Raw genomic sequence first — 228205 nt, forward strand, 5'->3', positions numbered from 1 at the left:
TCTCGTGCTGGCCGCGGCGATCGCTAGCCGAAATAGAGCCAGGCCGTGACGTTCAGGTAGTAACCGACGTCACCGTTGTCGGTGAAGTCGTTGTCGTTGGTGACCAGACGCAGCGCGCTGTCCTTCACCACGACGCACCTGCTGTCCGAACCGATCTTCAGGTTTTCGCCGAGGTGCGACCACGTGCCGACCAGCGCGGCGTCCGGACCGCCGGGATAGGGAAAGCCGTGGTCGCGCGGATCGACCGTCCGGCCGTTGCCGTCCGGACCCCACGTGCCGCGCCAGTTGAAGATGCCGCCATAGCTGACCTTTCCGCTGGCGCGTACGTGGACGACCGCGCCGGGTCGCAGCTGCGGCTCGAGCGGTCCGCCGGTGCCGCCGACCGACACGCTTCCGACGGTGGGTTCCAGGTGCAGCGCGGCACTGACCCCGCCGACGTTGTGGTTGCAGGCACTCAAGGCGGCGGCCGTGTCGACGCCGGCGTACGCGGGGACGGCGCCGAGGCCGACGCCGGTGGCGAGGATCGCGAGCGGCAGCAGCGTACGGCCGAGTTGGCGCGAAGAGGTCATGGAAACGGTCCTTCTCAACGAAAATCGGACCAGTGCAGTGTCGGCGGCAAGGCCGTCCCGGCGCCTGAGTAGGCGACTACTCAAACGTGTTCAAGATCGACTTTCGCCATATCTAGAACCTCTCAACCCACCCCCCACCCGTAATGGGTGGGGGAAATTTATACAGGGGGTACGACAGTTTCGCGTTGTAGCGGGTACTCTGTGCGATCAAATTAGGATCGCCTTACCTAAGTTTCCCTGGCGTGCGGCGGAATTCGCCGGCACGGCCGGGTGGCCGCCGGGACAGCGTGAACAGGCGGGACTAGACTCAGCCTGATGACATCGTGAAGTCGTTCACAAGCGCACGTACGGGTGTCGTCGGAGCAAAGGAGCTCGCGCCGAAAACGCCGCCTAGCAAATAAAGAGGACGATGTGAGCACCGCGGAAAGTTCCCCGACCGGGACTGCAGACGTCATTGTCGTAGGGGCTGGCCCGTCCGGCTCGACCGCGGCCTTCTACCTCGCGCAGGCCGGCCTGGACGTGCTGGTGCTGGAGAAGACCGAGTTTCCCCGCGAGAAGGTGTGCGGCGACGGGCTCACGCCGCGAGCGGTGAAAGAGCTGGTCAAGATGGGTGTCGACATCGACGAGAAGGCCGGCTGGATCCGCAACAGGGGTCTGCGGGTGATCGGTGGCGGCGTACGGCTGGAGCTGCCGTGGCCCGATCTGGCCAGCTATCCCAACTACGGCCTGGTGCGGCCACGACTCGACTTCGACGACGTGCTCGCGCGCAACGCGGTCAAGGCCGGCGCGCGGCTGCAGACGCTCAGCAACGTCACCGGTCCGATCCTCAACCGGGCCGGACGGCTCAAAGGCGTCACCGCCAAGGTCGGTCCGGACAAGCAGGAGGCGCGGTACGAGGCGCCGCTGGTGCTCTCCGGCGAGGGCGTGAGCGGCCGGCTGGCGATCGCGATGGGCCTGCAGCGGCGAGAAGACCGCCCGATGGGTGTGGCGGTCCGCCGCTACTACAAGTCACCGCGGCACGACGACGACTTCCTGGAGTCGTGGCTCGAGCTGCGCGACAGCGCCAGCAACTCCGACGTGCTGCTTCCCGGCTACGGCTGGATCTTCGGCGTCGGCGACGGCCGGTCCAACGTCGGCCTCGGCGTCCTCAACTCCAGTACGGCCTTCCAGGGCACCGACTTCCGCAAGATGATGGTCAACTGGCTGGACGGCCTGCCGGAGGAATGGGGCTACACCGAGGAAAACGCCGACGGACCGATCCGCGGCGCGGCGTTGCCGATGGGCTTCAACCGCACTCCGCACTACACCCGCGGCCTGCTGCTGATGGGTGACTCCGGCGGCATGGTCAACCCGTTCAACGGCGAGGGCATCGCGTACGCGATGGAGTCGGCCGGCATCGCCGCCGAGATCGCCGCGCAGGCGCTGGCCCGGCCGGCCGGCCCGCAGCGCGAGCGCGTCCTCTACGCGTATCCGAAGATCCTCAAGGACACCTACGGCGGTTACTACCGGCTCGGCAAGATCTTCGTCGACCTGCTCGGCCATCCCGCCACCATGAAGCTCGCGACCAGGTACGGCATGCCGCGGCCGATGCTGATGCGTTTTGTGCTCAAGCTGCTGGCCAACCTGACCGACCCGCACGCGAGCGACTCGTTCGATCGGATCATCAACGCCATGAAGAAGGTGGCCCCCGCTGTATAAGCCGACGATGACCCCGATGATCACCCCGATGACCAGCGGTCTTAGGCTCCGGAACCGAGTACGCCAGACAGGGGAGATGGCATGTCGCTAGCGCCGTACATCCCGATCGCCACGCTTTTCGTGCTGTCGTTCGGGTTCGCCTTGTTGTCGGTCTACGGCATCTCGTCGATGACCGGTCCGAAGCGCTACAACAGGGCCAAGTACGAGCCGTACGAGTGCGGCATCGAGCCGACCCCGCAGCCGATCGGCGGCGGCAAGTTTCCGATCAAGTTCTATCTGACGGCGATGCTGTTCATCGTCTTCGACATCGAGATCATCTTCCTCTACCCGTGGGCGGTGGCAAACAAAGCGCTCGGCGTCTTCGGGTTCGTCGAGATGGTGCTCTTCATCGTCACGGTGCTGGTCGCGTACGCCTACGTGTGGCGCCGCGGCGGCCTGGACTGGGACTAGGGACAGACAAATGGGTATCGAAGAAAAGCTTCCCAGTGGGTTTTTGCTGACCAACCTGGAAAAGCTGGTCAACTGGGGCCGCAAGAGCTCGATGTGGCCGGCCACCTTCGGGCTGGCCTGCTGCGCGATCGAGATGATGGCGGTCGGCGGGTCGCGGCACGACATCGCACGGCTGGGCATGGAGCGGTTCTCCGCGACACCGCGGCAGGCCGACCTGATGATCGTGGCCGGCCGGGTGAGCCAGAAGATGGCGCCGGTGCTGCGGCAGATCTACGACCAGATGCCGGACCCCAAGTGGGTCCTGTCGATGGGGGTCTGCGCCTCCAGCGGCGGCATGTTCAACAACTACGCGATCGTGCAGGGCGTCGACCACGTCGTGCCGGTGGACATGTATCTGCCCGGCTGCCCGCCGCGGCCGGAGATGCTGCTGGACGCGATCCTCAAGCTGCACGAGAAGGTCATGCACGAGCCGCTCGGGCCCAAGCGCAAGGCCGAGTTCGCCGAGATGAAGGCCAACGGCACGCTCCCGCGCTATGGCACCATGCCGTCCTCGTACCGCTTCGACAAGAAGAAAAAGAAGCAGTGGCTGGAAGCCGCGGCGCAGGGCCGCGAGGAGCAGCTGCGGATCGAAAGTGAGTATCGCCGGTGAGCGACAACGACGACCGCCTGCCGGCGCCGCGCGGCATCGGCATCCCGGACGGGGAAAGCGTTGTGTCGTCCGGAAAAGGCATGTTCGGTGTCACCGGTACGGGTGACACGTCCGGGTTCGGCGGCCTGGTGCGTACGCGGGCCGTCCTTCCTCCGGCCACGCGTCCGTACGGCGGCTATTTCGACGAGGTCGTCGACGCGCTGAACGACGCTTACCCCGAGTTCGCCGACGCGATCCTGCGCGTCGAGATCGACCGCGACGAGCTGACAATCCACGTGCGGCCGGAGAAGATCGCGGCGGTCTGCCAGGTGATGCGTGACGACGAGGCGCTGCGCTTCGAGCTGTGCTCGTCGGTGTCCGGTGTCGACTACGGTCCGGCCGAGGCCGACCGGTTGCACGTCACCTACCACCTGACCTCGATGACCTACCGCCGGCGCGTACGGCTGGAGGTCGCGGTCGGCGTCGACGACCCGCACGTCGCCTCGGTGACGCGGGTCTATCCGACCGCCGACTGGCAGGAACGCGAGACCTGGGACCTGTTCGGCGTCATCTTCGACGGCCACCCCGGCCTGACCAGGATCCTGATGCCGGACGACTGGGAGGGTCACCCCCAGCGCAAGGACTACCCGCTCGGCGGCATCCCGGTCGAATACAAGGGCGCCGAGATCCCGCCACCAGACGAACGGAGGGCCTACCGGTGACGACCACGGATCCGTACGCCGCGTCGGCGCGCGAGACCACCGAAGGCCGCGTCTACACGATCACCGGTGGCGACTGGGACGACATCGTCGCCGGCAGCCCGTTCGAGGACGAGCGGCTGGTGCTCAACATGGGCCCGCAGCATCCGTCCACGCACGGCGTGCTCCGGCTGGTGCTGGAGCTGGAAGGCGAGACGGTCACCGAGGCCACCGCGGTGGTCGGCTATCTGCACACCGGCATCGAGAAGAACCTCGAGTTCCGTACCTGGACGCAGGGCACCACGTTCGTGACGCGTGCCGACTACCTGTCGCCGATCTTCAACGAGACCGCGTACTGCCTCGCGGTGGAGAAGCTGCTCGGCATCCAGGTGCCCGAGCGCGCCGACGTGATCCGGGTGATCATGATGGAGCTCAACCGGATCAGCTCGCACCTGGTCTGGCTGGCCACCGGCGCCAACGAGCTCGGCGCGACCACGCCGATGACCGACGGCTTCCTGGACCGCGAGTACATTCTGGACATCTTCGAGAAGGTGTCCGGCCTGCGGATGAACATGGCCTACATCCGGCCAGGCGGGGTCGCGCAGGACTTCCCGCCCGGCACCGAGGACCAGATCCGCGACTTCTGCCAGTACATGCGCAAGCGCGTCGACTGGTATCACGGCCTGCTCACCGGCCAGCCGGTCTTCCAGTCCCGGATGAAGGACGTCGCCTACCTCGACGTGGAGGGTTGCCTCGCGCTCGGTGTGACCGGTCCGATGCTGCGGGCCGCCGGCCTGCCGTGGGACCTGCGCAAGACGATGCCCTACTGCGGCTACGAAAACTACGACTTCGAGGTGCCGACGCACACCGACGCCGACTGTTGGGCCCGGTACGTGGTCCGGATGGACGAGATGCGCGAGTCGCTCAAGATCATCGAGCAGGCGCTCGGCCGGCTGGAGCCGGGTCCGGTGGTGGTCGAGGACAAGAAGATCGCCTGGCCGGCGCAGCTGGCCGTCGGCCTGGACGGGATGGGTAACTCGCTCGACCACGTCCGCAAGATCATGGGCCAGTCGATGGAGGCCCTGATCCACCACTTCAAGCTGGTCACCGAGGGCTTCCGCGTCCCGGCCGGCCAGGTGTACGCGGCGGTCGAGTCGCCGCGCGGCGAGCTCGGCGTACACGCGGTGTCCGACGGTGGCACGCGTCCGTTCCGCGTGCACATGCGCGAACCCAGCTTCATCAACCTGCAGGCCATTCCGGCGCTGACCGAGGGCGGCCTGCTCGGCGACGCGGTGGTCGCGGTCGCCTCTCTCGACCCCGTCATGGGTGGATGTGATCGCTGAAATGCCACTGACCGACGAAACCCGCGCGAAGGCCCGCGAGATCATCGCGCGCTATCCGAAGTCCCGTTCCGCGCTGTTGCCGATGCTGCACCTGGTGCAGGCCGAGGAAGGCTACGTCAGCCCCGAGGGCATCACGCTGTGCGCCGAGGAGCTGGGCCTGACCAAGGCCGAGGTCTCCGCGGTGGCCACCTTCTACACCATGTACAAGCGCCGGCCGGTCGGCGAATACCTGGTCAGCGTGTGTACGAACACGATGTGCGGCGTGCTCGGCGGCGACAAGGCATACCAGGCGCTGTCCGAGCACCTGGGCGTCGGCCACGACGAGACCACCGAGGACGGCCAGTTCACGCTGGAGCACGCCGAGTGCCTGGCGGCCTGCGACTACGCGCCGGTGATGACGGTCAACTACGAGTTCTTCGACCAGGTCGACGAGGAGTCGGCGGTCGACATCGTGCGGCGGCTGCAGACCGGCAGCTCGCCGCTGCCGACCCGCGGCGCGCGGCTGTGCACCTTCAAGCAGATCGAGATGCAGCTGGCCGGCTTCGCCGACGAGCGTGAGGGCGCCACCGGCGAGGGGCCGGCCGGCACGCCGACGCTGGCCGGCGCGCGGCTGGCCGACTCGGTCGGTGTGACGGTGCCGGGTTACGACCCCAACACGCCGATCCCTCCCGTACCACCGAAGGACGAGAAGAAATGAGCGCGGTCTCCGTCGCACAGGAGGTCCTCACACCGGTGCTGACCAAGCGCTGGCTGACCCCGGACGCCTGGAAGATCGACACGTACGAGCTGCTGGACGGCTACAAGGGCCTGCGCAAGGCGTTCACCGCGTCCCCCGACGAGCTGATCCAGCTGGTCAAGGACTCCGGCCTGCGCGGCCGCGGCGGCGCCGGCTTTCCGACCGGCCTGAAGTGGTCGTTCATCCCGCAGGGTGACGGCAAGCCGCACTACCTGGTGGTCAACGCCGACGAGGGCGAGCCGGGGACCTGCAAGGACGTGCCGCTGATGATGGCCGATCCGCACTCGCTGATCGAGGGCATCGTCATCACCTGCTACGCGATCCGCGCCAACTTCGCCGCGATCTACATCCGCGGCGAGGTCGTGCACGCGCTGCGCCGCGTGCAGAACGCGGTCCGCGAGGCGTACGCGAAGGGCTACCTCGGCAAGAACATCCTCGGCAGCGGCTTCGACCTGGACGTGGTCGTGCACGCCGGCGCCGGCGCGTACATCTGCGGCGAGGAGACCGCGCTGCTGGACTCGCTGGAGGGCTATCGCGGCCAGCCGCGGCTCAAGCCGCCGTTCCCGGCGACCAACGGCCTCTACTCCAGCCCCACCGTGGTCAACAACGTGGAGACCATCGCGAGCGTGCCGTTCATCGTGCTCGGCGGCGCCGACTGGTGGAAGTCGATGGGGACCGAGAAGTCGCCCGGCCCGAAGATCTACTCGATCTCCGGCCGGGTCAACCGGCCCGGACAGTACGAGTGCACGCTCGGCACCACGCTGCGCCAGCTGATCGAGCTGGCCGGTGGCATGAAGGAAGGCCACGAGCTCAAGTTCTGGACGCCGGGCGGCTCGTCGACGCCGATGCTGACCACCGAGCACCTGGACGTGCCGCTGGACTTCGAAGGCGCGGCCGCCGCCGGCTCGATGCTGGGCACGACCGCGGTGATGGTGTTCAGCCAGCAGGACGACGTGGTGTACGCGGCCTACCGGTTCACCGAGTTCTACGCCCACGAGTCGTGCGGCAAGTGCACGCCGTGCCGCGAAGGCACCTACTGGATGGTCCGTACGCTGCACCGGATCCTGTCCGGCCAGGGCGTCGAGAAGGACATCGAGACGCTGCTGGACACCTCGGACAACATCTTCGGCCGGTCGTTCTGCGCGCTCGGCGATGGTGCGGTCAGCCCGATCATCTCCAGCATCAAGTACTTCGAGCAGGACTACCGCGACTACATCACCGGTGTGAGGCCGCCTTATTTCACCGGTAAAGCGGCCGAGCTGGCGGGAGCTCACTAGAGATGACAATGGCGCCAGAAAAGGTCGACACCGTCACCTGCAACATCGACGGCATCGACGTGACCGTGCCGAAGGGCACGCTGGTGATCCGGGCCGCCGAGCAGATCGGTGTCCAGATCCCGCGGTTCTGCGACCACCCGCTGCTGGAGCCGGCCGGTGCCTGCCGGCAGTGCATGGTCGAGGTGTCCGTTGGTGGCCGGCCGATGCCCAAGCCGCAGGCCTCCTGCACGCTGGCCTGCTCCGACGGCATGGTGGTCAAGACCCAGCTGACCAGCCCGGTGGCCGAGAAGGCACAGCGCGGCACGCTGGAGATGCTGCTGATCAACCACCCGCTGGACTGCCCGATCTGCGACAAGGGCGGCGAGTGCCCGCTGCAGAACCAGGCGCTGGCCAACGGCGACGCGGACAGTCGCTTCCTGGAGCAGAAGCGTACGTTCCCCAAGCCGATCGCGATCTCCTCGCAGGTGCTGCTCGACCGCGAGCGCTGCGTGCTCTGCCAGCGGTGTACGCGGTTCAGCGACCAGATCGCCGGCGACAAGTTCATCGACCTGCTGGAGCGCGGCGCGCAGCAGCAGATCGGCATCGACCAGCGCGAGCCGTTCCAGTCCTACTTCTCCGGCAACACCGTGCAGATCTGCCCGGTCGGCGCGCTGACCGGCGCCGCCTACCGGTTCCGCGCACGGCCGTTCGACCTGGTCAGCACGCCGAGCGTGTGCGAGCACTGCTCCGGCGGCTGCGACCAGCGTACGGACTGGCGGCGCAACAAGGTGCTGCGTCGGCTCGCCGGTGACGACCCCGAGGTCAACGAGGAGTGGAACTGCGACAAGGGTCGGTGGGCGTTCACCTACGCCACCGCCGACGACCGCCTGACCACTCCGCTGGTCCGCAACGAGGCGGGTGAGCTGCAGCCGGCGTCCTGGACCGAGGCCTTCGAGCGGGCCGCTGAGGGCCTGCGCGAGGCGCGTGACAACGGCCGTGGCGTCGGTGTGCTGACCGGTGGCCGGCTGACCATGGAGGACGCTTACGCGTACTCGAAGTTCGCCCGCGCGGTGCTGCGCACCAACGACATCGACTTCCGTACGAGCGCCGGCTCCGACGAGGAGCTGACCTTCATCGCCACTCGCGCGCTCGGCGTCACGCCGGACAACGGCGGTGTCACCTATCGGAAGGTCGAGAACGCTCCGGCGGTGCTGCTGGTCGGCCTGGAGGCCGAGGAGGAGTCGCCGATCCTGTTCCTCCGGCTGCGCAAGGCGTGGCGGAAGAAGGGCCTGCGGCTGTTCTCGGTGGCGCCGTACGCGACCCGCGGCCTGGCCAAGGCCGGCGGCACGCTGATCGAGGCGGTGCCCGGCACCGAGCCGCTCGTCCTCAACGGACTCGCCGGCGACGCCTTCGAGGCGCTGCGCCAGCCGGGCGCGATCGTGCTGGCCGGCTCGCGGCTGGCCGGTGTGCCAGGTGCGCTGACGGCCGTGTCCCGGCTGGCCAACGCGACCGGCGCCGAGCTGGCCTGGGTGCCGCGGCGGGCCGGTGACCGCGGTGCGGTGGAGGCCGGCGCGCTGCCGACCCTGCTGCCGGGCGGCGCTGCGGTGACCGACGACGACGCTCGCGGGGAGCTGGAGCGTACGTGGGGCATCGACGCCGGCAGCATCCCGCCGGTCCCCGGCCGCTCGACCACCCAGATCGTCGACGCGCTGGCCGACGGCTCGCTGTCGGCGGCGGTGATCGCCGGTGTGGACACCGCCGACCTGCCGGACCCGGCGGCCGCCGAGGCAGCGCTGGAGACGGCCGGTTTCGTCGTCAGCCTGGAGCTGCGCGCGTCCGCCGTCACCAACCGCGCCGACGTGGTGTTCCCGGTCGCCGCGGTCAGCGAGAAGGCCGGCACCTTCGTCAACTGGGAGGGCCGCCAGCGGCCGTTCGAGGTGGTGCTGCCGCAGGCCGGCACGCTGAGCGACGCGGCCGTACTGGACGAGCTGGCAGAGGAGATCGCCGACGAGGACGGCGACTTCGCGCCCCTGGACACCGCCGCGCTCGACGCGCTGCGCGCACAGCTGGCCGACCTGCCCGAGCCGGGTCCGCGTGCGGTCACGGTGCCGAGCAACGTCGACGTGACCACCCCGACGCCGGCGGCCGGCGAGGCCGTACTGGCGACCTGGTCACAGAACCTCGACCTCGGCCGGATGCAGGACAACGAGCAGCACCTGGCCGGTACGGCCAAGCCGCCGTTGGCCCGGATCTCCGCCGCGACGGCCGAGGAGCTGGGCCTCACCGACGGTCAGGACGTGCGGGTCAGCACCGACGCCGGCACCATCACGCTGCCGGTCGCGGTGACGCCAATGCCGGACCGGGTCGTCTGGCTGCCGGCAAACTCGCCCGGCTCACAGGTGCGTAAGACGCTGCGGGCCGGCGCCGGCGCGGTCGTACGGCTCGCTAAGGGGGACAAATGATCACGGCTGAGCCGGTGCCGCAGCTGCCGATCGACCAGTTCGGCCACGAGCCGTTCTGGATCACGCTGATCAAGGTCGTCGCGGTCTTCGCGTTCCTGATGCTGATGACGATCTTCATGATCACCTTCGAGCGCAAGCTGATCGCCAGGATGCAGTTCCGGCTGGGTCCCAACCGGCACGGTCCCAACGGCTGGTTCCAGTCGATCGCGGACGCGATCAAGCTGCCGTTCAAGGAGGAAGTCATCCCGAAGATGGCCGACAAGGTCGTCTTCGCGCTGGCTCCGGTGATCGCCGCGTTCCCGTCGTTCCTGGCGCTCGCGGTCACGCCGTTCGGCCCGACCGTCAACATGTTCGGCTATCGGGTCGCGCTGCAGGTCACCGATCTGCCGGTGGCGGTGCTGTGGGTGCTGGTCTGCTCGTCCATGGGTGTCTACGGCATCGTGCTGGCCGGCTGGGCGTCCAACTCGACGTACTCGCTGCTGGGCGGCCTGCGGTCGGCGGCGCAGATGATCTCGTACGAGGTCGCCATGGGCCTGTCCTTCGTGGCGGTCTTTCTCTACGCGGGCTCGCTGTCGACCTCGCAGATCGTCAGCGCGCAGGACAAGGTCTGGTATGCGTTCATCCTGCTGCCGTCCTTCATCATCTACGTGATCTCGGCGGTCGGTGAGACCAACCGGATCCCGTTCGACCTGCCGGAGGCCGAAGGCGAGCTGGTCGGTGGCTATCACACCGAATACACCTCGCTGAAGTTCGGCATGTTCTTCCTCGCCGAGTACGTCAACATGGTCGGCGTCTCGTCGCTGGCGATCACGCTGTTCCTCGGCGGCTGGCACGCGCCGTTTGGCCTGGGCAACCTGCTGCCGTGGATCGACCAGGGCTACTGGGGCCTGCTGTGGTTCTTCGTGAAGATCATGGCCTTCATGTTCTTCTTCGTCTGGCTGCGCGGCACGCTGCCGCGGCTGCGCTACGACCAGCTGATGCGCCTGGGCTGGAAGGTGCTGGTGCCGATCAACCTGGCCTGGATCCTGGTGGTCTCCGGCGTGCAGACCTTCGCCAACGCCAGCAACACCTCGCCGCTGCAGCGGCTGGTCATCATCGGCGCGGTCGTGCTGGTGATCCTGCTGGTGGTGCTGTTCTGGCCGTCCGGCAAGAAGAAGGACGAGGCGGCGGCCAAGGCGGCCGCGGTCGAACCCGAGCAGCCGGTCTACCCGGTCCCGCCGATGGACCTGGTCGTGCCACCTTCGCCGCGGCTCGCGCGTACCGCCGCGGTCACCGAGAAATCAGGGAAGGCCTGAGAAATGCTGGACTGGGCCAAGGGTTACGGGCTGACGTTCGCGGCGATCTTCCAGAAGGTCGGCACGTACCAGTATCCGGAAAAGGGAAAACAGGTCGAGGCGCGCTACCACGGCCGGCACGTGCTCAACCGGCATCCGGACGGCTTGGAGAAGTGCGTCGGTTGTGAGCTGTGCGCGTGGGCCTGCCCGGCCGACGCGATCTACGTGGAAGGCGGCGACAACACCGAGGAGAAGCGGTTCTCTCCCGGTGAGCGCTATGGCGCGGTCTACCAGATCAACTACTCGCGGTGCATCTTCTGCGGACTGTGCATCGAGGCCTGTCCGACCCGGTCGCTGACCATGAGCAACGCGTACGAGCTGGCGCTGGACAACCGGCACGACCTGATCTTCACCAAGGAGCAGCTGCTCGCGCCGCTGCTGCCCGGCATGGAACAGCCGCCGCATCCGATGCGCCTCGGCGACGACGAGAAGGACTACTACGTCGGCGCGATGACCAACCCCGGTGCCTCCAAGGGCGCGGAGTTTCCGCAGTGGACCGGGGCGGAGGACGAGTAGATGACTCCCGAAGACGACGGGTTCGTGAGCATCGAACAAAAGAGAATGAGCGCAGCGAATTCGCTTTTGTCGAAGGCACGGAGCGGTTCCGGAGGCGAGGCATGAGCACAGCTGAGACCGTACTTTTCTTCATTCTCGGGCCGATCGCGCTGATCGGCGCGATCGGCATGGTGCTGGCGCGCAACGCCGTCCATTCGGCGCTGTTCCTGGTGCTGACGATGGCCAGCCTCGGTGTCTTCTACATCATCCAGGCCGGTCCGTTCATCGGCATGGTGCAGATCATCGTCTACACCGGCGCGATCATGATGCTGTTCCTGTTCGTGCTGATGCTGGTCGGCCGGGACGCCTCGGACTCGGTGGTGGAGACGCTGCGCGGCCAGCGGGTCGCCGCCACCGTGGTCGGCATCGGCTTCGCCGGCCTGCTCGGCACCGGCCTGCTGCGCGGCCTCGGCTCGATCGACGCCGTCGGCCTCGCGAAGTACAACACCAACGGCCAGAACGTGAACAACCTGGCCTACCTGATCTTCTCCAAGTACGTCTTCGCCTTCGAGGTCACCTCGGCGCTGCTGATCACGGCGGCGGTCGGCGCGATCATCCTGGCGCACATCCAGCACGAGCCGGGCGAGAAGCGTACGCAGAAGCAGCGGTCGAAGGCCCGCTTCGCCAAGGGCAACTACCCGGCGCCCAAGCCCGGCCCCGGTGTCTTCGCGCGGCACGACTCGGTCGCCACGCCGGCGCTGCTGCCGGACGGCTCGGTCGCCGAGGCGAGCCGCAACGCGACCACCAAGCGGATCGCCGCCGAGCGCGGCCTGCCGTCGGCCGAGCGGCTGGTCGAGACCGGTGGCGACCTGGAGGACACCGACGCGGCGCCTTCGCCGATCGAAGACCATGAGCACGTTCACGGACACGCCCACAGCGGCCAGTCCGGACCGGGGAGGATCTAGATGTCTCCGACCTACTACCTCGTACTGTCGGCGATCCTGTTCACCATCGGCGCGGTCGGCGTGCTGGTACGCCGTAACGCGATCGTCGTGTTCATGTCGGTCGAGCTGATGCTCAACGCGGTGAACCTGTCGCTGGTCACCTTCTCGCGGATCAACGGCTCGTTGGACGGCCAGATCATGGCCTTCTTCGTGATGGTCGTCGCCGCCGCCGAAGTGGTGGTCGGCCTGGCGATCATCATGTCGATCTTCCGTACCCGTAAGTCGGCGTCCGTCGACGACTCGAACCTTTTGAAGTACTAAAGGAAAGGTTTCCTCAATGTCGAGGTGTACGCCGTGAGCAACGACGTGCTCGCCGAGGCGGTGACGTACGGCCACCCGGACGGCGGCGTGATGAGCTACCTGTGGTTGCTCATCGCCCTGCCGGCCTTCGGCGCGACCGTACTGCTGCTGGTCGGCAAGCGCGGTGACAAGTGGGGGCACTATCTGGGTTGCCTCACCTCGCTCGCCGCGTTCGGGTTGGGGTTGGCGCAGTTCCTGACGTTGCGCGGGATGCAGACCAAGTCGGTCGAGCAGATCCTGTTCAGCTTCATCCCGGTCGGTGACCTGAAGATCGACGCTGGCCTGCTGTTCGACCCGCTGTCCGGCGTTTTCGTGCTGCTGATCACCGGCATCGGCTCGCTGATCCACATCTACTCGATCGGCTACATGGCGCACGACGAGGGCCGCCGGCGCTTCTTCGCCTACCTCAACCTGTTCGTCGCCGCGATGCTGCTCCTGGTGCTCGGCAACGGATACGTGATGCTCTACGTCGGCTGGGAAGGCGTCGGCCTGGCGTCGTATCTGCTGATCGCCTTCTGGTATTTCAAGCCGGCGGCGGCGACCGCGGCGAAGAAGGCGTTCATCATGAACCGGGTCGGCGATGTCGGCCTGACGCTGGCGATCTTCCTGATGTTCGCGACGCTCGGCACGACCTCGTACTCGCAGGTCTTCTCCAACGCCGACAAGCTCAACTCGACGATCCTGACCGTCATGACGCTGCTGCTCCTGCTTGGCGCGTGCGGCAAGTCCGGCCAGTTCCCGCTGCAGGCGTGGTTGCCGGACGCGATGGAAGGCCCGACACCGGTTTCCGCGCTGATCCACGCGGCGACGATGGTGACCGCCGGCGTCTATCTGATCGGCAGATCCGCGCCGCTCTACAACCTCACGCCGACCGGCCAGACGGTGGTCTGCGCGATCGGCGCGTTCACGCTGCTGCTCGGATGCATCGCCGGTTGCGCCAAGGACGACATCAAGAAGGTGCTGGCCTGGTCGACGGTGTCGCAGATCGGCTACATGTTCCTGGCCGTCGGCCTCGGCGGTCCGGCGTACGCGCTGGGCATCTTCCACCTGCTCTGCCACGGCTTCTTCAAGGCCGGCATGTTCCTCGGCGCCGGTTCGGTGATGCACGGCATGAACGACCAGGTCGACATGCGCAGGTTCGGTGGCCTGGCCAGATACATGCCGATCACCGCCGTCACCTTCGGCCTCGGCTATCTGGCGATCCTCGGCATTCCACCGTTCGCCGGCTTCTTCTCCAAGGACGCGATCATCGAGGCGGCGTTCAACCGGCCCGGCTGGACCGGCTGGCTGTTCGGCGGCGCGGCGCTGGTCGGCGCCGGCATCACCGCCTTCTACATGAGCCGGCTGTTCGTCATGACGTTCCTCGGTAAGAAGCGCTGGACCGAGGACATCAAGCATCCGCACGAGTCGCCGGCGGTCATGTGGGTGCCGATGGCGATCATCGCGGTCGGCTCGATCGGCGCCGGTTTCGGCCTGCAGGCACTGGGACTGCTCGACTGGCTCGCACCGGCCTTCGGCACCGAGGCCGGCGCGCACGAGGCCGAGCGTTTCCCGGCCTGGATGGTGAGCACGGCGACGCTGGTCATCGTGGTGCTCGGCGCGGCGTTGGCGTACTGGCTCTATCTCGGCCGTAAGGTCCGCGAGACCGAGCCGGCCACCACCAACGGTTTCGTGCTGGCGGCGCGCAACGCGCTCTACGCCGACCAGGTCAACGAGGCGCTCTTCGAGCGTCCCGGCCTCGGCCTGACCCGCGCGATCACCTCCCTGGACGGCCGGGGGATCGACGGCTTCGTCAACGGCCTCGGCGGTTTCATGAGCGGACTCTCCAACCGGATGAAGCGAGCTCAGACCGGGTTCGTCCGGACGTACGCGTTGACGATGCTGATCGGTGCCGTCCTGGTGGTCGGTGCGCTGTTGGCGGTGAGGATCGGATGAGCCACTTCCCTTATCTGTCCGTACTGACGCTGTTTCCGCTGGTCGGCGCGCTGATCATCCTGCTGCTGCCCAAAGGCGCCGACCAGGTCGTGAAGGTCTTCGCGCTGGTCTGGTCGTTGCTGTCGCTGGTGATCACCGGCTTGGCGGCGTATTCGTTCGTGCCCAGCGGTCCGCGTTTCCAGCTGGTCGAGTCGTATCCGTGGATCCCGGCCTTCGGCGTACGGTTTGCCTTCGGCGTCGACGGCATCGCGCTGGTGATGCTGGCGCTGGTCGCGCTGCTGACGCCGATCGTGGTGCTGGCCTCCTGGCACGACGCGGAAAAGTACGCCGGTGCGCCCGGCATCACCGGAAAGCGCTCCACCAAGGCGTTCTTCGCCCTGATGCTCTGCCTGCAGACCTGCATGGTCGGCGTGTTCGCCGCCACCGACGTGTTTTTCTTCTACGTCTTCTTCGAGGTCATGCTGGTGCCGATGTATTTCCTCATCGGGTCCTACGGTGGCCCGAAGCGGCAGTACGCGGCGGTGAAGTTCTTCCTCTACTCGCTGTTCGGCGGCCTGCTGATGCTCGCCGCGGTGATCGGCGTGTACGTCGTGTCGGCCAACCTGCTCAACGGTCGCGGCACCTTCGACTTCAGCACGCTGGCCAACCTGAACATCGACCCCGGCATGCAGAAGGCACTGTTCCTCGGCTTCTTCATCGCCTTCGCGATCAAGGCGCCGCTTTTCCCGTTCCACACCTGGCTTCCGGACGCCGGTGGCCAGGCGCCGGCCGGCGCGGCCGTGCTGTTGGTCGGCGTACTGGACAAGGTCGGCACGTTTGGTTTCCTGCGTTACTGCATCCCGCTTTTCCCGGACGCGTCGCAGTTTTTCGCACCGTACGTCTTCGCGCTGGCGCTGATCGGCATTTTCTACGGCGCTTTCCTGGCGATCGGCCAGAGCGACCTGAAGCGACTCGTGTCGTACACCTCGGTGGCGCACTTCGGTTTCATCGCGCTCGGCTGCTTCGCCTTCACCAGCCAGGCCGGTGTCGGTGCCGTGCTCTACATGGTCAACCACGGTCTGTCCACCGGCGCGCTGTTCCTGGTGGTCGGCTTTTTGGCCGTACGCCGGCAGAGTGTGCGGGTCGAGGACTTCGGCGGCACGCACAAGCTCGTACCGCTCATCTCCGGCGCGTTCTTCATCGCCGGCCTGTCCGCGCTCGCGCTGCCTGGCACCAACTCGTTCGTGAGTGAGTTCCTGGTGCTGATCGGCACGTTCACGGTCAACACGACGGTCGCGGTCATCGCCACGCTCGGCATGATCCTGGCCGCGCTCTACGTGCTCTGGATGTACCAGCGCACGATGCATGGTCCGCTCAACGCGGCACAGCCGAAGATGGTCGACCTCTCGACGCGGGAGAAATGGGTGATCGCGCCGCTGATCGCGCTGATCATCTTCACCGGTGTCTACCCGAAGCCGATCATCGACGTGATCACCCCGGCGGTGAAATACACCATGCAGGACATAGGTAAGCATGATCCGCAGCCCAGCGCGCTCTCTGGAGGCGGCAAGTGATGCCGGCGTTCTCCCTTCCACCGATCAACTACATCGCGCTGCTGCCGATGCTGATCCTGTTCGCCGCCGCGACGGTGGGGATCCTGCTTGAGGCCTTCCTGCCGCGTACGGTCCGCCAGCCGGTGCAGGTTGTGCTGTCGCTGGTCGCCCTGCTCGGCTCGCTCGGCGCGGTGATCTTCGCCGCCGGCCACATCTCGCCGGGTGCCAAACCCGGCGTGATCACCGCCGGCGACGCGATCGCGGTCGACGGACCGGCGCTGTTCCTGCAGGGCAGCCTCGCGGTCCTCGGCGTGGTCAGCGTGTTGCTGCTGGCCGACCGGTCGACCGAGGCCGGCGGCGTGTTCACCGCGCAGGCCGGCATCACCGCCGGCACCGCGTCCGACCGCAAGTCGGCGGCGTCGCCGTTCATGCAGACCGAGGTCTATCCGCTGGCGCTGTTCTCGTTCGGCGGCATGATGCTGTTCGTATCGTCCAACGACCTGCTGATCATGTTCGTGGCGCTGGAGGTGCTGTCGCTGCCGCTCTATCTGCTGTGCGGCATGGCGCGCCGGCGCCGGCTGCTGTCGCAGGAGGCGGCCGTCAAGTACTTCCTGCTCGGTGCCTTCGCCTCGGCGTTCTTCCTGTACGGGGTGGCGCTGCTCTACGGCTATGCCAACAGCGTGAAGCTCGGCGACATCTGGGCCGCGGTGGCGCAGTCCGACCGCAGCCCGCTGCTCCTGCTGCTGGGCATCGGCATGCTGATCATCGGCCTGATGTTCAAGGCCGGCGTGGCGCCGTTCCACTCCTGGACACCGGATGTCTACCAGGGCGCTCCGACGCCGGTCACCGCGCTGATGGCCTCCTGCACCAAGGTGGCCGCCTTCGGCGCGATCCTGCGGGTCTTCTACGTGGCGCTGCCGACCGCCAAGTGGGACTGGCGGCCGCTGATGATCGGCATCGCCATCCTGACGATGATCGTCGGCGCGGTGCTGGCCATCACGCAGACCGACATCAAGCGCCTGCTCGCGTACTCGTCGATCGCCAACGCCGGCTTCATCCTGACCGGTGTGGTCGCGCAGACCGGGCAGGGCATCTCGTCCACGATGTTCTACCTGGTCGCGTACGGCTTCACCACGATCGGCGCGTTCGCGATCGTGATGCTCGTACGCGACGCCGACGGTGAGGCGACTCACCTGTCCCGCTGGGCCGGGCTGGGGAAGCGGTCGCCGCTGTTCGCCGCGGTGTTCACCTTCTTCATGCTCGCCTTCGCCGGCATCCCGCTGACCAGCGGCTTCACCAGCAAGTTCGCGGTGTTCGCGGCGGCCAGCGGCGGCGGCGCGGTGTCGCTGGTGATCCTCGGTGTGATCGCCAGCGCGGTCATCGCGTTTCCGTACCTGCGGGTCATCGTGCTGATGTACCTGTCCGAGCCGGCCGCGGATGCGCCGACCGTCACAGTGCCAGGCGGGTTCACGTCCGCATCGCTTACGCTTGGCGCATTGGCCACTCTGCTGCTCGGAGTGGCGCCGCAGCCGTTGCTCGACCTGGCCAACCAGGCCGTGACGTTCGTCCGATGACCTGCTCGTAAGGAGCTGAGCCTTGGTGCGCCGCCCCACTTCTCTCACGGACGTCGTGTTGAGCGACCCGGAGTTCGAGGCGTCCATCAAGGCCGGTCTCGACGCGGTGGAGGAGCAGCTGCGACAGGCCGTCGCGGCCGCGGACCCGCTGGTCAACGAGGCCGCGCGGCACCTGCTGGACGCCGGCGGCAAGCGGTTTCGGCCGCTGCTGGTGCTGGCCGCCGCGCAGCTTGGCGACGCCGAGCGCGACGAGGTCGTCGCCTCCGCCGTCGTGGTCGAGCTGACCCACCTCGCGACGCTCTACCACGACGACGTGATGGACGAGGCGGACGTACGCCGCGGCGCCGCGTCCGCCAACTCGCGCTGGTCCAACTCGGTCGCCATCCTCACCGGCGACTACCTGTTCGCGCGCGCCTCCGACGTGGTCGCCGACCTCGGCCCGGAGGCCGTACGCATCCAGTCGCGGACGTTCTCGCGGCTGGTCACCGGCCAGATCCGGGAGACCGCCGGACCGCTTCCGGGTGTCGACCCGGTCGAGCACTACCTCGGCGTACTGGCCGACAAGACCGGCTCGCTGATCGCCACCTCCGGCCGCTTTGGCGCCATGTTCTCCGGGGCCTCCGCCGCGGTCGTGGACACGCTGACGGCCTACGGCGAGGCGATCGGAGTGGCCTTCCAGCTGTCCGACGACCTGCTCGACATCGAGTCCGAGTCGTCCGGCAAGACGCCCGGCACCGACCTGCGGGAAGGCATCCCCACGCTGCCGGTGCTCTATGCGCTCGCGTCCACCGACCCGGCCGAGGCCCGGTTGCGCTCGCTGGTCAGCCGGCCGCTGTCCGACGACGACGAGGTCGCCGAGGCACTGACCCTGCTGCGGGCCTCGCCGGCGATGGCGGCCGCCCGCCAGGTCGTACGCGAATATGCCGACCGGTCGCGCGCGTTGGTCGCCAGCCTGCCGGACGGCCCGGCCAAGTCGGCGCTGCTCTCGTTGGCCGACCTCGTCGTCGACCGCGCCGCCTAGGGTCTGTGTCGAGAAAGATCCCTGCGTCCGACGACGCAATCGGAATCCGATTGCGTCGTCGGGGGTGCTGCTGACCTGCGGCTTTGCTTGCCGAGGTGCCAATCGGGCAGCGCTTACGGCGTCCGCTCGTCACCTTGTCGACCGCTGTCCGCGCTGAAGTGGTCAACAAGGTCACATACGGACATCCGTCGCGGTGCCAGGGGTGACACGCAGGCTGGCGAGGACACGGTCGCGCAGCGTCTCGTACTGTTCGCGGCAGCGCTTCGGCGGCCCGGCCGGCCGCACGACGACCTTGCCGCCGGACACGATCTCCTCGGCGCGGAACTGCTCACGGGTCAGGTCGACCTCGACGACGCCGGCGAACCGGTTCCAGTAGTGGTAGCCGACCTTCGCACCGGTCACGTGCACCTCACCGAGGATCAGCTCGCCGCCGAGCAGGTCGTGCAGCACGAGCGCGGTCACGCCGCACTGGCCACGAGCGGGGTTGTCCGGCCGCCAGCTGTCCAGGTCGGCCGGATCGCAGGTGTCCGGTCCCCAGCTCGCTCGTACGACGCCTTCGAGATCGGCCAGGGTCAACGTGGGCGCCATGCCCCGACGTTATCCAACAGCTCCGCGTCGGCCGGCTCGGAGGTGAGCCAGGCGACGTAGCCGTCGGGCCGTACGAGTGCTGCCGAGCAGCCATAGAGCCGAGCCCAGTCAGGCGAGGCGTCCGCGCGGTAAGCCCGCACCGGCCGGCCCTGCGCCGCGCGCAGCCACTCGTCGCTGTCGCACAGCAGCACGTACGAGTCGACGCACACGTCGTGGACGGCGAGCCCGTCGGCGAGCCACAGATGTGGCGCGCGGCCGCCGACGCGCGCCGGCGTCAGGGTGTCGGCGAACGGCGTCGGCCCGCCGTAGACCTGCGCGAACGGCTTGAGGTTGGTGCCGTCCGGCTCCGGCTGGCCGCTCATCCGCGCCTGCTGGTGGCCGACGATCATCGGCGCGAGAGCCTCGGCCAGCGGACGCCGCTCGGCGTCGTACGTGTCCAGGAGGCTGTCGTCGGCGATGCCGCGGATGACGTGCGCGAGTTTCCAGGCCAGGTTGTGCGCGTCCTGCACACCGGTGTTGGCGCCGAGCGCGGCGGCCGGCGGCCACACGTGTGCGCTGTCGCCGGCCAGGAAGACGCGGCCGGCGCGGAAGCGCTCGGCGACGCCGAGGCCCTGTTCCCAGGCCGCCACGCCTTCGATCGTCACGTCGATGTCGGCGCCGATCGCGGCTCGTACGAGCGAAATGCAGCGCTCGTCGGGAAAAGATGCTTCCGACTCGGTTAGCGGGTCGTAGGTGACGGTCAGCTGCCACCGCTGTGGATCGACCGTGCTGACCAGGCCGCCGCCAACGTTTTCGTTGAATATCATCCAAAACAAAGCGCGCCGCGGCAGGTATGGCGACAGGTCGGCGCGGAAGACGATGTTCATCGAGTGCATGAAGGTCGCCTCGCCGGTCCTGGCGATGCCGAGCCGTTGCCGGATCGGGCTGCGGTTGCCGTCGGCGGCGATCAGATAGTCGGCGCGCACGGTCCGGCGCTCGCCGCCGGTCCGGTTCTGGATCTCCGCGACGATGCCGTTTTCGGTCTCCTCAAAGGAAAGCAGCTCAGTGTCGAAGAGGTGCTCGGCGCCGTACGAGGTGGCCGCCTCGATCAGGATCGGCTCGACGGTGTTCTGGTCGGCCATGCAGAAGACGCCGGCGGTGTCCGGACTGGTGCGCGGCTCGTCGGCGTCGAAAAGCCATTCCCATTCGCCGGCGAGCGTATGGCAACGCGCCACGCCGGCCTCTTCGTCAAACGGCTTGCCCGCGCGTTCGACCGCCTCCGCCACGCCATAGGCGCGATAGATCTCCATGGTGCGCGGGTTGATGCCGCGGGCCCGGCCGTGGATCGACACACCGGGATGCCGGTCCACCAGGACCGGCCGGATCCCTTGCCGGCTCAGGAAAAGCGCGCTGGCCAGGCCGACCAGGCCGCCGCCGGCGATCAGCACGTCAGTTTTGTTCACGGCGTTTCTCCTTCTGTTTCTTGTTGTATTCGACGGCGAGCTGCCGGATCCACTCCTCGGTCCAGGTCAGCCGGCCGGCGTGCAGATCGGCGACGACCGAGCGCAGCCAGGACAGCTCGGCCTTCAGCACGATGCGCCGATATTCCTCTTCCAGCAGGAAAAGTCGCGGCACGTCGGCGGCCTCGTGCAGGACCGTGTCGGTGCCGGCGAGCTCGCTCGCGAGCGCTTTGGCGCGGATTTCCAGCTGTGCGGCGGCATCCTCCGGCGCGAGCGCCATGATGAAGGACAGACCGACCGGAAACTCCGGAAAGTCGCCGCCGGTGGTGGACAGCATCTCCTTGACCCAGGTCACCGCGGTCGCACGGCCGGCCGGCGTGAGCTGGTAGACGGTGCGCTCCGGCCTGTTCTCCACTCGCGCGGTGCTGTGTACGGCGATCAGTCCGAGCCGCAGCAACCGCTCGATGGTCTGGTAGATGCTGGCGCGTTGCCGGATGTTGACGACGCGGTCCTTGCCGCGCTCCTTGATCACCTCCTGGATGCGATAGGCGTGCATCGGCTCCTCGGCGAGCGCGCCGAGCACGGTCAGGCCGAGCGCGGAACGCTTGTCTTCTCTGCTCATGCCACCAGCCTAATAGTCATGAGATAACTAGTCATCTCATGGGTACGAGCATAGTCATGGAATAACTATTGTCAAGCGTACGATTGCAAAGATACGTGCATGTACGTATGATTGATGCCGTGGTGAAGAGGACCGCCGACGAGGCCGCCGAGACCCGCAGAGCGCTGCTGGAGGCGGCGTTGATGGAGTTCGCCGACAAGGGTTTCCATGCCGCCAAGCTCGCCGACATCGCTGCTCGAGCCGGTGTCACGCGCGGCGCGCTCTATCACCACTTCGCCGACAAGACCGAGATGTATGGCACGGTGCTGGACGACGGCTGGGAGATCGCGACCGAGGAGGCGTGGTCGGCGCTGGACGCCGACGGCACCCCACGCGAGCGGCTGCGCAACTTCCTGCTCGACCTCTATCGGCTGGTATGCACCGACCAGCGGTTTCGCGCGCTGCTGGTGGTCAGCATCGTCTTTCCGAGCGATGTCGCCGGAAAACTCGACGATGCCACGCTGGCCGCGAAGGCCGCCGGCATCTACGCGTGGGCCGACCGGCTCGCCGCCGTGTGCGAGGAGGCCGGCAGCGCCCACCCGCGCCGCTCCGCCGCGCTCATCCTGACCTGGTTCAACGGCCTGTCCGTGTCGGCCGCGTTCACCCCGGCGGTGCTCGGCGAGATCGCGGATCCGTACGACATGGTCGACTACATTTTCGAGGGATTGTTGTGAAACGTTCCGCAGCCTTGATCGTCACCTCGGTGGCGTTGGCCGCCGACATGCTCATCTACGGCGTCGCGATTCCGGTGTTGCCGAGGATTGCCAGCTCCGCCGGCGCCGACGCTTCGGCGGTGAGCGTGCTTTTCGCCTGCTACGCCGTGGCGATGCTGGTCGCCACGCCGTTCGCCGGCTGGCTGGTCGACCGCATCGGCCATCGGCTGCCGATGATCGCCGGCCTGTTCGCGCTGGCCGCCTCCACCGTACTTTTCGCGACCCTGCAGGCATTTCCGGTGTTGATGGCCGCGCGCGTGCTGCAAGGCGTGGCCGCCGCCTTCGCCTGGACGGCCGGTCTCGCGTTGATCGCGGCGGTCTTTCCGGCCGAGGAGCGGGGGAAGCCGCTCGGCATCGCATTGTCGGCGAGCGGCGTCGGCGTACTTCTCGGGCCGGCTGTCGGCGGTTTTCTGGCCGACACCTGGGGAACGCACGCGCCGTTCGTCCTTGCCGCCGTCGTCGCGTTGCTCGACGGGGTCGCGCGTTTGGTGCTCGTACGCGATGGCGACCACGCGCCGGCCGAGCGGCCCGGTCGGGTGTGGCGGCATCCGTCGACCGCATTGATGTTTGCCCTGACCGCGCTCGGTGCCGGTCTTATCGCTTTCCTGGAGCCAATCCTGCCGTTGCACGCGGCGGCGGCGTTTTCGGCCGACAGCAACACCATCGGCCTGATCTTCGCCGGCGCCGTCCTCGCCGGTGCGGTGTCGTCGTCGATCGGCGGCTTTCTCGCCGACAAGCTGCCACGCCGGCTGCTGGCCGGTGCCGGTGCGTTCGTCGCCGCGGCCGGTCTGGTGATCACCGGTTATGCCGGCACGTTGTGGCTGGTCGCGGTCGGCCTGGCTCTGGTCACGGTCGGCGCACAGCTCGGTCTGGTCACCACAATCGCGTTGATCTCGGCGATCGCCGACGACCAGTCGCCACCCGCGTACGGCGCCGCCTATGCGCTCTACAGCATCGCGTACACGACCGGCATGATGGTCGCTCCGCTGTTGGCGGCGGCCGGCAGTGCGTTCCTGAACTTCGCCTGGCTCACCATCGCGGCCGCGGTTTTGGCCGCTGTCATCGCATTGGTCACCACGCTGACGCGTACGCGCACGGCCGTACGTGTTTGAATAAGGCGATGGCGACGGACGAGGAGCTCCGCGCGCGAGCCGGACACAGCTCGACGCTCGACCTCGCCATGATCGAAAAGCGCCTCCAGGCCGCCGACGAGACCATCGCGGCGGCCAGGGAACGCCTGGAGGAGCGGGAAAATCCGCCGGAGCCGGAAGCGGAGCCGACGCTCAGCGCGGCCGACTCGCTGCGGCTGGCGACCGTGCACGTGCGGGCCAGGCTCGCCGCCACCCGCTCGGCGAGGTCCGTCAGCCGACCGACGCTCTCTAATAACCGCTGAGCCGCCGGCGCCGGTCGTCGGCCGGCCGCTTCGGGCAGCTGGTGCACAGGTCGTTGCCCGGCACGCGATAGATCAGGCAACAGGACGTACGCCGTACGAACAGTTTGCCTTGCACTTCTTCGAAACGCGGCAGCGGCAGCGGATCGCCGATCGCCTTTCCGAGCCCTACGGCGATTTCCGGCCGACCGACTGCCAGTTGCTGGGTGGCCAGCGAGTCGGCGGCGATGGCCCACAGCGGCCGGTCGCGCTGGCCGGTCACCACGCAGATCGACGCGATCGTCTCGGCGAACAGGTCGCGGAGCGCGGTGGCCAGGTCGCCGTCGAGCGTGCGAGTGGACCGGCTGGCGCTGATCAGACCACCCGGCCGTACGTCCAGCACGATCGCGTCGAGCCGCGGATCCATCCCCGGCTCGGAGGCTGGCTGCACGAGCAGCGACCAGCTCGCGGCATACCACCACATCGTGCCGGCCACACGCTCGTCACCGGTGCGATAGGTGGCCTTCGCGGCCTCGATCTGGCCGGCGAGCCACTCGATGTCCCTGACCAGCTCTCCGCGCACCTCCACACCGTCGAGCCTAAAGTGGCGTGTATGCGACGCGTACTGGTGCCGTGGCCTCAGCTCATCGGCCGGATGGGAGGTCGGTGGCCGGACGGCCTCGATGTCGACGTGTACGACGGCAAAGGCGACCCTCCCGAGCAGGCCGACGACGTCGAGCTCTACGTCATGCCGTACGCGAAGCCGTCGGCGCTGGCGCTGCTGGAGCGGATGCCGTCGCTGCGGGTGCTGCAGGTGCTCACGGCCGGCGTCGACGCCGTCATCGACCGGATCGGGCCGGACGTCACCCTCTGCAACGGCCGCGGCCTGCACGACGCCAGTACGGCCGAGCTGGCGCTTGGCCTGATGCTGGCGGCGCAGCGCGAGATCCCGCACTGGTCGGCCAACCAGCGGGAGCGCAACTGGGATCCGCACTTCACCCGTTCGCTGGCCGACTCCACCGTGCTGATCCTCGGCTATGGCTCGATCGGCTCGGCTCTGGAGGCGCGGCTGCTGGCCTGTGAGTGCGAGGTGATCCGGGTGGCCAGCCGGCCGCGGCCGGCGGAGCGGATCCATGGTCCGGACGACCTGCCGGAGCTGTTGCCGCGTACGACCGTCCTCGCCAACATCCTGCCGGCGACTCCGGCCACCGCGAAGTTCGTCAACGCCGAGCGCCTCGCGCTGCTGCCGGACGACGCGCTCGTCGTCAACGTCGGCCGCGGCGCGACGGTCGACACCGAGGCGTTGTTGAAGGAGGTCTCGTCCGGCCGGTTGCGTGCCGCGCTGGATGTCACCGATCCGGAGCCATTGCCGGCCGACCATCCGTTGTGGACGCTGCCAAACGTACTCATCACCCCGCATGTCGCCGGTGGCTCGAACACTTTCTATCCACGCGCGGAAAAGTTCGTGGCGGACCAGCTGCGCCGTTTCGCCGCCGGTGAAGCGCTGGCAAACGTGGTCGATCGATAGAGCGAAAATTTGTTCGCCGGTGTGGCCGCGTGACCCTAGCATTTCCGGGATGCGGAAGGAATTCGCCGACGCGCTGGCGGTTGTCATGCGCGATCTGGAGACAACCGGCGTGCCGCGTCCGGACGTACGCGACGACCCGTGGTCGGACGTGCCGGACGCCGAGTCGGTGATGCTCTATGGCCCGGACGGCTCTGGTGCCGGAGTCGGCGTCGATCTCAGGCAACCGATGTTCGCGCAGGTCGCGGCCATAGCCGACAAAGTCCAGGAGTGGGTCGTCGAAGAGCTGTGGTCGCGGAGCCGCTCGACCAGCTGGCCGGAGTGTCCGGCGCATCCGCACACTCATCCACTTGAGCCGGCCGCCGACGGCGACCGGGCAGTGTGGCGTTGTCCTGCCACGAAAAAGGTGGTCGCTCAGATCGGTGCACTGCGGCTGGCGGAAAACTCCTGACCGACATCCGATCGTCATGTGCAGACGGCCGGCCGGTCACATAGCCGGGTCACGATGTGCTCGACCGCATCGTCGTGACCTGGCAGAGGTGCGTGATGAGCGTACATCCGCGACCGGCGCCGACCGGCTGGACTCCGTTTTCCCCGTGCCACCCCGATCGCTGCCTGCCGGCCGCCTCGGACGAGGCCGGATGGGCCCGGCGTGCTGGCAGATTGCTGTCGGCCGCTTTCCTGGTGTTGTGTGGCCTCGCGTTTTCACCGGTGTTGCTGGTGGTCTCGCGCCGCCGGCGGCACACGTTGGTCAGTGCCGGTGCGCGGATGTTGTTGCGTGCCCTCGGCATCCGGCTGACCGTCGCCGGCTCGGTCGTACGGCCGGGCGGGCGGGCCGTGCTCTACGTCGGAAATCACGGGTCCTGGATCGACATTCTCACGATGGTCGCGATCCAGCCGTGCCGGCACGTGGCGAAGGCGTCCATCCGCCGCTGGCCGGTGGTCGGTCCGATCGCAGCCGCGGCCGGCTCGGTGTGGATGGAACGCGACAAGCTCTCGAAGCTGCCGGCCACCATCGACGCGGCCTCCCGGGCGCTGCGGATGAGTGGTGCGCTGGCCGGATTTCCGGAGGGTACGACGTGGTGCGGCCAGGAACGCGGTCCGTTCAAGCCGGCGCTTTTCGAGGCCGCCGTGCGTGCCGGTGCCGTCGTACAGCCGGTCGCGCTGCGGTTCGGCGACACCAGGATGGCCTTTGTCGGTGACGACTCGCTGGCCGCGTCGCTGTGGCGTGCCGTCAGCCTGCGCCGGCCGACCGTCGAGGCGATCCCGACCGCCGCGCTGGACGCCACGGTGATCCGCTCACGCCGCGAGCTGGCCGCCCTGGCGTCGTCATCGATCGCCTCGGCGCTCACGGATGGTCGCATGGCCACCATGCGTGCATCCAGCGCAAGCATGGTGGCCATGCGACCACAGGCCCCGAGCTACTTGACGGCCCTGCCTTCCAGCTGAGCGGCAGCGGCGGCGCCTTCGTGGTGGTCGACGGCGGCGCTGCTGGCGGCGACCTTCGGCATGGCCAGCAGGGCGATCATCGACAGCACGGCGCAGCCGATGATGAACAGGCTGATGCCGACCGACGACTTTGTGTTGGTGAGGATCGCGGCGGCGATCAGCGGTGCCGGGCCGCCGGCCACCACGGAGGCGAGCTGATAGCCGAGACCCGCGCCGCTGTAACGTACGCCGGTGCCGAAGCCTTCGGCGATCAGCGCCGCCTGTGGACCGTACTGGGTGTCGTGGAATATCAGCGAAAGTACGATCGCGAGCAGCACGAGGGCCGGCATTTTGGTGTTGAGCAACCCAAAGTACGGAAAAGCGAACAGCGCGGTCGCCACGATGCCGATGCCGTAGATCAGCCGCCGGCCGAACAGGTCGGACAGATAGCCGGCCAGCGGGATGGTGACCAGGCCGATGCAGGCGGCGATGATGGTGTCGTTGAGCAAGGAACTTTGGCTCAACCCCAACGTTTTCGTGCCGTAGGTCAACACGAAGGTGACGAAGAGATAGAACGGCGCCTGCTCGGACATCCGCACGAAGGCGCCGGTGACGATCGCCAGCGGCTGCGTCTTGATGACCTCCCACACCGGCAGGCGTACGACGCTGGCGTCCTTCTTCAGCACCGCGAAGGCCGGGCTTTCCAGCACCCGCAGCCGCACGTAGAGGCCGATCGCGATCAGCACCGCGCTCAACAGGAACGGGACGCGCCAGCCCCAGGTCTGGAACGCCGGACCGGTCCACGTGCTGATGAGCAGGAAGCAGCCGTTGGAGGTGATCAGCCCCATCGGTACGCCGAACTGCGGCCAGCTGGCCATCAGCCCGCGCCGGTCGTTGCGGCCCCACTCCATCGACATCAGCACCGAGCCACCCCACTCGCCGCCGACCCCGATGCCCTGCACGATTCGCAGCACCACCAACAAAATCGGCGCGGCGATGCCGATCGTCGCGTACGTCGGCAGCACACCCATCAGGAAGGTCGCGAGCCCCATCAGCATCAGCGTGGTGACCAGCGTGGCCTTGCGGCCGATCCGGTCGCCGTAATGGCCGAAGATGATCGCACCGACCGGCCGGGCGGCGAAACCGACGAACTGCGTGCCGAAGGCGAGCAGGATGCCGGCCGCCGGATCCGCCTTGGGGAAGAACAACGCCGGGAAGATCAGCGCGGACGCGGTGCCGTACAGGAAAAAGTCATACCACTCGATGGTGGTGCCGACGGTGGAGGCGACGACCGCACGGAGTCGTTGCCGGCGGACGAGGTCGGGACTGGCGGCGGCGGGTCCGGTCATCGCGCACTCTCCCTGATCGCACAGTGACGTCGATCACGGAGCCTGCATGCCGCACGCGGTCAGCGTCAAGGAGATCGGCGCAATCGATCGCATGCGGCCAGCGGCAAACCGCCCGATAACCGGTGTTATCCGACGGTCCAGGTGTCCTGGCCCCGCAACAGGCCGGCCAGCTCGGTCGTACGGTCGTCGGACATCTTGGCCGCCGCCGTGGAGACCTGGCCGCGCAGCAGGTCGTCGTACGTCGGCTGCTCCACCGAGCGGAAAACCCCGATCGGCGTGTGCGGAGTGTCCGAAGTGGACAGCCGGGACAGGGCGTACGCGTAGGCGCTGTCCGGCGAGTGCGCGTCGTGGACGACGACGTTGTCCTTGCCGACCTCGTCGACGTTGGCGACGACCAGCGAGCCGGTCTTCGGGTCGCGTACGACACCCTTGTTGGAGTCGGTGCCGAAGATCAGCGGCTCGCCGTGCTCCATCCGAAGCAGCCAGTCGGCGCCGCTCTGCCGGTCTTTGAGCAGGTCGAAGGCGCCGTCGTTGAAGATGTTGCAGTTCTGGTAGATCTCCACCAGCGCGGTGCCCTTGTGCTCGGCCGCCTGGCGCAGCACCGAGGTCAGGTGCTTGCGGTCGGTGTCGAGCGTACGCGCGACGAAGGTCGCCTCCGCGCCGATCGCCAGCGACACCGGGTTGAACGGGTTGTCCAGCGACCCCATCGGCGTCGACTTGGTGACCTTGCCGACCTCACTGGTCGGCGAGTACTGGCCCTTGGTGAGGCCGTAGATCCGGTTGTTGAACAGCAGGATCTTCAGGTTGACGTTGCGTCGCAGGGCATGGATGAGGTGGTTGCCACCGATCGACAGCGCGTCGCCGTCACCAGTCACCACCCAGACGCTCAGATCTTCCCGGGCCGAGGCCAGACCGGTCGCGATCGCCGGCGCGCGGCCGTGGATCGAGTGCATGCCGTAGGTGTTCATGTAGTACGGGAAGCGCGAGGAACAGCCGATGCCGGAGACGAAGACGATGTTTTCCCGCGCCAAACCAAGCTCCGGCAGGAAACCCTGCACGGCGGCCAGCACGGCGTAGTCACCGCAGCCGGGGCACCAGCGGACTTCCTGGTCGGTCTTGAAATCGGCGGCCCGCTGCGGCGTGTCGCTTTTCGGGACACTGCCCAGCGAGGGAAATCCCAGTTGGACGACGTCGGTCACGATCCGTCAACTCCCGCGATCACATCGGTCAGCACGCCGGCCAGCTCCTCGGCCCGGAACGGCATGCCCCGTGTTTTGTTGTACCCCATGGCATCGACCAGATAACGCGCTCTGATCAGCGTGGCCAGCTGGCCGAGGTTCATTTCCGGAATGACCACCTTCTCGTACCGCCGCAGCACGTCCCCCAAGTTTGCTGGGAACGGGTTGAGGTGGCGAAGGTGCGCCTGCGCGATCGGGTGCCCGTCCTTGCGTACGCGACGGCAGGCGGCGCCGATCGGCCCGTACGTGGAACCCCAGCCGAGCACCAAAACGTGTGCGTTGCCGTCCGGGTCGTCGACCTCCAGGTCGCCGATCGTACGGGCGATGCCGTCGACCTTGGCCTGGCGCGTGCGCACCATCAGGTCGTGGTTGGCCGGGTCGTACGAGATGTTGCCGGAGCCGTCGGCCTTCTCGATGCCGCCGATCCGGTGCTCCAGGCCGGCCGTGCCGGGAACGGCCCACGGCCGCGCCAGCGTCTCCGGATCGCGCAGATACGGCCAGAACTCGGCATTGCCGTTGTCGTCGGTGTGGTTGGGCTCGGTCGCGAACTCGACGGTCAGGTCGGGCAGCGCGGCGATGTCCGGGATCCGCCACGGCTCCGAGCCGTTGGCCAGATAGCCGTCGGAGAGCAGGAAGACCGGCGTGCGGTAGGTCAGCGCGATGCGTACGGCCTCCAGCGCCGCGTCGAAGCAGTCGGCCGGCGACTGCGGCGCGATGATCGGCACCGGCGCCTCGCCGTTGCGGCCGTACATCGCCTGCAGCAGGTCGGCCTGCTCGGTCTTGGTCGGCAGGCCGGTGGACGGTCCGCCGCGCTGGATGTCGCAGATGACCAGCGGCAGCTCCAGCGACACCGCGAGGCCGACCGTCTCGGACTTCAGGGCGATGCCGGGGCCGGAGGTCGTGGTGACGCCGAGCGCGCCGCCGAAGGACGCGCCGAGCGCCGCGCCGATGCCGGCGATCTCGTCCTCGGCCTGGAAGGTCTGCACGCCGAAGCGCTTGTGCTTGCTCAGCTCGTGCAGGATGTCGCTGGCCGGGGTGATCGGGTAGGCACCCAGAAACAGCGGCAGCCTGCTGCGCACCGAGGCGGCGACCAGGCCGTACGCGAGCGCCAGGTTGCCGGAGATGTTGCGGTAGGTGCCGGCCGCCATCGCCGCCGGCTTGACCTCGTACGAGACGGAGAAGTCCTCGGTGGTCTCGCCGTAGTTCCAGCCGGCGCGGAAGGCGGCGATGTTGGCCGCCGCGATGTCCGGGCTCTTGGCGAACTTCTTCTTGAGGAACTCGATGGTCGACTCGGTCGGCCGGTTGTACATCCAGGACAGCAGGCCGAGCGCGAACATGTTCTTGGACCGCGCGGCCTCCTTGCGGCCGAGGCCGAAGTCCTTGACCGCCTCCTGCGTCATGCCGGTCAGGTCGACGGCGTGCAGGTGGTAGGCCTCCAGCGAGCCGTCCTCGAGCGGGTTGCTGTCGTAACCGATCTTGCCGAGGTTGCGCTTGGTGAAGTCGGCGGTGTCGACGATCAGCGTCGCGCCGTGCGGCGTCTCCGGCAGGTTGGCCTTCAGCGCCGCCGGGTTCATCGCCACCAGCACGTCCGGCCGGTCGCCGGGGGTGAGGATGTCGTGGTCGGCGAAGTGCAGCTGGAAGCTGGACACGCCGGGCAGCGTGCCGGCCGGCGCGCGGATCTCGGCGGGGAAGTTGGGGAACGTCGACAGGTCGTTGCCGAACGACGCGGTCTCCGAGGTGAACCGGTCTCCGGTGAGCTGCATGCCGTCGCCGGAGTCACCGGCGAAACGGATCACGACCCGATCGAGCTGCTGGATCTGCTTGGGATGTGTCTCTTGCTCGGTGCTTGACACGGCGCAGGCACGACCTTCCAACGAATTTAGCCCCACCTATGTTACGACGCCGTAGGTAGTGATTCGCGGAGCGCTGCGTCACAGTGACCGGTTTGCCCCCGTGCACCTGTCTGGTCGGTCAACCGGACTGGCCCGCACGGTGGAGCTCGCCGTCGTTCGCCGAGGTCAGCGGCGGTGTGACCGGCTCGATCGAGTGGCCTGATGTGGTCGGCGTCACATGCGTGATCCGAGTGGTCCGCGACCCCGGTCTGTCCGTACGGACCCGCGTCAGCGCCACGCCGCCCAGGACCAGCAGCATGCCGCCGATGGTCAGCGCGTCGAGCTTCTCGCTCAGTACGAGCGCGCCGAGGATCACCGACACGGCCGGCAGCAGATAGCCGACCATCGCCGCCAGCGTCGGTCCGTCGTCGGCGATCAGCCGGTAGTTGAGCAGCATGCCCAAGCCCGTACCGGCCAGGCCGAGCACGACCACGCTCGCGACGACCGGCCAGCTCAGGCTCACCGGCGCGGTGGTCGCGAACGGTGTCGCGATGCCGACCAGGACAGTGGCGACCAGCAGCTGCCCGGCGGTCAACGCGGCCGGTTGTACGCGGCCGCTGAGGAAGCGGCTGACGAAGATGTAGCTGACGGCGTACAAGGCGGCCGCGGCCAGACACGACAGCGCGCCGGCGACGCTGCCGCCGGCGGACCGCCATGGGCTGAGGATGACGACGACGCCGGCGAAACCGACGATCACGCCGGCGATCCGCGGCCAGCCCGGCCGCCGCTCGACACCGGCGAGGAACGACAGCACGACGACCATGATCGGCGTGGTGGCGTTGAGTACGCCGGCCAGGTTGGAGTCGACGCTCTGCTCGCCGATGCCGAAGAGCGTGAACGGCAGCGCCGCGCCACTGACCGCCGGCACCGCGAGCAGCCCCCAGGTCCGCCAGTCCGTCGGCAGTTTCACCTTGGTGACCAGGCAAAAAACGACCATCACCAGCGCGCCGAGGGCGAGCCGGCCGAGGGTGATCTGCAGCGGGGACAGGCCGGCCAGCGCGATCTTGATCCACAGAAAGCTGGAGCCCCAACACAGCGCCAGCAAACCCAGTCGTGCCAGGCTCCCCATCCCCATGCCAGACAGCCTGCGTCGCCGGCCGCGCTAGTTCAAGCGATTTGTGATGTATGGACGGGTAAGTGTTGCTGCATCGTTATCTTCGGGACGACATTTACTGGCGCTAGATGCAAGGAAAACGGTTTCACTCCCACACGCCCGACCTTCGCTGTGACTGGAGGGACTGTTGAGTCGACGCCGAGGTCCTGATCGCCTGAGCGAATTGTCCGCTTGCCACCTTGTTGTCGACCTGAATCGATCCGCTCGGTCAACAAGGCGACAATCGGTCGCCGCATGCCGTGCCCGAATGCGACCGGCGACGGTATTTGCGCAGGTCAGGTCACATCGGACGACACAATCGGATTCCGATTGCGGCCAATGCTGTTGTGACTCGTAGGGGTCGGCTTGCTCGCTGTCCCTGGTTCGCGCTTCCCTCGACCGCGACGCGCGTCCAACCATCGGGCACCAGGTCAAACTCAAGCCGTCCCAGCCTAGAGATGGATGGACGACTGGCCGAAGGTGTAGCGCCACTGGCCCTGCCGCAGCACGTACGTGTCGCTGAACCACAGTTTCTGGTCGACGGTCGAGCCGTCCGAGCAACTGCCCTTGATCCACAACAATGCCGTCACGGTCGCGGTGTGTTGCCCGAAGACGCGCACTTTCTGGGTCCCCGGCATCTCGTCCTGCTTCTCGTACGTGCAGGCCTGCGTACGCGCGTCGTTGAGCACGTCCTCCTTGGTGAAGACCGAGCCGCGGCCGGTGACGATGACGAAGTCGTCGGCGAGGATGCGGTCGATGGTGGCGACGTCGTTGTTTTTCACCGCTGCCTGGTATTTCGTGTCCAACGAGGCCACGGTCGCGGCCGGGTCGCGGTGGTGCTCCGGTGTGGTGCCGGCGCTGGCCGACATAGCCGGCAGGACGAGCGCGGTGGCCAGGCTGGCGCCGATGGCGGTCAGGGACGTGCGTGCTGTGAACATCGGTTTCCTCTCTGTCGCAGGCCAGCGTGCCGGCCGGCGCGGCAGAGGTCTTGAAAATCGTTGCACCGTCGTGATCCGCCGCGCGTACGGTCACGGCATGCACCAGGGCGAGGACATGGTGGTCGCGACCGACCCGGATTTCGTGGTCGAGGAGTTCAGCTGCGTCGACGACCACACCGGCTGGTTCGCCGGCCACGCCGAGTCCTACCAGGTCATGCTGGTGCGCGACGGCATGTTCCGGGTACGCAGCGGCGGCGCCGTCGCCGAGGTGGACCGGACGACATGTTTTCTTGGCGTGCCTGGAGAAGAGCGCGACTACGCGCATCCGGCGTCCGGCGAGCGGACCACGATCGTCACGCTCAGCCCAAAACTGTGGCGGTCGATGGCCGGCGACGCGCGCATTTCGCGTTATCGCGTGTATGCCGACGCGCGGATCGAGCTCGCACATCGCGCGATCCTGGCCGCCCGTCCGGATCCCGCGTACGCGCTCACCGAGCGACTTCTCGGCCTGCTGGCCGGATTGTTCGCGTACGCGGTCGAGCCGCGGCCGGGTACGGACCGCGTGCTGGTCGAAAACGCGCGCGCCGCGATCGCCGCCGGCCATCCATCGGCTGGCCGGCTGACCACGCTCGCCGCGTTGCTCGACAGCTCGCCATACCGGCTGAGCCGCGCGTTCACCCGCGAGCTCGGTGTTTCCGTTACGTACTACCGCAATCGCGTACGCATAACGCGCGCGTTGGACCGGCTGGAGGCCGGCGAGCCGAGCCTGGCCGCGCTGGCCGCCGATCTGGGTTTCTCGGATCAGGCGCATCTGACGCGTACGGTCCGCGAGCAGCTCGGTCACACCCCGAGCGCACTGCGTGAGCTGCTGTCGAAGACGGTGTAGCAGGCTCCACCATTTCTTCGGGTGGTCGCCGGCCTGATCGGCACCCGCCGGACTGGTGAGCTGGTTCGCGACCGAATCACTCGCCAGAAGGGACCACTGCGGTGGCCGATGTTCGCGGCTTCGTGCGGAGCCGACCGCTGATCTGTTTCTTCGTGCTGGCCTGCGGACTGAGCTGGCTCGCCTGGATCCCGTACGTGTTGTCGGAGACCGGACTGGGGATCTGGCACTTCCGTTTTCCCGAGTTTCTCGGCACGACACAACTCGCCGGCGTGCTGCCCGGCGCCTACCTCGGCCCGATCACGGCGGCGGCGCTGGTGACCGCGCTCGCCGACGGCCGAGCCGGCATCCGGGTGTGGGTCGGCCGGCTCCTGCGCTGGAAGGTGAGCTGGCGCTGGTACGCCGGCGTGCTGCTCGGCGTACCGGCCGTCATCGTCCTGTTTTCCACCGCTCTGGCCGACGGGAAGGTGGTCGCGCCGCCGGCCGCCGTGCTGATCGCGTACGTGCCGGGCCTGTTGTTGCAGATGATCACCACCGGGCTGGCCGAGGAGCCCGGCTGGCGTGACTTCGCACAGCCCCGGTTGCAGCAGAAGTACGGTCCGCTGGCGGCGGCCTTCATCCTCGGACCGATCTGGGGCGTGTGGCACCTGCCGCTGTTCTTCAGCGAATGGGGTGACTGGCCGCACGTCACCGTGCTCGGCATCGTCGAGTTCGTCGCCGCCACCACCGCGTTGAGCATCGTGATGGCGTGGGTTTTCAACCGTACCGGCGAAAGCCTGCCGCTGGCGATGCTGTTGCACGTCAGCATCAACAACTTCTTCTCGATCGTCTGGTCGAGCATGTATCCGACCCTGACCAAGGACGACGTCGGACACGTGATGCTGCTGGCCTGCGCGGTCGTGGCGGTCATCGTGCTGGTGGCGACCCGCGGCCGGCTCGGCCTGCCGAAGACGTTAGCCAGGAAGGCGATGCAGGATCAGCTCTAGCGCGAACTCGACGTGGTCACGTGCGGCCGCCTCGGCACGGTCCGGGTCGCGGTCGCACACCGCGTCGATCAGCGTGTCGTGCTGCTCGGTCGACTTGACCAGGTCGGCCTCGGTGTAGAGGCTCGCGACCGTACGGTTGAAGAAGTAGAGCCGGCTGGTGCGGGTCTGTCGGAGCAGGGTTTCGTTGTGCGACAACCGGATGATCGAGTCGTGCAGGTGCTCGTTGTAGTCAATGCGCTGGTCCCTGGTCTGGCCTCCGCGCAACGCGGCGATGGCGACCAGCTCGTCGTCGGTCGCGCGCAGCGCGGCCAGCCGCGCCGAATAGCTCTCCAGCGCGGCGCGCACCTCGTAGATCTCGGAGATCTCCGCCTTGCTGTGCTCGTAGACGATCCACCGGCGCCGGTGCGAGGTGATCAGGCCTTCGGAGGCGAGCCGCTGCAGGCTCTCGCGCACCGGCGTACGGCTCACCTGCAGCCGCTCGGCGATCTCCACCTCCGACAGCGACTCGCGCGGCCGCAGGTCGCCGTGCACGATCTCCTGGCGTAACCGCCGGTAGACCTCTTCGGAGAGGCTGGGACCGTCCATCCGGCCATTTTCTCAGTAGACCGGTCGCTCGCGGTCACCGGCCAGCGCACGCGACCAGGCCGGCACCGGCGGCAGGTGGTCGATCAGGTGCGGCACCTCGACGTCGACGTAGACCGGCATGCGGTCCCGTACGGCCTCGCTGACCGCCTTGCGCACGTCGTCGAGGTCCGTCGCGCGTACGCCCCGGATGCCGGATGCCTCGGCGACCTTGGCCGCGTCGATCGTGCCCGGGTCGACGCTGAAGTAGCGCTGGCCGGTGTAGAGGTGCTGCAACATCTTGATCCAACCCATGCTGTGGTTGGTGAACTGGATGAAGACGATCGGCAGGTCGAGGCGTGCGGCGGTCTCCAGCTCACCGCAGGCCATCGCGAAGCTGCCGTCGGCGGTGAGCGCCAGCACCGGCTCGCCCGGCCGCGCGATCGCGACGCCGATGGCCGCCGGGATCGCGTATCCCATCGGCCCGTGGCCGCGCGGCACGATGACCGAACGCCCGGGCGCTTTGACCTTCCAATACGTCGCCACGTTCGGCGTCGGCGTACCGGGATCGGCCACCACCGGCACCTGACCGAGCACCTCCTGCGCCGCCTCGATCACCTCCTCCGGCAGCAGCACCCCGTCGTTTTTGCCGCAACGCCTCGTTACTGGCACTGGAGGACAGTAACGAGGCGTCGCGGCAGGTTGGCGGATCGCGTTGGCGAGCGAGGTGAGGGTGGTGTCGGCGTCGCCGACCAGGCGTACGGCATCGGGGTAGTTGCGGCCGGCGCGCGCGGGGTCGATGTCGATGGCGATGATCTTGGCCGTACGCTGAGGTGCCGTGAAGCCGTCGGTGTCCGTGGCGTTGGCGCGCGTGCCGACCAGCAGCACCACGTCGGCCTTGGCGAGGTGGTCGTTGACGGCCTCGTCGCCGCCGTTGTTGCCGGCGACGCCGATGCTCAGCGGATGGTCGTCGGCGATGACCCCCCGGCCGTGGATCGTCGTCGCGACCAGCGCCTGCGTCTTCTCGGCGAGCCGGCGCAGGCTGTCGTACGCGCCGGAGGTGTGCACGCCGCCGCCAGCCAGGATCGCCGGCCGCTCCGCGCCACTCAACATTTCCGCCGCCAGCTCGACGTTTTCCGGCACGGGACGGTCGTACGGAACGTCGGTCGCCAGACCGTCCAATGTGGATTCGTCGACAATTACTCGTTGGTCGAGCACGTCCTCCGGCAGGATCACCGCGGCCGGCGCCGGCCGTCCGGAGGTGATCTGCCGCAGCGCCTCGCGAACGGCGTTCGGGATGTCCTCGGCCGCGGTCACCCGCGTGCGCCATTTGGTGACAGCGCTGAAAAGCGCCTCCTGGTCGATCTCGGTCAGCGCGCCGGTGTCGCGGCTGCGCGTGTGGATGTCCGAGGTGATCAGCAGGACCGGGACGCCGGACGCGTACGCCTCGCCGAGGCCGCCGACCACGTACGTCGTGCCGCCACCACTGGACACCTCGACCACGCCGACGGTGTTCGTGACGCGCGCGTAGCCGTCGGCCATCGCGGCCGCGTGCCGCTCGTCGCGTGCCAGGACGTGCCGGATGTCCTTCGTACGCTCGTAAAGTGCGTCGTAGAAAACGACGCCGGTGTCGCCGGGCACGCCGAAAAGGTGCCGCACACCGGCCCGCACCAGGCACTCGACGAGCAGGTCAGCCCCCCGACCGCTGAACATCGATAGTCCTCCTTAGAAACGTACGCCTTCGGCGGCCAGCTCGGCGTCGCCGAAGCGCGACGGCCGCAGCCGGTCGAGGTCGATCGACGGCTTGCCGTCGAGCAGCCAACGCGCGATTTGTTCGCCGATCGCCGGCGACTGCATGAATCCGTGGCCGGAAAAGCCGGCCGCGGCCCACACGCCGTCGGTCACCGGCCCGACAATGCCGTGGTCGTCCGGCGTCATTTCCCGTAATCCGGCCCAACCGCGGACGATCTCGGCGTCTTCCATCTCCGGGATGCGGTGTGTCAACGCGCGGATCAGCGGCTCGGTCAGCGACCAGTCGACGGTCGTGTCGGTGCCTTCCGGCACGTCGCGGTCGTTGCCGCCGATGACGCCGCCGCTGCTGTCCGGATGGACGTACGCGCCGCTGCCGAGGTCGACGGTCAGCGGCAGCTCGGCGCGCAGCCACGGAAGTGGCGCGATCGCGAAGGCCTGCCGGCGGTGCGGTCCGACCGGCAGCTCGACGCCGGCCAGCCGGCCGGTGGCGCGTGCCTGCGGACCGGTCGCGATGATGACCGTCTCCGCCTCGATCCGGTCTTCCTTGGTGCGTACGGCTTTTCCCGGCTCGATCGCCACGACCTCGGTGTGCTGGCGGACGTCGACGCCGAGTTTTCTCGCCGCCTTCGCGAAACCAGCGGTCGCGTCGGCCGGTGATCCGGAGCCGTCGGTCGCGCAGTAAGCGCCGCCGAGCAGATCGTCGACCCGGATTTTCGGGTTGACGGCGGCGATCTCGTCCGGTGTGAGCAGTTGCGTCGGCACACCGTACGACCGCTGCATCCTGGCCGCCTCGGTGAAGGCCGTCAGCTGCTTCTCGTTGTCGAGCAGGAAAAGATAGCCGTGCTGGCGGAAGTCAAACGGTGAGCCGGTGTGTTCGGCGAAGTTTTCGAAGAACCGTACGGAGTCGCGCACCAGCTGCACGTTGACCTCGGAGGTGAACTGCTGGCGGATGCCGCCGGTCGCGTACGCCGTCGCGCCTTCGCCGAGCCGGCCGCGCTCCAGCAGCACCACGTCGGAGTTTCCGCGCCTGGCGAGGTGAAACGCGATCGAGGTGCCGACGACGCCGCCGCCGATGATGACGATCATGCGGCAACTCCGGCGCGCAGCCAGTCGATCATGGTGAGCGCGTCCCAGACCGGCAGGCCGGTGGCGGCGCGTACGGCACCGCCGTAGGGCGGCAGGTTCGTACACTCAAAGACGAAAGCGCCGATCGACGGGTCGTCTTGTGTCGCTTTCGTTGCCGCCGCGACGACTTCGGCCTCCGCGGTCGGCACGTCGAGGTCTTTCCGCTTGCCGACGATCATCGGATAGAAGTGTTCGGTGTGCTCCAAACCGACCAGGTTGACGCGCTCGGTGATGCCGACAGCAGCGAGGTGCCGGTCGGTCAGTGTCGACGCGTTGACCGTGAGGACACAGACTTTCTGCTCTGGTTTGAGCATCCGGAGCACCAGCGGCACCTGCAGCAGGCTCGAGGTCGCCACCGGCACGTCCTGCGTCGCCGCCAGCTCTTTCTGATAGATGGCCAAGAAACCGCAGCACGTGGTGATCGCGCGTACGCTCTTGTCGCGCAGCCGCGCTGCGGTGGCCTTCACCGCCTCGAGAAGACCGACGGCGCTCTGCTCGACGACCAACGTCGTCTCGGCACCGGGACACACGTCGTATGCGATCGGATAGGCAAAACTCCGCGGGTTGCCAATGTCGCCGACCGGCCGCGGCAGGTCGTTGTCGAGCATGATCACGCCGATGTCGGTCACGCCGCCTCCTCGCTGATGTCCTCACGATGTCGGTCGCGGATCAGCACAGCACACACCAGCGAGACGAGACAGCCGGCGATCACATAAAGCGAGACCGCCCGGGTCGTGCCGGTCGCGCTGATCAGCCAGGTCGCCACGATCGCCGCCGGCGCGCCGGAAATCACGCTGCACAGCTGATACGAGACCGACGCGCCGGTGTAGCGGACGCGCGTCGGAAACTGCTCGCTGTAGAGCGCGCCGTGCAGCGATCCGGCCGAGGAATGGCCGATGCCGAGGCCGATCGCCAGCGCGACCCAGATCAGCACCTCGCGTTGGGTGTCCATCAGCCAGAAGAACGGAAACGCATACGCGGCAAGGAAAACGACCGAGAAGAGGTAGACCGGCCGGCGGCCGAGCCGGTCGGAGATGGTGGCGAAGACCGGCATCGTCACGAACTCCACGGCCGCCGCGATCAACACACCGACCAGGGCCCAGCTGCGGGGCAGATGCAGCACGGTCGTCGCGTACAGGGAGGAATAGACGGTGAACAGGTAGTACGCGATGTTGGGGCCGCTCTGGATGAACGTCAGCAGGATCGTTGGTTTCGCGGCCGTACGGAACACTTCTACGATCGGCACCTTGGCCTTTTCGCTCAGCCGCTGGAAATGGATCGTCTCGGCCAGGCCGAAGCGGACGAACAGGCCGATCAGCAGGAGCACGGCGCTGAGCAGGAAGGGCACCCGCCACCCCCAGCTGTAGAACGCGTCGTCGGGAAGTGCCGAGAACAGGCCGAAAAGTCCGGAGGCGAGCAGCTGGCCGGCCGGCACTCCCATCTGCATGCCGACCGCGTACCGGCCGCGGCTGCCCGGTGGCGCGTTCTCGATCGAGATCAGCGCCGCGCCACCCCACTCGCCGCCGAGCCCGATGCCCTGCAGCATGCGCAGGATGATCAGCAAAATCGGCGCCGCGAGGCCGATTTGCGCCTGTGTCGGCAGCAGACCGATCAGGCAGGTGCCGCCGCCCATCAGCAACAGCGTGAGGATCAGTACGCGCTTGCGGCCGAGCCGGTCACCGAAATGGCCGAAGATGATGCCGCCGACCGGTCGCAGGACAAACGCCACCGCGAACGTCGCCAGCGACACGATCGTGCCGACCGTCGGACCGAGATTGGCGAAGAACAGCTTGGGAAAGACCAGCGCCGCCGCGCTGCCGTAGAGGAAATAGTCGTACCACTCGACGCTGGTGCCGACGAAGCTCGCCACCGCGGCCCGGCGCGGTGAGTTGCCTTTCACCGCCGGTCCAGCGTCCGCCACCCTGACCGTCATCCGCGCCTCCTGCCGGGCACCTCCCCGTGCTGGCTCTGACCGCGGTGACTCTACTCTGCATGCAGGTCTGCATACAAGTCTTGAAAGTGGGGTGGGGGTGGGTTCTTTGAGTTGCGTTTTGGGAGGTGGGTGCGTTTTTTGGTTGTTGCGGGCGCCGACGGGGAGAACGAGCAAGCCGGGTCACGTATGGGAAGCAACCCGTCAGGCTGGATGCCAGCACAGCGTCTGTAGCGCTAAATGTCTATCTTGCCGGTTTGTGGTTTGGTGGCAGGGCCTCCTTACGTGCGTCTGACGCACGTATGGGGGCCATGCGAACATCCCGGGGTGGCTGGGGTGGTGCTGGTGTGACTGGCAATGCGGGTGAGGTGGACGGACCGCGTAATACCTGGCTAACAAGATATTATGCCGACATTGGTACGAGCGGATCAGGAGTGTGCGGCTTTCAGGTGTGCGGTGGCGGCCTGTTCCAGGTGGGCCAGGTCGTTGCTGATCGTCGTGATCGTGAAGCCGCGTTCCAGCCAGCGCGCCGCGTCCTCGCCGCTCTGGCAGTGCATCGCGCAGGCCAGGCCGTTCTTCTCGGCGGCGACCAGGATACGGTCGACGGCCTCGTCGAAGGCCGGGCGTACGGCCGGGTCGCCGGGGAAGCGGCCGCCGACGCCGAGCGTCAGGTCGGCCGGGCCGACGTACAAGCCGTCCAAACCCGGCGTCGCGCAGATCTCGTCGAGATTGCGCAGGCTCTCGGCGGTCTCGATCATCGCGAGGCAGACGATCTCGCGGTTGGCGTCGGCCGGCTCCGGGCCGATGCGCAGCGACGAACGGAAGGGCCCAAAGCTGCGGATGCCGTCCGGCGGATAGCGGCACGCGCGCGCGGCGATGGACGCCTCCTCGGCGGTGTTGACCAGCGGTACGATCACGCCGCGCGCGCCGGTGTCGAGTGCCTTGCCGATCCACATCGGATCAGCCGCCGGCACGCGGATCAAGCCGGCGGAGGCGCCGACCGCGTCGATCGCGGTGATGGCGGCCAGCCACGCGCGCGTGTCGAGCAGACCGTGCTGTCCGTCCAGCGCCACGTAGTCATAGCCGATGCCGGCGATTCGCTCGGCGGCCGGCGCGTTGTCGGTGACGATCCAGTAACCGACCAGCTTCTCGCGGCCGCGTACTCGTTCGGCGAAGGTCATAGCCGACCCTAACCCGCCGGTGGAGCATGATCGAGGGATGAGCAAAGCGGTGTTGTCGCTCGGCGCGAACCTCGGAGACCGGCTGCGTACGCTGCGCGAGGCACTGGCCGGCATCGGCCCCGCGCTGGTGCGCGCGTCCAGCACATACGAGACGCCCCCGTGGGGTGACACCGACCAGCCGGCGTACGCCAACGCCGTCGCGATCGTCGACGACCCGGCGGTCGACGCGCACGGCTGGCTGACTTTGGCCCAGCGGCTGGAAAACTCGGCTGGTCGGGTCCGGGACCCGGATCGCCGCTTCGGTCCTCGTACGCTCGACGTCGACGTGATCGCCGTCTGGTCGGACGGTGTTCCGGTCGTCCAGGACGACCCGGCGCTGATCCTGCCGCATCCGCGTGCGCATCTGCGCGCATTCGTGCTCGTGCCGTGGCTGGAGATCGATCCGGCCGCCGAGCTGCCGGGACACGGGCCGGTCAGCGGCCTCCTCGACGGGCTCGCCGACGACATCGCCGGCATCCACAAGCTGGCTTGACGCAACCTTTCCGCCGCCTGACCGCGTAGTGGTCTGTGAGTGGGCCGTCAGAAAGGCAAGCGGGGAATGTCGGGTGACGAGGAGTTCACCGAGTTCGTACGACAGACGTCAGGTCGGCTCCTGGCGACCGCGTACGCGCTCACCGGCGACCGGGGTCGAGCCGAGGACCTCACGCAGGCCGCCTATGCCAGGACATACGTGGCGTGGTCGCGCATCCGCGCCGACGACGCCGCGAACGCGCGGTCGTGGTGTTGCGCTACTACAACGACATGTCCGAGGCGGAGGTCGCCGAGACCCTCGGAATCAGTGTCGGGACGGTCAAGTCGCAGGCGTCCCGCGCACTGGCGAAGCTGCGCGCTCACTCGGCCAGCGAAAGCGTGCCGACAGGGGAGAGCCGATGACAGATTTCGAAGACGACGTACGAGCGGCGTTGTCCACGATCGAGACCGAGCGGCCGCTCGATCCGGTCGGGGTTATCAAACGAGGCAGGAAAATTCGTACGCGCCGCCGCGTGCTCGCCGGGTTGGCGGCGGTCGCGGTGGTCGGTGCGGCGGCGGTCGTGCCGAGGCTTGGCGCCACCACGGTGACCACCAGCGCGTCCGATGACGCGTCGCGGTCGTATGTGTGTCCGGCGCCTGGCGTCGCGCGGAAGCCGGCGCCAGGTTCGGTGCCGCTCAAGGAAATCAAGGTGAGTAACCTGGTTCCTGCGGTGCCGGCCGGCGACGCCATCTGCACCGGCGCGTTCGACAGCAAAGGCGAGGCGATCATCTTTTTCGTACGTACAAACGGCGATCCGACCAAGTTCACCATCTGGGAAGGCAGACGCGATGCGGCCGGCGAGTACTTCGGCTATTTTCGCGGCGAGGACTACAATTTGACCAGCGGATCCGCCGACCTGAAACCTGGTTTTCACATCCTGCTCGGCGACGGTTTCAACAACTTCGTCTTCGGCTATTACGCCGGTCCGGCGGCTGAGGTGGAGTTCATCGCGCAAGGCCGGAAGATGGACACGCACGTCCAGAAATGGAGTGAGAATCCGGATGTGCGGTTCGTCTGGTTCCGCATTCCGTCCGGAGTCGACCCCGACAGGATCTACGACACCATCTATCGCAAGCCTGGCGACGTGAAGATCACCGTACGAGACACAGATGGGAACGTGCTGCCGCTGGGCAACGTGACCATCGCCGGCTAGAGCACCGCGGTGGCGATGATCTCGACCATCGCCTGAGGGTCGAAAAGCTCGCTGACACCGAGCAAAGCCATGGCCGGGTAGTGCCGTCCCAGGTGGGATCGGTAGACCCGGCCAAGTGCTTTCAACGATCCGCGGTATGCCGCCATGTCGGTCGTGTAGATGACCATCGATGCGATGTCCTCCGGTTTTCCGCCGGCGGCGGCCAACGCGGTGACCACATTGGACAGCGCGCGGTCGAACTGGCCGACGAGGTCGTCGCCGACGATCTTGCCGGACGAGTCCTGCGCGGTCTGGCCGCCGAGATAGACCGTACGACCTGCCACCGTCGCGTGGGAAAACCCCACGGCCGGACCGAGAGCCGGCGGATTCACCATCTCGTGCATCTAACGGCCCTGCCAGCGCGGCGGCCGTTTGCCGGTGAAAGCCGCGTGAAACTCGCGATAGTCCTGGCCGTTCATCAGCAACGCCTGGGTCGTCGCGTCCAGTTCCAGAGAAGCCGACAGGCTCATGTCCAGCTCGCGGGTCAACACCGCCTTGGTCGACGCGTACGCCTGAAACGGTCCGTCGGCCAGCCGGCGCGCCAGATCGCCGACCCGGCTGGACAACTCACCGTCCGGCACCACCTCGGTCACCAGGCCATATCGCTCGGCGGTCGTCGCGTCGACGGTGTCGCCGAGCATCAGCAGCTGTGTCGCGCGGCCGACGCCGACCATCCGCGGCAGCAGATACGCGGCCCCCATGTCAGCGCCGGACAGGCCGACCTTGGTGAACAGGAAGGCAAACCGGGCGGCTGGGGTGGCGATCCGGAAGTCCGAGGCCAGTGCCAGCACGGCGCCGGCTCCGGCGGTCATGCCGTGCAGGGCGGCCACGATCGGGATCGGACACTCGCGCATCGCGCGTACGACCTCGCCGGTCATCCTGGTGAAGGACAGCAGCTGGTCGGTCCCCATCCGCAGCGTCAGGCCGATGATGTCGTCGACGTCGCCGCCGGAGCAGAATCCCTTTCCCTCACCACGCAAAACCAGCACGCGCGTGTCGTTTCGGTGCGGCAGCTCGGCAAGCAGGTCGCGCAGGTCGGCATATGCCTGGAAGGTCAACGCGTTGAGCTTGTCCGGCCGGTTGAAGGTGAGCGTGGCGACGTTGTCGGCGCGCTCCAGCCGGAAATGTTTCCATTCCTCGGTGAATCCCACCGAACCGCGGAACGGGCTCATAGCTGCAGGCCTCCTCCGTCCAGGACGAGCGACTGGCCGTTCACGCAGCCGGCCTCCTCACTGGCGAAATACGCTACCGCGCCAGCGACCTCGGCGGGCTCGATCAGCCGACCCAACGGCGACGCCGACGCCAGTGCCTTTTCACCGTCTTTGCCAGTGCGCGACTCGATCAGCGCGATCGACCGGTCGGTCATCGGTGTGCGTACGAAGGCCGGACACACCGCGTTGCTGGTGATGCCGCTGCCGGCGACCTCCGCGGCCAACGCGCGTACGACGCCGAGCATGGCGTGTTTCGAGGCCGTGTAAGCGGTCGTGTAGCGCGCGCCGACGTGCGACGCGGTCGAGGCGACCGCGACGATCCGGCCCCAGCCAGCAGCGCGCATCTGCGGCAGGAAAGCCTGTGACACCAACAAAGCGCTCATGGCGTTCGTACGCAGCTGCGCGTCCCAACTGTCCACAGTGGTCTTTTCGAAGCGCGCGGTGTCGGCCATGCCGGCGTTGTTGACCAGCACCGCCACCGAGTCGAGCTTTCCGGCCAGCTCGGCCACCTGCTCCGGATCCGTGACATCGCAGTGAAAGCCGGTGATGCGGTCGTCGTCGTACGCGGCCGCGGCGCGACTGACGGCCGCGACGGCATAGCCGGAGGCGGCCAGCCGCCGGCAGACCGCCCGCCCGATCCCGCCGGAACCGCCGGTGACGACCGCAACGCGCACGCTCACGAACGTATCACGCTTTCGTTATTGTCGTCACTGACGCGCTATACGAAGGTTGTCGATCCGGTCCCTGATCTGCTTCAACGGCGGCGGAGTGGTCAGCGCGGTGGCCACCAGATGTCCGGATCCGCCGCCAAGACCAGGCCCGGGATGCGTCGACGCACCGATGTGCCAGAGGTTCTCGACCGGCGTGCGATGCGCGCGAGCGGACGGCAATGGCCGCCAGAACAGCATCTGGTCCAGCTCACAGGAACCGCCGTACGGATCGCCGTGACGCGCGTTGAGGTTGGCCGCGGCCAGATCGACCGGTGTGATGATCTTCTTACCGAGCACCAGCTCGTCCAGCCCCGGCGCGTGTTTTCCGATGCGCTCCAACACTCTTCGCGCGTAGGCCTCGGCCAGCTCGTCGGTCCAGCCGGCGGAGGTGTCCAGCTCGCCGGCCGCGTCGCCGACCGGCGCGTACGGCACCTCCTGCAGCTGGATCCACAGCGCGGCCGCGCCTTTGGGCACCCGCGAGGGATCCAGCACGTCCTGCCGGCCGAGCACCACGGTCGGCGCGGCCGGCAGCAGGCCGGCTTCGGCCTGGGCGCAGGCGATCCCGGTGCTCGCCGAGCCGTCGGTGAAATGCACCATCGGCACCTTCGCCAGCCGCTCGTCCCGCCAGGCCGGCGGCGCCGACAGCGCCACGTGGATCTGCATCGCGCCGCGGCCATAACGAAACCGCGCCGCCTCTTTCCGTAGCGGCTCCAGCTCGGCGATTTTCACTTTCTCCGCCGGCATCAGCTCGGTGTAGAGCGCGTCAGGCGTGACCGAGGCCAGCACCGCTCGGCTGGCCGACAGCCGCTCCTCGCCGAGCCGCACGCCGATGGCTTTTCCAGCGGCGACAACGATTTCGTCGACCGCCTTGCCGAGGTGCAGTCGTACGCCGAGCTCGTCGAACAACTTTTCGAAGGCGGAGAGGAAGTTGCCGGCGCCACCGACGGCGACCGGCATGCCGGCGCCGTGCAGGCTGGCCGCCAGCAGCGGCTCCATCAGGCCACCCATCGCGTGGTCCGGCGACAGGCCGGCGTGCAGCAGCCATGGCGCGTAAAGATGGTCGACCTCCTGGCCGGCGAACCGCCGGCGAGCCCACGCGCGTCCGCTGGACATGGTCGTACGCAGCACCGACTCCAGGCCCTCGCGGTCGGATCTGCGCCACAGGCCGGCGAAGCTTTTCAGGCTGCCAGGCGAGATCGGCTCACTGGCGAGGAATCCACCGACCATCGGCAGCTGCTTTTCCAGCTCCTGCAGCATCGCCAGATATTCCGCGCGGTCGGCCGGCTCGGTGAGGTCTTCCGCCGTACGCTCAGGATCGCGATAGGCGATGCTGATCCGGCCGTCGTCGGCGACGCTCGCCGTCACCGCGCCGTCGGTGTTGCGATATTCCAGGCCGTGCCGGTGCAGGTCCGCACCGAGCGCCGCGTATCCGCCGCCGGTCAGGAAAAGCGGATGCCACGACGAATACGTGTCGTGCACATAGCCGGGGACGGTCAGCTCGCCGGAGGCGATGAAACCACCGATCCGCTCACCGCGGTCGACCAGCGCCACCGACCAGCCGGCCTTGGCCAGCTCGGCCGCGGCGATCATTCCGTTGATGCCGGCGCCGATCACGATCGCATCGGTCTGGCTCACCATGTCCGCACTCCTAGTTGGCGATCACGGCGTCAAGGTGACGCCTGGCCGGTTTCTCCAGTTTTTCGCGTACGCCGGTGAAAAGCTCGGCGGCCTTGGCGCCGTTCCAGCCGGCCGGCAGCAGGTCGGCCGGCAGGCCGGGGTCCAGATACGGCAGCCGGCGCCATTCGGTCAGGATCGGCACGTAGTCGGCGAAAGCCTCGCGGTCGGTGCCGTCCCGCCGCCGGCTCCACCGCCGCCACGCCGGTTGCGCGCTGGCGAGAAAGTCCGCGTACGAGTCGTGCAGCCGGTCCAGATCCCACCAGCTGCCGATTTTCTCGCGCAGATCGGAGTTTCGATAGTGCGCGCCGAAAAACTCCACGTATGGTGTGAGATCCAGCCGGTCGACCAGTTCGTGCGCGCTGGCTTCCAAATGGGCCGGCGCGATCCAGACGCCGGGCGAGACCGTGCCGAAGCCGAGCCGGCTCAGCTGCGTACGCAACGTGTGCCGCTTGTCGCGCTCGGACTCCGGCACCGAGAAAACCGCGAGCAGCCAGCCATCGTCGGCGGCTGGCCGCGGTGGCGCGAAGATCCGCTGGTCGCCCTCGTCCAGGATGTGCCGCGCCGACTCGGAAAGCGCGTATCCGGCCGCGCCGCCGACCTTCTCCGCGGTCAGCATGCCGCGCCGTTTCAACCGCGACACCGACGACCGTACGGCCGGCTCGTCGATGCCGAGGTCGGCGAGCAGCCGGACCAACGCGGCCACCGAAAACCACCGGCCGGCCTCGCGGCCGTCCAGTCCGTGCAGGCCGTACAGCGTCACGATCAGGTGCCGCGGTTGCGCTTCGGTCACATCCGTCACGATAACGGCTGCTCCGGGGTTCGCGCGCACATAGCGTTCTCTTGACTGTCGTCACGGATCAGCGATACTGAGGGCAGGAGGGTGCTATGCGGCTAACCCAGTCTGCGCATCTTGACCCGTTCTGCCGGGAAAACCTTCCGGCGGCGCCGTTGTGGCCGGAGCTGGACTTCACGCTGCCCGAGCTGACATATCCGGATTCGGTCAACTGCGCGGCCGCTCTCCTCGACGAGACGATCGAGCGGTTCGGCGCCGACCGGCCGTGCGTGACCGGAGCCGGCGATTCCTGGACATACGGTGAGCTGGCCGCGCGCGCTCGCACGGTCGCGGCCGTCCTCGTCAACGAATACGGCCTGGTGCCGGGAAACCGCGTGCTGCTGCGGTCACCCAACAATCCGTGGCTGGTCGCGTGGTGGCTCGGCGTGTTGCTCGCCGGCGGCGTCGTGGTGACCACGATGCCGTTGCTGCGCGCCGGCGAGTTGCGGACCATCGCCGAGATTTCGCAGCCATCGCTGGCGATCTGCGACACACGCTTTCTCGATGATCTCATCGCGGCGGACATTCCAGGTTTACCGATCGTGCCCTCCGACCAGTTGGCGGCCGCGCCGCCAGCCGATTTTTCGCACGTACGCACGGCGGCGGACGACGTGGCGATGCTCGCGTTCACCTCCGGCACGACCGGTCGCCCAAAGGCAACCATGCATTTCCATCGCGACGTGCTGGCGATCGCCGACACGTACGGCCGGCACGTGCTGCGAGCCGAGCCGACCGATGTTTTCGTTGGCACGCCGCCGCTTGCGTTCACCTTCGGCCTCGGCGCTCTGGTGGTCTTTCCGATGCGCGCCGGCGCTTCGACCGTACTGTTGGAAAAGCCATCACCGGACACGCTGGCCGCGGCGATCGAAGACCACTCCGCGACGGTGGTCTTCACCGCGCCGCTGGCCTATCGCGCGTTGTTGTCGGTCGGAAAACTCGCCTCGTTGCGGCGATGCGTGTCGGCCGGCGAGCACCTGCCGGAGTCGGTCTGGCGGGAATTCCGCGACCGGACCGGGATCGCCATCCTGGATGGCATCGGCGCGACCGAGATGCTGCACATTTTCATTTCCCGCGTGGACGGCGACGACAAACCGGGCTCGACCGGCCGTCCGGTGCCCGGCTATCAGGCGATGGTCGTGGACGAGTCCGGCTCGGCCGTGCCGGACGGCACGGCAGGCCTGCTGGCCGTACGCGGTCCGACCGGTTGCCGTTATCTGGCCGACGAACGGCAGCGCAAATACGTGCGAGATGGCTGGAATCTCACCGGTGACGTCTATGTGCGCGACTCCGACGGCTATTTCTGGTATCAGGCGCGCAGCGACGACATGATCGTCTCCGCCGGCTACAACATCGCCGGACCGGAGGTCGAGGAAGCGTTGCTGCGCCATCCCGACGTGGCCGAGTGCGCGGTCGTCGGTGTGCCGGACGACAGCCGCGGCATGATCGTGAAGGCGGTCGTGGTGCCGGCGGCCGGCGTGACGCCGTCCGCGGAAGTGTTGCAGGACTTCGTGAAGAAGGAGATCGCGCCGTACAAGTATCCGCGGCTGGTCGAGTTTCGCGACGAGCTGCCGCGTACGGCCACCGGAAAGCTGCAGCGCTTCCGGCTGCGCTGACCGGTGTATCGTTTCACCTGGCATGAGCCGGGGAGGCGACGATGGCGGTGACGATCCAGGAGGTGGCGCGGGCCGCCAACGTGTCGCCGAGCACCGTGTCCAACGTGCTGAACGGCCGCGACGGCCGGATGTTGCCGGAGACCAAGCTGCGGGTCGAGGCCGCCATCGCACGGCTGGGTTACCGGCCGAACCGGGCCGCGCGGCAACTGCGTACCGGCCGGATCCAGATGCTCGGCCTGGTGGTGCCGTCGGTCGCCAACCCGTTCTGGGGGACTTTCGCGCAGCTGGTGGAATCCGTCGCGTTGCGGTCGGGTTTTCGGGTGTTGCTCTGCAACAGCGAGCGTGATCCGGAGCGTGAGCACGAATATCTCGAGGAGCTGTGGGCCGACGGCGTCGGCAGCGTCGTGCTCTGCTCGTCGCTTCCCTCGATCGCGCACGTCGAGCCGTTTTTGCGGCAGGGCATGCGGATCGTCGCGTTCGACCGGATCAGCCAGCTCGGCGATCCGGCCGGCCTGACCAACATCAGCGTCGACAACTCGCTCGGCGCGCAGCTGGCCACCTCGCACCTTCTGGAGCTCGGACACCGGCGATTGGCTTTCGTGTCCGGAAAACTGCAAAGCGTCAACCGGCAGGAGCGGCTCACCGGCTTCCGGTCCACTGTGGACCGTCTCGGCGTGCCCGCGGTGGTGTGGACCGACGACGGCTCAGGCCGCGGCGGTGACCTGGACGCCGCCGAGGTCGGCCGCGCGGCCGCGTACGAACTGCTGGACAGCGCCGAGCCGCCGACGGCTTTCTTCGCTGTCAACGACATGTGCGCGCTCGGCGTCTGCGCCGGCGTACGCGACGCCGGTCTGGTCGTCGGCACCGACGTGTCGGTGGTCGGTTTTGACGACATCGCCTTGGCCGACCTGGCTTTTCCGGCGCTCACAACGATCCGGCAGCCGCTGCCGGAGATGGCGGCGGCTGCCGTGACGTATCTGGTCGGCTCGGCCGACTCCGGCGCCGGCCAGTCCGTGATGATGCGACCGGAGCTGGTCGTACGCGCGTCGACCGCGGCTAACGGCTCGGGGCACTAGGCCTGAATCCACCAATTACTGACTGGTGGATTCAGGCTAGGAGCCGCGTAACTGAGGAGCCGGCGACAGCTGAGCCCGGGCGCGGCCCGCCACATAGCGGGACACTCGTCAGTGTCGCCCCGGACATCGAGCCCAGCCCGGCGAGCAGCCACAACGGCATTACTGGCCTCAGCAGTCACAGCCACCACAGGTGCTGGCGGTCACGCAGACGTGAAGGCCCGTGTTCGTGCATCTGGCGTCGCTGCGCTGCCCGACGATGACCCGGATGGGCAGCTCTTGGAGCAGGATAGGCCAGCGCTGCTGTGACCGCCGATCCCGACGATGCCTGGAATTCGACTCTCACCCACCCACTGTGTGTGCGACCGCTAGGTGTGCGTCACGGTCAGGCCGTAGATGACGACCTCGCCGTAATTGCTGTCCTCACAGGGATCCGAGTTGCCGCAGTTGGCCTGTGTGTAGGCACCGGCCTTGAAGTAGTTGCCGCTCTTGCTGCTGGAGATCGTCGTCTGCAGGACGCCGTTGTAGTAGGCCTTGATCTTTCCGCCGCTGGCCACGAACTTGGCCTGGAACCTGGTGCCGAGCTGGTAGTTGTCGGTCACCAGCTTGTAATGTGTGGTGTCGCCCTTGGTGACGTAGAGTTTGCTGCCTTCCAGCCGGAAAACCGTGACGTCGTCGTCGGCGTCGTGGATCTGCGCGCCGACCACGTGCGGTTTCTCCGCCGGCAGGTGGGTGAACGCCTCGTCGACCACCATCGTGTGCGTGCCGGAGGTCATCGACCAGCTCGCGTTTTTCGTGCCGTTGTCGGACATCTCCCGCAGCTCCGAGCGCGGGTTGGAGGAGCCGCTGGTGGTCACGCCGTTGACCGCGGCGCGAAATCGTACGCCGGTGCAGTCCGAGGTCGGCAGGAACCACGGCGACTTCACGTACGTCTTCAGTGCCGGTTGCTTGATCTCGGTCGGTTTTTCGTCCGAGCCAATGGGAAGGGTGATCTTCCAGTTGGTCAGGTTGAGCACGTCGGCCGGATACGTGCAGGCCGCCGCCGGTGCGGCCGCATGCGCCGGTGGTCCGAGCGCCGCACTGACCGCGGCCGCCGCGGCCACCATCGCGATGAGCTTCTTGGCGTACATTTCTCGCCGCCTTTCCAGGTCCACTGTGGAGGGTGAGCGGCTCCAGCCACCGGCTGCCGGCGAGACCTGGCGAGCAGGTCAGGCCGGCGACCGCGACATCGCCGGCCTGACAGCGCCAGTGTAGGTGCCACCGGTCGCCGCGCAACCGCGCTGGCAGGGAAATGCCAGATCTCGCACCGGAAGCAGCGTCCACTGTGGACGGCGGCCGGCGGCGATCGGGGATCCTCGCCATTGGCGCCGCCTTCCGGTCGGTCAGCTCGGTGCATCGATTTACTGGAACCGGCTCACGAGGCTAGGTGCTGCGGTGGACGGTGTCAATGCAACGATCAACTTCCTGCCATCGGCCTTGACACGGTCGACGGTCAGCGAGGTTTTCCATCCGTGCCGTCTTGGCCGCGGGGGGTGGCGACGGCGGCGAAGATCGGGAAAGCTCCACACCGGACACCGTCGAGGCGAGGAGGTGCGTCGTGGCCGATCTGTCCGGCCGGGTTGCCGTGGTCACCGGCGGCGCGACGATCATCGGCGCGGCGGTCGTACGCGTGATGCACGCCGCCGGAGCGAAAGTCGTCATCGCCGACATCGACGGCGACGGTGCCGACCGGGTGGCGGCGGAGTGCGGTGACGGCGTTGTCAGCATTCACACGGACATCACCGACGACGCCGCTTTGGTGTCCTTAGTGGACGGTGCGGTGGCCGAGTTTGGCCAGCTCGACAATGTCGTCAATCTGGCTTGCACCTACGTCGACGACGGCTTTACGTCGACGCGCGCACAATGGCTGGAAGCCCTGAATGTCAACGTCGTCAGCGCCTCGATGCTGGTGCACGCGGCCTATCAGCAGCTCAAGGTCAGCGGCCGCGGCGCGGTGGTGAATTTCGCCTCTGTCTCGGCGAATGTCGCGCAGACCGGGCGCTGGCTCTATCCGGTCAGCAAGGCGGCGATCGTACAGCTGACCAGGAACATGGCGATGGACCTGGCGGCCGACCGGATCCGCGTCAACGCGGTGTCACCGGGATGGACGTGGTCGGCGGTGATGGACCAGCTCAGCGGCTCGGACCGGCGGAAAACCGACGCGGTGGCGGCGCCTTTCCATCTGACGAGGCGGGTCGGCGATCCGGAGGAAGTGGCCGAGGTCGTCGCGTTTCTGTGTTCTGACGCGGCAAGCGTGGTCACCGGTGCGACCTGGGCCGCCGACGGCGGCTACTCGGCGATGGGGCCGGAACAGGCCATCTCCGCCATTCCGCTGCTGAGCCAATAAAGTAAGCGTCGATACTTCACGCGACAGGAGCCAACCATGCCCAAAGTCACCGTGGTCGGTGCCGGCCAGTCCGGCCTGCAGCTGGCGATCGGCCTGCTGGACAACGGTTTCGATGTGACCGTCGTGTCCAACCGTACGCCGGAGCAGATCGAACAGGGCCGGGTGATGTCCAGCCAGTGCATGTTCGACACCGCACTGCAGCACGAACGCGACCTGCGGCTGAACTCCTGGGAAGAGCAGTGTCCACCGGTGGAAGGCATCGCGTTTGCCGTGCCGGCGCCGCCGGACAGCCCGCAGGCCGGCGGAAAGGCCATTTCCTGGTCGGCGAAACTGGACCGGATCGCGCAGGCGGTCGACCAGCGGATCAAGTTTCCCGGCTGGATGGCCGAGTTTGTCAAGCGTGGCGGCGATCTGGTGATCCACGAGGCGACCGCCGACGACCTGGAGGCGTATGCGCGCGACTCCGACCTGGTCGTGGTGGCGGCCGGAAAAGGCGACATCGCACGGCTTTTCGAGCGCGACGCCGAGCGCAGTCCATACGACAAGCCGCAGCGCTCGCTCGCGTTGACCTATCTGCACGGAGTCGAGCCGCGGCCGGAGCACTCCGCGGTCTGCTTCAACCTGGTCCCCGGGCTCGGCGAATACTTCATCTTCCCGGCACTGACGCTGAGCGGTCCGTGCGAGATCATGGTTTTCGAGGCGGTGCCGGACGGTCCGATGGATCGCTGGTCGCAGGCGACCGATCCGGAGAAACACCTGGACGTGTCGCTGTCCATCGTGCGTGACTTCGTGCCGTGGGAATACGAGCGGTGTGAGAATGCCACGCTGACCGACGAAAACGGCGTGCTGACCGGTCGTTACGCGCCGACCGTACGCAAGCCCGTCGCCACCCTGCCCTCCGGCGCGAAGATTCTCGGCCTCGCCGACGTCGTCGTGCTCAACGACCCGATCACCGGCCAGGGCTCCAACAATGCCAGCAAATGCGCCGCGTCCTACCTGAAGTCCATTGTGGACCATGGCGACCAGCCGTACGACGAGGCCTTCCTGCGCGGCACGTTCGAGACTTTCTGGGACGACGTGCAGTATTCGACGATCTGGACCAACGCACTGCTCGCGCCGCCACCCGAGCACGTGCTGAAGCTGCTCACCGCCGCCGGCGACGAGCCGAGGATCGCGCACCGTTTCGCGAACGACTTCGACGACCCGCGCGACTTCTTCAACTGGTTCATGGACCCGGACAAGGCCGACGCCTACCTCGCCGAGCTGGCCACGTCCTGACCGGATAACCGGCGCGCTGGCTGCCGCCGCTGGCAGCCAGCGTCAGCGGACGTTGAGGATTTTCTCGATCTTCTGGCCGATCCCCAGCAGCGTACGGTCGGTCCACGGCAGGCCGTCCAGGCTCAGGCCGACCGGCAGGCCGTCCGGCACCGGCGTCATCGGTACGGTCAGGCCGGGCAGGCCGGCGATGCTGCCCGGCGAGGTGTTGCGCACCATGGTGGGGAAAGTCGGAAACCGTTCGGACCCCAGCTCGATCTGCCCGTCGGTGTCCGCCAGCGGACCGGCGCATCGTGGTGTGGTCGGGAAAACCAGGGCATCCAGCCGGTATGTGCTGAACAGGTTCCAGTAGATGTCGCGCAACCGCATCGGGCCCTCGGCGAGAGCCGCGCGGTATTCGTGTTCGGCGACGCGGTTGACGGCGCCGTGGACGATCTCCTCGAGGAACAGCCGGCGTACGTCCGGGCCGCTGATTTTTCCGGCCAGATCGGCAAGGCTCGTGTCCGGCACGTAATGGCCGAGATATTTGGTGAGCTCCACACCGGCCTCGTACGTGGTGATCACCTGGCCGACATGCTGTTCGACCCGCCGGAACTCGCCGGTCGGCACGTCGACCAGGGTGACGCCGGCGCCGGCGAGCACGGCCAGCGTGTGCTGGAAAGCGGCGCTGGTCTCCGGGCCGAGTGGCTCGGTGAAATACTCGCGCGGCACGCCGAGCCGGATTTCCCTTATCGGAGCGACGATCGTTTCCATGTCGTCGTCGGCCAGCACGGCGTCGAGCAACATCAGGTCGGCGACGGTGCGCGCGATGGGTCCGATGGTGTCCCGCGTCGAGGAAAGCGGTGTGACGCCGGCGCTCGGATAGCGGCCGGTGGTTGGCCGGAAACCACAGACGCCGTTCAGAGCGGCCGGAATGCGCACGGAACCGCCGGTGTCGGTGCCGAGCCCGGCGAGACCGCCGCGAGCCACCGCGACGGCCGTGCCGCCACTGCTGCCACCGGCGAAACAGCTGCTGTCCCAGGCATTGCGCGTCGGTCCCGCGGCCGAAGACGTGCCGGTGATGCCAAAAGCCAGCTCGTGCATGTTGGTTTTGCCGATGACGAAGGCACCCGCGTCGACCAGCCGCTGGACGGCCGGTGCGTCGGCGCGCGGTGTGAAACCGGCCAGGGCCGGCGTGCCGGCGGTGTTGGGCATGCCGGCGACGTGGATGTTGTCCTTGACCACCAACGGAATTCCGTGCAGCCTGCCGCGTTGCGACGACCGGTCGTGATGGCGTGCGGCGGTGAGCGCGCGACTGTGGTCGAGCGTCACGAATGCGCCGAGTTCGGCATCGCCTTCGGCCTGCCGCAAGGCCCATTCGGTGAGCGCGGTGCTGGTCGCGCCACTTCCGAGCCGTTCCAGCGCCGCGGAAACCGTGAGCATGCCGCTCTGCTCGATTTCCTCGCGCAGCGTGGTCACGGCGAGATGTCCCCGAGCCGGCGGCCGCGCGTACGCACCGCGAGCAGGTTGACCGCGGCCGCGATCACCAGGAATCCGCCGATCAGCAGCAAAGCACCGAGCACCGACAGGTTGCCGAGCAGGCCGGCGATGACGAACACGCCGATGCCGCCGCCGATGTGTCCGACGCTGTCGGCGATCGCGTAGCCGCTGGTGCGGAACCTGGTCGGAAAACTCTCGGCGGTCAGCGAATACTGTGGCGCGACCCAGACGTTCTGGCCGAAGAACAGGACGATCGCGCCGACCAGCGCGACGATCATGCTCGCGCCGGCCAGCGCCACCAGCAGTGCGCCGAGGACGGTGATGCCGGCACCGACCGCCAGCCAGTATTTTCGCTCCAGTTTCTCGGCGAACAGGATCGCAACGACCGCGCTCGCGATGAAGCCGATGAGGCCGACGGCGGCGATGACGCCGGCGGTGGACGGCGAGAAGTTCAACGCGGTGAGCACACTGGTGAAACCGGCGCCGAAGCCGTAGAGCGTGACATAGCCGGCCATCCAGGCGACCGCCAACACCACACATCGCAGCAAGTACGTGCGGCTGCCGAAAAGTTGCCGGTAGGCGCCTTTCTGGATCACCGGCTCGGCCGTCACCTCCGGCTGCGGATCCGGCAGCGGATCAAACCGCGAAGCGCGTTTTTCCATGTCCTGTACGACCGCCAGCGCCTCGGCCAGTCGGCCGCGAGCGAGCAGCCAACGCGGCGACTCCGGCAGCTGGAAGCGCAGCGCGACCGACACCAGCGCGAGAATCGCGCCGAGCGCGTACATCCACCGCCAGCCGTTCGAGAAATCGGCGCTGGCCAGCGCAAACGGCAGGCCCTGCGGCCACGGCGCGCTCGGGGTGGTGAGCAGCAGGCCGAGCCAGACCCCAAGCGCGGAGCCAATCGCGGCGAGGACGAACAGCACAGAGGTGTATTTGGCTCTGGCCGCGCGTGGTGCCACCTCGTTGACGTAGGTGTTGACGATCGCCAGGTCGGCGCCGATGCCGACACCGGTGATGAACCGCGAGGCGGTGAAGTTTCCGTAATCCTGCGACAAAGCCGTGTAAAGCGAGCCGAGGCCGGTGAGCAGCATGGTGAGGACGAGCATGTGCCGGCGGCCGATCCGGTCGGCCAGCGGTGCGAAGCCGATCGCGCCGATGCCATAGCCGACCAGGCTCAGCAGGATCGGCAGATTCAGGAAACCGACGGCGTTGGCCGGCGTGCAGCCGGGCGTGATCGCGACGCAGGTCTGGATGAACGAGACGTTGATGTCGAAGATGTCGTACTGGACGAAGAGCACGCCGAGGCCGAGGATCGCGATGAACAGGCGCGACAGGCTCCAGGTCGGGATCCGGTCGAGCCGGCCGGTCAGCTGCGCCGCGGTGTCGGCCTGGTCGACTGTCACGTCCCGCCTCGGAAATGCGGATATTTCGGACGGATTATCGGAGAAATCCGACGCTACCCCGTCCGAGATCGATATGGTTGCTCGAAAGCGTACATTTCGCGCGCCGCCCGCAGTGGTCCCTGGCCGCACAAGGAGTTGCCCATGAGCGCACAGCTTTCCGGCGTTCTGGACCTCTCGACGGAGCCGATCACTCCTCGTGAACGCTTTGACTACTGGCAGGATGTCATCTGCGACGTTTTTGTCAAGCTGGAGGCCGCACGGCTGACCGAGGCCGACGGGTTCACCGCCAAGCTCAACTCGGTGCAGTCCGGCAACGTGCGGCTCAGCCGGATCGCCTGCCAGCCACATCAGGTCACCAGAGCCAAACGCGGCATCGCCCGCGACTCGGAGCAGTATTACCTGGTCAATTTGCTGATGTCCGGCCGCTGCGACGCGCTGACGCAGGACGGGCGTACGGTCGCGCTCGAGCCAGGCGACTTCGCGGTTTCGGCCACTTCCCGGCCTTACCGGCTGCGCTTCGAGACCGCCTTCGACATGTTTGTCTTCCACATCCCGGAAACCATGCTCGACGGCCTGCTGCCGGGTGCGCCCAGCAGCTCCGCGCTGGTGGTCGGCCAGGACACCGCGACCAACGCGCTGTTGGCGCCACTGCTGGAAAACATCGTACGGAAGGCGTCGACGCGGTCGAGCGCGAGTGTGCCGCACCTGACCGCGGCGGCGGTCGACCTGGTGGCCGCGTCGCTGACCGAGTCCTATGAGCTCGGGTCGACGCCGTCGACGCGTACGGCGCACGTTTTGCGCGCCAAGACCTACATCGAGGAGCGCGCCGGCGATCCGGAGCTGTCACCGGCCGAGATCGCCGCCGCCAGCAGCGTGTCGCCGCGCTATCTGCATGCCTTGTTCCAGGCCGAAGGCACGACGGTGGCGCGCTATCTGCTCGCCCGCCGGCTGGCGCACGCGGCTCGTGACCTGGTCGACGCGCGGCTGGCGTCGATCCCGGTCGGCGAGATCGGGCGGCGCGCCGGTTTCAAGGACGCGTCGCATTTCACCCGGTCGTTCAAGGAAAAGTACGGCGTGACGCCGCGCGAGTATCGCTCCGGCGACCGACACTAGGCGCGCAGCACTTCCAGCGCCTTGTCCGCGTGCAGGTCGAAACGCAGCTCGCTGGAGATCACGTCCTTGACGATGCCGTCGATGCCGATCACGAAGGTCGTTCGCTTCACCGGTGACAGCGCGGACAACAGTTTTCGCCGCACGCCGTACGCCTCGGCGACCAGGCCGTCCACATCGGACAGCAGCGGATAGTCGAACGAGTGCTTGTCGGAAAACTCGCGCTGCCGGTCGACCGGGTCGACGCTGATGCCGATCCGCTGCGCGTGTGCCTGCGCGAACTCGCTGGCCAGGTCGCGGAAATGGCAGCTCTCCGCGGTGCAGCCGGTGGTCATCGCGGCCGGGTAGAAGAACAGGACGACCGGCCCGTCCTTCAACAACGTCCTGAGCCGCCGGCTCCTGCCGTACTGGTCGGAGAGCTCGAAGTCCGGCGCTTTCTCGCCTGGTCGCACCATCTGGCGAACCTTTCTCGCTGGTCTCGCGGAACGGATAATACGGTCATTCGGCATCGCCGGCTAGTAGTACTACTCGTGGTCTCGATATAGCGTTGTCTTGACGAGCGTCGCAGGGGCGACATATCCTGGCGGACACGAGACCGGGGAGGCGGCTGTGCGGATCGCGGTGGTCGGCGGCGGGCCCGGCGGCCTGTACTTTTCCGCGCTGGTCAAGCAACTCGGGCCACGGCACGAGGTGACCGTCTGGGAACGCAACGCGCCGGACGACACGTTCGGCTTCGGCGTCGTGCTGTCGGACGAGACGCTCGGCGGCATCGAGCACGCCGATCCGGCGGTCTTCGCCGAGATGCAGCGGCATTTCGCTCGCTGGGACGACATCGACGTGCACCTGCCGGGCGCGCCGGTGACCACCTCCGGAGGCCACGGTTTTGCCGCCATGAGCCGCAAGAAGCTGCTGCAGATCCTCCAGGAAAGGTGCCGGCGACTCGGGGTGGAGCTGCGGTTTCGTGAGCAGGCGCCGGAAGTCGGCGAGCTGTCCCGGTCGTACGACCTGGTGCTCGGCTGCGATGGCGTGAATTCGACCGTACGCGCCACATATGCCGACACCTTCCGGCCGTCGGTCGACCATCGCCGCTGCCGCTACATGTGGCTCGGCACCGATCTGGTCTTCGACGCGTTCACCTTCCACATCCTGCAGACGCCATACGGAATCATGCAGATCCACGGCTATCCCTACGACCGCACCGGCAGCACTTTCATCATCGAGATGGCCGACCGCGTGTGGCAGCGCGCCGGGTTCACCGACGTTTCCCTGAAGCCGGGCGAAAGCGACCTCGCCTCGATCGAGACGGTCCGGCAGCTGTGTGCCGACATCCTGGACGGCCACCGGGTCTTCGCCAACAACTCCAAGTGGTTGAGTTTCGCCACCGTACGCAACGAAACCTGGCGGCATGGCAACGTGGTGCTGCTCGGCGACGCGGCGCACACGGCGCATTTCTCCATCGGGTCGGGCACCAAGCTGGCGATGGAGGACGCGCTCGCGTTGGCCGCCTGCCTGCACGAAAACACCGATGTCCAGACCGCCCTCGCGGCGTACGAGGCGGAGCGCAAGCCGGTGGTCGAGTCCACCCAACGAGCCGCGCAGGCGAGCCTGGAGTGGTTCGAGAACATCGGCCAGTACGCGCATCAGGACCGGGAACAGTTCGCCTTCAACATTCTCACGCGCAGCCGCCGCGTCACCTACGAAAACCTGGCGATGCGCGATCCGGAGTTCGTCGCCGGACTCGACGAGTGGTTCGCCCGGCAGGCCGGCGGCGACCTGCGGCCACCGATGTTCCAGCCGTTCCGGCTTGGCCGGCTGGAGCTGAAAAACCGCGTCATCGTCTCGGCGATGGACATGTATTCCGCCGAAAACGGCGTGCCGACCGACTTTCACCTGGTGCACCTGGGAAGCAAGGCGCTCGGCGGCGCGGCGCTGGTGATGACCGAGATGGTGTGCGTCTCGCCGGACGGCCGGATCACGCCTGGCTGCACCGGCCTTTACGCGCCGGAGCAGGAAAACGCCTGGCGCCGCGTGGTGGATTTCGTGCACACCTCGACGGACGCGCGGATCGGTGTCCAACTGGGACACTCCGGTCGCAAGGGGTCGACCCGGCTGATGTGGGAAGGCATCGACCAGCCGCTGCCGGACGGAAACTGGGACATCTGCGGACCGTCGCCGCTGCCGTACGCGCCGTTCAGCCAGCGGCCACGTGAGCTGACGCCGGCCGAGATGGCGCAGATCACGGCCGATTTCGAGGCGTCGGCGCTGGCCGCGGCGCGGGCCGGATTCGACCTGCTGGAGCTGCACTGTGCACACGGCTATCTGTTGTCGTCGTTCATCTCGCCGCTGTCCAACCACCGCACCGATGAATACGGTGGTTCGCTGGATGCGCGGCTGCGCTATCCGCTGGAGGTTTTCGACGCCGTACGAGCCGCCTGGCCGGCCGAGCGGCCGATGACCGTACGCATCTCGGCCACCGACTGGCATGACGGCGGCATCGACGCCGACGACGCGGTGGAGATCGCGCGTGCTTTCGCCGAGCACGGCGCCGACGGCATCGACGTGTCCACCGGACAGGTGGTTTCCACGGAAAAACCGGCATTCGGCCGCAGTTACCAGACACCGTACGCGGACCGCATCCGCAACGAGATCGGCCGCAAATACGGCGTCGCGGTCATCGCGGTCGGCGCGATTTCGTCGTACGACGACGTCAACTCGCTGTTGCTGGCCGGCCGGGCCGACCTGTGTGCGCTCGGCCGCACGCACCTCTACGATCCGCAGTGGACGTTGCACGCCGCGGTGGAGCAGGATTACACCGGTCCGGCGGCGGCCTGGCCGGTCCAGTTCGCCGCCGGCCGGCGCAAGCCGCCGAGCGGTCGCACCGATGGGCCGAAACCGCGGCTGGCGTTGGTCCGCGATGGCGCGCCGGCCACCCGGCACCGGAGGTGGCGGCCAAAGGAGGGGTGAGTTTTGTCGGTACTGCGGGACTTTGCCGAGCAGCTCGGGTCCGGCCGGATCCGGGTCGTCGACCTGACCGCCCCGTTGCGGGACAGCACGCCGATTCTGCAGCTGCCGCCGCCGTTCGGAAACACGGTGCCGTTCCAGCTGGAGGAAATCAGCCGATACGACGACCGCGGGCCGGCCTGGTACTGGAACAACATCCACACCGGCGAACACACCGGCACGCATCTGGACGCACCGGTGCACTGGGTCACCGGTAAGGACGGCCACAGCGTCGCCGACATTCCGCCGGCCGAGCTGATCGCGCCGGCAAGTGTGCTGGATTTCGCCGGAAAAGCCCAGGCCGATCCCGACTTTCTGTTGCGGGTCAGCGATGTCGAGGCGTGGGAGGCTGAGCACGGCACGGTCGGCGGCTGGTTTCTCTATCGCACCGGCTGGGACGCGCGCAGCGGCAGCCAGGACGCTTTCCTCAACGCCGACGAAAACGGACCGCACACCCCGGGGATCGCCGCCGACTGCGTCGCCTGGCTGCTCGCCGAGCGTACGATCGTCGGCATCGGCGTCGAAACGGTCGGCACCGACGCCGGCGCGGCGCATTCTTCCGACCCGCCGTTTCCGTGCCACGGCGCGCTGGCCGGATCCGGTCGTTATGGCTTGACGCAGCTGCAAAACCTGGCCGAGCTGCCGCCGACCGGCGCCGTCGTCATCGCCACCGGCCTGCCGATCGTCGGCGGTTCGGGCAGTCCAGCACGCGTGCTCGGCCTGGTGGAGCCGTGACCGTTGCCGAGCTGGTCGGCCGCGCGCTCGCCGGTTTCGGCGCCGATCACGTGTTTGGCGTGGTCGGCAGCGGAAACTTCCACGTCACCAACGCGATGGTCGCGGCAGGTGCGCGTTTTGTGGCCGCCCGCCACGAAGGCGGTGCGGCGACCATGGCCGACGCGTACGCGCGCACCAGCGGCACGCTCGGGGTGCTCTCGGTGCACCAGGGATGTGGTCTCACCAACGCGATGACCGGCATCACCGAGGCGGCCAAGAGCCGCACGCCGATGATCGTGCTCGCGGCGGACACCGCCGGTGCGGCCGTACGGTCGAACTTCCGCGTCGACCAGGACGGTCTGGCGACCGCCGTCGGTGCGGTGAGCGAGCGCGTTTACGGTCCAGCTACTGCGATCGATGATGTCGTACGCGCCTGTCGCCGCGCCGTCGAGGGACGGCGTACGGTTGTGCTCAACCTGCCGTTGGACGTGCAGGCCGCGCCTGCATCGGGTGCCGACGTTCCGGCGATTTTGCCGCCACAGGTGGCAAATCCGGATCCGGCGGCGGTCGAGGCACTAGCGCGCGTGCTGCTCACCGCACAACGACCGGTTTTCATCGCCGGCCGAGGAGCGCGGCACGCTCGGGCCGAGTTGCGCCGGCTGGCCTCGACCTGCGGTGCCCTGCTGGCGACTTCCGCGGTGGTCAATGGGCTTTTCGCCGGCGATCCGTGGTCTTTGGGGATATCCGGCGGATTCGCGACGCCGCTGGCCGCCGAGCTGATCGGCTCGGCAGACCTGATCGTCGGCTGGGGTGCGTCGCTGAACATGTGGACGATGCGCCATGGCGCGTTGATCGCGCCCGACGCGACGGTCGTGCAGGTGGATCTCGAGCCGGACGCGATCGGTGCGCATCGACCGGTCGACCTCGGCGTCGTCGGCGACGTGGCGCGTACGGCCGAGGCTTTGGTCGACCTGGTGGCCTCTGCCGACGGATATCGGCAGCCGGCGATTCGCGAGCGGATCGCCACCGAAGGTCGCTGGCGCGACGTGCGGCACGACGACGTGTCCACAGTGGACCGCATCGATCCACGTACGCTCTCGATCGCGCTCGACGACGTGCTTCCCGACGAGCGTGTCGTGGCCGTCGACTCCGGGAACTTCATGGGATATCCGGCGGCCTATCTGTCGGTGCCGGACGAGCGCGGTTTCTGCTTCACCCAGGCATATCAGTCGATCGGTCTCGGCCTGGCGACCGCGATCGGCGCCGCTTTGGCCCAACCGCAACGACTTCCGGTCGCGGCGCTCGGCGATGGTGGTGCCTTGATGTCCATCGCCGAGGTGGACACGGTCGTACGGCTCGGCCTGCCGATGGCGATCGTCATCTACAACGACGAGGCCTACGGCGCCGAGGTGCACCATTTCGGCCCGCACGGCTACAACCTGGACACCGTCGTCTTTCCGGAGACCGACATCGCCGCCATCGGCCGCGGCTTCGGCGCCGACGGCATCACCGTACGCAAACCGTCCGATGTGGACGATCTGCGCGACTGGTTGGCCGGTCCACGAGACGGACCGATCGTCGTCGACGCGAAGGTCACCAGCGGACCGTCCTGGTGGCTGGAGGAAGCCTTCAAAGGTCACTAGCCCGGCTGTTTCGTGCCACCAGCAGGCTGAGGTGGCCTGTGTAGGGCTTCTCGTCCATGCAGACCACCGGAACGGCCCGATCGTAGGGGCGAACGTAGACGTCCAGGACGTCTTCCATTCGCGCGACGAACTCGCCGTTGGCCGCGGCGGGGATGGTCCAGCACTCCTTCAGGTGAGGACGAAACGCCGTTTTTTGACAACCTTCCCGATAGTCGAGTGATCCAGATTCGGCATGTCCCGCATCAGCGCGATGTGCTTTTCCAACAGTCGCAGCGTCCACCGCGACCTGCCCTCCGGGGGCGTCGAGCATCCCAGCGCGATCAGCCGGGCCTCGACCTCACCGGTCACGATCGGCTCGACCGGCGGCGTGGACCGCCTCTTACGCCGGATCGTGGCCCCGACATCACCGTCATGCTCGACATACGCCCTGGCCACGTTCGTGATCGTCTGCGGATCGACACCGACCTTCTCGGCGACCGCGCGCCGACTCGGCGGCTCACCCGGAGTCTCACCGACGCCCTCGTCCAACTCCAACAGAATCCGCGAACGCCGCACCTCTGCGCCGGATGCACGCCAGTCCGCACAATCCGGGTCAGCCACTCACGATCATCAGCAGTCAATCTCACCGACGGCATACTCGACATCGCCACAACACCCTCTGGCAGCAGATAGGGGAAAGACTGCCACCAACGGTCTACCGCAACACCGACGAATTCTAACGGCGACACTCTACTAGGCCGTGTTTCTAAACTAGTGATTTGGTCCAGATGAGCGTGGCGGCGAGGGTGAGTCCGGCGAGATAGCTGCGTGCGGTTTTGTCTGTTCTCATGGCGATGCCGCGCCGGGCCAGGTAGTCGCGGCACGGCTTGCCGGTGTACGCCTTGTCGGCGATCACCCGGTCCGGCCTGGTCCGCGGCCGGCCGGGCCGGCCATTGGAGATGCTGATGGTCTCCAGTACCACGTGCATGAACGTGGAGTCCGCGGCGTGTCCGCCGGTGACCACCAGCCCCAACGGTCGCTGCTTGAGGTCGGCCGCGACGTGGAACTTCGTCGTCAGGCCACCCCTGGACTTACCGATTCCGTGACCGGCCGGTTCACCTGGTCCGGGGTCGCGGGTTTTCTTGTAATTCGACAGAGCCCCCTGTAGAGCCCCCTGTAGAGCCCCCTGTGTGGTCACCTGCGTCACTCGTGTCGCGCGCGAGGGTTGCGCCGTGCTGATGGACACGCACGATCGACCCGTCCACCGACACCACCCACTCCAGGTCACCAGCGCTGGCGGCCTGTTTCCGCACCTCCTGCAGCACTCGATCCCAGGTACCGTCTTTCGACCAGTCCCAGAACCAGCCATAAATCGTGTTCCAGTGCCCGAAACGCTCCGGCATATCCCGCCACGGCGCCCCGGTCCGAAACCGCCACGCGACCCCCTCCACCACCCGCCGCATATCCGAGATCGGCCGACCATTCCCCTTCCACTTCGGAAAAAACGGCTCCAACAAAGCCCACGACTCGTCCGAAATCTCCTGCCTAAACACCATCACCCCAGCATGCCCGAAAACAGCACCGAGGGTTTGGAAACACGCCCTAGGACTTCGTTTCCGGAGTGACGATGTACATGCGGCCGAGTGGTGAGGTCCAGACGTACGTGCCGGGCGTCACCTGGGTGACATCCCAGCCGTGGTGGGTTTTGCAGTCATGGTGGAACTTGCACAGCGGCTTGAGATTGTCGGCCGAGGTGGGGCCTTCCGGGAATGGCACGGTGTGGTCGAGCTCGCAGGACATTGCTGGCCGGTTGCAGCTTGGGAAGATGCAGGTTGGGGTGTTGGCTCTGACGTAGTCGGCGAGCGCGGGGTTGGGCTTGTATTTGAGGCGGCCGTAGTCCAGGACCGTGTCGGTCGGGCCGTCGGTCCAGAGGCGGAACCATTCGCTGCCGGGCTGAATGCCCAGCTCCCGCGCATGATCGGCCGTAATCGGCCCGTGGCCCACAATCTGACCTGGCTCGTTGTCCAAGCCCATCATCGTGGTGGCGTTGACCTTGACATCGATCCGGATTTTCACGTTACTGGGGTCGCCGAGGACGCGGTCAGCGAGCACGTCGGCGCGGATCTCGTCCATCGAACGCGGGTCGTCGGCTGTTTTCTGGCTGTGTGCGATTTTGTTGATGAGCTGGTAGATCGCCTCGGTCTTCTCGGCCGGCAGCAACGCGCTCAGCCACGCCATCCCATCCTCAGCGTCTTCCTTCTCCACCCGCCGCTGGCGCTTCTTTTCCTGGCGGCGCTGCTCGGAGCCTTCCGGGTCGAGGGTGGCGATGGTGCGCTTGACGGTGTCGCGGAACCACCGGTAGTTCCGGTTCTCCGCCTCTGGAATCACGGTGTCCTCAACCTGGCTGGCGATGTCCGGGTCGATGATCTCGGTCTGCTCGACCATGGTCCGCGCCTTGGCGATATCAATGATGCCGGCGCAGAGCGCCGCCAGCGTACGCGGCAACGTGGTGGTCAGATGTTCACCCCACTCCAACCTGCTGGCCGCCGCTCTGGTGGTCCATTTCAACGCCGAGGCGACTTCCGCCGCCGCGTACCGCCGCGCCAGCGGATCGTACTGGGTAATAAACCGCCCCATCGCGGCAAGCTGCATCCCCTGCATTGCCGCGATCAACCGGTTCGTCACCTCCATTATGGCAAGGCACTCGTACCTGTTCGCAGCGCCTAGATCGAGCTCCCGCAGAACCCGAACGGTGTCCGCGTCCGGCGGCGCATCCGAAAAATCCAACGCGAACCGCGGATCCCCAATAACCCCCGTGCTACCGTCCATGCCACCATTGTACCCCACGATCCGCACACAATGGGCCGCAACTTCCCTTGAAAATCAACCAAAACCCCCCGCACCCAAGCCGCACACCAACACCCCTTCCCCTCTCTCCCTGAGGTAAGGTCTTCGTTCCCCAAACGCAACCACCCACATGCCGCACCAAAAAGACGAAACAACCACCTCCTTAACGCAACACAACGGCTTCGCAACCAACGAAGTCAAAGGACAAGCGGTCGTGGAGGCGGCCGCCGGCATGGATGCCGAGGCGCGGGTCGAGCTCTTCCGAGCCAACCTCAGCCTGGTCGCGGAGAGTCGACGCGTGATCGACCGGCTCACGGCGACGCACCCGATCGTGGATACGTTCGTGCTCGGCGCTCGGCATTACCGAGCCAACCGGTTCGTGACCTCAGGGGCTTCGAAGCGAGTTTTCGCTGGCAGGCCCGGGCGGCGATCTCGCCGGAATACGGTGGGACGACCTACAGTTTGCGCGTGCCTATGACCCCGACACGGTCATGCGGCAATGCGGGAAGCCGTTCGGCCCCGGTGCCGCCGAGCGTCTTGCCCGGATCACCGCGGATCTGCTTCGGGATTCCTAAGAGGCTCGGTCGTGTCGAGGTCGGTCAGGCGGGCGCCGAGGCGGCTGGTCAGGCCGGGCGCGGCGAGGACCCAGATCACCGCGATCAGCAGAATGCCGCCTGCGACAACCGGAAACCAACGCGCCGGACCGGACGTGGGGTAGGGGATGATGTTGACATAGATGGTGTAGCCGAGCAATGCGATCGCGCCGATCGGAAAGACGATCTGCCACGCGGGCACGGACATCTTGCGTCGTACGAAAACCAGCCAGATCGCACCGATGGTGGTCAGCAGATAGACGACCAGCAGGATCAGCGTGCCGATGGTGCCGGACCAGGCGAAGGTGTCTTTCGTCGTGGCGCCGAAGAAAACCGTGCAGATGGCGACGAAGGCGGCGGCCGCGAGCACGACGGCGGCGGTCGCGTACGCCGGCGTACCGGTGCGGCCGACCTTGCCGATGCCGCGATCTCCGGCGACGTCGCGGCCGATCGCGAACAGCATTCGCGAGCCGCCGACCACGCAGGCGAGGCAACAGCCGAAGGCGCTGATGGTGGCGCCGAGGCTGATCAGGTCACCGGCCCACGCGCCGACATAGCCGGTGCCGAGATCGCCGAGCAGCGAGCCGGACTCGCTGAACTTCTTCACTCCGGCGGCATCTGTGCCGAAGGCCATCATCTCGACGGCGGTGACGACGACGAAGTACGCGCCGCCGAAGATCGCCGTGCCGAGGATCGCGCGGGAGATGTCGCGGCGCGGACGCCGGGTTTCCTCGCCGAGCGTGGCCGCCGCCTCGAAACCGGCGAAGGACAGGAAACCGAAGACCGCGCCGAGGAACACGCCGGAAAGTCCGGTGTCGGCGGTGAAAGTGAAGACCTCGAAGGTGAAACGCTGGCCGCCGGGAGCGGTGCCGCCGATCAGCCGGACCGCGATGATCGCGGTGATCAGCAGGATGAGTGCGACGGTCACGCCTTCCACCGCGAGCAGGACACTGGTGCCGCGGCGCGCGGGAACGACCGCGAGCCACCAGCAGCCGGCCAGCGCGATCGCGGTGAGGACGAACGGAGCCCACGCCGGCGGATTTGGCCAGATGCCCACCTCGGTCAGGAAAGCGGTGCCGAGATTGCCGGTCGCCGACGACGTGACGACCGCGTAGAAGGTGTACGTGCCGAGCAGGCCGACCCCGGACACCACGCCGGCGCGCGGTCCGAGAGTCGCGCCGACAAAGGCATAAACCGAGCCGGCGTGCTGATAATGCTGACACAGCCGTACGAAACCGTACGCCACCAGCAGGACACCGAGCGCGGACAGGAAAAACGCCAGCGGTACGGCACGGCCGGCCGCGCCTGCGGTTTGCTGCGGATTGATGTTGGCCGCCATGCTCGGCGCCATCAGCGCCACCGACAGGCCGATCGCCTGCCACACCGACAACGTGCGCCGCAGGCCGGTCACAGCTGGCTCCTCCGCGTCGAGGCGACGATGTCGTCGCGCAGGCTGACGCCGTGGCCGGGCGCCGTCGGCACGGTTACGGTGTCGCCGGTAAGTTCCGGAAATCCGGTGGCCAGCTCGCCATACCAGGTGCGGACGAACGACCGCGCGGTCTCCTGGATGAGGCCGTTGGGCTGACTGGTGACGACCTGCACGGCGACCGCCAGCGACACCGGTCCGGTGCAGTCGTGCGGCGCGATCGGTACGGTGTAAACGTCGGCGAGGCTGGCGATCTTGACCGCCTCGGTGATGCCGCCGGTCCAGCCGATGTCGACGGTGACGACGTCGACGCCGCCGTTTTGCAGCAGCGGCAGGAATCCGCGCCGGCCGATGCAGGTTTCGCCGGTGGCGATGGGAATGTCGATGTCGTCGCGCAGCGCGGCGAGTCCGCCGGCCGCGTCCGGCCGCAGCGGGTCCTCGATCCAGTACGGTCGCAGGTCGGCCAGTGCGCGCGCGATTTTCGTTGCCGCGTGGCGGTTCCACAGACCGTGCAGCTCGATCATGACGTCCAGCTGGAAGCCGACCTCGGCGCGGATCGCCTCGACCACACCGATCCCGGCGGCCAGGCCGGCAGTGTCGATGTCGACACCGTTGTTGGCCTCGGCTGCGGTGTCGAACGGCCAGATCTTCATGCCGGTGATGCCTTCGTCCAGCAGCTCGCGAGCCAGCTCGGCCGGCCGGTGCAGGAAGGCGTCCAGGTCCTCGTAACGTCCGCGGTCCTCGCCGGGAAGACCCCAGTTTTCCGAGTTCTGCCGGCTTGTCGTGCTCACGTAACGTGCGCCGGCGCAGGTGTTGTATGTGCGGATGCTGTCGCGTACCGGTCCGCCGAGCAGCTGCGCGATGCTCCTGCCGGTCTGTTTGCCAAGTAGGTCCCACAAAGCGATGTCGACCGCGCCGTTGGCGCGCGTTTCCACGCCACCGCCCTGGAATCCGACGTACGGCGCCAACGTCGCGGCCATCCGTTGCGGTGCCGGGTCGGCAATGCCGAGCAGCACTGGCGCGATCGCGTCGTGGACGTACGCCTCGACCGCCGCCGAGCCGAAGAACGACTCACCGAGACCGGTCAGGCCGTCGTCGGTGTGCAGCCGGAGAAAACACAGGTTTGACTGCACGTCCGGTCTCAGCGTTTCGATGGCGACGATTTTCACCTGGCGTCCCTCGGTCCGGCGATCCCCACCTGACCAAAGCCATCCGCCAGCGCTTTGTCAAGCCCCTCAGCAGGCCGGCGAAAGCTGACGATCCGCCGGAAACGGGACCGGCTCGATGCCGATACGGTTCATCTGGCGCTGATAGTCGCGATATTGCCGCCTCGCGCGATCGTGCTTACCGGTACGCGAGAGCGCCGTGATCAGGCCAAGATGCGCCTGCTCGTCGAACGGATCGCGTTCCAGCGCCAGCAACTGGTAGGTCTGCGCGCGTTCGTAGTCAGCCGACCGAGCCGATGCGGAGGCGAGCGTGCGGACCAGGTCGAGATAGCTCGCGCGCGCCAGCTCGCGCAGCGACACGGCCCACTCCTGGCGGGGATCCTCGGCCAGGAATTCACCGGCGTACGCCGCCTCCGCCAACGCCAGCGCGGTCATCGCGTCTGGCTCGTCACGTTCGTACCGCAGCTGCGCTTCGCGTGCGGCGGCAAGGAAAACCTCGACGTCGATGGTGACGTTGGCCAACATCACGACATATTTGTCGGTGCTGACGAAATGATCGGGTGAATACCGGCGATACGGGTCCAGCGCCGTGCGGATGGTGGACAGTGCGACGGAAAGGCGGTTGCCGCACCGGCCCGGGTCGTCATCCGGCCACAGGTTGTCCATCAGCAGCTCACGCGCGGTCGGGCGACCGCGCCTGGCGACCAGCAGCTTGAGCAGGTCACGTGCTTTCCTCGACGGCCATTGCGCGGATGTCTGGTCGCGCACGACCTCGAAGGCCCCCATGGTGCGGATGTATGGCGTGGCACCAGGAACACCGTTGGTCCGGTGGGTCGATACATCTGTCATGGTGAGAATTCTGGTCCCCGTACGGGGTACTTATCATCCGTGCCACCACGTAATTCCACTGAGGACTAGTAGTACTAGCTGCGTACGGCGGCGATCCGGAGCGTGTTGCGGCGCGGGAACGGTGCCGGCTCGATGCCGATCTCGGCCATCTGGCCGCGATAGATCTCATAGCGCCGCTTGGCCTCGCCATGCCGGCCGGCGGCCACCAGGGCGCCGATCAGGCCGAGGTGCGCTTCCTCGTCGAAGGTGTCCCTTTCCAAGGCACGCAAGCGATAACGCGCCGCGCGGTCGTATTCGCCGGCGTTTTCGGCGAGACCGGCCAGCAGGCGTACGAGCTCGAGATAGCGCGCTTTCGCTTCCTCGCGCAGTGGCACGGCCCAGTCCTGATACGGGTCTTCCTCAAGGAAATCGCCGCTGTAGGTGGCCTCGGCCAGGGCCAGCGCACGCGGTGCGTCGGCGCTGCGCCGCTCGTACTCGGTCTGCGCCTTCGCCGCGATGGCAAGGAAAACCTCGACGTCGACGGCCAGGTTGCGCAACTCGATCGCGTATTTGTCGGTGCCGACGAAATGGTCTGGCGGATATCGCCGGTCGGGGTCGAGCACCGTACGGATCGTCGACAGCGCAACGGAAAGCCGGTTGGCGCACCGGGTCGGATCGTCGTCCGGCCACAGAATGTCCATCAGCGACTCACGCGGAGTCGGCCGGCCGCGCCGCGCCACCAACAGCTTGAACAGGTCGCGCGCTTTCTTCGACCGCCATTCCTCCGCACCAACCAGCTGGCCGTCGCGCAGCAGGCCGAAGCCGCCGAGCGTACGCACCTCCAGTGAGTTCGGCGCCGGGATCGGTACGAAGCGCAGCAGGCCGGCCGCGGCCTCGGCGGCCGGATGCACGCCGTACTGCCGCAAAGCCGCGGTCGCCGCCTCCAGGACCGGCGCCGGCGCCTCGGTCAGCCGCGCGACCGCGACACCGACGCGTGCCGCGCCGATCAGCTGGCCGGTCGCGGCCCAGATGTCGGCGGCCTGGTGCAGCAGCCGCAGCTGCTCGGCCGGCTGGTCGGCGAGCGCGGCGGCCCGCAGCTCCAGCAGCCGCGCGAGTCCGCCGCGGTCAGCGCCGATGCCGACACCGGCGCTGGCCGCGGCGACCGCCTCGGACAGGCGTCGCCGATCCCCCCGGGACAGCGCCACCCATCCGGCGACGATCTGTGCGCGTACGCGCACCGAGCCCTCGGACGCCGCGACCGCCTGCTCGGCCAGCGACGCCGCGGCCTCCGGGTCGTCGGCCAGCCGCACCTGCGCCAGGCCGGTCAGCGCGACGCCGTGCAGCTCCTGGTCACCGGACTCGGCGGCGATGTCGGCCGCCTCCTGGTACGCGGCGGCGGCGAGCGCCAGGTCGCCGTGCTCGCGATAGACCTCGCCGAGACCGACCAGCGGCCGCGCGCTCGCGCCGGGACCACCGCGTTGATAGCCGGCGCGCGCCGCCTGGAAGTCGGCGGCGGCCTCGTCGAGCCGGCCGAGCGCGAGCTTGGCGGTGCCGCGGTGGCAGTGCGTGAAGAGCACCATGTTGCGGTCGCGGCTGCGCTCCGCCGACGACACCGCCACGTCGAGCTGCGCCAAGCCAGGCCGTATGTCGCCGCGGGTGATCAGCGTCCGCGCGTAGTTGGTGTGCGCGAAGATCATGTGCATCGCGTTGTTGCTCAGCGCGGCGGCCTCGATCGCCGCCTCGTGGTGCGCGTCGGTGTCGATGCCGTTGAGCAACCCCATCACGCTGTACGAGTCGGCCAGCGCACCTGGGTTGCCGGAAGCCTGCGCCACTCGCAACGCGCGCGCTGCGATGTCGCGACTGGCCGGATGCTCGTTGCGGACCCAGTGCGAGTACGCGGTCCACGCCAGCACCAGCGCCTCGTCCGCACTCGCCGGGCCGGCCGTACCGACCGCGGTCACCTGCTCGCAGATCGCCAGCGCGCGGTTTGGCTCGCCGAGGAAGTGATAGAGCGCGGCCAGCCGCCAACCGAACCGCGGCTCGACCGCGCCGGCGATGTCGATGCCGCGATAGAAGCAGCGCAGCGCGCCGCTCCAGTCGCCGAGGCAGAAGCGCGCCTGGCCTTCGACGCGCGCGGTGTCGGCCGTACGGGCCCACGGCGGCAGCTGGCCGAAGGCCTCCAGGATGACGGTCGCCGCGCCGCCATGCAGCAGCCGCGACGCGTTTTCGCAGATGAACGAGGCCGTCATGGCCTGGTCACCCAACGCGCGTACGCACCGCAGCGCCTCTTTGGTGTCGTCGTTGCGCAGATACCAGGCGGCGGCCTGCTGGTGCAGGATCGACCACTCCTCGGCGGGCAGCGGCGCGGTCGCGCGTACGGCGTCGCGCGCGAGCGGACTGACCGCGAAGGTGCCGTCGTCCTGCCGCCACAACAACGCGCCGGCGCGCGCCAGCCGGTCGAGGTGGTCGCCGCCGAGGACGAGGCCGACGCTCGAGCAGAGGTCGGCGGTGACCTTACGCAGGGGTGCGAGGCGCCGTACGAACTCGGCGACGTCGTCGGGCTGGCCGCGGAAGACCTCGTCGGACACATAGCCGAACAGCGGACCGCCGGGATGGCCGAGCCGGTCGATCTCGTCGGCGCGCGTCTCCGCGGAGCGGTCCGCCAGCCACCGCGCGGCGAGTACGGTCGCGGCCGGCCAGCCGCCGGTGACCGCCTGCAGCCGGTCGGCCAGGTCGTCGGCCGCGGGCTCGCCGAGCGCGGTGGACAGCAGAGCGTGCGTCTCGGCGGCGGTGAAGGCCAGCGCGAGGCCGTCCAGCTCCAGCAGCTCGCCGCGACCGCGCTGCCGCTCGACCGAGAACGGTGGCTGGTGCCGCGAGGACAGCACGACGTGCAGGCTGGCCGGCGCGTACCGGCAGATCGCCTCGACCAGCCGCGCGGCGTCGCCGTCGGCCGGCAGCTCGTGCAGGTCGTCGAGGATCAGCACGAGGTCGTCGGACTGCCGGGACAGCGGACCGAGCAGCGCGGCGGCGATGTCGTCGATCGGCTGGTCGAGGCCGGGGACCGGGGTGAGCAGCTGCTCGGACAGGTTGTGGACGAAGGTGGCGAGGACGGCGTCCTTGCGGCTCAGCGCGTAGCGGCAGTGCGGGACCCGGCCGGCCCAGCTGGTCAGCAGTGAGGTCTTGCCATAGCCGGCGTCGGCGACCAGGATCGTCAGCCGCCGGTCGGTCACCTCGGCCAGCCGGCGCACCAGCGACGGACGGTCGACCCAGCCGGGGCCGCCGCGCGTCGCCGTCTTCACCACCTGCAACGAACCGGTCACACGTCCATCCATCCGTCGGTCGATGGCCGCCTCGAATTGGTCTGGACCCGAGATGCGGCCGACTAACAGGGTGCTGGTTGGACCACCTTCGGAGCATCGGGGAAGGTACGTATGTTCCTGCCGGCTACGTGCTACGTATGTCCGTATGGACGTTGTCTCGGACCGTTCGGCTGAGTGACGTTCGCTGATCGGTCGGTCTTTCGCTGACCTTCGGCCCTACGCGGGCTCCGGCGGACGCGGGTCGAGCCGGATGCAGTCGTGGATGAAGCCGAGCAGTTCCTCGTCGTCGCAGAAGGTGCCGATCCGGCCGGACCGTACGTGCTCCACCACGCCGTGCACCTCTGCCGGGATCGGCCGGTCGACCGCATCGCCAGGCTCACCGGGCACCCAGACGCGCACCACGAAGGTCTGCATGCCGAACGGTAAAACGGCGGTGGGCCCGCAGGCTCTATCCGCGGCCCGGGTCTGCCCTTTCGGTCCCCGCCTTCTGGACGTACCAACCGAGATTTTCCAGTGCCAGCCTCAGCTGTTGCGCCGGATCGCCGTCGTGGTAACCGCGTTCGGCCGGCTCGATGTTGTCCAGGAAACGTTGGTACGTGCCGGCCGCGACGACGTGGCCGATGACCCGCATGCCGGCCAGCGCGCGCAGTGGCTCGCAACCGGGCCGGTGCGTACGCCAGGCCTCGGCCCACGCCGCCAGCACCGGCTCGCGCTGTGCCTCGGGCAGCCAGCCGGTCAGCCGGAGGATGTCGGAGGCCGGATTGCCGGCGTAGCTGTCGGCCCAGTCCAGGATCGCGTGGTGCACCCCGTCCGACCGCCAGTTGCCGGGATGGAAGTCGCCGTGGACGAGCGTGGTCGGCAGGCCGGCCGCGTCGACCTCCTCGATCAGCCGTGGCAGGTGCTCGAGCAGCTCATCCGGCGCGTTTCGCAGCGGATCCGGCCGTGGCAGCGCGGGGTCGGTGATCTTCGCCTGTACGGCGACCCAGCGGCGTACGACCTCGCAGGCGATCTCCGTCGAGACCGTGAAGCAGTCTTCGCCGGGGAGGTGTTCCAGCAGCGTACGGTGCCGGTCGACGTCGGCCTTGCGGATCCGTGGGACCAGGTCGGGGTCGTGGCCGGCGACCGACTCGATGATCGCCGCCTCGGAGTTGCCGAACGCCGGTGTCGCCTTGGCCCACAGCTGGCCGGTGGTTGTGTGCAGGTGGAAGACACAGGAAAGGTTCCAGCTTTTGACCTGGATCGGCGGCTCGGTCAGCTCCACACCGTCGGTGGCCCAGGCGAGCAGGTCGTGGACGCCGGCCACGGTGGCCCACGGCGTACGCAGAGGATGCGGCCGCACGACGTCGTCCCACTCCGGTCGCGGCGTTGTGTCGAGGTTGTGCGGCCATGTCAGCGCCTCCACGTGGTAGGTGACCTCGCCGCCGTGCATCGAGCGGCCTTTCGGCGCGTCGATGATGCGAACGACGACCGTGCGCGCGCGTGTGAGCTCGTCCAGTGCCGCGGTGACCGACCGCGTCTCGCTCCACCACGGCTCGGCCACCGGCACCGGTCCGGCCATGCCGGCGAAGTCGCCGCGATGGCTCACGTACGCGCGCACCGTTCGCTTGTCCATCGCGCCAGGATCGGTCCGGTGGGCCGTCGCGGCAACGCTTTTTCCTGCACCTTAGGGCAACCGCGAGGTGCCGTGCTGGCTCTACCCTGGGCCGGTGGCTGAGCGGTTGGTCGCCGATCGTTACCTGATCAGGACGGCGATCGGACAGGGTGGCATGGGTCGGGTCTGGCGTGCCTACGACCGGACGCTCGACCGCGAGGTGGCGCTCAAAGAGGTGCTGGTGCCGTTTGGCATGTCCGAACGGGCGAAGGCCGACATGACCACCCGGATGCTGCGTGAGGCGCGGCTCGGCGCTCGGCTGCGGCATCCGGCGATCGTGCGCGTCCACGACGTACTCACCGCCGACGACCATCCGTGGATCGTCATGGAGCTGATCGACGGCCGCAGCCTGGAGGACCTGATCCTGTCCACCGGCGCGCTGGCGCCGGAGCGCGTCGCGGCGATCGGGCTGAGCCTGCTCGGCGCTCTGCGAGCCGCGCACCGGGCCGGTGTCATCCATCGCGATGTCAAGCCGGCCAACGTACTCGTCGAGGACGACGACAGCGTCGCGCTGACCGACTTCGGCATCGCGTACGAGATGGACCAGGCCTCGATGACCGCGACCGGCACGATGATCGGCTCGCCGCAGTACATGGCGCCCGAGCGCGTACGCGGTGACGCGCCGGGACCGGCGAGCGACCTGTTTTCCTTGGGTGGCACGCTTTATGCGGCCGTCGAGGGGCGTGCGCCGTTTGAACGTACCGGCCAGTTGGCGACCCTGGCGGCGGTGCTGAACGATCCGCCGGACGCCTTTGACAAAGCCGGTCCACTGCGGCCGATTCTGGCCGGGTTGCTGGACAAGGACCCGGCTTCGCGGCCGTCCGCCGAGGAAGTCGAGGACGCGTTGCGAAGCGTGGTGGAGATCGCCGCCGCGCCGACGACCGGTGATTTGTCCGGACCACCGCCCGCTGCTCCGCCTGTCGGAGAACCGCCTGTCGAAACGCGGCCTGCGGAAGCACCGCCTGTCTCTGAGCCTCCTGTCGCTGAGCCGGCTGTTGCCGAATCGCCAGCTGTGCCGCCGGATTCGGTCGCAGTGGATACGGTGTCCGCGCCTATCGCGGCGGCCGTTCCGGACGTACCGCCGCCTTTGCCTTCTGTCACGCCAAAACGCGGCCGGCGCCGGATTTTGCTGTTGGTCGCCGCGGCCGTCGCGGTGGTTCTGGTCGCTGTCGGCGGCACTTTCGCGTATCTCCAGCTGAGCCGAAAGCCGTTCTACAACGGCATCGCGGCCGGCCGGCCGTTGACGAAACCGAGCGAAGGTTTCGTCAAGGTCCAAACGCCGGACGGCACCGTCGAGCTCGGCGAGATCGCCACGTTCGGCCGCGCGGTCGCGCAGATTCCGGTCGGTTGGAAACTGGTCGGCGAGTCGCGGGACGACCGGTGGGGGCCAGGCCTGTCGCCGCCTGACTCGCTGGACGTGGTGCTCAAGCTCCGAGCCGAGGAAGGCCCCCACCTCGCCGTGCCGATCGAGCGGCTGCGGATCGAGCGGAAATACGCGCAGGCCAACCTGGCCGGCTATCACGAGGTCGTTTTCAAAGCAGTCAACGAGTTTTCCGGCGACTCCGCGCCTGCCGCCCAGTGGAGTTACACCTGGGACGACAACGGCGTGCGGCGTCGCGTGATGGCGCTCGTACGCCAACGCGACCAGGACCTGTACATCTTCTCGATGGCCAATCCGGCTTCGGATGACTACGGCTGGTTTTTCATCGAAATCCTCGGCCACACGACGTTCGGCTAGGGCGTGTCTCTCAATCCTCGTGACTTGCGGCGGATGTGGACGACCGCGCATGCCAGGAGTACGCCGCTGAGGTAGGTCATGGCGTATTTGTCGAAGCGGGTGGCGATAGCGCGCCATTGCTTGAGGCGGTTAGAGCCGCGTTCGACGGTGTTTCGCCGGGCGTCGGCTTTGGGATCGAAAGCCGGCGGTCGTCCGCCTGCTGATCCGTTAGCTTTGTGGCGCTTGATTTGGTCGCTGCGCAGCCAGGTCGGCCACGCCGCTGAGCATCACCACGCCGGCACGCAGCAGTTCATACTTCATGCCACCTTTCTGGTTGGGTGAGGAGCGCGGTGCCGGCGTTCCAGCGGCCGCGCGTGATCGACGAACATCACCACCGTCAGGACACCGGCGACACTCGGGCGTCTCGTGCGGAGTGCGATGTAGCCGGTCCAGTCCCGTTTAGCCTCGATCCGTGGATCGAGGCTTAGACAAACCCGATCAACGCAGGTCAGAGCACACTTTCCTCATTCCACCCGCCGCCACGAACCGCCCCGGTCCACGGATCGAGGCTAGGGTCATCGGATGACGGAAAGTATGTGTGCTGCTATCTGCTGCGCCGGCAGGTCCGAGCGCGACGGTTTGTTGGGCCCATCTAGTGGATACCGGTAAAAGGCACGGTAGGCGATGTTGACGATATCGCCACGCCGTGCTGCCGCGAGAACAATCTCAGAAGTTCCGTCCTGCTGAGCGGCTCGGACGCCGACGACCTCAATGGCCCAGTCACCCAGGTCAGAAACGGGCATCGCCTGGTCGGCAGCGTTGATCGTATGATTCGTGTCCACGAACACTTTACCGGATGCTCGGGCACAATCTTCCGCTTTGCAGTCGGCGCCGTCGCCGTATCGACCGAAACCGATCTCTATTGTCAGGAGTGATAGGTACTGGTTGCTGCTGCTGGGAGTTTCTGACGTCGAGATCTTGCACCCGGTCGAATTTACATTGAGCGTCGGGTCGGTAACCGACGGATACGGTGACGCTTTCGGGACATCTGGGCTGCCCAGCGGAAGGCCTGGGGCGATCGAGTCGATGTAACCCTGCCCTAGCAGATCGCACAGATTCTCTGACGGCAGCCGCGAGGCGGGCGAAGCACTGGGAACGAACGATGATGGCTTCCGGCCCGAGTTCGATGCCGCTGGCCCGCAAGCGCTCACCAACCCGAGTCCGGCAATCGCGGCGAGCGTGATCAGCAGCCAGTTCCCGAAACGCATAGGATGACAACAAACATCTGTACCGTTGGTCATGACATTCAATCTCCACATTGTGACCTGAACAGCGGGCGAGTACGGTCTCCCTTCCGCGACCGCGGCGGGAAGCCAGACCGTTAGATGAGGTTCACGGATCGCACTGGCGGGCTGACTGTCCCAGAGACGCGACTCCTCCTTCCATACCATCAGCTCATTCGCTCGGCAGGTGCCGGCCAGTGACCTGAGCCGAAAGCCTTCATTCCGGCAACCACACGGTATCCTAAGACGGCCAGCCAACGTGCCGAAATCCGGGCGAGGGGCATGAAACGCCCGCTAGGGACACGTCTGTAGGCTGACCGAAAGTTGGCTTTCGGCGTGCCAGTGCGAGAGCACGCCTCGCCCGGTCGATCAGCGGAGAAAAGCAGGCTGGTCATGGTGGCGACGAGTCGCGTGACCTTTGGGTTCACGCATTGAGTTGCTGCCGGCGGTCAGATCTCGGCCAGGCGGCGCGCGGCGCCACGAGGAGATTTGTCACTGACCGGCCAGTTGCACGGTGTGCGTTTCCGGGCACCCGCAGACGTGAGCGAATCGACGACCTGCAGATTGACCGGTAGCAGCGTGGCGCTTGTTGAGCAATTCGAACGTTAGAATCCGGCGCGAACATTGCAACGACCACGATCGCCGGCAGGCATCTCTGACGGATCCTTCATGATTTTTGCAAGACTAGTCGGTGTCGGAGAAGGAGTTGTCGGTTTCTGAGCGTGTGGAGCTGGAGAAGCTCCGTAGGGAGAATGCTCAGTTGCAGATGGATAACGCTTTCCTGAAAAAAGCGGCGGCCTGGTTCGCGAAGGGAAACAGGTGAAGTTCGAATCAGCGCGAATCAGGCCTACGAGAAAGCGTTTCCGGTGGACTGTATGTGCCGGATGCTCGGGGTGTCCCGGGCGGGTTACTACAGGTGGTGCAGCGTCGCCCGTCGCAGCGGGATCGGGACGACTCGGTGTTTGGAAACGAAGATCGCGGTGCTGTTAAAATGGTGTAAACAAAAGCGGGGAACCCTCCTGTTTTCTGTTTGGTGCGTTGGGTGGCTGCGTCGTCATTTTGTTGCGTTCGCGACGTGGTGGTTTTCGCCTGCGCGGCGGGCGACCTCAAGTGAGGGGGCGCCTTGATGGTGTCTGCTTGTGTGGGGGTGCGCCGACGGGAAGAACGAGCAAGCCAGCCACATTGAAAAGCAAACCCGTCGCAGTGGACGCCAAATGGTCTTGCTGTGGCGCTAAATGCGGGTCTTGTCTGTTTCTGGTGTGGTGGCCTGGCCTCCTTACGTGCGTCTGACGCACGTAAGGGTCCATGCGAACATCACGCCGGCGCCAAGCTGTTGCTGGGGTGACTATTGTGACTCACGATGCAGAAGAGGTGTCTCCGCGACGCAATACATGTTGATCATGATATGCAAAACGGACATATGGCAGCCAAGTGATGACCGTTAGGATCGTCCTGGTCGAGTGAGAGGACGTCCTGTGCAGAGTACGCGCGAGTTCCTGCGGTCGCTGGATCTTCCCGGCGGCGACCTGACCGACCTTCCCAGCAGCACCAAGCGTTTTCCGGACGGCGCCCAGTATCGCGTGGAGATCCCGAGCGTCGAGGGGCCGCGTGTGCTGGCCGCGGTGTTCGTCGAGGCGGATGCGCGCGGTGTGCTCGTACACCGGGTTTCGCAGGGCAGCGGCGGAATGTTGCAGACCGACGGCGAGCTGACCACGATGGCCAAGCTGGCCGCCGCGCGGCAGGTCGAGGTGAGTCTCTTCGCGCGGCCGCTGGCCGGCTGGGACACCGGCGCGGCCGCGTTGGCCGCCGGCGCCGGCAGCGTGGTCGCGCAGGCGCGCGGCGGCGAGCAACTGGTGCATGTGCTGGAGGACATCAAGCGTACGGCCGAATTCGGCATCCGCAGCGTGCTGGTGACCGACCTCGGCGTGCTGTCGGTCGCCGCCGCGATGCGCTCCGCCGGCGAGCTGCCGGCCGACCTGCGGTTCAAGATCAGCGTCCAGATGGGACTGTCCAACCCGGCCTCGATCCGGCTGGCCGAACGCACCGGCGCCGACACCTACAACGTCCCCACCGATCTCAGCCTCGCGCAGCTGGCCGCGATCCGGCAGGCGATCGACATCCCGCTGGATATCTACGTGGAGGCGCCGGACGACCAGGGCGGGTTCGTCCGGCATTTCGAGATCGCCGAGCTGGTACGGGTCGCGGCGCCGGTCTATCTCAAGTTTGGTTTGCGCAACTCGCCAAACATCTATCCGGCCGGCACGCATCTGGAGGCGACCGCGATCGCGTTGGCCAAGGAGCGCGTACGCCGCGCCGAGATCGGCCTGGGGTTGCTCCGCCGTTACGCACCGGAGGCGGTGACCTCGACGCTGCCGGCCAGCGACCTCGCGGTGCCGGTGGGATAGTCTTTGCCTGACAGCGCTGGAAATCGCGAGGAGCAGCATGCCGGACAGCAGCGCGGTTGAGCAGCTCGGCACCCTGATCGGCGGCCTTCAGGCGATCGACCTGACCCATCCGCTGCGGCCCGGGATGCCGAAATGGCCGACCCACGCGTCGTACGAACACGAGCTGGTCGAGTGCTACACCAAGGGTGACGCGGCGCGGCATTTTCGGCTCGCGCTCAGTGAACACTCCGGGACGCATCTGGACGCGCCGGCGCATTTCGTGGCCGACGCGGCGAGCATTCTCGACCATCCGCTGGACACGCTCTTCGGCCGTGCGGCGAGGATCGAGGCCACCGACGTGCCGGCCGGCAAGGAGCTCGACCGCGACCGGATTCGCCAGTGGGAACAGGAAAACGGCCGGCTCGACGTGGACGACGCGGTGCTGGTCAGGTTTGGCTGGGACGAGCGCTGGCCGGCCGGTGGCGACTTCGCGCAGTGGCCGGCGCTTTCGTTGCCGGCGGCCGAATATCTGGTCGACGTGGGCGTACGGCTGGTGGCCACCGACGCGTGCTCGCCGGACCTTCCCGGATCGGACAACCCGGTGCACCACAAGCTGCTCGGAAACGGTGTGCTGATCGGCGAGAACTTCTGCCGGCTCGGCGAGCTGCCGGCCTGGTCATATCTGATCACCCTGCCGCTGCCGATCCACGACGGCTCCGGCTCGCCGGTCCGTGCGATCGCTTTCGCGTAGTTTTGGTGAAACCAGTGTTTTGGTGAGATCAGCGGGAAAAGATGCGCTCGCTGGTCGGGGGGTCCAGCGAGCGCGAGTCACAGGTTACATTGTTGCGAAGCGTTTAGCAACTTTCGCGGGGATGCGCTACCTTCTGGTATAGACCAAGTCAGCGATCCCGGAGGTTTGTCGCAGTGGCCACCCAGGCAGAACGTTCCGCCGCGAGCCGGCAGCGTCTTCTCGACGCGGCCGTGGCACTGCTCGCCGAAAAAGGCGTGCAGGCCACCTCGGTGGCCGAGATCGGCGCTCGCGCTGGGATGAGCCGTGCCGCGGTCAACTTCCATTTCGGCTCGAAAGACGCGCTGCTGGCCGCGGTCGTGGCTCGGGTGATCGAGGAATGGGAACGCGCGGTCCTGCAACCGGAGCTCAAAGAGGTCGAGGACTTCGCCGGTGCCATGCGTGCGGCGCTGACCGCGCATCGCAAGATGGTCACCGAGGCGACCACCACATATCGCGTCTATTACGTGCTGCTGCTGGAATCGCTCGGACCGTCGCCGCAGCTGCGCATCGAGTTTGTCAGGCTGCGCAGGAAGTTTCGTACGTCCTTTGTGGAGGGCCTGCGCGCCGCCGGCGTCACCGAGGAGTCCGGTGTCGACCTGGAGGGGATGGCCGCCTGGTTCGTCGGGTCCTTGCGCGGCATCGCTCAGCAATATCTGCTCGAGCCGGACGAGGTCGACCTCAACGCGGCGCACGACGAGTTGCTGGAGGCCATCCGCGCTCGGGTGGTGGAGGCGCAGCTCAAGTCGCGTCAGGCTGTCGCCACCTGACGATCCGCAACGCGAGCCGCGGACAGGCCGCGACCGCCTGGTGTGCCTGGTTTTCCAGCTCTGCCGGCACAGTTGGCCGCGCCGTGCCGTCGCGCGGCAGCGGATAGCCCCACTCGTCCCGGTCGAGCACCTCACCGAGCAGCTCGGTGCAGGTGCCGCGACCGTCGCAGCGGATCCAGTCGATGTGCAGCCGGGCCGCGCTCATGGCTGCCTCTGCACCGGGATCCGTGGCGGGTACGCGGAACACCGGCCGACCAGGTGTAGCTCGATCTCCTTTTCGAAAACGCGCAAACTACTGTGCACCAACCGTGCCGTGCCGTCCGGATGATGGCATGCGCCGCGCCCGGTGACGAGCGCGGAGAGCCGGTCGATTCGGCCGACCAGGTCGCCGTGCCGATAGCCGTTTGCCAGCAGTTCCACGGCATCCGCCAGCGCGGGCAGGCCGTTCAGACACGGACCGCATTGTTTTGCCGCTTCCTCAGCCAGATATCGTACGATCCGCGCGACTTCACGCAACGCGCACACCGACATCGGCAATGCGGTCAGTACGCCGGCGCCGACCGAGGCGCCAAACCGGCGCAAAGAGGCGTTGCACAATGGCGTCTGGCGTGCCGTCGCCATCGGCAGCCAGCCGCCGTGACATCCGCCGACGAGCACTGCCTGCAGCGGCACCTTCGGCCTGGTCGCGTCGACAACCTCAATGAGCGGTGTGCCGTACGGTATTTCGTAAACGCCGGGCGATGCCAGCGGACCGGTGATCGTCGCGAGAAACGTCCCCGGCTCTGCCGGCGTGCCGAGCCGCCGGAACCAGGCCGGTCCGTGCCGCGCGATCAGCGCCAGGTGTGCCAGTGTTTCGACATTATGCACCAGCATCCCGGGCGTGAGCCGGCCGGTTGGCAACGCTGGTCGCCCGGAAATCTTCGCGATGGCGGCGGTTTCCTGGCCGGCGAGGTAGCGATCAGGTGACGTCACAAGGCGTACGCGATGGCGATCGACCTCTTTTCGCTCAGCGATGGCGGTTTTGAGGTTGTCGGCGGCTGCCGGCGCATACAGGTATGCCTTCTGCGCACCGACCGCCTCGGCGGCCAGCTGGAGGCCGTCGAGCACGAGGTGCGGTGCGCGGCGGAGCAGGAAAAGATCCTTGCCGCTGCCCGGCTCGCCTTCGGCGGCATTGCCGATCACCACCGGACGCTCGCCGGTGGCGGCCGCGGCGAGCTTGCGCCAGGCCGGAAATCCGGCACCACCGTGGCCGACCAGTCCGGCCGACTCGATCGCCGGGATCAGCCGGCCGATGCCACCTTGCCACGGCAGCGGTCCGTTGCGCCGAACGTGTTCGGCGAGATTTTCCGCGCCAGCGGTCAACAACCGCCGCGTCGGCATGGTCGTCGTCATCACCGGCTCACCTTTCGCCGGCCGAGCTGAGAAATCTCGGCAAATCCTGGGTCGAGTCGCCACACCACGGCAGCCACCACGACCAGCCCGCACAGCAGCACACAGCCGATCATCCAGAGCTGACCGGCATCGCTGCCGGAGCCGATCGCGTGCACTGCCGCCAACGGCCACATCGCATACGACAGCCAGTGCAGGATTTTCCACGCACGCGGACCGATCCGGCGTCGCAGCAGGCTGGTGGCGGTGACCGCGACGGCCAGGTCGAAGGCGACCACGCCGAAACCGGTCCACAGTGGACGATAGGTCGAGGCGAACGGCAGGATCACGTCGGCGATCCGCAGCTGTGCGTACGGATCGAAGAACAGCGATCCAATGTGGACGGCCAAAAACGCGAGGCCGAGCAGGCTGACGTTGCGGTGCAGCGCGGAAACCGCAAACCGTGGCAGCCCGGCCAGCTGCCGACCGGATCTGGTCGCGATGCCGAGCGCCAGCGCGATCGTGAACAGGCCAAGCGTCACCAGGCCGGTCGCGCGGCCGGCATACCAGAGCGCTTCGGTCATGTCGGCCAGCCGTTCAGCGTCAGCACACTGGCATCCGGTCGTACGAGACGGCTTGGCAAACGCCGTTCGCGCAGCCAGCGCGCAGCCCCGCGACCGCGTACGAGCGCGCAGGTGGAGGCCACGTTCGCGGCGTAACACGTGTTTGCCACCACCGAAACACTGCTCCACACCCGCTCCGCCGGCTGGCTGGTGCGCGGATCGATGATGTGGTGCAAAACGCGGCCGTCGCGGCTCCACTGTCGGCTGCGCGTGCTCGATGTCGCCATCGCCGCGCCGGCCGGGATGCGTACGGTGCAGGCCGGGTCGTCCGGCCGGTCCCGCACGAAGATCTGCCATCCGTCTGGCCGCGGACCGGCGGTCGCGAGGTCGCCGCCGAGGCTGACGAGCGCGCCGGTGCCGGTCCGTGCGGCGACAGTTTCCGCGCATCGATCGGCGGCGATCGCCTTCGCCGTCGCGCCGAGGTCGAGCACGACGCCGGGCGGGATGGTCAACCGGCGGCCCGTGAGGCGTACGCGGCGCCAGCCAGGTGCCTGTTGGACGACCACGTGTACGGTCGCGCCGCCGTCGGTGACCAGGTCGAAGTCGCGGTCATAGCCGAGGTCGGCGAGCGCGCCGCCGACCGTCGGCGACACGTCACCACCGGTCGTACGCGCCGCCTCCAGCGCGGCCGCCAGGATCTCGGCCAGCAGCGGACTGATCGTCACCGTCTGGCCGCCGCGGTGCGCGCGCATCAGCTCCGAGTCGGCCCGAAACCGGCTGCACGCTCGGTCGATCTCGGCCAGCTCGGCGGTGACGATCGCGCGCGCCGCCGGCAGAGCCGCCGCGTCGGTGACGACCAGCCGCGCGGTCGTACTCCACACCGGCCACTCGGCCACCTCCGGCCCGCTGACCAGCGTTTTCATGTCACGACCCGGACGACTGCGCGTGCGACTGGCTGTCGGCGTTGCCGCTCGACACAGCCGGGGTCGTGGTTTGTCGCGCAGTGGCGCTCGCCGCGATGCCGAGAGCGATCGCGCTCGATGCGCCGAGGCTGACGGCCAGGATCGCCGCGGTCGCGCCATAGAGCCGGCGCCGGCCGGTCCGTCGTGTCGCTGTCCAGTCGCTCGCCGATCCCATCGCCGTCCCACCTTTCTCCGGGTGCTTCCAGAGTCCGTGCGCCGGCTGTGGGTCAGCTGTGCGGCCGGTTACCCGCACCTGTGCGCTAGGGCCTGTCTCCATACTCCGCGGAGCGATAGCCGAGCCGCTGTCACATCACGACGTTTGGATCTCGACTCTCATCCCCCCGGAATATGCAGACAGGCCCCAGTGTCCCGAGTCAGAAATTCGTCACTTATCTCGGCGCCCAGACGGCGACTGAGCGCACCGGAAAGGCGCCCGAATACGCCCGGTATGAGGGCGCTTTTCCGGCACACTCAGTCACCGCCTGGATCCCCGAGCTGAGCAACGAATTTCAGACTCGGGACACTAGTCGACCGGCACGATCCTGGCTTCGGTGAGCGCGCCGTTTTCGATCTCCAGCACGCCAAACGTGCCGACCGGTTGGCGGCGGCGGTCGGTCGGCGAACCGGGGTTGAAGATGCGTACGCCGTCGCCGGACCGGTCCAGCGGGATGTGCGAGTGGCCGAACACGACCAGGTCAGCGGACGGAAAGCGGTGGCGCATCCGGGCCGTACGCCCGGTCGCCTGGCCGCTGTCGTGGATCATCGCCACCGCGAGTCCGTCGAGGTCCAGCTCCAGCGTCTCCGGCGCACCCCAGGCGACCACGTCCGGGCCGTCGTTGTTGCCGGCGACGACGTGCACCGGCGCGTACGCGGCGAGCTCGTCGAGGACCGACGGCACGCACACGTCTCCGGCGTGCAGGACCAGGTCGGCGGCCCGCAGGTGCTCGGCGAGCCGCGGCGGGCAGGACTTCCAGCGCCGCGGAGCGTGCGTGTCGGAGACGACGACAACCCTCACGCCAATGAGTCTCTCAGGCGCCGAAGGTGATGACCTTGTCCGGCACCACCCGGACGATGACGCGCAGCAGTTCGGCCGGCTCGTACGGCGGGTCGGCGTCGACGTACTTGTGCGACAGCTCGCGCGGCAGCGTCTTGTCCGGGTCGTCGGTCAGCTCGGCCCTGCCGCGGATTTCCACGTATCGGTAAGGGTTTTCCGGATCGAAGACGGACAGGCTGAGCCGCGGGTCGCGGCGCAGGTTGCGAGCCTTCTGCCGGTCGGCTCTGGTCGAGAAGAGCACGCTGTCGCCGTCGCGTTTCACCCACATCACCGACGTTTGCGGGCTTCCGTCGGCGTTGAGGGTGGCTATGGTGGCAAAGTTCTTGCCGTCGAGCAGTTTTCTGGCCAATGCGTCCATGTCCATCATGATCGGCGTACCCGCGTGGTCGGGGAAGAAGGCACATTGCTGTGACACCGGAACACCGGTGTTCCACTGGTAAATTGTCTGCATGACGGCTCGGCTGGGTGAGATGCGTGAGCTGGTGCGTGAGGCGCTTTTCCTGCGCGATCATCCCGATCCGCCGAGCCGGTCCTTCGCCGCCGAGCCGGGGACCACGGTCCATCTGCTGCTCAGAGGCCGGCCAGCCAACGTCGCTTTCTGGAAGGCGGTGCTGGCCGAGATCCGCCGCGACGACCTCGGCGGGCCGCGCGTCCGCGTCTACCGCAACGCCACCCGGCTCGGCGTCGTGCCGTATGTGTTGCCGCGTACGCGTCCGGGTCTGCGACTGCTCGGCAACCTGTGGGACGTGCCGGCCCCGCCGTACTTCGACGCGCACGTGATCCCGCATTTCGACGGCATGATCGAGCTGTGCTACCAAAAATCGGCCGATCCGGCCGCGTTGGATCTCGCCGACCGGGTGCGCACGGTGTGCGCTGAGCTGTCGACGTTCGAATGCGACCGCCGATACACGATCGTGCCGAGTTCGGGGACCACCCAGCGGTCGGTTTTTCTCACGGTTTTGTCGCGTACGCCGTGGAACCGTACGCGAGCCGAGGCGCAGCGATACTGGATCGGCAAGCACGCGCCGCTGGTTTTCGACAACGCCGACCACACCAACATGTGCGGCTATGAGCAGGTGCACACGACCCTCGGCGGCAGTTCGTTCGACAACGCCTACGAAGGCGTCGCCTACATCGAGTTTCGGCGGCTGGCCGATTTCCTTTCGCAGAGCGTACGGCTGGACACGTTGCGGTTCAACAACACGCTGATCGTCGACGAGATGAACATGACGATCAACTCCGAGATCCACCTGTTTCGCCGCTACGACCTGAGCTGAGGTCGTGTCGCCGAGTCAGCGGAAGGCGGCGATGCCGGTCACCGACTGGCCGAGGCTGAGCGCGTGCATTTCCTCGGTGCCCTCGTACGTCAGCACGGTCTCCAGGTTGGCCATGTGCCGCATCACCGGATATTCCAGCGAAATCCCGTTGGCGCCGAGCATCGACCGGGCCGTCCGCGCCACGTCCAGCGCCGACCGTACGTTGGCCATCTTGCCGAAGCTGACGTGATTGTGGTGCAGTTTTCCGTTGTCCTTCAACACACCGATCCGATGCGCGACCAGGCCGGAGCGGTTGACCTCGACCACCAGGTCGGCGAGTTTACGTTGCGTCAGCTGGAAACTGGCCAGCGGCTTGCCAAACTGCTCACGTGACAACACGTAGTCCAGCGCCGCCAGATAGCACGAGCGAGCGGCGCCGACGACGCCGTAGAGAATGCCATATCGCGCCTCGTTGAGGCAGCTGAGCGGCCCGCGAAGTCCACGTACGTCAGGAAAAACGGCCGACTCCGGCACGCGTACGCCGTCCAGCACCAGCTCGGCGGTCAGCGACGCGCGCAGCGACAGCTTGTGGTGCACCTCGTTGGCGCTGAAGCCAGGAGTGGCGGTCGGTATGACGAAACCGCGGATTCCTTCGTCGGTCTGGGCCCAGACCACCGCGACATCGGCGACCGTGCCGTTGGTGATCCACATTTTGGCGCCGTCGAGGATCCAGTCGGAGCCGTCGCGACGTGCGCGCGTGCGCATGCTGCCCGGGTCGCTGCCGGCATCTGGCTCAGTGAGGCCAAAACAGCCGAGCAGCTCGCCAGTGGCCATCGACGGCAGCCACTGCTGGCGCTGCTCCTCCGTCCCCCAGCGGTGGATCGCGAACATCGCCAGCGATCCCTGCACGGACACGAAACTGCGCAAGCCCGAGTCGACCGCCTCCAGCTCGCGGCAGGCGATGCCGTACGCGACCGCGCTGGTGCCGGCGCAGCCGTAACCCTCCAGGTGCATGCCGAGCAGGCCGAGTTGCCCGAACCCCTTGGCCAGCTGCTTGGCCGGCAGCGTGCCGGACTCGTACCACTCGGCGACGTTCGGCTCCAGCTCGGCGGCCGCGTACGACCGGACCGCGTCGCGGATGTCGCGTTCCTCGCCGGTCAGCTCGCTGTCCAGGTCGAGAAAGTCCGCGCGGTCCGGTGTCACGAGTGCCTCCTTCGGAGCAGTGTCACCTCACGTTATGCGACCGGCGAGCGGTCGTCAGTGGTCAGGCCCAGTGAAAATGGCAACCCTCTCGTGATAGCTTTTGAGAAAGCTTTCTTATGAGAGGAATTCGAGATGCTCCTGCTTCGCAACGGCTGTGTGATCGACACCGAGCCGGAGGTAACTGTCCGTCGCGAGACCGACGTGCTGATCGACGGCGACCGGATCGCCGCCGTCGGCCCCAACCTGACCGCGGACGCCGAGGTCATCGACGTGACCGGCCGCATCGTGCTGCCGGGACTCGTGGACGCGCATCGGCACACCTGGCAGGCGCTGCTACGCAGCGTGGCGACCGACATCGACCTGATGGACTATCTCGACCTCGTCGGCCACCGGCTGGCCGCGCGGTTCACGCCGGCGGACGTACGGCTCGGCACGCTCGCCGGTGCGCTGGAATGCCTCGATGCCGGCATCACGACCCTGCAGGACTACTCGCACATCCAGCGCTCGCCGGAGCACACGGACGCGGCGCTGGACGCGCTGCGGGCGTCCGGAATCCGTGCGGTGTTCGCGTACGGCTATCCGGTCACCGCACCTGAGCTGCGTCGGCCCCGGGAGGTCCGGCGGATCCGCGACCAGCACAAAGACGGTTTGGTGACACTCGCGCTCGGACCGCTCGGCCTGGGGTACGGGCCGATGGCGGACGTTCTCGACGACTGGCGGCTGGCCGCCGAGCTCGGGCTGCGCATCTTCGTCCACACCGGCGCGAGGATGGTCTCGCGACCGATCGAGGCGCTGCGGGAGGCCGGCCTGCTGACCGCCGACACGACGTACGTCCACGCCAACTCGCTCGACGACGGCGATGTCGACCTGATCGCCGACTCCGGCGGCGCGGTCGCGATCACGCCGGCGGTGGAGGCGCGGATGGGCCACGGCGAGCCGACGGTCGGCCGGCTCCGGGAGCGCGGCATCACCACGGGCCTCGGCGTGGACGTGGTCACCAGCGTCGCCGGCGATCTGTTCTCGGTCCTGCGGGCGACCCTGTTGACCAGCCAGTTTGGCCGCGGGCCGCGGGTGTCGCCGGCCGAAGTCTTGCGGATGGCGACAATCGACGGCGCCGCCGCGGTCGGCCTGGAGCGACAAATCGGGTCGTTGCGGACGGGCAAGCAGGCCGACATCGCGGTGGTCGACGCGCGCGCTGTCAACCTGGCCGGCGCGGTCCAGCACGATCCGGTCGGTGCCGTGGTCACCGCCGCGCATCCGGGCAACGTGGAGTTTGTGCTGGTCGGAGGTCGTTTCGTCAAGCGCGAGGGGCGGCTTGTCGACGCGCGTACGGCCGAGGTCGGCGAGGCAGTGGAGGTGGCGGCAAGGCGGCTGGCGGGCTAGTGCTCTCCCCACTTCGTGCCACCTGTTGGGCCAGAAGGAGCGGACCGCGCCGGCGTTGGGCATTGTTAGGTCATGCCCGGCGGGGAGCTGGGAGTCGGATAAGAAGGAGTGATCGACGATGAGCAACTTTGTTGGTCTGACTCAGGCGAACGCGCTGGGCCAGGGTGGCGAAAAGCAGGGCCACAACGCGCAGACCCTGCAAGGCAAGCTGAACGCACTGATCGACCTCATGTCCAAGGACAAGGACGCGATCCAGGGAAACGGACTGGTCAAGTTCCAGCTGGCCAAGAACGAGCTGCTGCAGCGGTTCGGCGAGCTCACGCAGTGGGTCAACCAGCACGGCATCAAGCTGTCCGAGGCGCAGTCCGGTGTGAACCAGACCGACCAGCAGGCCTCCGACGGCATGTCCACCGCGGCGTCCGGCCTCTCGGCCCTGGCCGCGAACCCCAACCGGTAGATCCACTTTTCCGAGACGACAACCTGAGAGCGAGGACAGTGTCATGAGTGGTCAGTACGAGGTCGGTGGCAACGTCGGTCACCTGCAGAGCCTGGCAGCCGAGCAGCAGGGCTACCTGAACCAGTTCAACCAGATTCTTGGCGAGATCAACAACGCGGCGCAGAGCACGCTGTCGCAGTGGGACGGTGCCGCCAAGGACGGCTACTCGCAGGGGCACCGCGAGTACGACCAGCACTACCAGGCCGTACAGGCCGCGTTCAACAAGCTCAACTCCGCAACGTCCGACGCGGCGAGCCAGTACAGCGCGCTGATCGGCAAGATGAACAACCTGTTCCCCGGCTAGACGCACCTCGCCAGACTCGCCTCTCAGCCAGAACGAGCAATCCCACCAGATCCGTAACGGATCTCCCCGAGTAGACGGTGGAGTGGTCGCCCCAACCCGACCACTCCACCGTCGCTTTTTGTCGCATGGCCACCATGCGTGCATCCAACGCACGCATGGTGGCCATGCGACCGTCGGACCGGGCCGTTGTACGCCAAGAAGTCTTGGGCTATCGTTGAGGCAACCTGGGCGGGCGTGCCGACTTTTCCCTTGTTTTCACTGCAAAACCTGCTAATTCGGCTCAGCCGATTCGCCTATTGCGCACCTGCTGCCGGCGGGAAAAAGTAACTGCGGTTCCTTTCCTCCCGGAGGCGCGCAGATGGCTTTTCCCCGTCCCAGATTCAAGGTGGTCGCCGGCGCCGTCGCGCTGTTGACCGCCGTACCGTTCGCCGTCGGACAACCGGTCGCCGCGGCCAAGCCGGCCGCCGCCGCGACCGCTGATCGCGCGATCGTCGTCGTCCTACGTGACCAGCTCGGCGGCGCTCCGGCGACGAAGGCCCAGTCGAGCAGCCGGCGCGCCAAGGCCACCAGCGCCCAGGACGCGGTGCTCGGCCGGCTGGCCGGCGCCAAGCCGGCGAAGGTCAAGCATTTCGCGCTCGGCAACGCGTTCTCGGCCACCGTCACACCGGACCAGGCCGCCGCGCTCGCCGCCGACCCGGCGGTCGCCGCGGTGCTGCCGGACTCCAAGGTGGAGCTGCCGGAGCCGGCCACCCCGCCGGCCGCCGGCGGCGCGAAAGCGCCGCAGGCAAGGCAAAACACCGAAGCACCCAACGCGATCTGCCCGGCCGATCCCAGCAAGCCGCTGGTCGAGCCGGAGGCGCTCACCTCGATACGCGCGTTGAGCGCGGCCGCGCTGGCCGACGGCAAAGGCGTCAAGGTCGCCTTCCTGGCCGACAACATGAACCCCAACTACGCCGACTTCGTCCGGCCGGACGGCAGCAAGGTCTTCGCCGACTACCAGGACTTCTCCGGCGACGGGCCGGACACGACCGAGGGTGGCGCCGAAGCGTACGGCGACGCCTCGTCGATCGCGGCGCAGGGGACAGTCGTGCACGACCTGTCCACGTTCGTCAACCAGGCGCATCCGCTGCCGCCCGGCTGCAACATCCGGGTCCGCGGCGTGGCGCCCGGCGCCAGCCTGGTCGGCCTCAACGTCTTCGGCTCCACCGCGACCAACTCCGCGGTCCTGCAGGCGATCGACTACGCGGTGACCGTCGACCACGTCGACGTGATCAACGAGTCGCTCGGCCTCAACCAGTATCCGGACCTCAGCTCGCGCGAGCTTTTCCAGGTGTTCAACGACAACGCGGTGGCGGCCGGCGTGACCGTGACCGCCTCGACCGGTGACGCCGGCATCACCTCGACGATCGGCGCTCCGGCGACCGACCCGCTGGTGATCTCGGCCGCCGCGACCACCGACAACCGGCTGTACGCGCAGACCACGTACGCGGCTTTCCCGTTCTCCAACGGAAAGTGGATCAGCGACAACATCTCCGCGCTGTCCTCGTCCGGCATCACGCAGAACGGCCGTACGCCTGACCTGGTGGCGCCGGGCGAAGGCAACTGGGCCGACTGCGACCCGGCGTACGCCGAGTGCCGCACGTTCCAGTCGCCGTCTCAGGGCGCCGACGTGCAGTCCTTCGGTGGTACGAGCGAGTCGGCTCCGCTGACCGCCGGTGTCGCGGCGCTGGTGATCCAGGCCTATCGCAACGCGCACAAAGGTGCGTCGCCGAGTCCGGCGCTGGTCAAGCAGCTGATCACCAGCACCACGCGTGACCTCGGCCTGCCGGCCGACGAGCAGGGCGCCGGCCTGCTCGACGCGCGTGCCGCGGTGGAGGCCGCGCTGACCGCTCCCGGCGGCACCGGCGCGCCGGCCGGCGTCAGCTCCAACCTCGCACTGTCGACCAACCAGGTGACGCTGACCGGCGCGCCGGGCAGCCGGCAGTCGACGACGGTCAAAGTCACCAACATCGGCAACAAAAACCTGACCGTCGCCGGTGGTACGCGCGGCTTCACGCCGTTGTCGTCGCAGACGCAGAGCCTGACCTTCGACAATGCCACGCTGCCGAAATTCACCTATTACAACGGCGCCAGCTGGGCCTACAAGAAGGTCACCTTCACCGTGCCGGCCGGCGCGCAGCGGCTGTTTGCCAGGATGACCTGGCAGGGTGGCGCGTCCAAGGTCGTACGGCTGACGCTTTTGGCGCCAGACGGCACTTTCGTGGCCAACAGCCGTCCACAGGGTGGCGCGGCGAGCGCCAATTACGCCAACGTCGACGTACGCCAGCCGGCCGCCGGCACCTGGACGGCGGTGCTCTACTCCGCCACCAACGCCGCCGGTTACAGCGGTCCGATCAAGCTGGTCACCGACACGCAGCGAGCCGTGCCGTACGGCCAGGTCAGCCCGGCCAACTTCACGTTGGCGCCCGGTGCCAGCCGGCAGGTGCGGGTCACCCTGACCACGCCGGCCAGCGGCGGAGATGCCGATTATTCGGCCACTTTCGCCAGCTCCGACGGCCACCAGACCTCGGTCGCGGCGGTCGTACGCAGCCTGATCCCGACGCCGGGGCGGTTCAGCGGCGAGATCACCGGCGGCAACGCGCGTGCCGTCTCGCCGGCGCAGACGTTCAGCTATCAGTTCGACGTACGCCGGGGCCACCGTGACCTGGATGTCGCCCTGGCGCTGGAAAAGGACGCCGGTGACCTGGTCGACGCGGTGCTGGTCGACCCCAACGGCGAGCTGGCTGACGTGAACAGCAACGCCTCGTTGGACCCGTCCTACCAGACGGTCAGCCAGGGCAGGGGAATCCAGCTGTTCGACGCCAATCCGCTGCCTGGCAGATGGACTCTCGTTGTCGTCGTGCAGAATCCGGTGACCGGCAATGACATTTCACAGCGGTTCAACGGAACCATCGCCTACGACAAGGTGGACGTCAAAGCAGCGCTGCCAAACCACACGACGCTGCAGCGCGGCAAGGCCGTGCAGGTGCCGGTCGTCGTCCACAACACCGGTGTGGAGCCGATCGCGGTCGGCGTCGAAGGACGTACGAACAGCCTGCAGACGCTGCAGCCGGTGCCGATCCAGGGCAGCACGACGGTGACCCTGCCGGAGAACGGCGCGGACGCGCCGATCTACCTGATCCCACCGGACACCAACAAGTTCAGCGTCGCCACCTCCTCGAGCGTGCCGGCGCAGGTCGAGCTGCAGGGCTCGGCCGCGGGTCTGGACGTGTTCGGTGACCTGCAGGCGGCGCAGCACGGCAGCACGGTCTCGATCGCGACCATCGCGGAGAAATCCGGGTCGGTCAGCCGCGGCATCTGGTTTGCCAGCGTGCAGGAGATCGGTCCGTTCGGTTCGTCCGGCGCGCCATCGGGCACGTCGTCGTACACGTCCTCGATGCGTACGGCCGGGTTCGACGCGGCGGTCACGTCGTCGACCGGCGACCCGTATGGCACCGCGGTTGATCCAACCGCCGGCTTCGGTGCGCCGGCGGTGATCCAGCCAGGCACGACGGCGGTCGTGACGGTGACGATCACGCCGACCGGAGCGAAGGGATCGACGGTGTCCGGCCACCTCAACCTGGTGACCGTGCCGACCCTGCCGACCGGCGCGACCGGCCTGCCGTTCTATGGCACCGGCGAGGTCGTCTCGTCGCTGCCGTACGCGTACAAGGTGGGTTAGGTCAGGCTGACCGGCCCATTGGGGGTGTCGAGTCCGGCGATCAGGCTGGGCTCGGCACCCTCTCGCATGTCCAGCTCGGCGTCGAGCGCGGCGAGTTTTGGCTGGATCGCTGCTGGATCCGGATGCAGGCCGTGCAGCGACACGAGTTCGACGGCCGGCAGGCCGGTGGACGGATGCCGGCTGGCTCCCCAACCGATCACGAACGGCACGAGGCCGCGCCGGTCGCCGTTGGTCAGCCGCCATTCCAGCAGGTCACCGGCCGGCGTACGGCGGGACAGCGGCTCGATCGGACCGGGGTCGTAGCCGGCCGCGCGCGAAGCCTCGACGCGAGCGTCGAGGTCGTCGGTGTGGACGGCCCAGGTCACCAGCCGGGTGATCGTCAGCTCGTCGATGCCGAACGGCCGCGGGCGGTCCGGCTCCGGCTGGTCGTCGTCAACGCCGATGATCTCCAGATAACGCTGGCCACCGAGACCGACCAGGTAGTTGCGCGTACCACGGCCGACGTGCCGGCCGCCGTCGATCGGCGCGACGCCGGTCATCTCGGCGAACCGTGCGACGGTCCGCGGCAGGTCGGGTGTGACATAGACGAGGTGGTCGAGGTCGCGGTCCACTGGCATGCCGTCAGACTAATGACGTGATCGGCTTGTGCGTCGCAGCCGTGGTCGCGGTGGTTGCCGCCGCGCTGCTGGTCGGTGCGGCGGACGTACGCGCCGGCCGCTGGGACGCCTACCTGTCGGAGCTGTCCGGGCCGCTCTACACCAGCGGCGTCCTGCTGGCCGCGCTCGCCGCCGTGCTGCTGGCCGGCGCGTACGTCCTGCGCCGCCGGTTCGGGCCGGCGGTCGCCCTGGCCTTCGCGGCCGTGGCGCTGGCCGGATCCGCGACGGTGCCTTGTACGGCCGGCTGTCCGCTGCCGGTCGCCGACGGCATCGTGCCGTTGCAGGACGCTTTTCACGCGTTCATCAGCGTTTTCGCGTTTTTCGCCTTCGCGGCCGCGGCGGCTCTGGACGAGCGGCCGGTGGTCGCGGTGGTGATGACGGCCGCGATCATGGTGCTGTTCGGCTGGGCCGTGCTGATCCGCAGCCACGATGTCGTGCCGGCCGTCGCCGAGCGGTTCGCCGCCGTCGTCGTCGCGGCCTGGGCCGTCACGGCGGCCATCCGGTTGTGGCGAGCGGACGAACGATGAAGGTGTGGCGGCGGCGTGACATTCCTGACCTGACCGGACGCCGGGCCGTGGTGACCGGCGCCAACAGCGGCATCGGCCTCGCGGTGGCGCGAGCGCTCGCGTGGTCCGGCGCTCACGTCACGCTCGCCTGCCGTGACGCCGGACGCGGTGCCGGCGCGGTCGCGCTGATCACCGGCGGCGGCGTACCAGCCGAGCGAGTTTCGTTGCTGCCGCTGGATTTGGCGGACCTGTCATCGGTACGCGCGTTCAGCGCCCGGTTTGCCGATGATCGCCTGGACATCCTGGTGAACAACGCCGGCGTACTCGGCCGGCCGAAGCGCCAGACGGTCGATTGCTTCGAGACCCATTTCGGCGTCAACCACCTCGGCCATTTCGCGCTGACGGCCGGCCTGCTGCCATCGTTGCTGGCTGCCGATGATCCGCGGGTCGTGACGTTGACCAGCATCTTCGGCTATTTCGGTTTTCTGGATTTCGACAATCTCGACGGCGAGAGGTTCTATTCGCGTTGGCTGGCGTACGCGCAGTCGAAGCTCGCGAACCTGTTGTTCGCCTGGGAACTGGCGCGGCGGTGTGACCGGATCCGGAGCCTGGCGGCACATCCCGGCTATGCGCGGACCAACCTGTTCACCGGCGGTTTCCGGCGCGGCCCGGGAATCGACGCACGGTTGCTCGGATTTTCCGGCTATCTGCTGGCGCAGAGCAGCGACATGGGATCGTTGCCGGTGCTTTACGCCGCGACGCATCCAGACGTGCGCAGCGGTGCCCTGATCGGACCGGCATTGGCTCAGTGGTGGGGGTTTCCCGTCGAGGTCCGGCCGTTCGTCCGGCTGCCGGACCACGATCCAGCGATCGGCGCTCGGCTGTGGGCGGAGTCCGAGCGCCTGACCGGAACGAGGTTCGATGTCACTGGATAATGTGCTGCGCCAGATTGCGGCGCGCATTCCGGTTATCGACGGCGCGCGGGTTGGCATCGACGGCGTCGATGGTGCCGGCAAGACCGTTTTCGCTGACCGGCTCGCGCAGGCGATGAGCCGTCCGGTCGTACGCGTCAGTGCCGACGACTTCCACAACGTACGCGCGATCCGGCATCGCCGAGGACGTCAGTCGCCGGAAGGATTCTGGCTCGACTCCTACGACCACGATCGTCTCCGGGCTCACGTGCTGGAGACGTTTCCGCGCTATCGACCGAAAGCGCACGACCTGGCGACCGACGCGGTCGTGGACACGCCGGAGCTGGTCGCGCCACCAAATGCCGTACTCGTCGTCGACGGTCTCTTTCTCCATCGTGACGAGCTGCGGCATTTTTGGCACCTGTCGGTGTTTCTCGACGTACCGTTCACCGTGAGCGTCCCACGGATGGCGACGCGGGACGGCACGAATCCGGACCCGGAGCACGTGAGCGTACGGCGTTATGTCGAAGGCCAGCGGCTCTATTTTCGTAGCTGTGCGCCACAATTGCGTGCCACCGTACTGGTCGACAACACCGACTTCGACGCGCCGAGACTGCTGGCCGGCTAAGGGGTCGCGCAATTCTATCACCAGCGAACATCGACTCCACATCGCTGACGCACATTTTCCCTTTTTTCAAGGAAATCATGCGCCGCTGGCATCTCTCGCGAGTCGTTGATGTTTCGGCGGAGGAGCGAGGCCTACACCGGTAGATCCTGCCGCGACTAGGGCCGAGGCATCAAGACCACCATTCCCGACCGCGGAGACCAAAACGCGCCCGCGCCAACCGTAGTTCGGCCCGGCGGCCGACGCGCTAGCTGCGGCTCAGAAAAGCGGCCACCATCGGCAGCAACACGTCGGCGCGACGGAGCAGGCCGGCGTGGGTCGTGCCGGGGACGACGCCGAGCTGAGCGGTTGGGATCAGCTCCAGCATCTGTGCCGCGTGCTCGATCCGTACGAAGTCGTGGTCGCCGATGACGAGCAGCGTCGGAGCCGCCACCGACCGCAGCTCGTCGTCGGTCCAGCCCTTGGACGACGCGACCATCGCGGAGAGTTTTTGCTGGAACGGCTGGAAATCCTTCGGACGCGGCGCGACGCGCGCGTATTCGGCGGCCATTTCGGCGAAGTCGTCGGCGGTCGGCATCCGCGTGGAGGTGGCCCAGGCGCTCGGATCGGTGATGTCGGTGTGATAGCCGTCCGGCCGTGCGTGCGCGGCGGCCAGCACCAGCCGGCCGACGACATCCTGGTGCCGGACGCCGAGCTCCAGCGCGACCAGCGCGCCGAGGCTGAACCCCATCACGTCGGCGCGCGCCACGCCGAGGTGCTTGAGCAGTGCGGCCACGTCGTCGGCGAACTGGCCGATCGAGAGCTCGCGGTCGATGTCGGCCGTACGGCCGTGCCCCTGCAGTTCGACGCCGATGACCTGATGCGAGGCCGCCAGCTCCGGCAGCATCGCGCCGAAGCTCAGGTCAAAGGTGTGCAAGCCGCCATGCAGCAGCACCAGCGGCTCGCCGGTGCCGTGGATCTCGTAGTAAAGCTCCAGTCCGTTCACGGATGCGTAAGTCATGCCTGAGTAGACCATCGCCGACGACGAAACTCATCGCTGGTCCGCGGCGCGACCGTACGCTATTGTCGAACACATGTTCGAGCGCGCGGAGGCCTCTATTCTGCACGCGGACCTGGACGCCTTCTACGCCTCGGTCGAGCAGCGCGACGACCCGTTCCTGCGCGGCAAGCCGGTGATCGTCGGCGGTGGCGTGGTGCTGGCGGCGAGCTATGAGGCGAAGGCCAGGGGCGTACGCACCGCGATGCCGGGCGGTGTGGCGCGGCAGTGCTGTCCGGACGCGATCGTCGTCGAGCCGCGGTTTTCCGCGTACGTCAAGGCAAGCAAGGACGTTTTCGCGATTTTCGAGGACACCACGCCGATCGTGGAGGGCCTGTCGATCGACGAGGCGTTCCTGGATGTCGGTGGCCTGCGCCAGGTGTCCGGCGAGCCGGCGGCGATCGCGGCCAAGCTGCGCGCGGAGGTACGCGACAAGGTCGGCCTGGCGATCACCGTCGGCGTCGCGCGCACCAAGTTCCTGGCCAAGGTCGCCAGCGGCGTGGCCAAACCCGACGGCCTGCTGGTGGTGCCGCCGGACGGCGAGCTGGACTTCCTGCATCCGCTGCCGGTCGAGCGGCTCTGGGGTGTCGGCAAGGTGACCGCCGGCAAGCTGCGCGACCGCGGCATCACCACGGTCGGCGAGGTCGCGCAGATCGACGAGAACGCATTGTCGGTGATGCTCGGCCGCGCGTCCGGGCGGCACCTGCACGCGCTGGCGCACAACCGCGACCCGCGGCGCGTGCAGGTGGGGAGGCGGCGCCGGTCGATCGGCGCGCAACGCGCCATCGGCCGGCGAAAACGTACGATGGACGACCTCGACGCGATGCTGGTCGGCCTGGTCGACAAGCTCGGTCGCCGGCTGCGCGCGGCACGGCGTGTCTGCCGCACAGTCGTGCTGCGGATGCGCTTCAACGACTTCAACCGCGCCACCCGGTCGCACACGCTCGCCGAGTCGACCGCGCAGACGCAGTCGATCCTGCGTGCCGCGCGCGGACTGCTCACCACCGCCGCGCCGATGATCGAGCACCGCGGCCTGACGCTGATCGGCGTGACGCTCGGCAACCTCGACGACGACAGCGCCATCCAGCTCGCCCTGCCGTTCGACAGACCGCAGGTCAGCGCGCTGGACCTGACCATCGACTCGGTACGCGAACGGTTCGGCGGCAAGGCACTGACCCCGGCGGTCCTGCTCGGCCGCGATTCGGGAATTTCGGTGCCGTTGCTGCCAGATTAAGGCTTACGTGCGATGCCGCCGATCACCATGCCATAGATGGTCGGCTCCTTGCCGGTGAGCGGACCACCCGGCCACCACCGGTGCAGCGGCACCAGGCCGGGGTCGACGAACTCCAGCCCGTCGAAGAGCGTGAGAATTTCGTCGTACGTCTTGAAACGCGTGGTCGCGTTGGTCGTCCGATACGCTTCTTCGATGCCGCTGGCCATCCGGTCGAGCTCACTGCCGTCGCGCGGGTTGTGCACGTGGGTCAGTGCGACGTACGACCCGGACGGCAGGTAGTCGACATAGCGGCGCATCAGCGCCTGCTGCTCGGCGAGGTCGCTGATGTGGTGGATGGTCGCGCCCTGGATGAGGCCGATCGGCCGCTCCATGTCGAGGAAACCGTGCACGCGGTCGTGTAGGAACACCGCGTCCGGATCGCGCAGGTCGGCGTCGATGAAGACCGTACGGTCGTTGTCCTCCAGCAACGCACGGCCGTGCGCGATGACGGTCGGGTCGTTGTCGACGTAGACGACGAGCGCCTCCGGGTTGGACCGCTGGGCGACCTCGTGCGTGTTGTCCATCGTCGGCAGGCCGGAACCGCAGTCCACGAACTGGTCGATGCCGACCGACTCGGTCAGCCATCTGGTGACCTTGCGCGACCAGTCGCGGTGCAGCCGCGCCACCGTCGGCATGTTGGGATCGATGCCGATCATCTTGTTGAAGACGGCCCGGTCGACCTCGAAGTTGTCCTTGCCGCCGAGGGCGAAATCGTAGACGCGCGCGATGCTCGGCTTGGTGGTGTCAATCGGTAGTTCGTGGGACACGGCTCACAACTTACCCTGTCGAACGGCCGCGGTCGGCTCCGATCCTTCTGTGTCAGAGCACGCCCCGTGGAAGGACGGTCATGCCGAATCCGGTCGTACATTTCGAGATCACCGGCGCCAACCCCGCTGGCCTGCGCGATTACTACGCCGGCCTGTTCGGTTGGACGTACGAGGTGGGGGACGCGAGCGCCGAGGAGGTGTCCGCGCCAGGCGAGTACGGCTTCGTGCCGGCGAGCGTCGCCGGCATCAACGGTGGCGTCGCCGGTGGCGACGGCCATCGGCCGCGCGTCCTGTTCTATGTCGGCGTCGACAACGTCGAAGAAGCGTTGGCGAAGGCCGAAAGTCTTGGCGGCAAACGTCAGCTGGGGCCGAAAGGCACGCCGGGGACGCTGGTCGTCGGCCAGTTCACCGACCCGGAAGGCAACCTGATCGGGGTCGCCGGCGAACGCTAAGAGGTCCCCATTTTCGCGGCCTCTAAAGCTGGGCGCGCCACGGGTGGCCGGGATGGACGAGGTCGAGCCAGCCGGCCAGTGTCTCGCGCTGTTTCGCGGTCAGCAAAGGCAAAGCGGCGGCGAAGTCGTCGTCGTCCTTGGGCCTGGTGGCCTTGGCCTTGAACAGCAGGGCCACCTCGGCGGCCAGATACGGCACGCCGTCGGGCGTGTGCCGGATGATGTCGGCGTACGGCCGGCGGATCCGCTCGTCGCGCCGGCAGATCCAGGTGTCGGCGTCGTGCGGTTCGCGGAAGATGTCGACCAGATAGTGGCCGGTCTCCGGATCGCGGACCCAGGTCTGGTGCGTACGCGCCAGCTCGTCCTCGGTCGCGTCCGGAAAGACCCGGCCGTCGATCGGCGCGTCCAGCGCACAGCCGGCGAATCTTTCCCGCAGCTCGGCGAAACCGGCGGCCGGCACGGCGATCTCCAGGTCGTCGTGCCGGCGCAGCCGGCCGGTGAACAGCTCGATCGACCAGCCGGCCGCGACGTACCAGGGGGTCGCCACGCCGGCCAGCCGGTCGGCCACCTCCGCCGGTGTCAGCGCGTCGGCCCATTTCGCGTCCAACTCGTCGTGGCTGAACTCGATCCCCGCCATGACCGGCATTTTAGAGTGCTGTGACGCGCCGGGTTTTCGTTGGCGCGACCAGGGTTTGGGCCGCGACCGCGGCGCCGCCGCGAGCCCATTCCTCGAACGGCAGCGGCCGTACGGTCAGCTCGCATTCGGCCGCCGCGCCGAAAGCGTGCCGCACGAAGGTCTGCCGGGTCTGGTCGGCGAACAGGTCGTACGAGGCGACGCCTTCGCCGGAGATGATGATCCGCTCCGGTCCGATCAGGTTGGCGACCGACGCGATGGCCAGGCCCAACGCCTCGCCGGCGCGGGTGAAGACGGTGCGTACGGCTTGGTCGCCTTCGTGTGCCAGCCTGACGGCGTCGTCCATCGACAGCGCCGGATCGCCGGTCGCCTGCCGCGCCTGCTCGACGATCGCGCGCGTCGACGCGACCGCCTCCACGCAACCGGTGTTGCCGCAGGTGCAGACCCGGTCGGGCGCGCCGACCGGCAGATGGCCGATCTCGCCGGAGACGCCGTGCGCGCCGGACACCACCCGGCCGCCGATGGAGATCCCGCAGCCGATGCCGGCACCTATTGTGACCAGCGCAAACGACGCCAAGCCAGCGCCGGCGCCAAACCACTGCTCGGCGGCGGTCAGCGCGCGTACGTCGTTTTCGATCACGGTCGCGATGCCGGTCGCGTCCTCCACCAGTCTGGCCAGGTCGACGCCGTGCCAGTCCAGGAACGGCGAGTGGTGGACAGCGCCGGTGGGTCCGTCGACATCGCCGGACAGCGTGACGCCGAGGCTGTGCAGCCGGGTGGCTTCCGCCGGCAGCAACGCGCGTACGAGCCGCGCGATCGCCGCGACCACACTCGCCACGTCACGCGCCGGAAGGCGTGAGCGGCGGGTGGTCAGCGGCGTGGCGGTCAGGTCGGTGAGCACGCCGAACAGCTCGTCCTCGGTGATCTTGACGCCGAGAAACTGCGCGCGCTCGGCGCGTACGGCAACCAGCGTCGCCGGCCGGCCGGCGACCGGCTCACCGGCTGGCCGGCCGAGCTCCACGATCCAGTCGTCGTCCAGCAATGGCGCGGTCGCCTTGGTGACCGCGCCGGAGGACAGACCGGTCCGCCGGCCGATCTCGGCGCGGGACAGCGGACCGTGCGCGAGCATCGTCTGGAAGACCAGCGCGGCGGCCGGTGCCTGGTTGGGAAGCTCCACCGCGACATCCTAACTTTCCGGCAGAAGCAATCCGGGGCCATATGTTGACACTGGAAGCAAACCCCGCCTACCGTACCGCTGTCGAGGTCCGCTGCGAGATGGAGAGCTCATGCGGTCGTGGCACCGGATCCTTACGGTTTTCGTCGTCCTCGCCGCGTCGTTGGTGGCGGTGACGCCTGCGCGGGCCGGCATCAACGGCCTGGCACGCAAGCCATATCTGGGATGGAGCAGCTGGAGCCTGGAGTCCACCAACTATCCAGGAGTGAATCCGACCGGCTCGGCCAGCTGGCTCACCGAGGCGCACGTTCTGCAGCAAGCCGACGTTTTGGCCGCCAAACTCAGGAAATTCGGCTACGAGTACGTCAACGTCGATGCCGGGTGGGTCGGCGGCTATGACGCGTACGGCCGGCCGGTCGCCAAGGCGTCGACATTTCCGCACGGCATGAAGTACGTCGGCGACCACGTGCACGGAAAGGGGCTGAAATACGGCCTCTATCTCGCTGTCGGCCTGGATCCTGGTGAATACAACGATGGCAGGAACCAGATCTATGGCGCGCCGCAGTGCCACACCAGCGACATCGTCTATCCGGACCTGCGTAAGACAAACGGCTGGGACAGCGCGTACAAAATCGATTTCGGCAACCCGTGCGCACAGCTCTACGTCAACTCGCTGGCCGACCAGTTGGCCAGCTGGGGTGCCGATTTCCTGAAACTGGACGGTGTCGGCCCCGGCTCGTTCAAAGGCGGTGCGAATTACGACAACACCGCCGACGTGGCCGCCTGGGCCGCGGCGTTGAAGCAGACCGGCCGGCCGATCGAGTTCACGGTTTCCTGGTCGCTGGCGCATTCGCGGGCCGACGTGTGGAAGCACTACAGCAACGGCTGGCGGATCGACACCGATGTCGAGTGCTATTGCGACACCTTGGTCACCTGGAACAACTCCGTCGACAACCGGTTCGACGACGTGGTGCAGTGGATCGACGACGCCGGCCCGGGACACTGGAACAACCTCGACTCGCTCAATGTCGGCTCCGGTCAGCTGGACGGCATCACCGAGGCCGAGCGCCAGTCGTACGCGACGCTGTGGGCCATCGAGTCCTCGCCGCTCTATGTCGGCGACGACCTGACCAGGCTGGACGACTTTGGGATGTCGTTGCTGACCAACCCGGAAGTGATCGCGATCGATCAGGCTGGCCGGCCGGCGAAACCGGTCGACCAGTATTCGCCACGGCAGACCTGGTTCGTTCGCAATTCTGACGGCAGCCTCACGGTCGCGCTTTTCAACCTTGGCAACAACCCGGCGCGGGTGACCGCCGACTGGGACGACCTCGGCATTGTCGGCGCCGCCTCCGTACGCGATGTGTGGAGGCGCGCCGACATCGGCACGGCCAACGGAAGTTTCGGTGCCGACCTGCCAGTGCACGGCTCGCGGCTGCTCCGGATCACACCGCATTCCGGTCTGAGCAAGCCGACCGGCCTGCGTGGCACCGGCTCGACGGCCACCAGTGTGTCGCTCAGCTGGGACGGTGCCGGTTGGCACGACGTGTTCGCTGGCAACATGAAGGTCGCGTCCGTGCAGGGAAGCGCCGCGACGGTTTCCGGACTGCGGCCGGCGACGACGTACGATTTCAGCGTACGGGCGCGGAATTCGCTGCGAAGCAAGGCGATCTCGATCACCACTCCAGCCGCCGGCGGACCGACAAGCTATGAGGCTGAGGCTTTCCCGATCGCTGGCAGCGCCAACGTCTACGACTGCGGTGGTTGTTCTGGTGGCAAGAAGGTCGGCTATCTCGGTGGCAGCGGCAACGGCACGGTCACGTACGACACTGTCACCGCGCCGAAGGACGGCACCTACCTGATGCGGGTGTCCTATGTGGATGGTGACTCCAGCCGGCACGCGATCGTCACCGTCGACGGCGAGCCGGTCGACCTGCCGACCGCCGGCACCGGTGACAACGACTGGAACAACCCGCAGACCCTGGTCATGCCAGTGCGGCTGACGGCTGGGGTCAACACGATCTCCTTTGGCAATCCCGGCGACAACATCGCCGACATCGACCGGATCGCTGTGTAATGTTCGGGGAGTGAGCAATCCCTCTCCTGTGCACGTACGCCGCAGCGCACCGGCGAAGTTCGTCGCCACCAACGCGCGCGGCGCCGAGATCACCATCGGCCGCTCGCAGGACGGCGCCGACTTCTCGCCGGTCGAGCTGTTGATGGCCGCTCTCGGCGCCTGCGCCGGCCTGTCCGCCGACGACGTCGTCTCGCGTCGCCTCGGCTCCGCCGCGCCGATCGGGGTCGTCGTCGAGGCCGAGAAAGACGACGAGGCCGACCGCCTGACCCGCGCCGCGACGCGCTTCGTACTCGACGCTTCTTCGCTGAGCGCCACGGATGCCGAGCCGCTGGTGACCGTGGTGCGGCGAGCGGTGGAGCGCACGTGCACGGTCAGCCGCTCCGTCGAGCCAGGCCTCCCCGTCGACCTCACCGTCTAGTGTCCCGAGTCAGAAATTCATCACTTATCCCGCCTGGATCCCCGAGCTGAGCAACGAATTTCAGACTCGGGACACTAGGATTTCGTACCGTGTCCTGGTTGTCGATCTTGTATTTCTTGTCTACCTAAACCGGACATCGCGGCGAAATGCCTGTTTTCGGTAGACAGGCAAGCAAGATCAACTTCGCCTGCGCCATTTGGCGCTCGTTGCGCTCCGGTGGGTGTGGCCAGCGGCGGCAAAACCCCGGCGTTCGCCGAGTGCCGCCACAAACGCGGCCGAAAACGTCGACTGGTGCCAGGAAGGCGGCGCTTTTCGAGCGCCACATTTCTGGCGCCACCGCCCCCAAGGGCCCAGCATCAACCTGACACGTCAACAAGGGCGTACGTAGTCTGCTCGCCGGACCTTGTGTTGATATGCATTGCGGTAGCGTGGCGAGGACGGACAGGAGAGATGCATGTCTTATCCAGAGCCGCGTTACCACGGCGAAAACGGCGAGCACACCGCCAACTTCCGGCTGGCGACCGCGGAGCCGGAGCTGCCGCTGCGGTCCGGCGCGGCGAGCTATCTGGCGACCGGCGCGTCCACCAACGGACAGTTTGGCCTCTACCGCTGGGATTTCAACGAGCAGCCGAGCGGTCCGGATCCGCATTTCCACCGGTCGATCTCGGAGTCGTTCTTCATTCTGTCCGGCACCGTACGGTTGTACGACGGCGACCGCTGGGTCGACGCCAAGCCGGGCGACTTCCTGTTCGTGCCGGAAGGTGGCGTGCACGCGTTTCGCAACGAGTCCGGTGAGCCAGCGTCGATGCTGTTGTTGTTCGCGCCAGGCGCACCGCGCGAAGCGTACTTCGAAGGCCTGTCCGGGCTCGCCGCGATGACCGAGCAGGAACGCGCCGCCTTCATGCTGGAACACGACACGTTCTGGCTCTAGGGCAGGCCCTAGCGAGTGTCCGCGCCTCGATACGTGACGGCCAGGGCGTCCAGCTCTGCCGGCGTCAGCACGATGTCGAGGCCGCGCAGCGTTTCGTCGAGTTGGTCCGGCGGCACGGTCGTGCGGTCGACCGTGCCGTCCGGATGCGTCATGGTGAGCTGATCGCCGAGCAACTCGCGCAACGACTCCTCAGCCGATCGCATGACGACCAGCCGGCCGGTGAACGGCGACTTCGGATGCGTCGACGTGTAATGGTGCGCCACAACGTAATCGATCGGCCGCTGTGACGTTTCGTCGGACGCGTGCCGCGACTGCCAGCTGCCGTCGGCTGCCTGCTTTTGCATGTGCCACAAGCCATCCTGCAGGACGACGCGGTGTTTCCAGCCGGCCTGGTCCACAACGGCACCATCGACAAAGGGAAACGGGTGCAGGATGCCGGCGCCAAAACCGACATCGACCAGCCAGTCTTCGTCGTCGGCGCGTACGGCCAGCATCATGTGCGTACGCGGCCCAGGCCGGTCCGGCATCACCCGTGCGATCCGGCGCTGCACCGGAAAGCCGAGTTGTTCAAGCACAGCGGCGAAAAGGAGCGCGTGCTCGTAACAATATCCGCCACGTTCACGGTCGATGAGCTTCGAGGCGATGACGTCCGGCGCCAGGCCGCCATGTTGTCCAAGCAGCACATCGATGTTTTCGAACGGGATGGTCAGGCCGTGCGCTCTCTGCAGGGAACGCAGCGCGTCGGCCGACGGCGAAACGCGTGGATGGTCGATGCGCGCCAGGTACGCGTCGAGGTCGACGGCGTCGATGTCCCACTCGGTCACGAAGACGAGCGTGCCACCTCAAGTGGACCTGAGGTCAACAGCCGCAGGTCCAGGATCGGCGGCTGCGGTCCGTACGCGTTGGCGCGCGCGGCCCTGGAGCGTACGGCGGACATACCGGTCAGCATGCGTACGGTCCACGGCGGCGTGATCGGCCGGCCGTGCCGCCGCGCGTTGGCGACGCGGGTTTCCACTCGCACCTGATGTCCTTGCACGGCGCGGATCGCCGGCTCGCGGTCGGCCTGAACAGCGGCCAGCACGCTTTCCTCGACTCGGCCGTGGCGCAGAGCCGGAATCAGCCGGTTGGCGGCCGACACCGCGTCCTGCACGGCCATCAGGATGCCGTTGCCGCCGACCGGCGAGATCACGTGCGCCGCGTCGCCGATGAGCATCAGGCCAGGCCGGTGCCACCGCTGCACCCGGGAAATGTCGACCGACAGCAACGTCGTCTGGCCGAAGTTGGTCAGCAGGTGCATGCGATCGGCCAGCCACGGCACGTACGCGCTGACGAAGTCGCGGATCGGCCCGACACCGGCCTGTCGCGCCGCCGCATAGCCACCTTTCGGCAGTGTGTAACCGACCTGCCAGTCGTGCGGTCCGCCGAGCAGCCCGACGTAGTTGTGCCGGCCGAAGTACAGGTCGACGTCGGCCTCCGGCGGGTCGCTCGGCCGGCGCGGCAGCCGAAACCAGAGCAGGTCGCTGCTCGCGCCGAGCGGCTCCTCGGGCAACCCAGCCAGGCGTCGTACCCGGGAGAAACGGCCGTCGGCGCCGATGACGACGGCCGCTCGCAAGGCGTGTTCGCCGTTGGCGTCCTGATAACGTACGCCCGTGACGGCGCCGTTCTCCTCCACCAGTGCGGTCGCCCTGGCCCCCAGCCGGAGCCGCATGCTCGGCAGCTCGGTGGCCTTTTTCGCCAGAAAATCGAGGAAAGTCTGCTGTGGCATCAGCGCGACGTAGTTGTACGGCGTGGCCAGCTCGGTGTAGTCGGCGGTGGTGATGACGCCGTCCGGCGTGTGCATCCGGAAGGTACGCGCCGCGTGGTGCGGCAGCTCGAGCAGCTCGTCGGCGAGGCCGAGCTTGTCCAGCAGTTCCAGGGTGTACGGATGCAGGGAGTCACCACGAAACCTGCGGTCGAAGTCGCGGTGCGCCTCCAGCAACGTGACCGGCACGTCGGCTCTGGCCAGCAGATATGCGAGCAGCAACCCGCCTGGACCACCGCCGACGACAACGCACCGCTCAGGTTGCTGGCTCATTCGGCCTCCCCGACTCGCTAGATAGCCTAGCGATTACCGCTAGCCTGTCTAGTAGTTCAACTGTCTACAATCTGGTCTGACCGAATGGGGGACAGGTGGGGGGACCACCAGGCGGGGCCGTTTCGGGGCCTTTGGTCCCTGGCGACGGCCGGCCGGGAATGCCCGCGCACGCGAAGCTCGCGCGGGAGATCGGCCTTGCCGTGCGCGAGTTGGTGCTCACCGACCGCGAGATGGAGGCCGCGCTGGCGCGGCGGCTCGGCGTGGGGCTGACCGACGTACGCGCCATGGAGGAGCTGGTCGCGCAGCCGGGCACGCTGGGGCCGGTCGAGCTCGGCAAGCGGCTCGGCATCACCTCGGCGTCGGCGACCGCGCTGGTCGACCGGTTGGAGGTGGCCGGTCATCTGGCTCGCCGGCGCCATCCCGACGACCGCCGGCGGATCACGCTCGAGCTGACCGAGAGCGCGCGTGCCGACTTCCGCGCCGCACTCGGTCCACTGCTCGCCTCGATCGGCCGTATCACCGCCGGCCTCGACCCCGACCGCGCCGCCGTGATCGCCGCGTTTCTGAGCGATGTCACCGCCGCCGTACGCGATTTCGCCGCGGAGAACGACGCGGACTGAAGCGGCCGCATCCGTTGTAAGCTCTCAGCCGGGGACCACTGAACAAAGTGTCCTTATTTCAGAGCTTATAATATGGATCACAATTACGGCGTGAGTGTCGGGGATGAGGAGCAGATGGACCTCAAGCGCAGTACGGTCCGCGATCTGCGCCGGCACAACCGGTCGGCGTTGCTGACCAAGCTGTTCCAGGACGGTCCGCTGAGCCGGCACGAGCTGAGCGGACCGACCGGGCTGAGCGCCGCGACGGTGAGCAACGTGATCGGCGGCCTGATCGACGAGGGCCTCGTGGTCGAGGCCGGCATGGTCGACTCCGACGGCGGCCGGCCGCGCGTGTTGTTGCGCGTCAATCCCGAGTACGGACACGTCGTCGGCGTCGACGTCGGCGAGACCGGCATCAAGGTGGAGCTGTTCGACCTGTCGATGAGCCGGCTGAGCACGGTTGACCATCCGCTGCCGGAGCCGAGGCCGCAGCCAGAGGTGGTCGCCGAGCGGATCGCCGCCGGGTTGCGCGAGGTGACCGCCGCCGCCGGCCTCGACCAGTCCGGCGTGATGGGGATGGGGATCGGCGTGCCGGGCACGGTGGAGCAGAGCTCGCCGGTGCGCGTACACGCGCCGACCCTCGGCTGGGACGCGGTCGCACTCGGCAAGCTGCTGGCCAGCGACGGCGTCACCGTACCGCTGTTTTTCGAGAATGGCGCCAAAACTCTCGGCCAGGCCGAGATGTGGTTCGGTGCCGGCCGGGGCGCGCGCTATGCGGTGATCACGCTGGTCGGCTCCGGCATCGGCGCCGCGGTGATCTCCGACGGACAGATCTATCGCGGCGCCACCAGCAGCGCCGGCGAGTGGGGCCACACGACGGTGGTGCACGGCGGCCGGTCCTGCCGGTGCGGCTCGCGCGGCTGCCTGGAGGCGTACGCCGGCGCCGAGGCGATCCTGGAGCGCTATCAGCAGGCCCGCCGCGGCCGCCGGAACGTGGCCGAGGACGAGCAGACGCGGCTCGCCGCACTGCTCGCGGCGCGCTCGAAGTCAGCGGTCGCCGACCGGATCCTGTTGGAGACGGCGGAATATCTCGGCGCCGGCATCGCCAACCTGGTCAACCTGTTCAACCCGGAGCGGATCGTGCTCGGCGGCTGGGCCGGCCTCGCGCTCGGCGAGCAGCTGCTGCCGGAGATCCGCCGGTCGGCCGAGGAACACGCGCTGGCGCATCCGTACGGCCAGACCACCATCGAGCTGTGTGAGCTCGGCCAGGACGCGGTGGCGGTCGGCGCCGCCACGCTGCCGGTCGCCGACCTCCTCCGCGCCGGCGGCCGCTCGGCTCGCTGATCTGCGGCATTTTTTGGCGATGGTGGAGCCGCGGGGTCAGGGCGGGGTCAGAGCGTCCATTTCTGGTTGGCCGCGCCGGTGCAGTCCCACAGCTGCAGCGGCGTGCCGTCGGCCGAGCTGGGTCCGGTCGCGTCCAGGCATCTGCCGGACTGCGGGTTGACGATGTCGTTGGCGGCGTTGTGGATCCACTGCTGGTTGGCGCCCCCGGTGCAGTCCCACAGTTGTACGCGCGTGCCGTTGGCCGTGCCGTTTCCGACCGCGTCCAGGCATTTGCCGAGCGCCTGCAACGTGCCGTTGCCGGCAGACCACTGCTGAGCGGCGGTGCCGTTGCAGGCGTAGAGCTGTACGGCGGTGCCGTTGGCGCTGGACGCGCCGGCGACGTCCACGCATTTGCCGGCGTAGCCGGTGATCGCGCCGCTGGTCGAGTTGCCCTGTGCGCCGCTCCAGGTGAACGTCGCCGACGTACGCGCCGGGATCGTGTAAGTGAAACTTTCGTTACCCCAGTTGACTTTCAGCGACTGCGCGCTGGTGCCGCCGTTGTATGCGATCAGAGCCTTGGAGCCGTCCGGATTGCGCCAGGCCACGTTCGGGATCACCGAATTGGCCGTCGAGTCGATGCGATTGGCGCCATACCGTACGAACTTCGTCAGGTGACCCATCGTGTAGTACTCGATGGTGTAGTCGACCTGACCGCTGCGGCTGTCTCCATTGTGGACGGTGATCAGGCCGGTGCAGGTGCCGCAGCCGCCGCTGTGCGGACCCATGTTCTGGTCCACCGCGAGGCTCCACTTGGTCACCGTCTTTCCCCAGTTACGCGTGTAACTGATGATGTTGTTCATGTCCTCGTTCTGCTGGTCGCCGATCCAGGTGCCGCCGGAATGTTCGGTGTCGTACGCGTCGACGCCCGGATACTGGTTGTGGATCGTCGTCTGCAGGCCGACGTCGCCGCCATAGCCGTGCCAGGCGATGCCGCCGAAAAGCGAGTCGCCGCGCAGTCCGGCGTCGCCGAGCGGCACCGAGCCGAGGTCGTCGTAATTGCCCCAGTTGTAGTCCAGCACCAGCAGTTTGGTGTCCAGCCCGGCCGCGTGGAAAGCCGGCAGCAGGTTGGTTTTGCTGAAATACAACAGGCCCGAGCCGTTCCAGTTCATCGAGCCGTAGTTGGTGTCGTCGGTGCCGCAGCAGGTCGGCTCGTTCTGCGCCGACACGAAGTCGACGTGCAGGCCGGCGGCCTGCGAGGCCTGGACGTATTTCACGAAATACTGCGCGTACGCGGCATAGTACTGCGACTGCAGCCAACCGCGGTTGGTGAACTTTCCGTTGTCCTTCATCCAACCCGGGGCGCTCCACGGCGACCCCATCACCTTGAGGTTCGGGTTGAGCGACCTGGCCTGTTTGGAAAGTGGGATGACGTCGGCCAGGTCGTGCGAGATCGAGAAGTTGGCCAGGTTGGGATCGGTCTGGCCGGCCGGCATGTCGTCGTAGGAGTAGTTGAACCGCGCGAGGTCCGAGGCCCCCATCGGATTGCGCAGGAAACCGAGGCCGATTCCGTTGACAGGGTCGAAAAGCGCGCGCATCGTGGCGTCGCGCGTGCTCTGCGACAGCGCGCCGCTGGAGTTCATCAGCCAGGCGGCCGTGTCGGTGAACGACGCGCCACCGCCGACGAAGGTCTGATAGCGGTTGTTCTCGTTGACCGTGATGGTCTGGTTGGCGCCGGGACTGCTGGCCGCGAACGAGATCGGCGCCTGCTGTTGCAGGCCTCGGGTCACGTGCCGGCCGCCGGCGTCGTCGGTGGTGGTCAGCCAGATGTTGACGGTTTCGTTGGCGGCACTGGCCGCGGTGGGTACGGCGAAAAACGCGGCGGCCAGTGCGCAGGCCGCCATCGCCGCCGCTCGCCGGAGACTGCTAGTCGCGGGCATGACACGTCCTTCCTCGCAGCTGTGAGGAAAAGCGGGACTCGGTGGCCGGCCGGTGTGAGGTAAGACGCAGGAAACACCCGGTCGATACGGCTGTCAATATCCCGCAACATCCCGACAGATCCTCTCGACTCCAGCATCGGCCGACGTATCCGCAGGTCAGTCATTAGTTTGCTGCTTATATCGCAACCCAAAAAAAGTCGGCATCGACAATACTCGGCGAGTCGTCCGCTTTGTGGTGCTTTGGAAAATCGGTACGGCTCTGCCGGCTTTTCCTCGTACGCTGCCGGACATGCGCGAACGACCGTCCGGCCTTGCCGACGACCAGCTGTGGAGTGTGTTGCCTGACTTCGGCATCGCGCCGGAGGTGGTGGCGTACGCGCCGGTCGGCTTCGGCGACTATCACTGGCGGGTGACCGACAAAGAAGGCGGTCGCTGGTTCGTCACGGCCGCCGACCTGACGCAGAAGGACTACCTCGGCCCCAATCCGCTGGCCGGCCTGCGGCGGGCGATGGACACGGCGGCGCGGCTCGCCGACGACGGCCTCGACTACGTGGTGGCGCCTGTGCGCTCGGCCGGCGGCGACACGGTCGTACGCGTCGGCGCGCGGCACGCGCTCTCGGTCTTTCCGTTGCTGGACGCCGGCTCGGGCGGCTTCGACCAGTCGCAGACCGTCGCCGAGCATGACGCCGTGCTCACGCTGCTCGCCGACCTGCACAGCCGCCGGTCGCCGCCCGAGACGCCGGTGTTTTCGCCGGAGATCGCCGGCCGGCACCAACTGGCCGAGGCATTGGCCGATCCGCGGTGGACCGGTGGGCCGTTTTCGCGGCAGGCGCAGGAGATCGTCGACGGCAATCGGGCGCTGCTGACCGCGGCATTCGACGAATTCGACCGGTTGGGTGTGGCCGTACGCGGCCGGCCGACGGTCGTGACGCACGGCGAGCCGCATCCGGGAAACTTGGTGTGGCCGGCCGGAAAGTGCCGTCTGGTCGACTGGGACACCGTCGGCCTGGCCGTACCGGAGCGCGATCTTTCCGTGGTTTCCGGCGATCTCGGCCGCTATGCCGAGATCAGCGGCCATCAGCCGGATCCGGCCGCGTTGCGGCTTTTCGACCTGCGTTGGCCGCTGGTCGACATCTGTGCGTTCGTCGGTTGGTTTCGCGCTCAACACGCGCGTACGGCGGACGCCGAAACGGGTTGGGGTGGACTGGTCCGCTCGTTCGAAGATCTCGCAACAATTCTGGGTTCTCCGGCCAATTAGTTAGCTATGGTGAACGAGTGACGGCGGAGTTATCCCGGTCGTCCTCACTGTGCGACCGGTCGGAGTTGGTGGCACGGTTTCTCGACGATCCCGATCGGCGGGTCGCCGTGGTGTCGGCCGTCGCCGGTTTCGGGAAATCCGGATTCGTCGCCGCGCTGGTCACCGGGCCGTTCTGGTTCGGCACGTACGAATATCGTTCGACGCGGCACGCGAACGTCGCAAATCTCGTCGGTGGCCTGTTCGCCGCGGCCGGCCGCATTCCGCCGGCCGACTGGCCGGCGCTGCCGGTGCCGGAGCTGGTCGCCGCGCTGTGTGTGACCAGCGGTCCGGCGTTGCTGGTCGTCGAGGACGCGCATCTGTTGTCCGCCGCGGCCGTCGACTTTCTCCGGCAGGCCAGTGAAAGCCTGCCGTCCGACTGGCGGCTCGTGGTCACCTCCCGCGGCGAGTTCTCGCTGCCTGGCGCGCATCGGGTCACCGCGATCGACCTCGCCTTCACCGAGGCGGACACCGCCAAGGTGCTCGGCCGCGTCGTCGGCACCGCCGGGATCGCGGCGGCCGGAGAGGTGCAGCGGCTGACCGGCGGCTGGCCGGCGATGGTGGTCGCCGCCGCCGAGCGGATTCGCGCGCACGCCGACGCGGATCCGCGAGCTGAGGTCGTCGATCTGTTCGACGAGACCGACCGCGAGCCGTTGTCGGCGGTGGCGTCACTGCCGCACCTCACGCCGGGATTGGTGGTGGCGCTCGGGTTTCCGGAGCTGCGCGACCGGCTGCGTACGCTCGCCGAGCTCGGCGTCCTCCGGCGGGGACCTCGAGGTTTAGCGGTCCACCGGTTGATCGCCGCGGCCTTGGACACACAGCCGTCCAAGGCGCGTCACCTGGCCGCCGCCGCGCATTTCCTCGGCCAGGACGACTACAAGTCGGCGATCGAAAGCGTTGTCGCGCTGGACGACCCGGCGGAGCTGGTCGGTTTTCTGACCGCACATCCGCCGAAACCGGTGGTCGACGGGCCGGTCGCCGACGCGATCGTGACGGCACTCGGCGGCCTGCCGGATGCCTTGCGTACGCCGGAAATCGAGCGCATCGAAGGCCGCACGCGGTTTGCTCAAGGCGACTGGCCGGGTGCGTTGCGACACATGTATCGCGCGACCGAGCGGGCCGGTCGGCTCGAACCGCGGATGGCCTGGCGGATCGCCGCGATCCACCGGTTTCTCGGTGAACACAACAAAGCGCTGGAGGTCTGCCGGCGCGTCGACCTGACCGGCGCCGATCCGAAGGACCAGTCGGCGGTCTTCGCCTGGATGGCGTTCGCCCATGTCGTACGCGAGGAACTGGCGCAGGCAAAGGAAGCCGCCCACCGGGCCTTGTCGCTGGCGCGCGAGTCCGGCGACGCCGGAGCGCTGGCATCGGCGCACAGTGCGGTCGGAATGCTCAACGAACCCGACTGCGACCAGCACCACGAAGCGGCGGTGGAGGCGGCGCGGCGCTGGGGTGACCTCGCACATGTCGTTATGGTGCAGGCAAATCACGCGCGCAGCCTGGTCGTACGCGGACAGTACGCGGCCGGCTTGGCACGGTTGGACGACCTGGTCCGGTTCACCGCACGTGCCGGCGAGGTCAATGGCGCGCTGACCGCGTCGCTTTATCACCGCGGATTCGCCAAGCTCGGCCTCGGCCAGCTCGACGGCGCGGCCGACGACTTTCGGGCCGCGTTGCACGGATATCAGCGCAGCGGCAGCCGCGCGACGGCTCGGCCGCTGCTCGGCATCGCGGACGTCTATCGCGAGCGCGGCGACGTGGAGCTGGCAGCCGCGGCATATCGGGAGGCGGCGCAGATCGCCGAGGATGCCGGAGATCGCGAGACATTTGTGTTGTGCCTGGCCGGATTGGCACGCGTACGCGCGATGGACGATCCGGGGCTGGCCGCTGAGCTGATCGCTCGCGCGCTCGGTGAGTCCGACGGCATCGTGCAGGTGCGTTTGCACATCGCAGCCGGATGGGTTGCGTTGGCGCGAAAAGATCGTGCCGCGGCAGAGGTGGCGATCGCCAACGCTGGCCGCGCCGGCATCGACAGCGGCAGCCTCGCCGAGGTCTTGGAGCTGCGTACGGCGGCCGCCGCCGATCCGGCCGAGCGGTCCGCGCTTCTACGCCAGGCCGCCGAGTGCTGGACCAATGCCGGCCATCGTGTCGGTGTCGCGCGAGTCGCAGTGGCATTGGCACGAGTCTCGGGTGCCACGCGACCGCAGCTCGCAGCCCTGACGGCCGTTCTTCGCGGCTATGGCGTCAAAGCGCAGGCCGATGGCAGTGGCCTGCTCGCTTTTGTGCCGGCGCCGCCTGCCTCTCCGGTCTACATCCGCACGCTCGGCGGCTTTCAGGTCTCTCGTGACGGCGTGCCGTTGCCGCCGGAGACCTGGCAGTCGAAAAAGGCGCGTGATCTGGTGAAAATCCTGATCGCGCGACGCGGCATGGCGGTGGCCAGGGAAACCGTGATCGACCTGCTGTGGCCGGACGAGCCGGCGGCGAAATGCGCCAACCGGCTGTCGGTCGCGTTGTCCACCGTACGCGCCGTCTTCGATCCGGAACACCGCTATCAACCGGCACATTTCCTGGCTGCCGACAAGTTTTCGTTGACACTGCGCAACGTGACCATCGACGTCGAGGTTTTCCTCGCCGTCGTACGCGATGCGGAGGCGGCTCGACACCGCGGTGACATCAGCGCGTACGCACTCGCGGAGGGCCTCTACACCGGCGATTTCCTGGCGGAGGACCGTTACCAGGACTGGGCCGTGCCGGTCCGCGAGCAGGCGAGAGCGAAATATCTGTCGGTCGTACGCACATTGGCCGACGCCGCGCTCAAAGCCGGTGATTGCGACGAGGCCGAGACGTACGCGCTGCGCGCCCTGGAACGCGACGAGTTCGACGAAGGCGCTCATCTGGTCCTCGTACGCGCGCTGCGCGCTGCCGGCCGGCACGGCCAGGCTCGGGAGCGTTATCGCACGTATGCCAGCCGCATGGCCGAAATCGGCGTCACTCCGGCTGCGTTTCCGGACGGCGCCGCAGCAACCTGACCAGCGACACCGCCGACACGATGGCCCAGGTGCCCTCCAGCAAAAGGAAACCCCACGAAAGGTGGACCGCGGCGATGACCGCCAGAATGGCAGAGCCGGTGACGTTGAGCACCAGATAGGTCATCGAATGCGGGTCGAGCCGGCGTGCCTGGGTCGCCGCGAAGGCCGCCAGGATCAGCAGTGAGCCAACGATTTCGATGATGTCGACGAGTGTCATCGCATGGTGCGCGCCGTCTTTGCTCCGCCGGGTACGGTCACGCGCTCGTCCGGGTTGGCGCCGGATCGCGTCAACACCCCGAATTTAGCTCCCGCGACGGCCGCCGGCCAGCGGTGGTGGCCGATCTCACCGGATTGTGGTCCAATTCGGCGCGGCGAAGGGAGCTCGATGGGAGCGGCGTTCGAACCGGTGTTGGCGCTGGAGCGCATCGACGACGACATTTTCCGCGGCCGCTGCCACGCCGGCCTGCCGCAGACGGTGTTCGGCGGGCAGGTCGCCGCACATGCCTTGGTGGCGGCCGGAAAAACCGTGCCGGACGACCGGAAGGTGCACTCCCTGCACGGCTATTTCGTCCGCGCCGGGCATCCGGACTATCCGATTCTTTACGCCGTCGAGCGTACGAAGGACGGCAGATCGTTCAGCACCCGGCGGGTCACCGCGATGCAGCACGGGAAGGCCATTTTCACGCTTTCCGCCTCTTTTCACGTGCCGGAGCAGGGTTTCGACCACCAGCCGGACATGCCGGACCGGCAATCGGCCGACGAGCTGCCGCCGCGACCGGAGCGCGACCGGCCAGGCGGTGGCCGGCTACGCGAGTCGACGGTGAGTCAGGTGCTCGACCTGCGGTCGCGCGACGGCGGCGATCCGGTCACCCGCACGCAGCAGCTGTGGGTCCGCACCCGCGAGCCGCTCGGCGACGACCCGCTGCTGCACGTCTGCGCGCTCACCTACATTTCCGACCTCAGCCTTGCCCGGACGGCCAGTTTGCCGTATCGCAAGCAAGCCACCATGCAGATCACCTCGCTGGACCACGCGGTGTGGTTTCACCGGCCCTGCCGCGCCGACGAATGGCTGCTGTTTTCGCAGCACAGCACCACCGCGGCCGGCGCGCGCGGGTTGGTGCACGGCGAGTTCTTCAGCCAGGACGGCAGATTGGTCGCGTCGGTCACTCAGGAGGTGCTGATGCGGCCGATCGGTCCGCCGAAGGGTTGACAATCTCACACTTACCTAACGATCGCTAAGTGGAGTAGTGTGCGCCGCATCACCTCCGTACGAAGGGATCGTGGGATGGACATCGCTGGCAGTGTCGCTCTGGTCACCGGAGGAGCTTCCGGGCTGGGGCTGGCCACCGCGACCAGGCTGGCCGCCGCCGGCGCCAAGGTCGTGATCCTGGATCTGCCGTCCTCGCAGGGAAAACAGGTCGCCGAGGATCTCGGTGCGGTGTTCGCGGCGGCCGACGTGACCGACGAGGCGCAGGTCGCCGCCGCGGTCGAGGCCGCGACCAAGCTCGGCGACCTGCGGATCGCGGTCAACTGCGCCGGCATCGGCAACGCACACCGTACGGTCAACAAAAACGGGCCGTTTCCGCTGGACGCGTTCAGCAAGGTCGTCCAGGTCAACCTGATCGGCACGTTCAACGTGATCCGGCTGGCCGCCGAGCAGATCGTGAAGACCGAGCCGGTCGACGGTGAGCGTGGCGTCATCGTCAACACCGCGTCGGTCGCCGCTTTCGACGGCCAGATCGGCCAAGCCGCTTATTCCGCCTCGAAAGGCGGCATCGTCGGCATGACTTTGCCGATCGCGCGCGACCTGGCAAGCCTGCTCGTACGCGTTGTCACGATCGCACCCGGACTTTTCGACACACCACTGCTCGGCGGTGCGCCGGAGGACGTGAAAAAGTCGCTCGGCGCGCAGGTGCCGCATCCGAGCCGGCTCGGACATCCGGCCGAATACGCCGCTCTCGCCGCGCACATCGTGGAAAACCCGATGCTCAACGGCGAAACCATCCGCCTTGACGGTGCGATCCGGATGGCGCCGCGATGACCGACAGCGTACTAACCGAGTTTTCCGACGGCGTCGCGGTCATCACGATCAACCGGCCGCAGGCCAAGAACGCGGTGGACAAGTCGGTCGCCGAGGGCATCGCCGCGGCCGTCGACGAGCTCGACTCTCGCGGTGACCTGGTCATCGGCCTCATCACCGGCGCCGGCGGCGTGTTCAGCGCCGGCATGGACCTGAAGGCGTTCGCGCGCGGTGAGACGCCGTCGCTGCCCGGCCGCGGTTTTGCCGGCATCACCCAGAAACCACCGGTCAAACCGCTGATCGCGGCGGTCGAGGGCTGGGCGTTGGCCGGTGGTTTCGAGGTGGCGCTGAGCGCGGACCTGATCGTCGCCTCCACGGAGGCGAAGTTCGGCCTGCCGGAGGCGACCCGCGGCTTGGTCGCCGCGGCCGGCGGACTTCTGCGGCTGCCCAAGGCTTTTCCGTATCACCTGGCGATGGAGTACGCACTGACCGGTGAGCCGTTCGGCGCCGAGCTGGCCCACCGCTATGGCCTGGTCAACAGGCTGGTCGAGCCGGGACGGGCACTGGAGGAGGCGAAGGCGCTGGCCGCGCGGATCGCGCGGAACGGGCCGCTGGCCGTACGCGCGACGAAACAGATCGTCGCGGCCGCCGTCGACTGGACCGACGAGGAAGGCTTTGCCAGCCAAGGCGACATCGTCGGGCCGGTCTTCGCTTCCAAGGACGCGCGGGAAGGTGCGGTGGCCTTCGCGGAGAAACGTAAGCCGGTGTGGAAAGGCGAGTGACCGCGATGCCGGGACCCGCTTCTGATGTCGCGGCCGCGAAGGATGGTTGGCGCGACTACGACCACCTGCAGCCGAAGTCGCCGATCCTGGCGTGTGCGCTGGAGGCCTTCGAGGAGCAGGGTTATCACGCGACCACCGTTCGCGACATCGCCCGCCGCGTCGGTGTCACCGTGCCGGCGCTTTACTATCACTACGAAAACAAGCAGGCGTTGCTGGTCGAGCTGCTGATGAGCTCGATGCAGGCATTGCTCGATCGTTGCGTGGCGGCCGTCGCGGAGGCCGGCGACGAGCCGGTCGCGCGGTTTTCCGCGCTGGTCGAGTGCGTCGTGCTCTACATGTCGCGCGGCGGCTCGCGCGGCCTGCTGGACAGCGAGATTCGCAGCCTGGAGCCGGAAAACCGGCGCACGTACGTGGCGCTGCGCGACCGGCTCGAGGTGCTGCTGCAGGAGATCATCGACGACGGTGTGGTCGCCGGCGACTTCGCCACGGAATATCCGGAGGAAGCGCGCCGCGCGGTGCTGACCGCATGCAACGCCGTCGCGCGCTGGTATCACCACGACGGCCCGGTGCCGCCGGAGGACATGGCCCGCCGATACGTGCCGATCTGTCTCGGCGCGGTCGGCTATCGGCCGCGGAAGTGAAGGAGCAGGTGGCCAAACATGCGCGATGCCGTCATCGTCGAAGCCGTCCGTACGCCTATCGGGAAGCGCCGCGGAGCGCTGCGTAACGTCCATCCGGTCGATCTTTCCGCGCAGATCCTGACATCCCTGGTCGAGCGCGCCGGCGTCGAGCCGGTGCGGATCGACGACGTGATCTGGGGCTGCGTCATGCAGACCAGCGAGCAGGCCGGCAACATTGGCCGCAACGCCGTGCTGGCGGCCGGCTGGCCGGAGGACGTACCGGCCACCACCATCGACCGGCAGTGTGGCTCGTCGCAACAGTCGGCACATTTCGCCGCCGCCGGCGTCATGTCCGGCCAGTACGACCTGGTGATCGCCGGTGGCGTCGAGTCGATGACGCGCGTACCGATGGGGTCGGCGCGCGGCACCGGCGGCAGTCCGTGGACCGGCTGGGCCAGGGAACGATACGGCGTGGACGGTTTCAACCAGGGGATCGGCGCCGAGATGTTGGCCGAGCGCTGGAAAATCAGCCGAGAACGCGCCGACGAGATCAGCATGGAGTCACACCGACGGGCGGCCGAGGCATCCGACGGCGGACGGTTCAAGGGCCAGATCGCGCCGGTGAAAGCCGCCGACGACGACGGAAACGTCGGCGTCGTCGAGGTGGACGAAGGATTTCGCCGGGAGACCTCGGCGGAGAAAATGGCCGCGCTGAAACCCGCGTTTTCCGACGACGGCATCGTCACCGCCGGCAACTCATCGCAGATCTCCGATGGCGCGGCGGCGCTGTTGATCACCACCAGCGAGCTCGCCGGCAAGCTGGGCCTGCGGCCGCTCGCGCGATTCCACTCGTTTTCGCTGGCCGGCGTGGATCCGGTCAGCATGCTCACCGGTCCGATCCCGGCAACCCGTAAGGTGCTGGAAAAGGCCGGCCTGTCGGTGGACGACATCGGCGCTTTCGAGGTGAACGAGGCGTTCGCGACGGTCATCGCGGCCTGGCTCGCCGAGATCGGCGCACCGGCTGAGAAAGTCAACCCCAACGGTGGCGCGATCGCGATCGGCCACCCGCTCGGCGCCTCCGGCGCGCGACTGATGACGACTCTGGTGCACCACATGGTCGACAACGGCATCCGCTATGGCCTGCAGACGATGTGCGAAGGCGGCGGCATGGCCAACGGCACGATCCTGGAGCTGGTGAAGTGACTGATTTCCGTACGAGGGCGGCCGAGTGGCTGGCCGCCAACAAACCGCCGGCCATCGAGGGCCGCAGCCGCGAGGACATCGTGCCGATGGCCAAGGACTTCCAGGCCAAGCTGTACGACGCCGGTTTCGCCGGCATCACCTGGCCGGCCGCATACGGCGGACAGGGCCTCGGCCAGGCCGAGCTGTTGGCGTACAACAGCGTCGCCAAGGACTATGACCTGCCGGACGGTCCGTTCATCATCGGCATGGGGATGTGCGGTCCGACGATCCTGGATCTGGGCACGGAGGAACAGAAACAGCGTTACGTCAAACCGATGCTGCGCGGCGAGGAGATCTGGTGCCAGCTCTTCTCCGAGCCGGGCGCTGGCTCCGACGTGGCGAGCTTGCAGACGAAGGCGGTCAGAGACGGCGACGGCTGGATCCTCAACGGTCAGAAGGTGTGGACCACCAACGCACAGTTCGCCGACTTCGGCTGCGTGCTCGCGCGGACGAACCCGGACGTGCCCAAGCACGGCGGCATCACGATGTTCATCATCGACATGCACGACCCGGGCGTGAGCGTGCGGCCGTTGCGGGTGATGACCGGCAACGCGCCGTTCAATGAGGTTTTCTTCACCGACGTGCACATTCCCGGTGACAACGTGCTCGGCGCGGTCAACGACGGCTGGCGCGCCGCGGTCACGATGCTCGGCCACGAGCGCGTGTCGATCGGCACGTCCGTCGGTCCGAAGTCGGACCCGCTGGCTTTCAGCTCCCTGCTGGAAACCGCGCGCCGCGACGGCCGCGACAAAGATCCGGCCGTGCGGCAGACCCTCGCCGAGTTGTACGTGCATCAACGCGAACTGCAGCTGTTGACGATCCGGATGCGCCAGGAAGCCATGGCCGGCAAGGCAATCGGCGCTCGCGGCTCGGTCGCGAAGCTGGTCGGGGCGCAGGTTGCCAACCATGGCGCCGATGTCGCCGGCACGGTCGAAGGCCCGACCGCGGTCGCCTGGGACAGTTCCGACGCGGCGGCCGCCGAGCTGGCCACCTCGGTGGTCGGCGTGCCCGGCATCGGGATCGCCGGCGGCACCAACGAAGTGCAGAAAAACATCATCGGCGAGCGAGTGCTCGGCCTGCCCAAAGAGCCGCAGGTCGACCGGGACGTGCCGTTCCGCGAGCTCAAAGTCGGCACGCAGCGGGGAGAGTGACGATGGATCTGTTGCTGAGCCAGGAACAGGAAGACCTGCGCGCCTCGGTGCGCAAGTTCTTCCAGGACCAGGTGCCGATGTCACGCGTACGCGCGGTGGTCGACGGTGCCGACTATGACGGCGATCTCTGGAAAAGAATGACCGGTGAGCTCGGTTTGGCCGGCCTCGCGGTGCCGGAGTCGTACGGTGGTGCCGGCGCCGGCCACGTGGAGCGGTCGATCGTGCTGGAGGAGATGGGACGCGCGCTCCTACCGTCGTCGTTCTTCTCCTCCGCCGTCCTGGCCGCCGACACTTTGCTCGCGCTGGACGACGAAGACGCGCGTGCCGGCCTGCTGCCGCGGATCGCGTCCGGTGACCTGCTGGCGACCGTCGCGGTGGCGGAGAAAACCGCCCGCTGGGACTCCACTGTGGACACCAAGGCGACCGAGTCCGGTGACGGTTGGGTCCTGGACGGCCGGAAAAACCTCGTCATCGACGGACAGACGGCGGCGGCGATCATCGTCTACGCCGACTCCGGATTCTTCCTGGTCGACGGCGATGCGAGCGGGCTGACACGTACGCCGCTGGTCTCGCTCGACCCGACGCGCCGGATCGCCAGGCTGGATTTCGCCGCCACACCGGCGAAGAAGCTCGCGTCGGCCGATCCTGCCGCCGTGCTGGCGAAAATCGCCGATCTCGCCGCGGTCGCGCTGGCCGCCGAGCAGGTCGGTGGCCTGGCCAGGACGATGGAGATGACCGTCGACTACGCGAAAATCCGCGTGCAGTTCGGCCGGCTGATCGGCTCCTACCAGGCCGTCAAGCACGGCTGCGTCGACTCGTACGTGGACTGGGAGCTCACCTCGTCGGTGCTGCGCTATGCGGCGTGGGTCGCCGACAACCAGCCCGACGAGCTGCCCACCGCCGCCGCGCTCGTACGTGCGTCGGTCTCACCGGCGTATTTCCAGGTCGCGGCAAGGACAATCCAGCTGCACGGCGGCATCGGCTACACCTGGGAGCACGACGCGCACCTCTACTACAAGCGCGCGAAATCGGCCGAGCAGCTGTTCGGCACCGTGCTCGACCAGCGCGAGACACTGGCCGACCGGCTCGGCATCTGATGGCCTTCACCGAGATCGCGTACGAGACGGACGGTCCGGTCGCCACGATCACCTTGGACCGGCCGGAAAAGCTCAACGCGTTCACCCGTGTGATGATGGCCGAGCTGGTCGATGCCCTGGACCAGGCCGATTCCGACGACGACGTACGCGCCGTGGTCGTCACCGGACGCGGCCGCGCGTTCTGCGCCGGCGCGGATCTTTCCGCCGGCGGCTCGACTTTCGATGCCAGCGAGCGGCCGCGAGCGGAGCTGGTCGGCGATTTCGACGGCGTGCCACGCGATGGCGGCGGCATAGTCGCATTGCGCATCGCGGCAATGCGCAAGCCGGTCATCGGCGCCATCAACGGACCGGCGGTCGGCGTCGGCCTGACCATGACGCTGCCGATGGACGTCCGGATGGCGGCCGAGTCGGCGAAGTTCGGTTTCGTCTTCACCAGGCGCGGCCTGACGATGGAGGCGGCGTCCAGCTGGTTCCTGCCCCGGATCGTCGGCATCTCGCAGGCCGTCGAGTGGGTCTGCACCGGTCGCGTTTTCGGTGCGGAAGAGGCGAAAGCCGGTCGCCTCATCTCCGACGTCCATCCGGCCGACAAACTGCTGGACGCCGCGTACGCGCTGGCGCGCGAGATCGCCGACAACACCTCGGCGGTCGCGGTGGCGGTGTCGCGTCAGCTGCTGTGGTCGATGCTCGGCGCTGACAGTCCGTGGGAAGCGCACCGGCTGGACTCGAAGGCGATCTTCCAGCTCGGCAGGTCGGGTGACGTGGCCGAAGGCGTGACCGCGTTTCTGGAGAAGCGCCCGGCCGACTTTCCGATGCGCATCAAGGACGACTATCCGACCGGCATTCCGCTCTGGCCGGGACCGCAGCCAACACCCTGAAGGGGTTTGCGATGTATGTCGGAGCGATCGCGGCGGCCACTCCGGACAAGCCGGCCGTCATCATGGCCGGCACCGGGGAAAGTCTCACGTACGGCCAGCTGGACAGGGCGTCCAACCGGCTGGCCCATGCGCTGTTCGTCGCTGGCCTGCGGCCTGGCGACCACATCGCGTTCATGGTGGAAAACCGGCCGGAGTTCTACGTGCTGGCCTGGGCCGCGCAGCGCTCCGGGCTGTATTTCACCGCCATCAGCACGCGGTTGAAGGTCGACGAGGTCGCCTACATCATCGACAACTGCGAGGCCAAGGTCTTCTTCACGACGCCGTCGTACGCGACGGTCGCCACCGAGGCGGCGCGGCGTTGTGCCGGTCTCAACGTGAAAATCTGTCTCGACGAGGCCGTCGCCGACTTCACACCATACGACGAGTTCGTCGAGCCGTGGCCACAAACACCGATCGAACGTGAGCTCGAAGGCTCGCCGATGCTCTACTCGTCCGGCACGACCGGCCGGCCGAAAGGCATCAAGCGGCAGCTCACCGGCCTCGGCATGGGGCAGGACGAGCGCGTCCTCACGTTGGCGGTTTTCTTCGGCCTCAACGACAAAAGCGTCTACCTGTCGCCGGCGCCGCTCTATCACGCGGCGCCGCTCGGCTTCACCATGTCGATGTTGCGCGTCGGCACCACGATCATCCTGATGGACCGCTTCGAGCCGCAGACCTACCTGTCGCTGATCGAGCGATATCGCGTCACCAACAGCCAGGTGGTGCCGACCATGTTCATCAGGCTGCTGAAACTTCCGCCGGAAGTCAGGGAAAAATACGACGTGTCCAGCCTGCGTACGGTCATCCACGCGGCCGCGCCGTGTCCGGTCGAGGTCAAGCGCGCGATGATCGACTGGTGGGGGCCGATCCTTTTCGAGTATTACGCCGGCACCGAGAACAACGGCATGGTGGCGTGCACGTCCGAGGAATGGCTGGCGCATCCGGGTACGGTCGGTCGGCCTCTCGTCGGTGAGCCGCACATCCTGGACGACAACGGCGACCAGGTGCCGGTCGGCACGGCCGGCACGATCTATTTCGCCAACGGCACGGAGTTCGAATATCACGGTGACCCGGAGAAAACCGCCTCGTCGCGCGATCCGCGCGGCCGTGGCTGGTCGACGCTTGGCGATGTCGGCTATCTGGACGAGGACGGCTTTCTCTACCTTACCGACCGCCGCGCACACATGATCATCAGCGGTGGCGTCAACGTCTATCCGCAGGAAGCCGAAAACGTGCTGGCGATGCATCCGAAGGTGACCGACGTGGCGGTCATCGGTGTGCCGGACAGCGAGATGGGTGAGTCGGTGAAGGCGGTCGTGCAGCCGGTGTCGATGGCCGACGCCGGGCCGGAGCTCGCCGCCGAGCTGATCGCCTACTGCCGGGAACGGCTGGCACACTACAAATGTCCGCTGTCGGTCGATTTCCGGCCGGAACTGCCTCGGCTGCCGACCGGAAAGCTGCAGAAGCGGCTGCTCCGTGACGAGTACGCGAAGAGGGATTCGCCATGAACACAGAAGAAGCCGGTCGCGCGCTGGCCGATCCGGCCGCGTACGCCGACGAGGACCGGCTGCACGCCTCGCTTTCCTTGCTGCGCAAGGAAGAGCCGGTGCACTGGGTCGACCCGCTGCCGGACTACAACCCGTTCTGGGCGGTCACCAAGCATGCGGACGTGCTGGAGATCGAGCGCCAGCACGACATCTTCCTGAACGGACCGCGGCCGCTGCTGGCGCCGGCCGAGGCGGACGCGCGTGCCGCCGAGCAGGGGCAGCTGTTGACCACGCTGATCCACCTGGACGATCCGAAACACAAGGTGCTGCGCGCGGTCGCGGCCGACTGGTTCAAGCCGCGCGCGATGCGCGAGCTGCAGGTGCGCGTCGACGAGCTGGCCAAACAGTACGTCGACAGGATGGCCGAGCTCGGCGGTGAATGCGACTTCGCTCAGGACGTGGCCGTGCACTATCCGCTCTACGTGATCCTCTCCCTGCTCGGCCTGCCGGAGTCGGACTTCGGCCGGATTCTCAAGCTGACACAGGAGATGTTCGGTGGCCAGGACACCGAGCAGCGGCGCGGCCAGACGCAGGAGGAGCTGATCGAGGTCGTGATGGACTTCTTCGCCTATTTCCAGCGGATCACCGCGGACCGGCGGGCCAATCCGACCAGCGATCTGGCTTCCACCATCGCCAACGGAAAGATCGACGGCGAGCTGCTCAACGACCTGGACACCGCGTCGTACTACGTCATCATCGCCACCGCCGGACACGACACGACCAGCTCGACGATCGCCGGCGGTTTGCACGCGTTGATCGAAAATCCGGACCAGCTCGACCGGTTGCGCGGCGACCTCGGCCTGCTGCCGACCGCGGCCGACGAGATGATCCGCTGGGTCACGCCGGTCAAGGAGTTCATGCGTACGGCCACCCGCGACTACCAGCTGCGTGGCGTCCCCATCAGGAAGGGCGACCACCTGCTGCTCTCGTATCCGTCGGCCAACCGCGACGAGGAGGTCTTCCACGATCCGTTCAGCTTCGACGTCGGCCGGGCGCCAAACCGGCATCTCGCCTTCGGTTTTGGCGCGCATTTCTGCCTGGGCGCCGCGTTGGCGCGGATGGAGACCAAGGCGTTCTTCGCGGCTTTGTTGCCACGGCTGCGATCCATCGAGCTAGCCGGTCCGGCTGAGCGCGTCGCCACGACGTTCGTCGGCGGTCTCAAGCACCTGCCGATCCGCTACGCGCTTGGATCCTGACGCCACGGCGTTCGCCGCGATGATCACGGCGATCGCGAGCCAGTCGCTCCAGCCGAGCGACTGGCCGAGTACGACCAGGCCGACCAGCGCCGCGAAGATCGGACTGATGCTCATGAAAAGCCCGAAGAAATGCGCCGGTACGCGGCGAAGTGCGTAAAGATCGGCGAGAAACGGCACGACCGACGACAGGATGCCGGCCACTGCCGCGTATGCCAACGTGCCGACCGACGGCCGGTCGTGGATGACAATCACCACGGCCACCGGAACGAAGAACATGGCGGAAATGCCAGCGGCGGTGGCTGATCCTTCGACCCCGACGACACGCCGTCCGACCGTACGGTTGAGCAAAATGTAGGAGGCCCAACACAGCGCGGCGAGCAAGGCCAGACCGATGCCGACATGGTCCGTCGACGGTTGCGGTCGCGTCAGCCACACCACACCGGCACCGGCAGCGATGGCGCAGCCGATGTCGAGTGCGCGCCGGGACATCAGCACGGCGACGGTCAGCGGTCCGAGAAACTCCAGCGTCACGGCCAAACCGAGGCCGATCCGGTCGATGGCGGTGTAGAGCGACAGGTTCATCGTCGCGAAAACCGCCGCGAGCAGCAGGATCGGCCACCACTGCCGCCAGCCGTACGACCGAAAACGCGGCCGTCCGACGCTCAACAGGACGGCGGCGGCGATCAGCTGCCGCACGGCCACGACGCCGGCCGGGCCGATGACCGGAAAGGCCAACGCGCCGGTCGCCGCCCCGAGCTGGTTGGCGAAGCCGCTGCCGAGCATCAGCGCGATGCCGCTCGTCTTCCTGTCCATGAGGCCAGAATGCACCTCGAGTGAGCATTCGAAAAATGCATGCGCCGATCCATTGATACGCTCTGGTTATGGATATCGAGCTGCGTCAGCTCAGGTGCCTGGTGGCGATCGTCGACTCCGGCACGTTCACCGACGCGGCCATCGAGCTGGACGTGTCGCAGGCCGCCGTGTCGCGTACGCTCGCGTCGCTCGAGGCAGCGCTCGGTGTCCGCCTTTTACGGCGTACGTCCCGAGAAGTCGCGCTGACCGCCACCGGCACGCGCGTGCTGGCACATGCTCGCCGCCTGCTGGCCGAAGCGGAGGATCTGGTACGCGATGCCACCAGCGGTCACACCCGGCTGCGGATCGGCTATGCCTGGTCGGCGATCGGCCGGCACACGCAGACTTTCCAGCGGCGGTGGCCATCCGTGTCGCCGGGCGTCGAACTTCAGCTGGTCCACACGCATTCCGCGACCGCCGGCCTGGCCGAAGGCCTCTGCGACGTGGCGGTTCTGCGCACTGAGCCGGGCGACAAACGCATCGAGTCGGTCATCGTCGGCCTGGAGCGCCGATATTGCGCGATGGCCGCCGACGATCCGTGGTCTCGGCGCAGATCGATCCGGCTCGCCGAGATCACCGCGCGCGTGCTCCTGATCGACCGCCGCACCGGCACGACCAGCCTCGACCTGTGGCCGGACGAGCAGCCGGCGGTGGAATACATCAACGACATCGAAGACTGGCTGACCGCCATCGGCACCGGCCGTTGTGTCGGCGTCACACCGGAAAGCACGGTCAGCCATTACGGCCGGCAGGGCATCGCCTATCGGCAAATCCGTGACGCGCCACCGATTCCGGTGCGGCTGGCGTGGTGGCGCGACGACCCTCATCCGGCCGCGCCGACGGCCGTACGACTGCTGACCGACCTTTATCGCTGAAACAGGCGTGCGCGCCTCAGTAACCCATTACTCACGCCAGGCGGCGCGCCGGCCGCCAGACTGGTGGCCGGCTGAGTCCAGTGGGGGGACAGGTGGAGACGGCGCCGAAACACCCAAGCAGCGAACGACAACCGCAGAGCCAGACCCGATCGGCGAGTCGGCGACCGGACGACCTCGCCAGCGGATCGCGCGCCGTGCTCGCTTTGCAAGGACTCGCGGGAAATGCCGCGGTCAGCCGCGCGATCGCGATGGGGCTCCCATCGTCCAGCGCTATCAAACGGTTGCTCAACTTGCTGGTCGGCGGCGGACGCTCACCCTTGCGGCCGGCACCTACGTCGAGGTGCTGTCCGCGCCGGCCGGCAACCCGGCGACGTCGCACGTGCGAGTGTGGTCGCCGAGCCTTCGCGGCACTCGATGCGCGATTCCGGTCACCTCCTTTGCCACCGAGCCGCAGCTCATGAACAATCGCCACAACCGCGGGCCTTGCGCGTCAGTACTGGCAGGACCGACGGCCACCCGGAGTGGAGGCTGTCCGAGCGGTTGGTCAGCGCCGACTTTCCGCGGGAACGCGGCCGCTCAGGGCCGACTCCGGCGTAGGCCGGCCAGGACCGCCTGCCGGCAGCGCCGATCTGGCCGCTGCTGCTGGAAAAGCGCTATGCCATGCGCGAAGGTGGCTACGACGATCTGGCTGCCGCCGAGGTCGAGGTGGCGATGGAGGCGCTGACCGGACGAGCGGCACACACCACCAGCGACCCGGCGCCGGCTGCGACCGCGGCGGCGCCGGGCGACCCACTGCGCGATGACTCCGCCGATGCGTTGGTGACCCGCATCGCCGGTCATCTCGCGGCCCGTCGGGCCGTTGTGCTCAGCATCCGGGGGTCGTTTCCGGCGCGGCTCCGAGCCGAGGCGCGGTCGCTCGACCTCGTCGACAATCACGCCTACGCCGTCGTTCGCGTCGGCGCCGACGGGGTGACCCTGCACAACCCTTGGGGTGAGAGGCATCCGCACGGAACACTCACCGGAGCGCAGATCAAGCGTCTGTTCACTGCGCTCGTCTTTGGTGACTCACTCACCGGACCCAATGCGTCACCGCCGACACTGCCACCGGCCACTGCTGCCTTTCGCTGACGTCAGGTCGAAATGTCGTCCAGCTGCTCGGCGGCTGGCCGCACCGGAAAGAGATCACCGCCCGGCTCGACCGGCACGTGGGGCACAGCGGCACGCGCTTTCCGGTCACCGTTCATGGCAGCGGCGTGCAGCACGTCAAGTGCCGCGTACGCACGGAAATCCAGCTCCGGATACGGCCAGGCGCTTTGTCCTTTGGTCGCAGCGGGGATCAGGAAGTCGACGGCGCCGAAAATGCTGCCACCGCTGGGAGACCTGTAGTGCCACAGATCGACGCCGACGTGCTGGCCGATCTGCGCGAGCCGCGTCAGCGCCACCAGGTTGAACGCCGAATAGTGCCAGCTGCGCGTACGGCTCGCTTCCTCCGGCTGATAGCCGTCGGCTCTGACCTGCCTGTCGATCCGTTTTGCCTTGGCGGCGTTGACAATCTCGGCGGCGAGCTGCCGCTGGCCGGTCGACAGCGCGAGCGCGGCGACCATCATGTCATAGAAACTGCCGTGGTTGTTGGTCGCGGCAGCTTCGTCGGTGCCGTTTTTGCTGGTGCGCAACCAGTTCAGGAACGCGGAGTTCCACGCGTCCATCCCGGAGCGGTCCGCTGAGGTCCAGCCTGGCGCGCCGGCATCGAGAATCGCGACCGCGTCGAGCACCTGCGTGAACGCATACGAGAACTCGATGATGCCGATGCCGCGACCGTCCACCTTGCACGGGATTCCCTGCGCGAAGTTCAGGTTCGGGTTCATTTTGGTGGCGGGGTTGAGAAACCACGCGCGCAGGTCGAGCGCCGCGCGCTGCGCGTAGGCGGACTTTCCGGTGTAATACCAGGCCAGTGAAAGCTGATAGATCGCCGAGAAGGCATAACCGCGCTCGGCGTGATCGGAGATCGAGTCCACGATCGGGTTGCGCTGGCCGTCTTTCTGCACGTACGGACAGCCCCATGGATTGCTCTCGGTCGGCTCGGTCGTCGGCCACCAGTACGGCGCGAGGCTCAGGTAGTCGTGTTTGTCGCCGCTCGGCGGCACGCGGTTCTTGTCGGTCACCGACCACGGCCCGGCGGTCAGCTGCTTGTCCGCCTGCGCCAACAGATTTTTCAGCGACAGGTGGACGTCGTGCCGGTTTCGCTGCAGTTGGCTGCCGTCCAGCACGACGGTCTTGGGTGCGCAGAGCTGCGCCGGGGACAGCGCGGAGGCGGCCAGCACGACCGCGACGAAGGCCTTGGCGAACATACGTCTCCTTGTTCATGTACATGAACAGAGCGCGGCTGACTGAACGGAGCGTACATATGTGAAGGCCGCTAGTCCAGAGCGGCCGCCTTGGCCTGCAGATACGCCTGTTCCGGCCGGCTGGTCGTCCGCCGCGCGGCGTCCAGATAGTGCTCGCGCGCGGCGGCGAGGTCGCCGGACAGCTCCAACAGGTGCGCGCGTACGGCCGCCAGCCGGTGCTGCTCGGTCATCCGGCTGTCCGCGTCGAGCGGCTCCAGCAGTGCCAGGCCGGCGGCCGGTCCGTCGACCATCGCGACCGCCACCGCGTAGTTGAGCGTCACCACCGGATTGTCGGAAATTCCGCGCAACAGCTGATAAAAGGCGACGATTTCCGGCCAGTCGGTGTCCTCGGCGCTGGCCGCGTCGGCGTGTACGGCGGCGATCGCCGCCTGCAGCAGATAGGGACCGAACCGGGGCGTACGCGGCAGGGTCGCCTCGACCAACGCCGAGCCTTCGGCGATCAGCGACCGGTCCCACAGCGTACGGTCCTGCTCGGCCATCGGCACCAGGTCGCCGGCCGCGGTCGTACGCGCCGGCCGCCGCGCGTGCGTGAGCAGCATCAACGCCAGCAGGCCGGCGACCTCGGAGTCGTCCGGTCTGCGGCCGTACAGCTGCCGCGTCAGCCGGATCGCCTCATCGGCCAGCGCGCTGCCGGTGTTGGTGTAGCCCTCGTTGAAGATCAGGTAGAGCACCTGCAGGACGACGGTCATCCGCTCGGTCTGGTCCGCCGGCAGGCTGAAACCCAGGCCGTCGACGCTCTTTTTCGCGCGGGTGATGCGTTTGGCCATCGTCGCGGTCGGCACCAGCAGCGCTCGCGCGATCTCCTCGGTCGTCAAGCCGCCGACCGCCCGTAATGTCAACGAAATCTGCGCGGCCGGCGCCAACACCGGGTGGCAGCACAGGAAAAGCAGGATCAGCGAGTCGTCCTGCTCGACGACCTGCTGGTCGCGCGGCACCAGCCGCCACTGCGCCTCCTCGCGGCGCCGGCGGGCCTGCTCGGCGCGCAGCTGGTCGGTGAGCCGGCGCGACGCGACCGTGATCAGCCAGCCGCGCGGGTTGTCCGGCAGACCTTCTTGCGGCCATTGCTGCGAAGCCGCGAGCAGTGCCTCCTGCACGGCGTCCTCGGCGGCGTCGAAATGGCCATAGCGGCGCACCAACGCGCCGAGGACCTGCGGCGCCTGTTCGCGCAGCAGGTCCTCGATGGTGGAGTCACGCACCGATCGGCCGCACCTCGACGGTGTCGCCGACGTTCTCGGTCACGCGCGCCGCGATCTCCATGGCCCGGTCGTAGCTCGCGCAGTCCAGGATGGAGAAGCTGACCAGCACCTCCTTCGCCTCCGCGTACGGTCCGTCGGAGGCGACCGCGGCGCCGGCCTGGTTGCGTACGGTCCGGGCCTGGGCCGGGTGGCCGAGCCCCTCGGCGGTGACGAACTCGCCGCTCGCGGCCAGCTCCTTGCCGATCTCCTCGTAGAAGTCGCACGCCTTCTGCATGCTGTCGGGCATTTTGCCGGTCTCGCGCAGCTCGGTCTCCGCCGCGTCCCAGGCCTCGCGGTTGGCGTACGCCAGCAGGATGTACTTCATGTCCGTCTCCTCACGGTTGCTCTTGCTCCTTCGACCGCTACGTCGGAGCCGGCGCTATTCGATGGACATCTGTCGTGGCCGAATTCTGACATTAAAATTCCGGTCATGCGGATAGTCGTCATCGGTGGCACCGGACATGTCGGCACCTACCTCGTCCCGCGGCTGGTCGCCGCCGGCCACGAGGTCGCCGTGCTGAGCCGGTCGCAGCGCAGTCCGTACCGGCCGCACGGCGCCTGGGACAAGGTGCCGATCGTCAAGGTCGACCGCGAGGCCAGCGAGAAGTCCGGCAAGTTCGGCTCGGTGGTGGCCAAGCTGGAGCCCGACGTCGTGATCGACATGATCTGCTTCACCGAGGAGAGCGCGAGCCAGCTGGTCGACGCGGTCGCCGGTCAGGTGCAGCACTTCCTGCACTGCGGCACGATCTGGGTGCACGGGTCGAGTGAGGTGGTGCCGACCACCGAGGACGCGCCGCGCCGGCCGTTCGGCGGATACGGCCGCGGCAAGGCCGCCGTCGAGCGCTACCTGCTCGACCAGGCGCGCCGGCACGACTTCCCGGCCACCGTCATCCACCCAGGACACATCAGCGGTCCCGGCTGGGTGCCGATCAACCCGGCCGGCAACCTCGACCTCGGCGTCTTCCAGGCGCTGATCGACGGCAAGGAGGTCGCGCTGCCCAACCTCGGCATGGAGACGCTCCAGCACGTACACGCCAGCGATGTCGCCGACACGTTCCTGGCCGCGCTGAACAACCGCTCGGTCGCGGTCGGCGAGAGCTTCCACTCGGTCGCTGGCGGTGCGCTCACGCTGCGCGGATACGCCGAGGCGGTGTCCGGCTGGTTCGGCCGCGACCCCAACCTGACCTACCTGCCGTGGAAGGAGTGGTCGCAGGCGGTGCCGGCCGAGGACGCCGCCGCCACCTGGGACCACATCGCGCACAGTCCGCACTGCTCGATGGAGAAAGCGCGCCGGTTGCTCGGCTTCACGCCGAAGTTCACCGCACTGGAGACGCTGTACGAGTCGGTGACCGCCTTGGTGACGGCCGGCAAGCTCACGCCACGGTAGTTAAGGGGCCGCCAACGTCGTCGCGGTCGGCCACGTGTCGTTGAGCAGGTTCGCGTCGCCGTTGTTGAACCAGTGCCGCAGTTGTCCTTGCGAGTTGGCGAAAAACACGTGCTGCTGGCTGCCGATCACCAACGCGGTCGGGTTGCCGGCGACCGTACCGCTGGCGTCCCAGGTGTTCTGCTGTACGGACGAGCCCGGCGACCAGGTCCAGTGCTGCAGCCGGCCCTGCGTGTCCCTGGCGAAAACGTGCTGCTGGTTGCCATAGACAAAGCCGCTCGGCGTGCCAGCGACCGCGATGCCGCTGGACGACGCGTCGTTCCACACGTCGTGCATTTTCTGGCCGTCCGCCGTCAGCCAGTAGTGCTGGAGATTTCCGGCGCTGTCGGGGATGAAGACGTGCTGCTCGTCGCCGGCGCTGAAGACCGCCGGCCGGCCGGTGACACCGGTGGCCCAGCTCTCCTGCGTCGGAGTGCCGCCGGCCTTCCACGACCAGTGCCGCAGATCTCCTTGTGAGGTCGTGAAAAACACGTGCTGCGCGCCACCCATCACGATGCCGACCGGGTCGCTGGCCACGTCGCCGGCGCTGTCCCAGACGTCGTGGTTCATCGAGCCGGCCGCCGTACCGTCCGGGAACCAGAACCAGTGCTGCAGGTTGCCGGCCGTGTCGCGCGCGAAAACATGTTGTTCCGAGCCGAAAACGAAGCCGGTCGGCGTGCCGGTCAGGGTGATGCCGGTGCTGCTGGCGGCGTTCCAGGTGTCGTGTTCTGGGCTGTGCGGCGGATCCGCGCTGCTCCACCAGTAGTGCTGCAGGTTTCCGCTGCCGTCGATGGCGAAAGCGTGCTGTTGTACGCCGACGCTCGATGTGAGGAAGGTGATCGGCTGGCCGGCCACCGCGCCGGCCGGAGCCCACGAGTCCTGGCTGAGGCCGGTGCCACCGGTGCCCGGCGTCCACCACGAATGCGACAGCGAGCCGTCCGTGCCGCGACCCATGTAGTGCTGCTCGCCGCCGACGACGTACGCCTGCGACGCGATCGTCGACGAGCCACCGCCGGCGGTGGTAACGTCCAGCGCGTCGCTGTCGATGTTGATCGTCACGCCGCCGTAGGTTTCGTTGTGTCCGCCGGCGTACTGGTGGATCCGCTGGTGGTTGCTCCAGTAGCTGGCCGGGATCGCCGAGTCGTTGGTGTCGGCGACGTTGTTCCAGCGTGCGAAATACACGTGGTCGGGTGAGGGGTAGGAGCCGCCGTAGACGGCCACCAGGTCGGCGATTCCCGAGGCGGAGCTGGAATACACCCCGGAGCCGTAGCCGAGCGCGTGCAGCTGAGTGGTCCAGCCGTTGAGAAAGTCGAGCACGCCCTGCGTACACGAGCCGCCGCGGCCATAGCCTTCCATGTCGTTGTAGATCACGCTGCCGCCGCTGATGCCGAGCGACTGCGCCTTGGTGGCCGCGTCCTGCGCCGCCGCCTGGCCTTGCGAGAGCGCCGTCGCGGGGTTGATCTTCGAGCCGCTGCCACTCCAGCACGGTGCCTGTAAACCGACGTATATCGGGAAAATGTGCCAGCCGCGGCTGTCCTGCTGGGAGACCCACGACGCGGTCAGGTTGGCCTGTGAGCAGGCTCGGTTGATGCCGCCGATGTAGACGCCGACGCCGCGGTACGGCGAGTTGAGCCAGGCGCTCATCGTGTTGGACGACGGCGCCGTACAGGCGTCGAAGCCACGGCCGGTGAAGGTGCCTGGTGCCGCGACTTGCGGACTCACCGCCAGCGTCCGCTTCGGCGCCGCGCCGGCGCGCGCGGCGCTGGTTACCTTGCCGGAAGCCAAAATCCGCTGCAGTGCGGTCGGCTGGTCGCCGTACGAGCCGGTCACCAGCAGGCCGGCCGCGTCGACCTCCAGGCTGACGCGGTGGTCGGTGCTGTGTGGCAGTTGCCGGAGCGAGCTGGCTTTTCGCGCGTTGGCAGGCACGTTCGCGGTGGCCAGCGGCTCGACGGCGACCGCCTCGGTGACACCGACCAGGTTGACCGGACAGGTCGAATCGGTTGAATGGCCCAGATAAACCGTATGCTGGTCAAAGCGTACGCAGGTCCGCGGTGCTGTCTGCAGGTCGACCACCGACCAGGTCGCCGGCACGGTCAGCTGGTATCCGCGATAGGTCACGACTTTCTCGGTCGCGGCCGTCGCCGGTGCGGACAGGCCGACGGCGGCCACCACGGCCGCCACCAGCAGGCTGCTCTGCCATTTCCTCATGGATTTCCCTTCGCGGCGGCCCGTCGCATAGTCGTGCGCAGACAGAAAGCCGCGTCGGCGCGGCGGTGTCAATAGCCGTTCGCGGAAGTGCGGAAATCCGCAGTAGACCAGAATGAGTCAGCCGGTGACGCTCGGCTCGCCGGTCTCGATGTGGCCGGTGAACCGGCGCGACCAGCCGGGGTCGGCCGAACACGTGACGGTGAAGTCATACCAGCCGTTGGTGTAGGCGACGGCATTGAAATAGTCGCTCACCGTCTGGCCGGCGGCCACGTCGTACGTCCACGGACCGTCCGTGCGATAGTTGACGGATGTCACGGTGAAAGTGGTCGCCGCCGCTGAGCCGTTGACGAAGTCGAACCAGATCGCCAGCTTGCCGGTGCTCGCGGTGACCGCGATCCGCGACCTGGTCTCCACGTCCTTACCGGCGCCGCTGGCGGTGCCGCGCAGCCGGCGCAGGAAGCGGTTTGCTCCGATGACGGTGAAATCGTACTGGCCGTCGCCGAAACCGGCACCACAGTTGAAGAAGTCGGTCGTCCAGCCGTGGGCCGGCACGGTGTATTGCCACGGTCCGCCGGTGCGGAAAGCGTTGGCGTACACGGAGAAATGCGCCGCGCGCTGGCCGTCGTTGGACATGGTGACGTTGAGCTGGATGACGTCTCCGGCGTAATACCACGAGGAAACCGCGGCATTTGTCTGGTACGGCAACGCGCGCGCCGGCTTGCTGCCCGGCTCCTGCGCCGGCAGCGCGTTGTTTTTCGGCGACGGATTCGGCAGCAGCGCACAGGTCGCCGCCGAGATCGCGGCGCCCGGCGTCGGCAGGTTGGGCAGGCCATAGACCGGATTGGCGAAGTCGAACGCACTGGTGAGATCACCGCAGACGGCCCGCCGCCACGCCGAGATCAGCTGGCAGTTGGCCGGTTTGCCGATCGCCGCCGACCAGGTCTCGATGAACCGGATGACCGAGGTGTGGTCGAAAACCTCCGAGTCGACCCAACCGCCGCGCGTCCATGGCGACACGACGATCATCGGTACGCGGAAACCGAGGCCGACCGGCGTGCCGTTGACAAATTCCCCAGGCGTGCCGGCGACCGGTGACGGCGGTGGCACGTGGTCGAAGAAGCCGTCGTTTTCGTCGTAGTTGATGAAAACTACCGTGCTGTTGAGCGTGTCGGAACTGGCGGCCAGCGCCTGCAGCAGGCCGTTGACGAACCGCTCGCCATTGACCGGCGGCCCGATCGGATGCTCGGAGGTGATCTGGTCGGTCACCACCCACGACACCTGCGGCAGCGTGCCGGCCTGCACGTCCGCCCTGATCGCGGCGAGGATGTCGTCCGGCGTTTTTCCCGTCACCGAAGGAACACTCGACATGCCACGGTCGTGGAGCGGCGTTCCCGGTTTGGCGTTTGCGAACTGCCTGAAATAGGCGAGTGCGTTGTCGCCGTAGTTGTCGTTGGCTTTCTGATAGACGCGCCAGCTGATGCCGGCGGCCTGCAGCACCTCCGCGTACGTCTGCCAGGTCAACCCTGACTCGTCGCCGCCGTCGTACGCCGGACTGCCGTATTTTCCGTCCGCGTCGATCATCCCGCTGAACAGGAACGTACGATTCGGTCCGGTCGCGGTCAGGCCCGAGCAGTGATAGGCATCGCAGATCGTGTAAGCGTCGGCCAGCGCGAAATGGAACGGATGGTCGGTGCGGTCCAGGTAGCCGAGGCAACCGATCTTGTTCTTGGCCGCCATCCAGCTGTCGAGCCTGCCGCCGTTCCAGGCCTTGTGCTGGTCGGACCAGGAATGTGCGATGTCGCCCTGGCACTGCACCAACGTCTCGGCGTTGCTGGCGGTGCCCCGCAACGGAAACGGATACTGCCGGCCGCTGCCGTTTGGCTGGTCGAAGACCGAATATCCGCCGGCCAGCGGGATCGTGGCGCGGTCGGCGAAGCCGCGTACGCCTTTGAGCGTGCCGAAATAGTGGTCGAAGCTGCGGTTTTCCTGCATCAGCACGACGATGTGCCGCACGTCGGCGATGCTGCCGGTGATGGTGCCGGCGGCGGCCGGTGATCCGGCGGACATACCGAGCGCCGCGGCGCCTGCTCCGGCGAGAAAGGTGCGACGGCTGATCTCCATCTGGAGTCCCTTCGGCGTCGGCGAGCCCGGGACATTGAAACCGATGGCGACCGGTGTTGTCTATGAGTGGCCGGCGAGAAACCGGTGAACAGCCGTCGACGTCGTCACATTGTCAATGCGGACGGACCTGCGTCGACGACCCGCATGCTGAGCTCCAGCGGGTCGTAATGGATCAGGCACTCGGCCCACCAGGTCATGCCGGCCTCGACCAGCGGCCCGATGCCGGGTTTTTCGTCGTCACCCCAGGCCGTGCTGGCGTTGCCGGTGACCACGACGTCGTACGGTTTCTCGGTCGGTCCGATGATCGACAGGGCCTGCCGCACCTTTTCCGCGTCGACCTTGAGCTCCGGGTCCAGCAGCACGACGCCGTCGTGCTTGATCGCACGGTGCGCCGACCGTACGTGCGGCAACGTCGCGGCGACCCAGACCGGGATGCGGTGCGGCTCAGGAGGAATCTCCGGCAGGTCGACACCGCCGCCGCGATACGGCCCGCCTTTCCAGATGGCGCCGATGATGTCCAGCGCCTGGTCGGTCATCGCGGCTCGCTCGGCGAGGCTCGTCGGCTCGCCAAACCGGCTGAAGTCGCCGTACTCGTCGGCGCCGATCCCCACGCCGAGCACGCACCGGCCACCGGAGAGCCGGCTGAGCGTGCCGGCCTGCCGTGCGGTGATCGCCGGCCGGTGCCGCGGCAGCGGACTGACCATCGTCCCCAGCGACATCCGCGAGGTCGCGGTCGCCATCGCGCCGAGCGCCACCCACGGGTCGCTCACCTCGACCGGACCGTCGGCCAACAGGTGGTCCCACAGGAAAACGCCGTCCCAGCCGGCCGCCTCAGCGCGGCGCGCGAGCTCCACCAGCGCGACCGGATCGGCGAGCGGACCGAAGGCCGGCAGATAAAGCGCCGATTTCACGGAATTCCCTGTTTCTGCCACGCCGCAGACTCTAGCGGTGTGCTTCTGAAATGGGATGCCGGGTCCGGTGATCCAGAAGGCGGCTGGGCGTGCCGGGAATGCGCCCTCATACCCGGGCGTATCCGGGCGCCTTCCCGGTGCGTCCAGGCGGCTTCTGGGCGCCGGAACCGGCGTGCCATTTCGGAAACACACCACTAGGGAACACATGTTCGACAGGTCAAGCCGTGACCGTGACGTAGACGATCGCGGCGGCCAGTCCGGTGTCCAGCACCATGCAGAATTCCGCCATCGAGCGCGCGACCACCTTGTTCTTCCAATGGTGGTAGACGTCCCAGGCCGTGTGGCCGAGCAGCCCGGCGGCCACCAGGAATCCGCCGACCACGGGGTTGACGAAGAGCGCGATCGCGGCGACAGCGCCAAAGCCGAGCATCGCGATGGTCTGCGGGGTCAGGTTTTCCGCGCGCCGTACGAGTCCGTACACCAACGACGCCACGCCGAGACCGAGCACCGACCAGGTCGGGTCGAAACCGAGCTTCAGCACCTGCGGCATCCCGATCGCGATGAATGTCGCGAAAAACACCGGCCAGGCGGCGGCCGGCCTCTTCAGTGCCGCGGCACCGATGTAGACGACCGCCGAGGCCGCGAGGACCTTGGCCAGCTCGGTGCCGCTGGCCAGCCCCAAGCCGAGGAACGCGGCGAAGCCGAGGCCGGCGAGCACCGGCCAGCGCCGCAGCGCGATCCGCATTGGTGAATTTGTCGTTCCTGTTTCCGTCGCAGCAGCCATCTCTGGACGATAGCAGTGCTACGGGAGGGGGGTATAGGTATTTGCTCGGATCGGCAAGCTTTCGTTCAGCCGGCCTGCCGTGGCGATGGACCGAGGACGAAGACGAGTGCCAACAAGACGGACAGTGCGAGCGTCAGCCACGGCTGGATCAGCGCCGCCGCCGTGGCGACCGCGTATCCGACCAAGCCGAGCAGATAGCGCCGGCTCACGTCGCGGCGGAATTCGTGGCTGATCCCGGAAACCAGCAGGCCGCTGCGCGACGCTCGTTGCCACACCAGGTTGAACGCGGTAGCGCAGGCGGTCAGGGTGCCGCCGTAAAGCAACATGGCGACGCGTCCGTCCGCTCCGGTGAGGTGCTCGGCCACCAGCCCGGTCGGAAACGGCAGGAACGACACGCAGCCGAGCAGGAGCAGGTTGGCCAGCAACAGCAACTGGTCGATCCGTTCGACGGACCGGAAAAGAATGTGGTGGTTGGCCCACATGATGCCGATCTGCAGGAAAGTCGCCGCGTACGCGATGATGTGCGGTGTCGCGCGCGCCAACGCCTCGCCGAGCGGCCTGCCGGTCTCGACGTGGACCTCCAGGATCAGCAACGTGATCGCGATCGCCAGCACGCCGTCGCTGAACGCCTCCAGCCGCGCGGTGTCGCCGCGGTCGCTGGCGCCGAACCAGCGGGACAGCCGCGAGCTCACGGGGCCATCCCGGTGGTCGTCCACCGGCGGAACGTCGCGACGTTTTCCGCCGGCCAGGCGCCGTCGCACGGCATCGAGCCCTGGCTCACCTGGTGCAGGATCGCCTCGGCGTGGCGCACCACGTCGTCGTACGACCACAGGTCGAAGGCGGACAGCATCGATCGCCGGTCCATCTCGCGGAAAAGCGGCTTGACGTGCTTGGCGAAGCTGACCGTCTCGCCGTCCTCGACCGCGACCGCCTCCGCCGGCTTTTCGGCTGGAGCAAAGGCGGACCGCCGCGACCACGGTGTCGCGTCGCAGACCCACCACCAGTGCGGCATCGGCATGCTGGCCGGCGGGTGCGCGTCTGCCTGCGAGTTTTCCAGTGCCAGCCGCGATCCCCACTCCAGATAGGCGACGAAGGCGGCGCGAAACTCCGGATCGGCCGGCAAACCCGCCTCGTCGGCGCTCCGGCAGAGCAGCTGCACCCAACGCGCACGCTGCGGCTCGGTCAGGTGTTTTCCGACGTGCTGCGACAACATCCGCGAATAGCCGCCGTACTGCTCGCTGTAGGCCTTCGGGCCGCCGAACACCTCGCCGAGCCACTCGGCCACCCGCCGCGGATGGTCCTCGGCCATGTGCGCGAAAAGCGGTCCGACCAGCTCGTCGGCCGGCACGTACTTCTGGTAGAAGATCGTGGTCATCCTGGTCAGAGCCGGCAGTCCGCCAGCCCACTCGTACAACGTCGTCTCGGACATCCCGCGGCTCCTGTCGTCGGCTGCGTCTAAGATACTTTAACGTGCAGCTAAATCAGTCGGACAGGGAAGAGCCGTTCGCCGAGAGCGATCACGTCGACCGCGTACGGGAACAGTGGCGCCAACAGTGGCCCGAGCTGGACACCGGTCCACTCGGCGTGGTCGGCAGAGTCGGCCGGTTGCGCGAGTTTTTCGACCGGCGGCTGGAGGAGTTCTTCGGCGCGTACGGCCTGACCAGGCAGGCCTGGGACGTGCTCGCCGCCTGCCGCCGCGCCGGCCGGCCGTACGAGCTGACGCCGTCGGCGCTGAGTGCCGCGCTGATGCGCACGTCCGGCGCGGTCACGCACACCCTGCAGCGGCTGGAGTACGCCGGCCTGGTCACCCGCGTGCCGAGCGCGACCGACCAGCGCAGCCTGTTGGTGCGGCTCACGCCGGCCGGCAAGCGGCTGGTCGACAAGGTCGCGCCGAAACACCTGGAAAACGAACGGAAGCTGCTGTCCACATTGGACGAAAGCGAACAGGAGGCGCTGGCAAACCTGCTCAAACGCCTCCTGTTCGCACTGGAAAACCCTAGTCGGTGAGCTTCAGGATCTGGTCGTCGTCGGGTCGCGGCGTGCCGCGGCCGTCGGTGTTGTTGGTGATGATCCACAGCGAGTTGTCCGGCGCGACGACGACATGGCGCAGCCGGCCGAACTCGCCGGCGTGCAGCGCGACCGGCGTGCCGGCCGTGCCGTCCGCCTTGAGCGGCACGCGATAGAGCTTCTGGCCGCCGAGGCAGGCCAGATACGCGTCGTCGCCGCGGATCGCCAGGCCGCTCGGCGACGCGTCGCTGGTGGGCCAGGTGACCAGCGGGTTGACGAACCGCGGGTCGTCGCCGGTGCCCTCGACGATCGGCCAGCCGTAGTTTTTGCCGGCCTGGACGCGGTTGAGCTCGTCGAACCGGTTCTGGCCGAACTCGCTCGCGTACAGCTGCTGGCCGCGCCACGCCAGTCCCTGCACGTTGCGGTGGCCGAGCGAGTAGACGACCGAGCCGGCGAACGGATTTCCGGCCGACGGCTGGCCGTCCGGCGTCATCCGGAGGATTTTCCCGCCCAGATAAGCGACATCCTGCGCTCGGTCGGACTGCGTGGCGTCGCCGGTGCCGGCGTACAACTGGCCGTCCGGGCCGAAAGCGATCCGGCCGCCGTTGTGGATGGCGGCTTTCGGGATGCCGGTGAGGATCGGCCGCGGCTGCTCGCCGAGCTTGAAGCGCGCGATCCGGTTGTCCTGCGCGGTCGTGTAATAGACGTAGATCAGCTGCGACTGCGCGAAATCCGGGGGCACGGCGATGCCGAGCAGGCCGCTCTCGGACTGGTGTACGACGTCGGCGATGCGGGCGACCTCGGTCACCTTTCCGTTGGCCAGCCGCAGGATCCGGCCGCTGTCGCGCTCGGTCAGCAACGCGTTGCCGTCCGGCAGGAACGCCAGCCCCCACGGCGCGTTGAGGCCGGTGACGATCGGTGTCGCGGCCAGCGTCCGTGGTCCGGCGCAGGCCACCGTTGGGGCGGCCATCGCCGCGGCTCCTCCGACGACCGCCGCGAGTACGCCGCGCCGGCTCAGTCCCCGTCCGTCCATGTGTGCCTCCAGGTCAATGAGGTTTGCGACAAATCTTGCCGAATCAGGACCAAAGATGGTAACCCGGTTGGCCGCATCCGGCACCGTACGCTCCGGCCGGCTAGGGTCGAGTCATGGCTGACTTTGCGACATCTGGCAAAGAAAAATCGCTTGACGCGTTTTTGGCCGCATTGGACGCGTCGGGTCAGGAGATGCACACGTTGATGTTGCTGCGGCACGGCGAGGTCGCGTTGGCCGCGGAATGGTCGCCGTACCGGCTCGACGACCGCCAGCTGCTTTTCTCGATTTCCAAGAGCTTCACCTCGATCGCGGTCGGCCTGGCGATCGACGCCGGCCTGTTGTCGCTCGACGACCCGGTCCTGGCGTTTTTCGAGCCACCGGAGAAGGTCGGCGACAACCTGGCCGCGATGCGGATCTGGCACTTGCTGACGATGACGACCGGCCACGACGAGGACACGATCGGCCGGATCCACGGCGACAACGCCGTGCGGGCGTTTCTCGCGCTCGACGTCGAACACGAGCCGGGCAGCCACTTCGTCTACAACACCGGCGCCACGTACGTGCTGTCGGCGATCCTCCAGAAGGTGACCGGCGAGTCGTTGCTGAGCTATCTGTGGCCGCGGCTTCTCCAGCCGCTGCAGGCAACCGAGGCGACCTGGGAAGTGCTGGACGGCATCGTCGCCGGCGGCTTCGGCCTGAGCGTACGCACCGAGACCGTGGCCCGGTTTGGCCAGCTTCTCCTGCGACGCGGCCAATGGCGGGACCAGCAGCTGGTGCCGGCCGAGTGGATCGACGCGGCCACCGCGAAACAGGTGCCGACGCTCAACCGCGAGCCGGGGGACTGGCAGCAGGGATACGGATTCCAGTTCTGGCGGTGCCGGCATGGCGCCTATCGCGGCGACGGTGCCTTCGGTCAGTTCTGTGTCGTTTTCCCGGACCACGACGCCGTCCTCGCGATCACCGGTGGCGGCGAAAACATGCAGCAGACGCTCGACATCGTCTGGCAATATCTGTTGCCGGCGCTGCAAGGCGACGAGGTGCTTTCCCTGCAGCGCCTGGAAATCCGGCCGCCAGCCGGTCCGCCGCCGCGCCCCGGCGACGGCCGCACATACGATTTCGTGGAAAACGACGCCTTTCTGCGGTCCATACGCCTCGATCCGGACGGCAGCGGCACGTTCACCTTCGCAGCCAATGGTGCGACCAACGAGGTCGTGTTTCGCGCCGGCGGCTGGCGGGAGGCGGTGGACCCGCTCGACTGGCGGCCGATCGAAGGCGACTCCAGCGATCCGGCCAACCGGCTGGTGACCAGCGCGTACGGCGACGGCGACAGCTTCGTCGCGACGATGCGGCCGCTGTCCACGCCGTTCGTCTACACGTTCGTCTGCCGGGCCGCCGGCGACCGCATGGTGGTGGACGTACGCGTCAACGTTTCCTTCGGCCCGACCGAATTCACTCTCACGTCGAGCTAGAGTGGCCGCTTGGCACCCGTATAGGCCGCGATCAGATCGTCGAGGATGTGGCTCGCGCTGTAGTAGTTTGCCGCGTTCCAGTAGTCGAAGTCGACGCTGAACACGCGGTGCGCGCGTACGCCGGCCAGTCCTGTCCACAGTGGACTGGAGCTGATCGCGGCGACCGTACCACCCTGGCTGACGTTGGCCAGCACGAAAATCGTGTCGCCGTCGACCAGGTCGAGCTGTTCGGGACCGGTCGTGCGGAAGTCTTTGCCTTTGTCCGGTTGCCGTTGCGCGGCAGGTCGCGGGATGCCGACATCGGCGACGACGGATCCGGGGAAGGACGCCGGAGTCTCGATGCGAAACTCGCTCGTGCCCTGCACGCGCACCAACGACACCGGCTTTCGTGCTCGGTTTCCCAACGCCGCCTTGGCTTTGGCGACCCGCTGCTGATAGCTCGCGACAACTCCGGCGCCGTTGCCGCCGAGGACGCCGGCGACATCGCTGAAATGCTGGCGCCACGAGCTGTTCCCGGCCCACGGAAGCAGCACGACCGGCGCGATTTTTCCCAGTGTCTCGCGGATCCCGGTCTGCTTGCCGTTGGCGGTCGCAGCGCCGATGATCAGGTCCGGCCCGAGTTTGGCGATTTTCTCCAGGTTGATGTCGTTGGCCGCGGTGTTGGAGATGACCGACAGCTGGTCGACCGGATAGCCAGCCGGAAGATATGGCATCAGGTCGGCGACTTTCCTGGTCGGGTCGGCGACCGTGCCGACCGGCCGGAAACCGAGTGCGACCGCTGCCGCGAGCGTCGGTTTCCACAACACGACAACGCGTTTCGGCTTGGCCGGGATCGACACCGGACCGTTGGCGCTGTCGACCGTACGCTTCGCGGCGTCGCCGGCGGCGCTCTGCTGGCCGCCGCAGCCGGTCGCGACGAGCGCGAGAACGGCAAGCGTGGCAATGAAAATCCTAGCTGACGGCAATGTGGTGCCTTTCCAGGTCACGGACGATTCCGGGACGACAGCGGTCCTGTCGTACGCCGTCGGGGATGTGCGGACACGTCTTGCAGTAGGCGGTGGTGTCGGTCAGCTGACCGACCCGGAGGCCGGTTTCCCGGTATTTCAGGCAACAGGTTCCTTTCACCGTGAACGGCTCGTGCTGGCCGGCGGACAACGCCACCGGCACGCACCTCGGACGTTTTGGCCGCACCGGCCGGATCCGCTCCTCGATCAGGCCGTTCAACGTCTCCACCTGATGCCACGTGTCCGATCGCGACACGTCGCCAATGCGCGCGACAAGCATCGAGGTGGCGCCGACCATGTCCAGCAGTCCACCCCACATCGGACCGAGGCCATAGCGACCCGACCGCCGCAGACCCTGGTAGATCGGCGTGAAAACCTGGCAAAGTTGGTCGGCCACACGCGGAAGCCGCGCCGGCTCGTACGCGTCCGCGTCGATTGCCAAAGCGTCGAAGCTGGCTCCGTCGCGATGCACGAAGAACCGCTCGGCGGTGGCCACCGGCAGACAGTTTTCCAAGTGCAGCAAGGCCATCAGCGGTCGTACGACCCGGGCTGCCAGATGCAGCGCGACGCGAGCCGTCGCCACATTGGCAGCGCGGGCACGCGCCCCGATCCACCGCTCCAGCACGCGCGGGTCGGCCGCCTCCGCCAACGGGATCCAACCGGCACCACTCGGCTGTCCGGCCCGGAACGCGAGCCGCGGATCCAGTCGCGACAGCCGGTCGGCCGCATCTCCAAGGCTCACGTTCCACCACGTTCGTCAGACTGTCAGATAAAGTAAGGCTAGCCTATCTATCTGGTGAAGTCGTACGCCCTCTCCGGCAACGGTGGGGTCGGCTGAGAGGCGGTTGGAGGCGATTCGTTATCCTGCTCAAGGCCGGTCAGCGGGGGCTGCCTGGCGCGTACAACTGAACACTCCTGGCAGGTTGCCCGAGCGGTCAAAGGGAGCGGTCTGTAAAACCGTCGCGTAAGCTACGTTGGTTCGAACCCAACACCTGCCACCATCCTTCATTCGGCTCCTGAGCTGGCACGATGCCGGTCAGGAGCCGTTGTGCGTGTGCGGTGATGACGATCAGGCGGACCGGTCGCGGGGTCGGTCCGAGCGGAAGGAGTGACGCAGGTGGCGGATCCGTCTTTCGACGTGGTGAGCAAGGTCGACCGGCAGGAGGTCGACAACGCGGTCAACCAGGCGTCCAAGGAGCTGACCAACCGGTTCGACTTTCGCGGCACCGACGCGTCGGTGAGCTGGACCGGCGAGGAGGCCCTGACCATCGGCGCCTCCACCGAGGAGCGGGTGAACGCGGCGCTGGACGTGTTCAAGGAGAAGCTGATCAAGCGCGGCATCAGCCTCAAGGCACTGGACGCCGGCGAGCCGGCCGTGTCCGGCAAGGCGTACAAGATCAAGGCGACGATCGTGCAGGGGATCTCCTCGGAAAACGCCAAGAAGATCGCCAAGGCCGTACGCGACGCGGGGCTGAAGGGCGTACAGGCGCAGATCCAGGGTGACCAGCTGCGGGTCAGCGGCAAGAAGAAGGACGACCTGCAGGCGGTCATCTCGCTGCTCAAGGAAGCCGACTTCGGCATCGCACTGCAGTTCACGAACTACCGCTGAGTCCTGCTCTGACGAGGTTGTCGACCCCGACACGGTTGCCGCCTCAGCGGCGGCGGCCGGCCATTTCTTCGAGGCGGCGGATGCGCGACTCCATCGGTGGATGAGTGGAGAACAGCGACGTCAAGCCGCCCGCGCGGAACGGGTTGGCGATCAGCAGGTGGCTGCTGGACACCAGGCTGGACTGCTCCGGCAGCGGCAGTGACGCGGCCCCCATCTCGATCTTGCGCAGCGCGCTCGCCAGCGCCAACGGATCACCGGACAGCCGCGCGCCGTCGGCGTCGGCCTCGTACTCGCGCGACCGGCTGATCGCCATCTGCACCACCAGCGCTGCGATCGGGCCGAGCACCAGCATCAGCAGGCTGACCAGGGGATTGGGTCGGTCGTCGTCGCCGGCCGAGCCGATCGGGATGAACCACGCCAGGTAGCCGAGGTAGGTGATGATGCTGGCCAGCGCGGCGGCGACCGACGACGTGAGGATGTCGCGGCTGTAGACGTGCGACAGCTCGTGGCCGAGCACCGCTCGCAGCTCGCGTTTCTCCAGGATGTGTACGATCCCCTCGGTCACGCAGACGGCAGCGTGCCGCGGGTTGCGGCCGGTGGCGAAGGCGTTCGGCTGGTTGGTGGGGCTGATGTAGAGCCGCGGCATCGGCTGCCGCGCGGCGGTCGCCAGCTCGCGGACCATGGAGTAATACCAGGGGGCCTGCGCCTCGCTGACCGGATACGCGCGCATCGACCGGAGCGCGATCTTGTCGGAGTTGAAATAGCTGATGCCGTTCACCGCGAGCGAGATGACCAGCGCGACCAGCAGTCCGGTGGTGCCACCGACCAGATAGCCGGCGAGCAGGATGATGCCGGTCAGCAAGCCCAGCAGCACCGCGGTCTTCAGACCGTTGTGATGGCGGTGCACGGCCCCCTCCTGCGATGTGCACGATGTCCTGCGCCTGTGGAACGTCTTACCCGTCGGCGGTCGTTCCCTAACGGGAAGTGCCGATTCCGACGGATAGGCAGTATGTCGGTCGCCGGGGTAGTTTCGCAGCACGGGAGCAGTCACGTAAGTCACCAGAAGGCGGCGAAACTCACGCCAACCTTTACGACCCGTCAGGCGTCTGAAGAGTGAAGCACAACGACAACTCAAGATCGCGGCCATCGACTGGCCGCCACGGACCAGGCCCATCCGCCGCATTCCCTCTTACTCCCTCGTGCGGCGGATGGGTCTGCTTTCGTTTCGTACGCACGGAGGACACCTTCGCATGCCCGACCTGAGCTACCACCGGGACAAGCCGCTCAACCTCACGATCGCGCCGGTCGCCGAGCGGCCCGGAGCGGTGATCGCCGAGTGCCGATTCGACAACGCCGAAGGCGGGCCGGTGGACGCGTATCTCGTCACGCCCGTCGACGGCGAGCCGCGCGCTGGCGTGATCTATCAGCACTCGACCGGCGGCCGCGCCGCGTTCCTGGCCGAGGCCGTGCAGGTGGCGCAGGCCGGCGGCATCGCCCTCACGCTGCCGGTCACCTACCAGGCCTCCGGCGACCAGGTGGCGATGATCCGCCAGTCGATCCTCGCGATCCGCCGCGGTGCGGACATCCTGCTGGAGCGTACGGACCGCATCGGTGCGGTCGGTCACAGCGCCGGCGCGATGATGATGGGGGTGGCTGCCGGCATCGACCGGCGGTTCGCCTGCGTCGTCCTTGACGTAGGCCTGTCCGGCCTGAGCTTCCATTACCGCGACAGCACCCATCCGGCCATCCAGGGCCTGCGCGCGTCCTACGGCGAGAGGCTTCCGCAGTTGCTCGCCGACATCGCGCCGTACGACGCGGTGCACTTCATCGCCGACGCGGCGCCGACACCGCTGCTCTTCCAGGCATCTCGGTTCGACATCGGTGTCAGCGAGTCCGAGTACGAGGACTTCTTCGCCGCCGCCAAGGAGCCGAAACGGCTGGTCTGGTACGACGGCGGCCACGAGCTCACCGATGTGAGGTGGACGGCCGACCGGGTCGGGTTCCTGGCCGAGCACCTGGATCTGCCTGATCTGCCGCGGATCCTGGCCGAAAGGCTTTCGTGAGTCGCGGCGCGCGCGGATAGGCTTTCCAGTCGTGCGATCCGTCGACCTGCGGGACACGCCGGACGGGCCGGTCGTGGAGATGATCGACCAGACCCAGCTGCCGGACCGGCTGGTGACGCTCACCTGCCGGACGGCCGCCGAGGTCACCGCGGCCATCGCCAGGCTGTCGGTACGCGGCGCGCCGGCGATCGGCGTGGCCGGCGCGATGGGCGTCGCCCTGGCCGCCTGGCACGGACGTGCGGTCGAGGCCGAGGTCGACCAGCTCCGCAACGCCCGGCCGACGGCGGTCAACCTGGCCCGTGGCGTCGACCGTGCCGCGGCCGCGTTGACGGACGGCTATCCGGCCGTACGCGACGCGGCGCTGGCATTGCGCGACGAGGAGGAGGCGGCGAGCGCGGCGATGGCGACGCTCGGCGCCAACCTGGTCGGTGAGTTGCTTGGCGACCGATCGGCGCTCGTGCTCACACACTGCAACACCGGAGCGCTCGCGACGACCGGCGACGGCACCGCGCTTGCGGTCGTACGCGAGCTGCATCGCCGGCGGCGGCTGGCCGGCGTCATCGCCAGCGAGACGCGGCCGCTGCTGCAAGGTGCCCGGCTGACGGGCTGGGAGCTCGCGTCTTTTGGTGCGCCATACCGGATCGCGGTCGACGGCGCCGGTCCGTTTCTGCTGGCCCGCGGCGAGGCCAACGTCGTCCTGCTCGGCGCCGACCGGGTTTGCGCGAACGGTGACGTCGTCAACAAGGTCGGCACGTACGCGCACGCACTCGGTGCGCGGCGGGCCGGCGTGCCGTTCGTCGTGGTGGCGCCGGAGTCCACTGTGGACCGTGCGACCGCGACCGGCGCGGAGGTGTCCATTGAGGACAGAGACCCTGCCGAGGTGCTGCTGTTCGCCGGTCGTACGGTGGCACCGGCCGGCGCCGCGGCGGTGAACCCGGCTTTCGACGTGACGCCGGCGGAGTTGGTCACCGCGTTGGTCACCGACCGGCGCGTGGTTCGCTACGACCGCGGAGACGTTCTGTGAGGTTCCAGGCCAGATGGGTGGTGGCCGGCGACCGCGCCGGTACGGTTTTTCCGTACGGTGTCGTCGATGTCGACGACTCCGGCCGGCTCGGCTATGTCGGTCCGGCCGACGGCGCACCAGCGGCCGACGGGTTGGTCACCGATCTCGGCGGCGCGCTGATTCCGGGCCTGGTCAACACGCACTGCCATGCGCCGATGACGCTTTTTCGTGGCGTGGGCGAGGGTTTGCCGCTGGACCGCTGGTTGCGCGAGGAGATGTGGCCGCGCGAGGCACGGCTCACCGCCGACGACGTACGTGCCGGGATGTCATTAGGCAGCGCCGAAATGCTGCGCTGTGGCGTGACGACCAGCACCGAGATGTATTTCCATCCGGACGCGATGATCGCCGCCGTCCACGAGTCCGGTGCGCGGTTGGTCGCCGCGGCGCCGCTGCTCGGCGTGCCGGGACGGTCCAGTTTGGACAGTCAGCTCGCCGACGCCTTGGACCACGCCGATCGATATCGCGACGACCCTCGCGTACAGATCGCGCTCGGACCGCATTCCGCCTACACCGTGCCGATTCCGTTTCTGACCACGGTCGCGCAGGAGGCCAAGGCGGCCGACGTACTGGTGCACACACATCTTTGCGAAACGAGGGCCGAGGACGAAGGCATCCGCGAGAAGTACGGTGCGACGACACCGCGGGTGCTCGCCGACCATGGCGTGTTCGAGGCGCGGCTGATCGCCGCGCATTCGGTGTGGCTGACCGATGACGACATCGCGCTCTTCGCGCGTGACGAGGTGTCGGTCGCGCATTGTCCAAGCAGCAACGCGAAACTCGCGTCGGGAATGGCGCGGCTGACCGCGCTGCTGACCGCCGGCGTACGCGTCGGCCTCGGCACCGACGGTCCGGCGTCGAACAACACGCTGGACCTGTGGCACGAGATCCGGCTGGCCAGCCAGCTGGCCAAACTGTCCACAATGGACGCCACCGCGGTGCCGGCGGCGGAGGCGTTCTGGTTGGCCACCGGCGGCGGCGCGGCCGCGCTCGGCCGCGACGACATCGGCGTGCTGGAGCCCGGCCGGTGGGCCGACCTGGTGCACCTGGACACCGAGGACCTCGCGTTCGTGCCGATCGACGACCCGGCCGACCTGATCACGCACCTGGTCTGGTCGGCCGGCAGCCGGCACGTACGGGACACCTGGGTCGCCGGCCGGCCGGTGGTCACCGACGGCGTCTGCCGTACGGTCGACGTGCCGCGGCTGCGTGCGGACGTCCAGGCGAGAGCGCTGCGTCTCGCTCGAAAGTGATCTGCGTCACATAATTGGTCGGCAACCGGCTCACGCCGGGGTGCGTCTCTTCATACGAAAGGCGATGCAGATCCTCCTTTAGTCAGGGCCGATCACCGCCTGCGGACGGATGTTTTTCGGGTCGGCCGCCACGACGATTGATTCAGTGGCAAAGGCAGGAGAGGACATGACGGGGGCAGCGACAAGCGTCGGTGGCGGGACACGGCTGCGGCGACCGCCGATTCAGCGAGGCGCCGCCGTGCGATCGGTCGACCGCGTGCCGGAGGCGGAGAGCCCGCGCCGCGCGGCCGTGTTCGCCTCGGCCGTACGCGAGTGGATCGCCGTCGCCGCGTGCTCGGCGGCGCTGGTCGCCGTGCTCCTGCAGCTCTACCTGTCCGACGGACCGGCCACCGAGGCCTTGATGCCCGAGTGGGTCCCGTCGGTCGCCGTGCTGATCGGCCTGCTGGCCGCGCTGACCGTGAAGTCCGCCGACCGGCTGTTGCCGCGCCGCTTCGTCCTCGGCTTCGGCTGGCTGTCCACCGGTCTGCTGGTCTGGACGGCCGGCTGCCTGGTCGGCGACGGTTTCCGGCTGGTGCACGCCGCGCCGGCGCCGGTCGTCTGGGGTGGCGTGCTCGTGCACGGCCTGGCGCTGTTCGCGGCCGCCGCGCTGGCCGGCCGTACGTCCGCCTACCAGCGCACCAAGGCCGGCGCCCAAGACCTCTGAGAGGTCCCTATCTGCGCGGCCTCTAAGCCGGCACGATCAGCAGGTCGGGCACGACCTTCTGCAGCGCGGCCCCCTTGTCGGTGAGCACCGGCCAGCCACGCTCGCGGCCGAGGTAGGCGACGTGGGCTGCGGTGCGGTCGCCGCCGGTCCACTCGCAGTACTGGCTCATAGCGGCACCGGGCACGTCGGAACGGTCGTGCAGCCAGGTGGCCGGCTCGGAGAGCAGCCGCGCCAGCGCGGGGCCACCGTCGGGACGCACGTCGTACGCGTCGTACAGTGCGCTGTCCGGCACCAGCAGGGTCAGCGCGTGTTTTCGGGCCACTCTCAGGACGGATTCGGCGTAGACAGTGCGATCGGCAAAGGACGTCAGCGCGGCAACATTCAGGATCCAACCGCCGATGTGACCGATCACGCCGCCATCACTCTGCCTCCGTCCGCGCGGTTTCGCCGGGGGTCGGTCAGAGACCGGCACCTGTGGCGATCACGTACGTCAGCCTAGAGCGCTCGCCCGTTCGGGGAGAAGGGTAGGGACCATGACGCGCCGAGAGTGGCCGTGATAGTGGGTCCGCCCCGGGTGACGGAAAGTAATCCCAGCTAGCGACTGTGTTTTGCGCGTTTTGGTATGGACCTGCGGTACGCTCTGAAACGACTTAAGCGACAAACCGCGCAAGCGTCTCGGACCGTTCGGTGCGTGGCCACTGTGGGTCGCCGGTAATGGGATGTTTGCCGGATACCCGCGGTCAGCCGAACGGCTGATCCTGCTTGCGCGAGCCATCTTTCGTGCGAAGATAAAGGAGGCCATGGGGTTGCCCCTGGTCTTCGGTCGCCGTGGTGGCGGCGGTCGCCGTAGGTAGTCGCTGGGGGCAGAGGATGAGCAATATCGCCAGGCACTGGCTGTTGGTGGCCGTCGCGTTCGTCGCGGTCGCCGTCGCCGCGCTCACGCTGACGGCCGTCGTCAGCATCGCTACGCATCCGGTGGTGTCGACGCACGCCGCCGTGAGCAACCTGGGAATCACCGATGGCGCTGGTTGGGGTGTCGCGCCAAACAACGACGGCGCAGGCTGGGGCTAAAGCGGGTGGACCACCGCTGAGCTGCTCGAGCGCTGCACAGGAGAGGCCGTAGGGTGGCTCGTGCCTCATCGCGTGTACCGGCACCGCGCGGCTCACGTCCGTGGCGGATCGCGCCGGTCGCCGCGGTGCTCCTGCTCGTCACGCTGGCCGTCTACGTCCCCCGCGCGATAGCCGGCGACTTCGCTCTCGGCAGCCTGCCCATCCTCGGTGCCGTTTTCGTCGTCTTCCTGATCTGCGAGGCCACCCAGCTGCGCCTGCAGCTGCGCCGGCAGCTCACCACCGTCTCGCTTTCCGAGGTCGCGCTCGTCATCGCGCTGTTCGTGCTGCCACCGCTGGGCATCCTGGTGGCCCGGCTGGCCGCGGCGATCATCCTGTTCGCCATCCGCCGCGTCGACGTCGCCAAAGGCGTCTACAACGCGCTGACCTTCGCCGCCGAGGTGTCGCTCGCGGTCGCCGTCTTCCTGAAGATCGGCGTCACCGACCCGACCGAGCCGGTCGGCTGGATCGCGGCGTACGCGGCCGGTGGCACCGCCACCTTCACCGGGCTGCTGGCGATCGTCGGCGTCATCTTCCTCGTGCAGACGCTGCCGATCACCCGGCTGGTCCGCGAGGTCGCGCCGACGGTGATGCTGAGCGGCCTGCTCAACATCACCATCGGCCTGGTCGTCCTCATCGTGCTGCGGACCAGTCCGTACGCGCTGTTCCTGCTGATCGTGATCGGCGCGGTCGTCGTCCTCGGCTACCAGACGTACGCGCGCTTCGTCCGCCAGAACAAGAGCCTCACCGACCTCTACGAGTTCACCGCCGCCGTCGCCGCCGCCCGCCAGCACGGCGCGATCGCCGACGTGCTGCTGACGCATTCGCGCGAGCTGCTCGACGCCGAGGCGGCCACGCTGTGGATCCCGGCCGAGCGGCGTTATCCGGAGGTGCGGCTCACCTCGCGGGTCGACGCCGTCGGTGTGATGGACGAGGTGGCCAGCGAGGCCAACGCCGGCGACGCGATCGAGCGGGCCGTGCTGGCGACCGGCGAGACGCTGCACCTGGCGCGGCGTGCGCGTATCGCCGACGACGACATCCGCCAAGCCGTGTACGAGCGGCAGATCGACGACCTGATCGCCGTGCCACTGCGCTCCGGCGACGCCGTCGTCGGCTGCCTGGAGGTCGTCAACCGGCTCGGCGACCTCGAACATTTCAAGCGCGAAGACGTACGGCTGATGGAGACGCTCGGCGCGCACGCCGCGGTCGCGGTGGAGAACTCGCGGCTGATCGACCGCCTCCGCCACGACGCCTACCACGACTCGCTGACCGGCCTGCCCAACCGGCGCCGGCTCACCTCCGCGATCGTCGAAGCCCTCGGCGTACGCCCGGCGCCCGGAGAGGTCGTCGCGCTGCTCTACCTCGACCTCGCCGGTTTCCGCGACGTCAACGAAACGCTCGGACACGAGGTCGGCGACAAACTGCTCGTCGAGGTCGCCAACCGGCTCTCCAGCCGCGCGCCGGACGGCGCGCTGGTCGCCCGGGTCGGCGGCGACGAGTTCGCCGTACTGTCCAGAGTGGACGGTGCCGATTCCGCGATGGCGATGGCGGTCGCGCTGCAGTACGTGCTGACCGAGGCGAGCGGCATCGACGGCGTGCCGTTCGACGTCACCAGCTCGGTCGGCATCGCGCTCTTCCCCGACCACGCCTCCGACGCCGAGGTGCTGCTGCAGCGCGCCGAGGTGGCGCAGCGCGCGGCCGTCCGCAACCCGCGTGGCGTACAGGTCTACAGCGCGCCGCTGGAGTCGCGCAGCCTCGCACGCATCGGTCTGGCCGGTGACCTGCGGCGCGCGATCGAGCTCGGCGCGCTCAGCACCCACTTCCAGCCGAAGGTGGCGCTGTCCAACGACCGGCTGGTCGGCGTCGAAGCGCTCGTACGCTGGAACCACGCCGACCGCGGCCTGGTCTCGGCCACCGACATCGTGCCGGTCGCCGAGCAGTCCGGCCTGATCGTCCGGCTCACCATCGAGGTGCTCAGCCAGTCGCTCATCCAGCTCGCCACCTGGCGCGCCGAAGGCCGCCAGCTCGACCTCGCGGTCAACCTGTCGCCGCGCTGCCTGGTCGACGTCGACTTCCCCGTCGAGGTCGCCGCGCTGTTGGAAGAGCACCAGATCAACCCGGGCGACCTCACCCTGGAGATCACCGAAGGCGGCCTCGCCGCCGACGACGAACGGCCCCTGCCGGCGCTGCAGTCGCTGCGCGACCTCGGCATCCGGCTGTCCCTTGACGACTTCGGCACCGGCTACTCGTCGCTGTCCTACCTGCGCCAGCTGCCGGTCGACGAGATCAAGATCGACAAGTCGTTCGTCCTCGGCATGGCCACCGACCCCGGCGACCTCGCGATCGTACGGTCGATCATCGACCTGGCCCGCAACCTCGGCATCACCGTGGTCGCCGAAGGCGTCGAGACCGAGATGACCCTCAACCTGCTCCGCGACATCGGCTGCGACATCGCCCAGGGCTTCCTGTTCTCCCGGCCACTGCCATCCGAACGCCTCGACTCCTGGATGGCGGCCCGCACCGAACCCACCGGCGAAGGCAGCATCCGCGGCCTCCGCGTCGTACGCCTCTGACCGCGACCGCCAACCCGTTTCACAGCCCGCGAACCGGCCCTGTATCCTCGTACCTGGTCCTGATGCAGGGCCTCGTTCGGCCCCTTTAGCTCAGTCGGCAGAGCGTCTCCATGGTAAGGAGAAGGTCTACGGTTCGATTCCGTAAAGGGGCTCAGAGTTAACCTCAGCGAGGAAGCTCGCTGCCAGGCGGTGTAGCTCAGGTGGTAGAGCAAGCGGCTCATAATCGCTGTGTCGCCGGTTCAAGTCCGGCCACCGCTACAGTTGATGGGTTTTCCCTGCTCGCGTAGAGCGCGAGCCGGGTCAACTTTCGCATTGCCCTGGGGGCCTGGCCCCCTGGACCCCCGCCCGTCGAGATCAGATGAGGGGCTGGCCGTGCGTTTGTTTCTGGTCGCAGGTGGGGCGGCTCGTGTTCGGGGTGGGTTTGGGGTGACGTAAGATGGAGGGCTGTTCGGCCTGTGTGCTGGACGGTTCAGTTTGACCGAGGTCCCAGTTGATGTGCGCCGGTGAGGCGTACGCACCGATGTGAAAGAGGCTCTGCGCCGTGGCTTCCACCGACGTCCGCCCGAAGATCACGATGGCTTGCGTGGAGTGCAAGAACCGCAACTACATCACCAAGAAGAACCGCCGCAACGACCCCGACCGGCTGGAGCTGAAGAAGTTCTGCCCCAACTGCTCCAAGCACACGGCACACCGCGAGACCCGCTAGCGGCGTGGGTGCGGCCGAGGACGTAGCCGGCCGGACGTACCAGACGGCCCCGTATCTGGTCAGCGCGGAGAAGATCCGCGAGTTCCGGACCGCCATCGGCGACACCGGAGACGGCGTGCCGCCGACGTTCGTCGCGGTCATCACCTTCCAGGCGCTGAACGAGGTCATCGCCGACCTCGACCTGAGCCTGCACCGGCTGCTGCACGGCGACCAGAAGTTCGTCCACCATCGGCCGGTGGCCGCCGGCGACGAGCTGGTCAGCCGTACGGTCATCGACAGCGTCCGGCGGATCTCCGGCGCGGAGATCTACGCCATCCGCACCGAGGTGTCCACGGTGGGCGGCGAGCTGGTCAGCACCGCCGCCGCGACCCTGCTGCACCGGCCGGAGGACGCCGCATGACCGCCGAGATCCCCGAGCGTACGTTCACCGTCACCCGCGCCGACCTGATCCGCTACGCCGGCGCCTCCGGCGACTTCAACCCGATCCACTGGAACGACCGCGCGGCCACCGCGCTCGGCCTCCCCGGTGTCATCGCCCACGGCATGTACACCATGGCCGTCGCCGCTCGCGCACTCACCGACTGGGCCGGCGACCCGGCCGCGGTGACCGAGTACGCGGTCAAGTTCGCCGCGCCGGTCGTCGTGCCCGACGACGACACCGGCGCCACGCTGACCGTCTCCGGACGGGTCACCAAGGAACTCGACGATGGCCGCGTCCAGGTCGACCTCACGGTCACCGTCGACGGCGAGAAGGTCCTCAACCGCGCCAAAGCCGTCGTACGACCCCCGGCGTAAACACGCGACCATCCAGGGGCGACCGAAGTGTGACTGATGCGGCTTTTCCTAGCGGACGCCTTCCATGTGCCGCGCGATCCACGGCGTCAGGAAATAGAGCACGACACCGACCAGGATCGCGCAGACGCCGACGATCGCGAAGTACGCGACCTCCGTCGACGCGCTGTAGAAGCCGACGATCTGCGCGCTGATGCCCTGCGCGGCCGCGTCGGACAGGAACCACAGCCCCATCGTCTGTGACGCGAACGCGGCCGGCGCGAGCTTCGTGGTCGCCGACAGGCCGACCGGCGACACCAGCATCTCGCCGACGATGACGATGAAGAAGCTGCCGATCAACCAGAACGGGCTCACCTTGGCGCTGGTGCCGTAGAGCAGGCCGGGCAGGGTCAGCAGCAGGTACGACAGACCCGCGAAGGCGACACCGTATGCGAACTTCCGCGGCGTCGACGGCTGCCGGTCGCCGAGTTTGGTCCAGGCCCAGGCGAAAATCGGCGCCAACACGATCACCCAGAGCGGGTTGATGCTCTGGAAAAAGGCCGGCTGCAACGTGATCCCGCCGACGTGCAGGTCCGTACGCTTGTCGGCGAAGATCGCCAGCACCACCGAGCCCTGCTCCTCGATGAGCCAGAACACCACCGCGGTGATGAACAGCGGGATGTACGCGCGCAGCCGCGACTTCTCGACCGCGGTCGTACGGGGACTGCGCAGCATCACGGTGAAGTAGGAGATCGGCAGCAGGATGCTCAGCACGCTGACCGCGTTGACCAGCGTGTCCACCGTGAGCAGGTGGAAGAAGCCGGCGGCCGCCACCAGGATCACCAGCACACACAGGCCGATACCGAGGTTGCGCAGCACCGAGCCGAGGTTGTCGGAGTTCAGCGGCGCCGACGGCTTGGCGCTGCGGTCGCCCAGCAGGCGCCGGGTGAAGAAGTACGTGACCAGGCCGATCGCCATGCCGACGGCGGCACACACGAAGCCGACGTGGAAGTTCGTGGCGCCGTACACCGCGCCGACCACCAACGGCGCCAGGAACGCGCCGGCGTTGATGCCGATGTAGAAGATGCTGAACCCGGCGTCGCGCCGCTGGTCCCTCTCGTCGTACAGGTCGCCGACGACCTTGGACACGTTGGTCTTCAGCAGGCCGGTGCCGAGGATGATCAGCAACAGCGCGACATAGAGCGCCGGCTGGCCGCCGAACGGGATCGACAGTGTGATGTGGCCGAGCATGATGATCACGCCGCCGGTGAGCACCGCGCGCTGGTTGCCGAGCACCCGGTCGGCGATCCAGCCGCCGACCACCTGGCTCATGTAGATCAGCGCACCGTAGATCGACACCAGCGCGGCGGCGGTCGCCTGCGGGATCGCCAGGCCGCCTTTGGTGGTCTCGTAGTACATGTAGAAGAGCAGGATCGCCTTCATGCCGTAGTACGAGAAACGTTCCCAGAACTCGGTGGTGAACAGCGTGGCCAGGCCGAGCGGCTGGCCGAAGAACCTGGTGTCGCGTTCGGCTGATTCCGCCTGCGCGCTCAAGACAGACCTCACTTTCCGATGACTTTTGCGCACCCTATTGCGGTCATAACCACCTCCGCAGGCGGAAACTGGGTAGTTATCACAATGTGACCGGCGGGTCGTACGCGAAATCGCCGCCGCGGCCGCCGCCGGACGCGCGCGGCTGGGTCGGGGGGTGCGGATTTCCAGAGCCGCGACCCCGTCCCGTACACTGGCGCACTGGGCCTTATCGGCCGCTGCCCCGGCATGCCTGAAGGGGTGGCTGCGCCGAGCTGGCCCGTAGGGGTGTGGCGCAATTGGTAGCGCAGCGGTCTCCAAAACCGCAGGTTGCAGGTTCGAGTCCTGTCGCCCCTGCACTGTTGGGTCACGGCCGGAACAATGCAGTGGGCGAAGGCCTGGAACAAAGCAGGTGGCACCGGCCGTTGCCCGGTGGGGTAACCGACGATTGGAAGAGGCGAGCGTGGCGAAGGGCAAAGGCTCCGCACCGGCCGACGACGAGGCTGACGCGGTGCTGCCGGACGACACCGACGAGGTCGAGCTCGACGACGCCGACGAGGCGGACAGCCGCTCGCGGGGTCGCAAGTCGGACGCCAAGTCCGACAGGAACGCCGACAAGAAGACCCGGCCGGCCGGCCGGCGCGGCAACCCGGTCAGCTTCCTGCTGCGGTTCGTCCGCGAGGTGGTCGCCGAGCTGCGCAAGGTCATCTGGCCGACCCGCAAGGAGCTGATCACCTACACGGCGGTCGTGGTCGTCTTCCTGATCGTGATGACCGGCCTGGTCGCGCTGCTGGACCTCGGGTTCGCTCGGTTGGCGCTGATCGTCTTCGGCGGCACCGCCGGCACCGGCACGACCGGAAGCTAGCCCAGCGCGGCGCCTGCCGCACATGGTCATCGAAATGAGTAAGGCTGAGTAAGGCAATGTCGAACCAGGAAGAGAGCGATCGCGTGTCCGAGCTGGACGAGGCCGTCGAGGCTGCCGAGGTGGCCGACGCCGGGACCGCCAGCGGCCAGACCGGCGAGGCCGTCGAGGCGACCGAGGCGGCCGAGCCGAAGGACGCCGAGACCGAGCTGGACCCGGTCGAGGAGCTGCGCCAGCAGCTGCGGATCGCTCCCGGCGAGTGGTACGTGGTGCACTCGTACGCCGGCTATGAGAACAAGGTCAAGACCAACCTGGAGAGCCGCATCTCCTCGTTGGACATGGAGGACTTCATCTACCAGATCGAGGTGCCGACCCAGGAGGTCACCGAGGTCAAGAACGGCAAGCGCCAGCAGGTGCAGGCCAAGGTCTTCCCCGGCTACATCCTGGTCCGGATGGAGCTCACCCCGGAGTCCTGGTCGGCCGTACGCAACACCCCTGGCGTGACCGGGTTCGTCGGCGCCACCACGCGCGCCGACCGGCCGAGCCCGCTGTCGCTGGACGAGATCGTCAAGTGGCTCGCACCGGCCGTCGAGAAGGAGCCGGCCAAGCCGCAGGTCAAGGTCGTCGACTTCGAGGTCGGCGACTCGGTCACGGTCACCGAGGGCGCCTTCGCGACCCTGCCGGCGAGCATCAGCGAGATCAACCCCGACGCACAGAAGCTCAAGGTGCTGGTGTCGATCTTCGGCCGGGAGACCCCGGTGGAGCTCAACTTCAACCAGGTCTCCAAGATCTAGTCCCCAGCCCCACCTCGATTCAGGAAGACAGACATGCCCCCGAAGAAGAAGCTCGCCGCGATCATCAAGCTGCAGATCAACGCCGGTGCCGCCACCCCGGCGCCGCCGGTCGGTCCGGCGCTGGGTCAGCACGGCGTCAACATCATGGAGTTCTGCAAGGCGTACAACGCCGCCACCGAGTCGCAGCGCGGCAACGTGATCCCGGTGGAGATCTCGGTGTACGAGGACCGCTCGTTCACCTTCGTCACCAAGACCCCGCCGGCGGCGCGGCTGCTGCTCAAGGCGGCCGGTGTGGAGAAGGGCTCGGGCGAGCCGCACCGCACGAAGGTGGCCACCGTGAGCCGCGCGCAGGTGCGCGAGATCGCCGAGCAGAAGATGGCCGACCTGAACGCCATCGACATCGAGCAGGCCGAGAAGATCATCGCCGGCACCGCCCGGTCGATGGGCATCAACGTCGGCGACTGACAGATCCACGTGGGAGGGCCACGCGCTGGCCCGCCGACCACACGTCCGAAAGGGAAACTGAAGTGAAGCGCAGCAAGGGTTATCGCAAGGCGGCCGAGCTCATCGACCGCGACCGGATCTACAGCCCGCTGGAGGCGGCGCGGCTGGCCCGGCAGACCTCGACCACCAAGTACGACGCGACCGTCGAGGTGGCGATCCGGCTCGGTGTCGACCCGCGCAAGGCCGACCAGATGGTCCGCGGCACCGTCAACCTGCCGCACGGCACCGGCAAGACCGCCCGCGTCATCGTGTTCGCCACCGGTGAGCGCGCCGCCGAGGCCGCCGACGCCGGCGCCGACGAGGTCGGCGCCGAGGACCTGATCGAGCGCATCCAGGGCGGCTGGCTCGACTTCGACGCGGCCATCGCCACTCCCGACCAGATGGGCAAGGTCGGCAAGATCGCGCGCATCCTCGGCCCGCGTGGCCTGATGCCCAACCCGAAGACCGGCACGGTCACCACCGACGTGAAGAAGGCGATCACCGACATCAAGGGCGGCAAGATCAACTTCCGGATCGACAAGCAGGCCAACCTGCACCTGGTGATCGGCAAGGCGAGCTTCGACGCGGAGAAGCTGGTGGAGAACTACGCCGCCGCCATGGAGGAGGTCAACCGGGCCAAGCCGAGCGCGGCCAAGGGGCGTTACCTGCAGAAGGTGACGTTCGCCACCACCAACGGCCCCGGCATCCCGGTCGACCCGAACCGCACGCGCAACCTCCTCGTCGACGACGAAGCCACCGTCTGACGTTTGTCGGAACGCCCCTTTCCGTGCACCGCATGCACGGAAAGGGGCGTCCCGTTTTTTTGCCGGACCCCTGCCGCGAGCGGCGCGTACGGCTGACGTATCATTGACGACGGATCCAACCGAAGACCGCTGGTTGTCGGGTCACCTGACCCGACCGAAGGACTCACCCAGGTGAGGCGGCCCGCGCAGGATGGACGGACAAGCGAAAGTACACCTGCTCTCGTGTCCAGTGAGTGCAGGCCGGTCATCGCCCCGTGCCTCTGCGCGCGGGGCTTTTTTGTGTGAGCGGCCAGCTTGAGCAGTACGAGAGGAGGTCACCAGTGGCCAAAACTGCCGAGGCATCGGTGAAGTCCGAGAAGGTGCAGGCGGTTGCCGAGCTCGCGGCGAAGTTCCGTGACTCGTCGGCGTCGGTGCTGACCGAATACCGCGGCCTCTCGGTTGCGCAGCTGACCGAGCTGCGTCGCGCTCTGGGCCGTGAGACGACGTACACCGTCGCGAAGAACACGCTCACCCAGCGTGCCGCCAAGGACGCCGGGCTGGAGGGTCTGGACGAGCTGTTCGTCGGCCCGACCGCCATCGCGTTCGTCGGCGGTGACCCGGTCGAGGCCGCGAAGCAGATTCGCGACTTCTCCCGGGCCAACCCGCTGCTGATCGTCAAGGGTGGCGTCATCGAGGGTCGCGCGGCGACCGCCGAGGACATCACCAAGCTCGCCAACCTGGAGTCGCGTGAGGTCCTGCTGTCCAAGCTGGCCGGCGCGATGAAGGGCAGCATGGCCAAGGCGGCCGCGACGTTCGCCGCACCGGCCACGCAGCTGGCTCGTACGCTGGCGGCACTGCAGGAGAAGAAGGCCGCTGGCGCGGCTAGTACGACCGACGCCGCCGCGGAGGCCGGCGCCGAGGGCTGAGGCCCGCACCCGAATCGGTATCCCGGGTCCGGTCTTTCGGCCCCGAACAAGCAAGGAAGGAATGCCAGACATGGCGAAGCTGTCCAGCGACGAGCTGCTCGACGCTTTCAAGGAAATGACGCTCATCGAGCTCTCCGACTTCGTGAAGCAGTTCGAGGAGACCTTCGACGTCAAGGCCGCCGCTCCGGCCGCGGTCGTGGCCGCTCCGGCCGGTGGTGACGGCGGTGGCGCCGCGCCGGCCGAGGCCGAGAAGGACGAGTTCGACGTCGTCCTGGAGTCCGCCGGCGACAAGAAGATCCAGGTCATCAAGGAGGTCCGCGCGCTGACCTCGCTCGGCCTGAAGGAGGCCAAGGACCTGGTCGACGGCGCTCCGAAGCCGGTGCTGGAGAAGGTCAACAAGGAAACCGCCGACAAGGCGAAGGAGCAGCTCGAAGGTGCCGGCGCGACCGTCACCCTGAAGTAAGCTCCGTTGTTCTCCGTACGGAGGCGATCACCGATGGTGGTCGCCTCCGTGTCGTTTCGGCGGGGTCGTCATCGGCCGCACAACGCCAGGCCAGTACGCCTTGACCCGGCTGACAAAGTCGGCCGCTGAGATTTGTCTCCTTTGTGCGGTAAGAAAGAATTGTCAGCGGTGTGGCCGAACGTGCGACTCGACGTAACCGTTACTGGGAAGTAACGTAAGGCCGATCACCGTGCGCTGCGTCACGTGATCAGCTGGCGCGAGGCGGCGTTCCGCGTCACTTACGACTTGTGGGGTCGTTGGATCGGTTAGCCCGATGGCTGGCCTGGAGGAGGTGAACGATGGGTGTTGAGGTCAAGGTCGAAGGCCTCACCAAGTCCTTCGGCCGGCAGCTGATCTGGGCCGACGTGTCCCTCACGTTGCCGGCCGGCGAGATCTCCGTGCTGCTGGGGCCGTCCGGCACCGGCAAGTCGGTCTTCCTGAAAAACCTCATCGGGCTGCTCAAGCCGGACCGCGGCTCGATCCAGATCCAGGGCCACGATCTCACCAAGCTCTCCGAGCGCAAGCTCTACGAGGTGCGCAAGCTGTTCGGTGTGCTGTTCCAGGACGGCGCGCTGTTCGGCTCGATGAACCTGTACGACAACATCGCCTTCCCGCTGCGCGAGCACACCCGCAAGTCCGAGTCGGAGATCAAGCGGATCGTCGACGAGAAGATGGACATGGTGGGCCTGGCCGGCACCGAGAAGAAGCTGCCGGGCGAGATCTCCGGCGGCATGCGCAAGCGTGCGGGCCTGGCCCGCGCGCTGGTCCTCGACCCGGAGATCGTGCTGGTGGACGAGCCCGACTCCGGTCTCGACCCGGTGCGTACGGCATACATCAACCAGCTCTTCGTCGACCTCAACCAGCAGATCGGCGCGACTTTCCTGATCGTCACCCACGACGTGAACACGGCGCGTACCGTGCCGGACAACATCGGTCTGCTCTATCGCCGCCACCTGGCGATGTTCGGGCCGCGCGAGATGCTGCTGTCCAGCGAGGAGCCGGTGGTGCGTCAGTTCCTCAACGCCCAGCGGCAGGGTCCGATCGGGATGGCCGAGGAGAAGGACGTGGGTGAGCTGGAGGCCGAGCGGCAGGCGGGCTACGAGATGCCGCCGCTGCCGCCGATCGCGCTGCAGCTGCTGCCGACCAACGGCCAGCCGCGGCCGACCCAGCGGCCGCCGGGTGACTGGTGCCGGGCCAACGGCGTCAACCCGCCGCCCGGCTCGTTCCAGGGGGCACCCGGTGTCGCCGCGACCGCGAAGCACGCGCAAAGCTGGTCCAAACCGACCGGGAGATCCGACGACGACACCCTGGTCCTGCCTCGCGTGGAGGGTTAGCGCAATGACGAAACACTGGTCAGCGTCGACCAGCGGAGCGGCCCGGTAATGGCAGCCGAACCGATCACCGGTTCGCTGCGGACGGCTGGCAACCTGTTCTCCTTCGGGTTGGACACGGTGGTCGCGTTGCCGCGCCGGCCGTTCCAGGTCCGTGAGTTTCTCCAGCAGGCCTGGTTCATCGCCTCGGTGACCATCCTGCCGACCGCGCTGGTCTCCATCCCGTTCGGCGCGGTGATCGCGCTGCAGCTGGGCACGCTGACCCGTCAGCTCGGCGCGCAGTCCTTCACCGGCGCGGCGAGCGTGCTCGCGGTCGTACGCGAGGCGAGCCCGATCGTCACCGCGCTGCTGATCGCCGGCGCGGCCGGCTCGGCCATCTGCGCGGACCTCGGCTCGCGCAAGATCCGCGAGGAACTGGACGCGATGCAGGTGCTCGGCATCGACCCGATCCAGCGGCTGGTGGTGCCGCGCGTGGTCGCCTGCATGCTGATCGGCCTGCTGCTCAACGGCCTGGTCAGCGTCGTCGGCGTGTCCGGCGGCTATTTCTTCAACGTCATCATCCAGGGCGGCACCCCGGGCGCGTATCTGGCCAGCTTCACCGCGCTCGCGCAGCTGCCGGACCTGTGGTCGGCCGAGATCAAGGCGGTGATCTTCGGCTTCATCGCCGCGATCGTCGCGTCATACAAGGGAATGAACGCCGGCGGCGGTCCGAAGGGCGTCGGCGACGCGGTCAACCAGAGCGTGGTGATCACGTTCATGCTGCTGTTCTTCGTGAACTTCATCGTGACCGCGATCTACTTCCAGGTCGTGCCGGCGAAGGGGTCGTAGGGATGGCCGACCTGACCTCGCTCTACAAGCGACCGCTGGCGATGCTGGACGACCTCGGCGGCCAGATGTCGTTCTACGTGCGATCGCTGGCCTGGACCCCGCGTACGCTCACGCGCTACAAGAAGGAGGTCCTGCGGCTGCTCGCCGAGGTCTCCTTCGGCACCGGCGGCCTCGCCGTCATCGGCGGCACCATCGGTGTCATCGCGTTCATGTCGTTCTTCACCGGCACCGAGGTCGGCCTGCAGGGCTACGCGGCGCTCAACCAGATCGGCACCAGCGCGTTCACCGGCTTCGTCAGCGCGTACGTGAACACCCGCGAGATCGCACCGCTGGTCGCCGGCCTGGCGCTGTCGGCGACGGTCGGCTGCGGCTTCACCGCTCAGCTCGGCGCGATGCGGATCTCCGAGGAGGTCGACGCGCTTGAGGTGATGGGGCTGCCGTCGTTGCCGTTCCTGGTGACGACCCGGATGATCGCCGGCTTCATCGCGGTCATCCCGCTCTACATCATCGGCCTGCTCTCCAGCTATCTGTCCACCCGGACGATCTCGGTCGTCTACAACGGCCAGTCGGCCGGCACATACGACTACTACTTCCACCTGTTCCTGCCGCCGGTGGACGTGCTCTGGTCGTTTGTCAAGGTGCTGGTCTTCGCCGTCATCGTGGTGCTGATCCACTGCTTCTACGGCTATTACGCCAGCGGCGGGCCGGCCGGCGTGGGCACCGCGGTCGGCCGGGCCGTACGCACCGCGATCGTCGCCATCAACGTGGTCGACTTCTTCCTCAGCCTGGCCATCTGGGGCGCCACGACGACCGTACGGATCACCGGATGAGCGCCATCGCCCACACGCTCCGCACCCGGCTGCTCGGCATCGGGTTCATCGTCCTGCTCGCCGCGCTGATCGCCATGTCGATCCTGCAGTTCCAGCACTTCTTCACCCCGGTGGTGAACGTGACGCTGCAGACCGACCAGTCCGGCAACCAGCTCAACCTCGGCGCCGACGTCAAGCTGCGCGGCGTGATCGTCGGCGACGTACGGTCGATCACCACCACCGGCGACGGCGCCAGGATCGGCCTCGCGCTGCAGCCGGACAGCGTCGGCCTGATCCCGGCCAACGTGATGGCCCGGCTGCTGCCCAAGACCCTGTTCGGCGAGAAATACGTGTCGCTGGTGACCGACGGGCAGCCGTCCGGCCAGAGCATCCGCGGCGACCAGACGATCTACCAGGACAAGTCGGTCTACTCGGCGGAGCTGCAGAAGGTGCTCAACGAGCTGCTGCCGCTGCTGCGTACGCTCCAGCCGGAGAAGCTGTCGGTCGCGCTCAACGCGGTGGCCACCGCGCTGCGCGGTCGCGGCGAGACGCTCGGCCAGACGCTCGTCGACCTGGACGACTACCTCGGCCAGCTCAACCAGTCGCTGCCGGACCTGGCCGCCGACATCCGCCAGCTGGCCACCGTCAGCAACGCGTACGCGGACGCCGCGCCGGACATCCTGGCGCTGCTGAAAAACCTGACGACCACCGCCAACACCGTGGTCGACCAGAAGAACAACCTGCAGATGCTGTTCGCCTCGACCACGGTCACCGCCGACACCACGCGCCAGCTGCTGGAGGCCAACGGCAACCAGATCATCCAGGTTGCCGACGACTCGCGGCCGATCCTGCAGCTGCTGGCCGAGTACTCGCCGGAGTATCCCTGCTTCTTCAAAGGCCTGGCCGACACCGAGGCGCGCGCCAACAAGATCATCTACGACAACCGGATCCACGTGACCCTGGAGGTCTCGCGCAGCCAGGGCAAATACCTGAAGGGCCACGACGAGCCGCAGTACGGCGCCAACTCCGGCCCGAACTGCTGGGGGATGCCCAACCCGCCGGTGCCGTTCCCGGCCGCCAAGGCACCGAGCGGCTATGACTTCGGCCTGCAGCGCAACCCGCTGCCGCTCGGCGGCGCGGCGACCAGCGCGCTGACCGACGGCGGTGTCTCCGGAAAAGGCGGCGACATGGGGACCGCCGGCACCACCGCCGACCAGCAGACGATCGACCTGCTGCTGGCGCCGGAGCTGGGGGTGCCGCCGAGCCAGGTGCCGCCGGTCGCCACACTCTTGTTCGGGCCGATGGCCCGCGGCACCGAGGCGAGTCTGTCGTGACGGAGGTGACCCCATGAAGTCGGCGCTGCACATCAGCGGCCCGCTGACCAAGCTGATCATCTTCATCGCGGTCACCGCGCTGCTGACTGGCGCGCTCGCGGTGACCATCGCGTCCACCAGCTTCGGCGGCAAGAACACCTACAAGGCGCAGTTCACCGACGTGGCCGGCCTCAACGTCAGCGACGACGTACGCATCGCCGGCGTACGGGTCGGCTCGGTCAGCTCGATCAAGGTGCTCGGCGCGCGGCTGGCCGAGGTCGCCTTCACCGTCGACAGCGACGTGAAGCTGTCGCAGGGCACCAACGCCCGCATCCGCTATCGCAACCTGGTCGGCACGCGTTATCTCGCGTTGACCGACGGCCCCGGCCCGGCGACCTTCCTGCGGCCGGACGCGGTCATCCCGGTGTCGCGTACCCAGCCGGCGCTGGACCTGACGCTGCTGTTCAACGGCTTCCGGCCGCTGTTCACCGCGCTCAATCCCAAGGACGTCAACAGTTTCGCGTACGAGATCATCCAGGTGCTGCAGGGCGAGGGCGGCACCATCGACAGCCTGCTTGCCAGCACGTCGTCGCTGACCAACACGCTGGCCAACCGGGACGCGCTGATCGGCCAGACGATCACCAACCTCAACTCGGTGCTCGGCGTCATCGTCAGCCGCGACACGCAGCTGTCCGACCTGGTCATCCAGCTGCAGCGGTTCGTCTCCGGGCTGGCCGCCGACCGTACGGCCATCGGCAACTCGCTGGCCAACATCGCCAGCCTGAGCAGCTCGACCGCGAGCCTGCTCACCCAGGGACGGCCGGCGCTGAAGGGCGACATCGCCGCGCTCAACCAGCTCGCCGCCAACCTCAACGGCAGCTCGGACGTGGTCGACGGCGTGCTGCAGCGGCTGCCCGGCAAGCTGAGCAAGCTGACCGCGCTCGGCTATGGCGGCTCCTGGTTCAACTTCTACCTCTGCTCGATGGGTGGCTACACCAAGCTGCCGATCGTCGGCAAGCAGCAGGTCGGGCCGATCAACCGGTCCGGCTATCCGTGCACCGGAGGGACGCCGTGAAGCCCTTCCGCGAACGCAACCAGCTGGTCATCGGCGCCGTCGGCGTCGTGGTGATCGCGCTGCTCATGCTCGCCGCGTTCAACGCCGGCAACCTGCCGGTCATCGGCGGCGGCACCGCGTACGCGGCGGACTTCCGCGACGCCAGCGGCCTGAAGCCCGACGACGAGGTGCGGATCGCCGGCGTACGCGTCGGCAAGGTCACCGACGTCGGCCTGGACGGCACCCACGTGGTGGTGTCGTTCAAGATCGACAGCGGCCAGATGACGCTGGGCACGACCACAACGGCGTCGATCCGGATCAAGACGCTGCTCGGCCAGAAATACCTCGCGGTCGTGCCCGCCGGGCCCGGCAAGCTCGACGGCCACATCCCCACCACCCGTACGACCTCGCCGTTCGACGTGGTCCAGGCGGTGAACGGGCTGGCCAACACGGTCGGCCAGATCGACACCACGCAGCTGGCCACCGCGTTCACCACGATCGCCGACACCTTCTCCGACACGCCGGCCAACCTCGGCTCCGCGCTCAACGGCCTGTCCCGGCTGTCCACCACGATCGCCAGCCGCGACGCGCAGCTCGGTCAGCTGCTCTCGCGCGCCAACGACGTGACCGGCCTGCTGGCCAACCGGCGCAGCCAGTTCCAGCAGCTGATCACCGACGGCAACCTGCTGCTCACCGAGCTCAACCGGCGCCGCGCGGTGATCCACACGCTGCTGGTCAGCGCCAACCAGCTGGCCATCCAGCTGACCGGCCTGGTCAACGACAACCGCCGCCAGCTCAACCCGGCGCTCCAGCAGCTGCACGGCGTGCTCACGCTGCTGCAGAAAAACCAGGGCAACCTGGACGTGGCGCTGCAGCGCTTCGGACCGTTCGTGCGGACGTTCGCCAATGTCCTGGGCAACGGCCGCTGGTTCGACTCGTACGTCGGCTGCCTGCTGCCGCCGCCACCGCTGGGCGCGGACACCTGCCCGGAGTCCGGAAGCGCGCCGAACCCGCTGGGAGGAGGCCGATGAGCGAGCGTCCACTGGACCACCCGGTGTTCAAGTTCCTGCCGATCGCGCTGGTCATCGTGCTGGTGGCCGCAGTCGGCGGGCTGGTCTACGTGATCAACCAGCCGGCGCTGCGTACGCTCACCGCCAACTTCACCGAGACCGTTGGCATCTATCCCGGCTCGGACGTACGCATCCTCGGCGTCAAGGTCGGCACGGTCACCGAGGTGACGCCGGTCGGCGGCCAGGTCCGGGTAAGGATGAACTACGACGACAAGTTCAAGGTGCCGGCCGACGCGGTCGCCGTCATCGTGCCGCCGTCGCTGGTGTCCGACCGCTACGTGCAGCTGTCGCCGGTCTACCAGAAGGGCGCGCTGCTGCCAGAAGGCGCGGTGCTCGGCACCGACCGTACGGCCGTGCCGATCGAGCTGGACCAGATCTATCGCGACCTCAACGACCTGAACACCGCGCTCGGCCCGGAAGGTGCCAACCGCACCGGCGCGCTCAACCGGCTGCTCGCCGCCGGGCGCGCCAACCTGCAGGGCAACGGCGACAACCTGAACACCACGACGGCCAACCTGTCCAAGGCGATCCAGACGCTGGCCGACCACCGCGGCGACACCTTCGGCACGGTCGCCAACCTGCAGAAGTTCGTCGCCACGCTGGCCGCCAGCGACGACCAGGTGCGTACGTTCAACTCGCAACTCAACCAGGTCGCCGGCCAGCTCAACGCCGAGCGCACGGACCTCGCCGCGGCCGTCCGGTCGCTGTCCATCGCTCTGGCCCAGGTGCAGGGCTTCGTGCACGACAACCGCGACATCCTGTCCACCGACGTGGCGCAGCTGACCAGCCTGACCCAGACGTTGGCCAAGCAGAAGGCCTCGCTGGCCGACTTCCTCGACGTGGCACCGCTGGCGGTCAGCAACGTGGCGCTGACCTACAACGCCACCTCCGGCACGCTCGACACGCGCGACAACGCGATCTCCGGTCTCGACCCGGCGCTGGCGCTGTGCTCCGGCTTCCAGCTGGCCGGCACGCTGACCAAGGACGCCGGTCTGCGTACGGCCTGTGTCGCGATCGCGCAGATGGTGACCAGATGCAAGACCGGCATCCTGCCGCAGGTGCTCAAGCCGCTGGCGATCCTGCCGCCGGTGAAGGCGCTGCCGTGCAGCTACAGCAGCCTGCCGAATGGCACCTTCCCGACCTTCGGCGCCGGCTCCGTACCAAGCGGTGGCACGGACACCTCCGGCAACGGCGCGGTCGACCTGCCGGTGCCGGGGTCGGGAGTCACCGGCATCACCGGTCCGATCGACCGTACCCTCGGCGGCATCCTCGGCGGTGGCGGCCGATGACCTTCCCGAAGAAGTCACCCGTGCTGCGCTGGCTGGCGCTGTTCAGCCTCGCGGTGGTCTTCCTGACCGGCTGCAAGTTCGACGGCCTCTACGGCGTACCGCTGCCCGGCGGTGTCGCCTCCACCGGCGGCTTCCAGGTGAAGATCGAGTTCGCCGACGTGCTCGACCTGGTGCCGCAGTCGGCCGTCAAGGTCAACAACGTGACGGTCGGCAGCGTCGCGCAGATCGACCTGGTCAGGGCCAACATCCCGGCCAAGTTCGCCGCGCTGGTCACCATCAACCTGGACAAGTCGGTCTCGCTGCCGGACAACGTCAGCGCGGCCATCCAGCAGACCAGCCTGCTCGGCGAGAAGTTCGTCGCCCTGCAGGCGCCGCCGGCCGGCCAGGCGGTCGGCAAGCTGTCCGCCGGCGACCTCGTACCGATGGCCCGGACCAGCCGCGACGTGGAGGTCGAGGAGGTGCTCGGCGCGCTCTCGCTGGTGCTCAACGGCGGCGCGATCCAGCAGATCCAGACCATCAACCGCGAGCTGTCCACCGCGCTGTCCGGCCGCGAGCCGCAGGTGCGCTCGCTGCTCACCGAGCTCAACACCTTCGTCGGCACGCTGGACACGCAGAAGGCCAACATCGTCAGGGCGCTGCAGGGCCTCAACCGGCTGGCCGCGATCCTGAACAGCCAGAAGACGGTCTTCACCAACGCGCTGGACAGCATCGGGCCCGGCCTGAAGGTGCTCGCCGACCAGCGTTCGCAGCTGACCCAGACGCTCACCGCGCTGTCCAAGCTCGGAGCCGTCGGCACGCACGTGATCAACGCCAGCAAGGCCGACACGCTCGCCGACCTGCGAGCGCTGCAGCCGACGCTGAAGCAGCTGGCCGCGGCAGGTACGTCGCTGCCCAACGGTCTGGAGCTGCTGTCCACCTTCCCGTTCCCGCGCAAGATCACCGACACGATCTTCATCAGCAACGGCCGCGCGTACGCCAACGTGGACTTCCAGGTCGACCTCGACCTGACCGAGGTGCTCGGCAACCTGCTCACGCCGGGCAAGACGCCGATCGAGGCGCCCGACACCGGCGGCACCGGCTCGCATCCGATCGAGCCACCGGACTCGATCAAGGGCGGCCAGGGGACGACCGCGCCGGTCAAGGACCAGCCCGGTGTCACCATCGACTCGCCGGACAGTGGCCTGGGCGGCATCCTCGGAGGTGGCCGGTGATCACGCTGCGCACCAAGATCCAGGTGTTCGTGTTCGTGCTGGTCGCGCTGCTGGGCATCAGCTTCGTGTCGGCCAACTACGTCGGCTTCACCGACGTGCTGTTCAACCGTACGTACCTGGTCAACGCCGACTTCGCCAGAGCCGGCGGCATCTTCGAGAACGCCGCGGTGACCTACCGGGGCTACCAGATCGGCAAGGTCGTCGGCGTCAACCTGGTGCCCGGCGGCGTACGCGCCACCATGCAGCTGGACCGCGGCACGCGCGTACCGGCCAACAGCCAGGCCATCGTGACCGACCGGTCGGCCGTCGGCGAGCAGTACATCGACCTGCGGCCGCCGAACGACGCCGGTCCGTACCTGGCCGACGGCGCGACCATCCCGAAGAGCCGCACCGGCACGCCGCTGCCGCTCGAGGACATCCTGCTCAACCTCGACAAGCTGGTCGGCTCGGTCAACCAGGCCGACCTGGCGGTGGTCATCGACGAGCTCGGCAGGGCCTTCTCCGGCGACGCCGGACAAAACCTCGACCGGCTGCTGGACAACACCAGCGCGCTGGTCAGCGAGGCCAACCTCTATCTGCCGCAGACCCTGGCGCTGATCTCGCAGGGCCGGATCGTGCTCACCACGCAGGCACGGTCGGCCAGCGACATCCGCCAGTGGGCCGCCTCGCTCGCGTCGCTGTCCGCGCAGGTCAAGGCCAGCGACCCCGACCTGCGCCGGCTGATCACCGCGACGCCGGGAGCGGCCGCCGAGGTGACCACGCTGGTCCGCCAGCTGCAGCCCAACCTGGGCTTCCTGCTGACCAACCTGATCACCGTCGACCAGGTCGCGGTGCGCCGGATGGACGGCATCGAGCAGATCCTGGTGGCCTATCCGGTCGCGGTGGCCGGCGGCTCCACCGTCGTACCCGGCGACAACACCGTCCACTTCGGACTCGTGCTCAACGTGGACGACCCGCCACCCTGTCGCTACACCGCCGACGCACCGCTGACCTGCACCTCCGAGGAGCGTGCCAACGGCTCGGCCGTACGCGGCTGGCAGAACGCGCCGCGACCCGGCGGCAAGGAAGGCACGCCGCAACCCCCGGACACGCCATCCGGGCCGACCAGCGGCCCTAACAGCGGCCCTAACAGCGGCCCCAACACCGGCTATGACCCCACGACGGGGCTGGCCACCGCGCCGGACGGTTCGCCGTACGTGATGGGTAGCACCGGCGGCCAGGCCGCCGTGCTCGGTGACCAGGGCTGGAAGAGCCTGCTCATCGCACCCCTGAGCGGGTGAGAAGTCCCCGACGAGAGGTCTGAGTTCCGCTGTGCCGACCCGAACCGAGCCGCGCCGTACCGGTACGGTGACGCCGTCCACCGTTGCCGACAAGATCGAGCGTCCGATGTCCGACCAGGCCACCACCAAGCCACGGCGCTCGGCGCGCGGCTGGCTCGACCCGCTCAACCCGCGGACGCCGACCAGCCGCGGTGTGGTGGCCAGCGTGCTGGTGGTGCTGATGCTGGCGCTGGCCGGCCTGATCGGCTGGCAGGCCTGGCAGCTGACCTCGACGTACAACGCCGACGAGCGCGACCAGGCCGCTGTCGCCGCCGGGCGTGACTTCGCGCAGAACCTGCTGTCGATCAACTACTCGACCATCGACCGCGACATGCAGCGGGTCGTCGAGCGTACGACCGGCGACTTCAGGGACCAGTACACCGGTGGCCAGGCGACGCTGAAGAACTCGATCGTGCAGAGCAAGTCGGTGAACACGGCGCAGATCCTGGCCGCCGGCCTGGTGTCCTCCGACGCCGACTCCGCCGTCGTGCTGGTGGCCGCCGAAGGCACCACGAAGTCGCCGCAAAACCCGAAGGGCGTGCTGCGGCACTATCGCATCCAGCTGTCGCTCTCGCTGCAGGGCGGCCGCTGGCTGGTGTCCGAGCTCAAGTTCGTCGGCTGAGAGGGGGCGTGATGGCACGCAAACCGATTCCTCGCGCGCTGCGCGGCACTCGCGGCCCCGCCGTCGCGGCACCGAAGCGCGCGCCCGCACCCGATCCGCACAAGCCGGCGCCGAAGTCGACCGTCACCAGCCGGCCGGCGCCGCGGCCGGCCGCCGAAGCCGCGCGTCCGCGTCCCGAGCCGACTCGTACGCGCTCGACCCGCTCCTCGTCGCGCGGCCACCGGCGGCGCCGCCGAGCGACCAACCGCTGGTTGCCGTTCCAGACCGTCTCCGGACTGACCCTGGTCGTCCTGGCGCTGATCGTCGTCCTGCTCGCCGCCGTGGCCGGTGGCCTGGCCTTCTGGCAGGGCTACGACGCCGGAACACTGGCGGCCCGCAAGTCCGCCGTGTCCGCGGCCGCCGTACAGGCGCAGACCCTGTTCTCCTACGACTACCGGCACGTCGAGCAGGACGTGGCGGCCAGCAGGAAGGTCGTCACCGGCAAGCTCGCCACCGACTTCGCCACCACCAGCTCCAAGGTCGTCATCCCGCAGGCCAAGGCCAACAAGGCGGTCGTGCAGGCCAGCGTGAGCGCGTCGTCGGTGATGGACGCGACGCCGGACCGGGTGGTCGTGCTGCTCTATCTCAACCAGGCCGTACAGAACAAGAACATCCAGGGCCAGCGCCTCGACCAGGCCCGCGTACGGCTGACCATGCAGAAGGTCGACGGCAACTGGCTGATCGCCGAAGCCACCCCCCTCTGAGCCACCGGCTTCGCGCTTTCTGGAACCTGCTCCGCGCTCAAGAGCGTCGCGCTGATTCGAGCACGCCAAGGAACCACTCGCGCCATAGCACCAACCGATGACGTCTGGAATCCAAAGGAGCGGCTCGCTCGTGGAATCCACGTGCTGGAAGGGCACGCGGCTTTCCGCCGGCAGACGTCCGAGGAGCAGATAAAGAGCCTGCGCATCCCGCGGATCCCTGGTCCCGCGCGTGTCGAGTATGAGCGGTGTGCGCGCGCTTCCGACAGATGTTCAACCAGTGGCCGCAGACAGCGCCGTCGAGCGTCTTCCTCGTTTCCTAACTGCACTGTCGCCTGGCAGACCCGAACTTTTACCTCAGCCCGAACAAGCGCGTCGGCGATCTGCCGGCGTCGACGGCCTCCCTCAAGCTTGAAGTGCAGCTCACGTTGGCCAGGTAGGACGAGGCGGCGCAGGTGCCGGCGAAGCGGCTGAACCTCGGTTGACGCAACATGTGCGGCCGTCAGTTGAATAGGTGTCGCGGCGGGTCGCACGAGCGCGCGCGGTGCGTGCCACCGCGCGCGTTGGAGCCCAGCGCGCGCGTACGACCTCTCGACCCGACAGGCGAACATGTGTACGATAAAGACGGTCGCGAGACGGCGGTCGAGCGACCGGAGCGTCACACCGGTGTTGCCGCGCGTTGCCGAGAAAATCGAATAAACAGGACAAAAAGCCAAAGCTGGCCACGCGGACCGGTTGTGGCAACCCCTAAAACCCCTTGTATCGGCGACACGTAGGGCTCTCCCTCTTGACGAGGGGGTATGTCGGAAGGCACGCTTCGAAGGCGGCGGATTCGCGACGGCTTGAGGTTCTGGATCCCGGTGTGACGGGTCCCTCGCCGGCGAACTGCCGGGGGTGCGTTGGACAGTCGCGCCTGGTGTGGCTAGACTGCTAGTTTGCGCTGCCTTCCGTCATGCTTCCTGCCGAGGCGCTGGTGTCTAGGGGTCTGCTCAGAGTGTTGTTCGACAGCCGTTCACACGGTCACGTGGATGACGTTTTTGCAGGTCAGCTGGTTCTGGGGTCGGAGCGGGTCGGTCGGGGTGCGCGCGTCATGACGGCAACGGTGCTCGAGAGGACGCATCTTGGCAGTCTCCCGCCCCGGTAACACATTCCACTCTCGTCCCACTGCAGGCAACCCCTACGGGCCGCTGCGGGTCTCCTTCGGGAAGATCCAGGAGCAGCTTGAGGTTCCCAACCTGCTCGATCTTCAGACCAGCTCGTTCGACTGGCTGATCGGCAACGAGTCCTGGCAGGCTCGTGCGGCCGACGACCCGTCGATGCTCAGCGGCCTGGCCGAGATCCTCGAGGAGATCTCTCCCATCGAGGACTTCTCCGGCTCCATGTCGCTGTCCTTCTCCAACCCCCGGTTCGAGGACGTGAAGGCCTCGATCGAGGAGTGCAAGGAGAAGGACCTCACCTACTGCGCGCCGCTGTTCGTGACGGCGGAGTTCACCAACAACACCACCGGCGAGATCAAGAGCCAGACGGTGTTCATGGGTGACTTCCCGATGATGACCGCCAAAGGCACGTTCATCATCAACGGCACCGAGCGTGTGGTCGTGTCGCAGCTGGTCCGTTCTCCGGGCGTCTACTACACCAAGGAGCCGGACAAGACCTCCGACAAGGACATCACCAACGTCCGCGTCATCCCGAGCCGCGGCGCGTGGCTGGAGTTCGACGTCGACAAGCGCGACTCGGTCGGCGTACGCATCGACCGTAAGCGCCGGCAGGCCGTGACGGTGCTGCTCAAGGCCCTCGGCTGGACACCGGACCGGATCCGCGAGCGGTTCGCCGACTCCGAGATCATGCTGGCGACCCTGGAGAAGGACCACATCGCCGGCCAGGACGAGGCGCTGCTGGACATCTACCGCAAGCTGCGTCCGGGCGAGCCGCCGACGCGCGAGAACGCGCAGACGCTGCTGGACAACCTGTTCTTCAACCCGAAGCGGTACGACCTGGCCAAGGTCGGCCGGCACAAGGTCAACCGCAAGCTCGGCCTCAACGTCCCGGTCACCACCGGCACGCTGACCGAGGACGACGTCGTCGCGACCATCGACTACCTGGTCAAGCTGCACTCCGACGTGGAGGGCTACGAGCCGGACGACATCGACCACCTCGGCAACCGGCGGTTGCGCACCGTCGGCGAGCTGATCCAGAACCAGGTGCGGGTCGGCCTGTCCCGGATGGAGCGGGTCGTCCGCGAGCGGATGACCACCCAGGACGTCGAGGCGATCACGCCGCAGACGTTGATCAACATCCGGCCGGTCGTCGCCTCCATCAAGGAGTTCTTCGGCACCAGCCAGCTGTCCCAGTTCATGGACCAGGTCAACCCGCTGGCCGGCCTCAACCACCGGCGGCGGCTGTCCGCGCTGGGTCCCGGTGGCCTGTCCCGTGAGCGGGCCGGTCTTGAGGTCCGCGACGTGCACCCCAGCCACTACGGCCGGATGTGCCCGATCGAGACCCCCGAGGGTCCCAACATCGGCCTGATCGGCTATCTGTCCGCGTTCGCGCGGGTCAACCCGTTCGGCTTCATCGAGACGCCATACCGCAAGGTCATCGACGGCGTGGTCAGCGACCAGATCGACTACCTGACCGCCGACGAGGAGGACCGGTACGTCCGGGCCCAGGCCAACGCCGTACTGACTCCCGAGGGCCGGTTCGCCGAGGACCGGGTGATGGGCCGGAGCAAGGGCGGCGAGGTCGGCCTGTGGCCGCCGGACCAGATCGACTACATGGACGTGTCGCCGCGGCAGATGGTCTCCGTCGCCACCGCGATGATCCCGTTCCTGGAGCACGACGACGCCAACCGCGCGCTGATGGGTGCCAACATGCAGCGCCAGGCGGTGCCGCTGGTACGCACCGAGGCGCCGCTGGTCGGCACCGGCATGGAATACCGTGCCGCCTCCGACGCCGGTGACGTCATCGTGGCCGAGCAGTCCGGCGTGGCCGAGGACGTGTGCGCCGACTACATCACCGTCATGAACGACGACGGCACCCGGCGGACCTACCTGCTGCACAAGTTCCGCCGGTCCAACCAGGGCACCTGCACCAACCAGAGCCCGATCGTCAACGAGGGTGACCGGGTCGAGGCCGGCCAGGTGATCGCCGACGGTCCGTCCACCGACTTCGGTGAGATGGCCCTGGGCAAGAACCTGCTGGTCGCGTTCATGCCGTGGGAGGGTCACAACTACGAGGACGCGATCATCCTGAGCCAGCGGCTGGTCCAGGACGACGTGCTCACCTCGATCCACATCGAGGAGCACGAGGTCGACGCGCGCGACACCAAGCTCGGTGCCGAGGAGATCACCCGGGACATCCCGAACGTCTCCGAGGAGGTCCTCGCCGACCTCGACGAGCGCGGCATCGTACGGGTCGGCGCCGAGGTCGGGCAGGGCGACATCCTGGTCGGCAAGGTCACCCCCAAGGGGGAGACCGAGCTGACCCCGGAGGAGCGCCTGCTGCGCGCCATCTTCGGCGAGAAGGCCCGGGAGGTCCGGGACACCTCGCTGAAGGTGCCGCACGGCGAGTCCGGCACGGTCATCGGCGTACGCACCTTCAGCCGCGACGACGGCGACGAGCTGTCGCCCGGCGTCAACGAGCTGGTCCGGGTGTACGTGGCGCAGAAGCGCAAGATCTCCGACGGTGACAAGCTCGCCGGCCGGCACGGCAACAAGGGCGTGATCTCCAAGATCCTGCCGGTCGAGGACATGCCGTTCCTGGAGGATGGCACGCCGGTCGACATCGTGCTCAACCCGCTCGGCGTGCCGAGCCGGATGAACATCGGGCAGGTGCTGGAGATGCACCTGGGCTGGATCGCCTCCCGCGGTTGGCAGGTCGAGGGTGACGACCAGCCGTGGAAGGTCGCTCTCAAGGCGATCGGCTCCGACCACGCCGAGCCGTTCACCCGCGCGGCGACGCCGGTGTTCGACGGCGCCAAGGAGGAGGAGATCGTCGGGCTCCTGGAGTCCACCCTCCCCAACCGGGACGGCAGCCGGATGGTCGACGGGACCGGTAAGACGATCCTGTTCGACGGCCGCTCGGGTGAGCCTTACCCGGACCCGGTCGCGGTCGGCTACATGTACATCCTGAAGCTGGCCCACATGGTGGACGACAAGATCCACGCGCGCTCCACCGGTCCGTACTCGATGATCACGCAGCAGCCGCTCGGCGGTAAGGCGCAGTTCGGTGGTCAGCGCTTCGGTGAGATGGAGTGCTGGGCCATGCAGGCCTACGGCGCCGCGTACGCGCTGCAGGAGCTGCTGACGATCAAGTCCGACGACGTCCCCGGCCGGGTGAAGGTCTACGAGGCCATCGTCAAGGGCGAGAACGTTCCAGAGCCCGGAGTGCCCGAGTCGTTCAAGGTGCTGCTGAAGGAGCTTCAGTCGCTCTGCCTGAACGTCGAGGTGCTCTCCACCGACGGCGTGTCCATCGAGATGCGCGACTCCGACGACGAGGTGTTCCGCGCCGCGGAGGAGCTGGGAATCGATCTGTCTCGGCGGGAGCCGAGCAGCGTCGAAGAGGTCTGACGCGTACGGCGGGGTCAGCACTCCAGCTGATCCCGCCGGGCCGCCGACCACCGTCAGGACCTGAAAAGAAAGAGAAGGTTACACGTGCTCGACGTCAACTTCTTTGACGAGCTGCGTATTGGCCTGGCTACTGCCGAAGACATCCGCCAGTGGTCCCACGGCGAGGTGAAGAAGCCCGAGACGATCAACTACCGCACGCTCAAGCCGGAAAAGGACGGCCTGTTCTGCGAGAAGATCTTCGGGCCGACTCGCGACTGGGAGTGCTACTGCGGCAAATACAAGCGGGTCCGGTTCAAGGGCATCATCTGTGAGCGCTGCGGCGTCGAGGTCACTCGCGCCAAGGTGCGGCGTGAGCGGATGGGTCACATCGAGCTGGCCGCTCCGGTCACCCACATCTGGTATTTCAAGGGTGTCCCGAGCCGGCTGGGCTACCTGCTCGACCTGGCCCCCAAGGACCTGGAAAAGATCATCTACTTCGCGGCGTACCTGATCACCTCGGTGGACACCGAGGCCAGGCACCGCGACCTGCCGACCATCGAGTCGGAGATCGGCGCCGAGAAGAAGCACGTCGAGCAGCGTCGCGACAACGACATCGAGGCGCGCGCCAAGAAGCTGGAAACCGACCTGGCCGAGCTGGAGGCGGAGGGCGCGAAGTCCGACGTACGCCGCAAGGTCAAGGAAGGCGGCGAGCGGGAGATGCGCCAGCTGCGCGACCGTGCGCAGCGCGAGATCGACCGCCTCGACGAGGTGCTCGACACCTTCCGCAAGCTGGAGGTCTCCCAGCTGATCCCGGACGAGCTGCTCTACCGCGAGCTGCGCGACCGGTTCGGTGACTACTTCACCGGCGGCATGGGCGCCGAGGCGCTGCAGAAGCTGCTGGAGAACTTCGACCTGGAGGCCGAGGCCGAGTCGCTGCGCGAGACCATCCGCAGCGGCAAGGGCCAGCGCAAGATCCGCGCGCTCAAGCGGCTGAAGGTCGTCGCGTCGTTCCTCAACACGCGCAACTCGCCGATGGGCATGGTGCTGGACTGCGTGCCGGTCATCCCGCCGGACCTGCGGCCGATGGTGCAGCTGGACGGTGGCCGCTTCGCGACCTCCGACCTAAACGACCTCTACCGCCGGGTGATCAACCGGAACAACCGGCTCAAGCGGCTGCTCGACCTCGGTGCGCCGGAGATCATCGTCAACAACGAGAAGCGGATGCTGCAGGAGGCCGTCGACGCGCTGTTCGACAACGGCCGCCGCGGTCGCCCGGTCACCGGTCCCGGCAACCGGCCGCTCAAGTCGCTGTCGGACATGCTGAAGGGCAAGCAGGGCCGGTTCCGGCAGAACCTGCTCGGCAAGCGCGTCGACTACTCCGGCCGTTCGGTCATCGTGGTCGGCCCGCAGCTCAAGCTGCACCAGTGCGGCCTGCCGAAGATGATGGCGATCGAGCTGTTCAAGCCGTTCGTGATGAAGCGGCTGGTCGACCTCAACCACGCGCAGAACATCAAGTCCGCCAAGCGGATGGTGGAGCGTACCCGTCCGGTCGTCTGGGACGTGCTGGAAGAGGTCATCACCGAGCACCCGGTGCTGCTCAACCGTGCGCCGACGCTGCACCGGCTCGGCATCCAGGCCTTCGAGCCGCTGCTGGTCGAGGGCAAGGCCATCCAGATCCACCCGCTGGTCTGCACCGCGTTCAACGCGGACTTCGACGGCGACCAGATGGCGGTGCACCTGCCGCTGTCCGCCGAGGCCCAGGCCGAGGCGCGGATCCTGATGCTGTCCAGCAACAACATCCTGTCGCCGGCGTCCGGCCGTCCGGTCACCGCGCCGACCCACGAGATGGTCATCGGCCTCTACCACCTGACCTCGGTACGCGAGGACGGGATCGGCAAGGACCGCGTCTTCTCGTCGCCGGCCGAGGCGATCATGGCCTACGACGCGCACGAGCTCGACCTGCGCGCGCCGATCAAGGTGCGGGTCCAGGACGTGCTCGGTGTCGACAACGGCGAGGGCGGCGCCCGCTGGGAGTCGCCGGAGGGCTGGCAGCCGGGCAGCGCGGTGCTGCTGGAGACCACGCTCGGCCGGGTCCTGTTCAACGAGACCCTGCCGCCGGACTACCGGTTCATCAACTACGAGATCCGCAAGGGTCAGCTGTCCGCGATCGTCAACGACCTGGCCGAGCGCTATCCGAAGGTCCAGGTGGCGGCGACGCTGGACGCGCTGAAGGAGGCCGGCTTCCGCTGGGCCACCCGCTCCGGCGTGACGATCTCGATCGACGACGTGGTGGTGCCGCCGCGCAAGGCGGAGATCCTGGAGTCGTACGAGGCCGACGCGGAGAAGATCGAGAAGCAGTACCAGCGCGGTGTGATCACCGCGGAGGAGCGGCGCGGTGAGCTGATCCAGATCTGGACCAGGGCGACCAACGAGGTCGCCAAGGAGATGGAGCAGAACTTCCCGAAGACCAACCCGATGTGGCAGATGATCCACTCCGGTGCCCGCGGCAACATGATGCAGGTCCGGCAGATCGCTGGCATGAAGGGTCTGGTGGCCAACCCCAAGGGTGAGATCATCCCGCGGCCGGTGAAGCACAGCTTCCGCGAGGGCCTCACGGTGGCGGAGTTCTTCATCTCCACCCACGGTGCCCGTAAGGGTCTGGCCGACACCGCGCTGCGCACCGCCGACTCGGGTTACCTGACCCGGCGTCTGGTGGACGTCAGCCAGGAAGTGATCATCCGCGAGGACGACTGCGGCACCAGCCGTGGCGTCACGCTGCCGATCGCGTCCGTGGTGGACGGCGTGGTGATCAAGGATCCGCACGTCGAGACCAGCGTCTACGCACGTACGCTCGCCGAGGACGCGTCCGACGCGGACGGCAACGTGATCGTGGCCGCCGGCAGCGACCTGGGCGACGTGAGCATCGAGCGGCTGGTCGCCGCCGGTGTCACCGACGTCAAGATCCGGTCGGTGCTGACCTGTGAGGCGGCGCTGGGCTGCTGCGCGGTCTGCTACGGCCGGTCGCTGGCCACCGGCATCCCGGTGGAGGTCGGCGAGGCGGTCGGCATCATCGCCGCGCAGTCGATCGGTGAGCCCGGCACGCAGCTGACGATGCGTACGTTCCACACCGGTGGTGTGGCCGGCGACGACATCACCCTGGGTCTGCCGCGGGTCACCGAGCTCTTCGAGGCTCGGGTGCCCAAGGGCAAGGCGCCGATCGCCGAGGCGGCCGGCCGGATCCGGATCGAGGAGACCGAGAAGGCGCGCAAGATCGTCATCGTGCCGGACGACGGCAGCGACGAGGTCGCGTATGACAAGATCTCCCGCCGGTCCCGGCTGCGGGTCACCGACGGCGATCACGTCGAGGTCGGCGAGAAGCTCACCGAGGGTGCCGTCGACCCGCACGAGGTGCTGCGGATCCTCGGCCCGCGTCAGGTGCAGCTGCACCTGGTCCGCGAGGTCCAGGAGGTCTACCGGTCGCAGGGTGTGCAGATCCACGACAAGCACATCGAGGTCATCGTCCGGCAGATGCTCAAGCGGGTCATCATCATCGACTCGGGTTCCACCGACTTCCTGCCCGGCGCGCCGATCGAGCGTGCCTCGTTCGAGGCGGAGAACCGTCGCGTGGTGGCCGAGGGTGGCGAGCCGGCCTCCGGCCGTCCGTCCCTGATGGGCATCACCAAGGCGTCGCTGGCCACCGACTCGTGGCTGTCCGCGGCCTCCTTCCAGGAGACCACCAGGGTGCTCACCGACGCCGCCATCGCGGCGCGCAGTGACTCGCTGCTGGGCCTGAAGGAGAACGTCATCATCGGTAAGCTCATCCCGGCCGGTACGGGCATCTCCCGTTACCGCAACATCCGGGTCGAGCCGACCGAGGAGGCGCGTGCCTCGGTCTACTCGATGTCCCCGTACACCGACAGCGGCGACTACTCGGTCTTTGGACAGGGCAGTGGCCAGGCGGTGCCGCTGGACGACTACGACTACGGCGGCTACAACCGCTAGGAGTCCGCGCTAGCCGGAAACCGGCCGTCTCCCTCCCGGGAGGCGGCCGGTTCCCGTCGTACGGCGTCCAGTGCCTGGAAGACGGTGAGCGCGTCGCGAATGGCGGCGACATCGTGAGTGCGGATGAAGCCGACACCGTGGCAGGCGGCATACAGCTCCGCCGCCAGGGTGGCGGGGCCGATCTGGTCGAGATCGCGGCCGGTGACCGTACGCAGGAACGACTTGCGCGACGGCGAGACCAGGACCGGCACCCCGAACCGTGACTTGAGCGCACTCAGCTGGTTGAGCGCCAGCATCGACGGCTCGGGAGTCCGGCCAAGGAAATAGCCGAGCCCCGGATCGATGACCAGCCGGTCCCGGTCGACACCGGCCGCCTGCAGCGCGGTCAACCGCTCGTGGAAAAACCGTTCGATGCCGGTCCACACCGTCTCGGCGGCGGTCAGGACCCGGGTGGCCGGTCCGCTGCGCTGCACCGAATGCATCACGATCAGCTGGCAGCTGAGCTTGGCCAGCTCCCGGTATCGGCCCGGATCGGGAAAGCCCTGGATGTCGTTGAGGTACGCGGCGCCGTGCTCGCTGGCGAAACGCTGGGTCTGTGGCCGGAAGGAGTCGACCGACACCGGGATGCCGGCGGCGACCAACTCGTCGAGGACATCGGCCAGGCGCCGGATCTCCTGCTCGGCGGTCAGCTGCCGCGCATCGGGGTGACTGGCCGCCGGGCCGAGCTCGATGATGTCCGCGCCGTCGGCGCGCAGCCGCCGCGCATGTGCCAACGCGTCCCGCGCGGCGAGGAATCTGCCGCCGTCGGAAAACGAGTCGGTGGTGATATTGACGACCCCGACCAGCTGGGGCCGCTCGAAACCACCTAGCAGCGACGAATCCGGATGCACCACAGCCGCGCCTCCCAGAGCCATTCCAGAGGCCCAGGCGTACGGCACGAACATCCCGAGGGATGGAGCCGCTCCCCGATGGTCACATCCATCTCGACACGCCAGTTACGACTCGGCAACACCTTACCAACGCTCAGCCGGACGGCTGCTCGTAGAAGGCGCGTACCGGCCGGGTCGACAGCAGGATGCCGGCCGCCAGCAGCGAGCCACCGCAGACCAGGGTCGGCAGGAGATAGACGGCCATCTGTGGCTGGACGCCGAAACTCACGACGGCCATCCCCGCTAAGATGACGCCACCGATCAGGAACAGCGGTCCGAGGATCTGCGCGAGCAGCTTCATGTAGACCCACGGCCGCGGGCCACCCCACCAGCCGCGGAGGATGATCGCGGACACCGCGAGAGCCCAGAAGACCACCCAGAAGACGGTCGAACCGCTGGTTTTCGGGTCGTGGAACAGCGAATAGACCGACAGCGCGAGCATGCACAGCCAGCACAGCATCAGCAGCCCCCAACCCAGGTGCAGTTGCACTGGCCGCGGCTCGGTCAGCGTGTGCGCGCGTTTGGGCGGCACCTTGGACAGGCTCGGAAAGTAGGTCACGACCTGCAGATTAGTGTCCGATAGAGGTCGGCGCCGGCGGCATTCCGGTGCTTTGCCTTTATGTTGAGGCTGTCTTGGGGAAACGGAGCCTTGGCGTGCGAAAACTCGGATGGGTGGCCGCGACCGCGGCGGCACTGGTGATCGGCGGGGGACTGGCCGCGGCGCGACCGGCTGCGGCGGCGACGTGCGACACGGTGTCGACGACGCCGGTGTTCGCCGGGAAGATCCCGACGGCCAAACAGGTGCTCGGGTTCGATCTCGGCAGTCGGCAGGCCACCGGCGACCAGCTCAACCAGTATCTGGCCGCTGTCGACCGGGCCAGCGACCAGTTGGTCACCGGCACCTTCGCGACCACCGCGACCGGCCGGCGGCTCACGTACGCTTTGGTGTCACGCAAGAAGAATCTCTCGCCGGCCGCGCTGCGCCAGCTGAGCCACGACGCCGAGCTGCTGCGCCGGCCCGACCTGCCGCCGGCGGTCGCCACGGCCATCCAGGCGCGGATGCCGGCGATCCTCTGGCTGTCGGCCAACGTGCACGGCAACGAGCCGGCCGGCGGCGACGCGGTGGACCGGATCGCGTACGAGCTGACCGACCGCACCGACTGCGTCGCGAGCCGCATCCTGGACAACGCCGTCGTCGGCCTGATCCCGTCGCAGAACCCGGACGGTCGGGCCGCCAACACCCGGCAGAACGCCTACGCCTTCGACATGAACCGCGACTGGTTCGCCCGTACGCAGCCGGAAACCCAGGGCAAGCTCGACCTGCTGGCGAAATACCCGCCGCAGCTCTACATCGACGAGCACGGCATGGGTGGCGACGGTTATTTCTTCCCGCCGAACACCGATCCGACCTACCACGAGACCTCGGACGCGTCGGTGCAGTGGATCAACAACGTGTACGGCTCCGCCAACGCCGCCGCTTTCACGGCCAAGCAGTTCGCCTTCGAGACCTACCAGTCCGGCTATGACCTTTTCTATCAGGGTTACGGCGACAGCGTGCCGACCACGCAGTTCGGCGCCGCCGGGATGACCTTCGAGGTCGGCCAGCAGGCCAGTTATCCGCTGCAGACCGAAAAACACTACACCTCCGGCATGGCGTCGCTGTTCGCCGGCGCGAGCCAGCGAAAGGCGATCCTGACCGGCTGGCACGACGGCTATGTGCAGGCGCGAAAACAGGGCCAGGAGTGCGCGCTGCAGCCGAACAAGGTCTACAACCCGGGCCACACCGTGCAGCTGCCGGTGCCGGACATCAAGGTCTGCGGCTATTTCCTGCGCACCGACAATCCGGCGAAGAAGCGCGACACGCTGGTCGTGGTCAAGCGCCTCCAGCAGGCCGGTGTTCGCGTCTATCGGCTGCCGAAACCGTTGTATGTCAAGGACTTCACCGCGTACGGCCGGGCACCGGCGGCGACCACCATGCCGGCCGGGACGTACTGGATCCCGATGGACCAGCAGGAAAAGCACTGGATCCAGGCGATGCTCAACGAGAACACCTACGTGCCTTTCCCGTACTTTTACGACGTCTCCGGCTGGAGCATGGCCCTGTTGTCCAATGTGGACGGTGGCCGTTCCGGCCAGCTGGTGAAAGGCGCGTCGCCGGTCTCGCCGGTGACGGTGCCCAAGCTGCGGCTGCCATCCGGCCTGCCGCGGATCGGCATCCTTTCCTACACCTCCAGTCCGTTCCGGCCGTCGGAGAGCGCCGGCTGGCTGCGCTGGCGGCTGGACAAGGATTGGAAGATCCCCTCGACGGTTCTCAGCCCGAGTCAGGTCAGCCCGTCCGTGCTGTCCAACCTCGACGCCCTGATCGTGCCGGACATCGACGCGAAGACAGTGAAAACTCTGCTCGGTGACACCGGGAAGAAAGCGTTGGCCGACTGGACCAACGCCGGCGGCCACTACGTCGGCTGGGAAGGCGGCGCACAACTCGCGGCGAGCCTCGGCCTGTCCACCGCGGTCCTGCGCGACCCGAAAGGCACCGCGCCGGGCACGCTTTTCCGCGTACGCACGCCGAACTCGCCGCTGACCGCCGGTGTCGGCGCGACCGACTGGGTGATGTACAACGGCGATCCGGTGATGACCGCGGCCAACCCGGCGACCGTGGTGGCCAGCTATCCGCCGGCGAACTCCGCCGACTGGTATGTCTCCGGCTATCAGGAAGGCGCCGAAGAGCTCGGCGGCACCGCGGCCGAGATCAGCGAGCCGGTCGGCACCGGCCGGGTCACGGTTTTCGCGATCGACCCGAACTTCCGCGCGTTTTCCGACGGCAGCGCCAAGCTGCTCTTCAACGCCATCACCACGTCGCGCGGCACGGTGACGCCAGGCGTACGCGCGCCGCAGCGGCTGGCCGCCGAGCAGAAGGCCGCGCAGGCGGCCGGCGAGCTCACCCGGGCGCCGGACGCGCTCCTGGCCATCCGCGTGCGGCCGGCCGAGGCGGCAGCAACCGGCCAGCTGCTGGCCAGGCACGGTGTCGCCTACCGTACGGTTTCCGGACCCGACTCGGTGTTGCTCGTGGTCGACGGCGGCCGCGCGGCTCCGGCCGATCCCGAGCCGTGGGTCCGTGCGTTGCCGACCGAGCTTCGCGGCGCCGGAGTCACGCCGTTGGCGATCCAAACGACGTAACCAGACAACGTAAAACGCGTCCAACCCCTAGACTCGGCGAGGTTAGGCGTCGGTGGGGAGAAGATGGCGATGGCGTACGGGGCCCACCCGGACATACCGCAGGCTCCGCAGCGCACGCCGTCCTGGGATCCCGCACCGCAGTGGACGCCGTACGGTGCGTACCAGCCGGTGCCGGTCGAGCCGCGGCCCCGGCCGGCGTCGGCCGCGAGCTGGGCGCTTGCCGCGAGCGTGGTCGCGGTCGCGCTGTCGCTGTGCGTCGGTGGCCTGATCCCCGGCCTCATCGGCTTGGCGCTGGCCCGGATGGCCACCGCCGAGGTGGCCGCGTCCGGTGGCTGGTTGACCGGCGCCGGGATGATCAAAGCAGCGCGGGTGCTCAGCCTGGTCGCCATCGCGGTCTCGGTCGTGATCGGCGTCGTGCTCGTCGACAACTGGCTCTTCGGCCTCGGCGTCGACGTGGGGGACGCGCACTATCCAAGTAGCGTGAACTGACGCGGGGACCGCGACAGGTGCGCAGCGTTGACTTGGTGTTGACTTGCCGTTGACATTGCTTGAGCGGGGAAAGGAACCTCGATGACCCAACCGCCGGGAGACAACCGTCCGGACGACCAGCAGGGCGGCCAGCCGGCTGGTGGCGGCTTCTCCACCCCGCAGTACTCCACCCCCAACTACGACACCCCGTCGTACGACCCCGGTTCGTACGACCCGGGCCAGAGCGCCGAGCCGCCGTCGCTGCAGAAGAACGACCAGCCGCAGCAGGACCCGACCTCGCCGTGGGCCGATCCCGGCGCACCGCCGCCGAGCGGCTACGACCAGCCGCAGGCCCAGCCCAACGGCTACAGCACCTACTCGGACCAGGGCTACGGCGCCACGCCGTCCTCGGGCACCGGCTATCCGGCGTCCGGCGCGGGCTACGGCCAGCCGGCCTCCGGTCCCGGTTACGGCGCGCCGGCCTCCGGTCCCGGCTATGGCGCACCTGCCTCCGGCGGCGGCTACGGCGCACCGGCGTCGGGGCCCGGCTATGGTCAGCCCGCGTCCGGCGGTGGCTACGGCCAGCCGGGTTATGGCCAGCCTGGTTACGGTCAGCCGGGCACCGGCTATCCGGCGCCCAAGCAGACCGACGGGATGGCCATCGCCGCGATGTGCACCGGCATCGGCGCCATCGTCCTCGGCACGCTCTTCACCTGCTGCCACTTCCTGATCGGCGGACCGATCGGCATCGTCGTCGGTGGAGCGGCCGCCGTGCTGGGATTCATGTCACGGTCGCGGATCCAGCAGTCCAACGGCACGATCGGCGGCGACGGCATGGCCCTGGCCGGCCTGATCTGCGGCATCGTCGCGGCGGTCATCGGCCTGGTGGTCGTGATCCTCGGCGTCCTCGGTCTCGCCTACCTGTTCTCGGCCAGCCGCTACACCGGCTGATACGAGCGCGGCGCATATCACCCACCCCCGTTTTGACCCGTGCGATGGGGGTGGGTACGCTTGTTGTTCGTGCCTGGGGTGGCCCGGGCACTGTCGCGCGCCGTCAGGTGGGCTCGTAACGGAATAGTCACGAGCGCGCAGCTGTTAGGTGAGCGGTGGCGCATCCTCCGTAGGACTGTAACGGTCCGCGCGGATGCGCGGGTCGAGCGACACGCCCGACCGCGGGGGTCGGAAAACCGGGCCCCGACCAGGCCATCGACAACAGCGTAATGGGACCATCGTGTCTGCGTACTGACACCAGACATGCGACAACAGGCAAGACAGACAACGAAGGAAGGCCAGGCTCGGTGCCCACGATCCAGCAGCTGGTCCGCAAGGGCCGCCAGGACAAGGTCGAGAAGAGCAAGACCCCGGCGCTCAAGGACGGGCCGCAGCGTCGTGGCGTGTGCACTCGCGTGTACACCACCACGCCGAAGAAGCCCAACTCGGCGCTGCGCAAGGTGGCCCGTGTCCGGCTGACCAGTCAGATCGAGGTCACCGCGTACATCCCCGGCGTCGGCCACAACCTGCAGGAGCACTCGATGGTGCTGGTGCGTGGTGGCCGGGTGAAGGACCTGCCGGGTGTGCGTTACAAGATCGTCCGCGGCTCGCTGGACACCCAGGGCGTACGCGGCCGCAAGCAGGCTCGCAGCAAGTACGGCGCGAAGAAGGAGAAGAGCTGATGCCCCGCAAGGGTCCCGCCCCCAAGCACCCGGTCGTCGTCGACCCGGTGTACGGCTCCCCGCTGGTCACCAGCCTGATCAACAAGGTCCTGCTGTCCGGCAAGCGCTCGGTCGCCGAGCGGATCGTGTACGGCGCGCTGGAAGGCGCTCGCGAGAAGACCGGCGCCGACCCGGTGATCACGCTCAAGCGTGCGCTGGACAACGTGAAGCCGACCCTCGAGGTGAAGAGCCGCCGCGTCGGTGGCGCCACCTACCAGGTGCCGATCGAGGTGCGGCCGAGCCGGTCCACCACGCTGGCGCTGCGCTGGATCATCACCTACAGCCGGGCTCGCCGCGAGAAGACGATGACCGAGCGGCTGATGAACGAGCTGCTGGACGCCAGCAACGGTCTGGGTGCGAGCGTGAAGCGCCGCGAGGACACCCACAAGATGGCCGAATCCAACAAGGCTTTCGCGCACTACCGCTGGTAGTGCCGCCGCACCGGCAGCGTGACCCGCTGGCCGGTGCACGTCGATATCTAGTGTGAGAGAAGAGAGCAGTGGCCAAGGACGCCGAACTCGCCAGGACCCGCAACATCGGGATCATGGCGCATATCGACGCGGGCAAGACCACGACCACCGAGCGGATCCTGTTCTACACCGGCATCAACTACAAGATCGGTGAGGTCCACGATGGCGCCGCCACGATGGACTGGATGGAGCAGGAGCAGGAGCGCGGCATCACCATCACTTCCGCGGCGACCAAGGTCGCCTGGAAGGACCACACGATCCAGATCATCGACACCCCCGGACACGTCGACTTCACCGTCGAGGTGGAGCGCAACCTGCGGGTGCTCGACGGCGCGATCGCGGTGTACGACGGTGTCGCCGGCGTGGAACCGCAGACCGAGAACGTCTGGCGGCAGGCGGACAAGTACAACGTGCCGCGGATGTGCTTCGTCAACAAGCTGGACCGTACGGGTGCGGACTTCTTCCGTTGCGTCCAGATGATGATCGACCGGCTCGGTTCCACCCCGCTGGTGCTGCAGCTGCCGATCGGCCTGGAAGGCGACCACATCGGTGTCGTCGACCTGGTCGAGCAGCGCGCGCTGACCTGGCGTGGTGAGACCAAGAAGGGCGAGGACTACGCGGTCGAGCAGATCCCGGCCGACCTCGTCGAGCAGGCCGCCGAATGGCGGGAGAAGCTGCTGGAGACGCTGGCCGAGAACGACGAGACGGTCATGGAGGCCTACCTCGGCGGCGAGGAGCTGTCGGTGGCCGACATCAAGGCGGCCGTACGCCGGCTGACGCTGGCCAGCGCCGCCAACCCGGTGCTGTGTGGCTCCGCGTTCAAGAACAAGGGCGTCCAGCCGCTGCTCGACGCGGTCGTTGACTATCTGCCCAGCCCGCTCGACGTCGGCGCCGTGCACGGCACGCTGACCGACGGCGAGACGCCGGCGGAGCGCCAGCCGGCCGAGAGCGAGCCGTTCTCCGCGCTGGCCTTCAAGATCCAGACCGACCCGCACCTGGGCAAGCTGACCTACGTGCGGATCTACTCGGGCCGGGTCGAGGTCGGCAACCAGGTCATCAACTCGACCAAGGACCGCAAGGAGCGGATCGGCAAGATCTACCAGATGCACGCGAACAAGCGCGAGGAGCGCGGGTTCGCGGGTGCTGGCGAGATCATCGCGGTGGCCGGACTGAAGCAGACCACCACTGGCGACACGCTCTGCGACGCCGCCAACCCGGTGATCCTGGAGTCGATGACCTTCCCGGACCCGGTGATCTCGGTGGCCATCGAGCCGAAGACCAAGAGCGACCAGGAGAAGCTCTCGATCGCGATCCAGAAGCTCGCCGAAGAGGACCCGACGTTCAAGGTCCACAACGACGAGGAGACCGGTCAGACGATCATCGAGGGCATGGGCGAGCTGCACCTGGAGGTGCTGGTCGACCGGATGCGCCGCGAGTTCAAGGTCGAGGCCAACGTCGGCAAGCCGCAGGTCGCCTACCGGGAGACCATCCGCAAGACGGTCGAGAAGGTCGAGTACACGCACAAGAAGCAGACGGGTGGCTCCGGCCAGTTCGCCAAGGTGCTGATCTCGATCGAGCCGCTGGACGTCAGCGGCGACGGTCCGACGTACGAGTTCGAGAACAAGGTCACCGGTGGCCGGATCCCGAAGGAGTACATCCCGTCGGTGGACGCCGGCGCGCAGGACGCCATGCAGTACGGCATCCTGGCCGGCTATCCGCTGGTCGGCATCAAGCTGACGCTGCTCGACGGTGCCTACCACGAGGTCGACTCGTCCGAGATGGCGTTCAAGATCGCCGGCTCGATGGTGCTGAAGGACGCGGCCCGCAAGGCCAGCCCGGCCCTGCTGGAGCCGCTGATGGCGGTCGAGGTCACCACGCCCGAGGAGAACATGGGCGACGTGATCGGCGACCTGAACTCCCGCCGTGGCGTGATCCAGGCCATGGAGGAGCGGGGTGGCGCCCGTGTCGTCAGGGCACAGGTGCCGCTGAGCGAGATGTTCGGGTATGTCGGCGACCTGCGTTCCAAGACGCAGGGCCGGGCCAACTACTCGATGCAGTTCGACTCGTACGGCGAGGTTCCGGCGAACGTCGCCAAGGAAATTATCGCCAAGGCGACCGGAGAGTGAGCTGGTTCCGGGTGGCCGGGTTCCTAGCCGACCTGGTCACCCGGAATCGGCACCACCGAAGAAAAACCCAGGTGGCGAAGACTCCCAAGTGATGGCCGGTTAATTCCGTCCAAAACACAACCAGTACGCTCTTCGGCCGAGACCACCGGCGGAGCACAGAGAAAGAGTCCACAGGAGGACCACAGTGGCGAAGGCCAAGTTCGAGCGGACCAAGCCGCACGTCAACATCGGCACCATCGGTCACATCGACCATGGCAAGACCACGCTGACCGCGGCCATCACCAAGGTCCTGCACGACAAATATCCCGAGATCAACCCCTTCACGCCGTTCGACCAGATCGACAAGGCGCCGGAGGAGCGGCAGCGCGGCATCACGATCTCGATCGCGCACGTCGAGTACCAGACCGAGAAGCGGCACTACGCGCACGTCGACTGCCCCGGTCACGCCGACTACATCAAGAACATGATCACCGGTGCCGCCCAGATGGACGGCGCGATCCTGGTCGTGTCGGCCACCGACGGCCCGATGCCGCAGACCCGTGAGCACGTCATCCTGGCCCGCCAGGTCAACGTGCCCTACATCGTGGTCGCGCTGAACAAGGCCGACATGGTCGACGACGAGGAGATCCTGGAGCTCGTCGAGCTGGAGGTCCGCGAGCTGCTGACCTCGCAGGAGTTCCCCGGCGACGACGTGCCGGTCGTACGCGTCTCCGCGCTGAAGGCGCTGGAAGGCGACGCCGAGTGGAGCGAGAAGCTCATGGAGCTCATGGACGCGGTCGACGAGTCCGTGGCCGAGCCGGAGCGCGACACCGAGAAGCCGTTCCTGATGCCGATCGAGGACGTCTTCACCATCACCGGTCGTGGCACCGTCGTCACCGGTCGTGTCGAGCGCGGTGTGCTGAAGGTCAACGAGACCGTCGACATCGTCGGCATCCGTGAGGCCAAGCAGTCCACTACGGTCACCAGCGTCGAGATGTTCCGCAAGATCCTCGACGAGGCGCGCGCCGGTGAGAACGTGGCGCTGCTGCTGCGTGGCATCAAGCGTGAGGATGTGGAGCGCGGCCAGGTCGTCATCAAGCCGGGCACCACCACCCCGCACACCGAGTTCGAGGGCCGGGTCTACATCCTGTCCAAGGACGAGGGTGGCCGGCACACGCCGTTCTTCAACAACTACCGGCCGCAGTTCTACTTCCGCACGACGGACGTGACCGGCGTCGTGACCCTCCCCGAGGGCACCGAGATGGTCATGCCGGGTGACGACACCAACATGACGGTCCAGCTGATCCAGCCGGTCGCCATGGAGGAGGGCCTGCGGTTCGCCATCCGCGAGGGTGGCCGCACCGTCGGCGCCGGCCAGGTCACCAAGATCATCAAGTAGCACCCGTCAACCGGGGTGAGCCCCACCACTGGGGCCCACCCCGGTTGGCTTGTGTCTGACACGGTCAGGCATACTGCGAAGGTTGCTCATTGCGGGTGACCGGAGACCCGGCGGTTGCGCCGAAGGCTCCGGGCGCCCGGCAAGCGAGCAGAGGCAAGTGTGCGGGTCGCACGACTCGCGCGAGGGAGACGGACTTCTGGCCCGACCGCCGGTTGAGGGGATCACACCCCCTCCCGGAGATTGGTGCACGGGACTGAGGTCTGGGTCCAAGTCCGACACGCCCGACCGCGGGGGTCGGACAAACCGTGAGTATTGAAGGGTGTGGCCGCCTCGCGAGGCGGGACGGCCAGCCGCAGCGGTACGAGAGAAGGAACGTAACGACGCCATGGCGGGACAGAAGATCCGCATCCGGCTCAAGGCCTACGACCACGAGGTCATCGACTCGTCGGCGCGCAAGATCGTCGACACGGTGACGCGTACCGGTGCGTCGGTCGCGGGCCCGGTGCCGCTGCCAACCGAGAAGAACGTGTACTGCGTGATCCGCTCTCCGCACAAGGACAAGGACTCGCGCGAACACTTCGAGATGCGTACGCACAAGCGGCTCATCGACATCCTCGACCCGACTCCGAAGACGGTCGACTCGCTCATGCGGCTGGACCTGCCGGCCGGCGTCGACATCGAGATCAAGCTGTAGGGGCCGAACCGCTATGGAAAAGCAAGTGACGGGCATCCTGGGTGCGAAGCTCGGCATGACCCAGGTCTTCGACGAGAACAGCCGGATCGTGCCGGTGACCGTCGTGCAGGCCGGGCCCAACGTCGTGACGCAGATCCGGACGCCGGACACCGACGGCTACAACGCCGTCCAGCTGGCGTTCGGCGCCATCGACCCGCGCAAGGTCAACAAGCCGCAGGCCGGACACTTCGGCAAGGCTGGAGTGGCGCCGCGGCGGCACGTGGTCGAGCTGCGCACCACCGACGCCAGCTCGTACGAGGTCGGCCAGGAGCTGACCGCCGAGGTCTTCGAGGCCGGCGTGAAGGTCGACGTCGTCGGCACCAGCAAGGGCAAGGGCACCGCCGGTGTCATGAAGCGGCACGGCTTCCGCGGTCTCGGCGCCGGTCACGGCACGCAGCGCAAGCACCGTGCTCCCGGCTCCATCGGTGGCTGCGCCACGCCGGGCCGGGTCTTCAAGGGCCTGCGGATGGCCGGCCGGATGGGCAACGTGAAGACGACCACCACCAACCTGACCGTGCACGCGGTGGACGCCGAGAAGGGCCTGCTGCTGATCAAGGGCGCGATCCCCGGCCCGAACGGCGGCCTGGTGCTGGTCAAGAGCGCCGCGAAGGGTGGTGTCGCGAAATGAGCGCACTGACCGTGAACGTGCTGACCGCGGAGGGTTCGGCCTCCGGCAGCGTCGAGCTGCCGGCTGAGCTGTTCGACGTGCAGGCCAACATCCCGTTGATGCACCAGGTCGTGGTGGCCCAGCTGGCCGCCGCGCGCCAGGGGACGCACGCGACCAAGACCCGCGGCCAGGTGTCCGGTGGCGGCGCGAAGCCGTACCGGCAGAAGGGCACCGGCCGGGCCCGCCAGGGCTCGACCCGCGCGCCGCAGTTCACCGGCGGTGGCGTCGTGCACGGCCCGCAGCCGCGGTCGTACGCGAAGAAGACCCCGAAGAAGATGAAGGCCGCCGCGCTGCGCGGCGCGCTCTCCGACCGGGCCCGTGACGGCCGCATCCACGTGGTCGAGGCGCTGGTCACCGGTGAGAAGCCGTCGACCAAGACCGCGTTGGCCACGCTGAAGGCGGTCACCGAGGCCAAGCGCGTGCTGGTCGTCCTGGAGCGTGACGACGAGCTGACGTTGCTGAGCCTGCGCAACGTGCCGACCGTGCACCTGCTGTTCGCCGACCAGCTCAACACCTACGACGTGCTGGTCAACGACGACGTGGTGTTCACCGCCGCAGCGCTGACCAGCTTCGTCGGCGGCGACCTGGAGCTGGCGCCGGCCACCGAGCCGGCGAAGAAGACCTCGGTCGAGAAGGACGACGCCGACGCCAAGCCGGCCGCCAAGAAGACCGCGAAGAAGAAGGCCGACGCCGCGGAGGAGGGTGAGAAATGAGCGCCAACCCGCGCGACATCCTGATCAAGCCGGTCATCTCGGAGAAGAGCTACAGCCTGTTGGACGAGGGCAAGTACACCTTCGAGGTGGCGCCGCACGCCAACAAGACCGAGATCAAGATCGCCGTACAGCAGGTCTTCGGCGTGAAGGTCCTCAACGTCAACACGCTCAACCGGCCCGGCAAGCGCAAGCGGATGGTGTTCGGCCGCAACGGCCACACGACCACGATCTTCGGTCACCGCAAGGAGACCAAGCGCGCGGTGGTCACCCTCGCACCAGGCGAGCGCATCGAGATCTTCGGCGGTCCGGTCGGCTGACCGGGTAGAGACAACAGGGATTCATAGACATGGGCATCCGCAAGTACAAGCCGACGACGCCGGGCCGGCGCGGCTCGAGCGTGGCCGACTTCGTCGAGATCACCCGGTCCACGCCGGAGAAGTCGCTGGTCCGTCCGCTGAGCAAGTCCGGAGGCCGGAACGTGCACGGCCGGGTCACCACCCGGCACCAGGGCGGTGGCCACAAGCGGGCCTACCGGCTGGTCGACTTCCGCCGCGCGGACAAGGACGGCGTGCCGGCGAAGGTCGCGCACATCGAGTACGACCCCAACCGCACCGCGCGGATCGCGCTGCTGCACTACGCCGACGGCGAGAAGCGCTACATCATCGCGCCGACCCGGCTCAAGCAGGGTGACCGGGTGGAGACCGGCCCGTCGGCCGACATCAAGCCCGGCAACAACCTGCCGCTGCGCAACATCCCGGTCGGCACGGTCGTACACGCCATCGAGCTGCGGCCCGGCGGCGGCGCGAAGATCGCCCGGTCGGCCGGCTCCTCCGTGCAGCTGGTCGCCAAGGACGGTCCGTACGCGCAGCTGCGGATGCCTTCCGGTGAGATCCGCAACGTGGACGTACGCTGCCGCGCCAGCGTCGGCGAGGTCGGCAACGCCGAGCAGTCGAACATCAACTGGGGCAAGGCCGGCCGGATGCGCTGGAAGGGCAAGCGTCCGCAGGTCCGCGGTGTCGCGATGAACCCGATCGACCACCCGCACGGCGGTGGTGAGGGCAAGACCTCCGGCGGTCGCCACCCGGTGAACCCGAAGGGTAAGCCGGAGGGCCGCACCCGCAAGAAGAAGGCCAGCGATGCACTGATCGTCCGTCGCCGGCGCACCGGCAAGAAGCGCTGAGGAGTCTGATCAATGCCACGCAGCCTGAAGAAGGGCCCGTTCGTCGACGACCACCTGCTCAAGAAGGTGGACGTGCAGAACGACAAGGGCACCAAGAACGTCATCAAGACCTGGTCCCGCCGCTCGACGATCATCCCCGACATGGTCGGCCACACGATCGCCGTGCATGACGGCCGCAAGCACGTGCCGGTGTTCATCACCGAGTCGATGGTCGGGCACAAGCTCGGCGAGTTCGCGCCGACCCGGACGTTCAAGGGTCACGAGAAGGACGACCGGAAGGCTCGCCGCCGCTAAGCGGCCGAGGATCCAGACAGGGACTGACTGAGAAATGGCAGTAGTAGAAGGCAGCCGCGTGAACCTGCGGCGCGAACGCCTGCTCGGCGACGCGCCTGGCGCGATCGCTCGGGCCCGCTACGTGCGGATCAGCCCGACCAAGGTCCGCCGGGTCGTCGACCTGATCCGCGGCCTGCCGGCCAACGAGGCGCTGACGCTGCTCCGGTTCGCGCCGCAGGCGGCCAGCGAGCCGGTGTACACGGTGCTGGCCAGCGCGGTCGCGAACGCGGAGAACAACGAGCGCCTCGACCCGGACACGCTGCGGGTCACCCAGGTGCTGGTGGACGAGGGCCCGACGCTCAAGCGCTTCCGGCCGCGTGCGCACGGCCGCGCGTACCGGATCCGCAAGCGCTCCAGCCACATCACCGTGGTCGTGGAGAGCGCGCTCGCGGAGAAGCCGACCCGGGCCAGCAAGCGCGCGGCTCGCAAGGCCGACGCGAAGCCCGCCAAGACGGCAAGCAGCAAGGCGACCACGGATGCGTCGTCTGAGGAGTCGACGAGTTCGTCCGCGAAGGAGAGCACCGAGTAATGGGTCAGAAAGTCAACCCGCACGGTTTCCGGCTCGGCATCACGACCGACTGGAAGTCGCGGTGGTACGCGGACAAGTCGTATGCCGAGTACGTCGCCGAGGACGTGAAGATCCGCAAGCTCATGTCCAAGGGCATGGAGCGGGCCGGCATCGCGCGCGTCGAGATCGAGCGCACGCGTGACCGCGTACGAGTCGACATCCACACCGCGCGTCCCGGCATCGTGATCGGCCGCCGCGGCGCGGAGGCCGACCGGATCCGCGGCGAGCTGGAGAAGCTCACCGGCAAGCAGGTGCAGCTCAACGTCCTCGAGGTGAAGAACCCGGAGGCCGACGCTCAGCTGGCCGCGCAGGCGGTCGCCGAGCAGCTGTCCAGCCGCGTCGCGTTCCGCCGTGCCATGCGCAAGGCGATCCAGGCCGCGATGAAGAGCCCCGGCGTCAAGGGCATCCGGGTGCAGTGCTCCGGCCGCCTCGGCGGCGCCGAGATGAGCCGCTCGGAGTTCTATCGCGAGGGTCGCGTGCCGCTGCACACGCTGCGCGCCAACATCGACTACGGCCTGTACGAGGCCCGCACGACCTTCGGCCGGATCGGCGTGAAGGTCTGGATCTACAAGGGCGACGTGGTGCAGAGCCGCGCCGAGCGCGAGGCCGCCGAGGCCGCGCTGCGCCAGCAGCGTCGTGACCGTCCGCAGCGCCGCCGTGGCGGCCAGGGTGGTCAGGGTGGCGGCGGCCGTGGTGGTCGCGGTGGCCAGCGTGACGGTGGCCAGCAGGCCGCGGCCGCGCCGACCGCGGGTCCGGCCACCGAGGCTCCGGCCGCCGCACCGGCCGTAGAGTCGCCCGCCGCCGACACCGCTCCACCGCCGGCCAGCACCGAAGCACCCAAGGAGGGCTGAGTCATGCTGATCCCTCGCAGGGTCAAACACCGCAAGCAGCACCACCCCAAGCGCTCCGGCGCCGCCAAGGGCGGCACCAAGGTGGCGTTCGGTGAGTACGGCATCCAGGCGCTGGAGCCGGCGTACGTGACCAACCGGCAGATCGAGTCGGCCCGTATCGCCATCACCCGGCACATCCGCCGTGGCGGCAAGGTGTGGATCAACATCTACCCGGACCGTCCGCTGACCAAGAAGCCGGCCGAGACCCGGATGGGTTCCGGTAAGGGTTCGCCGGAGTGGTGGGTCGCCAACATCAAGCCGGGACGCGTGCTCTTCGAGCTGGCGTACCCGAACGAGCAGATCGCGCGTGAGGCCATGCGCCGCGCGATCCACAAGCTCCCGATGAAGTGCAGGGTCGTCAAACGTGAAGCAGGTGAAATCTGATGCCGGCGGCTGCTAACGAGCTGCGCGAGCTGCTCGACGACGAGCTGGCGACCAAGCTGACCGAGGCCAAGGAAGAGCTGTTCAACCTGCGCTTCCAGAACGCGACCGGCCAGCTGGACAACAATCGCCGGCTGCGTACGGTCCGCCGCGAGATCGCGCGGATCTACACGGTCATGCGGGAGCGGGAGCTGGGTCTGAGCACCGCGCCGGACGCGGTCAGCGACGAGAAGGCCGAAGAGGTGTCGGCATGAGCGAGAGCGAGAACGTGACCGAGCAGGAGCAGCCGCAGGCGCGGGAGCGCCACCGCAAGACCCGCCAGGGCCTGGTGGTCAGCGACAAGATGGACAAGACCGTCGTCGTCGCCGTCGAGGACCGGGTCAAGCACCGGCTGTACGGCAAGGTCATGCGTCGTACCAGCAAGCTCAAGGCGCACGACGAGGGCAACACCGCCGGCGTCGGCGACCGCGTACTGCTCATGGAGACCCGTCCGCTGTCGGCGACCAAGCGCTGGCGCGTCGTGGAAATCCTCGAGAAGGCCAAGTAATTACCCGTTCGGCCAGGCTCGCGACGAGCGAGAACCGGCGCGACATACAGGAGTTGACGTGATCCAGCAGGAGTCGCGACTGCGCGTCGCCGACAACACCGGTGCGAAGGAGATCCTTTGCATCCGGGTGCTCGGCGGCTCCGGTCGCCGCTACGCCGGCATCGGCGACATCATCGTTGGCACCGTGAAGGACGCCATCCCCGGCGCTGGTGTCAAGCGCGGTGACGTGGTCAAGGCCGTCGTGGTCCGCACCGTGAAAGAAAAGCGCCGCCCGGACGGCTCCTACATCCGATTCGACGAGAACGCCGCGGTGCTGATCCGCGACGGCGGGGACCCGCGTGGCACCCGTATCTTCGGCCCGGTCGGCCGGGAGCTGCGGGACAAGCGGTTCATGAAGATCATCTCGCTGGCCCCGGAGGTGCTGTAGCCATGCCGTCGTTGAAGGTGAAAAAGGGCGACACGGTGCTGGTGATCGCCGGTAAGGACAAGGGCACCAAGGGCAAGGTGATGGTGGCCTACCCGGAGACCGGCAAGGTGCTGGTCGAGGGTGTCAACCGGGTCAAGAAGCACACGCGGGTGTCCACCACCCAGCGCGGTGCCAAGACCGGCGGCATCGTCACGCAGGAGGCGCCGATCAGCGTCAGCAACGTGATGGTGATCGACGGCGACGGCAAGCCGACCCGGGTCGGCCGCCGCAAGGACGAAGAAGGCCGCACCGTACGGGTCTCGCGGCGCACTGGTAAGGACATCTGAGCATGACCACCGCAACGGAAAACAGGGTCGTACCGCGGCTGAAGACCCGGTACGCCGAACAGATCGCGCCGGCGCTGCGTGAGCAGTTCGGATACGGCAACGTCATGCAGATCCCGCGGCTGGTCAAGATCGTGGTCAACAGCGGTGTCGGCGACGCCGCGCGGGACGCGAAGCTGATCGACGGCGCGGTCCGTGACCTGTCGCTGATCACCGGCCAGAAGCCGCAGATCCGCCGGGCGCGCAAGTCCATCGCGCAGTTCAAGCTGCGCGAGGGCCAGCCGATCGGCGCGAAGGTGACGCTGCGCGGCGACCGGATGTGGGAGTTCGCCGACCGGCTGCTGTCCATCGCGCTGCCCCGGATCCGCGACTTCCGTGGCCTGTCCGACCAGCAGTTCGACGGCAACGGCAACTACACGTTCGGGCTCACCGAGCAGTCGATGTTCCACGAGATCAACATCGACTCCATCGACCGTACCCGCGGCATGGACATCACCGTGGTCACGACGGCGAAGACCGACGAGGAAGGCCGTGCGCTGCTCAAGCGGCTCGGCTTCCCCTTCAAGGAGAACTGAGCATGGCGAAGAAGGCGCTTGTCGAGAAGGCCGCGCGCAAACCGAAGTTCAAGGTGCGCGGTTACACCCGCTGCCAGCGCTGCGGACGCTCGCGCGCGGTGTTCCGGGCCTTCGGGCTCTGCCGCATCTGCGTACGCGAGATGGCGCACCGTGGCGAGCTTCCCGGCGTGACCAAGTCCTCCTGGTGACCACCTTTACGACCTCCCTTCGCCGCAGGCCCGGTGCGGTAAGCCGCGCGCGGGTACCACGGCGAGAAAGGCACTAAGCCCATGACCATGACAGACCCCATCGCAGACATGCTGACCCGTCTGCGTAACGCGAATTCGGCTTACCACGACACCGTGGACATGCCGTTCTCGAAGCTCAAGTCGCACATCGCCGAGATCCTCCAGCAGGAGGGCTACATCTCCAGCTGGACGGTCCACGAGCCGGCTGAGGGCGAGGTCGGCAAGAAGCTGACCATCGAGCTGAAGTACGGCCCGAACCGGGAGCGCAGCATCGCCGGTGTCCGCCGGGTCTCCAAGCCGGGCCTGCGGGTCTACGCGAAGTCCACCAGCCTGCCGAAGGTGCTCGGCGGCCTTGGCGTGGCGATCATCTCCACGTCCTCCGGCCTGCTCACCGACCGGCAGTGCAACAAACGCGGAGTGGGCGGGGAAGTCCTCGCCTACGTCTGGTAGCCGGGAGGAGCGAAGATGTCACGAATTGGACGGCTGCCCATCCCGGTGCCAACCGGGGTGGACGTCACCATCGACGGCCAGACCGTGAAGGTCAAGGGCCCCAAGGGCGAGCTCAGCCACACGGTGGTCGCGCCGCTGACGGTCGAGCGCGCCGAAGACGGCGCGGTGCAGATCGGCCGGCCCGACGACGAGCCGCGCAACCGCGCGCTGCACGGCCTCTCGCGCACGCTGGTCGCCAACCTGATCACCGGTGTCACGCAGGGATACGCGAAGACGCTGGAGATCGTCGGTACGGGTTACCGCGTCACCGCCAAGGGCCAGGACCTGGAGTTCGCGCTCGGGTTCAGCCACCCGGTGCTGGTGAAGGCGCCGGCCGGGATCACCTTCAAGGTCGAGCGTCCGACGATCTTCTCGGTCGAGGGCATCGACAAGCAGCTGGTCGGCGAGACCGCGGCGAAGATCCGCAAGATCCGTCCGCCAGAGCCGTACAAGGGCAAGGGCGTGCGCTACCAGGGTGAAGCCGTACGCCGCAAGGCTGGAAAGGCTGGTAAGTAATGGGTGCCACTCTGCTGCGCCGCTCGGCTTCGGCCAACGCGTCGCAGGCGCGCCGGATCGGCAAGGCCCGCCGGCATTTCCGGATCCGCAAGAAGGTCGTCGGCACCGAGGCGCGGCCGCGCCTGGTGGTCAACCGGTCGACCCGGCACATCCACGTGCAGCTGATTGACGACCGGGCCGGTCGTACGCTCGCCGCCGCGTCGACGCTGGACGCGTCGATCCGTGGCGCCGACGGCGACAAGAAGTCGCTGGCCAGCAAGGTCGGCGCGTTGCTGGCCGAGCGGGCCAAGGCGCTGGGGATCGAGGCGGTGGTCTTCGACCGCGCCGGCCAGACCTACCAGGGCCGGATCGCCGCGCTGGCCGAAGCGGCCAGGGAAGGCGGCCTGAAGTTCTGATGATTGGCATGACGAGCAGGAACACTGGAGGGAACGCCTGATGCCTGGTCAGCAGCGCCGAGGCGGAGGAGGCGGCGAGCGCCGCGACCGCCGGGACGGCGGCCGGGGCGGGTCCGCTCCGGAGAAGTCGCCGCACATCGAACGGTTGATCACCGTCAACCGGGTCGCCAAGGTCGTCCAGGGCGGCCGCCGGTTCAGCTTCACCGCGCTCATGGTGGTCGGTGACGGCGACGGCAACGTCGGGGTCGGCTACGGCAAGGCCAAGGAGGTGCCCTCGGCGATCGCCAAGGGTGTCGAGGAGGCCAAGAAGAACTTCTTCAAGGTGCCGCGGATCGGCGCCACCATCCCGCACCCGGTGCAGGGTGAGGCGGCGGCCGGTGTCGTACTCCTCAAGCCGGCCAGCCCGGGAACCGGTGTGATCGCCGGCGGTCCGGTGCGTGCCGTGCTGGAGTGCGCCGGCATCCACGACGTGCTGAGCAAGAGCCTCGGCTCGTCGAATCCGATCAACATCGTGCACGCGACCGTACAGGCGCTGCGTGAGCTGAAGCGTCCCGAGGAGATCGCGGCCCGCCGCGGCCTGCCGCTGGAGGACGTGGCTCCGGCCGCCATGCTGCGGGCTCGTGCCGGTTCGGGGGCATGAGATGGCACGCCTGAAGGTCACCCAGATCCGGTCCGGGATCGGCAACAAGCAGAACCAGCGGGACACCCTGCGCTCGCTGGGTCTCAAGCGGATCCACGACGTGGTCGTCAAAGAGGATCGGCCTGAGATCAGGGGCATGGTCAAGACCGTGACCCACCTGGTCCGGGTCGAGGAGGTCGAATAGCCATGGCACTGAAGGTCCACCACCTTCGCCCGGCCCCCGGTTCGCACACCGCGAAGACCCGGGTCGGCCGCGGTGAGGGCTCCAAGGGCAAGACGGCCGGCCGCGGTACGAAGGGCACCAAGGCTCGCTACCAGGTGCGGGCCGGCTTCGAAGGCGGCCAGATGCCGCTGTACATGCGGCTGCCGAAGCTGAAGGGCTTCAAGAACCGGTTCAAGGTCGAATACCAGGTGGTCAACCTGGACCGGCTGGCCGAGCTGTTCCCGCAGGGCGGCGAGGTCGGCGTCGACGAGCTGGTCGCAGCCGGCGCCGTACGCAAGAACAAGCTGGTCAAGGTGCTCGGCACCGGCGACCTCGGCGGCGTGAAGCTGACCGTGAAGGCGCACGCCTTCTCCGCTTCGGCAAAAGAGAAGATCGCCGCCGCCGGCGGCAAGGCCGAAGAGCTCTAGAGTTGTCGAGCGGAGTCACTTTCCCCCGAATCGGTTCCGATTCCGGTGGGATCGTGCCTCCGCTCACAACTGCCTGTTAGGGTCTGCATTCGACGCCTCTGGCCGATGGCCGGAGGCGCCTGACATACCATCAATCGGTTGGCCGGGGCCCGACCCCGGACTTGGAAACCTATATGCGGATCGCCGGCCGGTCCGCGCGCAGGAGGACATGTGCTCGCCGCTTTCGGGAGGGCTTTCCGTACGCCCGACCTGCGCAAGAAGATCCTCTTCACGCTGCTGATCCTGGCAATCTACCGGCTCGGCGCGACGCTGCCGTCTCCCGGCATTTCGTACGCGAACGTGACGAAGTGTATCGACACCGCCTCCGCCAACGGCAAGACCGAAGACGTCTTCACCCTGCTCAACCTGTTCTCCGGCGGAGCGCTGCTGCACCTGACGGTGTTCGCGCTCGGCATCATGCCCTACATCACCGCCAGCATCATCCTGCAGCTGCTCGTCGTGGTCATCCCGCGGCTTGAGCAGCTGAAGAAGGAAGGCCAGGCCGGCCAGGCCAAGATCACCCAGTACACCCGCTATCTGACCATCGGCCTGGCGATCCTGCAGACCACCGGCTACATCGCGCTGGCGCGGTCGGGCCAGCTGTTCGGCGGCGCGCAGAACTGCGACCCCAACACCAACCCGATCATCCCGGTTAGCACCCACATGCCGTACTGGCTGACGCTGACCACCCTGGTCATCACGATGACCGCCGGCACCGCCGTCATCATGTGGCTGGGCGAGCTGATCACCGACAAGGGTGTCGGCAACGGCATGTCGGTGCTGATCTTCACCAACATCGCGGCCCGCATCCCGGCCGAGGGTGGCTCGATCTACCAGAAGGGCATCGTCCCCTTCATCATCGTCTGCATCATCGGCGTCGTGGTCATCACCGCGGTGGTGTTCATCGAGCAGGCGCAACGGCGGGTGCCGGTGCAGTACGCGAAGCGGATGATCGGCCGGCGGATGTACGGCGGCACCTCGACCTACATCCCGCTGAAGGTCAACCAGGCCGGTGTCATCCCGGTGATCTTCGCGTCCTCGCTGCTCTACCTGCCGCAGCTGATCACCCAGCTGGTCGACCCGCAGAACAGCAGCGCGGTCGGCACGTTCATCCAGCGGTGGATCGTGGACCCGAGCAAGTGGTCCTACATCCTGATCTACTTCGCGCTGATCATCTTCTTCACCTACTTCTACGTGGCGATCACCTTCAACCCGACCGACGTCGCCGACAACATGCGCAAGTACGGCGGGTTCGTACCAGGCATCCGGCCCGGCCGGCCGACGGCGGAATACCTGGACTTCATCCTGTCCCGGATCACCCTGCCCGGCTCGCTGTATCTCGGTGTCATCGCGATCCTGCCCAACCTGTTCATCAACCTGGCCGGCGGCGCGCAGAACACCCAGAACTTCCCGTTCGGTGGCACCGCGGTGCTCATCATGGTCGGTGTCGGCCTGGAGACGGTGAAACAGATCGACAGCCAGCTGATGCAGCGGAACTACGAAGGATTCCTCCGGTAGTGCGGCTGGTACTGGTCGGTCCCCCCGGCGCGGGCAAGGGGACACAAGCCGAATTCATCGCCGCTCATCTCTCGGTGCCGAAAATCAGCACCGGGGACATCTTCCGCGCCAACGTGGGCCAGAAGACGCCGCTCGGCGTCGAGGCGAAGAAATACATGGACGCCGGGCTGCTGGTGCCGGACGAGGTGACCATCAAGATGGTCCGCGACCGGCTGGACGAGCCGGACGCCGCCGACGGGTTCCTGCTCGACGGCTTCCCGCGGACGATCCCGCAGGCGGAAAACCTGGACGAGCTGCTGGACAAGGCCGCCACCCCGCTGGACGTCGTGCTGGAGCTGGTCGTCGACGACGACGAGGTCATCCGCCGGCTGAGCGGTCGCCGGCAGTGCCGCGGCTGCGGCCGGATCTGGCACGTCGAGTTCGACCCCACCAAGGTCGAGGGTGTCTGCGACCGGTGCGGCGGCGAGCTCTACCAGCGTGACGACGACAAGCCGGAGACGGTCGCCGAGCGGTTGCGCGTGTATGCCGAGTCGACCGCGCCGCTGGTCGACTACTACGGCGCTCAGGGCAAGCTCGTCGGCATCGACGCGACCGGCCCGGTCGAGGACATCACGCAGCGCGCGATCGACGCGCTCGAGCCGTTCAACAAATGAGGCCGTTCCGCCGGTCCACGATCCAGCTCAAGACGCCCGGTGAGCTCGACGCCATGCGCGCCGCCGGCCTGGTCGTACAACGCGCCCTGGCGGCCGCGACGGCGGCCGTACGCGCCGGTGTGAGCACGGCCGAGCTGGACGCGATCGCGGAGGAGTCCATCAGGTCCGAAGGGGCCGTACCGTCGTTCAAGGGCTATCACGGCTTTCCGGCGTCGATCTGCGCGTCGGTGAACCAACAGGTCGTGCACGGCATCCCGAGGTCGACACAGGTCCTGGCCGACGGCGACCTGATCTCGATCGACTGCGGCGCGATCCTGGACGGCTGGCACGGCGACTCCGCGGTGACCCTGCCGGTCGGCGCGGTCAAGCAGGACTACCTGCGGATGTCGTCGGTGTGCGAGAAGTCGATGTGGGCGGGGATCGCCGCCGCGGTGGTCGGCGGCCGGCTGACCGACATCAGCCACGCCGTGGAGACCGCCGTCGGTGAGTCGTACGGGATCGTGGCCGGCTACGGCGGCCACGGCATCGGCACCGAGATGCACATGGAGCCACACATCCTCAACTTCGGCAAACCAGGCAAGGGGCCGCGGTTGGTGGCCGGCATGGCGCTGGCGATCGAGCCGATGATCACCTACGGGGATCCCGAGGTCAGTGAGCTCTCCGACGGCTGGACCGTGGAGACCGACGACGGGTCCGTGTCGGCGCACTGGGAACACACGATCGCGCTCACCGACTCCGGTCCATGGGTCCTGACCGCCGCCGACGGTGGAGCGTCGGCGCTAGGTGCCGCGGTGAGCGAGAAGGCCCGCTGAGACCTACGCACTCGCTTGATGCGTACTGCGGTCGGGTGTGTGGGTTTCGGGTGTTGGGTCTTCTGGTTGTTGCGTTTGGGGTGGTTGCGCCTGTGCGGCGGGCGACCTCAAGGGGAGGGCGCGGGTTTGTTCGTGGTGGGGTGGGTGCCGCGGTGCGGTTGGGTTTGTGGGGTGGACAGCCGCGTGCTGGGAGCCCGTCATGTCGGCCGATTTCGACTGCCGGGCGCGGCTTGCGGTGGTCGTTTGTCCTAGTTTGATGCCCTGTTAAGCAAGTATTACCTCGGTGGGGCGCCTCAACTGAGTCGCCAGCCACAGGAGTCACATCCGTAACAGCCTCGATGCAAGTAAGGCCTCCTCGCGTGCGCTGGATGCACGTAAGGGGGCCTTGCCACCCTCGCCCAAACCGGCAAGACGGGCATTTAGCGTTACATCAACGTGTTTGGTCACGGCGAGGTGTGCTCTGACCTGACCCAGGTGCGCGCCGGCCGGAGGGCATCGATGCCTAGTTTTTCGGACAGTAGCTGAGGGCTCAACGCACGCATGGTGGCCATGCGAACATGAGGCCATGCCCACGTACGCGTACCGGTGTCGGGAGTGCGACACCCAGTTCGAGCAACAGCGGCCGATGAGCGAGTCGTCGGCGCCGGCCACATGCCCCACCGGTCACGACGACACGGTGAAACTGCTCACGACGGTCGCGCTCACCGGGCGGGCCGGCGGGGGTGCGCCGGCCGGTGGCGGTTGTTGTGGTGGCGCCTGCGGTTGCGGCGGATGAGCGAGGCGATCGACTCGCTGGCCTGGATCCACGTACGCGACCGGCGGCTGCTGTCGGTGCGTACGCGCGGCAAGGACAAGTTCTATCCGCCCGGCGGCAAGCGCGAGCCCGGTGAGAGCGATGTCGCGCCGCGGCCGGGACGTGAGAGCCTGTCGGTAATCGGCGGCACGCGATAGCCGAGCCCAAACACCGCCTGCCGGCACCGGACGAAACCCCACCATAGCGCTGCTATTTGGGGCTCCGTCCGGCACCGGCAGAGCGACGTTTGGATCTCGACTCTCGCGCACCACCGTTTACCAACAGGCTCTGAGATCGCCGAGCTGGACTGGCTGGCGGCCGGCGACGCGGACCGGTGTCCACCAGCCGGGCGGCGTACACTTGACGTGTCGCATTCGGCCGGCAGCGTCGACTGACCGGCGTGCGCCGGGGGCGATTGGAAGACATCGCGCCGTGCGGCGTACACTTCTTGGTTGGCGCTCGACGTCCGCTTACGTGGCCTGTGGCGCTCCAGCGAGACCCAGCCTAACGGCATGTCTCGAACAGGTTCTGGTACGACACGATTGCGGAGGACATGCCGAAGAAGGACGGCGCCATCGAGATCGAGGGTCGGGTGGTCGAGCCGCTGCCGAACGCGATGTTTCGCGTCGAGCTGCAGAACGGTCACAAGGTCCTCGCCCACATCAGCGGCAAGATGCGGCAGAACTACATCCGTATCCTGCCCGAGGACCGGGTTGTCGTGGAGCTCTCTCCGTACGACCTGACGCGTGGCCGCATCGTCTACCGCTACAAGTAGTTCCCTTTCCACTTCAGGTTCCCGCTGGTCACACGGCTGGTGCGGACGTACGAGGAGAAGCGCAGCCGTGAAGGTTCAGCCGAGCGTGAAGAAGATCTGCGACAAGTGCAAGGTGATCCGCCGGCACGGTCGCGTGATGGTGATCTGCAGCAACCTGCGCCACAAGCAGCGCCAGGGCTGATCCGCCACACAACCACACAACGCGTCGCACCTGGCAGCGTCAGGACACCTTCGGTCGGAGGCCGGAGCCCCGCGGACATCCCCGGGGAGCGCGACGTGCCACACCTCCGCGCACTGAAGGAGTACGTCCAGACATGGCACGTATCGTCGGCGTCGACCTCCCCCGCGAGAAGCGGGTCGAGATCGCACTGACCTACATCTACGGCGTGGGTCGCACCCGCTCGCTGGAGACCATCAAGGCCACCGGCATCAACGCGGACACGCGCGTACGTGACCTCTCCGACGAGGAGCTGGTCCGGCTGCGCGATCACATCGAGGCCAACTACAAGGTCGAGGGTGACCTCAAGCGCGAGGTCAACGCCGACATCCGGCGCAAGATCGAGATCGGTTGCTACCAGGGCATCCGGCACCGCCGCGGGCTGCCGGTCCGGGGTCAGCGCACGCACACCAACGCGCGCACCCGCAAGGGACCGAAGAAGACCGTGGCCGGCAAGAAGAAGGCCGGCAAGAAGTAAGTCCCCGCAGACCGATCTGACCTTGGAGTTCTAGACAGATGCCCCCGAAGTCCCGCACCGGCGCCAAGAAGGTCCGGCGTAAGGAAAAGAAGAACGTCGCGCACGGCCACGCGCACATCCGCAGCACGTTCAACAACACGATCGTCTCCATCACCGACCCGACCGGCGCGGTCATCAGCTGGGCCTCGGCCGGCCACGTCGGTTTCAAGGGCTCGCGCAAGTCGACGCCGTTCGCCGCGCAGCTGGCCGCCGAGTCGGCCGCCCGCAAGGCGCAGGAGCACGGCATGCGCAAGGTCGACGTGTTCGTGAAGGGTCCCGGCTCCGGACGGGAGACCGCGATCCGCTCGCTGCAGGCCACCGGCCTGGAGGTGGGCACGATCCAGGACGTGACGCCGATGCCGCACAACGGCTGCCGGCCGCCCAAGCGTCGCCGGGTCTGACCGTACGCGCACAAACCGGGTCGGCCGGACCGATGGCCGATCCGGAGCACGTCAAGGCGTCATATAGCGGTCGCCTTGGACTGTAGGAGGAAACACCGTGCTGATCACTCAGCGCCCCACCCTGACCGAGGAGTCGGTCGACGAGTTCCGCTCCCGGTTCATCATCGAGCCGCTGGAGCCGGGCTTCGGCTACACCCTGGGCAACTCGCTGCGGCGTACGCTGCTGTCGTCCATCCCGGGTGCGTCGGTCACCAGCATCAAGATCGACGGCGTGCTGCACGAGTTCACCACCGTGCCGGGCGTCAAGGAGGACGTGACCGAGCTGATCCTCAACCTCAAGGGGCTCGTGGTGAGCTCCGAGGTGGACGAGCCGGTCACCATGTACCTGCGCAAGCAGGGCCCCGGTGACGTCACCGCCGCCGACATCGCGCCGCCGGCCGGTGTCACCGTTCACAACCCCGAGCTGCACATCGCGAGCATCAACGCGAAGGGCCGGCTGGAGATCGAGCTGACCGTCGAGCGGGGCCGCGGCTACGTCTCGGCCGTGCAGAACAAGCAGCCGGGCCAGGAGATCGGCCGGATCCCGATCGACTCGATCTACTCGCCGGTGCTGAAGGTCACGTACAAGGTCGAGGCGACCCGTGTCGAGCAGCGGACCGACTTCGACAAGCTGATCGTGGACGTGGAGACCAAGAAGTCGATCACGCCGCGGACCGCGCTGGCCTCCGCCGGCTCCACCCTGGTCGAGCTGTTCGGCCTGGCCCGCGAGCTGGACGAGACCGCGGAAGGCATCGACATCGGCCCGTCGCCGACGGACGCGGCGCTGGCCGCCGACCTGGCGCTGCCGATCGAGGAGCTGGACCTGACGGTCCGCTCGTACAACTGCCTCAAGCGCGAAGGCATCCACACCGTCGGCGAGCTGGTCACGCGCAGCGAGGCCGACCTGCTGGACATCCGCAACTTCGGCGCCAAGTCGATCGACGAGGTCAAGGTCAAGCTGTCCGGCCTGGGCCTGGCGCTGAAGGACTCCCCTCCCGGGTTCGACCCGGCCAACGTCGTCGACACGTTCTCGGATGCCGGGTACGACGACGGCGTCGATTACGCCGAAACCGAGCAGCTGTAAGGCTGTAGCTGCCCGGGTCACAAACCCGGGGATCTCACGAGGAGCACGACATGCCCACCCCCACCAAGGGACCCCGCCTCGGCGGTGGCCCGGCGCACGAGCGGCTGATGCTGGCCAACCTGGCCACCTCGCTGTTCGAGCACGGCCGGATCACCACCACCGTGGCCAAGGCCAAGCGGTTGCGTCCGCTGGCGGAACGGCTGATCACCTTCGCCAAGCGCGGCGACCTGCACGCTCGGCGCCAGGTGCTGACGGTGGTGCGCGACCGCGACGTGGTGCACACGCTGTTCGCCGAGATCGGGCCGCGGTTCGCGCAGCGGCCCGGCGGCTACACCCGGATCGTCAAGGTCGGCAACCGCAAGGGTGACAACGCGCCGATGGCGATCATCGAGCTGGTCGAGGGCCTGACCGTGGCGCAGGAGGCGGTCGGCGAGGCCGAGCGCGCCCGCGGCACCCGGTTCGCGCGGCGCAAGTCCGACGCCGTCGAGGCGCTGGCCGGCGACACGGAGGCCGAGGAGACGACCGAGACGGCCGAGGCCGAGGTCGCGGAGAAGCCGGCCGCGTCCGACGCCGAGGTGGTCGAGGACCCGACCGCGGCCGGTCCGTACGGCGAGGGCTCGGCCGAGCCGCTCGAGGACGGCTCCGCGCCGGAGGGCTTCCCGGTCAAGGGCAACAAGGACTCGATGAAATACCACACCGAGGACAGCCCGTACTACGACCGTACGGTCGCCGAGGTCTACTTCGCGTCCGCCGAGGCGGCCGAGGCGGCCGGCTTCGAAGCCACCGCGGCGGAGAAGGACTGAGCCAGATCACCCGAGACGAGCCCGCTCTTCCCGATGGGGAGAGCGGGCTCGTCCGTTTGCGTCTGGACGTGTCGTACGACGGCGCCGGCTTTTCCGGCTGGGCCGTGCAGCCGGGCCGTCGTACGGTCGCCGGCTGCGTGCTGGAGGCGCTGTCGCTGCTGCTGCCCGGACACGGCCGGCTGGTGGTCGCCGGCCGTACGGACGCCGGCGTGCACGCCATCGGTCAGGTGGCGCACGTCGACGTGCCGGCGCAGACCTACCAGGAGCGCGCGGAGAAGCTGCTGCGCGGCTTCGCCGGGGTGTTGCCGCCGGATGTACGTGTGCGGGCCGTACGAGCCGTCTCTGCCGACTTTGACGCACGGTTCTCGGCGCTGCGCCGGCACTATCGCTATCGGGTCACCGACGCGCCGTGGGGACCCGAGCCACTGCGCCGCCACGACACGATCGGCTGGCCGCGGCCGTTGGACGTGCCGGCGATGGCGGCGGCCGCGGACCGGCTGCTCGGACTGCACGACTTCGCGGCGTACTGCCGCCGGCGCGAAGGCGCCACGACGATCCGTGAGCTGCAGCGGCTGGAGGTCGTACGCGCCGAAGTCGTCGAGATCTCGGTGTCGGCCGACGCCTTCTGCCACTCGATGGTCCGCAGCCTCACCGGTGCCCTGCTGGCCGTCGGTGACGGACGCTGTGCGCCGTCGTGGCCGGCCGAGCTGCTGAGCCGCCGCGAGCGGGCCAGCGAGGTCGTGGTGGCGCCCGCCGGTGGGCTCACGTTGGTCGCGGTCGACTATCCGGAGGACACCGAACTGGCCGCACAAGCGGTCCGTACGCGCCGCATGCGGTCCTAGGGTCTGCTTCGAAGTCCCACGCGGCGACTCTCATCCACGTGGGACTTCGAAACAGACCCTAGGCTGTCCTGGTGAGTTCCCCGGGGGACGGACCGGTCGACTGGTCGAAGCAGTGGCAGCTGCCACCGGACCAGTCGCGTCCGCGCCAGCCCGGCGAGGACTGGCTGCGGCCGGCCGGCTCGGCCTGGCAGCCACCGCCGGCCTGGCCGCCTCCTCAGCCTCCGCAGCAACCCGCGAAGCCGCCGCCTCCTCCGCGGCGGCCGAAGCGCGGTCGCCAGCCGCGTCCAGGCCTGACCCGCGTGTTGGTCGCGGGCGGCGTGGCGGTCGTACTCGCTGGCGGGGTCACCGGCGCGATCGTGCTGGCGCAGTCAAATCTGCTGCCGGTGTCAACGCCGCCTTCGACCGCCTCGCCGAAACCGGCCGCGACGAAGGCGCAGCCGGTCGACATCACCAGCCGGCTGCGCGACCCGCGGCCGTTCACCGCCACCGAGCTGTTTCCACGTCCGTCCGAGACGGTGTCCGGCCGCGGCTACCGGCTGCTCGGAAGCGAGGCGCTGGCCGACTGTACGACCGCGGCCAACGGAGCGGCGATGAACGCGCTGGCGCAGCGCGGCTGCAACCAGGTCGTACGCGGCACCTGGCAGGACGCCGGCGGCCGGTACGTCGTGACGGTCGGCCTGGCCAACCTGCCCACGACCGGCGACGCGCAGCAGGTGATCGCCGTGTTGCGCGACCCGAACAAGGGGGCCTTCCTGCCGTACGCGGTCGCCGGCACGCCGGCCGCGACCTTCGACGGACGTACGCCGACGCTGGTCGGCTGGCAGGCGCAGGGCCACTACCTGGTGTTCTCGGTGGCCGCGCCGGCCGGACCGCCGGCGAGCCTGGCCGACCCTGGGTTGAAGCAGGCCACCGCCGACCTGCGGGACGTGGTCGGCAACGCGCTCCTGAAGCGCGCCGTCGGTGGCTAGCCCGGCAAGAAACGGCACGCCCCTTTCCGTGCATCCAGTGCACGGGAAGGGGCGTGCCGAAAAAACTAGCGGGTGTTGAGGATCAGGTTGATGTTGGCCAGCAGGCCCTGACCCATGTCCTTGGCCGGCGGGTCGCTGGTGTTGGTGGTGCCGCCGTCGGCGCGCGCCACGATGCTCCAGCCGATGTAGTGGCCGCGGTTCTTGTTGGAGCAGATGACCACGCTGGCGGAGGTGTTGTTGAAGTTGGCCGCCACCGTGCCGGGGACCCGCAGCGGTGTCCAGAAGCCCTTGTTGGGGTCGGCGAAGATCGCGTCGCCGACCGACTTCGCGCTCGCCTCGTCGGCCATGTTCGCGATGCCGACGGTCGCCACGTACTGCCGCGTGTTGTCCACGTACGTGGCGCGCAGCACCTGCGAGCAGTTACTGCTGGCGATCAGCGTGGTGGCCGTGCCGCTGGTGGCCCGCGTGCAGGTCGGCGGCGCCTCCACGGCCAGTCGGGTGAACGTGCGGCCGTTGTAGGTCACCGTCGTACGGCCGAACAGCTCGTCGGTGGTCACCGGCGTCGGGTCGGTCGCGCGCGAGGAGATGTCGTGCGCCGCCGACGGCGACGGCGACGGCGACTCGGTCGGGCCCTGCGTCGGACCGGTGCTCTGCGACGGAGTGGGCTTGGGCTTGGGCTGGTTCGCGGCGTAGATCAGGTAGCCGCCGCCACCACACAGCGCGAGCAGCACGACGACGCCGATCACCACGAGCGTGACGATCAGGCCGGTGCGGCTCTGCTTCGGCGGCGGAGGTGGCGTCCCGTACGGCGCACCGGACGGCTGGCCGTATGGCGGACCCGAAGGTTGGCCGTAAGGCGGCGCGGAGGGCTGACCGTAGCCGCCGCCCTGCGCGTACGGGTCCGGCTGGCCATATGGCGGCGCGGACTGCTGACCGTACGGGTCGGGCTGGCCGTAGGTGTTGGTCGGCTGGCCGTACTGGTCGCCGGTCTGCTGGCCGTAGGGGTCGGCTGGCTGGCCGTACGGGTCGGACTGCTGACCGTAGGGATCCTGCTGCGGCGCGCCATAGCCGCCGCCGGAGGCCCCGTAGGAGGGGTCCGCGGGCTGACCTTGTCCGAAGTTGGCGGTCGGCGGCGACGGCTGCGAGCCGTACGGGTCTTTCTGGTACGGGTCGCCACCGTACGGTTGACCCTGCCCACCGGCATTCGGGTCGTATGTCATTCTGGTGCTCCTCGGTCCGGACGCATGCGGCCTCGCGTCGCAAGTGAGGGTAACCCCCCTGTGCACAACACCGTGCCGGGACCGAGTTTCTCTCACCCAATGGTTGGATCCGCGCTCGGCCCGGCGAAAACTCAGCTGTGAAAACGGCCGAAGTCGGTCACACTTTCGTTCCTGTGGGACATATCGAGGTTTCCGGTCTGGCGCTGACGCTGCCGGACGGCCGCGTGCTCTTCGGCGGCGTGTCGTTCCGGGTCGGCGACGGCGCGAAAGTCGCGCTGGTTGGCGCGAATGGCACCGGAAAGACGACATTGCTGCGAATTGTCGCCGGCGACCTCACCGCGAGTGCCGGTTCGGTGACCAGCAGCGGCGGAATCGGGGTGATGCGGCAGTTTATCGGCTCCATCCGGGACGAGCAGACCGTCGGCGAGCTCCTGGCCGCGCTCGCGCCGCCGCGGATCCGTGCCGCGGCCGAGCGGGTCGAGGCCGCGGAGGAGCGGATGATGCTGCACGACGACGAGCCTTCGCAGGTCGGATATGCCAACGCGCTGGCGGCCTGGGGAGACGCCGGCGGCTACGACGCGGAAGTGTTGTGGGACACGGTGACGGTGGCCGCGCTCGGCGTGCCGTACGACCGGGCCAGGTTTCGCCGGATGGCCACACTGTCCGGCGGTGAACAGAAAAGGCTCGCGCTGGAGGCGTTGCTGCGCGGCCCCGACGAGGTGCTGCTGCTCGACGAACCGGACAACTATCTGGACGTACCGGGAAAAAGGTGGCTGGAGGAGCGGCTCAACTCCTCCGCCAAAACGGTTCTTTACGTGAGCCACGACCGGGAACTGCTGTCCCGTACGGCCACCCGGGTGATCACCGTCGAAGGCGGCTCGGCATGGACGCATCCCGGTGGCTTCGACTCGTATCACCAGGCGCGGTCGGCTCGGCACGAGTCGCTGGACGAGCAGCGGCGCCGCTGGGACGAGGAACACGCCAAGCTGAAGGCGCTGGTGGTGATGTATCGGCAGAAGGCCGCGTACAACTCCGACATGGCGTCCCGGTTGCAGGCGGCCAGGACCCGGCTGGAGAAGTTCGAGGAGGCGGGGCCGCCGGAGGCCAAGCCCAGGGAGCAGAACGTACGGATGCGGCTGCGTGGCGGCCGGACCGGCAAACGTGCCCTGGTGTGCAGGGAGCTTGAGCTGGCCAACCTGATGAAAGCCTTCGACATCGAGGTCTTCTTCGGCGAGCGAGTGGCGGTGCTCGGCTCCAACGGCTCCGGAAAGTCGCATTTCCTGCGTCTGCTGGCCGGCGGCGGCTCGGATCGCGAGGCCGCCATGGAACAGGTCGCCGAGGTGCCGCACACCGGCACGGCGAAACTCGGGGCGCGCGTGCTTCCCGGACTTTTCGCGCAGACACACGAACATCCGGAGCTGGTCGACCGTATGCTGGTGGACATCCTGTGGCGCGGCGACGACCACCGCGACGGCATGGACCGGCATCACGCGATGCGCGCCTTGTCGCGATATGAGCTCGACAAGCAAGGCGACCAGGTGTTCGGCACGCTGTCCGGCGGCCAGCAGGCCCGCTTCCAGATCCTGTTGCTGGAGCTGGCCGGCGCGACGATGTTGCTGCTCGACGAGCCGACCGACAACCTCGACCTGCATTCGGCCGAGGCGCTGCAGGAGGGTCTGGAGGCGTACGAGGGGACCGTGCTGGCGGTGACGCACGATCGCTGGTTTGCCCGTTCTTTCGACCGTTTCCTGGTGTTCGGCGAGGACGGCCGCGTGTACGAGTCGGACGAGCCGGTCTGGGACGAGGGCCGCGTGCAGCGCGCGCGTTAGCCTCGGGCTTTCATCTGTTGGCCGGTGACACGGCCTAGAAATGCACGGAAGTGCCTGTCCAGTGCGGGAAACTTGGGATTGCGACGTCTCAAGGGTCACTGCACTGGAAGGCACTCCGTAGGTGAAGGTTAACAGGGTTGGCGGGTTGGTTCTGGATCCGGCTCGCGAGTCGTTGGTGTCCTCTGCTGGCGGACTGTTGTTACGGCAGACGATCCGGTTGTCAGGTGTGCGGCGAGCGTTGTCGGTAGCCCTTGATCCGTGGCGTGGTCGCCGGGTCCGCCACGGTCCGGGGAAGATCGTTTGCGACCTGGCGACCGCGGTTGCGCTCGGCGGTGACTGTTTAGCGGATGTGAGCGTGGTCCGGGCGCAACCTGGACTGTTCGGGCCGGTGGCCAGCGATCCGACGATATCGCGGCTGGTCAGCACGTTGGCTGGCGATGTTGATGCTGTCCTGCCGGCGATCCGGTCCGCGCGGGCTCAGGCGCGGTGCGCGGTCTGGAAGCGGCGCCGGCCGTTGGCCGGCCGTGCGGGTAGTCGCGACGGCGGCCAAGTCATCATCGATCTGGACTCGACATTGGTGACCGCGCACTCGGACAAAGAACGTGCCTGCGCTACCCACAAACGCGGGTTCGGATTCGCGCCGATGTGCGCGTTCGTCGACCATGGCCAGTACGGGACCGGAGAAAGCCTGGTGCTGCAACTGCGTCCTGGCAACGCTTCACCGTGGAACAAGCAGGACCATGTCCAGGCTCTGGATCTGGCGCTGGCCCAGCTGCCCGAAGGCGAGCGCGCGCAGGTGTTGGTCCGTGCCGATTCCGGCGCGTGTTCCAAGGCGTTCCTGCATCACATCACCGATCTGGGGTTGGAGTATTCGATCGGATTCCCGGCCCATGAAACGGTCAAAGCCGCGATGGAGGCTATCCCGCCGCAGGCCTGGAGACCGGCTGTTGACGGTGACGGCCAGCCGCGCGAGGGCGCGCAGGTCGCCGAGCTCACGCGATGGATGCCCGACCCGACCCCGGCAACCCGACCCGGTCCTCAACAATGGCCAGCCGGGATGCGGGTGATCGCCCGCCGGGAACGACCACACCCCGGCGCGCAACTACGCCTCACCGACCAGGACGGGTGGCGCATCACCTGCTTCGCCACCAACACCCACGGCCCCGGCTGGACACTGGACACACTGGAAGTACGCCACCGGCAACGAGCCCGTTGCGAGGACCGTATCCGCGCGCAGAAAGACACCGGCATGCGCAACCTGCCCTTCCACGGATACGCCCACAACCAGATCTGGCTGGAAATCGCCGCACTAGCGGCGGACTTGCTGGCCTGGACCCAAACCCTGGCCTGGGACACACACCAACCCGCCAGACGCTGGGAACCCAAACGCCTACGGCTACGCATCCTGGCCGTCGCCGGCCGCATCATCCACAGCGGCCGACGACGACGCCTACGACTACCCCGCAACTGGCCCTTCAACCACCTCATCGACAACGCCTGGAAATCCCTACAACCCAGCTAAAAACGACGAACCAACCCCACAACCAGGACCGGAGAACCGGCGACACAGCGCCGGAAACCAGCCCTGCCACAAACAAACACACAGACCCCACAACCAGCCAAACAGTCACTCAACTCCCACGCGAAAGATCGAGGTTAGGGCCTGTTTCGAAGTCCCACGCTGCGATAGCCGAGCCGCTGTCACATCTGTCTCGGGCCGCCTGACGGCACGGCGAAACCGCCCACGTGGCGCTGCCGCGCCGGGTGGTCCCGCCGCACCGCCAGACGACGTTTGGATCTCGACTCTCATCCACGTGGGACTTCGAAACAGCTCCTAGATGAATTATTCCAAGGGCTGGGGTAGCTTGCGTTCCTAGCTCTCGGCGCAGAGGTCGCGTGCCTGCCGCATGGTCGCGTACGCGGCCTCCGGATCGCGCCGTCCGAGGCCGCACGCGGCCGCCACGTCGACGGTCTTTCCGGTCGCCCGCTCGATAATCCCGAGGATCTGGCGCTGCTCCTCGATGGACCGGCCTTCGTGCAGGAAACCGGCCACGAACCTGGTCCGGGCCGGCAGCCGCAGCGCGGACAGCGGCCGGTAGAAGGCCTCGTCCAGCGACGGCGGCAGCTCGCCCTGGGCCAGCGGAGCGTGCAGATATTCGAAAGTGCGGCCGGCCGGCCATTTCCGCGCGATCGCGTTGGCCAGCTTGACCAACGGCGCGGCCGTACGCGGCTTGCCGAGTGCGCGGTGGCCGAGGTCGCCAAGACAGAGGTGGATGCCGAAACGCGCCCCTTCCGGCGCTTCCTTGACGAGTTTCAGCACGCTGCCCGCCATCCAGCTGGCGGCCAGTGGCGCGAGCGGACCGGCCATCGTGACGCTCACCGTCTCGGCCGGCACCTCGATCTGGAACACGACATCGCCGTCGGACTCGGCCTGGATCTGCCGGATGTCCCGCAAAGTCGCCGCGGTGAAGGCCGGCCGCGTGCGCAGCATCCGGGTCGGTCCGGTGGCGAACATCGCCAGGTTGAGGTCGCCGGGGATGCCGACCTGGTAGGCCGGCCGGATGCCGGCGGCCGCGGTGAGCCGGTCGACCACCGGGCGGTTTTCCCGGTACGCCGCCAGATAGCCGAGGTCGAAGCTGTCGCCGGTGAGCCGATGTCCTTTGCGTACGCGGAAATGCAGCTGGCTCTGGTAGTCGTGCATGTCGCCGTCCTTGGCCACCTCCAGGTCGGGGTGGTCGCGGAAGGAGTTGATCAGCCCGACGATCCAGATCCGCCGGCTGCCGGTCTCGCCGTCGGGCACCGTGGCCAGATGTGGTCCGAGCAGTTCGACGGCGGTGCCGACGGCCTCCTCGGCCGACTCGCCGGGGAGCGTACCGATCAGCAGAGCCTGCCGTGTGGACATGACCAGACCACGCTTTCGTAGCGGTAAAACGGACGAGTCGCCGGGACGATAGCGGCATCTCGATCACTGGACAACTGGCCGGAAGGCCAGCCAGACTCGCCTCGCGACGACCGGACCGCGGAGGCGACCAAGTGGCATCTCGACGAAACCTGGCCGCGGTGGTGGCCGCCGTGCTCATCGCCGGCCTGCTCGTGCCGGCGCCGGCCGCCGCGGCGGCACTGTGGCGGTTTGCCGGCGACAGCCTGCGCACCGACCTGGCCGGCGAGAAGTTCTACTTCGTGATGCCGGACCGGTTTGCCAACGGCGACACCGGAAACGACACGGCCGGCGTGGCAGGCGACCGCACGGTCAACGGCTTCGACCCGACCGACAAGGGCTGGTATCACGGCGGTGACCTGGCCGGCCTGACCAGGCGGATCGACTACGTCAAAGACCTTGGCACCACGGCGATCTGGATGACGCCGATGTTCCGGAACAGGTGGGTGCAGGGGGAAGGGGCCGGTCAGTCGGCCGGCTATCACGGCTACTGGACCACCGACTTCACCCAGCTCGACCCGCATTTCGGGACCACGGCCGACATGACGGCGTTCATCGCGGCGGCACACGCTCGCGGCATGAAGGTTTTCTTCGACATCGTCGCAAACCACACCGCCGACGTCATCGACTACGCGCAGCACCAGTATTCGTATCGCGACAAGGCGAGCTTTCCGTACAAGGACGCCAATGGCCGGCCGTTCGACGACCGCGACTACGTCAACAAGCCGTTTCCGAAGCTGACCGCGAGCTCGTTTCCGTACACGCCGGTCTTCCGGCAGCCGTCGGACGCGACCGTCAAGGTGCCGGCCTGGCTCAACGACGTGACGCTCTACCACAACCGCGGCGACTCGACCTTCCAGGGCGAGAGCAGCCAGTATGGCGACTTCGCCGGACTGGACGACCTGTTCACCGAGAATCCGGTGGTACGCGCCGGGATGATCCGGATTTTCGAGCTGTGGATCGACAGGCTGAAGATCGACGGCTATCGGGTCGACACGGTCAAACACGTCAACACCGAGTTCTGGCAGGTGCTCGCGCCGGCGGTGAAGGCGTACGCGGCCAAGCGCGGACGGCCGCATTTCTTCGTCTTCGGCGAGGTTTTCGACGCCAATCCCGATCTGACGTCGTACTACACGACGACCGCGAAACTGCAGGCGGTGTTGGACTTTCCGTTCCAGGCCTCGGCACGCGGCTTCGCCGCCGGCGCTCCGGCCGCGCAGATGGCGGCACTTTTCGGCAGCGACGACAAATACATCGACGCCGACTCCAACGCGTACTCGCTGCCGACCTTCCTCGGCAATCACGACATGGGCCGGATCGGCTGGATGCTGCGTACGGACGTGCCGGCGGCCAACGACGCGGAAATCCTGGCGCGCGACCAGCTGGCGCACGCGCTTCTGTATTTCTCGCGCGGAAACCCGGTCGTCTACTACGGCGACGAGCAGGGTTTTGCCGGCACTGGTGGCGATCAGCTGGCGCGGCAGGACATGTTCGCCACCCGTACGGCCATCTACGCCGCCGACGACCTGATCGGCACCGACCGCACGACGACGACCGACTCCTACCGGCCGGACCATCCGCTTTACACGACGATCCGCAGGCTCGCGGACACGACCGCGCGGAATGCGGCTTTGCGTGTCGGTGCGCAGATTCCGCGGCTCGCGGACGGGTCGGTGTTGGCGTTCAGCCGGATCGATCCGAAGCGTCAGATCGAGTACGTTGTGGTGCTGAACAACGGAAAGACGGACCGGACGGTCGCTGTGCCGACGTATTCGGTCGGCATGCGGTTCGATCGGATTTATCCGGGTGCCGGGTCGTCGACCAGTGGCGCCGATCGCGGTTTGGTCGTACGCGTCCCGGCGCTGTCTGCCGTTGTCTACAAGGCATCGCGCGCGATCGACCGGCCTGCCGCGGCCCCGGCCGTACGCGTCGACGCGCCGACTGTGGACGCGAGCTCCGGCCGGCTGACGCTGTCGGCCGCGGTGCCCGGCGACGGCTTCAACGAGGTGACTTTTCTCGTTGCGCCAGAAGGGAAACCGCTCGCGGTCGCCGGGACCGACGACAACGCGCCGTACCGCGTCTATCTCGACCCGACCCGCTGGCGGCACGGACAACGGCTCACCGTCGTGGCGGTCGTGAAGGACTCAGCCGGCCGGGTCGCGGCCGACTCGCGTTCGTTCCCGATCTCTTAGCGCGCCGCCGTTCCTCCACGGTCAGCCAGATCGCGAACGCCAACGCGAGCACGACGGCTGCGACGAGCAGCCGGCTGGCGTCGCGGAAGGTGTCGACCGTGGGGCTGCCGCCCCGTTCCAGCGCCACGACAAGGGCGGCCGTGCCGACCGAGCCGCCCACCCGCTGCAGGATGTTGGCTTCCGACGTTGCCTCGGGCAGCTGGTCGACCGGCACCGTCTTGTACGCCGCGGACAGTGCCGGCATCGCGGACAGGCCCAGCCCGAAGCCGGTGCCGACCTGCAGCGCCTCCACCAGGACCAGGCTCACGCCGGCCGGAGCGAACGCGAGCGGGAGCACGGTGACGAGGCTGACCGCGAGGCCCGCGACGCTGACGATCCCGCCGCCGATCCGGTCGGTGAGCGCTCCACCGAACGGCATGGACAGGGCCGCGCCGCTGCCGACGGCAAGCATGAGCAGGCCGGTCTGGACGACGCTCTCGTGTCGGATCAGCTGGTAGTAGAGCGGCAGCAGGACCATGGTGCCCAGCAGCGCGGCGCCGGTGAAGAAGACCGACGCGATCGCCGCGGTGTAGGCCGGATTGCCGAAAAGGCGCAGGTTGAGCACGGGTACGGGGACCCGCAGGCTCCGCCACACGAACAGGGCCAGCGCCACGACACCGACGGCTCCCAACGCCAGGGTGAAGGTCACGTCACCGCGGTGCTGGCCGGTCGCCGTGATGCCGTAGACGACCAGCGGTACGCCGATCGCCGCCAGCGCGAGGCCGGTCACGTCGAGCGGCCGGCCGGCGGCCGGGGCGCCACGCGGCACCAGGCGCAGGCCGAACAGCAGGGCGACCAGCCCGACCGGCGCGTTGACCAGGAACAGCGACCGCCAGGTCACGCCGCTGACCAGCAGGCCGCCGACCGCCGGCCCGATGACCGGCGCGAGCACGGACACGACCTTGGTCGAGTTGAGCACGCGGCCCATCCGGTCGGCGCCGGCGAGCTGTCCGATGATCGTGTGGCCGGTGGGTACGAGCATCGCGCCGGCCAGGCCCTGCAGCAGCCGCAGGGCGATGAGCACGGCGATCGTTGGCGCTAAAGCACACAAAACCGACGACACGGTGAACGCGGCGAGCGCGTACAACCACAGGCGGCCCGCGCCCATCCGCCGGCCGAGCCAGGCGGTGAGCGGCAGCGCGGCGGCGAACGCGACCAGATAACCGCTCGCCAGCCACTGTGTCGTCGCGAGCGGCGCCGCCAGGTCCCGGCTGATGGTCGTCAACCCGACGTTGACCAGCGACGACCCGAGGTTGGACATGAACGAGCCGAGGATGATCACCGCCGCCACCCGCCACACCGCCGCCGGCACTCTGGTCACGGTGGTCATGGCCGGCTCCTTCAAAATAATGGGGGATTCCCATCGTGGGATAGCCCCATTATGGGAGTACGCTGGTGCCGTGGCAAGAAGCGAGCGTCCGGGCGTCCTGCTGAACAAGCCGCTGTTCGCGATCTCCCGGCTCGGCCGGGTGGTGCGGGACGGCATCAAGGAGGCCTTCGACCGGGAAAAGCTGTCCTGGCGGGGCTACATCGTGCTGGAATGCCTCGCCGGCCATGGCCCGATGGCGCAGCGGGAGCTGTCCGACCTGATCGCGATGGATCCCAGCGACCTGGTCAAGCTCCTCGACGAGCTGGAGCGAGCTGGCGAGGTGCGACGCGACGCCGATCCCGCGGATCGCCGCCGGCGGTTGCTGTCCCTCGCGCCGGGCGGCGCCCGGGCGCTGGAGCGCGGCGAGCGCGTCGTGGAGCGGGCGACCGCGGAGATCCTGGGGCGCCTCGACGCCCAGGAGCGGGCCTCGTTGCACCGGTTGGCGTTGCGCGCGCTTGGCGCGGAGAAACCGGCAAAGGTGGATATTTAGCCAGCCGTGTGACCATGTCCACCCGCCGGTGAGGTGTGGTGGGGCCGGTGGCGTGAGTCAATGGTTGTCATGGCTCTTTCCGTGCCGCCCGCCGCGGTTACCCGGGAGTTCACCTCGCTTTACGTCGAGCACGACCGGGCCGAGTGGCGCGCGCTGGCCGAGTCCGAGCCGCTGCCGCTGACCCTCACCGAGATCGAGCGGCTGCGCGGTCTGGGCGACCACCTCGACCTGGACGAGGTCGCGACGGTCTACCTGCCGCTGTCCCGGCTGCTGAGCATGTACGTGGCCAACACGCAGCGGCTCTGGGACGCGCAACGGCGCTTCCTCAACTCGGCGGAGCCGAAGGTGCCGTTCGTGATCGCGGTCGCCGGCTCGGTCGCGGTCGGCAAGTCGACCACGGCCAGGCTCCTGCAGGCGTTGCTGTCCCGCTGGCCGGACCATCCGCGCGTGGAGTTGGTCACCACCGACGGCTTCCTGCATCCCAACGCCACGCTCATCGCGCGCAACCTGCTGCACCGCAAGGGTTTCCCGGAGGCGTACGACCGGCGCGCGCTGGTGCGCTTCCTGGCCGAGGTGAAGGCCGGTCGGTCCGAGGTCAACGCGCCGGTCTACTCGCACCTCACCTACGACATCGTGCCGGGACAGGTGCAGAAAGTGCGCCAGCCGGACATCCTCATCCTGGAGGGCCTCAACGTCCTGCAGCACGGCAGCGACATCACCGGCCGGCCGCCGAAGGTCTTCCTGAGCGACTTCTTCGACTTCTCCGTGTACGTGGACGCGGCCGAGCACGACGTGAAGTCGTGGTACGTGAACCGGTTCCTCAAGCTGCGCGAGACCGCCTTCCGCGACCCCAGCTCGTACTTTCGCCGCTATGCCGAGCTGTCCCGCGACCAGGCGGTCGCCACCGCGGAGTCGCTGTGGGACCAGATCAACGGCCCCAACCTGCGGCAGAACATCGCGCCGTCGCGTTCGCGCGCGCGGCTCGTACTCACCAAAGGCGCCGACCACACCGTCCGCCGCATCCGCCTCCGCCGGCTGTAGGAGAGCGTCCGGGTGCGCCCGGACACTCTCCGGGACCTGTTTTGACCCCCCGGAGAGCGGCCAGGTATCGTTGACGGTCGTTGCGTGGTGTGCTGGCCTTGGCGTGCCCCGCTGGCAGCAGCCGGCGGTGGGCGTGCGGCGGCAAGCCACACAGCCGCTTGGCAGCCCGCCGGCGGATTTCGGAGTCCAGAGACGAGAGCAAGGTAGGCCTGTGCGTACGTACAGCCCGAAGCCGGGTGACGTGAAGCGTCAGTGGCTGGTCATCGACGCCACCGACGTGGTGCTGGGACGGCTCGCCACCCAGGTTGCCCAGTTGCTGCGGGGCAAGCACAAGGCGGTCTTCGCGCCGCACGCGGACACCGGCGATTTCGTGATCGTGGTGAACGCCGACAAGATCGCGCTGACCGGTGCCAAGCGCGAGCAGAAGGTGGCCTACCGGCACTCCGGCTATCCCGGTGGCCTCAAGCGCACGCCGTACGCGGAGCTGCTGGAGCAGCGTCCGGAGAAGGCGGTCGAGCTGGCCGTCCGCGGCATGCTGCCGAAGAACACCCTCGGCCGCCAGCAGCTGCGCAAGCTCAAGGTCTACGCCGGCCCGGAGCACCCGCACCAGGCCCAGCAGCCGGTCGATTTCCAGATCACCCAGGTCGCGCAGTAGACCTGTCCAGGAGTCAAGGAGAAGTCACAGCGTGACCACCCCCACAGTCGCCGGAGCCCCGGTGCAGACCGTCGGTCGCCGCAAGGAGGCCATCGTCCGGGTCCGGCTCGTTCCGGGCACCGGCACGTTCTCGCTCAACGGCAAGACCCTTGAGGCGTACTTCCCGAACAAGGTCCACCAGCAGCTGGTCAGCGAGCCGTTCGTGACGCTCGAGCGCACCGAGCAGTACGACGTCATCGCCCGGCTGGCCGGTGGCGGCGTCTCCGGCCAGGCCGGCGCGCTCCGGCTGGCGATCGCTCGCGCGCTCGTCGAGCTGGACGCCGACGACCGTCCGGCGCTCAAGCGGGCCGGCTTCCTCACCCGTGACGCGCGGGTGAAGGAGCGGAAGAAGTACGGCCTGAAGAAGGCCCGCAAGGCGCCGCAGTACTCCAAGCGGTAGGAAAGTGATCCGGGCCCGGACGGGCCCGAAGCCTCTGCCGGTCCGCACCGTACGGTCGGACCGGCATCGGCGGTTTCGGCCGACCTTGCCGGCCGTGGATCACTCTCCCCTGACGACCTGCAACGATGCTGGTGCGAGGTGGGGAACTTATGGCGCGACTTTTCGGCACCGACGGCCTGCGTGGGCTGGCGAACGGTGATCTGACTCCAGAGCTGGCGACCGCGGTGTCGGTCGCCACCGCCCACGTACTGGCAACGGCGGCGGCCGGTCCGCGTCCGGTCGCGGTGGTCGGCCGCGACCCGCGAGCCTCCGGCGAGATGCTGGAGGCGGCGGTCTGCGCCGGCATCAGCGCGGCCGGCACCGACGTGCTCCGCGTCGGAGTGTTGCCGACGCCGGCCATCGCGCACCTGGTGGCCGACACCGACGCCGACTTCGGCATCGTCGTGTCCGCCAGCCACAACCCGATGCCGGACAACGGCATCAAGGTCTTCGCACGCGGCGGCGCCAAGCTGGCCGACGAGATCGAGGACGAGATCCAGACCGCGCTGGAGGAGAACGCCTCGCGCGAGTGGACCCGGCCGGTCGGCTCCGGCATCGGCCGGATCCGCGACCTGCCGGACGGGCGCGACCGCTACCTGGCCTACCTGGCCGCCGCCGTACCGAACCGGCTGGACGGCCTGAAGGTCGTCGTCGACTGCGCGCACGGCGCCTCGGCCGGCATCGCGCCGCGGCTGTACGAACAGGCCGGCGCCGAGGTGATCGCGATCGGCAACGAGCCGGACGGCCTGAACATCAACGACGGTGTCGGTGCCACTCACCTCGCGCCGCTGCGTAAGGCGGTCGTCGAGCACGGCGCCGACGTGGGCATCGCGCACGACGGCGACGCCGACCGCTGCCTGGCGGTCGCCGCCGACGGCAGCCCGGTGGACGGCGACGCGATCATGGCGATCCTGGCGGTCGCGATGAAGGAGGCCGGCATGCTCGCCGGCGACACGCTGGTCGCCACCGTGATGAGCAACCTCGGCCTGCACCTGGCGATGCGCGAGCACGACATCGACGTGCTGACCACGGCCGTCGGCGACCGGTACGTGCTGGAGGCGCTGCGCGACAAGGGCCTCTCGCTCGGCGGTGAGCAGAGCGGTCACGTCGTGCTGCCGGCGTACGCGCCGACCGGCGACGGTCTGCTGACCGCGGTGATGCTGCTGGCCAGGATGGCCGCCACCAAGCAGTCGCTGGCCGAGCTCGCCGCGGTGATGACCCGGCTGCCGCAGGAGCTGGTCAACGTGGCGGTGAAGGACAAGGCCGCCGCGGCCGCGTCGCCGGACGTGGCGGCCGCCGTACACGCCGCCGAGGACGAGCTCGGGGGCCGCGGCCGCGTGCTGCTGCGGCCGTCCGGCACCGAGCGGCTGATCCGGGTGATGGTCGAGGCGGCGACCGCCGGCCAGGCCAAGACGCTGGCTGACCGGATCGCCGACGTGGTCAAGACCGCGAGCTAGGGTCTGTTTCGAGTCCCACGCGGCGATAGCCGAGCCGCTGTCACATCTTTCTCGGGCCGCCTGCCGGCACCGGCCGAAAAGCCACCATAGCGCTGCTGTTTGGGCTTCCGTCCGGCACCGGCAGGCGACGTTTGGATCTCGACTCTCATCCACGTGGGACTTCGAAACAGACCCTAGATGATCTATTCCAAGGGTTGCACCCGCCGGGTCGTCAGGAGGGCGTGTGTTGTTTCGCGTACGTCAAGTGCGTGACAGTCCCATGATCAACTCGGACAGGCCGTGGCTTCCCGGCAGGTGGCGAGACGAACCAGTATGTGGGACCGATAAGGACCTGTAACGCTAAATGCCCGTCTTGCGGTGTTCATGGTTGGCGCGAAGGCCGATTTACTAGCGCTGGACGCAAGAAAAACGGCCTTCACTCCCACCTGACCGCCGCTCGCTGTGACTGGTGCGACTGTTGAGGCGGGCAATGCTGTTGTGACTCATGTGGGTTGGTTTGTTCGTTGCCCCTGGTTCGAGCTTTCCTCGACCGCGACGGCGTCCAACTATCGGGCACCAAGTCAGGAACGCAAGCTACCCCAGCCCTTGGAATAGATCATCTAGGTGTGAGCAGGACGATCGGGATCACCCGGTCGGTCTTCTGCGCGTACTCCTCATAGAGCGGGAAGATGCGCGCCATCTGAGTCCAGAGCGGCTCGCGCTCGGCCGGCGACGCGATCCGAGCGCGTGCGGTGAACCGGCGTGGGCCGACCTGTACGCCGACGCTCGGCTCGGCCAGCAGATTCTTCAACCACTCCGGATCCTGGTCGGCGCCGCCCTTGGAAGCGACGACCACGAAGTCGTCGCCGGAGGTGCCGTAGATCAGGCAGGTCCGTCGCGGCTGCCCGGTTCGGCGGCCGGTGGTGGCGAGAACGAGGGTGTAGACGCCGTTGGACTCGTGTCCGTCGGTGCCCCCGGAGGCCAGATATCTCCGCGTCTGGTCGGCGACCCAGTCCCACTGCGAGTCGGTGGCGCGGTCGAGGTCATCGGCGACAGCCATCGCGGCGATCCTTTCCTGTCGCGCGGCCACGACGGCCGCTGGTGCCCCTGGGACGGAGCCGGCATCGCGTTCGCGACATCGCCAGGGCCGGAGAAAACAGCCGGCTCGGCGATGTCGAGAATGTAGCCGTGGCTTCGTCCCAGGGACATCAGCGGCCACGGTGGCCGTGAGACGGAGGAGACGACGATGAAATACCTGCTGCTCAAGCACTATCGCGGCGGTCCGACCCCGGCTGTCGACTATCCGCCGATGGACCGGTGGACCCCGGAGGAGGTCGACGCGCACCTCCAGTTCATGCGCGACTTCGCGGCGCGGCTGGAGGAGACCGGCGAGTTCGTCGAGACCCAAGCGCTGCTGACCGAAGGCGCGTTCGTACGCTCTGGCGGCCCCGGCCAGCCGCCGGTGACCGACGGCCCGTTCGCCGAGACCAAGGACCTCATC

225 protein-coding genes, 4 tRNA genes, 3 pseudogenes and 1 riboswitch (2 of these 233 cut by a window edge) are annotated in these 228205 nt (G+C 67.8%); of the genes and pseudogenes, 156 read left to right on the forward strand and 76 right to left on the reverse strand.

Annotated elements, in window-relative coordinates; genetic code table 11:
• Window positions 1-49 carry the 3' portion of an MFS transporter gene (locus GNX95_RS16875; protein ID WP_163508369.1) on the forward strand. 1262 nt of this gene lie to the left of the window's left edge, so the window shows 49 of its 1311 coding nt (coding positions 1263-1311); its start codon lies off the left edge, out of view; the stop codon is at window positions 47-49.
• On the opposite strand, the gene GNX95_RS16880 is transcribed toward GNX95_RS16875, so the two are convergent.
• Window positions 24-569, reverse strand: a complete 546-nt coding sequence (locus GNX95_RS16880) for a hypothetical protein (RefSeq protein ID WP_163508370.1) — start codon at window positions 567-569, stop codon at window positions 24-26. The genes GNX95_RS16875 and GNX95_RS16880 overlap by 26 nt on opposite strands.
• A 411-nt stretch (window positions 570-980) precedes the next feature.
• Here GNX95_RS16880 and GNX95_RS16885 point away from each other — a divergent pair, with 411 nt between their 5' ends.
• The 16 genes and pseudogenes from GNX95_RS16885 (at window position 981) to GNX95_RS16960 (ending at window position 19035) form a co-directional block, all read left to right on the forward strand.
• Window positions 981-2267 carry a geranylgeranyl reductase family protein gene (locus tag GNX95_RS16885; RefSeq protein WP_222853718.1) on the forward strand — a complete coding sequence of 429 codons (1287 nt, stop codon included), beginning with the start codon at window positions 981-983 and terminating at the stop codon, window positions 2265-2267.
• Window positions 2268-2348: 81 nt separating this feature from the next.
• Window positions 2349-2717: an NADH-quinone oxidoreductase subunit A gene (locus tag GNX95_RS16890; RefSeq protein WP_163508372.1), complete on the forward strand. Its 369-nt coding sequence runs from the start codon at window positions 2349-2351 to the stop codon at window positions 2715-2717.
• Window positions 2718-2727: 10 nt separating this feature from the next.
• Window positions 2728-3222: pseudogene (locus GNX95_RS16895) on the forward strand (NuoB/complex I 20 kDa subunit family protein); the annotation flags it as partial.
• Window positions 3223-3446: 224 nt separating this feature from the next.
• Window positions 3447-4067: an NADH-quinone oxidoreductase subunit C gene (locus tag GNX95_RS16900; protein WP_222853903.1), complete on the forward strand. Its 621-nt coding sequence runs from the start codon at window positions 3447-3449 to the stop codon at window positions 4065-4067.
• Window positions 4064-5386 (forward strand): NADH-quinone oxidoreductase subunit D, encoded by a 1323-nt coding sequence (locus GNX95_RS16905; RefSeq protein WP_163508375.1) that lies wholly within the window; start codon window positions 4064-4066, stop codon window positions 5384-5386. Before GNX95_RS16900 ends, GNX95_RS16905 begins: the two co-directional genes overlap by 4 nt.
• 1 nt (window position 5387) lies before the next feature.
• Window positions 5388-6083, forward strand: a complete 696-nt coding sequence (gene nuoE / locus GNX95_RS16910; protein ID WP_163508376.1) for an NADH-quinone oxidoreductase subunit NuoE — start codon at window positions 5388-5390, stop codon at window positions 6081-6083.
• Window positions 6080-7399 carry an NADH-quinone oxidoreductase subunit NuoF gene (nuoF, locus tag GNX95_RS16915; RefSeq protein WP_163508377.1) on the forward strand — a complete coding sequence of 440 codons (1320 nt, stop codon included), beginning with the start codon at window positions 6080-6082 and terminating at the stop codon, window positions 7397-7399. Before nuoE ends, nuoF begins: the two co-directional genes overlap by 4 nt.
• Window positions 7400-7401: 2 nt before the next feature.
• On the forward strand, window positions 7402-9840 hold the full coding sequence (locus GNX95_RS16920) for an NADH-quinone oxidoreductase subunit G (protein ID WP_163508378.1): 2439 nt from the start codon (window positions 7402-7404) through the stop codon (window positions 9838-9840).
• Window positions 9837-11135, forward strand: coding sequence for an NADH-quinone oxidoreductase subunit NuoH (gene nuoH / locus GNX95_RS16925; RefSeq protein ID WP_163508379.1), 1299 nt, complete (start codon window positions 9837-9839; stop codon window positions 11133-11135). Before GNX95_RS16920 ends, nuoH begins: the two co-directional genes overlap by 4 nt.
• Window positions 11136-11138: 3 nt before the next feature.
• Window positions 11139-11690: an NADH-quinone oxidoreductase subunit NuoI gene (gene nuoI / locus GNX95_RS16930; RefSeq protein ID WP_163508380.1), complete on the forward strand. Its 552-nt coding sequence runs from the start codon at window positions 11139-11141 to the stop codon at window positions 11688-11690.
• Window positions 11691-11791: 101 nt separating this feature from the next.
• Window positions 11792-12634, forward strand: coding sequence for an NADH-quinone oxidoreductase subunit J (locus GNX95_RS16935; RefSeq protein ID WP_163508381.1), 843 nt, complete (start codon window positions 11792-11794; stop codon window positions 12632-12634).
• On the forward strand, window positions 12635-12934 hold the full coding sequence (gene nuoK / locus GNX95_RS16940) for an NADH-quinone oxidoreductase subunit NuoK (protein WP_163508382.1): 300 nt from the start codon (window positions 12635-12637) through the stop codon (window positions 12932-12934).
• A gap of 90 nt (window positions 12935-13024) precedes the next feature.
• Window positions 13025-14908, forward strand: coding sequence for an NADH-quinone oxidoreductase subunit L (gene nuoL, locus GNX95_RS16945; protein WP_163510075.1), 1884 nt, complete (start codon window positions 13025-13027; stop codon window positions 14906-14908).
• Entirely contained in the window at window positions 14905-16461 is a 1557-nt protein-coding gene (locus GNX95_RS16950) for an NADH-quinone oxidoreductase subunit M (RefSeq protein WP_163508383.1), read from the forward strand. Before nuoL ends, GNX95_RS16950 begins: the two co-directional genes overlap by 4 nt.
• Window positions 16461-18014, forward strand: a complete 1554-nt coding sequence (gene nuoN, locus GNX95_RS16955) for an NADH-quinone oxidoreductase subunit NuoN (RefSeq protein WP_163508384.1) — start codon at window positions 16461-16463, stop codon at window positions 18012-18014. Before GNX95_RS16950 ends, nuoN begins: the two co-directional genes overlap by 1 nt.
• Window positions 18015-18072: 58 nt before the next feature.
• The gene (locus GNX95_RS16960) at window positions 18073-19035 is read left to right on the forward strand and encodes a polyprenyl synthetase family protein (protein ID WP_281356931.1); all 963 of its coding nucleotides are present in this window, start codon (window positions 18073-18075) and stop codon (window positions 19033-19035) included.
• Between the two features lie 171 nt (window positions 19036-19206).
• Here the strand turns inward: GNX95_RS16960 and GNX95_RS16965 are convergent, their stop codons facing one another.
• Genes GNX95_RS16965 through GNX95_RS16975 form a run of 3 tightly spaced genes read right to left on the reverse strand, consistent with a single transcriptional unit; the run spans window position 19207 to window position 21684 of the window.
• Complete coding sequence (locus GNX95_RS16965) at window positions 19207-19623, reverse strand: YunG family protein (protein ID WP_163508386.1); 417 nt, start codon at window positions 19621-19623, stop codon at window positions 19207-19209.
• Window positions 19608-21065: an FAD-dependent monooxygenase gene (locus tag GNX95_RS16970; protein WP_163508387.1), complete on the reverse strand. Its 1458-nt coding sequence runs from the start codon at window positions 21063-21065 to the stop codon at window positions 19608-19610. The genes GNX95_RS16965 and GNX95_RS16970 overlap by 16 nt, the downstream gene beginning before the upstream one ends.
• Window positions 21052-21684, reverse strand: a complete 633-nt coding sequence (locus tag GNX95_RS16975; RefSeq protein ID WP_163508388.1) for a PadR family transcriptional regulator — start codon at window positions 21682-21684, stop codon at window positions 21052-21054. The genes GNX95_RS16970 and GNX95_RS16975 overlap by 14 nt, the downstream gene beginning before the upstream one ends.
• A 119-nt stretch (window positions 21685-21803) precedes the next feature.
• Here GNX95_RS16975 and GNX95_RS16980 point away from each other — a divergent pair, with 119 nt between their 5' ends.
• Genes GNX95_RS16980 through GNX95_RS16990 form a run of 3 tightly spaced genes read left to right on the forward strand, consistent with a single transcriptional unit; the run spans window position 21804 to window position 23829 of the window.
• Window positions 21804-22397, forward strand: coding sequence for a TetR/AcrR family transcriptional regulator (locus GNX95_RS16980; RefSeq protein WP_163508389.1), 594 nt, complete (start codon window positions 21804-21806; stop codon window positions 22395-22397).
• On the forward strand, window positions 22394-23548 hold the full coding sequence (locus GNX95_RS16985; protein WP_163508390.1) for an MFS transporter: 1155 nt from the start codon (window positions 22394-22396) through the stop codon (window positions 23546-23548). The genes GNX95_RS16980 and GNX95_RS16985 overlap by 4 nt, the downstream gene beginning before the upstream one ends.
• Before the next feature lie 8 nt (window positions 23549-23556).
• On the forward strand, window positions 23557-23829 hold the full coding sequence (locus tag GNX95_RS16990; RefSeq protein ID WP_163508391.1) for a hypothetical protein: 273 nt from the start codon (window positions 23557-23559) through the stop codon (window positions 23827-23829).
• Here the strand turns inward: GNX95_RS16990 and GNX95_RS16995 are convergent.
• The gene (locus GNX95_RS16995; protein WP_163508392.1) at window positions 23816-24394 is read right to left on the reverse strand and encodes a (2Fe-2S)-binding protein; all 579 of its coding nucleotides are present in this window, start codon (window positions 24392-24394) and stop codon (window positions 23816-23818) included. The two genes, GNX95_RS16990 and GNX95_RS16995, sit on opposite strands and share 14 nt — an antisense overlap.
• A 24-nt stretch (window positions 24395-24418) precedes the next feature.
• Here GNX95_RS16995 and GNX95_RS17000 point away from each other — a divergent pair, with 24 nt between their 5' ends.
• From GNX95_RS17000 to GNX95_RS17010, 3 genes are all read left to right on the forward strand, one after another.
• Window positions 24419-25333: a 2-hydroxyacid dehydrogenase gene (locus tag GNX95_RS17000; RefSeq protein ID WP_163508393.1), complete on the forward strand. Its 915-nt coding sequence runs from the start codon at window positions 24419-24421 to the stop codon at window positions 25331-25333.
• A gap of 49 nt (window positions 25334-25382) precedes the next feature.
• Complete coding sequence (locus GNX95_RS17005; protein WP_163508394.1) at window positions 25383-25781, forward strand: hypothetical protein; 399 nt, start codon at window positions 25383-25385, stop codon at window positions 25779-25781.
• A gap of 95 nt (window positions 25782-25876) precedes the next feature.
• The gene (locus GNX95_RS17010; RefSeq protein WP_163508395.1) at window positions 25877-26779 is read left to right on the forward strand and encodes a lysophospholipid acyltransferase family protein; all 903 of its coding nucleotides are present in this window, start codon (window positions 25877-25879) and stop codon (window positions 26777-26779) included.
• Here GNX95_RS17010 and GNX95_RS17015 read toward each other — a convergent pair.
• The 5 genes from GNX95_RS17015 to GNX95_RS17035 form a co-directional block, all read right to left on the reverse strand.
• The gene (locus tag GNX95_RS17015; RefSeq protein WP_163508396.1) at window positions 26752-28107 is read right to left on the reverse strand and encodes an MFS transporter; all 1356 of its coding nucleotides are present in this window, start codon (window positions 28105-28107) and stop codon (window positions 26752-26754) included. The two genes, GNX95_RS17010 and GNX95_RS17015, sit on opposite strands and share 28 nt — an antisense overlap.
• A 125-nt stretch (window positions 28108-28232) precedes the next feature.
• A complete protein-coding gene (locus GNX95_RS17020) occupies window positions 28233-29309 on the reverse strand; it encodes a 2-oxoacid:ferredoxin oxidoreductase subunit beta (RefSeq protein WP_163510076.1) in 1077 nt (358 codons plus the stop codon).
• Window positions 29303-31198: a 2-oxoacid:acceptor oxidoreductase subunit alpha gene (locus GNX95_RS17025; protein ID WP_281356932.1), complete on the reverse strand. Its 1896-nt coding sequence runs from the start codon at window positions 31196-31198 to the stop codon at window positions 29303-29305. Before GNX95_RS17025 ends, GNX95_RS17020 begins: the two co-directional genes overlap by 7 nt.
• Before the next feature lie 118 nt (window positions 31199-31316).
• Entirely contained in the window at window positions 31317-32312 is a 996-nt protein-coding gene (locus GNX95_RS17030; protein ID WP_163508397.1) for a DMT family transporter, read from the reverse strand.
• A 470-nt stretch (window positions 32313-32782) separates the two neighbouring features.
• Complete coding sequence (locus GNX95_RS17035; protein WP_163508398.1) at window positions 32783-33268, reverse strand: nuclear transport factor 2 family protein; 486 nt, start codon at window positions 33266-33268, stop codon at window positions 32783-32785.
• A 97-nt stretch (window positions 33269-33365) separates the two neighbouring features.
• Between GNX95_RS17035 and GNX95_RS43235 the strand changes: the two genes are divergently transcribed.
• Together GNX95_RS43235 and GNX95_RS17045 are read left to right on the forward strand one after the other, a co-directional pair.
• A complete protein-coding gene (locus GNX95_RS43235) occupies window positions 33366-34154 on the forward strand; it encodes a helix-turn-helix domain-containing protein (RefSeq protein WP_246281663.1) in 789 nt (262 codons plus the stop codon).
• Window positions 34155-34255: 101 nt separating this feature from the next.
• On the forward strand, window positions 34256-35137 hold the full coding sequence (locus GNX95_RS17045) for a CPBP family intramembrane glutamic endopeptidase (protein ID WP_163508399.1): 882 nt from the start codon (window positions 34256-34258) through the stop codon (window positions 35135-35137).
• On the opposite strand, the gene GNX95_RS17050 is transcribed toward GNX95_RS17045, so the two are convergent.
• From GNX95_RS17050 to GNX95_RS17075, 6 genes are all read right to left on the reverse strand, one after another.
• Window positions 35105-35722 (reverse strand): GntR family transcriptional regulator, encoded by a 618-nt coding sequence (locus GNX95_RS17050; RefSeq protein WP_163508400.1) that lies wholly within the window; start codon window positions 35720-35722, stop codon window positions 35105-35107. The two genes, GNX95_RS17045 and GNX95_RS17050, sit on opposite strands and share 33 nt — an antisense overlap.
• Before the next feature lie 12 nt (window positions 35723-35734).
• Window positions 35735-37411, reverse strand: a complete 1677-nt coding sequence (locus GNX95_RS17055) for a thiamine pyrophosphate-binding protein (protein ID WP_163508401.1) — start codon at window positions 37409-37411, stop codon at window positions 35735-35737.
• A 12-nt stretch (window positions 37412-37423) separates the two neighbouring features.
• Complete coding sequence (locus tag GNX95_RS17060) at window positions 37424-38536, reverse strand: NAD(P)/FAD-dependent oxidoreductase (protein WP_163508402.1); 1113 nt, start codon at window positions 38534-38536, stop codon at window positions 37424-37426.
• Window positions 38533-39204: an aspartate/glutamate racemase family protein gene (locus GNX95_RS17065; RefSeq protein ID WP_163508403.1), complete on the reverse strand. Its 672-nt coding sequence runs from the start codon at window positions 39202-39204 to the stop codon at window positions 38533-38535. The genes GNX95_RS17060 and GNX95_RS17065 overlap by 4 nt, the downstream gene beginning before the upstream one ends.
• Window positions 39201-40508, reverse strand: a complete 1308-nt coding sequence (locus tag GNX95_RS17070; protein ID WP_163508404.1) for an MFS transporter — start codon at window positions 40506-40508, stop codon at window positions 39201-39203. Before GNX95_RS17070 ends, GNX95_RS17065 begins: the two co-directional genes overlap by 4 nt.
• A 425-nt stretch (window positions 40509-40933) precedes the next feature.
• Complete coding sequence (locus GNX95_RS17075; protein ID WP_163508405.1) at window positions 40934-41686, reverse strand: HpcH/HpaI aldolase family protein; 753 nt, start codon at window positions 41684-41686, stop codon at window positions 40934-40936.
• 37 nt (window positions 41687-41723) lie between these two features.
• Here GNX95_RS17075 and folK point away from each other — a divergent pair, with 37 nt between their 5' ends.
• From folK to GNX95_RS17090, 4 genes and pseudogenes are all read left to right on the forward strand, one after another.
• Entirely contained in the window at window positions 41724-42218 is a 495-nt protein-coding gene (folK, locus tag GNX95_RS17080; protein ID WP_163508406.1) for a 2-amino-4-hydroxy-6-hydroxymethyldihydropteridine diphosphokinase, read from the forward strand.
• A gap of 66 nt (window positions 42219-42284) precedes the next feature.
• Window positions 42285-42416, forward strand: a pseudogene (locus GNX95_RS44045) (hypothetical protein); the annotation flags it as partial.
• A 5-nt stretch (window positions 42417-42421) separates the two neighbouring features.
• A complete protein-coding gene (locus GNX95_RS17085; protein ID WP_222853720.1) occupies window positions 42422-42619 on the forward strand; it encodes a sigma factor-like helix-turn-helix DNA-binding protein in 198 nt (65 codons plus the stop codon).
• On the forward strand, window positions 42616-43410 hold the full coding sequence (locus GNX95_RS17090) for a hypothetical protein (RefSeq protein WP_163508407.1): 795 nt from the start codon (window positions 42616-42618) through the stop codon (window positions 43408-43410). Before GNX95_RS17085 ends, GNX95_RS17090 begins: the two co-directional genes overlap by 4 nt.
• Here GNX95_RS17090 and GNX95_RS17095 read toward each other — a convergent pair.
• From GNX95_RS17095 to GNX95_RS17115, 5 genes are read right to left on the reverse strand one after another with little or no spacing between them, the layout of a single operon-like run.
• Window positions 43407-43793: a RidA family protein gene (locus GNX95_RS17095; RefSeq protein ID WP_163508408.1), complete on the reverse strand. Its 387-nt coding sequence runs from the start codon at window positions 43791-43793 to the stop codon at window positions 43407-43409. The genes GNX95_RS17090 and GNX95_RS17095 overlap by 4 nt on opposite strands.
• Entirely contained in the window at window positions 43794-44621 is an 828-nt protein-coding gene (locus GNX95_RS17100; protein WP_163508409.1) for an enoyl-CoA hydratase family protein, read from the reverse strand. It abuts the gene before it with no gap.
• Window positions 44618-45340: an SDR family NAD(P)-dependent oxidoreductase gene (locus GNX95_RS17105; RefSeq protein ID WP_222853721.1), complete on the reverse strand. Its 723-nt coding sequence runs from the start codon at window positions 45338-45340 to the stop codon at window positions 44618-44620. Before GNX95_RS17105 ends, GNX95_RS17100 begins: the two co-directional genes overlap by 4 nt.
• Before the next feature lie 27 nt (window positions 45341-45367).
• Entirely contained in the window at window positions 45368-47008 is a 1641-nt protein-coding gene (locus GNX95_RS17110) for a phytoene desaturase family protein (RefSeq protein WP_163508410.1), read from the reverse strand.
• Window positions 47009-47018: 10 nt separating this feature from the next.
• Complete coding sequence (locus GNX95_RS17115) at window positions 47019-47837, reverse strand: PaaX family transcriptional regulator (protein WP_246281664.1); 819 nt, start codon at window positions 47835-47837, stop codon at window positions 47019-47021.
• Between the two features lie 95 nt (window positions 47838-47932).
• Here GNX95_RS17115 and GNX95_RS17120 point away from each other — a divergent pair, with 95 nt between their 5' ends.
• Together GNX95_RS17120 and GNX95_RS17125 are read left to right on the forward strand one after the other, a co-directional pair.
• The gene (locus GNX95_RS17120) at window positions 47933-49492 is read left to right on the forward strand and encodes an AMP-binding protein (RefSeq protein WP_163508412.1); all 1560 of its coding nucleotides are present in this window, start codon (window positions 47933-47935) and stop codon (window positions 49490-49492) included.
• A 41-nt stretch (window positions 49493-49533) separates the two neighbouring features.
• Window positions 49534-50568: a LacI family DNA-binding transcriptional regulator gene (locus GNX95_RS17125; protein ID WP_163508413.1), complete on the forward strand. Its 1035-nt coding sequence runs from the start codon at window positions 49534-49536 to the stop codon at window positions 50566-50568.
• Between the two features lie 365 nt (window positions 50569-50933).
• Here the strand turns inward: GNX95_RS17125 and GNX95_RS17130 are convergent, their stop codons facing one another.
• The gene (locus GNX95_RS17130; protein ID WP_187369659.1) at window positions 50934-51695 is read right to left on the reverse strand and encodes a polysaccharide lyase family 7 protein; all 762 of its coding nucleotides are present in this window, start codon (window positions 51693-51695) and stop codon (window positions 50934-50936) included.
• Between the two features lie 467 nt (window positions 51696-52162).
• Between GNX95_RS17130 and GNX95_RS17135 the strand changes: the two genes are divergently transcribed.
• Together GNX95_RS17135 and GNX95_RS17140 are read left to right on the forward strand one after the other, a co-directional pair.
• On the forward strand, window positions 52163-52951 hold the full coding sequence (locus GNX95_RS17135) for an SDR family oxidoreductase (protein ID WP_163508414.1): 789 nt from the start codon (window positions 52163-52165) through the stop codon (window positions 52949-52951).
• A gap of 36 nt (window positions 52952-52987) precedes the next feature.
• Window positions 52988-54229, forward strand: a complete 1242-nt coding sequence (locus GNX95_RS17140) for a styrene monooxygenase/indole monooxygenase family protein (RefSeq protein ID WP_163508415.1) — start codon at window positions 52988-52990, stop codon at window positions 54227-54229.
• Between the two features lie 42 nt (window positions 54230-54271).
• Here the strand turns inward: GNX95_RS17140 and GNX95_RS17145 are convergent, their stop codons facing one another.
• Together GNX95_RS17145 and GNX95_RS17150 are read right to left on the reverse strand one after the other, a co-directional pair.
• On the reverse strand, window positions 54272-55684 hold the full coding sequence (locus GNX95_RS17145) for an amidase family protein (protein WP_222853722.1): 1413 nt from the start codon (window positions 55682-55684) through the stop codon (window positions 54272-54274).
• The gene (locus GNX95_RS17150; protein ID WP_163508416.1) at window positions 55681-57108 is read right to left on the reverse strand and encodes an MFS transporter; all 1428 of its coding nucleotides are present in this window, start codon (window positions 57106-57108) and stop codon (window positions 55681-55683) included. The genes GNX95_RS17145 and GNX95_RS17150 overlap by 4 nt, the downstream gene beginning before the upstream one ends.
• A gap of 141 nt (window positions 57109-57249) precedes the next feature.
• Between GNX95_RS17150 and GNX95_RS17155 the strand changes: the two genes are divergently transcribed.
• Window positions 57250-58221, forward strand: coding sequence for an AraC-like ligand-binding domain-containing protein (locus GNX95_RS17155; RefSeq protein ID WP_163508417.1), 972 nt, complete (start codon window positions 57250-57252; stop codon window positions 58219-58221).
• Here the strand turns inward: GNX95_RS17155 and GNX95_RS17160 are convergent.
• A complete protein-coding gene (locus GNX95_RS17160) occupies window positions 58218-58673 on the reverse strand; it encodes a peroxiredoxin (protein WP_425483901.1) in 456 nt (151 codons plus the stop codon). The two genes, GNX95_RS17155 and GNX95_RS17160, sit on opposite strands and share 4 nt — an antisense overlap.
• 154 nt (window positions 58674-58827) lie before the next feature.
• Here GNX95_RS17160 and GNX95_RS17165 point away from each other — a divergent pair, with 154 nt between their 5' ends.
• Genes GNX95_RS17165 through GNX95_RS17175 form a run of 3 tightly spaced genes read left to right on the forward strand, consistent with a single transcriptional unit; the run spans window position 58828 to window position 63575 of the window.
• On the forward strand, window positions 58828-61182 hold the full coding sequence (locus GNX95_RS17165; RefSeq protein WP_163508418.1) for a bifunctional salicylyl-CoA 5-hydroxylase/oxidoreductase: 2355 nt from the start codon (window positions 58828-58830) through the stop codon (window positions 61180-61182).
• A gap of 3 nt (window positions 61183-61185) precedes the next feature.
• On the forward strand, window positions 61186-61953 hold the full coding sequence (locus tag GNX95_RS17170; protein ID WP_163508419.1) for a cyclase family protein: 768 nt from the start codon (window positions 61186-61188) through the stop codon (window positions 61951-61953).
• A complete protein-coding gene (locus tag GNX95_RS17175) occupies window positions 61950-63575 on the forward strand; it encodes a thiamine pyrophosphate-binding protein (RefSeq protein ID WP_163508420.1) in 1626 nt (541 codons plus the stop codon). The genes GNX95_RS17170 and GNX95_RS17175 overlap by 4 nt, the downstream gene beginning before the upstream one ends.
• Before the next feature lie 168 nt (window positions 63576-63743).
• Here the strand turns inward: GNX95_RS17175 and GNX95_RS17180 are convergent, their stop codons facing one another.
• The 10 genes from GNX95_RS17180 to GNX95_RS17220 all read right to left on the reverse strand — a co-directional run bounded on the left by GNX95_RS17180 (window position 63744) and on the right by GNX95_RS17220 (window position 75346).
• Window positions 63744-64175, reverse strand: coding sequence for a helix-turn-helix domain-containing protein (locus GNX95_RS17180; protein WP_246281665.1), 432 nt, complete (start codon window positions 64173-64175; stop codon window positions 63744-63746).
• A 145-nt stretch (window positions 64176-64320) separates the two neighbouring features.
• Window positions 64321-64752 carry a transposase gene (locus GNX95_RS44310; protein WP_425483902.1) on the reverse strand — a complete coding sequence of 144 codons (432 nt, stop codon included), beginning with the start codon at window positions 64750-64752 and terminating at the stop codon, window positions 64321-64323.
• Window positions 64670-65110, reverse strand: coding sequence for an IS5 family transposase (locus tag GNX95_RS44315; protein WP_425483903.1), 441 nt, complete (start codon window positions 65108-65110; stop codon window positions 64670-64672). The genes GNX95_RS44310 and GNX95_RS44315 overlap by 83 nt, the downstream gene beginning before the upstream one ends.
• 46 nt (window positions 65111-65156) lie before the next feature.
• Entirely contained in the window at window positions 65157-66383 is a 1227-nt protein-coding gene (locus GNX95_RS17190) for an HNH endonuclease signature motif containing protein (protein ID WP_163508421.1), read from the reverse strand.
• A 564-nt stretch (window positions 66384-66947) separates the two neighbouring features.
• Entirely contained in the window at window positions 66948-68405 is a 1458-nt protein-coding gene (locus tag GNX95_RS17195; RefSeq protein WP_222853723.1) for an APC family permease, read from the reverse strand.
• Window positions 68402-69589 carry a mandelate racemase/muconate lactonizing enzyme family protein gene (locus GNX95_RS17200; protein WP_163508422.1) on the reverse strand — a complete coding sequence of 396 codons (1188 nt, stop codon included), beginning with the start codon at window positions 69587-69589 and terminating at the stop codon, window positions 68402-68404. The genes GNX95_RS17195 and GNX95_RS17200 overlap by 4 nt, the downstream gene beginning before the upstream one ends.
• A gap of 66 nt (window positions 69590-69655) precedes the next feature.
• Window positions 69656-70435, reverse strand: coding sequence for an AfsR/SARP family transcriptional regulator (locus GNX95_RS17205; protein WP_163508423.1), 780 nt, complete (start codon window positions 70433-70435; stop codon window positions 69656-69658).
• 74 nt (window positions 70436-70509) lie between these two features.
• Entirely contained in the window at window positions 70510-73734 is a 3225-nt protein-coding gene (locus GNX95_RS17210; RefSeq protein ID WP_163508424.1) for an AfsR/SARP family transcriptional regulator, read from the reverse strand.
• 216 nt (window positions 73735-73950) lie between these two features.
• On the reverse strand, window positions 73951-74148 hold the full coding sequence (locus GNX95_RS17215; protein WP_163508425.1) for a hypothetical protein: 198 nt from the start codon (window positions 74146-74148) through the stop codon (window positions 73951-73953).
• A gap of 34 nt (window positions 74149-74182) precedes the next feature.
• Window positions 74183-75346, reverse strand: a complete 1164-nt coding sequence (locus tag GNX95_RS17220; RefSeq protein WP_163508426.1) for an aminoglycoside phosphotransferase family protein — start codon at window positions 75344-75346, stop codon at window positions 74183-74185.
• 94 nt (window positions 75347-75440) lie between these two features.
• Between GNX95_RS17220 and GNX95_RS17225 the strand changes: the two genes are divergently transcribed.
• A complete protein-coding gene (locus GNX95_RS17225) occupies window positions 75441-77123 on the forward strand; it encodes a serine/threonine-protein kinase (RefSeq protein WP_163508427.1) in 1683 nt (560 codons plus the stop codon).
• Here the strand turns inward: GNX95_RS17225 and GNX95_RS17230 are convergent.
• Both GNX95_RS17230 and GNX95_RS17235 read right to left on the reverse strand, forming a co-directional pair.
• A pseudogene (locus tag GNX95_RS17230) lies at window positions 77120-77362 on the reverse strand (IS5 family transposase); the annotation flags it as partial. The gene GNX95_RS17225 and the pseudogene GNX95_RS17230 overlap by 4 nt on opposite strands.
• 315 nt (window positions 77363-77677) lie before the next feature.
• A complete protein-coding gene (locus GNX95_RS17235) occupies window positions 77678-78403 on the reverse strand; it encodes a hypothetical protein (RefSeq protein WP_163508428.1) in 726 nt (241 codons plus the stop codon).
• A gap of 1457 nt (window positions 78404-79860) precedes the next feature.
• On the opposite strand from GNX95_RS17235, the gene GNX95_RS17240 reads away from it, so the two are divergent.
• The 3 genes from GNX95_RS17240 to GNX95_RS17250 all read left to right on the forward strand — a co-directional run bounded on the left by GNX95_RS17240 (window position 79861) and on the right by GNX95_RS17250 (window position 82326).
• On the forward strand, window positions 79861-80790 hold the full coding sequence (locus tag GNX95_RS17240; RefSeq protein WP_163508429.1) for a U32 family peptidase: 930 nt from the start codon (window positions 79861-79863) through the stop codon (window positions 80788-80790).
• Window positions 80791-80827: 37 nt separating this feature from the next.
• The gene (locus GNX95_RS17245) at window positions 80828-81520 is read left to right on the forward strand and encodes a cyclase family protein (protein ID WP_163508430.1); all 693 of its coding nucleotides are present in this window, start codon (window positions 80828-80830) and stop codon (window positions 81518-81520) included.
• Window positions 81521-81693: 173 nt separating this feature from the next.
• A complete protein-coding gene (locus GNX95_RS17250) occupies window positions 81694-82326 on the forward strand; it encodes a TetR/AcrR family transcriptional regulator (RefSeq protein WP_163508431.1) in 633 nt (210 codons plus the stop codon).
• Here GNX95_RS17250 and GNX95_RS17255 read toward each other — a convergent pair.
• The 7 genes from GNX95_RS17255 to GNX95_RS17285 all read right to left on the reverse strand — a co-directional run bounded on the left by GNX95_RS17255 (window position 82298) and on the right by GNX95_RS17285 (window position 86724).
• Window positions 82298-82531 carry a ferredoxin gene (locus tag GNX95_RS17255; protein WP_163508432.1) on the reverse strand — a complete coding sequence of 78 codons (234 nt, stop codon included), beginning with the start codon at window positions 82529-82531 and terminating at the stop codon, window positions 82298-82300. The genes GNX95_RS17250 and GNX95_RS17255 overlap by 29 nt on opposite strands.
• A complete protein-coding gene (locus GNX95_RS17260; RefSeq protein WP_163510084.1) occupies window positions 82528-83718 on the reverse strand; it encodes an NADH-ubiquinone oxidoreductase-F iron-sulfur binding region domain-containing protein in 1191 nt (396 codons plus the stop codon). Before GNX95_RS17260 ends, GNX95_RS17255 begins: the two co-directional genes overlap by 4 nt.
• Entirely contained in the window at window positions 83718-84278 is a 561-nt protein-coding gene (locus tag GNX95_RS17265; protein ID WP_163508433.1) for a ferric reductase-like transmembrane domain-containing protein, read from the reverse strand. The genes GNX95_RS17260 and GNX95_RS17265 overlap by 1 nt, the downstream gene beginning before the upstream one ends.
• Complete coding sequence (locus GNX95_RS17270) at window positions 84275-85180, reverse strand: FAD:protein FMN transferase (protein WP_163508434.1); 906 nt, start codon at window positions 85178-85180, stop codon at window positions 84275-84277. Before GNX95_RS17270 ends, GNX95_RS17265 begins: the two co-directional genes overlap by 4 nt.
• A 1-nt stretch (window position 85181) precedes the next feature.
• Window positions 85182-85394, reverse strand: coding sequence for a hypothetical protein (locus tag GNX95_RS17275; protein ID WP_163508435.1), 213 nt, complete (start codon window positions 85392-85394; stop codon window positions 85182-85184).
• Between the two features lie 348 nt (window positions 85395-85742).
• Window positions 85743-86234 (reverse strand): metallophosphoesterase family protein, encoded by a 492-nt coding sequence (locus tag GNX95_RS17280; RefSeq protein ID WP_163508436.1) that lies wholly within the window; start codon window positions 86232-86234, stop codon window positions 85743-85745.
• 13 nt (window positions 86235-86247) lie between these two features.
• Complete coding sequence (locus GNX95_RS17285) at window positions 86248-86724, reverse strand: PPOX class F420-dependent oxidoreductase (protein ID WP_246281666.1); 477 nt, start codon at window positions 86722-86724, stop codon at window positions 86248-86250.
• Between GNX95_RS17285 and GNX95_RS17290 the strand changes: the two genes are divergently transcribed.
• Window positions 86723-87550, forward strand: a complete 828-nt coding sequence (locus GNX95_RS17290; RefSeq protein WP_163508437.1) for a hypothetical protein — start codon at window positions 86723-86725, stop codon at window positions 87548-87550. The genes GNX95_RS17285 and GNX95_RS17290 overlap by 2 nt on opposite strands.
• A gap of 15 nt (window positions 87551-87565) precedes the next feature.
• On the opposite strand, the gene GNX95_RS17295 is transcribed toward GNX95_RS17290, so the two are convergent.
• Window positions 87566-88732 carry an acyl-CoA dehydrogenase family protein gene (locus tag GNX95_RS17295; RefSeq protein ID WP_163508438.1) on the reverse strand — a complete coding sequence of 389 codons (1167 nt, stop codon included), beginning with the start codon at window positions 88730-88732 and terminating at the stop codon, window positions 87566-87568.
• A gap of 132 nt (window positions 88733-88864) precedes the next feature.
• Here GNX95_RS17295 and GNX95_RS17300 point away from each other — a divergent pair, with 132 nt between their 5' ends.
• The 4 genes from GNX95_RS17300 to GNX95_RS17315 all read left to right on the forward strand — a co-directional run bounded on the left by GNX95_RS17300 (window position 88865) and on the right by GNX95_RS17315 (window position 94636).
• A complete protein-coding gene (locus tag GNX95_RS17300; protein WP_163508439.1) occupies window positions 88865-90115 on the forward strand; it encodes an amidohydrolase family protein in 1251 nt (416 codons plus the stop codon).
• Between the two features lie 118 nt (window positions 90116-90233).
• Complete coding sequence (locus GNX95_RS17305; protein WP_222853725.1) at window positions 90234-90572, forward strand: hypothetical protein; 339 nt, start codon at window positions 90234-90236, stop codon at window positions 90570-90572.
• A 43-nt stretch (window positions 90573-90615) separates the two neighbouring features.
• Window positions 90616-90915 (forward strand): WXG100 family type VII secretion target, encoded by a 300-nt coding sequence (locus GNX95_RS17310; RefSeq protein ID WP_163508440.1) that lies wholly within the window; start codon window positions 90616-90618, stop codon window positions 90913-90915.
• 358 nt (window positions 90916-91273) lie between these two features.
• Window positions 91274-94636, forward strand: coding sequence for a S8 family serine peptidase (locus GNX95_RS17315; RefSeq protein WP_163508441.1), 3363 nt, complete (start codon window positions 91274-91276; stop codon window positions 94634-94636).
• Here GNX95_RS17315 and GNX95_RS17320 read toward each other — a convergent pair.
• The gene (locus GNX95_RS17320; RefSeq protein WP_163508442.1) at window positions 94633-95253 is read right to left on the reverse strand and encodes a VOC family protein; all 621 of its coding nucleotides are present in this window, start codon (window positions 95251-95253) and stop codon (window positions 94633-94635) included. The genes GNX95_RS17315 and GNX95_RS17320 overlap by 4 nt on opposite strands.
• A 17-nt stretch (window positions 95254-95270) precedes the next feature.
• On the opposite strand from GNX95_RS17320, the gene GNX95_RS17325 reads away from it, so the two are divergent.
• From GNX95_RS17325 to GNX95_RS17335, 3 genes are read left to right on the forward strand one after another with little or no spacing between them, the layout of a single operon-like run.
• The gene (locus tag GNX95_RS17325) at window positions 95271-95819 is read left to right on the forward strand and encodes a DUF998 domain-containing protein (protein ID WP_163508443.1); all 549 of its coding nucleotides are present in this window, start codon (window positions 95271-95273) and stop codon (window positions 95817-95819) included.
• On the forward strand, window positions 95816-96733 hold the full coding sequence (locus GNX95_RS17330) for an oxidoreductase (RefSeq protein WP_163508444.1): 918 nt from the start codon (window positions 95816-95818) through the stop codon (window positions 96731-96733). Before GNX95_RS17325 ends, GNX95_RS17330 begins: the two co-directional genes overlap by 4 nt.
• Entirely contained in the window at window positions 96720-97337 is a 618-nt protein-coding gene (locus GNX95_RS17335; protein ID WP_163508445.1) for a nucleoside/nucleotide kinase family protein, read from the forward strand. The genes GNX95_RS17330 and GNX95_RS17335 overlap by 14 nt, the downstream gene beginning before the upstream one ends.
• A gap of 244 nt (window positions 97338-97581) precedes the next feature.
• Here the strand turns inward: GNX95_RS17335 and GNX95_RS17340 are convergent, their stop codons facing one another.
• Window positions 97582-98334 carry an alpha/beta fold hydrolase gene (locus GNX95_RS17340; protein WP_222853726.1) on the reverse strand — a complete coding sequence of 251 codons (753 nt, stop codon included), beginning with the start codon at window positions 98332-98334 and terminating at the stop codon, window positions 97582-97584.
• Between the two features lie 73 nt (window positions 98335-98407).
• On the opposite strand from GNX95_RS17340, the gene dinB reads away from it, so the two are divergent.
• Complete coding sequence (dinB, locus tag GNX95_RS17345) at window positions 98408-99604, forward strand: DNA polymerase IV (RefSeq protein ID WP_163508447.1); 1197 nt, start codon at window positions 98408-98410, stop codon at window positions 99602-99604.
• Here the strand turns inward: dinB and GNX95_RS17350 are convergent.
• Window positions 99601-100410, reverse strand: a complete 810-nt coding sequence (locus GNX95_RS17350; protein ID WP_163508448.1) for an SAM-dependent methyltransferase — start codon at window positions 100408-100410, stop codon at window positions 99601-99603. The genes dinB and GNX95_RS17350 overlap by 4 nt on opposite strands.
• An 80-nt stretch (window positions 100411-100490) precedes the next feature.
• Here GNX95_RS17350 and GNX95_RS17355 point away from each other — a divergent pair, with 80 nt between their 5' ends.
• Window positions 100491-100862 carry a VOC family protein gene (locus GNX95_RS17355; RefSeq protein WP_163508449.1) on the forward strand — a complete coding sequence of 124 codons (372 nt, stop codon included), beginning with the start codon at window positions 100491-100493 and terminating at the stop codon, window positions 100860-100862.
• A 22-nt stretch (window positions 100863-100884) separates the two neighbouring features.
• Here GNX95_RS17355 and GNX95_RS17360 read toward each other — a convergent pair whose 3' ends face one another.
• Both GNX95_RS17360 and GNX95_RS17365 read right to left on the reverse strand, forming a co-directional pair.
• A complete protein-coding gene (locus tag GNX95_RS17360; protein WP_163508450.1) occupies window positions 100885-101496 on the reverse strand; it encodes a hypothetical protein in 612 nt (203 codons plus the stop codon).
• 10 nt (window positions 101497-101506) lie between these two features.
• Entirely contained in the window at window positions 101507-102670 is a 1164-nt protein-coding gene (locus GNX95_RS17365) for an ROK family transcriptional regulator (RefSeq protein WP_163508451.1), read from the reverse strand.
• A 109-nt stretch (window positions 102671-102779) separates the two neighbouring features.
• Here GNX95_RS17365 and GNX95_RS17370 point away from each other — a divergent pair, with 109 nt between their 5' ends.
• From GNX95_RS17370 to GNX95_RS17380, 3 genes are all read left to right on the forward strand, one after another.
• Window positions 102780-104744, forward strand: a complete 1965-nt coding sequence (locus tag GNX95_RS17370; RefSeq protein WP_163508452.1) for a fibronectin type III domain-containing protein — start codon at window positions 102780-102782, stop codon at window positions 104742-104744.
• A 10-nt stretch (window positions 104745-104754) separates the two neighbouring features.
• Window positions 104755-105162 carry an OsmC family protein gene (locus GNX95_RS17375; RefSeq protein ID WP_163508453.1) on the forward strand — a complete coding sequence of 136 codons (408 nt, stop codon included), beginning with the start codon at window positions 104755-104757 and terminating at the stop codon, window positions 105160-105162.
• 454 nt (window positions 105163-105616) lie between these two features.
• Entirely contained in the window at window positions 105617-106093 is a 477-nt protein-coding gene (locus GNX95_RS17380; protein WP_163508454.1) for a cupin domain-containing protein, read from the forward strand.
• 8 nt (window positions 106094-106101) lie between these two features.
• On the opposite strand, the gene GNX95_RS17385 is transcribed toward GNX95_RS17380, so the two are convergent.
• The gene (locus GNX95_RS17385; RefSeq protein ID WP_163508455.1) at window positions 106102-106917 is read right to left on the reverse strand and encodes an arylamine N-acetyltransferase family protein; all 816 of its coding nucleotides are present in this window, start codon (window positions 106915-106917) and stop codon (window positions 106102-106104) included.
• Entirely contained in the window at window positions 106914-108167 is a 1254-nt protein-coding gene (locus GNX95_RS17390; protein WP_163508456.1) for an FAD-dependent oxidoreductase, read from the reverse strand. Before GNX95_RS17390 ends, GNX95_RS17385 begins: the two co-directional genes overlap by 4 nt.
• Window positions 108168-108325: 158 nt before the next feature.
• On the opposite strand from GNX95_RS17390, the gene GNX95_RS17395 reads away from it, so the two are divergent.
• Both GNX95_RS17395 and GNX95_RS17400 read left to right on the forward strand, forming a co-directional pair.
• On the forward strand, window positions 108326-108787 hold the full coding sequence (locus GNX95_RS17395) for a MarR family winged helix-turn-helix transcriptional regulator (RefSeq protein WP_163508457.1): 462 nt from the start codon (window positions 108326-108328) through the stop codon (window positions 108785-108787).
• 90 nt (window positions 108788-108877) lie between these two features.
• Window positions 108878-110110 carry an ROK family transcriptional regulator gene (locus GNX95_RS17400; protein ID WP_222853727.1) on the forward strand — a complete coding sequence of 411 codons (1233 nt, stop codon included), beginning with the start codon at window positions 108878-108880 and terminating at the stop codon, window positions 110108-110110.
• A 47-nt stretch (window positions 110111-110157) separates the two neighbouring features.
• Here the strand turns inward: GNX95_RS17400 and GNX95_RS17405 are convergent, their stop codons facing one another.
• Complete coding sequence (locus GNX95_RS17405; protein ID WP_163508458.1) at window positions 110158-112026, reverse strand: ricin-type beta-trefoil lectin domain protein; 1869 nt, start codon at window positions 112024-112026, stop codon at window positions 110158-110160.
• A 289-nt stretch (window positions 112027-112315) separates the two neighbouring features.
• Here GNX95_RS17405 and GNX95_RS17410 point away from each other — a divergent pair, with 289 nt between their 5' ends.
• Entirely contained in the window at window positions 112316-113284 is a 969-nt protein-coding gene (locus tag GNX95_RS17410) for a phosphotransferase (RefSeq protein ID WP_163508459.1), read from the forward strand.
• Window positions 113285-113301: 17 nt separating this feature from the next.
• Window positions 113302-116349, forward strand: a complete 3048-nt coding sequence (locus GNX95_RS17415) for a BTAD domain-containing putative transcriptional regulator (protein WP_163508460.1) — start codon at window positions 113302-113304, stop codon at window positions 116347-116349.
• Here GNX95_RS17415 and GNX95_RS17420 read toward each other — a convergent pair.
• The gene (locus GNX95_RS17420; protein WP_163508461.1) at window positions 116309-116566 is read right to left on the reverse strand and encodes a CBU_0592 family membrane protein; all 258 of its coding nucleotides are present in this window, start codon (window positions 116564-116566) and stop codon (window positions 116309-116311) included. The two genes, GNX95_RS17415 and GNX95_RS17420, sit on opposite strands and share 41 nt — an antisense overlap.
• A 168-nt stretch (window positions 116567-116734) precedes the next feature.
• Between GNX95_RS17420 and GNX95_RS17425 the strand changes: the two genes are divergently transcribed.
• The 10 genes from GNX95_RS17425 (at window position 116735) to GNX95_RS17470 (ending at window position 126918) form a co-directional block, all read left to right on the forward strand.
• Complete coding sequence (locus GNX95_RS17425; protein WP_163508462.1) at window positions 116735-117559, forward strand: acyl-CoA thioesterase; 825 nt, start codon at window positions 116735-116737, stop codon at window positions 117557-117559.
• A 75-nt stretch (window positions 117560-117634) separates the two neighbouring features.
• The gene (locus tag GNX95_RS17430; RefSeq protein ID WP_163508463.1) at window positions 117635-118390 is read left to right on the forward strand and encodes an SDR family NAD(P)-dependent oxidoreductase; all 756 of its coding nucleotides are present in this window, start codon (window positions 117635-117637) and stop codon (window positions 118388-118390) included.
• Window positions 118387-119151, forward strand: a complete 765-nt coding sequence (locus GNX95_RS17435) for a crotonase/enoyl-CoA hydratase family protein (protein ID WP_163508464.1) — start codon at window positions 118387-118389, stop codon at window positions 119149-119151. Before GNX95_RS17430 ends, GNX95_RS17435 begins: the two co-directional genes overlap by 4 nt.
• A gap of 5 nt (window positions 119152-119156) precedes the next feature.
• Window positions 119157-119792, forward strand: coding sequence for a TetR/AcrR family transcriptional regulator (locus GNX95_RS17440; RefSeq protein ID WP_163510088.1), 636 nt, complete (start codon window positions 119157-119159; stop codon window positions 119790-119792).
• 18 nt (window positions 119793-119810) lie between these two features.
• Entirely contained in the window at window positions 119811-120974 is a 1164-nt protein-coding gene (locus GNX95_RS17445; protein ID WP_163508465.1) for a thiolase family protein, read from the forward strand.
• Window positions 120971-122164, forward strand: a complete 1194-nt coding sequence (locus tag GNX95_RS17450) for an acyl-CoA dehydrogenase family protein (RefSeq protein ID WP_163508466.1) — start codon at window positions 120971-120973, stop codon at window positions 122162-122164. The genes GNX95_RS17445 and GNX95_RS17450 overlap by 4 nt, the downstream gene beginning before the upstream one ends.
• Window positions 122165-122166: 2 nt before the next feature.
• Entirely contained in the window at window positions 122167-123261 is a 1095-nt protein-coding gene (locus GNX95_RS17455; RefSeq protein WP_163508467.1) for an acyl-CoA dehydrogenase family protein, read from the forward strand.
• Entirely contained in the window at window positions 123261-124136 is an 876-nt protein-coding gene (locus GNX95_RS17460; RefSeq protein ID WP_163508468.1) for a crotonase/enoyl-CoA hydratase family protein, read from the forward strand. Before GNX95_RS17455 ends, GNX95_RS17460 begins: the two co-directional genes overlap by 1 nt.
• Window positions 124137-124147: 11 nt before the next feature.
• Window positions 124148-125683 carry an AMP-binding protein gene (locus tag GNX95_RS17465; RefSeq protein ID WP_163508469.1) on the forward strand — a complete coding sequence of 512 codons (1536 nt, stop codon included), beginning with the start codon at window positions 124148-124150 and terminating at the stop codon, window positions 125681-125683.
• Window positions 125680-126918: a cytochrome P450 gene (locus GNX95_RS17470; protein ID WP_163508470.1), complete on the forward strand. Its 1239-nt coding sequence runs from the start codon at window positions 125680-125682 to the stop codon at window positions 126916-126918. The genes GNX95_RS17465 and GNX95_RS17470 overlap by 4 nt, the downstream gene beginning before the upstream one ends.
• On the opposite strand, the gene GNX95_RS17475 is transcribed toward GNX95_RS17470, so the two are convergent.
• The gene (locus GNX95_RS17475) at window positions 126835-127731 is read right to left on the reverse strand and encodes an EamA family transporter (protein WP_163508471.1); all 897 of its coding nucleotides are present in this window, start codon (window positions 127729-127731) and stop codon (window positions 126835-126837) included. The two genes, GNX95_RS17470 and GNX95_RS17475, sit on opposite strands and share 84 nt — an antisense overlap.
• Window positions 127732-127799: 68 nt before the next feature.
• Here GNX95_RS17475 and GNX95_RS17480 point away from each other — a divergent pair, with 68 nt between their 5' ends.
• Both GNX95_RS17480 and GNX95_RS17485 read left to right on the forward strand, forming a co-directional pair.
• Complete coding sequence (locus GNX95_RS17480) at window positions 127800-128645, forward strand: LysR family transcriptional regulator (protein ID WP_163508472.1); 846 nt, start codon at window positions 127800-127802, stop codon at window positions 128643-128645.
• 639 nt (window positions 128646-129284) lie between these two features.
• Window positions 129285-129773: a C2 family cysteine protease gene (locus GNX95_RS17485; protein WP_281356954.1), complete on the forward strand. Its 489-nt coding sequence runs from the start codon at window positions 129285-129287 to the stop codon at window positions 129771-129773.
• 2 nt (window positions 129774-129775) lie between these two features.
• Here the strand turns inward: GNX95_RS17485 and GNX95_RS17490 are convergent, their stop codons facing one another.
• The 3 genes from GNX95_RS17490 to GNX95_RS17500 form a co-directional block, all read right to left on the reverse strand.
• Entirely contained in the window at window positions 129776-130993 is a 1218-nt protein-coding gene (locus tag GNX95_RS17490; RefSeq protein WP_163508474.1) for an alginate lyase family protein, read from the reverse strand.
• A gap of 68 nt (window positions 130994-131061) precedes the next feature.
• Complete coding sequence (locus GNX95_RS17495; protein ID WP_163508475.1) at window positions 131062-132246, reverse strand: RNA polymerase sigma factor; 1185 nt, start codon at window positions 132244-132246, stop codon at window positions 131062-131064.
• Window positions 132239-132610, reverse strand: a complete 372-nt coding sequence (locus GNX95_RS17500) for a YciI family protein (protein ID WP_163508476.1) — start codon at window positions 132608-132610, stop codon at window positions 132239-132241. The genes GNX95_RS17495 and GNX95_RS17500 overlap by 8 nt, the downstream gene beginning before the upstream one ends.
• 105 nt (window positions 132611-132715) lie before the next feature.
• On the opposite strand from GNX95_RS17500, the gene GNX95_RS17505 reads away from it, so the two are divergent.
• Window positions 132716-133672, forward strand: a complete 957-nt coding sequence (locus GNX95_RS17505) for an NAD-dependent epimerase/dehydratase family protein (protein ID WP_163508477.1) — start codon at window positions 132716-132718, stop codon at window positions 133670-133672.
• Here the strand turns inward: GNX95_RS17505 and GNX95_RS17510 are convergent, their stop codons facing one another.
• The 6 genes from GNX95_RS17510 to GNX95_RS17535 form a co-directional block, all read right to left on the reverse strand.
• Window positions 133673-135916 carry a glycoside hydrolase domain-containing protein gene (locus tag GNX95_RS17510; RefSeq protein ID WP_163508478.1) on the reverse strand — a complete coding sequence of 748 codons (2244 nt, stop codon included), beginning with the start codon at window positions 135914-135916 and terminating at the stop codon, window positions 133673-133675.
• A 117-nt stretch (window positions 135917-136033) separates the two neighbouring features.
• Window positions 136034-138037: a phosphocholine-specific phospholipase C gene (locus tag GNX95_RS17515; RefSeq protein ID WP_163508479.1), complete on the reverse strand. Its 2004-nt coding sequence runs from the start codon at window positions 138035-138037 to the stop codon at window positions 136034-136036.
• 104 nt (window positions 138038-138141) lie between these two features.
• Window positions 138142-138969, reverse strand: coding sequence for an LLM class flavin-dependent oxidoreductase (locus GNX95_RS17520; protein ID WP_222853728.1), 828 nt, complete (start codon window positions 138967-138969; stop codon window positions 138142-138144).
• Between the two features lie 196 nt (window positions 138970-139165).
• Window positions 139166-139693 (reverse strand): hypothetical protein, encoded by a 528-nt coding sequence (locus tag GNX95_RS17525; RefSeq protein ID WP_222853729.1) that lies wholly within the window; start codon window positions 139691-139693, stop codon window positions 139166-139168.
• 104 nt (window positions 139694-139797) lie between these two features.
• Window positions 139798-140424, reverse strand: a complete 627-nt coding sequence (locus tag GNX95_RS17530; protein WP_163508482.1) for a TMEM175 family protein — start codon at window positions 140422-140424, stop codon at window positions 139798-139800.
• Window positions 140421-141161, reverse strand: coding sequence for a group II truncated hemoglobin (locus GNX95_RS17535; RefSeq protein ID WP_163508483.1), 741 nt, complete (start codon window positions 141159-141161; stop codon window positions 140421-140423). The genes GNX95_RS17530 and GNX95_RS17535 overlap by 4 nt, the downstream gene beginning before the upstream one ends.
• 41 nt (window positions 141162-141202) lie before the next feature.
• On the opposite strand from GNX95_RS17535, the gene GNX95_RS17540 reads away from it, so the two are divergent.
• Window positions 141203-141739 (forward strand): MarR family winged helix-turn-helix transcriptional regulator, encoded by a 537-nt coding sequence (locus GNX95_RS17540; RefSeq protein WP_163508484.1) that lies wholly within the window; start codon window positions 141203-141205, stop codon window positions 141737-141739.
• On the opposite strand, the gene GNX95_RS17545 is transcribed toward GNX95_RS17540, so the two are convergent.
• Window positions 141729-142772 (reverse strand): PQQ-dependent sugar dehydrogenase, encoded by a 1044-nt coding sequence (locus GNX95_RS17545; RefSeq protein ID WP_163508485.1) that lies wholly within the window; start codon window positions 142770-142772, stop codon window positions 141729-141731. The two genes, GNX95_RS17540 and GNX95_RS17545, sit on opposite strands and share 11 nt — an antisense overlap.
• A 113-nt stretch (window positions 142773-142885) precedes the next feature.
• Here GNX95_RS17545 and GNX95_RS17550 point away from each other — a divergent pair, with 113 nt between their 5' ends.
• On the forward strand, window positions 142886-144241 hold the full coding sequence (locus GNX95_RS17550) for a serine hydrolase domain-containing protein (RefSeq protein WP_163508486.1): 1356 nt from the start codon (window positions 142886-142888) through the stop codon (window positions 144239-144241).
• Here GNX95_RS17550 and GNX95_RS17555 read toward each other — a convergent pair.
• Window positions 144238-145227: an iron-siderophore ABC transporter substrate-binding protein gene (locus GNX95_RS17555; protein WP_163508487.1), complete on the reverse strand. Its 990-nt coding sequence runs from the start codon at window positions 145225-145227 to the stop codon at window positions 144238-144240. The genes GNX95_RS17550 and GNX95_RS17555 overlap by 4 nt on opposite strands.
• Window positions 145193-145987 (reverse strand): hypothetical protein, encoded by a 795-nt coding sequence (locus GNX95_RS17560; protein ID WP_163508488.1) that lies wholly within the window; start codon window positions 145985-145987, stop codon window positions 145193-145195. Before GNX95_RS17560 ends, GNX95_RS17555 begins: the two co-directional genes overlap by 35 nt.
• Window positions 145988-146162: 175 nt before the next feature.
• Between GNX95_RS17560 and GNX95_RS17565 the strand changes: the two genes are divergently transcribed.
• Window positions 146163-146246: transfer RNA gene (locus tag GNX95_RS17565), tRNA-Tyr, on the forward strand.
• A 116-nt stretch (window positions 146247-146362) separates the two neighbouring features.
• Window positions 146363-146854, forward strand: coding sequence for a YajQ family cyclic di-GMP-binding protein (locus GNX95_RS17570; RefSeq protein ID WP_163508489.1), 492 nt, complete (start codon window positions 146363-146365; stop codon window positions 146852-146854).
• Window positions 146855-146897: 43 nt separating this feature from the next.
• Here the strand turns inward: GNX95_RS17570 and htpX are convergent, their stop codons facing one another.
• Window positions 146898-147761, reverse strand: a complete 864-nt coding sequence (htpX, locus tag GNX95_RS17575; RefSeq protein WP_246281667.1) for a zinc metalloprotease HtpX — start codon at window positions 147759-147761, stop codon at window positions 146898-146900.
• Between the two features lie 343 nt (window positions 147762-148104).
• On the opposite strand from htpX, the gene GNX95_RS17580 reads away from it, so the two are divergent.
• From GNX95_RS17580 to GNX95_RS17595, 4 genes are all read left to right on the forward strand, one after another.
• Window positions 148105-148917, forward strand: coding sequence for an alpha/beta hydrolase family protein (locus tag GNX95_RS17580; RefSeq protein ID WP_163508490.1), 813 nt, complete (start codon window positions 148105-148107; stop codon window positions 148915-148917).
• 31 nt (window positions 148918-148948) lie between these two features.
• Entirely contained in the window at window positions 148949-149941 is a 993-nt protein-coding gene (mtnA, locus tag GNX95_RS17585; RefSeq protein ID WP_246281668.1) for an S-methyl-5-thioribose-1-phosphate isomerase, read from the forward strand.
• A complete protein-coding gene (locus GNX95_RS17590) occupies window positions 149938-151230 on the forward strand; it encodes an amidohydrolase family protein (RefSeq protein ID WP_163508491.1) in 1293 nt (430 codons plus the stop codon). Before mtnA ends, GNX95_RS17590 begins: the two co-directional genes overlap by 4 nt.
• Window positions 151231-151468: 238 nt before the next feature.
• Entirely contained in the window at window positions 151469-151933 is a 465-nt protein-coding gene (locus tag GNX95_RS17595) for a hypothetical protein (RefSeq protein ID WP_163508492.1), read from the forward strand.
• Window positions 151934-151955: 22 nt separating this feature from the next.
• Here GNX95_RS17595 and GNX95_RS17600 read toward each other — a convergent pair whose 3' ends face one another.
• Window positions 151956-152345, reverse strand: a complete 390-nt coding sequence (locus tag GNX95_RS17600; protein ID WP_163508493.1) for a hypothetical protein — start codon at window positions 152343-152345, stop codon at window positions 151956-151958.
• Window positions 152346-152803: 458 nt separating this feature from the next.
• Here GNX95_RS17600 and GNX95_RS17605 point away from each other — a divergent pair, with 458 nt between their 5' ends.
• The 7 genes from GNX95_RS17605 to GNX95_RS17635 all read left to right on the forward strand — a co-directional run bounded on the left by GNX95_RS17605 (window position 152804) and on the right by GNX95_RS17635 (window position 157114).
• Entirely contained in the window at window positions 152804-153004 is a 201-nt protein-coding gene (locus GNX95_RS17605) for a hypothetical protein (protein ID WP_163508494.1), read from the forward strand.
• A gap of 53 nt (window positions 153005-153057) precedes the next feature.
• A complete protein-coding gene (locus GNX95_RS17610) occupies window positions 153058-155613 on the forward strand; it encodes a putative bifunctional diguanylate cyclase/phosphodiesterase (RefSeq protein ID WP_163508495.1) in 2556 nt (851 codons plus the stop codon).
• A gap of 79 nt (window positions 155614-155692) precedes the next feature.
• Window positions 155693-155765: transfer RNA gene (locus GNX95_RS17615), tRNA-Thr, on the forward strand.
• Window positions 155766-155798: 33 nt separating this feature from the next.
• Window positions 155799-155871, forward strand: a tRNA-Met gene (locus tag GNX95_RS17620).
• 283 nt (window positions 155872-156154) lie between these two features.
• Window positions 156155-156319, forward strand: coding sequence for a 50S ribosomal protein L33 (gene rpmG / locus GNX95_RS17625; protein ID WP_163508496.1), 165 nt, complete (start codon window positions 156155-156157; stop codon window positions 156317-156319).
• Between the two features lie 4 nt (window positions 156320-156323).
• Window positions 156324-156719 (forward strand): FAS1-like dehydratase domain-containing protein, encoded by a 396-nt coding sequence (locus tag GNX95_RS17630; protein ID WP_163508497.1) that lies wholly within the window; start codon window positions 156324-156326, stop codon window positions 156717-156719.
• Window positions 156716-157114, forward strand: a complete 399-nt coding sequence (locus GNX95_RS17635; protein WP_163508498.1) for a MaoC family dehydratase — start codon at window positions 156716-156718, stop codon at window positions 157112-157114. The genes GNX95_RS17630 and GNX95_RS17635 overlap by 4 nt, the downstream gene beginning before the upstream one ends.
• A 48-nt stretch (window positions 157115-157162) precedes the next feature.
• Here the strand turns inward: GNX95_RS17635 and GNX95_RS17640 are convergent, their stop codons facing one another.
• Window positions 157163-158644, reverse strand: coding sequence for a peptide MFS transporter (locus tag GNX95_RS17640; protein WP_163508499.1), 1482 nt, complete (start codon window positions 158642-158644; stop codon window positions 157163-157165).
• A gap of 260 nt (window positions 158645-158904) precedes the next feature.
• On the opposite strand from GNX95_RS17640, the gene GNX95_RS17645 reads away from it, so the two are divergent.
• The 20 genes from GNX95_RS17645 (at window position 158905) to GNX95_RS17740 (ending at window position 183062) form a co-directional block, all read left to right on the forward strand.
• Window positions 158905-158977, forward strand: a tRNA-Trp gene (locus tag GNX95_RS17645).
• Window positions 158978-159083: 106 nt separating this feature from the next.
• Window positions 159084-159485, forward strand: a complete 402-nt coding sequence (gene secE, locus GNX95_RS17650; protein WP_222853730.1) for a preprotein translocase subunit SecE — start codon at window positions 159084-159086, stop codon at window positions 159483-159485.
• A 56-nt stretch (window positions 159486-159541) separates the two neighbouring features.
• Window positions 159542-160276 (forward strand): transcription termination/antitermination protein NusG, encoded by a 735-nt coding sequence (nusG, locus tag GNX95_RS17655; protein WP_163508500.1) that lies wholly within the window; start codon window positions 159542-159544, stop codon window positions 160274-160276.
• Window positions 160277-160309: 33 nt separating this feature from the next.
• The gene (rplK, locus tag GNX95_RS17660; RefSeq protein ID WP_163508501.1) at window positions 160310-160741 is read left to right on the forward strand and encodes a 50S ribosomal protein L11; all 432 of its coding nucleotides are present in this window, start codon (window positions 160310-160312) and stop codon (window positions 160739-160741) included.
• Between the two features lie 62 nt (window positions 160742-160803).
• On the forward strand, window positions 160804-161523 hold the full coding sequence (rplA, locus tag GNX95_RS17665; protein ID WP_163508502.1) for a 50S ribosomal protein L1: 720 nt from the start codon (window positions 160804-160806) through the stop codon (window positions 161521-161523).
• A 344-nt stretch (window positions 161524-161867) separates the two neighbouring features.
• Window positions 161868-162428, forward strand: a complete 561-nt coding sequence (rplJ, locus tag GNX95_RS17670) for a 50S ribosomal protein L10 (RefSeq protein ID WP_222853907.1) — start codon at window positions 161868-161870, stop codon at window positions 162426-162428.
• Between the two features lie 70 nt (window positions 162429-162498).
• On the forward strand, window positions 162499-162891 hold the full coding sequence (gene rplL, locus GNX95_RS17675; RefSeq protein WP_163508504.1) for a 50S ribosomal protein L7/L12: 393 nt from the start codon (window positions 162499-162501) through the stop codon (window positions 162889-162891).
• Window positions 162892-163229: 338 nt separating this feature from the next.
• Window positions 163230-164264, forward strand: coding sequence for an ABC transporter ATP-binding protein (locus tag GNX95_RS17680; protein ID WP_163508505.1), 1035 nt, complete (start codon window positions 163230-163232; stop codon window positions 164262-164264).
• 48 nt (window positions 164265-164312) lie between these two features.
• On the forward strand, window positions 164313-165089 hold the full coding sequence (locus tag GNX95_RS17685; RefSeq protein WP_163508506.1) for an MlaE family ABC transporter permease: 777 nt from the start codon (window positions 164313-164315) through the stop codon (window positions 165087-165089).
• A 2-nt stretch (window positions 165090-165091) separates the two neighbouring features.
• The gene (locus GNX95_RS17690; RefSeq protein ID WP_163508507.1) at window positions 165092-165919 is read left to right on the forward strand and encodes an MlaE family ABC transporter permease; all 828 of its coding nucleotides are present in this window, start codon (window positions 165092-165094) and stop codon (window positions 165917-165919) included.
• On the forward strand, window positions 165916-167232 hold the full coding sequence (locus GNX95_RS17695) for an MCE family protein (RefSeq protein ID WP_163508508.1): 1317 nt from the start codon (window positions 165916-165918) through the stop codon (window positions 167230-167232). Before GNX95_RS17690 ends, GNX95_RS17695 begins: the two co-directional genes overlap by 4 nt.
• Window positions 167233-167245: 13 nt before the next feature.
• Window positions 167246-168286, forward strand: a complete 1041-nt coding sequence (locus tag GNX95_RS17700; protein WP_163508509.1) for an MCE family protein — start codon at window positions 167246-167248, stop codon at window positions 168284-168286.
• Window positions 168283-169296: an MCE family protein gene (locus GNX95_RS17705; RefSeq protein WP_163508510.1), complete on the forward strand. Its 1014-nt coding sequence runs from the start codon at window positions 168283-168285 to the stop codon at window positions 169294-169296. The genes GNX95_RS17700 and GNX95_RS17705 overlap by 4 nt, the downstream gene beginning before the upstream one ends.
• On the forward strand, window positions 169293-170624 hold the full coding sequence (locus tag GNX95_RS17710; RefSeq protein WP_163508511.1) for an MCE family protein: 1332 nt from the start codon (window positions 169293-169295) through the stop codon (window positions 170622-170624). The genes GNX95_RS17705 and GNX95_RS17710 overlap by 4 nt, the downstream gene beginning before the upstream one ends.
• Window positions 170621-171835, forward strand: coding sequence for an MCE family protein (locus GNX95_RS17715; RefSeq protein ID WP_163508512.1), 1215 nt, complete (start codon window positions 170621-170623; stop codon window positions 171833-171835). The genes GNX95_RS17710 and GNX95_RS17715 overlap by 4 nt, the downstream gene beginning before the upstream one ends.
• Window positions 171832-173115, forward strand: coding sequence for an MCE family protein (locus GNX95_RS17720; protein ID WP_163508513.1), 1284 nt, complete (start codon window positions 171832-171834; stop codon window positions 173113-173115). Before GNX95_RS17715 ends, GNX95_RS17720 begins: the two co-directional genes overlap by 4 nt.
• A gap of 31 nt (window positions 173116-173146) precedes the next feature.
• A complete protein-coding gene (locus GNX95_RS17725; RefSeq protein WP_163508514.1) occupies window positions 173147-173776 on the forward strand; it encodes a hypothetical protein in 630 nt (209 codons plus the stop codon).
• Window positions 173777-173787: 11 nt separating this feature from the next.
• Window positions 173788-174519 (forward strand): hypothetical protein, encoded by a 732-nt coding sequence (locus GNX95_RS17730; protein WP_163508515.1) that lies wholly within the window; start codon window positions 173788-173790, stop codon window positions 174517-174519.
• 1118 nt (window positions 174520-175637) lie between these two features.
• The gene (gene rpoB, locus GNX95_RS17735) at window positions 175638-179081 is read left to right on the forward strand and encodes a DNA-directed RNA polymerase subunit beta (RefSeq protein WP_163508516.1); all 3444 of its coding nucleotides are present in this window, start codon (window positions 175638-175640) and stop codon (window positions 179079-179081) included.
• 84 nt (window positions 179082-179165) lie between these two features.
• Entirely contained in the window at window positions 179166-183062 is a 3897-nt protein-coding gene (locus GNX95_RS17740; protein WP_163508517.1) for a DNA-directed RNA polymerase subunit beta', read from the forward strand.
• Here the strand turns inward: GNX95_RS17740 and folP are convergent.
• Both folP and GNX95_RS17750 read right to left on the reverse strand, forming a co-directional pair.
• On the reverse strand, window positions 183059-183907 hold the full coding sequence (gene folP / locus GNX95_RS17745) for a dihydropteroate synthase (RefSeq protein WP_246281743.1): 849 nt from the start codon (window positions 183905-183907) through the stop codon (window positions 183059-183061). The genes GNX95_RS17740 and folP overlap by 4 nt on opposite strands.
• Before the next feature lie 69 nt (window positions 183908-183976).
• Window positions 183977-184071: riboswitch (ZMP/ZTP riboswitch) on the reverse strand.
• Window positions 184072-184085: 14 nt separating this feature from the next.
• Complete coding sequence (locus tag GNX95_RS17750; RefSeq protein WP_163508518.1) at window positions 184086-184550, reverse strand: hypothetical protein; 465 nt, start codon at window positions 184548-184550, stop codon at window positions 184086-184088.
• Window positions 184551-184645: 95 nt separating this feature from the next.
• Between GNX95_RS17750 and GNX95_RS17755 the strand changes: the two genes are divergently transcribed.
• The 41 genes from GNX95_RS17755 (at window position 184646) to GNX95_RS17955 (ending at window position 213017) form a co-directional block, all read left to right on the forward strand.
• The gene (locus tag GNX95_RS17755; RefSeq protein ID WP_163508519.1) at window positions 184646-187168 is read left to right on the forward strand and encodes a M14 family zinc carboxypeptidase; all 2523 of its coding nucleotides are present in this window, start codon (window positions 184646-184648) and stop codon (window positions 187166-187168) included.
• 69 nt (window positions 187169-187237) lie between these two features.
• Complete coding sequence (locus GNX95_RS17760; protein WP_163508520.1) at window positions 187238-187657, forward strand: hypothetical protein; 420 nt, start codon at window positions 187238-187240, stop codon at window positions 187655-187657.
• Between the two features lie 81 nt (window positions 187658-187738).
• On the forward strand, window positions 187739-188587 hold the full coding sequence (locus GNX95_RS17765) for a DUF4190 domain-containing protein (RefSeq protein ID WP_163508078.1): 849 nt from the start codon (window positions 187739-187741) through the stop codon (window positions 188585-188587).
• A gap of 347 nt (window positions 188588-188934) precedes the next feature.
• Window positions 188935-189309 (forward strand): 30S ribosomal protein S12, encoded by a 375-nt coding sequence (rpsL, locus tag GNX95_RS17770; RefSeq protein ID WP_163508521.1) that lies wholly within the window; start codon window positions 188935-188937, stop codon window positions 189307-189309.
• A complete protein-coding gene (rpsG, locus tag GNX95_RS17775) occupies window positions 189309-189779 on the forward strand; it encodes a 30S ribosomal protein S7 (RefSeq protein WP_163508522.1) in 471 nt (156 codons plus the stop codon). Before rpsL ends, rpsG begins: the two co-directional genes overlap by 1 nt.
• A gap of 113 nt (window positions 189780-189892) precedes the next feature.
• A complete protein-coding gene (gene fusA, locus GNX95_RS17780) occupies window positions 189893-191944 on the forward strand; it encodes an elongation factor G (RefSeq protein ID WP_425483904.1) in 2052 nt (683 codons plus the stop codon).
• Between the two features lie 184 nt (window positions 191945-192128).
• A complete protein-coding gene (gene tuf / locus GNX95_RS17785; protein ID WP_163508524.1) occupies window positions 192129-193322 on the forward strand; it encodes an elongation factor Tu in 1194 nt (397 codons plus the stop codon).
• Window positions 193323-193707: 385 nt separating this feature from the next.
• Window positions 193708-194016 (forward strand): 30S ribosomal protein S10, encoded by a 309-nt coding sequence (gene rpsJ / locus GNX95_RS17790; protein ID WP_163508525.1) that lies wholly within the window; start codon window positions 193708-193710, stop codon window positions 194014-194016.
• 13 nt (window positions 194017-194029) lie between these two features.
• On the forward strand, window positions 194030-194683 hold the full coding sequence (rplC, locus tag GNX95_RS17795) for a 50S ribosomal protein L3 (protein ID WP_163508526.1): 654 nt from the start codon (window positions 194030-194032) through the stop codon (window positions 194681-194683).
• Window positions 194680-195435, forward strand: a complete 756-nt coding sequence (gene rplD, locus GNX95_RS17800; protein ID WP_163508527.1) for a 50S ribosomal protein L4 — start codon at window positions 194680-194682, stop codon at window positions 195433-195435. Before rplC ends, rplD begins: the two co-directional genes overlap by 4 nt.
• Window positions 195432-195752 carry a 50S ribosomal protein L23 gene (rplW, locus tag GNX95_RS17805; RefSeq protein ID WP_163508528.1) on the forward strand — a complete coding sequence of 107 codons (321 nt, stop codon included), beginning with the start codon at window positions 195432-195434 and terminating at the stop codon, window positions 195750-195752. The genes rplD and rplW overlap by 4 nt, the downstream gene beginning before the upstream one ends.
• Before the next feature lie 29 nt (window positions 195753-195781).
• Window positions 195782-196615, forward strand: coding sequence for a 50S ribosomal protein L2 (gene rplB, locus GNX95_RS17810; RefSeq protein WP_163508529.1), 834 nt, complete (start codon window positions 195782-195784; stop codon window positions 196613-196615).
• Between the two features lie 12 nt (window positions 196616-196627).
• Window positions 196628-196909 carry a 30S ribosomal protein S19 gene (gene rpsS, locus GNX95_RS17815; protein WP_163508530.1) on the forward strand — a complete coding sequence of 94 codons (282 nt, stop codon included), beginning with the start codon at window positions 196628-196630 and terminating at the stop codon, window positions 196907-196909.
• 34 nt (window positions 196910-196943) lie between these two features.
• Window positions 196944-197477 carry a 50S ribosomal protein L22 gene (gene rplV / locus GNX95_RS17820; protein WP_163508531.1) on the forward strand — a complete coding sequence of 178 codons (534 nt, stop codon included), beginning with the start codon at window positions 196944-196946 and terminating at the stop codon, window positions 197475-197477.
• The gene (gene rpsC / locus GNX95_RS17825; RefSeq protein WP_163508532.1) at window positions 197477-198367 is read left to right on the forward strand and encodes a 30S ribosomal protein S3; all 891 of its coding nucleotides are present in this window, start codon (window positions 197477-197479) and stop codon (window positions 198365-198367) included. The genes rplV and rpsC overlap by 1 nt, the downstream gene beginning before the upstream one ends.
• Before the next feature lie 3 nt (window positions 198368-198370).
• Window positions 198371-198790, forward strand: coding sequence for a 50S ribosomal protein L16 (rplP, locus tag GNX95_RS17830; RefSeq protein WP_163508533.1), 420 nt, complete (start codon window positions 198371-198373; stop codon window positions 198788-198790).
• On the forward strand, window positions 198790-199041 hold the full coding sequence (gene rpmC / locus GNX95_RS17835) for a 50S ribosomal protein L29 (RefSeq protein WP_163508534.1): 252 nt from the start codon (window positions 198790-198792) through the stop codon (window positions 199039-199041). The genes rplP and rpmC overlap by 1 nt, the downstream gene beginning before the upstream one ends.
• On the forward strand, window positions 199038-199334 hold the full coding sequence (gene rpsQ, locus GNX95_RS17840; protein WP_163508535.1) for a 30S ribosomal protein S17: 297 nt from the start codon (window positions 199038-199040) through the stop codon (window positions 199332-199334). The genes rpmC and rpsQ overlap by 4 nt, the downstream gene beginning before the upstream one ends.
• Window positions 199335-199392: 58 nt before the next feature.
• The gene (gene rplN / locus GNX95_RS17845; RefSeq protein WP_163508536.1) at window positions 199393-199761 is read left to right on the forward strand and encodes a 50S ribosomal protein L14; all 369 of its coding nucleotides are present in this window, start codon (window positions 199393-199395) and stop codon (window positions 199759-199761) included.
• Between the two features lie 11 nt (window positions 199762-199772).
• Entirely contained in the window at window positions 199773-200087 is a 315-nt protein-coding gene (gene rplX, locus GNX95_RS17850; protein ID WP_163510093.1) for a 50S ribosomal protein L24, read from the forward strand.
• A gap of 2 nt (window positions 200088-200089) precedes the next feature.
• Complete coding sequence (rplE, locus tag GNX95_RS17855) at window positions 200090-200659, forward strand: 50S ribosomal protein L5 (protein ID WP_163508537.1); 570 nt, start codon at window positions 200090-200092, stop codon at window positions 200657-200659.
• 2 nt (window positions 200660-200661) lie between these two features.
• Window positions 200662-200847 carry a type Z 30S ribosomal protein S14 gene (locus GNX95_RS17860; RefSeq protein WP_163508538.1) on the forward strand — a complete coding sequence of 62 codons (186 nt, stop codon included), beginning with the start codon at window positions 200662-200664 and terminating at the stop codon, window positions 200845-200847.
• Window positions 200848-200928: 81 nt separating this feature from the next.
• Window positions 200929-201336 (forward strand): 30S ribosomal protein S8, encoded by a 408-nt coding sequence (rpsH, locus tag GNX95_RS17865; RefSeq protein WP_163508539.1) that lies wholly within the window; start codon window positions 200929-200931, stop codon window positions 201334-201336.
• A gap of 15 nt (window positions 201337-201351) precedes the next feature.
• Window positions 201352-201891 carry a 50S ribosomal protein L6 gene (gene rplF, locus GNX95_RS17870; RefSeq protein WP_163508540.1) on the forward strand — a complete coding sequence of 180 codons (540 nt, stop codon included), beginning with the start codon at window positions 201352-201354 and terminating at the stop codon, window positions 201889-201891.
• Window positions 201891-202286 (forward strand): 50S ribosomal protein L18, encoded by a 396-nt coding sequence (gene rplR, locus GNX95_RS17875; RefSeq protein ID WP_163508541.1) that lies wholly within the window; start codon window positions 201891-201893, stop codon window positions 202284-202286. Before rplF ends, rplR begins: the two co-directional genes overlap by 1 nt.
• Before the next feature lie 40 nt (window positions 202287-202326).
• Window positions 202327-202926, forward strand: a complete 600-nt coding sequence (gene rpsE / locus GNX95_RS17880; protein WP_163508542.1) for a 30S ribosomal protein S5 — start codon at window positions 202327-202329, stop codon at window positions 202924-202926.
• Between the two features lies 1 nt (window position 202927).
• Window positions 202928-203110: a 50S ribosomal protein L30 gene (gene rpmD / locus GNX95_RS17885; RefSeq protein WP_163508543.1), complete on the forward strand. Its 183-nt coding sequence runs from the start codon at window positions 202928-202930 to the stop codon at window positions 203108-203110.
• Window positions 203111-203112: 2 nt separating this feature from the next.
• Window positions 203113-203556 carry a 50S ribosomal protein L15 gene (gene rplO / locus GNX95_RS17890; protein ID WP_163508544.1) on the forward strand — a complete coding sequence of 148 codons (444 nt, stop codon included), beginning with the start codon at window positions 203113-203115 and terminating at the stop codon, window positions 203554-203556.
• Window positions 203557-203766: 210 nt separating this feature from the next.
• Window positions 203767-205113 (forward strand): preprotein translocase subunit SecY, encoded by a 1347-nt coding sequence (gene secY / locus GNX95_RS17895; RefSeq protein WP_163508545.1) that lies wholly within the window; start codon window positions 203767-203769, stop codon window positions 205111-205113.
• Entirely contained in the window at window positions 205113-205766 is a 654-nt protein-coding gene (locus GNX95_RS17900; RefSeq protein ID WP_163508546.1) for an adenylate kinase, read from the forward strand. Before secY ends, GNX95_RS17900 begins: the two co-directional genes overlap by 1 nt.
• Entirely contained in the window at window positions 205763-206578 is an 816-nt protein-coding gene (map, locus tag GNX95_RS17905) for a type I methionyl aminopeptidase (protein ID WP_163508547.1), read from the forward strand. Before GNX95_RS17900 ends, map begins: the two co-directional genes overlap by 4 nt.
• Before the next feature lie 565 nt (window positions 206579-207143).
• On the forward strand, window positions 207144-207353 hold the full coding sequence (locus tag GNX95_RS17910; protein ID WP_163508548.1) for an FmdB family zinc ribbon protein: 210 nt from the start codon (window positions 207144-207146) through the stop codon (window positions 207351-207353).
• Window positions 207350-207529, forward strand: coding sequence for an NUDIX hydrolase (locus tag GNX95_RS42550; protein ID WP_222853731.1), 180 nt, complete (start codon window positions 207350-207352; stop codon window positions 207527-207529). The genes GNX95_RS17910 and GNX95_RS42550 overlap by 4 nt, the downstream gene beginning before the upstream one ends.
• Before the next feature lie 395 nt (window positions 207530-207924).
• A complete protein-coding gene (infA, locus tag GNX95_RS17920; RefSeq protein ID WP_163508549.1) occupies window positions 207925-208146 on the forward strand; it encodes a translation initiation factor IF-1 in 222 nt (73 codons plus the stop codon).
• Window positions 208147-208213: 67 nt separating this feature from the next.
• Window positions 208214-208327 carry a 50S ribosomal protein L36 gene (gene rpmJ / locus GNX95_RS17925; protein ID WP_163508550.1) on the forward strand — a complete coding sequence of 38 codons (114 nt, stop codon included), beginning with the start codon at window positions 208214-208216 and terminating at the stop codon, window positions 208325-208327.
• A 133-nt stretch (window positions 208328-208460) separates the two neighbouring features.
• The gene (rpsM, locus tag GNX95_RS17930; protein WP_163508551.1) at window positions 208461-208841 is read left to right on the forward strand and encodes a 30S ribosomal protein S13; all 381 of its coding nucleotides are present in this window, start codon (window positions 208461-208463) and stop codon (window positions 208839-208841) included.
• Between the two features lie 38 nt (window positions 208842-208879).
• Complete coding sequence (rpsK, locus tag GNX95_RS17935) at window positions 208880-209281, forward strand: 30S ribosomal protein S11 (RefSeq protein WP_163508552.1); 402 nt, start codon at window positions 208880-208882, stop codon at window positions 209279-209281.
• A gap of 97 nt (window positions 209282-209378) precedes the next feature.
• Window positions 209379-210404, forward strand: a complete 1026-nt coding sequence (locus tag GNX95_RS17940) for a DNA-directed RNA polymerase subunit alpha (protein WP_163508553.1) — start codon at window positions 209379-209381, stop codon at window positions 210402-210404.
• 50 nt (window positions 210405-210454) lie between these two features.
• Window positions 210455-211207, forward strand: a complete 753-nt coding sequence (rplQ, locus tag GNX95_RS44320; RefSeq protein ID WP_163508554.1) for a 50S ribosomal protein L17, sunset domain variant — start codon at window positions 210455-210457, stop codon at window positions 211205-211207.
• Window positions 211208-211269: 62 nt separating this feature from the next.
• Window positions 211270-212049 (forward strand): tRNA pseudouridine(38-40) synthase TruA, encoded by a 780-nt coding sequence (truA, locus tag GNX95_RS17950; RefSeq protein ID WP_246281744.1) that lies wholly within the window; start codon window positions 211270-211272, stop codon window positions 212047-212049.
• Window positions 212050-212120: 71 nt separating this feature from the next.
• Window positions 212121-213017, forward strand: a complete 897-nt coding sequence (locus GNX95_RS17955) for a hypothetical protein (RefSeq protein ID WP_163508555.1) — start codon at window positions 212121-212123, stop codon at window positions 213015-213017.
• A 65-nt stretch (window positions 213018-213082) separates the two neighbouring features.
• Here the strand turns inward: GNX95_RS17955 and GNX95_RS17960 are convergent, their stop codons facing one another.
• A complete protein-coding gene (locus GNX95_RS17960; protein WP_163508556.1) occupies window positions 213083-214237 on the reverse strand; it encodes a hypothetical protein in 1155 nt (384 codons plus the stop codon).
• A gap of 173 nt (window positions 214238-214410) precedes the next feature.
• On the opposite strand from GNX95_RS17960, the gene GNX95_RS17965 reads away from it, so the two are divergent.
• Window positions 214411-216066 carry an ABC-F family ATP-binding cassette domain-containing protein gene (locus GNX95_RS17965; protein ID WP_163508557.1) on the forward strand — a complete coding sequence of 552 codons (1656 nt, stop codon included), beginning with the start codon at window positions 214411-214413 and terminating at the stop codon, window positions 216064-216066.
• A 121-nt stretch (window positions 216067-216187) separates the two neighbouring features.
• Complete coding sequence (locus GNX95_RS17970; RefSeq protein ID WP_281356868.1) at window positions 216188-217588, forward strand: IS1380 family transposase; 1401 nt, start codon at window positions 216188-216190, stop codon at window positions 217586-217588.
• A 351-nt stretch (window positions 217589-217939) separates the two neighbouring features.
• Here GNX95_RS17970 and GNX95_RS17975 read toward each other — a convergent pair whose 3' ends face one another.
• A complete protein-coding gene (locus tag GNX95_RS17975; RefSeq protein ID WP_163508558.1) occupies window positions 217940-218968 on the reverse strand; it encodes a hypothetical protein in 1029 nt (342 codons plus the stop codon).
• 131 nt (window positions 218969-219099) lie between these two features.
• On the opposite strand from GNX95_RS17975, the gene GNX95_RS17980 reads away from it, so the two are divergent.
• Window positions 219100-221196 (forward strand): alpha-amylase family glycosyl hydrolase, encoded by a 2097-nt coding sequence (locus tag GNX95_RS17980; RefSeq protein WP_163508559.1) that lies wholly within the window; start codon window positions 219100-219102, stop codon window positions 221194-221196.
• On the opposite strand, the gene GNX95_RS17985 is transcribed toward GNX95_RS17980, so the two are convergent.
• A complete protein-coding gene (locus GNX95_RS17985; protein WP_163508560.1) occupies window positions 221123-222565 on the reverse strand; it encodes a DHA2 family efflux MFS transporter permease subunit in 1443 nt (480 codons plus the stop codon). The two genes, GNX95_RS17980 and GNX95_RS17985, sit on opposite strands and share 74 nt — an antisense overlap.
• A gap of 70 nt (window positions 222566-222635) precedes the next feature.
• On the opposite strand from GNX95_RS17985, the gene GNX95_RS17990 reads away from it, so the two are divergent.
• The 5 genes from GNX95_RS17990 to glmM all read left to right on the forward strand — a co-directional run bounded on the left by GNX95_RS17990 (window position 222636) and on the right by glmM (window position 226725).
• Window positions 222636-223094, forward strand: coding sequence for a MarR family winged helix-turn-helix transcriptional regulator (locus GNX95_RS17990; RefSeq protein WP_163508561.1), 459 nt, complete (start codon window positions 222636-222638; stop codon window positions 223092-223094).
• Between the two features lie 69 nt (window positions 223095-223163).
• The gene (coaA, locus tag GNX95_RS17995) at window positions 223164-224135 is read left to right on the forward strand and encodes a type I pantothenate kinase (RefSeq protein ID WP_163508562.1); all 972 of its coding nucleotides are present in this window, start codon (window positions 223164-223166) and stop codon (window positions 224133-224135) included.
• 211 nt (window positions 224136-224346) lie between these two features.
• On the forward strand, window positions 224347-224790 hold the full coding sequence (gene rplM, locus GNX95_RS18000; RefSeq protein WP_163508563.1) for a 50S ribosomal protein L13: 444 nt from the start codon (window positions 224347-224349) through the stop codon (window positions 224788-224790).
• Complete coding sequence (gene rpsI / locus GNX95_RS18005) at window positions 224762-225229, forward strand: 30S ribosomal protein S9 (RefSeq protein ID WP_187369690.1); 468 nt, start codon at window positions 224762-224764, stop codon at window positions 225227-225229. The genes rplM and rpsI overlap by 29 nt, the downstream gene beginning before the upstream one ends.
• Before the next feature lie 149 nt (window positions 225230-225378).
• Window positions 225379-226725, forward strand: coding sequence for a phosphoglucosamine mutase (gene glmM / locus GNX95_RS18010; protein WP_163508565.1), 1347 nt, complete (start codon window positions 225379-225381; stop codon window positions 226723-226725).
• A 595-nt stretch (window positions 226726-227320) separates the two neighbouring features.
• Here glmM and GNX95_RS18015 read toward each other — a convergent pair.
• Window positions 227321-227764: a nitroreductase family deazaflavin-dependent oxidoreductase gene (locus tag GNX95_RS18015; protein WP_163508566.1), complete on the reverse strand. Its 444-nt coding sequence runs from the start codon at window positions 227762-227764 to the stop codon at window positions 227321-227323.
• 186 nt (window positions 227765-227950) lie between these two features.
• On the opposite strand from GNX95_RS18015, the gene GNX95_RS18020 reads away from it, so the two are divergent.
• Window positions 227951-228205: the 5' portion of a YciI family protein gene (locus tag GNX95_RS18020; protein ID WP_163508567.1), read on the forward strand. 147 nt of this gene lie beyond the right edge of the window; the window shows 255 of its 402 coding nt (coding positions 1-255); the start codon lies at window positions 227951-227953; its stop codon lies beyond the right edge, outside the window.

Origin of the sequence: Fodinicola acaciae, assembly GCF_010993745.1 — a bacterium.
GTDB classification, from domain to species: domain Bacteria; phylum Actinomycetota; class Actinomycetes; order Mycobacteriales; family HKI-0501; genus Fodinicola; species Fodinicola acaciae.

Bases quoted from the DNA above. Each gene is read 5' to 3' on its own strand.
- nuoL (WP_163510075.1), top strand. From the start codon at position 13,025: ATGAGCTACCTGTGGTTGCTCATCGCCCTGCCGGCCTTCGGCGCGACC.
- GNX95_RS17505 (WP_163508477.1), top strand. From the start codon at position 132,716: ATGCGGATAGTCGTCATCGGTGGCACCGGACATGTCGGCACCTACCTC.
- GNX95_RS43235 (WP_246281663.1), top strand. From the start codon at position 33,366: ATGCACCAGGGCGAGGACATGGTGGTCGCGACCGACCCGGATTTCGTG.
- GNX95_RS17000 (WP_163508393.1), top strand. From the start codon at position 24,419: ATGCGACGCGTACTGGTGCCGTGGCCTCAGCTCATCGGCCGGATGGGA.
- GNX95_RS17470 (WP_163508470.1), top strand. From the start codon at position 125,680: ATGAACACAGAAGAAGCCGGTCGCGCGCTGGCCGATCCGGCCGCGTAC.
- map (WP_163508547.1), top strand. From the start codon at position 205,763: ATGAGGCCGTTCCGCCGGTCCACGATCCAGCTCAAGACGCCCGGTGAG.
- rpmC (WP_163508534.1), top strand. From the start codon at position 198,790: ATGCCGGCGGCTGCTAACGAGCTGCGCGAGCTGCTCGACGACGAGCTG.
- GNX95_RS17245 (WP_163508430.1), top strand. From the start codon at position 80,828: ATGCCGGACAGCAGCGCGGTTGAGCAGCTCGGCACCCTGATCGGCGGC.
- GNX95_RS17050 (WP_163508400.1), bottom strand. From the start codon at position 35,722: ATGGACGGTCCCAGCCTCTCCGAAGAGGTCTACCGGCGGTTACGCCAG.
- GNX95_RS17220 (WP_163508426.1), bottom strand. From the start codon at position 75,346: ATGGACAAGCGAACGGTGCGCGCGTACGTGAGCCATCGCGGCGACTTC.
- GNX95_RS17215 (WP_163508425.1), bottom strand. From the start codon at position 74,148: ATGCAGACCTTCGTGGTGCGCGTCTGGGTGCCCGGTGAGCCTGGCGAT.
- GNX95_RS17550 (WP_163508486.1), top strand. From the start codon at position 142,886: ATGGCTGACTTTGCGACATCTGGCAAAGAAAAATCGCTTGACGCGTTT.
- GNX95_RS17455 (WP_163508467.1), top strand. From the start codon at position 122,167: ATGGATCTGTTGCTGAGCCAGGAACAGGAAGACCTGCGCGCCTCGGTG.
- GNX95_RS17475 (WP_163508471.1), bottom strand. From the start codon at position 127,731: ATGGACAGGAAGACGAGCGGCATCGCGCTGATGCTCGGCAGCGGCTTC.
- glmM (WP_163508565.1), top strand. From the start codon at position 225,379: ATGGCGCGACTTTTCGGCACCGACGGCCTGCGTGGGCTGGCGAACGGT.
- GNX95_RS17275 (WP_163508435.1), bottom strand. From the start codon at position 85,394: ATGGGATCGGCGAGCGACTGGACAGCGACACGACGGACCGGCCGGCGC.
- GNX95_RS17090 (WP_163508407.1), top strand. From the start codon at position 42,616: ATGACAGATTTCGAAGACGACGTACGAGCGGCGTTGTCCACGATCGAG.
- rplW (WP_163508528.1), top strand. From the start codon at position 195,432: ATGAGCGCCAACCCGCGCGACATCCTGATCAAGCCGGTCATCTCGGAG.
- GNX95_RS17580 (WP_163508490.1), top strand. From the start codon at position 148,105: ATGCCCGACCTGAGCTACCACCGGGACAAGCCGCTCAACCTCACGATC.
- GNX95_RS17235 (WP_163508428.1), bottom strand. From the start codon at position 78,403: ATGACCAACGGTACAGATGTTTGTTGTCATCCTATGCGTTTCGGGAAC.
- GNX95_RS17140 (WP_163508415.1), top strand. From the start codon at position 52,988: ATGCCCAAAGTCACCGTGGTCGGTGCCGGCCAGTCCGGCCTGCAGCTG.
- rplC (WP_163508526.1), top strand. From the start codon at position 194,030: ATGGAAAAGCAAGTGACGGGCATCCTGGGTGCGAAGCTCGGCATGACC.
- GNX95_RS17910 (WP_163508548.1), top strand. From the start codon at position 207,144: ATGCCCACGTACGCGTACCGGTGTCGGGAGTGCGACACCCAGTTCGAG.
- GNX95_RS17155 (WP_163508417.1), top strand. From the start codon at position 57,250: ATGAGCGCACAGCTTTCCGGCGTTCTGGACCTCTCGACGGAGCCGATC.
- rpsJ (WP_163508525.1), top strand. From the start codon at position 193,708: ATGGCGGGACAGAAGATCCGCATCCGGCTCAAGGCCTACGACCACGAG.
- GNX95_RS17255 (WP_163508432.1), bottom strand. From the start codon at position 82,531: ATGAGCGCGGCCCGGCTGCACATCGACTGGATCCGCTGCGACGGTCGC.
- GNX95_RS17760 (WP_163508520.1), top strand. From the start codon at position 187,238: ATGGCGTACGGGGCCCACCCGGACATACCGCAGGCTCCGCAGCGCACG.
- coaA (WP_163508562.1), top strand. From the start codon at position 223,164: ATGGCTCTTTCCGTGCCGCCCGCCGCGGTTACCCGGGAGTTCACCTCG.
- GNX95_RS17465 (WP_163508469.1), top strand. From the start codon at position 124,148: ATGTATGTCGGAGCGATCGCGGCGGCCACTCCGGACAAGCCGGCCGTC.
- nuoF (WP_163508377.1), top strand. From the start codon at position 6,080: ATGAGCGCGGTCTCCGTCGCACAGGAGGTCCTCACACCGGTGCTGACC.
- GNX95_RS17120 (WP_163508412.1), top strand. From the start codon at position 47,933: ATGCGGCTAACCCAGTCTGCGCATCTTGACCCGTTCTGCCGGGAAAAC.
- GNX95_RS17035 (WP_163508398.1), bottom strand. From the start codon at position 33,268: ATGTTCACAGCACGCACGTCCCTGACCGCCATCGGCGCCAGCCTGGCC.
- GNX95_RS17125 (WP_163508413.1), top strand. From the start codon at position 49,534: ATGGCGGTGACGATCCAGGAGGTGGCGCGGGCCGCCAACGTGTCGCCG.
- nusG (WP_163508500.1), top strand. From the start codon at position 159,542: ATGTCGAACCAGGAAGAGAGCGATCGCGTGTCCGAGCTGGACGAGGCC.
- GNX95_RS17100 (WP_163508409.1), bottom strand. From the start codon at position 44,621: ATGAGCCCGTTCCGCGGTTCGGTGGGATTCACCGAGGAATGGAAACAT.
- GNX95_RS17285 (WP_246281666.1), bottom strand. From the start codon at position 86,724: ATGCAGACAATTTACCAGTGGAACACCGGTGTTCCGGTGTCACAGCAA.
- rplE (WP_163508537.1), top strand. From the start codon at position 200,090: ATGACCACCGCAACGGAAAACAGGGTCGTACCGCGGCTGAAGACCCGG.
- GNX95_RS17510 (WP_163508478.1), bottom strand. From the start codon at position 135,916: ATGAGGAAATGGCAGAGCAGCCTGCTGGTGGCGGCCGTGGTGGCCGCC.
- GNX95_RS17360 (WP_163508450.1), bottom strand. From the start codon at position 101,496: ATGGCGGGGATCGAGTTCAGCCACGACGAGTTGGACGCGAAATGGGCC.
- rpsK (WP_163508552.1), top strand. From the start codon at position 208,880: ATGCCCCCGAAGTCCCGCACCGGCGCCAAGAAGGTCCGGCGTAAGGAA.
- nuoH (WP_163508379.1), top strand. From the start codon at position 9,837: ATGATCACGGCTGAGCCGGTGCCGCAGCTGCCGATCGACCAGTTCGGC.
- GNX95_RS17205 (WP_163508423.1), bottom strand. From the start codon at position 70,435: ATGACAGATGTATCGACCCACCGGACCAACGGTGTTCCTGGTGCCACG.
- rplV (WP_163508531.1), top strand. From the start codon at position 196,944: ATGGCAGTAGTAGAAGGCAGCCGCGTGAACCTGCGGCGCGAACGCCTG.
- GNX95_RS16975 (WP_163508388.1), bottom strand. From the start codon at position 21,684: ATGAGCAGAGAAGACAAGCGTTCCGCGCTCGGCCTGACCGTGCTCGGC.
- GNX95_RS17075 (WP_163508405.1), bottom strand. From the start codon at position 41,686: ATGACCTTCGCCGAACGAGTACGCGGCCGCGAGAAGCTGGTCGGTTAC.
- GNX95_RS17270 (WP_163508434.1), bottom strand. From the start codon at position 85,180: ATGAAAACGCTGGTCAGCGGGCCGGAGGTGGCCGAGTGGCCGGTGTGG.
- GNX95_RS16965 (WP_163508386.1), bottom strand. From the start codon at position 19,623: ATGGCGCCCACGTTGACCCTGGCCGATCTCGAAGGCGTCGTACGAGCG.
- GNX95_RS16990 (WP_163508391.1), top strand. From the start codon at position 23,557: ATGGCGACGGACGAGGAGCTCCGCGCGCGAGCCGGACACAGCTCGACG.
- nuoK (WP_163508382.1), top strand. From the start codon at position 12,635: ATGTCTCCGACCTACTACCTCGTACTGTCGGCGATCCTGTTCACCATC.
- GNX95_RS17440 (WP_163510088.1), top strand. From the start codon at position 119,157: ATGCCGGGACCCGCTTCTGATGTCGCGGCCGCGAAGGATGGTTGGCGC.
- rpsC (WP_163508532.1), top strand. From the start codon at position 197,477: ATGGGTCAGAAAGTCAACCCGCACGGTTTCCGGCTCGGCATCACGACC.
- nuoN (WP_163508384.1), top strand. From the start codon at position 16,461: ATGCCGGCGTTCTCCCTTCCACCGATCAACTACATCGCGCTGCTGCCG.
- GNX95_RS17290 (WP_163508437.1), top strand. From the start codon at position 86,723: ATGACGGCTCGGCTGGGTGAGATGCGTGAGCTGGTGCGTGAGGCGCTT.
- GNX95_RS17310 (WP_163508440.1), top strand. From the start codon at position 90,616: ATGAGTGGTCAGTACGAGGTCGGTGGCAACGTCGGTCACCTGCAGAGC.
- GNX95_RS16890 (WP_163508372.1), top strand. From the start codon at position 2,349: ATGTCGCTAGCGCCGTACATCCCGATCGCCACGCTTTTCGTGCTGTCG.
- GNX95_RS17305 (WP_222853725.1), top strand. From the start codon at position 90,234: ATGAGCAACTTTGTTGGTCTGACTCAGGCGAACGCGCTGGGCCAGGGT.
- rplF (WP_163508540.1), top strand. From the start codon at position 201,352: ATGTCACGAATTGGACGGCTGCCCATCCCGGTGCCAACCGGGGTGGAC.
- GNX95_RS17315 (WP_163508441.1), top strand. From the start codon at position 91,274: ATGGCTTTTCCCCGTCCCAGATTCAAGGTGGTCGCCGGCGCCGTCGCG.
- nuoI (WP_163508380.1), top strand. From the start codon at position 11,139: ATGCTGGACTGGGCCAAGGGTTACGGGCTGACGTTCGCGGCGATCTTC.
- GNX95_RS17765 (WP_163508078.1), top strand. From the start codon at position 187,739: ATGACCCAACCGCCGGGAGACAACCGTCCGGACGACCAGCAGGGCGGC.
- GNX95_RS44315 (WP_425483903.1), bottom strand. From the start codon at position 65,110: ATGGTGTTTAGGCAGGAGATTTCGGACGAGTCGTGGGCTTTGTTGGAG.
- GNX95_RS17190 (WP_163508421.1), bottom strand. From the start codon at position 66,383: ATGGACGGTAGCACGGGGGTTATTGGGGATCCGCGGTTCGCGTTGGAT.
- GNX95_RS17535 (WP_163508483.1), bottom strand. From the start codon at position 141,161: ATGTCCGAGACGACGTTGTACGAGTGGGCTGGCGGACTGCCGGCTCTG.
- GNX95_RS17160 (WP_425483901.1), bottom strand. From the start codon at position 58,673: ATGGTGCGACCAGGCGAGAAAGCGCCGGACTTCGAGCTCTCCGACCAG.
- GNX95_RS17330 (WP_163508444.1), top strand. From the start codon at position 95,816: ATGAAGGTGTGGCGGCGGCGTGACATTCCTGACCTGACCGGACGCCGG.
- infA (WP_163508549.1), top strand. From the start codon at position 207,925: ATGCCGAAGAAGGACGGCGCCATCGAGATCGAGGGTCGGGTGGTCGAG.
- rpmD (WP_163508543.1), top strand. From the start codon at position 202,928: ATGGCACGCCTGAAGGTCACCCAGATCCGGTCCGGGATCGGCAACAAG.
- GNX95_RS17680 (WP_163508505.1), top strand. From the start codon at position 163,230: ATGGGTGTTGAGGTCAAGGTCGAAGGCCTCACCAAGTCCTTCGGCCGG.
- GNX95_RS17985 (WP_163508560.1), bottom strand. From the start codon at position 222,565: ATGACCACCGTGACCAGAGTGCCGGCGGCGGTGTGGCGGGTGGCGGCG.
- GNX95_RS17605 (WP_163508494.1), top strand. From the start codon at position 152,804: ATGAGCAATATCGCCAGGCACTGGCTGTTGGTGGCCGTCGCGTTCGTC.
- GNX95_RS17410 (WP_163508459.1), top strand. From the start codon at position 112,316: ATGCGCGAACGACCGTCCGGCCTTGCCGACGACCAGCTGTGGAGTGTG.
- GNX95_RS17005 (WP_163508394.1), top strand. From the start codon at position 25,383: ATGCGGAAGGAATTCGCCGACGCGCTGGCGGTTGTCATGCGCGATCTG.
- GNX95_RS17545 (WP_163508485.1), bottom strand. From the start codon at position 142,772: ATGGACGGACGGGGACTGAGCCGGCGCGGCGTACTCGCGGCGGTCGTC.
- rplK (WP_163508501.1), top strand. From the start codon at position 160,310: ATGCCCCCGAAGAAGAAGCTCGCCGCGATCATCAAGCTGCAGATCAAC.
- GNX95_RS18015 (WP_163508566.1), bottom strand. From the start codon at position 227,764: ATGGCTGTCGCCGATGACCTCGACCGCGCCACCGACTCGCAGTGGGAC.
- GNX95_RS17110 (WP_163508410.1), bottom strand. From the start codon at position 47,008: ATGGTGAGCCAGACCGATGCGATCGTGATCGGCGCCGGCATCAACGGA.
- rpsQ (WP_163508535.1), top strand. From the start codon at position 199,038: ATGAGCGAGAGCGAGAACGTGACCGAGCAGGAGCAGCCGCAGGCGCGG.
- GNX95_RS17700 (WP_163508509.1), top strand. From the start codon at position 167,246: ATGAAGTCGGCGCTGCACATCAGCGGCCCGCTGACCAAGCTGATCATC.
- GNX95_RS17380 (WP_163508454.1), top strand. From the start codon at position 105,617: ATGTCTTATCCAGAGCCGCGTTACCACGGCGAAAACGGCGAGCACACC.
- GNX95_RS17460 (WP_163508468.1), top strand. From the start codon at position 123,261: ATGGCCTTCACCGAGATCGCGTACGAGACGGACGGTCCGGTCGCCACG.
- GNX95_RS16950 (WP_163508383.1), top strand. From the start codon at position 14,905: ATGAGCCACTTCCCTTATCTGTCCGTACTGACGCTGTTTCCGCTGGTC.
- dinB (WP_163508447.1), top strand. From the start codon at position 98,408: ATGTTCGAGCGCGCGGAGGCCTCTATTCTGCACGCGGACCTGGACGCC.
- rplB (WP_163508529.1), top strand. From the start codon at position 195,782: ATGGGCATCCGCAAGTACAAGCCGACGACGCCGGGCCGGCGCGGCTCG.
- GNX95_RS17715 (WP_163508512.1), top strand. From the start codon at position 170,621: ATGACCTTCCCGAAGAAGTCACCCGTGCTGCGCTGGCTGGCGCTGTTC.
- rpsG (WP_163508522.1), top strand. From the start codon at position 189,309: ATGCCCCGCAAGGGTCCCGCCCCCAAGCACCCGGTCGTCGTCGACCCG.
- rpsH (WP_163508539.1), top strand. From the start codon at position 200,929: ATGACCATGACAGACCCCATCGCAGACATGCTGACCCGTCTGCGTAAC.
- GNX95_RS17960 (WP_163508556.1), bottom strand. From the start codon at position 214,237: ATGACATACGACCCGAATGCCGGTGGGCAGGGTCAACCGTACGGTGGC.
- rplP (WP_163508533.1), top strand. From the start codon at position 198,371: ATGCTGATCCCTCGCAGGGTCAAACACCGCAAGCAGCACCACCCCAAG.
- GNX95_RS17515 (WP_163508479.1), bottom strand. From the start codon at position 138,037: ATGGAGATCAGCCGTCGCACCTTTCTCGCCGGAGCAGGCGCCGCGGCG.
- rpsM (WP_163508551.1), top strand. From the start codon at position 208,461: ATGGCACGTATCGTCGGCGTCGACCTCCCCCGCGAGAAGCGGGTCGAG.
- GNX95_RS17445 (WP_163508465.1), top strand. From the start codon at position 119,811: ATGCGCGATGCCGTCATCGTCGAAGCCGTCCGTACGCCTATCGGGAAG.
- GNX95_RS17635 (WP_163508498.1), top strand. From the start codon at position 156,716: ATGACCGCCGAGATCCCCGAGCGTACGTTCACCGTCACCCGCGCCGAC.
- GNX95_RS16880 (WP_163508370.1), bottom strand. From the start codon at position 569: ATGACCTCTTCGCGCCAACTCGGCCGTACGCTGCTGCCGCTCGCGATC.
- rplR (WP_163508541.1), top strand. From the start codon at position 201,891: ATGGGTGCCACTCTGCTGCGCCGCTCGGCTTCGGCCAACGCGTCGCAG.
- GNX95_RS17130 (WP_187369659.1), bottom strand. From the start codon at position 51,695: ATGTACGCCAAGAAGCTCATCGCGATGGTGGCCGCGGCGGCCGCGGTC.
- GNX95_RS17265 (WP_163508433.1), bottom strand. From the start codon at position 84,278: ATGACCGAAGCGCTCTGGTATGCCGGCCGCGCGACCGGCCTGGTGACG.
- rplQ (WP_163508554.1), top strand. From the start codon at position 210,455: ATGCCCACCCCCACCAAGGGACCCCGCCTCGGCGGTGGCCCGGCGCAC.
- GNX95_RS17525 (WP_222853729.1), bottom strand. From the start codon at position 139,693: ATGCGGATCGCGCTGCGGCGCTGGCCGGTGCTCGCCGGCCTCGGCTTC.
- GNX95_RS17435 (WP_163508464.1), top strand. From the start codon at position 118,387: ATGACCGACAGCGTACTAACCGAGTTTTCCGACGGCGTCGCGGTCATC.
- GNX95_RS16935 (WP_163508381.1), top strand. From the start codon at position 11,792: ATGAGCACAGCTGAGACCGTACTTTTCTTCATTCTCGGGCCGATCGCG.
- GNX95_RS17685 (WP_163508506.1), top strand. From the start codon at position 164,313: ATGGCAGCCGAACCGATCACCGGTTCGCTGCGGACGGCTGGCAACCTG.
- nuoE (WP_163508376.1), top strand. From the start codon at position 5,388: ATGCCACTGACCGACGAAACCCGCGCGAAGGCCCGCGAGATCATCGCG.
- rplL (WP_163508504.1), top strand. From the start codon at position 162,499: ATGGCGAAGCTGTCCAGCGACGAGCTGCTCGACGCTTTCAAGGAAATG.
- GNX95_RS17480 (WP_163508472.1), top strand. From the start codon at position 127,800: ATGGATATCGAGCTGCGTCAGCTCAGGTGCCTGGTGGCGATCGTCGAC.
- GNX95_RS17260 (WP_163510084.1), bottom strand. From the start codon at position 83,718: ATGACGACGACCATGCCGACGCGGCGGTTGTTGACCGCTGGCGCGGAA.
- GNX95_RS17390 (WP_163508456.1), bottom strand. From the start codon at position 108,167: ATGAGCCAGCAACCTGAGCGGTGCGTTGTCGTCGGCGGTGGTCCAGGC.
- GNX95_RS17060 (WP_163508402.1), bottom strand. From the start codon at position 38,536: ATGATCGTCATCATCGGCGGCGGCGTCGTCGGCACCTCGATCGCGTTT.
- GNX95_RS17430 (WP_163508463.1), top strand. From the start codon at position 117,635: ATGGACATCGCTGGCAGTGTCGCTCTGGTCACCGGAGGAGCTTCCGGG.
- GNX95_RS17335 (WP_163508445.1), top strand. From the start codon at position 96,720: ATGTCACTGGATAATGTGCTGCGCCAGATTGCGGCGCGCATTCCGGTT.
- GNX95_RS17010 (WP_163508395.1), top strand. From the start codon at position 25,877: ATGAGCGTACATCCGCGACCGGCGCCGACCGGCTGGACTCCGTTTTCC.
- GNX95_RS17860 (WP_163508538.1), top strand. From the start codon at position 200,662: ATGGCGAAGAAGGCGCTTGTCGAGAAGGCCGCGCGCAAACCGAAGTTC.
- folK (WP_163508406.1), top strand. From the start codon at position 41,724: ATGAGCAAAGCGGTGTTGTCGCTCGGCGCGAACCTCGGAGACCGGCTG.
- GNX95_RS17340 (WP_222853726.1), bottom strand. From the start codon at position 98,334: ATGACTTACGCATCCGTGAACGGACTGGAGCTTTACTACGAGATCCAC.
- GNX95_RS17425 (WP_163508462.1), top strand. From the start codon at position 116,735: ATGGGAGCGGCGTTCGAACCGGTGTTGGCGCTGGAGCGCATCGACGAC.
- rplD (WP_163508527.1), top strand. From the start codon at position 194,680: ATGAGCGCACTGACCGTGAACGTGCTGACCGCGGAGGGTTCGGCCTCC.
- rpsS (WP_163508530.1), top strand. From the start codon at position 196,628: ATGCCACGCAGCCTGAAGAAGGGCCCGTTCGTCGACGACCACCTGCTC.
- GNX95_RS17405 (WP_163508458.1), bottom strand. From the start codon at position 112,026: ATGCCCGCGACTAGCAGTCTCCGGCGAGCGGCGGCGATGGCGGCCTGC.
- GNX95_RS17420 (WP_163508461.1), bottom strand. From the start codon at position 116,566: ATGACACTCGTCGACATCATCGAAATCGTTGGCTCACTGCTGATCCTG.
- GNX95_RS17095 (WP_163508408.1), bottom strand. From the start codon at position 43,793: ATGCACGAGATGGTGAATCCGCCGGCTCTCGGTCCGGCCGTGGGGTTT.
- GNX95_RS17710 (WP_163508511.1), top strand. From the start codon at position 169,293: ATGAGCGAGCGTCCACTGGACCACCCGGTGTTCAAGTTCCTGCCGATC.
- GNX95_RS17490 (WP_163508474.1), bottom strand. From the start codon at position 130,993: ATGTTCGCCAAGGCCTTCGTCGCGGTCGTGCTGGCCGCCTCCGCGCTG.
- GNX95_RS17300 (WP_163508439.1), top strand. From the start codon at position 88,865: ATGCTCCTGCTTCGCAACGGCTGTGTGATCGACACCGAGCCGGAGGTA.
- GNX95_RS17370 (WP_163508452.1), top strand. From the start codon at position 102,780: ATGCGGTCGTGGCACCGGATCCTTACGGTTTTCGTCGTCCTCGCCGCG.
- GNX95_RS17070 (WP_163508404.1), bottom strand. From the start codon at position 40,508: ATGACGGTCAGGGTGGCGGACGCTGGACCGGCGGTGAAAGGCAACTCA.
- GNX95_RS17320 (WP_163508442.1), bottom strand. From the start codon at position 95,253: ATGCCAGTGGACCGCGACCTCGACCACCTCGTCTATGTCACACCCGAC.
- GNX95_RS17695 (WP_163508508.1), top strand. From the start codon at position 165,916: ATGAGCGCCATCGCCCACACGCTCCGCACCCGGCTGCTCGGCATCGGG.
- GNX95_RS42550 (WP_222853731.1), top strand. From the start codon at position 207,350: ATGAGCGAGGCGATCGACTCGCTGGCCTGGATCCACGTACGCGACCGG.
- GNX95_RS17395 (WP_163508457.1), top strand. From the start codon at position 108,326: ATGCCCGCGCACGCGAAGCTCGCGCGGGAGATCGGCCTTGCCGTGCGC.
- GNX95_RS17030 (WP_163508397.1), bottom strand. From the start codon at position 32,312: ATGGGGATGGGGAGCCTGGCACGACTGGGTTTGCTGGCGCTGTGTTGG.
- GNX95_RS17355 (WP_163508449.1), top strand. From the start codon at position 100,491: ATGCCGAATCCGGTCGTACATTTCGAGATCACCGGCGCCAACCCCGCT.
- GNX95_RS17730 (WP_163508515.1), top strand. From the start codon at position 173,788: ATGGCACGCAAACCGATTCCTCGCGCGCTGCGCGGCACTCGCGGCCCC.
- GNX95_RS17690 (WP_163508507.1), top strand. From the start codon at position 165,092: ATGGCCGACCTGACCTCGCTCTACAAGCGACCGCTGGCGATGCTGGAC.
- GNX95_RS17055 (WP_163508401.1), bottom strand. From the start codon at position 37,411: ATGTTCAGCGGTCGGGGGGCTGACCTGCTCGTCGAGTGCCTGGTGCGG.
- GNX95_RS17975 (WP_163508558.1), bottom strand. From the start codon at position 218,968: ATGTCCACACGGCAGGCTCTGCTGATCGGTACGCTCCCCGGCGAGTCG.
- rpsE (WP_163508542.1), top strand. From the start codon at position 202,327: ATGCCTGGTCAGCAGCGCCGAGGCGGAGGAGGCGGCGAGCGCCGCGAC.
- GNX95_RS16900 (WP_222853903.1), top strand. From the start codon at position 3,447: ATGTTCGGTGTCACCGGTACGGGTGACACGTCCGGGTTCGGCGGCCTG.
- fusA (WP_425483904.1), top strand. From the start codon at position 189,893: ATGGCGCATATCGACGCGGGCAAGACCACGACCACCGAGCGGATCCTG.
- GNX95_RS16920 (WP_163508378.1), top strand. From the start codon at position 7,402: ATGACAATGGCGCCAGAAAAGGTCGACACCGTCACCTGCAACATCGAC.
- GNX95_RS17015 (WP_163508396.1), bottom strand. From the start codon at position 28,107: ATGACCGGACCCGCCGCCGCCAGTCCCGACCTCGTCCGCCGGCAACGA.
- GNX95_RS17500 (WP_163508476.1), bottom strand. From the start codon at position 132,610: ATGAAGTACATCCTGCTGGCGTACGCCAACCGCGAGGCCTGGGACGCG.
- rplO (WP_163508544.1), top strand. From the start codon at position 203,113: ATGGCACTGAAGGTCCACCACCTTCGCCCGGCCCCCGGTTCGCACACC.